The 218,660-nt window shown below is 36.3% G+C and carries 202 protein-coding genes, 4 tRNA genes, 5 pseudogenes and 1 riboswitch (1 of these 212 only partly in view); of the genes and pseudogenes, 53 read left to right on the forward strand and 158 right to left on the reverse strand.

Annotation, left to right across the window (positions count from 1 at the left end; translation table 11 throughout):
• The 17 genes from NSS97_RS26780 to nuoA all read right to left on the reverse strand — a co-directional run.
• Positions 1–110, reverse strand: partial view of an ABC transporter ATP-binding protein gene (locus NSS97_RS26780; RefSeq protein WP_002184548.1) — the 5' portion only. Its footprint begins 733 nt before the window's first position; only the first 110 of its 843 coding nucleotides appear in the window; the start codon lies at positions 108–110; its stop codon lies beyond the left edge, outside the window.
• Between the two features lie 179 nt (positions 111–289).
• Positions 290–1,297 carry a LytTR family transcriptional regulator DNA-binding domain-containing protein gene (locus NSS97_RS26785; protein WP_002184547.1) on the reverse strand — a complete coding sequence of 336 codons (1,008 nt, stop codon included), beginning with the start codon at positions 1,295–1,297 and terminating at the stop codon, positions 290–292.
• A 377-nt stretch (positions 1,298–1,674) separates the two neighbouring features.
• Positions 1,675–2,694, reverse strand: coding sequence for a stage II sporulation protein D (gene spoIID / locus NSS97_RS26790; RefSeq protein WP_002184544.1), 1,020 nt, complete (start codon positions 2,692–2,694; stop codon positions 1,675–1,677).
• A 515-nt stretch (positions 2,695–3,209) separates the two neighbouring features.
• Positions 3,210–4,514 (reverse strand): UDP-N-acetylglucosamine 1-carboxyvinyltransferase, encoded by a 1,305-nt coding sequence (murA, locus tag NSS97_RS26795; RefSeq protein ID WP_002068497.1) that lies wholly within the window; start codon positions 4,512–4,514, stop codon positions 3,210–3,212.
• 39 nt (positions 4,515–4,553) lie between these two features.
• Positions 4,554–5,258 (reverse strand): YwmB family TATA-box binding protein, encoded by a 705-nt coding sequence (locus tag NSS97_RS26800; protein ID WP_002184543.1) that lies wholly within the window; start codon positions 5,256–5,258, stop codon positions 4,554–4,556.
• Between the two features lie 51 nt (positions 5,259–5,309).
• Positions 5,310–5,546 (reverse strand): DUF1146 family protein, encoded by a 237-nt coding sequence (locus tag NSS97_RS26805; protein ID WP_002016201.1) that lies wholly within the window; start codon positions 5,544–5,546, stop codon positions 5,310–5,312.
• Between the two features lie 209 nt (positions 5,547–5,755).
• Complete coding sequence (gene nuoN / locus NSS97_RS26810; RefSeq protein WP_341114686.1) at positions 5,756–7,270, reverse strand: NADH-quinone oxidoreductase subunit NuoN; 1,515 nt, start codon at positions 7,268–7,270, stop codon at positions 5,756–5,758.
• 7 nt (positions 7,271–7,277) lie between these two features.
• Positions 7,278–8,780 carry an NADH-quinone oxidoreductase subunit M gene (locus NSS97_RS26815; RefSeq protein WP_002184541.1) on the reverse strand — a complete coding sequence of 501 codons (1,503 nt, stop codon included), beginning with the start codon at positions 8,778–8,780 and terminating at the stop codon, positions 7,278–7,280.
• The gene (gene nuoL / locus NSS97_RS26820) at positions 8,777–10,639 is read right to left on the reverse strand and encodes an NADH-quinone oxidoreductase subunit L (protein ID WP_107887158.1); all 1,863 of its coding nucleotides are present in this window, start codon (positions 10,637–10,639) and stop codon (positions 8,777–8,779) included. The genes NSS97_RS26815 and nuoL overlap by 4 nt, the downstream gene beginning before the upstream one ends.
• Before the next feature lie 29 nt (positions 10,640–10,668).
• Positions 10,669–10,983 carry an NADH-quinone oxidoreductase subunit NuoK gene (gene nuoK / locus NSS97_RS26825; protein ID WP_341114490.1) on the reverse strand — a complete coding sequence of 105 codons (315 nt, stop codon included), beginning with the start codon at positions 10,981–10,983 and terminating at the stop codon, positions 10,669–10,671.
• Positions 10,976–11,500, reverse strand: coding sequence for an NADH-quinone oxidoreductase subunit J (locus tag NSS97_RS26830; RefSeq protein ID WP_001012819.1), 525 nt, complete (start codon positions 11,498–11,500; stop codon positions 10,976–10,978). Before NSS97_RS26830 ends, nuoK begins: the two co-directional genes overlap by 8 nt.
• Positions 11,497–11,916 carry an NADH-quinone oxidoreductase subunit NuoI gene (nuoI, locus tag NSS97_RS26835; protein ID WP_000677191.1) on the reverse strand — a complete coding sequence of 140 codons (420 nt, stop codon included), beginning with the start codon at positions 11,914–11,916 and terminating at the stop codon, positions 11,497–11,499. Before nuoI ends, NSS97_RS26830 begins: the two co-directional genes overlap by 4 nt.
• A 25-nt stretch (positions 11,917–11,941) precedes the next feature.
• Positions 11,942–12,943, reverse strand: coding sequence for an NADH-quinone oxidoreductase subunit NuoH (gene nuoH / locus NSS97_RS26840; RefSeq protein WP_341114492.1), 1,002 nt, complete (start codon positions 12,941–12,943; stop codon positions 11,942–11,944).
• Positions 12,943–14,043 carry an NADH-quinone oxidoreductase subunit NuoD gene (gene nuoD, locus NSS97_RS26845; protein ID WP_002184539.1) on the reverse strand — a complete coding sequence of 367 codons (1,101 nt, stop codon included), beginning with the start codon at positions 14,041–14,043 and terminating at the stop codon, positions 12,943–12,945. Before nuoD ends, nuoH begins: the two co-directional genes overlap by 1 nt.
• Before the next feature lie 3 nt (positions 14,044–14,046).
• Complete coding sequence (locus NSS97_RS26850; RefSeq protein ID WP_341114494.1) at positions 14,047–15,318, reverse strand: NADH-quinone oxidoreductase subunit C; 1,272 nt, start codon at positions 15,316–15,318, stop codon at positions 14,047–14,049.
• Positions 15,315–15,833, reverse strand: a complete 519-nt coding sequence (gene nuoB / locus NSS97_RS26855) for an NADH-quinone oxidoreductase subunit NuoB (protein ID WP_002089729.1) — start codon at positions 15,831–15,833, stop codon at positions 15,315–15,317. Before nuoB ends, NSS97_RS26850 begins: the two co-directional genes overlap by 4 nt.
• Entirely contained in the window at positions 15,824–16,192 is a 369-nt protein-coding gene (nuoA, locus tag NSS97_RS26860; protein ID WP_000179270.1) for an NADH-quinone oxidoreductase subunit NuoA, read from the reverse strand. The genes nuoB and nuoA overlap by 10 nt, the downstream gene beginning before the upstream one ends.
• Before the next feature lie 306 nt (positions 16,193–16,498).
• Here nuoA and NSS97_RS26865 point away from each other — a divergent pair, with 306 nt between their 5' ends.
• Entirely contained in the window at positions 16,499–19,228 is a 2,730-nt protein-coding gene (locus NSS97_RS26865) for a putative bifunctional diguanylate cyclase/phosphodiesterase (RefSeq protein WP_341114496.1), read from the forward strand.
• Positions 19,229–19,245: 17 nt separating this feature from the next.
• Here NSS97_RS26865 and NSS97_RS26870 read toward each other — a convergent pair whose 3' ends face one another.
• From NSS97_RS26870 to NSS97_RS26960, 19 genes are all read right to left on the reverse strand, one after another.
• Entirely contained in the window at positions 19,246–19,899 is a 654-nt protein-coding gene (locus tag NSS97_RS26870; protein WP_002166408.1) for a DUF975 family protein, read from the reverse strand.
• 44 nt (positions 19,900–19,943) lie between these two features.
• On the reverse strand, positions 19,944–20,729 hold the full coding sequence (locus tag NSS97_RS26875) for a DUF975 family protein (protein WP_341114498.1): 786 nt from the start codon (positions 20,727–20,729) through the stop codon (positions 19,944–19,946).
• Positions 20,730–21,059: 330 nt separating this feature from the next.
• Positions 21,060–21,461 carry a F0F1 ATP synthase subunit epsilon gene (gene atpC, locus NSS97_RS26880; protein WP_002016279.1) on the reverse strand — a complete coding sequence of 134 codons (402 nt, stop codon included), beginning with the start codon at positions 21,459–21,461 and terminating at the stop codon, positions 21,060–21,062.
• A gap of 20 nt (positions 21,462–21,481) precedes the next feature.
• Positions 21,482–22,891 (reverse strand): F0F1 ATP synthase subunit beta, encoded by a 1,410-nt coding sequence (gene atpD / locus NSS97_RS26885; protein ID WP_002016281.1) that lies wholly within the window; start codon positions 22,889–22,891, stop codon positions 21,482–21,484.
• Positions 22,892–23,136: 245 nt separating this feature from the next.
• A complete protein-coding gene (atpG, locus tag NSS97_RS26890) occupies positions 23,137–23,997 on the reverse strand; it encodes a F0F1 ATP synthase subunit gamma (protein WP_002016283.1) in 861 nt (286 codons plus the stop codon).
• Positions 23,998–24,247: 250 nt separating this feature from the next.
• Entirely contained in the window at positions 24,248–25,756 is a 1,509-nt protein-coding gene (atpA, locus tag NSS97_RS26895; protein ID WP_002016284.1) for a F0F1 ATP synthase subunit alpha, read from the reverse strand.
• A gap of 11 nt (positions 25,757–25,767) precedes the next feature.
• Positions 25,768–26,310 (reverse strand): F0F1 ATP synthase subunit delta, encoded by a 543-nt coding sequence (gene atpH, locus NSS97_RS26900; RefSeq protein ID WP_002130060.1) that lies wholly within the window; start codon positions 26,308–26,310, stop codon positions 25,768–25,770.
• A complete protein-coding gene (gene atpF, locus NSS97_RS26905; RefSeq protein ID WP_002016287.1) occupies positions 26,307–26,813 on the reverse strand; it encodes a F0F1 ATP synthase subunit B in 507 nt (168 codons plus the stop codon). Before atpF ends, atpH begins: the two co-directional genes overlap by 4 nt.
• Positions 26,814–26,942: 129 nt before the next feature.
• Entirely contained in the window at positions 26,943–27,161 is a 219-nt protein-coding gene (gene atpE / locus NSS97_RS26910; protein ID WP_000052064.1) for a F0F1 ATP synthase subunit C, read from the reverse strand.
• Positions 27,162–27,217: 56 nt separating this feature from the next.
• A complete protein-coding gene (atpB, locus tag NSS97_RS26915) occupies positions 27,218–27,937 on the reverse strand; it encodes a F0F1 ATP synthase subunit A (protein WP_000399874.1) in 720 nt (239 codons plus the stop codon).
• A gap of 7 nt (positions 27,938–27,944) precedes the next feature.
• Entirely contained in the window at positions 27,945–28,337 is a 393-nt protein-coding gene (locus NSS97_RS26920) for an ATP synthase subunit I (RefSeq protein ID WP_002016288.1), read from the reverse strand.
• Positions 28,337–28,561, reverse strand: coding sequence for an AtpZ/AtpI family protein (locus tag NSS97_RS26925; protein ID WP_002089742.1), 225 nt, complete (start codon positions 28,559–28,561; stop codon positions 28,337–28,339). The genes NSS97_RS26920 and NSS97_RS26925 overlap by 1 nt, the downstream gene beginning before the upstream one ends.
• Before the next feature lie 26 nt (positions 28,562–28,587).
• The gene (locus NSS97_RS26930; protein ID WP_000232963.1) at positions 28,588–28,701 is read right to left on the reverse strand and encodes a DUF4024 domain-containing protein; all 114 of its coding nucleotides are present in this window, start codon (positions 28,699–28,701) and stop codon (positions 28,588–28,590) included.
• Positions 28,702–29,075: 374 nt separating this feature from the next.
• The gene (gene upp, locus NSS97_RS26935; RefSeq protein WP_002034907.1) at positions 29,076–29,705 is read right to left on the reverse strand and encodes a uracil phosphoribosyltransferase; all 630 of its coding nucleotides are present in this window, start codon (positions 29,703–29,705) and stop codon (positions 29,076–29,078) included.
• A gap of 273 nt (positions 29,706–29,978) precedes the next feature.
• Positions 29,979–31,220, reverse strand: a complete 1,242-nt coding sequence (gene glyA, locus NSS97_RS26940) for a serine hydroxymethyltransferase (RefSeq protein WP_002034906.1) — start codon at positions 31,218–31,220, stop codon at positions 29,979–29,981.
• A gap of 253 nt (positions 31,221–31,473) precedes the next feature.
• The gene (locus tag NSS97_RS26945) at positions 31,474–32,046 is read right to left on the reverse strand and encodes a TIGR01440 family protein (protein ID WP_002089746.1); all 573 of its coding nucleotides are present in this window, start codon (positions 32,044–32,046) and stop codon (positions 31,474–31,476) included.
• A 66-nt stretch (positions 32,047–32,112) separates the two neighbouring features.
• Entirely contained in the window at positions 32,113–32,556 is a 444-nt protein-coding gene (rpiB, locus tag NSS97_RS26950; protein ID WP_000869917.1) for a ribose 5-phosphate isomerase B, read from the reverse strand.
• A gap of 96 nt (positions 32,557–32,652) precedes the next feature.
• The gene (locus NSS97_RS26955) at positions 32,653–33,093 is read right to left on the reverse strand and encodes a low molecular weight protein arginine phosphatase (RefSeq protein ID WP_002143871.1); all 441 of its coding nucleotides are present in this window, start codon (positions 33,091–33,093) and stop codon (positions 32,653–32,655) included.
• A gap of 311 nt (positions 33,094–33,404) precedes the next feature.
• Entirely contained in the window at positions 33,405–33,902 is a 498-nt protein-coding gene (locus NSS97_RS26960) for a PTS sugar transporter subunit IIA (RefSeq protein ID WP_002016294.1), read from the reverse strand.
• A 386-nt stretch (positions 33,903–34,288) separates the two neighbouring features.
• Between NSS97_RS26960 and NSS97_RS26965 the strand changes: the two genes are divergently transcribed.
• Positions 34,289–34,675 carry a DoxX family protein gene (locus NSS97_RS26965; RefSeq protein ID WP_044438303.1) on the forward strand — a complete coding sequence of 129 codons (387 nt, stop codon included), beginning with the start codon at positions 34,289–34,291 and terminating at the stop codon, positions 34,673–34,675.
• Positions 34,676–34,842: 167 nt separating this feature from the next.
• Positions 34,843–35,454 carry a flavin reductase family protein gene (locus tag NSS97_RS26970; protein ID WP_002034901.1) on the forward strand — a complete coding sequence of 204 codons (612 nt, stop codon included), beginning with the start codon at positions 34,843–34,845 and terminating at the stop codon, positions 35,452–35,454.
• A 425-nt stretch (positions 35,455–35,879) separates the two neighbouring features.
• Here the strand turns inward: NSS97_RS26970 and NSS97_RS26975 are convergent, their stop codons facing one another.
• The 14 genes from NSS97_RS26975 to spo0F all read right to left on the reverse strand — a co-directional run bounded on the left by NSS97_RS26975 (position 35,880) and on the right by spo0F (position 49,396).
• Complete coding sequence (locus NSS97_RS26975; protein WP_002034899.1) at positions 35,880–36,158, reverse strand: DUF3935 domain-containing protein; 279 nt, start codon at positions 36,156–36,158, stop codon at positions 35,880–35,882.
• Between the two features lie 231 nt (positions 36,159–36,389).
• Positions 36,390–36,938 (reverse strand): manganese efflux pump MntP, encoded by a 549-nt coding sequence (locus NSS97_RS26980; RefSeq protein ID WP_002016298.1) that lies wholly within the window; start codon positions 36,936–36,938, stop codon positions 36,390–36,392.
• A 77-nt stretch (positions 36,939–37,015) separates the two neighbouring features.
• Entirely contained in the window at positions 37,016–38,056 is a 1,041-nt protein-coding gene (locus NSS97_RS26985; RefSeq protein WP_002016299.1) for an L-threonylcarbamoyladenylate synthase, read from the reverse strand.
• Between the two features lie 108 nt (positions 38,057–38,164).
• Complete coding sequence (locus NSS97_RS26990; RefSeq protein ID WP_002034898.1) at positions 38,165–38,623, reverse strand: mechanosensitive ion channel protein; 459 nt, start codon at positions 38,621–38,623, stop codon at positions 38,165–38,167.
• A gap of 49 nt (positions 38,624–38,672) precedes the next feature.
• Positions 38,673–39,533, reverse strand: a complete 861-nt coding sequence (gene spoIIR, locus NSS97_RS26995; protein ID WP_016121117.1) for a stage II sporulation protein R — start codon at positions 39,531–39,533, stop codon at positions 38,673–38,675.
• A 244-nt stretch (positions 39,534–39,777) separates the two neighbouring features.
• Entirely contained in the window at positions 39,778–40,629 is an 852-nt protein-coding gene (gene prmC / locus NSS97_RS27000) for a peptide chain release factor N(5)-glutamine methyltransferase (RefSeq protein WP_044438302.1), read from the reverse strand.
• Positions 40,629–41,696 carry a peptide chain release factor 1 gene (gene prfA, locus NSS97_RS27005; RefSeq protein ID WP_002113060.1) on the reverse strand — a complete coding sequence of 356 codons (1,068 nt, stop codon included), beginning with the start codon at positions 41,694–41,696 and terminating at the stop codon, positions 40,629–40,631. The genes prmC and prfA overlap by 1 nt, the downstream gene beginning before the upstream one ends.
• A 353-nt stretch (positions 41,697–42,049) precedes the next feature.
• Positions 42,050–42,634, reverse strand: a complete 585-nt coding sequence (locus NSS97_RS27010; protein WP_002016305.1) for a thymidine kinase — start codon at positions 42,632–42,634, stop codon at positions 42,050–42,052.
• A gap of 110 nt (positions 42,635–42,744) precedes the next feature.
• A complete protein-coding gene (locus NSS97_RS27015; RefSeq protein ID WP_000643447.1) occupies positions 42,745–42,990 on the reverse strand; it encodes a type B 50S ribosomal protein L31 in 246 nt (81 codons plus the stop codon).
• A 571-nt stretch (positions 42,991–43,561) separates the two neighbouring features.
• A complete protein-coding gene (gene rho / locus NSS97_RS27020; protein WP_002016308.1) occupies positions 43,562–44,833 on the reverse strand; it encodes a transcription termination factor Rho in 1,272 nt (423 codons plus the stop codon).
• A 339-nt stretch (positions 44,834–45,172) separates the two neighbouring features.
• Positions 45,173–46,138 carry a class II fructose-bisphosphatase gene (glpX, locus tag NSS97_RS27025; protein WP_002016310.1) on the reverse strand — a complete coding sequence of 322 codons (966 nt, stop codon included), beginning with the start codon at positions 46,136–46,138 and terminating at the stop codon, positions 45,173–45,175.
• 183 nt (positions 46,139–46,321) lie between these two features.
• Complete coding sequence (gene murA, locus NSS97_RS27030) at positions 46,322–47,611, reverse strand: UDP-N-acetylglucosamine 1-carboxyvinyltransferase (protein ID WP_002034893.1); 1,290 nt, start codon at positions 47,609–47,611, stop codon at positions 46,322–46,324.
• A gap of 347 nt (positions 47,612–47,958) precedes the next feature.
• On the reverse strand, positions 47,959–48,816 hold the full coding sequence (locus NSS97_RS27035) for a class II fructose-bisphosphate aldolase (protein ID WP_002016312.1): 858 nt from the start codon (positions 48,814–48,816) through the stop codon (positions 47,959–47,961).
• Between the two features lie 211 nt (positions 48,817–49,027).
• Positions 49,028–49,396, reverse strand: coding sequence for a sporulation initiation phosphotransferase Spo0F (gene spo0F, locus NSS97_RS27040; protein ID WP_000398592.1), 369 nt, complete (start codon positions 49,394–49,396; stop codon positions 49,028–49,030).
• 202 nt (positions 49,397–49,598) lie between these two features.
• On the opposite strand from spo0F, the gene NSS97_RS27045 reads away from it, so the two are divergent.
• Positions 49,599–50,123 (forward strand): DUF2529 domain-containing protein, encoded by a 525-nt coding sequence (locus NSS97_RS27045; RefSeq protein WP_341114501.1) that lies wholly within the window; start codon positions 49,599–49,601, stop codon positions 50,121–50,123.
• 32 nt (positions 50,124–50,155) lie between these two features.
• On the opposite strand, the gene pyrG is transcribed toward NSS97_RS27045, so the two are convergent.
• The 8 genes from pyrG to NSS97_RS27085 form a co-directional block, all read right to left on the reverse strand.
• A complete protein-coding gene (gene pyrG / locus NSS97_RS27050; RefSeq protein WP_002016314.1) occupies positions 50,156–51,763 on the reverse strand; it encodes a CTP synthase in 1,608 nt (535 codons plus the stop codon).
• A 257-nt stretch (positions 51,764–52,020) separates the two neighbouring features.
• Complete coding sequence (gene rpoE / locus NSS97_RS27055; protein WP_341114504.1) at positions 52,021–52,542, reverse strand: DNA-directed RNA polymerase subunit delta; 522 nt, start codon at positions 52,540–52,542, stop codon at positions 52,021–52,023.
• Between the two features lie 165 nt (positions 52,543–52,707).
• Positions 52,708–53,337, reverse strand: coding sequence for a TetR/AcrR family transcriptional regulator (locus NSS97_RS27060; protein ID WP_002034889.1), 630 nt, complete (start codon positions 53,335–53,337; stop codon positions 52,708–52,710).
• Positions 53,338–53,401: 64 nt separating this feature from the next.
• Positions 53,402–54,541: an acyl-CoA dehydrogenase AcdA gene (gene acdA, locus NSS97_RS27065; protein ID WP_002016320.1), complete on the reverse strand. Its 1,140-nt coding sequence runs from the start codon at positions 54,539–54,541 to the stop codon at positions 53,402–53,404.
• 22 nt (positions 54,542–54,563) lie between these two features.
• Complete coding sequence (locus NSS97_RS27070; protein ID WP_044438300.1) at positions 54,564–55,694, reverse strand: acyl-CoA dehydrogenase; 1,131 nt, start codon at positions 55,692–55,694, stop codon at positions 54,564–54,566.
• Positions 55,695–55,766: 72 nt separating this feature from the next.
• Positions 55,767–56,618: a 3-hydroxybutyryl-CoA dehydrogenase gene (locus NSS97_RS27075; protein ID WP_002016322.1), complete on the reverse strand. Its 852-nt coding sequence runs from the start codon at positions 56,616–56,618 to the stop codon at positions 55,767–55,769.
• 49 nt (positions 56,619–56,667) lie between these two features.
• A complete protein-coding gene (locus NSS97_RS27080) occupies positions 56,668–57,951 on the reverse strand; it encodes an acetyl-CoA C-acetyltransferase (protein ID WP_078185032.1) in 1,284 nt (427 codons plus the stop codon).
• 9 nt (positions 57,952–57,960) lie between these two features.
• Positions 57,961–60,072: a heterodisulfide reductase-related iron-sulfur binding cluster gene (locus NSS97_RS27085; protein WP_044438298.1), complete on the reverse strand. Its 2,112-nt coding sequence runs from the start codon at positions 60,070–60,072 to the stop codon at positions 57,961–57,963.
• Between the two features lie 390 nt (positions 60,073–60,462).
• On the opposite strand from NSS97_RS27085, the gene cls reads away from it, so the two are divergent.
• The 3 genes from cls to NSS97_RS27100 all read left to right on the forward strand — a co-directional run bounded on the left by cls (position 60,463) and on the right by NSS97_RS27100 (position 65,430).
• Positions 60,463–61,656 carry a cardiolipin synthase gene (gene cls, locus NSS97_RS27090; RefSeq protein ID WP_044438297.1) on the forward strand — a complete coding sequence of 398 codons (1,194 nt, stop codon included), beginning with the start codon at positions 60,463–60,465 and terminating at the stop codon, positions 61,654–61,656.
• Between the two features lie 33 nt (positions 61,657–61,689).
• Positions 61,690–62,643: a UV DNA damage repair endonuclease UvsE gene (gene uvsE / locus NSS97_RS27095; protein WP_044438296.1), complete on the forward strand. Its 954-nt coding sequence runs from the start codon at positions 61,690–61,692 to the stop codon at positions 62,641–62,643.
• A gap of 126 nt (positions 62,644–62,769) precedes the next feature.
• Complete coding sequence (locus NSS97_RS27100; RefSeq protein WP_341114506.1) at positions 62,770–65,430, forward strand: DUF4084 domain-containing protein; 2,661 nt, start codon at positions 62,770–62,772, stop codon at positions 65,428–65,430.
• A gap of 16 nt (positions 65,431–65,446) precedes the next feature.
• Here the strand turns inward: NSS97_RS27100 and NSS97_RS27105 are convergent, their stop codons facing one another.
• A complete protein-coding gene (locus NSS97_RS27105; RefSeq protein ID WP_002068556.1) occupies positions 65,447–65,593 on the reverse strand; it encodes a quorum-sensing peptide PapR in 147 nt (48 codons plus the stop codon).
• A gap of 88 nt (positions 65,594–65,681) precedes the next feature.
• The gene (locus NSS97_RS27110) at positions 65,682–66,539 is read right to left on the reverse strand and encodes a helix-turn-helix domain-containing protein (protein WP_044438295.1); all 858 of its coding nucleotides are present in this window, start codon (positions 66,537–66,539) and stop codon (positions 65,682–65,684) included.
• 170 nt (positions 66,540–66,709) lie between these two features.
• Between NSS97_RS27110 and NSS97_RS27115 the strand changes: the two genes are divergently transcribed.
• Positions 66,710–68,470: a M4 family metallopeptidase gene (locus NSS97_RS27115; RefSeq protein ID WP_341114509.1), complete on the forward strand. Its 1,761-nt coding sequence runs from the start codon at positions 66,710–66,712 to the stop codon at positions 68,468–68,470.
• A 39-nt stretch (positions 68,471–68,509) separates the two neighbouring features.
• Here NSS97_RS27115 and NSS97_RS27120 read toward each other — a convergent pair whose 3' ends face one another.
• From NSS97_RS27120 to NSS97_RS27135, 4 genes are read right to left on the reverse strand one after another with little or no spacing between them, the layout of a single operon-like run.
• Positions 68,510–69,112, reverse strand: coding sequence for a response regulator transcription factor (locus NSS97_RS27120; RefSeq protein WP_044438293.1), 603 nt, complete (start codon positions 69,110–69,112; stop codon positions 68,510–68,512).
• Complete coding sequence (locus NSS97_RS27125; RefSeq protein ID WP_044438292.1) at positions 69,109–70,236, reverse strand: sensor histidine kinase; 1,128 nt, start codon at positions 70,234–70,236, stop codon at positions 69,109–69,111. The genes NSS97_RS27120 and NSS97_RS27125 overlap by 4 nt, the downstream gene beginning before the upstream one ends.
• A complete protein-coding gene (locus NSS97_RS27130; protein ID WP_044438291.1) occupies positions 70,237–70,971 on the reverse strand; it encodes an ABC transporter permease in 735 nt (244 codons plus the stop codon).
• A complete protein-coding gene (locus NSS97_RS27135) occupies positions 70,968–71,870 on the reverse strand; it encodes an ABC transporter ATP-binding protein (protein ID WP_002034877.1) in 903 nt (300 codons plus the stop codon). Before NSS97_RS27135 ends, NSS97_RS27130 begins: the two co-directional genes overlap by 4 nt.
• A gap of 157 nt (positions 71,871–72,027) precedes the next feature.
• Between NSS97_RS27135 and map the strand changes: the two genes are divergently transcribed.
• The 3 genes and pseudogenes from map to NSS97_RS27150 all read left to right on the forward strand — a co-directional run.
• On the forward strand, positions 72,028–72,822 hold the full coding sequence (map, locus tag NSS97_RS27140) for a type I methionyl aminopeptidase (RefSeq protein WP_080118324.1): 795 nt from the start codon (positions 72,028–72,030) through the stop codon (positions 72,820–72,822).
• Positions 72,823–73,349: 527 nt separating this feature from the next.
• A complete protein-coding gene (locus NSS97_RS27145; protein ID WP_044438323.1) occupies positions 73,350–74,750 on the forward strand; it encodes a M28 family metallopeptidase in 1,401 nt (466 codons plus the stop codon).
• 382 nt (positions 74,751–75,132) lie between these two features.
• Positions 75,133–75,311, forward strand: a pseudogene (locus NSS97_RS27150) (type I methionyl aminopeptidase); the annotation flags it as partial.
• Between the two features lie 189 nt (positions 75,312–75,500).
• Here NSS97_RS27150 and NSS97_RS27155 read toward each other — a convergent pair.
• The 3 genes from NSS97_RS27155 to NSS97_RS27165 all read right to left on the reverse strand — a co-directional run bounded on the left by NSS97_RS27155 (position 75,501) and on the right by NSS97_RS27165 (position 82,950).
• The gene (locus NSS97_RS27155) at positions 75,501–79,250 is read right to left on the reverse strand and encodes a Cna B-type domain-containing protein (RefSeq protein WP_341114513.1); all 3,750 of its coding nucleotides are present in this window, start codon (positions 79,248–79,250) and stop codon (positions 75,501–75,503) included.
• A gap of 1,592 nt (positions 79,251–80,842) precedes the next feature.
• Positions 80,843–82,513: an arginine--tRNA ligase gene (argS, locus tag NSS97_RS27160; RefSeq protein ID WP_002143903.1), complete on the reverse strand. Its 1,671-nt coding sequence runs from the start codon at positions 82,511–82,513 to the stop codon at positions 80,843–80,845.
• The gene (locus NSS97_RS27165) at positions 82,513–82,950 is read right to left on the reverse strand and encodes a DUF1934 domain-containing protein (RefSeq protein WP_002089794.1); all 438 of its coding nucleotides are present in this window, start codon (positions 82,948–82,950) and stop codon (positions 82,513–82,515) included. The genes argS and NSS97_RS27165 overlap by 1 nt, the downstream gene beginning before the upstream one ends.
• Positions 82,951–83,152: 202 nt before the next feature.
• Here NSS97_RS27165 and NSS97_RS27170 point away from each other — a divergent pair, with 202 nt between their 5' ends.
• Positions 83,153–84,139 carry a S66 family peptidase gene (locus NSS97_RS27170; protein ID WP_044438431.1) on the forward strand — a complete coding sequence of 329 codons (987 nt, stop codon included), beginning with the start codon at positions 83,153–83,155 and terminating at the stop codon, positions 84,137–84,139.
• 25 nt (positions 84,140–84,164) lie between these two features.
• Here the strand turns inward: NSS97_RS27170 and NSS97_RS27175 are convergent, their stop codons facing one another.
• A complete protein-coding gene (locus tag NSS97_RS27175; protein WP_002130097.1) occupies positions 84,165–84,527 on the reverse strand; it encodes a YxeA family protein in 363 nt (120 codons plus the stop codon).
• A gap of 234 nt (positions 84,528–84,761) precedes the next feature.
• Between NSS97_RS27175 and NSS97_RS27180 the strand changes: the two genes are divergently transcribed.
• Positions 84,762–85,799 (forward strand): PTS sugar transporter subunit IIC, encoded by a 1,038-nt coding sequence (locus NSS97_RS27180; RefSeq protein ID WP_002016349.1) that lies wholly within the window; start codon positions 84,762–84,764, stop codon positions 85,797–85,799.
• Positions 85,800–86,219: 420 nt separating this feature from the next.
• Here the strand turns inward: NSS97_RS27180 and speB are convergent, their stop codons facing one another.
• From speB to NSS97_RS27200, 4 genes are all read right to left on the reverse strand, one after another.
• A complete protein-coding gene (gene speB, locus NSS97_RS27185; protein ID WP_002016350.1) occupies positions 86,220–87,092 on the reverse strand; it encodes an agmatinase in 873 nt (290 codons plus the stop codon).
• A gap of 218 nt (positions 87,093–87,310) precedes the next feature.
• The gene (gene speE, locus NSS97_RS27190) at positions 87,311–88,138 is read right to left on the reverse strand and encodes a polyamine aminopropyltransferase (RefSeq protein WP_000424693.1); all 828 of its coding nucleotides are present in this window, start codon (positions 88,136–88,138) and stop codon (positions 87,311–87,313) included.
• Positions 88,139–88,324: 186 nt separating this feature from the next.
• The gene (locus tag NSS97_RS27195) at positions 88,325–89,488 is read right to left on the reverse strand and encodes an MFS transporter (protein WP_002016352.1); all 1,164 of its coding nucleotides are present in this window, start codon (positions 89,486–89,488) and stop codon (positions 88,325–88,327) included.
• A 5-nt stretch (positions 89,489–89,493) separates the two neighbouring features.
• A complete protein-coding gene (locus tag NSS97_RS27200) occupies positions 89,494–89,901 on the reverse strand; it encodes a MerR family transcriptional regulator (RefSeq protein ID WP_002016353.1) in 408 nt (135 codons plus the stop codon).
• Between the two features lie 150 nt (positions 89,902–90,051).
• On the opposite strand from NSS97_RS27200, the gene NSS97_RS27205 reads away from it, so the two are divergent.
• A complete protein-coding gene (locus tag NSS97_RS27205; RefSeq protein ID WP_044438427.1) occupies positions 90,052–90,777 on the forward strand; it encodes a glycerophosphodiester phosphodiesterase in 726 nt (241 codons plus the stop codon).
• 100 nt (positions 90,778–90,877) lie between these two features.
• The gene (locus tag NSS97_RS27210; protein WP_044438425.1) at positions 90,878–92,929 is read left to right on the forward strand and encodes a transglycosylase domain-containing protein; all 2,052 of its coding nucleotides are present in this window, start codon (positions 90,878–90,880) and stop codon (positions 92,927–92,929) included.
• A gap of 32 nt (positions 92,930–92,961) precedes the next feature.
• Here NSS97_RS27210 and NSS97_RS27215 read toward each other — a convergent pair whose 3' ends face one another.
• Both NSS97_RS27215 and NSS97_RS27220 read right to left on the reverse strand, forming a co-directional pair.
• On the reverse strand, positions 92,962–93,471 hold the full coding sequence (locus NSS97_RS27215) for a YwhD family protein (RefSeq protein ID WP_002016357.1): 510 nt from the start codon (positions 93,469–93,471) through the stop codon (positions 92,962–92,964).
• A 25-nt stretch (positions 93,472–93,496) separates the two neighbouring features.
• Complete coding sequence (locus tag NSS97_RS27220; protein ID WP_044438423.1) at positions 93,497–94,171, reverse strand: site-2 protease family protein; 675 nt, start codon at positions 94,169–94,171, stop codon at positions 93,497–93,499.
• Positions 94,172–94,283: 112 nt separating this feature from the next.
• Between NSS97_RS27220 and NSS97_RS27225 the strand changes: the two genes are divergently transcribed.
• A complete protein-coding gene (locus NSS97_RS27225; protein ID WP_001147171.1) occupies positions 94,284–94,469 on the forward strand; it encodes a 2-hydroxymuconate tautomerase in 186 nt (61 codons plus the stop codon).
• Positions 94,470–94,508: 39 nt separating this feature from the next.
• On the opposite strand, the gene NSS97_RS27230 is transcribed toward NSS97_RS27225, so the two are convergent.
• The 6 genes from NSS97_RS27230 to NSS97_RS27255 all read right to left on the reverse strand — a co-directional run bounded on the left by NSS97_RS27230 (position 94,509) and on the right by NSS97_RS27255 (position 100,457).
• Entirely contained in the window at positions 94,509–95,813 is a 1,305-nt protein-coding gene (locus NSS97_RS27230) for an HD domain-containing protein (RefSeq protein WP_002143908.1), read from the reverse strand.
• 145 nt (positions 95,814–95,958) lie between these two features.
• A complete protein-coding gene (locus NSS97_RS27235; RefSeq protein WP_002138981.1) occupies positions 95,959–96,897 on the reverse strand; it encodes an ABC transporter substrate-binding protein in 939 nt (312 codons plus the stop codon).
• Positions 96,898–97,098: 201 nt separating this feature from the next.
• Complete coding sequence (locus tag NSS97_RS27240; protein WP_002034935.1) at positions 97,099–97,911, reverse strand: ABC transporter ATP-binding protein; 813 nt, start codon at positions 97,909–97,911, stop codon at positions 97,099–97,101.
• A gap of 15 nt (positions 97,912–97,926) precedes the next feature.
• The gene (locus tag NSS97_RS27245; protein WP_044438419.1) at positions 97,927–98,943 is read right to left on the reverse strand and encodes a FecCD family ABC transporter permease; all 1,017 of its coding nucleotides are present in this window, start codon (positions 98,941–98,943) and stop codon (positions 97,927–97,929) included.
• Positions 98,940–99,995, reverse strand: coding sequence for a FecCD family ABC transporter permease (locus tag NSS97_RS27250; RefSeq protein ID WP_002113119.1), 1,056 nt, complete (start codon positions 99,993–99,995; stop codon positions 98,940–98,942). Before NSS97_RS27250 ends, NSS97_RS27245 begins: the two co-directional genes overlap by 4 nt.
• 237 nt (positions 99,996–100,232) lie before the next feature.
• Positions 100,233–100,457: a DUF1450 domain-containing protein gene (locus NSS97_RS27255; RefSeq protein ID WP_000526075.1), complete on the reverse strand. Its 225-nt coding sequence runs from the start codon at positions 100,455–100,457 to the stop codon at positions 100,233–100,235.
• Positions 100,458–100,746: 289 nt separating this feature from the next.
• On the opposite strand from NSS97_RS27255, the gene NSS97_RS27260 reads away from it, so the two are divergent.
• Together NSS97_RS27260 and NSS97_RS27265 are read left to right on the forward strand one after the other, a co-directional pair.
• Positions 100,747–101,442, forward strand: a complete 696-nt coding sequence (locus tag NSS97_RS27260) for an RsfA family transcriptional regulator (RefSeq protein WP_044438416.1) — start codon at positions 100,747–100,749, stop codon at positions 101,440–101,442.
• A gap of 127 nt (positions 101,443–101,569) precedes the next feature.
• Complete coding sequence (locus NSS97_RS27265) at positions 101,570–102,415, forward strand: lipoate--protein ligase family protein (RefSeq protein ID WP_044438414.1); 846 nt, start codon at positions 101,570–101,572, stop codon at positions 102,413–102,415.
• 63 nt (positions 102,416–102,478) lie between these two features.
• Here NSS97_RS27265 and pta read toward each other — a convergent pair whose 3' ends face one another.
• Positions 102,479–103,450 (reverse strand): phosphate acetyltransferase, encoded by a 972-nt coding sequence (gene pta / locus NSS97_RS27270; RefSeq protein ID WP_002016367.1) that lies wholly within the window; start codon positions 103,448–103,450, stop codon positions 102,479–102,481.
• Positions 103,451–103,727: 277 nt separating this feature from the next.
• Here pta and hemQ point away from each other — a divergent pair, with 277 nt between their 5' ends.
• From hemQ to gerQ, 4 genes are all read left to right on the forward strand, one after another.
• Positions 103,728–104,471: a hydrogen peroxide-dependent heme synthase gene (gene hemQ, locus NSS97_RS27275; RefSeq protein WP_341114522.1), complete on the forward strand. Its 744-nt coding sequence runs from the start codon at positions 103,728–103,730 to the stop codon at positions 104,469–104,471.
• A 196-nt stretch (positions 104,472–104,667) separates the two neighbouring features.
• The gene (locus NSS97_RS27280) at positions 104,668–105,945 is read left to right on the forward strand and encodes a serine hydrolase (RefSeq protein ID WP_341114525.1); all 1,278 of its coding nucleotides are present in this window, start codon (positions 104,668–104,670) and stop codon (positions 105,943–105,945) included.
• A gap of 174 nt (positions 105,946–106,119) precedes the next feature.
• Complete coding sequence (gene cwlJ, locus NSS97_RS27285) at positions 106,120–106,542, forward strand: cell wall hydrolase CwlJ (RefSeq protein WP_002089824.1); 423 nt, start codon at positions 106,120–106,122, stop codon at positions 106,540–106,542.
• 27 nt (positions 106,543–106,569) lie between these two features.
• A complete protein-coding gene (gene gerQ, locus NSS97_RS27290; protein WP_044438408.1) occupies positions 106,570–107,010 on the forward strand; it encodes a spore coat protein GerQ in 441 nt (146 codons plus the stop codon).
• A 31-nt stretch (positions 107,011–107,041) separates the two neighbouring features.
• Here the strand turns inward: gerQ and NSS97_RS27295 are convergent, their stop codons facing one another.
• The 4 genes and pseudogenes from NSS97_RS27295 to NSS97_RS30540 form a co-directional block, all read right to left on the reverse strand.
• Positions 107,042–107,410, reverse strand: a complete 369-nt coding sequence (locus NSS97_RS27295; protein ID WP_002089827.1) for a DUF423 domain-containing protein — start codon at positions 107,408–107,410, stop codon at positions 107,042–107,044.
• A 63-nt stretch (positions 107,411–107,473) separates the two neighbouring features.
• Positions 107,474–107,761, reverse strand: a complete 288-nt coding sequence (locus tag NSS97_RS27300) for a YwdI family protein (RefSeq protein WP_001198367.1) — start codon at positions 107,759–107,761, stop codon at positions 107,474–107,476.
• A gap of 6 nt (positions 107,762–107,767) precedes the next feature.
• Positions 107,768–108,061, reverse strand: a pseudogene (locus tag NSS97_RS27305) (cation:proton antiporter regulatory subunit); the annotation flags it as partial.
• Positions 108,030–108,179 (reverse strand): hypothetical protein, encoded by a 150-nt coding sequence (locus NSS97_RS30540; protein ID WP_408094163.1) that lies wholly within the window; start codon positions 108,177–108,179, stop codon positions 108,030–108,032. The pseudogene NSS97_RS27305 and the gene NSS97_RS30540, both read right to left, overlap by 32 nt.
• A 116-nt stretch (positions 108,180–108,295) precedes the next feature.
• Here NSS97_RS30540 and NSS97_RS27310 point away from each other — a divergent pair, with 116 nt between their 5' ends.
• The 3 genes from NSS97_RS27310 (at position 108,296) to NSS97_RS27320 (ending at position 111,255) form a co-directional block, all read left to right on the forward strand.
• On the forward strand, positions 108,296–109,579 hold the full coding sequence (locus NSS97_RS27310) for a purine/pyrimidine permease (RefSeq protein ID WP_044438401.1): 1,284 nt from the start codon (positions 108,296–108,298) through the stop codon (positions 109,577–109,579).
• A 354-nt stretch (positions 109,580–109,933) separates the two neighbouring features.
• On the forward strand, positions 109,934–110,755 hold the full coding sequence (locus NSS97_RS27315; RefSeq protein WP_044438399.1) for a Cof-type HAD-IIB family hydrolase: 822 nt from the start codon (positions 109,934–109,936) through the stop codon (positions 110,753–110,755).
• A 209-nt stretch (positions 110,756–110,964) separates the two neighbouring features.
• Positions 110,965–111,255, forward strand: a complete 291-nt coding sequence (locus NSS97_RS27320) for a DUF3817 domain-containing protein (RefSeq protein WP_002144657.1) — start codon at positions 110,965–110,967, stop codon at positions 111,253–111,255.
• Positions 111,256–111,298: 43 nt separating this feature from the next.
• Here NSS97_RS27320 and NSS97_RS27325 read toward each other — a convergent pair whose 3' ends face one another.
• Genes NSS97_RS27325 through NSS97_RS27345 form a run of 5 tightly spaced genes read right to left on the reverse strand, consistent with a single transcriptional unit; the run spans position 111,299 to position 115,764 of the window.
• Complete coding sequence (locus NSS97_RS27325) at positions 111,299–111,976, reverse strand: uracil-DNA glycosylase (protein ID WP_044438396.1); 678 nt, start codon at positions 111,974–111,976, stop codon at positions 111,299–111,301.
• A gap of 19 nt (positions 111,977–111,995) precedes the next feature.
• On the reverse strand, positions 111,996–112,988 hold the full coding sequence (locus NSS97_RS27330; protein WP_002089839.1) for an ABC transporter permease: 993 nt from the start codon (positions 112,986–112,988) through the stop codon (positions 111,996–111,998).
• Positions 112,981–113,898 (reverse strand): ABC transporter ATP-binding protein, encoded by a 918-nt coding sequence (locus NSS97_RS27335; protein ID WP_002089840.1) that lies wholly within the window; start codon positions 113,896–113,898, stop codon positions 112,981–112,983. Before NSS97_RS27335 ends, NSS97_RS27330 begins: the two co-directional genes overlap by 8 nt.
• The gene (locus NSS97_RS27340) at positions 113,895–114,776 is read right to left on the reverse strand and encodes an SGNH/GDSL hydrolase family protein (protein ID WP_080784403.1); all 882 of its coding nucleotides are present in this window, start codon (positions 114,774–114,776) and stop codon (positions 113,895–113,897) included. The genes NSS97_RS27335 and NSS97_RS27340 overlap by 4 nt, the downstream gene beginning before the upstream one ends.
• Before the next feature lie 10 nt (positions 114,777–114,786).
• On the reverse strand, positions 114,787–115,764 hold the full coding sequence (locus tag NSS97_RS27345; RefSeq protein WP_002089844.1) for a LacI family DNA-binding transcriptional regulator: 978 nt from the start codon (positions 115,762–115,764) through the stop codon (positions 114,787–114,789).
• A 98-nt stretch (positions 115,765–115,862) separates the two neighbouring features.
• On the opposite strand from NSS97_RS27345, the gene NSS97_RS27350 reads away from it, so the two are divergent.
• Positions 115,863–116,489, forward strand: a complete 627-nt coding sequence (locus NSS97_RS27350) for a YczE/YyaS/YitT family protein (protein ID WP_044438392.1) — start codon at positions 115,863–115,865, stop codon at positions 116,487–116,489.
• 28 nt (positions 116,490–116,517) lie between these two features.
• Here the strand turns inward: NSS97_RS27350 and NSS97_RS27355 are convergent, their stop codons facing one another.
• The 3 genes from NSS97_RS27355 to NSS97_RS27365 form a co-directional block, all read right to left on the reverse strand.
• Positions 116,518–117,813: a homoserine dehydrogenase gene (locus tag NSS97_RS27355; protein WP_044438390.1), complete on the reverse strand. Its 1,296-nt coding sequence runs from the start codon at positions 117,811–117,813 to the stop codon at positions 116,518–116,520.
• A gap of 138 nt (positions 117,814–117,951) precedes the next feature.
• A complete protein-coding gene (metA, locus tag NSS97_RS27360) occupies positions 117,952–118,857 on the reverse strand; it encodes a homoserine O-acetyltransferase MetA (protein ID WP_044438388.1) in 906 nt (301 codons plus the stop codon).
• Complete coding sequence (locus NSS97_RS27365; protein WP_002068601.1) at positions 118,841–120,139, reverse strand: bifunctional O-acetylhomoserine aminocarboxypropyltransferase/cysteine synthase; 1,299 nt, start codon at positions 120,137–120,139, stop codon at positions 118,841–118,843. The genes metA and NSS97_RS27365 overlap by 17 nt, the downstream gene beginning before the upstream one ends.
• A 234-nt stretch (positions 120,140–120,373) precedes the next feature.
• Positions 120,374–120,478: riboswitch (SAM riboswitch) on the reverse strand.
• Positions 120,479–120,794: 316 nt separating this feature from the next.
• On the opposite strand from NSS97_RS27365, the gene NSS97_RS27370 reads away from it, so the two are divergent.
• Positions 120,795–122,024 carry a chloride channel protein gene (locus tag NSS97_RS27370; protein ID WP_341114538.1) on the forward strand — a complete coding sequence of 410 codons (1,230 nt, stop codon included), beginning with the start codon at positions 120,795–120,797 and terminating at the stop codon, positions 122,022–122,024.
• Positions 122,025–122,210: 186 nt separating this feature from the next.
• Here the strand turns inward: NSS97_RS27370 and NSS97_RS27375 are convergent.
• Positions 122,211–122,907: pseudogene (locus tag NSS97_RS27375) on the reverse strand (YjjG family noncanonical pyrimidine nucleotidase).
• A gap of 107 nt (positions 122,908–123,014) precedes the next feature.
• Between NSS97_RS27375 and NSS97_RS27380 the strand changes: the two are divergent.
• On the forward strand, positions 123,015–123,686 hold the full coding sequence (locus tag NSS97_RS27380; RefSeq protein ID WP_044438382.1) for a transcriptional regulator YeiL: 672 nt from the start codon (positions 123,015–123,017) through the stop codon (positions 123,684–123,686).
• Positions 123,687–123,744: 58 nt separating this feature from the next.
• On the opposite strand, the gene NSS97_RS27385 is transcribed toward NSS97_RS27380, so the two are convergent.
• From NSS97_RS27385 to NSS97_RS27395, 3 genes are all read right to left on the reverse strand, one after another.
• Complete coding sequence (locus NSS97_RS27385; protein WP_341114541.1) at positions 123,745–124,371, reverse strand: FMN-dependent NADH-azoreductase; 627 nt, start codon at positions 124,369–124,371, stop codon at positions 123,745–123,747.
• Between the two features lie 190 nt (positions 124,372–124,561).
• Positions 124,562–125,209, reverse strand: coding sequence for a response regulator (locus NSS97_RS27390; protein WP_016096457.1), 648 nt, complete (start codon positions 125,207–125,209; stop codon positions 124,562–124,564).
• A gap of 20 nt (positions 125,210–125,229) precedes the next feature.
• Positions 125,230–126,801, reverse strand: a complete 1,572-nt coding sequence (locus tag NSS97_RS27395; RefSeq protein ID WP_002016395.1) for a GAF domain-containing sensor histidine kinase — start codon at positions 126,799–126,801, stop codon at positions 125,230–125,232.
• A gap of 134 nt (positions 126,802–126,935) precedes the next feature.
• Between NSS97_RS27395 and pdxK the strand changes: the two genes are divergently transcribed.
• Positions 126,936–127,760: a pyridoxine/pyridoxal/pyridoxamine kinase gene (gene pdxK, locus NSS97_RS27400; RefSeq protein WP_002016397.1), complete on the forward strand. Its 825-nt coding sequence runs from the start codon at positions 126,936–126,938 to the stop codon at positions 127,758–127,760.
• Between the two features lie 111 nt (positions 127,761–127,871).
• On the opposite strand, the gene NSS97_RS27405 is transcribed toward pdxK, so the two are convergent.
• The 8 genes from NSS97_RS27405 to NSS97_RS27440 all read right to left on the reverse strand — a co-directional run bounded on the left by NSS97_RS27405 (position 127,872) and on the right by NSS97_RS27440 (position 137,165).
• Positions 127,872–128,927 carry a diguanylate cyclase gene (locus NSS97_RS27405; protein ID WP_044438378.1) on the reverse strand — a complete coding sequence of 352 codons (1,056 nt, stop codon included), beginning with the start codon at positions 128,925–128,927 and terminating at the stop codon, positions 127,872–127,874.
• Between the two features lie 147 nt (positions 128,928–129,074).
• On the reverse strand, positions 129,075–129,278 hold the full coding sequence (locus NSS97_RS27410) for a YbdD/YjiX family protein (protein ID WP_002184484.1): 204 nt from the start codon (positions 129,276–129,278) through the stop codon (positions 129,075–129,077).
• A complete protein-coding gene (cstA, locus tag NSS97_RS27415; RefSeq protein WP_002089870.1) occupies positions 129,271–131,346 on the reverse strand; it encodes a carbon starvation protein CstA in 2,076 nt (691 codons plus the stop codon). The genes NSS97_RS27410 and cstA overlap by 8 nt, the downstream gene beginning before the upstream one ends.
• Before the next feature lie 122 nt (positions 131,347–131,468).
• Entirely contained in the window at positions 131,469–132,185 is a 717-nt protein-coding gene (locus NSS97_RS27420) for a LytR/AlgR family response regulator transcription factor (RefSeq protein ID WP_002089871.1), read from the reverse strand.
• 208 nt (positions 132,186–132,393) lie between these two features.
• Positions 132,394–133,593 (reverse strand): MFS transporter, encoded by a 1,200-nt coding sequence (locus NSS97_RS27425; RefSeq protein WP_002016404.1) that lies wholly within the window; start codon positions 133,591–133,593, stop codon positions 132,394–132,396.
• 153 nt (positions 133,594–133,746) lie between these two features.
• Entirely contained in the window at positions 133,747–134,487 is a 741-nt protein-coding gene (locus NSS97_RS27430; RefSeq protein ID WP_002016406.1) for a WecB/TagA/CpsF family glycosyltransferase, read from the reverse strand.
• 21 nt (positions 134,488–134,508) lie between these two features.
• Positions 134,509–135,618, reverse strand: a complete 1,110-nt coding sequence (locus tag NSS97_RS27435; RefSeq protein WP_002089874.1) for a glycosyltransferase family 4 protein — start codon at positions 135,616–135,618, stop codon at positions 134,509–134,511.
• Between the two features lie 95 nt (positions 135,619–135,713).
• A complete protein-coding gene (locus NSS97_RS27440) occupies positions 135,714–137,165 on the reverse strand; it encodes an O-antigen ligase family protein (RefSeq protein ID WP_044438376.1) in 1,452 nt (483 codons plus the stop codon).
• Positions 137,166–137,660: 495 nt separating this feature from the next.
• On the opposite strand from NSS97_RS27440, the gene NSS97_RS27445 reads away from it, so the two are divergent.
• The 3 genes and pseudogenes from NSS97_RS27445 (at position 137,661) to NSS97_RS30550 (ending at position 139,716) form a co-directional block, all read left to right on the forward strand.
• Complete coding sequence (locus NSS97_RS27445; protein ID WP_000924380.1) at positions 137,661–138,293, forward strand: trimeric intracellular cation channel family protein; 633 nt, start codon at positions 137,661–137,663, stop codon at positions 138,291–138,293.
• Between the two features lie 241 nt (positions 138,294–138,534).
• Positions 138,535–138,912, forward strand: a pseudogene (locus tag NSS97_RS30545) (protoglobin family protein); the annotation flags it as partial.
• Positions 138,910–139,716 (forward strand): methyl-accepting chemotaxis protein, encoded by an 807-nt coding sequence (locus tag NSS97_RS30550; protein ID WP_445285997.1) that lies wholly within the window; start codon positions 138,910–138,912, stop codon positions 139,714–139,716. The pseudogene NSS97_RS30545 and the gene NSS97_RS30550, both read left to right, overlap by 3 nt.
• Before the next feature lie 91 nt (positions 139,717–139,807).
• On the opposite strand, the gene NSS97_RS27455 is transcribed toward NSS97_RS30550, so the two are convergent.
• The gene (locus tag NSS97_RS27455; RefSeq protein WP_044438368.1) at positions 139,808–141,121 is read right to left on the reverse strand and encodes an ArnT family glycosyltransferase; all 1,314 of its coding nucleotides are present in this window, start codon (positions 141,119–141,121) and stop codon (positions 139,808–139,810) included.
• A 366-nt stretch (positions 141,122–141,487) separates the two neighbouring features.
• On the opposite strand from NSS97_RS27455, the gene NSS97_RS27460 reads away from it, so the two are divergent.
• The 7 genes from NSS97_RS27460 to NSS97_RS27490 all read left to right on the forward strand — a co-directional run bounded on the left by NSS97_RS27460 (position 141,488) and on the right by NSS97_RS27490 (position 150,051).
• The gene (locus tag NSS97_RS27460; RefSeq protein WP_000412118.1) at positions 141,488–142,000 is read left to right on the forward strand and encodes an acyl-CoA thioesterase; all 513 of its coding nucleotides are present in this window, start codon (positions 141,488–141,490) and stop codon (positions 141,998–142,000) included.
• 218 nt (positions 142,001–142,218) lie between these two features.
• The gene (locus tag NSS97_RS27465; protein ID WP_044438366.1) at positions 142,219–142,947 is read left to right on the forward strand and encodes a glycosyltransferase family 2 protein; all 729 of its coding nucleotides are present in this window, start codon (positions 142,219–142,221) and stop codon (positions 142,945–142,947) included.
• Between the two features lie 6 nt (positions 142,948–142,953).
• Positions 142,954–143,298, forward strand: a complete 345-nt coding sequence (locus NSS97_RS27470; protein WP_002016417.1) for a DUF2304 domain-containing protein — start codon at positions 142,954–142,956, stop codon at positions 143,296–143,298.
• A 231-nt stretch (positions 143,299–143,529) separates the two neighbouring features.
• Positions 143,530–144,510, forward strand: a complete 981-nt coding sequence (locus NSS97_RS27475) for a glycosyltransferase family 2 protein (RefSeq protein ID WP_002184477.1) — start codon at positions 143,530–143,532, stop codon at positions 144,508–144,510.
• 93 nt (positions 144,511–144,603) lie between these two features.
• Positions 144,604–146,025: an oligosaccharide flippase family protein gene (locus NSS97_RS27480; protein WP_341114548.1), complete on the forward strand. Its 1,422-nt coding sequence runs from the start codon at positions 144,604–144,606 to the stop codon at positions 146,023–146,025.
• A 322-nt stretch (positions 146,026–146,347) separates the two neighbouring features.
• Entirely contained in the window at positions 146,348–149,020 is a 2,673-nt protein-coding gene (locus NSS97_RS27485) for a YfhO family protein (RefSeq protein ID WP_044438360.1), read from the forward strand.
• A gap of 92 nt (positions 149,021–149,112) precedes the next feature.
• A complete protein-coding gene (locus NSS97_RS27490) occupies positions 149,113–150,051 on the forward strand; it encodes a glycosyltransferase family 2 protein (RefSeq protein ID WP_044438357.1) in 939 nt (312 codons plus the stop codon).
• 41 nt (positions 150,052–150,092) lie between these two features.
• On the opposite strand, the gene NSS97_RS27495 is transcribed toward NSS97_RS27490, so the two are convergent.
• On the reverse strand, positions 150,093–151,037 hold the full coding sequence (locus tag NSS97_RS27495; RefSeq protein WP_341114551.1) for an SDR family NAD(P)-dependent oxidoreductase: 945 nt from the start codon (positions 151,035–151,037) through the stop codon (positions 150,093–150,095).
• Between the two features lie 58 nt (positions 151,038–151,095).
• Complete coding sequence (locus NSS97_RS27500) at positions 151,096–151,668, reverse strand: TetR/AcrR family transcriptional regulator (RefSeq protein WP_341114552.1); 573 nt, start codon at positions 151,666–151,668, stop codon at positions 151,096–151,098.
• Between the two features lie 170 nt (positions 151,669–151,838).
• Between NSS97_RS27500 and NSS97_RS27505 the strand changes: the two genes are divergently transcribed.
• The gene (locus tag NSS97_RS27505; RefSeq protein WP_044438353.1) at positions 151,839–153,392 is read left to right on the forward strand and encodes an ABC-F family ATP-binding cassette domain-containing protein; all 1,554 of its coding nucleotides are present in this window, start codon (positions 151,839–151,841) and stop codon (positions 153,390–153,392) included.
• A 23-nt stretch (positions 153,393–153,415) separates the two neighbouring features.
• Here the strand turns inward: NSS97_RS27505 and NSS97_RS27510 are convergent, their stop codons facing one another.
• A complete protein-coding gene (locus NSS97_RS27510; protein WP_044438352.1) occupies positions 153,416–154,297 on the reverse strand; it encodes a TetR/AcrR family transcriptional regulator in 882 nt (293 codons plus the stop codon).
• 299 nt (positions 154,298–154,596) lie between these two features.
• Here NSS97_RS27510 and NSS97_RS27515 point away from each other — a divergent pair, with 299 nt between their 5' ends.
• Entirely contained in the window at positions 154,597–157,713 is a 3,117-nt protein-coding gene (locus NSS97_RS27515; protein WP_044438351.1) for an efflux RND transporter permease subunit, read from the forward strand.
• Positions 157,714–157,738: 25 nt separating this feature from the next.
• Here the strand turns inward: NSS97_RS27515 and msrB are convergent, their stop codons facing one another.
• From msrB to lytS, 6 genes are all read right to left on the reverse strand, one after another.
• Positions 157,739–158,704, reverse strand: coding sequence for a peptide-methionine (R)-S-oxide reductase MsrB (msrB, locus tag NSS97_RS27520; protein ID WP_341114562.1), 966 nt, complete (start codon positions 158,702–158,704; stop codon positions 157,739–157,741).
• A gap of 91 nt (positions 158,705–158,795) precedes the next feature.
• Complete coding sequence (locus NSS97_RS27525; RefSeq protein ID WP_002089894.1) at positions 158,796–159,839, reverse strand: AI-2E family transporter; 1,044 nt, start codon at positions 159,837–159,839, stop codon at positions 158,796–158,798.
• Between the two features lie 334 nt (positions 159,840–160,173).
• Positions 160,174–160,866: an antiholin-like protein LrgB gene (gene lrgB, locus NSS97_RS27530; RefSeq protein ID WP_341114564.1), complete on the reverse strand. Its 693-nt coding sequence runs from the start codon at positions 160,864–160,866 to the stop codon at positions 160,174–160,176.
• 34 nt (positions 160,867–160,900) lie between these two features.
• Positions 160,901–161,332, reverse strand: coding sequence for an antiholin-like murein hydrolase modulator LrgA (gene lrgA / locus NSS97_RS27535; protein ID WP_341114565.1), 432 nt, complete (start codon positions 161,330–161,332; stop codon positions 160,901–160,903).
• A 133-nt stretch (positions 161,333–161,465) separates the two neighbouring features.
• Positions 161,466–162,206 carry a LytR/AlgR family response regulator transcription factor gene (locus NSS97_RS27540; RefSeq protein WP_002130151.1) on the reverse strand — a complete coding sequence of 247 codons (741 nt, stop codon included), beginning with the start codon at positions 162,204–162,206 and terminating at the stop codon, positions 161,466–161,468.
• Positions 162,184–163,953: a two-component system sensor histidine kinase LytS gene (gene lytS, locus NSS97_RS27545; protein ID WP_002130152.1), complete on the reverse strand. Its 1,770-nt coding sequence runs from the start codon at positions 163,951–163,953 to the stop codon at positions 162,184–162,186. The genes NSS97_RS27540 and lytS overlap by 23 nt, the downstream gene beginning before the upstream one ends.
• Before the next feature lie 328 nt (positions 163,954–164,281).
• Here lytS and NSS97_RS27550 point away from each other — a divergent pair, with 328 nt between their 5' ends.
• Entirely contained in the window at positions 164,282–165,580 is a 1,299-nt protein-coding gene (locus NSS97_RS27550) for an MFS transporter (RefSeq protein WP_044438347.1), read from the forward strand.
• A 119-nt stretch (positions 165,581–165,699) separates the two neighbouring features.
• Here the strand turns inward: NSS97_RS27550 and NSS97_RS27555 are convergent, their stop codons facing one another.
• Together NSS97_RS27555 and NSS97_RS27560 are read right to left on the reverse strand one after the other, a co-directional pair.
• On the reverse strand, positions 165,700–167,268 hold the full coding sequence (locus tag NSS97_RS27555) for a BCCT family transporter (RefSeq protein WP_044438345.1): 1,569 nt from the start codon (positions 167,266–167,268) through the stop codon (positions 165,700–165,702).
• A 362-nt stretch (positions 167,269–167,630) separates the two neighbouring features.
• Positions 167,631–168,701: a nitric oxide synthase oxygenase gene (locus NSS97_RS27560; protein WP_044438343.1), complete on the reverse strand. Its 1,071-nt coding sequence runs from the start codon at positions 168,699–168,701 to the stop codon at positions 167,631–167,633.
• A 218-nt stretch (positions 168,702–168,919) separates the two neighbouring features.
• Here NSS97_RS27560 and sodA point away from each other — a divergent pair.
• Positions 168,920–169,545, forward strand: a pseudogene (sodA, locus tag NSS97_RS27565) (superoxide dismutase [Mn]).
• Positions 169,546–169,633: 88 nt separating this feature from the next.
• On the opposite strand, the gene NSS97_RS27570 reads toward sodA, so the two are convergent.
• Entirely contained in the window at positions 169,634–170,578 is a 945-nt protein-coding gene (locus NSS97_RS27570; protein WP_200891920.1) for an NAD-dependent epimerase/dehydratase family protein, read from the reverse strand.
• Positions 170,579–170,621: 43 nt separating this feature from the next.
• A complete protein-coding gene (locus NSS97_RS27575) occupies positions 170,622–171,212 on the reverse strand; it encodes an AmiS/UreI family transporter (protein WP_002068662.1) in 591 nt (196 codons plus the stop codon).
• Positions 171,213–171,735: 523 nt separating this feature from the next.
• On the opposite strand from NSS97_RS27575, the gene NSS97_RS27580 reads away from it, so the two are divergent.
• Entirely contained in the window at positions 171,736–172,137 is a 402-nt protein-coding gene (locus tag NSS97_RS27580; protein ID WP_002192217.1) for a hypothetical protein, read from the forward strand.
• A gap of 117 nt (positions 172,138–172,254) precedes the next feature.
• Here NSS97_RS27580 and NSS97_RS27585 read toward each other — a convergent pair whose 3' ends face one another.
• Positions 172,255–173,073: an endo alpha-1,4 polygalactosaminidase gene (locus tag NSS97_RS27585; RefSeq protein WP_016096433.1), complete on the reverse strand. Its 819-nt coding sequence runs from the start codon at positions 173,071–173,073 to the stop codon at positions 172,255–172,257.
• A 297-nt stretch (positions 173,074–173,370) separates the two neighbouring features.
• Here NSS97_RS27585 and NSS97_RS27590 point away from each other — a divergent pair, with 297 nt between their 5' ends.
• Genes NSS97_RS27590 through pelG form a run of 5 tightly spaced genes read left to right on the forward strand, consistent with a single transcriptional unit; the run spans position 173,371 to position 180,200 of the window.
• On the forward strand, positions 173,371–174,594 hold the full coding sequence (locus tag NSS97_RS27590; RefSeq protein ID WP_044438341.1) for a GAF domain-containing protein: 1,224 nt from the start codon (positions 173,371–173,373) through the stop codon (positions 174,592–174,594).
• Positions 174,594–175,514, forward strand: a complete 921-nt coding sequence (locus NSS97_RS27595) for a tetratricopeptide repeat protein (RefSeq protein ID WP_002035014.1) — start codon at positions 174,594–174,596, stop codon at positions 175,512–175,514. The genes NSS97_RS27590 and NSS97_RS27595 overlap by 1 nt, the downstream gene beginning before the upstream one ends.
• A complete protein-coding gene (locus NSS97_RS27600; protein ID WP_341114575.1) occupies positions 175,498–177,330 on the forward strand; it encodes a DUF2194 domain-containing protein in 1,833 nt (610 codons plus the stop codon). Before NSS97_RS27595 ends, NSS97_RS27600 begins: the two co-directional genes overlap by 17 nt.
• 3 nt (positions 177,331–177,333) lie before the next feature.
• Positions 177,334–178,755: a GT4 family glycosyltransferase PelF gene (gene pelF / locus NSS97_RS27605; protein ID WP_061673855.1), complete on the forward strand. Its 1,422-nt coding sequence runs from the start codon at positions 177,334–177,336 to the stop codon at positions 178,753–178,755.
• Positions 178,743–180,200, forward strand: coding sequence for an exopolysaccharide Pel transporter PelG (gene pelG / locus NSS97_RS27610; protein ID WP_002167287.1), 1,458 nt, complete (start codon positions 178,743–178,745; stop codon positions 180,198–180,200). Before pelF ends, pelG begins: the two co-directional genes overlap by 13 nt.
• A 49-nt stretch (positions 180,201–180,249) precedes the next feature.
• On the opposite strand, the gene galE is transcribed toward pelG, so the two are convergent.
• Together galE and trhA are read right to left on the reverse strand one after the other, a co-directional pair.
• Positions 180,250–181,266, reverse strand: a complete 1,017-nt coding sequence (galE, locus tag NSS97_RS27615; RefSeq protein ID WP_341114578.1) for a UDP-glucose 4-epimerase GalE — start codon at positions 181,264–181,266, stop codon at positions 180,250–180,252.
• Positions 181,267–181,449: 183 nt separating this feature from the next.
• Positions 181,450–182,097: a PAQR family membrane homeostasis protein TrhA gene (gene trhA, locus NSS97_RS27620; protein WP_002016441.1), complete on the reverse strand. Its 648-nt coding sequence runs from the start codon at positions 182,095–182,097 to the stop codon at positions 181,450–181,452.
• A 164-nt stretch (positions 182,098–182,261) separates the two neighbouring features.
• Here trhA and NSS97_RS27625 point away from each other — a divergent pair, with 164 nt between their 5' ends.
• On the forward strand, positions 182,262–182,822 hold the full coding sequence (locus tag NSS97_RS27625) for a DUF1836 domain-containing protein (RefSeq protein ID WP_044438339.1): 561 nt from the start codon (positions 182,262–182,264) through the stop codon (positions 182,820–182,822).
• Between the two features lie 43 nt (positions 182,823–182,865).
• Here NSS97_RS27625 and NSS97_RS27630 read toward each other — a convergent pair whose 3' ends face one another.
• Both NSS97_RS27630 and NSS97_RS27635 read right to left on the reverse strand, forming a co-directional pair.
• Positions 182,866–184,311 carry a DEAD/DEAH box helicase gene (locus NSS97_RS27630; RefSeq protein WP_044438338.1) on the reverse strand — a complete coding sequence of 482 codons (1,446 nt, stop codon included), beginning with the start codon at positions 184,309–184,311 and terminating at the stop codon, positions 182,866–182,868.
• A gap of 229 nt (positions 184,312–184,540) precedes the next feature.
• Positions 184,541–185,572, reverse strand: a complete 1,032-nt coding sequence (locus tag NSS97_RS27635; RefSeq protein WP_044438337.1) for an acyltransferase — start codon at positions 185,570–185,572, stop codon at positions 184,541–184,543.
• A 237-nt stretch (positions 185,573–185,809) separates the two neighbouring features.
• Here NSS97_RS27635 and guaC point away from each other — a divergent pair, with 237 nt between their 5' ends.
• Positions 185,810–186,793: a GMP reductase gene (guaC, locus tag NSS97_RS27640; RefSeq protein WP_044438336.1), complete on the forward strand. Its 984-nt coding sequence runs from the start codon at positions 185,810–185,812 to the stop codon at positions 186,791–186,793.
• A 138-nt stretch (positions 186,794–186,931) separates the two neighbouring features.
• The gene (gene pepF, locus NSS97_RS27645) at positions 186,932–188,749 is read left to right on the forward strand and encodes an oligoendopeptidase F (protein ID WP_044438335.1); all 1,818 of its coding nucleotides are present in this window, start codon (positions 186,932–186,934) and stop codon (positions 188,747–188,749) included.
• A 36-nt stretch (positions 188,750–188,785) separates the two neighbouring features.
• Here pepF and NSS97_RS27650 read toward each other — a convergent pair whose 3' ends face one another.
• The 24 genes from NSS97_RS27650 to NSS97_RS27765 all read right to left on the reverse strand — a co-directional run bounded on the left by NSS97_RS27650 (position 188,786) and on the right by NSS97_RS27765 (position 208,163).
• Positions 188,786–189,664 carry a radical SAM/SPASM domain-containing protein gene (locus NSS97_RS27650; protein ID WP_002016446.1) on the reverse strand — a complete coding sequence of 293 codons (879 nt, stop codon included), beginning with the start codon at positions 189,662–189,664 and terminating at the stop codon, positions 188,786–188,788.
• A gap of 180 nt (positions 189,665–189,844) precedes the next feature.
• A complete protein-coding gene (rlmH, locus tag NSS97_RS27655; protein ID WP_002130178.1) occupies positions 189,845–190,324 on the reverse strand; it encodes a 23S rRNA (pseudouridine(1915)-N(3))-methyltransferase RlmH in 480 nt (159 codons plus the stop codon).
• Positions 190,325–190,383: 59 nt separating this feature from the next.
• Positions 190,384–190,569, reverse strand: a complete 186-nt coding sequence (locus NSS97_RS27660) for a CxxH/CxxC protein (protein WP_044438334.1) — start codon at positions 190,567–190,569, stop codon at positions 190,384–190,386.
• Between the two features lie 53 nt (positions 190,570–190,622).
• Positions 190,623–191,810 (reverse strand): S1C family serine protease, encoded by a 1,188-nt coding sequence (locus NSS97_RS27665; protein ID WP_002035000.1) that lies wholly within the window; start codon positions 191,808–191,810, stop codon positions 190,623–190,625.
• 63 nt (positions 191,811–191,873) lie between these two features.
• Positions 191,874–192,668, reverse strand: a complete 795-nt coding sequence (locus tag NSS97_RS27670; protein ID WP_002130181.1) for an MBL fold metallo-hydrolase — start codon at positions 192,666–192,668, stop codon at positions 191,874–191,876.
• Positions 192,652–193,488, reverse strand: a complete 837-nt coding sequence (locus NSS97_RS27675; protein WP_002130182.1) for a two-component system regulatory protein YycI — start codon at positions 193,486–193,488, stop codon at positions 192,652–192,654. The genes NSS97_RS27670 and NSS97_RS27675 overlap by 17 nt, the downstream gene beginning before the upstream one ends.
• The gene (locus tag NSS97_RS27680) at positions 193,469–194,806 is read right to left on the reverse strand and encodes a YycH family regulatory protein (protein WP_002167281.1); all 1,338 of its coding nucleotides are present in this window, start codon (positions 194,804–194,806) and stop codon (positions 193,469–193,471) included. Before NSS97_RS27680 ends, NSS97_RS27675 begins: the two co-directional genes overlap by 20 nt.
• On the reverse strand, positions 194,803–196,638 hold the full coding sequence (walK, locus tag NSS97_RS27685; RefSeq protein WP_044438333.1) for a cell wall metabolism sensor histidine kinase WalK: 1,836 nt from the start codon (positions 196,636–196,638) through the stop codon (positions 194,803–194,805). Before walK ends, NSS97_RS27680 begins: the two co-directional genes overlap by 4 nt.
• A gap of 3 nt (positions 196,639–196,641) precedes the next feature.
• Complete coding sequence (gene walR, locus NSS97_RS27690; protein WP_000971867.1) at positions 196,642–197,349, reverse strand: cell wall metabolism DNA-binding response regulator WalR; 708 nt, start codon at positions 197,347–197,349, stop codon at positions 196,642–196,644.
• A gap of 282 nt (positions 197,350–197,631) precedes the next feature.
• A tRNA-Phe gene (locus NSS97_RS27695) sits at positions 197,632–197,704 on the reverse strand.
• 41 nt (positions 197,705–197,745) lie between these two features.
• Positions 197,746–197,821 (reverse strand) — tRNA-Asp (locus tag NSS97_RS27700).
• A 21-nt stretch (positions 197,822–197,842) separates the two neighbouring features.
• Positions 197,843–197,914, reverse strand: a tRNA-Glu gene (locus NSS97_RS27705).
• 13 nt (positions 197,915–197,927) lie between these two features.
• Positions 197,928–198,003 (reverse strand) — tRNA-Lys (locus NSS97_RS27710).
• A gap of 154 nt (positions 198,004–198,157) precedes the next feature.
• Positions 198,158–199,447 (reverse strand): adenylosuccinate synthase, encoded by a 1,290-nt coding sequence (locus tag NSS97_RS27715; RefSeq protein ID WP_002016456.1) that lies wholly within the window; start codon positions 199,445–199,447, stop codon positions 198,158–198,160.
• A gap of 215 nt (positions 199,448–199,662) precedes the next feature.
• Positions 199,663–201,024 carry a replicative DNA helicase gene (gene dnaB, locus NSS97_RS27720; RefSeq protein WP_002016457.1) on the reverse strand — a complete coding sequence of 454 codons (1,362 nt, stop codon included), beginning with the start codon at positions 201,022–201,024 and terminating at the stop codon, positions 199,663–199,665.
• Positions 201,025–201,051: 27 nt separating this feature from the next.
• Complete coding sequence (gene rplI, locus NSS97_RS27725) at positions 201,052–201,498, reverse strand: 50S ribosomal protein L9 (protein ID WP_044438332.1); 447 nt, start codon at positions 201,496–201,498, stop codon at positions 201,052–201,054.
• The gene (locus tag NSS97_RS27730; protein WP_044438331.1) at positions 201,495–203,468 is read right to left on the reverse strand and encodes a DHH family phosphoesterase; all 1,974 of its coding nucleotides are present in this window, start codon (positions 203,466–203,468) and stop codon (positions 201,495–201,497) included. Before NSS97_RS27730 ends, rplI begins: the two co-directional genes overlap by 4 nt.
• Positions 203,469–203,546: 78 nt before the next feature.
• Entirely contained in the window at positions 203,547–204,482 is a 936-nt protein-coding gene (locus NSS97_RS27735) for a YybS family protein (protein WP_002130187.1), read from the reverse strand.
• Positions 204,483–204,563: 81 nt separating this feature from the next.
• Positions 204,564–204,797: a 30S ribosomal protein S18 gene (rpsR, locus tag NSS97_RS27740; RefSeq protein ID WP_000918874.1), complete on the reverse strand. Its 234-nt coding sequence runs from the start codon at positions 204,795–204,797 to the stop codon at positions 204,564–204,566.
• A 44-nt stretch (positions 204,798–204,841) separates the two neighbouring features.
• Entirely contained in the window at positions 204,842–205,363 is a 522-nt protein-coding gene (gene ssb / locus NSS97_RS27745) for a single-stranded DNA-binding protein (RefSeq protein ID WP_000981963.1), read from the reverse strand.
• Positions 205,364–205,389: 26 nt separating this feature from the next.
• On the reverse strand, positions 205,390–205,680 hold the full coding sequence (rpsF, locus tag NSS97_RS27750) for a 30S ribosomal protein S6 (protein WP_001233782.1): 291 nt from the start codon (positions 205,678–205,680) through the stop codon (positions 205,390–205,392).
• Between the two features lie 191 nt (positions 205,681–205,871).
• Complete coding sequence (gene ychF, locus NSS97_RS27755) at positions 205,872–206,972, reverse strand: redox-regulated ATPase YchF (RefSeq protein WP_002130188.1); 1,101 nt, start codon at positions 206,970–206,972, stop codon at positions 205,872–205,874.
• A 115-nt stretch (positions 206,973–207,087) separates the two neighbouring features.
• Complete coding sequence (locus NSS97_RS27760; RefSeq protein WP_000436054.1) at positions 207,088–207,285, reverse strand: DUF951 domain-containing protein; 198 nt, start codon at positions 207,283–207,285, stop codon at positions 207,088–207,090.
• 20 nt (positions 207,286–207,305) lie between these two features.
• Positions 207,306–208,163, reverse strand: coding sequence for a mechanosensitive ion channel family protein (locus NSS97_RS27765; protein WP_002089952.1), 858 nt, complete (start codon positions 208,161–208,163; stop codon positions 207,306–207,308).
• Positions 208,164–208,423: 260 nt separating this feature from the next.
• On the opposite strand from NSS97_RS27765, the gene yyaC reads away from it, so the two are divergent.
• Complete coding sequence (gene yyaC, locus NSS97_RS27770; RefSeq protein ID WP_044438330.1) at positions 208,424–209,020, forward strand: spore protease YyaC; 597 nt, start codon at positions 208,424–208,426, stop codon at positions 209,018–209,020.
• Between the two features lie 20 nt (positions 209,021–209,040).
• Here the strand turns inward: yyaC and spo0J are convergent, their stop codons facing one another.
• The 10 genes from spo0J to rpmH all read right to left on the reverse strand — a co-directional run bounded on the left by spo0J (position 209,041) and on the right by rpmH (position 218,097).
• The gene (gene spo0J / locus NSS97_RS27775) at positions 209,041–209,892 is read right to left on the reverse strand and encodes a stage 0 sporulation protein Spo0J (RefSeq protein ID WP_341114587.1); all 852 of its coding nucleotides are present in this window, start codon (positions 209,890–209,892) and stop codon (positions 209,041–209,043) included.
• Positions 209,885–210,646 carry a sporulation initiation inhibitor protein Soj gene (gene soj / locus NSS97_RS27780; RefSeq protein WP_002016469.1) on the reverse strand — a complete coding sequence of 254 codons (762 nt, stop codon included), beginning with the start codon at positions 210,644–210,646 and terminating at the stop codon, positions 209,885–209,887. The genes spo0J and soj overlap by 8 nt, the downstream gene beginning before the upstream one ends.
• 186 nt (positions 210,647–210,832) lie before the next feature.
• On the reverse strand, positions 210,833–211,705 hold the full coding sequence (gene noc / locus NSS97_RS27785) for a nucleoid occlusion protein (RefSeq protein ID WP_002016471.1): 873 nt from the start codon (positions 211,703–211,705) through the stop codon (positions 210,833–210,835).
• Positions 211,706–211,810: 105 nt separating this feature from the next.
• The gene (rsmG, locus tag NSS97_RS27790) at positions 211,811–212,530 is read right to left on the reverse strand and encodes a 16S rRNA (guanine(527)-N(7))-methyltransferase RsmG (RefSeq protein WP_002089956.1); all 720 of its coding nucleotides are present in this window, start codon (positions 212,528–212,530) and stop codon (positions 211,811–211,813) included.
• A gap of 22 nt (positions 212,531–212,552) precedes the next feature.
• Positions 212,553–214,442 (reverse strand): tRNA uridine-5-carboxymethylaminomethyl(34) synthesis enzyme MnmG, encoded by a 1,890-nt coding sequence (gene mnmG, locus NSS97_RS27795; RefSeq protein ID WP_044438329.1) that lies wholly within the window; start codon positions 214,440–214,442, stop codon positions 212,553–212,555.
• Between the two features lie 58 nt (positions 214,443–214,500).
• Positions 214,501–215,877 carry a tRNA uridine-5-carboxymethylaminomethyl(34) synthesis GTPase MnmE gene (gene mnmE, locus NSS97_RS27800; RefSeq protein ID WP_002034990.1) on the reverse strand — a complete coding sequence of 459 codons (1,377 nt, stop codon included), beginning with the start codon at positions 215,875–215,877 and terminating at the stop codon, positions 214,501–214,503.
• 227 nt (positions 215,878–216,104) lie between these two features.
• Positions 216,105–216,722 carry an RNA-binding cell elongation regulator Jag/EloR gene (gene jag / locus NSS97_RS27805; RefSeq protein ID WP_044438328.1) on the reverse strand — a complete coding sequence of 206 codons (618 nt, stop codon included), beginning with the start codon at positions 216,720–216,722 and terminating at the stop codon, positions 216,105–216,107.
• A complete protein-coding gene (gene spoIIIJ, locus NSS97_RS27810) occupies positions 216,719–217,486 on the reverse strand; it encodes a YidC family membrane integrase SpoIIIJ (protein WP_044438327.1) in 768 nt (255 codons plus the stop codon). Before spoIIIJ ends, jag begins: the two co-directional genes overlap by 4 nt.
• Positions 217,487–217,538: 52 nt before the next feature.
• Positions 217,539–217,886 carry a ribonuclease P protein component gene (gene rnpA, locus NSS97_RS27815; protein WP_002089963.1) on the reverse strand — a complete coding sequence of 116 codons (348 nt, stop codon included), beginning with the start codon at positions 217,884–217,886 and terminating at the stop codon, positions 217,539–217,541.
• Positions 217,887–217,962: 76 nt separating this feature from the next.
• Positions 217,963–218,097 carry a 50S ribosomal protein L34 gene (rpmH, locus tag NSS97_RS27820; protein ID WP_000831901.1) on the reverse strand — a complete coding sequence of 45 codons (135 nt, stop codon included), beginning with the start codon at positions 218,095–218,097 and terminating at the stop codon, positions 217,963–217,965.
• Positions 218,098–218,660 lie beyond the last annotated feature (563 nt).

The following is a 218,660-nucleotide window of genomic DNA, read 5'->3' on the forward strand; positions in this document are numbered from 1 at the left end:
CCAAGAAATCCGAAGATTTCTCCTTGCTTCACCTCAATATTTACATTTCGAAGGGCCGTTTTTCCATCGAAACTTTTCATTACATCTTTCATTTCAATTGCCAATGTCATTTCGTCATCCCCTTTGTTTTTCTTTTTATAGATGAAAGTCGCTTTAGCGCTTTTCGTTTGTTTGTTTCGCTTTTCTTGACTCAATCATATGAAAAACAAAGGGGTTACGCAGTAAAATACCGGTAAAAGGAGTATTTTTACCGGTGAATGAATCCTACTTTGAGCTTATTGGAGCATTTTTATAGTCCAATTACACCTTTTAATTCATCCATTCGTCCTTTCGAAAGCGGGATTGAACTTTTTCTTTCGTCATCCAAAATTAAACTAAAACTATTACGTGTCCACGTAATGACTTCTCGTACTCTTTGTAAATTAACGAGGTACGAGCGATGACATCTAAAGAATCCGAATCCTGTTAATCTCGTTTCTAGTTCACTTAATGTTAATGCGCATACGAAGTCACCTTCGCGCACATGAATATGTGTCACTCCATTTTGTGTTTCAATGAAATGGATCTCCATCGGATCCAGTAAAATGATTTTATCGTTCACTTTCGCTGGTATTCTTTCCAGTTTCATTTGCGGAATCATTTGAACTACTTTTTCTTCATCTACTTCTTCAACTTCTTCTTGCTCTATTTCTATCTTTTTCACACCATCATTGTTTAATATGTATACATCTTCTGTCAACGAAAGGGCATCCGATAAAAAGGAGGACGTAATAAAGATTGCCTTTCCTTGCTCTTTCATTTTCATAATCGCTTTTCGAATAATAATCGTACTCTCTGTATCTACATTTTGCTCTGGCTCTTCTAAAATAACTAAATCCGGATTGTGAATCATAATCCGCCCGATATGAAGACGGCGTTTCTCTGAAAATGACAATTTTTCTATTTTAGCGTTTAACTTATCTAGGAGACCGACATATTGTACAACTTCTTCTATACTCATATGTGATTCATAAAGCCCTAATAAAAACTTGAAGTACTCCTTCACCTTTAAACGGTCATATGCTTCATCTTTCAAAAAACAAAAGCCGATGCGTGAATACATCTTCTTTCCAATCGATTCACCTTCAAATAGCACACTGCCCAAAGAAGCCTCTTCTTCTCCGATAATAATGCGATGCAACACTTTAGCTGTATGATTATTGCACTGCAAAACAACACATTGCCCTTTTTCAACCTCCAGTTCAATTGCCGGCAACTGGTTCGTCTTCCCTAATTGTTTCAACTCCAATAACGCCATTCTGTCTCCTCCAAATGTTTTTCCCTAATTATATCAAACATTTAATGGAAAATTATGATATTTCATGAAGTACCATAACAAATAAGGACCTGTCCCAAAATCGATGAGAGTAGCTCTTTTTTCATGTCGCATGATGACAAATAAAGTGAAACTTTAATCAGTGGGGGTTTTGTTCATCCCCCACTGATTATTAGCCTTCACCAATCGAGCTTTTACGGGCAGCCCGACTCCCACAAATAGCGGGATAAAATTTTATCGGTGATTTTTCGAATATATCGACCACAACTCGAGTTTTATCAGCGATTCGACAATAGTAGCAACTTATAAATATGAAAAGACCGTCCCAAAACACCTTTTGAGACGGTCTCTTTTGCGTTCTATTTTTTCACCATTAACTTTCCTTCATAATCATTCATCGTCTTTATTTCAACGCCTTTATAATAATGAGCGACGATATCTGTATATTTCTTACCTTCCACTGCCATGCCATTCGCACCGTACTGGCTCATACCGACGCCGTGACCGAATCCTTTCGTCGTAACGGTGATGTTATCCCCTTCTTGTTTCCACGTAAAGTCTGAGGAGCGTAAATCTAACTTTTCACGAACTTGTTTTCCTGTTAATGTTTTCCCTTGGAACTCTACATCCTTTACTCGCTTTCCTTCCGTAAGGTCTTTAATATTACCAACCTTTCCGTTTGCTAGTACTTTCACACCGAGACGTTTTTGAAAATCAGATACTGTGAATTTTTGCTCACTCGTAAATTTTGGAGAGGCTTGATCCCACGGACTATCTACACTCTTTAAGTATGGATAATCATTTCCCCAATAATCAGCTGCATTTTCTGTTCGTCCGTTACTCGTTGAGAAGAAGGATGCTGAAATTGGTTTTCCATCATACGTTAAAACTTGTCCTGCGGTTTTCGAAACGGCTTCCTCAATTTTCTTTAAATTATTTTCGTAGTTATTACCCCATTGTTTCTTCAATTCCTCTTTGCTTTTGTACACTTGATCTTTCACTGTATCTGTCACGTCCGCATTGTTTTTCTTACCACCGCTTAGCATACGCTGCACTACAAATGTTCTTGCTGCTAATGCCTGCGCCTTTAGCGCCTCTATTTCAAAGCTGGCATTCATCTCAGAAGCTACTACACCGGCCACATACTCCTCCATAGGTAATGTTTCTACCTTCTTCTGCTGATCACGGTATACAGCAACTTGAACCGCTGTATCCACTTTCCCTGGAGCTGGTATACTTTCTATCGCTGGAGGAGTTTTAGAAGCTGCTTCTTCCCCTACCTTTGCTTTCGCAAACGGAATAACAAGAGCAGCAGGTACAATGATAACGAGCGCTATTAAGAGCGCTACTGTAATGAAAAGTGGCTTTGAAAATTTCATCCTATTCCCCCAATATAAAGTGAAACTTTAATCAGTGGGGGGTTTTGTTCATCCCCCACTGATTATTAGTTGAACCAATCGGGCATTTAAGGGCAGCCCGACTCACACCTAACTACTTTGCTTCAGCCGAATTTTGAGGTGGGAGTTTTATTGACCGCAAATAGCGGGATAAAGTTGGATTCCTTTCATTCTTATGGAAATACGGGATCTTTTAGAACATACTTGGGGGTATCGGTATAAAGTGAAACTATAATCAGTGGGGGGGGGGGTGTTCATCCCCCACTGATTATTAGCCTTCACCAATCGGGCGTTTACGGGCTGCAGGGCTCCCGCCTAACTTCTTTGCTCCAGCCGAATTTTGAGGCGGGAGTTTTACTGACCGCAAATAACGAAGTAAAACGAAAATTTTCTAAATATTTTTACTGAGACGTGCATAAGTATAGAATTTATTGACTATAACAGTAATAACCCAAAAAAAATAGCCCCTATGTCAAAAGACATAGAGACTACTTCAATTAAGCGTGAAGATCAGAAACTTCTTGTTCTTTCACTTCTTCTACTTTTTCGTTTACACGTTCAATAGTTGCACCTAATGCAGCTAATTTCTTATGGAAATCTACATAACCGCGGTCAAGATGTTTTAACTCTGTTACACGAGTATAACCTTCTGATACTAAACCAGCTAAGATTAATGCTGCTGCAGCACGTAAATCAGTTGCGCCTACTTCAGCTCCTTGCAAGCTACTTGGACCGTTCATAATTACAGAACGACCTTCGATTTTAATATCAGCATTCATACGACGGAATTCTTCAACGTGCATAAAGCGGTTTTCGAATACCGTTTCTGTAATCATACTTGTTCCATCAGCATGTAGTAATAATGCCATCATTTGTGATTGCATGTCTGTTGGGAAACCTGGATGAGGCATAGTTTTAATATCAACCGCTTTTAACTTATCTGGGCCGATAACACGTACACCTTCATTTTCCTCAATAATTTTAACACCCATTTCTTCCATTTTCGCTGTAATTGAGCGTAAATGTTCAGGCACAGCATTTTCAATTAAGATGTCTCCACCTGTAATTGCCGCTGCAACCATGAATGTTCCTGCTTCAATACGGTCAGGAATAATAGGGTGGTTTGCACCATATAATTTTTCAACGCCTTCAATACGAATCGTTCCAGTTCCAGCTCCGCGTACTTTCGCTCCCATTGCATTTAAGAAGTTAGCTAAGTCAACGATTTCTGGCTCTTTCGCTGCGTTTTCAAGGACTGTTGTCCCTTTTGCTAATGTAGCTGCAGACATAATGTTTTCTGTCGCGCCTACGCTTGGGAAGTCTAAATAAATTTTAGCTCCTTTTAGTTCGCCCTCTACGTGTGCCTCAACAAATCCGTTACCAACTTTTACTTTCGCTCCCATTGCTTCGAAGCCTTTTAAATGTTGGTCAATTGGACGTGAACCAATTGCACATCCACCAGGAAGTGCAATACGAGCACGACCGTTACGTGCTAATAATGGTCCCATTACTTGAACAGATGCACGCATCTTACGTACATACTCAAATGGTGCTTCAATGTTTAATTCTTTAGAAGAATCGATTGTTACTTGGTTATTTTCAAATACGACTTCAGCATTTAAATGACGTAATACCTCGTTAATTGTGTATACATCAGATAATACTGGTACTTCAGATAGTACATTCTTTCCGTCACTCGCTAATAGGGCTGCAGCGATTATAGGTAATACAGCATTTTTTGCGCCCTCAACACGCACTGTGCCGCTTAACCGCTTTCCGCCACGGACGATGATCTTTTCCAAATTATTCCCCTCCGTGTCCTTTTTTCAGTATCTATTCACTCAATACTCAGAAGTTATGATCGGTGTGCCAACCACAATTGTATCTTTGTTGTTTGTAGAACGTATTGCTATTTGCACATTTATTTTCTCTCTATTTGTTGAAAGAGCGTCATTCCACTTTTTATTATATGCGGAGACTGATACAAATGCTCTTTCTTCTATCTGTTCGATCGCTCTTGCTGAAAGACCTTTCAAAACCTGATTGGTTTTATTTTGCAAAACACCTTCAATCTTATCATTCAGTACACCTTGAACACAAGTGTAAATTATAGGTTTTTCACTAAAAATTTTATCCATGTTCTGAACGTACTTCGGGTCCCATTTCGCCCCGCTCACTTCAAAAATAATAAAAGTGTTTTCTTTAGTATTTTCCTTACTCCAAGTTACTACTATTCGTTCTTCATGTGAAGAAGATTTTTTATAGGATGTAGCCTTATATCCATCTGGAGATTGTTCTAATTCCCAACCTTCGATGTTTGCCTCTTCCTTCACATCGTTTAACAATTTTTGAAACGTATGTATATTAGAAATTGTTTTCGTTTCTCGCGCTAACCATGACCACCGCTCTACTTTTGCATCGTTCTTCTCTAAAGCTGCAATCATGCTCTCCATTTTCTGTTCATCGCTTATAGGTTTCATCTCTTTATATCCAACCAAAAATAAAACAACACTTACGATAACGATAAGAATGGCTTTAAACTTCAATTTCATCCCCTCCTATCCCCATTGTTAACGGAGATATGAGGTTCTATACACTTACTTTACTAAATACGTTAAACTCTTTGAATAGCCTAAATAATCAAGGAAAAAGTTACTTACAGATGTCCCAATTGCAATTGTAATTAGGATAAGTAATACTCTCGTCTGCATCACTTTTCCAGACTTCATTAAGCGCTCAATGTGAATACCTTGTAAGGCCCACCACGTAATGGTAATAAACAATAAATGCGAAACAATGGCAATCAGTGCTTGTTGCCCTAAAAGATGTGCCAAAAAATCGACCCCTTTTTTTTGCTTGGCTACTACTTACGCAAAATGTAAAAAACGATACCATAAATAAGTAGGAGCCACACTTTTTCAAACGCAAATAAGCATCTTACATCGTAATTTCCTCTCGGAAAACATATACCTATAGACGTTTTCATTTGTTGTTACTCCAAAATAAAAAGCGTAGAGTACGGACTCTACACCTTTTATTTCCACTATTGTACCACGTTCCCCAAGAAGAAGAAATCCTTCATTAATGGAAAATGTTCATAAAAGAAATTGTAACCAATCATCGGTATAATCCCTAGTATTACAATTGAAATTGCGCAAAGACTCATGACAATCTTTATATTTAACGGTAATCGGAGCTTTTCTTCTGTCTCTCCCTTGCGGAAAAACATTTGCTGTAATATTTGGAAATAATATATGAATGAAATAACCGTCGTCCCCATCATAATAGAAGCTAATACGTAATGAGCAGGTTCAACATGAAGTGCCCCTAAAAAAATGTTAATTTTCCCGATGAAACCTGCTGTCCCCGGTATTCCAGCTAACGATAAAATAAAGACCGTCATCACTATAGCTGTAAAGGGGGATCGCTTATATAACCCTGTAAAAATCGTCATGTTTTCCTTATCATTTTGTAAGATTAATCCGTGGATGATTGCAAATGCTCCTATATTCATAAGCATATATGCAAGCATATAAAACCACATACTATCCATCGTAAACTGTGATAGCGCTACAAGAGGGACTAGCAAATACCCAGCATGCGCGATACCTGAATAGGCAAATAGACGTTTTACGTTGTATTGCTTTAATGCTACTACGTTCCCAACAATCATCGTAATACTAGCTAGTACCGCAATGTATATACTCATACGCCCGTACAAAGATTGTGCGTCTCCTTGGATTGCCACACCTGCAAACACCATAAGAAACAAACGCGTAATGAGTAGAAAACCAGCAATTTTAGAAATCGTTCCGAGAAAAGCAGTGACAGGTGTAGCCGCTCCCTCATACACATCTGGTGCCCACATATGAAATGGCACTGTTGCAATTTTGAATGAGAGTCCAACGAGAAAAAGTAGAAATGCGAGAGCTAACAATAACTGAATGCTCCCAGCCAATCCTTGCGTAAATACCTTTTGCATTTCCACTATGTTGGTCGACCCTGTAATACCGTATAAATAACTCATTCCAAAGAGTGTAATTGCTGTTCCAATTCCTCCGTTAATGACATATTTCATTGCAGCCTCATTCGATGCACGGTTTCTTTTTCGGATTCCTACTAAAATATAGGAAGAGAGCGAAAGCAACTCTAAACCAACGAACAATGTTATGAAATCAACGCTAGAAGCCATGAACATCGCTCCAAGAAGCGCCATTAAAAACAAATAATAATATTCTCCTTTATCTTGAATAGGCTCCTTCTTGTCATCGCTTATTGCCATACATAAAACGAGAGCTGCTCCGCCTAATAACAACGTTTTAAATCCTTTTGAAAATCCATCTAGTACAAACGATCCATTTAAAATATCTCCTGCCGGTTCGCTATATAGCGTCATTAATGACACTATCGCTAACAAGGCAGCGGCAATTGCACCAATCGCAACGTACCTATGGTTCAGCTTAAAAAACAAATCACATATGGAAAGAAGGATGGCTGCCCCGAGAATAATGAATTCTGGTACCATGAGATGCCATGATAAGCTAAGTAACGTGTTCATATCCATCCTACTTCACCCCCAATGTTTTCAATGTAGTTTGAAGTGGATCCCCTAGTAGTTCTGGCATTACCCCAATTGCAATAATACAAACGATAAGCACTATAACAGGAACGTACTCCCATCCGTGTATATCAAATTTCGCTTCCCATTCTTTCTTACCAAATATCACTTGAAGTGTCGCTCTTAATACGTATACAGCGGTTAAAATAATTCCAATTACACCGACGGCGGCGATAACAGGTTTCCCTTGGAATAAACCGAGAAAGGCAAGGAATTCGCTAATAAATCCGGACATCCCTGGCATTCCAAGCGATGCCATACCGCCCGCTAGGAAGAAACCGCTAAGCACCGGAACACTTTTTGCAAGTCCACCAAGTGCTGTAATATCCGAAGTCCCGAAACGCTCTTCAATAATGCCAAGCAAGAAGAAGAGTAAGGCCGCAATTAAACCGTGAGACACAACTTGGAACAATGCCCCTTGTGTACCTGGTGCATTTAACGCCGCAAGCCCCATTAATACAATGCCCATATGCGAAATACTAGAGTAAGCAAGTACCTTTCTAAAGTCCGTTTGGATGAGTGCTAGAAAGGCCCCATACAATAAATTAATTACCCCTAAAATCGCAATTAGCGTTGCAAAATCACGAAAATATTCTGGGAATAATCCTTTCCCGAAGCGAACAATACCGTACGCGCCAATCTTCAGCAAAACCCCCGCATGAAGCATAACTACAGCAGGATGCGCTTCTATGTGTACATTGACCATCCAGCGATGCAAAGGGAAAACAGGGAGTTTAATCGCAAAAGCAATCATTATGGCAAGAAACAAGTCGAACTGTACGCTACTTGAGACGGCCATTCCTCCCCCAGCACCTACACTCGTTAATATTTCTTTAAGCTCCGCAATATTTGTTGTACCTGTTTTCGCAAATAAAACCGAGAAAACGATAAGTAAAATAGCTGATCCAATACCGTTATATATTAAATAACTATATGCAGCCTTTTCACTCGACAATTTCCCCCACTTGCCAATTAATAAAAACATTGGTGGCAACGTAATCTCAAAGAACATGAAGAACAACATTAAATTTTGAGCAGCAAAGACACCGAGCATACCTATTTCTAACATGAGTAACAGCATGTAGAATGCTTTCAAATTTCTTTTAATAGAAAATGCCGCAATAGCTGCAAGCATCGCTAGAAGGGCTGTGAGCAACATCATTACAAGCGATAAACCATCAATGCCGAGCTCGTAATAAATTGAAAACCACCTTTTGTCCACTGCTGTGAAATCCCCAAATTTAATCCATTTCACTTTTTCATCAAATATCGATAAGCTCTTTCCTGAAGCGTATGTACAAGCAAGGACGATAGCAATTCCAAATGGAAGCGCCGTTCCGAATAAACCAAGCGCCTGCACTGTACGCGATTCTCGTTTCGGCGTTAATAAAAGCAAGAGAATTCCTAAAAGCGGGGAAAAAATGAAGAACGTTAATAGCAATCCATTCACCGTAAATCCCCTCCCGTATATAACAAAATAATTAGGAGCACTGCGAGCGAAACTGCTGTTACAGTTCCATACACTTGTACATTCCCGTTTTGAAGCCGTGATCCTAGTCCACTCATACCTTTAACGAGTCCAGCAATTAAAACTGCGATTCCTTCTACAACGTATACTTCAAATAAGCGAAGCACATGAGCGATTCCTTTCGTAATAGGAAGCACCGTCGCATTGTATAGTTCATCCACATAATATTTTTCTTTCAAAAGGTTATAAAGAGACGTCCCTTCTCCACCGACCCAATCTCTAGAGATAGATTTCTTGCCATATATGAAATATGCGAGGGCAATTCCCGCAAATGAAACGAGCGTCGCAACAACCATAATCCAAACAGGTCCATGCACTTCCTTCACCTGGAATCCTATATCTTTCGTAAGCCAATCCCCAAGAAACGTTCCGAACCACGGTGTATTTATATAACCTGCCACTACCGCAAGGACACCAAGGACAATCATCGGATACGTCATGGTGCGAGGCGATTCATGCACCTCTTCCTTCGTCTTCGTTTCCCCCGTAAAGACAAGAAAATATAGACGGAACATATAAAATGCTGTTAGAAATGCCGCAATTACTGCTAAAACGAATAGAAAGTAATTGCCATTCATCCAAGCCGCCGCTAAAATTTCATCTTTACTAAAAAATCCGGAAAGAAGGGGAACACCACTAATTGCAAGTGTGCCTATTAAAAATAGTGCACCGGTTACTTTCATCTTTTTCTGTAAACCGCCCATTTTATTAATGTTTTGCGTATGGACTGCATGAATTACACTTCCTGCTGCCAGGAACAATAATGCTTTAAAAAAGGCGTGTGTCGTTAAGTGAAAGATACCAGCTACATAACCAGCCGAGCCTAGCGCAAGCATCATATACCCGAGCTGACTAACTGTAGAGTAAGCAAGAACCCTCTTAATATCAGTTTGCACTAGACCGATAGAGGCCGCAAAGATTGCGGTGAAAGCCCCAACGATTGCCACAGTTTGCATCGCTACCGCACTTGCTGAAAATAGCGGGAACATCGTCGCTACTAAATATACACCGGCTGCAACCATCGTTGCCGCGTGAATAAGCGCCGAAACAGGCGTCGGTCCTTCCATTGCATCTGGCAACCATGTATGAAGCGGGAACTGACCCGATTTCCCCATCGCACCGATAAAAATTAATATCGCCGTTATTGTAATCATAGAAGGAGAGAGGTCGCCCGTATGAATCGCTTTAAAAATCGCGTCATATTCAAAACTACCTGCGTGCCAAAAAATTAATATCATCCCAGTAAATAGCCCAACATCCCCAATGCGTGTCATAATAAAAGCCTTTTTCGCAGCAGCCTTCGCTTCTTCTTTAAAGAAATAAAAACCGATAAGTAAAAACGAACCAAGGCCGACTAACTCCCAAAATATATAAAGCTGTAATAAATTCGTCGATATAACTAGCCCAAGCATCGCAAAGGTAAAGAGCCCTAAATATGCATAAAAGGTTGGTAATCTGGTGTCACCTTTCATATAACCTTTTGAGTACACATGTACAAGAAAACTCACAAGTGTAACGATAAACAACATTAAAGCCCCTAATGCGGTAACTTCAAAACCAAATGATATATCTATATCTCCTACCCTAAGCCATACCCACTTATGCTTCACTGCCTCGGATGAAAATCGTTCTATTAGTACCACTACCGCGGATATAAAGGAGAGAAAGGTAAAGAAAATACCTAGTACACTACTTCCCTCTCTAATTTTCTTCCCGAACACAATAAGTAACAAAAACGAAACAAGCGGGAAAAGCGGTATGAGCCATGCATAATCGATCATTGTTTCCTTCCCCCTTTTCGGTCACAATGCTATCCTTTGAGCGTATCCATCTCATCTACATGAACTGTCGGGCGATTACGGTACAAAGCAATCAAAATTACAAGACCTACCGCTGCCTCCGCTGCCGCTACAGACATCGTAAACAGCGAAAAAATTTGTCCTGTTAAATTCGGAAACAAGCCTAATTTACTAAACGCTACTAGATTTAAATTGGCGGCGTTTAACATCAATTCGATACAAACTAGTACAATTACTGTATTTCGCTTTGTTAAAGCTCCAAATAAGCCGATGCAAAACAAAATAATCGCAAGTGTTAAATACGCAGAAGCCGGAACGCTACTCATGGGAATCCTCCTCTCCCTCATCCTTCTTCGCAAGGATAATCGCTCCTACAAGTGCTACAAGTAAAATAACTGAGGTTAATTCGAATGGAATAATATATTTTGAATAGAGAAGTGTACCGATTTGAAGTGTGTTATTTTCATGGAGAGGTAAACTTCCTTGTGTGCTTTGATTTGAAAAATCGATACTATTAACAGCGAAATACATAACTGCTCCAAATGCTACAACCGCAAAGAAGATAATCCATTTTCGAAGAGTAAGGCGCGATTCATTTTCCGCGTTATGTTTCGTTAACATAATGCCAAAAATCATAATAATAGTGATTGCACCAGAGTAAAGTAAAATTTGTGCCACTCCGATAAATTCGGCTGATAAGAGAAAGTACAAACCCGCAATGCTAAGGAACGTAAGCACAAGGGCCAGCATCATATGCATTACTTTCGTTAAATTCAGCATAAGAACACCGCCGATAATCGCAGACAAGGATAATATAAAGAAAGCTACAAACTCGCCGTTCATGCTTTATTCTCCTTCCTGACGTTCTCGTCGTTCTCGTCAAGCCACTGCAAATTTTTAAATAAATCATCACGTGAATACTCTGCAAGTTCAAAGTTATTTGTCATTACAATCGCCTCTGTCGGGCAAACTTCTGTACATAAATCGCAAAGAATACAAATTTCAAAATTAATATCATACGTGTCGATAATTTTCCCTTTTTTCGTAGGATCAGGATGTTTTTTTCCTGTTAATTGAATGCAATCTGTCGGACAAATGTTGGAACACTGATTACAAACAATACATTTCTCTGGATAAAACTTTTGAATACCTCGAAATCGGTCTGGTAATGGCAACGGTTGATTTGGATAATCATACGTCACCTTTTTCTTACTCAAATTACTAAGCGTATATTTTAACCCTTTAAATAGTCCTTTCATCTCTTACTGGCACCCCCTTTATAGATTAGAAGAATAGCTCCTTAATCAATGCCGTTAAGAAAATATTTGCAAGTGCGATTGGTAATAATACTTTCCAACCAAACTCCATTAACTGGTCACCTCTTATGCGCGGGAACGTAACGCGGAACCAAATCAATAGAAAGACCACACTGCTGAATTTCAAAGCAAACCATACGGCTCCTGGAATAAACCCAAGGAACATAACTGGATTCCAGCCTCCTAAAAAGAGTACTGTAATTAAAGATGACATCCCGAAGAAATACACATACTCTGAAAGCATGAAAAACGCCCAGCGAAAACCTGAGTATTCCGTATGGTATCCTGAAACAAGTTCTGACTCCGCTTCGGGTAAATCAAACGGTGTCCTATTTAACTCTGCAACTGCCGCGATTAAGAAAATGACGAAACCGATTGGCTGTACGAAAATGTACCATACCTTTTCCTGCGCCGCTACAATTTCATTCAAGTTAAGACTACCAGCTAACAAAACGACGCCAATTACACTCATCACAAGTGGAATCTCATAAGAAATCATTTGCGCTGCCGCACGCATCCCTCCTAAAAGGGAATATTTATTATTTGATGCCCATCCCCCAGTTACAACTCCGATCGTCGTAATCCCAGAGACAGCAATGTAATACAGTAACCCTACGCCAATATCCGCGAACTGAAATTTATCAGTAAACGGGATAACCGCAAGCACCATAAATGCTGGTGCGAATGCAATAACAGGCGCTAATATAAACAACGGTTTATCTGCAGCTTTCGGAATACTATCTTCTTTTAATAATAATTTCAAAACATCAGCTACCGTTTGGAGTAAACCGAACCGGCCCCCAACTTGGTTTGGTCCAATCCGCCCTTGCATAAATCCCATCACTTTCCGTTCTGCCAAAATACCGTATGTAACGAAGCCAAGGACTGCAAATAATAGAAGCACCGCTAATCCGAAAAAAATGAAGAAATTCGTCCAGCTTGAAGGTGATTGTAAGAGCGTCTCAATCATTAGCCGTCAACCTCCCCAAGTACAATATCAACCCCACCTAAAATCGTAATTAAATTGGCGATGTTTTCACCTTTCAATAACTTCGGTAAGATTTGCAAATTATAAAAAGACGGTCTGCGAAATTTCAAGCGGTACGGCTCTTTCTTTCCATCACTAGCAATATAACAGCCAATCTCTCCCCGCGGTGACTCTATACGGACGAACGCTTCTCCTTTAGGTGCTTTAATAATTTTCGGCACTTTCGCCAGCACAGCGCCGTCTTTCGGGAACTGCTGGGCTGCTTGCTCAATAATTTTTAATGACTCCTCAATTTCCTTCATCCGGCAAACGTAGCGGTCCCAAGCATCTCCCGTGCTCCCAACAGGAACATCAAATTCAAAACGATCATAAATAGAATACGGTTCATCTTTGCGAAGATCAAAGTTTACTCCCGTGCACCGCAAATTTGCGCCGCTTAAAGAATACGAGATCGCCTCTTCCGCGCTATATACACCAACGCCTTTCACACGATTTAAGAAAATTTCATTTCCGCTAACAAGGTCGTGATAACCTTCCAACTGCTCTCTCATATACGGAACAAACTCTTTCACCTTTTCAATCCAGCCGTCTGGTGCATCCCACTTCACGCCACCGACTCTCATATAGTTGAAAGTAAGCCTTGCACCGCACAATTCATTTAATAAATTTATAATCATCTCTCGTTCACGAAATGCGTATAAAAATGGACTAACCGCTCCTATATCAAGCAAGTTCGTTCCCCACCAGACGAGATGACTCGCAACTCTCCCAAGCTCCATCGCAAGCACCCGTAAATATTCAGCACGCTCCGGAATCTCAAGATCCATCATCGTCTCTACAGCGTGGCAAATGACGTAATTATTCGTCATCGCTGATAAATAGTCCATTCGATCTGTATACGGGATAATTTGCGTATATTGCAAGCTCTCAGCGATCTTTTCTGTTCCGCGATGCAAATACCCGATAACCGGTGTAGCCTCTTTAATAATTTCCCCGTCAATCTTAATTACAAGCCGAAACACACCATGTGTACTCGGGTGCTGCGGTCCTACATTTAAGAGCATCTCTTCCGTACGGATCACAAGCTACACCTCCACATCATACGGTTCATAATCTTTCCTAAGCGGATACCCTACCCAATCATCCGGCATTAAAATGCGAGATAAATTAGGATGACCTTTAAACACAATACCAAGCAAATCATACGCTTCACGCTCCGGCCAATCTGCCCCTTTCCAAAGCGGCGTCACCGATTCTACTTGCGGTGCTTCCCTATCTAGCTTTACCTTCACTGCTACTGACTGTTTCTTTCCATATGAAAATAAATGAACATACACTTCCATATGTGTCACAAAATCTGTCGCATGTAGCTCTGACATATAATCAAAAGCAAGTCCCTCATGGAATCGTAGCAATTCCATCACTTCATAATATCTTGAAGGATCCGCCACAAGAGTTGGAACATCTTTTGACAGCTTATTAATATAGGAATCTACTAATGCATATTCCCCTATCTTCTCCTTAACAGCCTCCACATATTGATTTAAATATGGTTGGTTAACTGATGGCTCTTCCTGCTGCGGTTCATCTTCTATCTCATTTACAGCTCCCTTTGCCCTTGCCGCTGCAGCGGCTTTCGCTTTTGCGGCTGCAATTGCCTTTGCTTTCTCATCTCCAGAATCCCCATCACCTTGCGAGGCTTTCTGCTTCGCTAATGCAGCTACTTTTGCTTTTGCAGCTGCTACAGCCTTTGCCTTCGCTTTTGCTTTTTCTTCGTCCGTTACTTCTTCTATTCCTTCTCGCTTTTGCTTCGCTAGTGCCGCTGCTTTCGCTTTTGCTTTTTCTTCGTCCGTTACTTCTTCTGTTCCTTCTCGCTTTTGCTTCGCTAGTGCCGCTGCTTTTGCTTTTGCTTTTGCTTTTGCAGCTGCTGCGGCTTTCGCCTTCGCTTTGACTTTTTCTTCGTCCGTTACTTCTTCGCTTCCTTCTCGCTTTTGCTTCGCTAGTGCCGCTGCTTTAACTTTTTCCTCGTCCGTTACTTCTTCTGACCCTTCTCGCTTTTGCTTCGCTAGTGCCGCTGCTTTCGCTTTTTTTTCGTCCGTTACCTCTTCTGACCCTTCTCGCTTTTGCTTCGCTAGTGCCGCCGCTTTCGCTTTTGCAGCTGCTGCGGCAAGCCGTTTCGCTTCTTCTACATTAATCCCCTTATCTTTTGGTAGCGCTTTCTCTTTTTCTCGATGTTCTCCTTCAAGTTTAGACATTTCCGCCTCATGTTTCGCAGCAAGACGTTTTCGCGCTTCCTCTTTCGCATGACGGGCTGCTTCTCTTTTCATGCTTTCTAAGTCTTTATTTGGATCACTCATTTATTCGTCACCTGCTTCCCGGTCCTCGCCTCGTAACGAATTTTTTCTTTTAATTTATTAATTCCATAAATTAAAGCAGCAGGATTTGGAGGGCATCCAGGAATATACACATCAACTGGTACAATTTGATCTACACCTTTCACAACAGCATACGAATTCACATACGGACCACCGGCCGTTGCACAAGATCCCATCGCAATTACCCACTTCGGTTCAGGCATTTGATCATATAGGCGCCGAACAATAGGTGCCATTTTCTTCGTTACCGTTCCTGACACAATCATGACGTCCGATTGTCTTGGTGAAGTCCGAAAAAATGACCCAAATCGATCTAAATCGTAATGTGATGAGCCTACTCCCATCATTTCAATCGCACAGCATGCCAGTCCAAATGTCATCGGCCATAAAGAGTTGCTCCGCGCCCATCCCTTCAACTGTTCCAATGTAGAAAAAAAGATATTCCTTTCTAATTCCGCTCGCTCCTGTGGGTGTAATTCCTCAAAATTTATAACCATTGTAACACCTTCTTTTTCCAAGCATACGCTAATCCAACTAGCAACATCACAACAAAAATGAGCATTTCAATCAGTGCAAATAAACCAAGCTTGTCATATGCAACAGCCCATGGGTATAAAAATAAAGTTTCTACATCAAAGATGACGAACAATAAAGCGAAAATGTAATAACGAGCATGAAACCGAATATTTGCATCATGAAAAGGCTCAATTCCACTCTCATACGTCGTCGCTTTCGCTGCACTCGGTTTGTTTGGACGCAGCATTTTCCCTAATGTAAGAGCCACTACCGGCAGCAATATACCTAATAGCAAGAAAATCAAAACGATCATATAACTATTTTCATATACACTTGCCATTGTGAAACCCTCCCCCCTGAATTAAGAACAAGTTCACATAGTAAACAATATGTCTTACTTGCATTATTTATTATTTTTAAATTTTTCTAAATAATGCAACTATTTAATTCATTATAGCAAACTTCAAATTCTTATGTCGATATATTGGGAACAGAAACAACAATTAATACTTGCTGAGCAAATCTATTTTTACAACTCATTATAAATGTGTAAAATAAATATAGAAATTCTATATGTTTTCAAGCAATCATAAAAAACATAAACTAAAAAAAGATGGTTCTTATGTATATACAGTGGGTGATATAAATGAAAAAACAAACACATGTAAGTATTCTTATAAGCATTTCATTGTTGTATATAGCTATTCATTACGTATCAATGTCCTTTTTATATGAGTACGCACTCCCATTTCAAATATTAACTGGAATAAGTACCATATTAATTGATATTACAATTTGCAGTTATATATTTTATTTTTCAAATATAAAACAAGGGTTATCTCGTTTGTTTTGGATAACATTAACTATCGGATCCTTCTCTTATTTCATCGGCGATATAGTAGTTGCTTATCAACGCTTAATTCTGCATGACTACTATACATTCGTTGATCCATCAGACTTTTTTTACTTATTATTTTTAATTAGCTTTGCATTTGCCTTTCTATATGAAATTATTTATGGCCGAGATTTATTGGAACAGCTTTTTACGATATGTGATATTTGTATTATTGTTACTGCTCAATTTACTTTAAGCTACTATTTACTTATTGAAAGAACCATTCATATTTTTACAACATCATATATCGACATGTTTGTTCAACTCACGTATCCAATGGCTGATCTACTCTTTCTTTTAATAGGAATCAACCTTTTATTCAGACCATTATCCTTACTACCAAAGCAAGTTGGTGCTCTTCTTGGCAGTGCTTTAATTTTGTATGCTACTACGGATTCTATTTATGCTTATATAAAATACTTCCAGCCTGAGCACTCTATGTTCACAGTTGCTCCATTCTATCAAGTAACCTTATTATTGGTAGCAATCGCTTGTATACTTCACACAAAAGAGCCCGAAAAACAAGAACAAATATTACTAACGCCTCAATTTGGTGAATCAATCCGATTATCATTACCGTATATTTCTGTCGTGATGCTTATTGTTTTTATATTGGTCGAATATGTTTTTGCACCTATCGTAGTAATTGGACTTATGGTAACTTTCGCCTTCGTTCTCATACGCCATACGTTAGTTCGAAGACAAAATAAAATATTATTGCTAGCACAAATGCGATTCAGCTTAGAACTCGAGAAACAAATCGAACTACGTACAGAAGATTTAGTAGAACAAAAAAATGAGTTATATCATAACCAACAAATGTTTAAATCTTTATACGAGCATCATCCAGATCCAATTTTCACATTAGATTTGTACGGTAATTTTCTCAATGTGAACAACGCTGGAACTACTTTACTCGGTTATCAAACGAATGAATTATTAAACCAACCATACTATTCACTTATGTATGAAGAAGATTTAGAAGAAATCATTACTGCCTTTCATCACGTGAAAAAAGGGAAATCTATTTCTTTAGAAATACGGGCATATCATAAAAATAGAGATATTTACTACTTACATGTTACAGCTGTTCCCATCTTTTTAAAGGAACATATTTCTGGGGCCTATTTAATGATTAAAGATATTACAGAAAGCAAGCAGCAACAAGAGCAAATTAATTTCCTAGCATATCATGATACTTTAACGGAACTTGCAAATCGCCGTTCATTTCATCTGCAGTTAGAACAAGCAATTGTACGAGCAAAACTATCGAAAAGACCTTTTGCTGTTATGTTTCTCGATTTAGACCGTTTTAAAGTTATTAACGATACTCTCGGTCACCGGGTAGGAGATCTTCTTTTAATTGCTGTAGCAAAAAGACTAGAACGAATATCGACGTCAAATATGAAACTTGCTCGGTTAGCTGGGGATGAGTTCACAATTCTTATAGAAGATTATAAAGAAGATAGAGATGTACAAAAAATAGCTGATATGATTGTACTATCTATGAATGAGCCATTCGAAATTGAAAATCAACATTTACAAATCTCGCCAAGTATCGGGATTGCAATATACCCAGAAGCAGGCGAAGATCCGTTATCTATTTTACAACATGCTGATATGGCCATGTACGAAACCAAAAATAAAGGAAAGAATGGTAGCTCACTTTATACGAAAGAGTTATATAAAAAAATGGAGCGAAAAGCTCGAATTGAAAAAGATTTACCACTTGCTTTAGTAAATAAAGAATTCTTTCTCGTCTATCAACCACAAGTTGACATTACAACGAATAAAATCATCGGTGCCGAAGCTTTAATCCGTTGGAAACACCCACTATTAGGTGACATTTCACCATGTGAGTTCATTCCAATTGTGGAAGAGACTCCGCAGGTCATCCCACTTGGGCATTGGGTGCTACGAGAGTCTTGTCGTCAACTAAAAATATGGCAAAGTTTTGGATACACAAACTTAAAAATGAGTGTCAATTTATCAGCGAAAGAATTTCAACAAAATCAATTAATCGAAAATATTTCACAAATACTAAAGGACGTTAAAATTGACCCGAAAGATGTAACACTTGAACTAACAGAACGAATTGCGATGATTGATGAAAAAGAAACATTATCGAGACTAAAGCAATTAAAAGAATATGGTATTCAAACGTCCATTGATGACTTCGGTACCGGCTACTCTTCTCTTGCTTATTTATCAATTTTCCCTATCGATACATTAAAAGTACCAAAAGAATTTACACAACTAGCCGATCATCGGCCTGAAGAAAGAGCCATCGTTTCCACTATCCTTTCCCTTGCAAATACTTTAAATCTCTCTGTCGTTGCTGAAGGAATTGAAACAGAAAAACAACTTAAGTTTCTGCAAAAAAACAACTGTAAATACATGCAAGGTTACTATTTCAGTAAACCTCTAACAAGTAAACAGTTTATAAAATTCCTACAAAAAACACCCAGTATGAACCGATAGTTCACACTGGGTGTTTTTTAAAGTGTCGGAATTCTTTTTTCGTAATATTCTTCTGCAATCTCTTCGTAAAAAGCTGCTGTCGTTGTATAAAAATATGGAATCAACCATAAAAATCCAATCCCTAATGTAATACAACTTAATATAAACCAGCCAATAAAACTTAAACATAAAATAAAATACTCCATCTTATGTCCAGCCATCATACGACGACTTTCTGTAATAGCTTGATTTATTGAATACTCAGGATGATCATTTATAATAAAATACGTCATCGCATAAGAAAATGATTTAATAATGCCTGGAATAATAAATAGTAAACACCATAAGAAAATATAAATGTTTACTACTATATATAATAAAAATGACTTTATAAACTTACTTCCTTCTGTAAACCATCTAAATATATGCCCAATACGCGCTTCCTTTTCACGAATTATATGTAGTGCTAAACAATAACCCCCTAGCGTTAAAGGCCCCACCAGCAATATTGTAATAACATCTATTGAAAGTGAGCTGTTCACTTCTTTCCACTCCCAAACCTGAGAGAGAAGGAACTGAATACTAAAACTAAAAGCTGAAGTAAGAATCGAAATAAGTAATGTTGCCCCAACAGCTAAGCCCCATTTTCCTTCCAGTGAATCTAGCGCTTCTCCTTTTAAATCACTAATCATACTTAACCTCCTATACGTAATAATTCTATTAGTATAGCACGTCCCTACTGCAATTCACCTTTTGCAATATAGCGATAAAAATGTGCTGTCGTTGTACCTACATATGGACTAAGCCAAAGAAATCCTATTCCAAGAGTAAGAATTGCTAAAATAGCCCATCCTATGAAGCTAAGCCATAAAAGAAATAAATCTAGTTTATGCCCCTTCATAAAGTTCTTACTTTCTTTCATCGCCTGTGAAACGCTATAATCTGGATTTTCAACCATAACATAATACGTCATCGCATAAGAAAAATACATCACAATCATTACAACAATCGAAATAGCTAATAGTACAAAGAAAGCAATTGTTAACGATACATTCCCTTCCTCACCAAAAAACGCGAATACACCTAGTAACAACATTGGAATCCACGTACCTGTATATAACAAAATCGCAAGCATAGCCCACATTGTTTTCATCATTCTTTTAAAGCCACGAAATCCTTCAAATAAATAATCTACTCTAGCATCTTCTCGTTTACTAATTTGTAGCAACACATTCGTATAACCGTATGATGTAATACCATAAGATGCATTACTCAAAATGATCATTATGCAATAAAAAATTCCAAATGTAATACCTGCCCCGACTGATATCGCTTCCTCTTCAATTGAATCCGCTAAACCAACAACTAAGAAAAATATAATAATTCCTGGAATTAAAAGTATAAGCATTGCAGCCATTGAAACAACATAACTTAAAATAATATGTAAAATCGTTGATCCAACACCTAGTCCCCATTTTCCCTTTAAAGAGTACAATGCTTCTCGTTTCATTTCACCGATCATTTGTTCATCTCCTTTATGAAATATAAATTGTTATATATTTTCTACTTATACAAACAACAATATAATTATACCAATTTTGTCAGTTTATTCTATCTATTAAATTGAGTTTCAGTTTCGACATTTAAATAAAACACATCTATGCATAACAAAAAACGAACCTGCAGTTCTTTTTATTTCTTGATTTTCACTTGGCATCGGGCAGAAAAAGGCTCTGGCCGCTTCTATGCACGGCTAGATGCTCTCTCCTACCTAAAGAGAGGCATTTTTTTCCCCTTTTTATTTATATCCATAACAAAAAATCCGTAAAGGCAAGAGCCTTTACGGATTTTTTTACTTCATATCAGAAACGTTTAAACGGTTCACAGCACGCTGCAAGGCCATTTCTGCACGTCTAAAGTCAACATGCGCTTGTTTATCTTGCATACGTTGCTCAGCGCGACGTTTCGATTCATTTGCACGATGGATATCGATATGGTTTGCTTCTTCAGCAGATGATGATAACACAGTTACTTTATCTGGACGAACTTCGATAAAGCCACCGCTTACTGCTACATAATCAGTGTGCCCACCATTTTTCAGACGAACCGCACTAATTTTTAAAGGTGCAACAGTTGGAATGTGACCTGGTAAGATCCCCATTTCCCCACTCTCTGCTTTTACGCTTACCATTTCTACTTCTTTTTCGTAAACCGGTCCATCAGGAGTTACAATACTGACTGGAAATGTCTTCATAATTCGTCCCTCCTAAGGCCTTACGCCATCATTTTCTTCGCGTTTTCAATAACTTCTTCAATGCTACCAACAAGACGGAACGCATCTTCTGGAAGGTCATCATATTTTCCTTCTAGAATTTCTTTGAAACCACTAACTGTATTTTTTACAGGTACGTAAGAACCTTTTTGACCTGTAAACTGTTCAGCTACGTGGAAGTTTTGTGATAAGAAGAATTGAATACGACGAGCACGATGTACAACTAACTTATCTTCTTCAGATAACTCATCCATACCTAAGATAGCGATGATATCTTGAAGCTCTTTATAACGCTGTAAAGTTTGCTGTACTTGACGAGCTACTCCATAATGCTCTTCTCCTACGATTTCTGGAGAAAGCGCACGAGATGTAGATGCTAATGGATCTACGGCTGGGTAAATACCCATTTGTGTTAAACGACGCTCTAAGTTTGTTGTTGCATCTAAGTGAGCGAACGTTGTAGCTGGTGCTGGATCCGTATAGTCATCGGCTGGTACGTATACCGCTTGGATAGACGTGATAGATCCTTTATTTGTAGATGTAATACGCTCTTGTAATTGACCCATTTCTGTTGCAAGTGTTGGCTGGTAACCTACCGCAGATGGCATACGACCAAGAAGGGCAGATACTTCAGAACCCGCTTGCGTGAAACGGAAGATGTTATCGATGAACAATAGTACGTCTTGTCCTTGCTCATCACGGAAATGTTCAGCCATTGTTAAACCTGTTAATGCAACACGTTGACGTGCTCCAGGTGGCTCGTTCATTTGTCCGAATACCATCGCAGTTTTCTTAATTACGCCAGAATCGCTCATTTCGTGGTATAAGTCGTTACCTTCACGAGTACGCTCACCTACACCAGCGAATACAGAGATACCACCGTGCTCTTGTGCGATGTTGTTAATTAATTCCTGAATTAATACTGTTTTACCTACGCCGGCACCACCGAATAGACCGATCTTACCACCCTTAATGTAAGGAGCAAGTAAGTCTACTACTTTAATACCAGTTTCAAGAATTTCTACTTTAGTAGATAACTCTTCGAATGCAGGCGCTTGACGGTGAATTGGATCACGACGTACATCCGCAGGAACATCACCATCTAAGTCAATTGCATCACCTAATACGTTAAATACACGACCAAGTGTTACATCACCAACTGGTACAGAGATTGCTTTACCAGTATCTTCTACTTCTGTGCCACGAACAAGTCCATCTGTGGAAGACATTGCAACTGTACGAACTGTGTCATCACCTAAATGAAGTGCAACTTCAAATGTTAAGTTAATGCTTGCTCCGTTTTCGTTGCTTTGTTTTACCGTAAGGGCGTTGTAGATTTCTGGTAGCTTTCCGCCATCAAACTTAACGTCTACAACCGGACCCATGATTTGCGTAACGCGCCCTTTATTCATCGGGTTCCCTCCTAGCTTTCTTTTAATTAGCCAGCTTTCTAAGAGAAGTCGGCTTTTAATTTTTATTAGTTTATAGCTTACGCGACTCTCCTGTTCTGGACGAGCCGCTTCCGCTTTTTATTGAATCTAGTTCCAGCGGCTAGAACAGTCGGTCATTTCGCGCCTTCCTACGAGGCCAAAAGCGCCTCTTCGTCAGGAGTTCCAATGCCCTCCCCTTCTGAGCAAGCCACCTACGCTTTTTAATACTATTCTAACGCTGCTACTCCACCAACGATTTCCGTAATTTCTTGCGTAATCGCTGCTTGACGCGCACGGTTAAATGAAAGTGTAAGTGAATCGATAACTTCCATTGCGTTGTCTGTAGCACTCTTCATTGCTGTCATACGCGCCGCGTGCTCACTTGCTTTACCGTCTAGTAATGCACCGTACACTAAGCTTTCTGCGTATTGTGGCAATAATACTTTTAAAATTTCTTCTTCAGAAGGTTCGAATTCATAAGCTGTCGTCGGTTTATCAGACGCCACATCCGTAAGCGGTAAAATTTTATTTTCCGTTACTTCTTGTGAAATTTTACTTACATAATGATTGTAGTAAATATACAGCTCATCATAAGCACCATCTGCGAACATCGCAATTGCTCGAGAAGCAATATCTTTAATATCAGTAAATGATGGGTGGTCAGATAATCCAACTACTTCATCAATGATGTTAAAGCCGCGACGTTTTAAATAATCACGTCCTAGTCGTCCAAGCACAATAATTGAATATTGGTTTGAATCCATATTATGACGTTCACGAATTACGTTACTTACTGTACGTAATACGTTACTGTTATAACCACCTGCTAGTCCGCGATCAGATGTAATAACGATGTACCCTGTACGCTTTACAGGACGCGCATTTAGCATTGGATGATTAATCCCTTTACTTCCTTGCGCAATGCTCGCTACTACTTCTTGAATCTTTTCCATATACGGAACGAAAGATTTAGCATTTTGTTCTGCACGGTTTAACTTAGATGCAGATACCATCTCCATCGCTTTCGTAATTTGACTCGTTTTCTTTGTCGAGTTAATCTTCGCTTTTATATCGCGTAAAGATGCCACAGGTTTTCACCACCTTTTTTCCGGAAGTTGGCACGATTAGTAAGAATCCTCTTCCTAATCTACGTTGCAAGATATTCTTGCTCATGATTGAAGGAAAAGAATAGGTGCACCTACTCTTTTCCTTTACATAACCGTCAGCAATCTCAAAGTTTGAGATGCCTTTATATTATCTAGCTCCAGCGGCTTGAATGCTCGGTGGCTTCACTTCTTCCCCCTCACATTCAGAACGAGCCGCTTCCGCTTTTATTTATTATTCAGAAGCTACGAATACTTTTTTAAATCCGTTAATTGCCGCTGCAAATTTGTCGTCATCCGCAAGTTTCTTAGTTGTGCGAATTTCGCTTAATAAGTCAGTTGCATTTGAATCTAACCAAGCATGGAATTCTTCTTCGAAACGAGTGATATCTACTACTGGGATATCATCTAGGAATCCACGTGTTAAAGCGTAAAGAATGATAACTTGTTTCTCTACACGTAACGGTTTGTGTAATCCTTGTTTTAATACCTCAACTGTACGAGCACCACGGTTTAATTTCGCTTGTGTTGCTTTATCAAGGTCAGAACCGAACTGAGCGAACGCTTCTAACTCACGATAAGATGCAAGGTCAAGACGAAGTGTACCTGATACTTTACTCATCGCTTTAATCTGAGCTGATCCACCTACACGAGATACAGAAGTACCCGCATCGATTGCTGGACGTACGCCAGAGAAGAATAGGTCAGATTGTAAGAAGATTTGTCCATCCGTAATAGAAATTACGTTTGTTGGGATGTAAGCTGATACGTCCCCTGCTTGTGTTTCGATGAAAGGTAGTGCAGTTAAAGAACCGCCGCCTCTTGCATCACTTAATTTTGCTGCACGCTCTAATAAGCGAGAATGTAAGTAGAATACATCCCCTGGATATGCTTCACGACCTGGAGGACGACGTAATAGTAATGAAAGCTCACGGTAAGCCGCTGCTTGTTTTGATAAGTCATCATATACTACTAATACGTGTTTACCATTGTACATGAACTCTTCACCCATTGTTACACCAGCGTAAGGAGCTAGGTACAATAATGGAGCTGGTTGAGAAGCTGATGCAGTTACAACGATTGTGTAATCTAATGCACCGTGCTTACGTAGTGTTTCTACTACGTTACGTACTGTTGATTCTTTTTGTCCGATAGCTACATAGATACAAATCATATCTTCATCTTTTTGGTTAATGATCGTATCAAGTGCAACTGCTGTTTTACCTGTTTGACGGTCACCGATGATTAACTCACGTTGACCACGGCCAATTGGTACAAGAGCATCGATCGCTTTAATACCTGTTTGAAGTGGTTCATGAACAGATTTACGATCCATTACACCTGGTGCTGGACTTTCGATTGGACGAGTGTTTGTTGTATTGATTGGGCCTAAACCATCAACTGGTTGACCTAATGGGTTTACAACACGACCGATTAGTTCTTTTCCTACTGGTACTTGCATGATGCGACCAGTACGACGAACTTCGTCACCTTCACGGATTTCTGTGTAAGGTCCTAAAATAATGATACCTACGTTGTTTTCCTCTAAGTTTTGTGCTAGTCCCATAACGCCATTAGAGAACTCTACAAGTTCACCAGCCATAACGTTATCAAGACCATGAGCACGCGCAATACCGTCACCAACTTGGATAACTGTACCAACATCACTAACTTCGATTTCAGACTGATAGTTCTCGATTTGTTGCTTTATCAGTGCGCTAATTTCTTCAGCTCTGATGCTCATGTGCTTCACCCCTATCTATTCTTCATTAATTCACGCTGAATACGTGCTAATTTTCCTTGTAAGCTTCCGTCGTAAATGCGATTTCCAATACGTACTTTAATGCCGCCTAGTAAATCTTCATCCACAACATTTTTCACGCGAATTGCATCTTTTCCTGTTTTTTTTGCAAATGCTTCTGCAATGTTAAGTTTTTCTTCTTCCGATAGAAGACGAATAGAATATACAGTTGCATCCGCTACGTTACGTTCTTCATTAGCAAGAACAACATATTCATTTGCAATTTCAGGTAGGATATCAATACGCTTGTTATCAATTAAAATATATAACGTATTTAAAATAGATTCAGAAACAGATGCGAATACGTTTGCAAGAAACGTTTTCTTCTGCTCTTTTGAAATGTTCGGTTGCGTTAAAAAGCTATGTAGTTCTCCGTTCTTTGTAAAAACGTTTTGTACAAGGCGTAATTCCTCTTCAAACATTTCTAATACGTGTTTTTCTTTTGCAATTTTGAAAAGAGCGACAGCATAACGTTTTGCTACAATCCCATTGCTCATCGCGCTTCTCCTACTTCTTTAATATAATCGCGAATTAACTTCACTTGATCTTCTTCTTTTAATTCTTTTTCAATTACTTTAGAAGCAATATGAACAGATAAAGAAGCAACTTGTTCTTGTAAAGCAGCAATCGCTTGCTCTTTTTCGCGTTGAATTTCTTGTACAGCAGATGTTTTAATTGATTCTGCTTCTTCTTTCGCAGCAGCAACAATAACATCCTTTTGATCTACAGCTTGTTTCTTCGCTCTTTCGATTAACTCTTGTGCTTCAACACGCGATTGTTTTAACATTTCACGTTGTTCTTCTACTAATTTCTTCGCTTCAGCATTACTTCTTTCTGCAGCGTCGATTTCATTAGTAACATGCTCTTCACGTTCTTTCATAATTCCCATTAAAGGACCCCACGCGAATTTGCGTAGCATTACTAATAGAAGTAAGAAAATGAACAATGTATAAGCAATCGTTCCAAATGGAATGGAAGCCCCTAATAATAAAGTTGGCACAAGGATTCACTCCCTTCAAAATATCTAAATTGATCATATGAAAAAAAAAGACATACGTTTCGTTCATAAAGCAATGGCGAAGAAAGTTCGGAAAAACACTCTTCGCCATCTATGTAAGGGGAGTCTCCCTTATTTGTTCATTACGATGAAAGCAATAACTACACCGATAATTGGAAGTGCCTCAACTAATGCAACCCCGATGAACATAATTGTTTGAAGTGCGCCTTTTAATTCTGGTTGACGAGCAACACCTTCGATTGTACGTGATACGATAAGACCGTTACCAATACCTGCACCTAATGCTGATAAACCAATTGCAATTGCAGCTGCGATTACACCTAAACTCATTTAATTTGTCCTCCTTTGTATTATAAAAAAATAAATTTTTTCTTACTTAAATTATATTAATGGTCATGGCTTACTTTATGAGCCATATAAACCATCGTTAACATTACGAAAATAAATGACTGGATTGAACCAACGAATACGCTGAATCCCATCCATGCTAACATCGGTACAAGTGCACCTAATGCTCCTAAGAATGATGCCCCGCCTAACTTAGCAAGTAATCCTAATAAGATTTCACCTGCGTAAATGTTACCAAATAAACGAAGACCTAACGTTAATGTGTTAGCAAACTCCTCAATAACCTTTAATGGGAATAAGAATTTCATAGGTTGGAAATAACCTTTAACATATTCTTTCGTACCCTTCATCTTAATTCCATAATAATGGGTGAGGGTAACTACCATCACGGCTAATGTTAATGCAACTGCTGGATCAGACGTTGGTGATCTCCACCATGCAATATGTTCGCCAGCCTCAACTGTTGAATACATGAATGGTAAACCAAGGAAGTTCGATACGATGATAAACATGATAAGCGTAACGCCAAGCGTTAAGAAACGTCCACCTGTTTTCCAATCCATCGTACTATTGATAATCCCTTTCACGAAGTCAAACACCCATTCCATGAAATTTTGCATCCCGGTTGGGCGAAGCGCTAAGCTGCGAGTTCCGATAACAGCGATTAAGAAAACAATAACTGCTGCTACAGTAACCATCATAACTGATGACAAATCGAACGTTAAACCTAGAAATTCAACTAATTTACCGTGTTCCACTAGTAATTCACCTCTCTTCCCTGCTCGTATACTCTAAATAAAGAAAATCTATGATCATGACAAGGTATCCTGTCAGCAATCCTACACCTAAGCCCCACATCGCAATTAACTCTTGATATTTGGCTGCAAATAAAATTAATAACCCAATCGTGGCGAATCTTGAATATGTACTTACCGCTGTCGCCTTAAACTTCACGTTTTCTCCATTTGTTACGCGATCTAATAGCTTGTCTGTTCTACGTGCAATGATGCGCAAACTAAGAAAACTGAAAATCGTTCCGATAATCAGCCCAAGAAATACATCCTTGTAAGAGGTAATTCCCCATCCTAGCACTAGAAGCGCAAGCAAGTAGTACATATATTTCTTTTGTCGTTGGACAAGTCCATGTACGTCTATCATCATTGCTCTCCCGAATAGTAATGTTGAATGAGTCGAATCATTGCGTATACCCCTGTTCCTAACCCGAGTAATAACCCTATAATAAGAAACAACGGAAACGTTCCAACCTTATTATCAATCCATTGCCCACCAAAGATTCCGATAAGAATAGAACCAACTAACTGAGCAAGTATTCCTGACATTAAAGCATACGCTTTTATATGGCTGCGATCGTTTTTTTGCAAGGATTCATCCCTCCAATATGTAACCCTCATTCACGATGTGTTAATAATAACTCATTTTTCTGCATAAATTCTATACAAAATAAAAAGTTTACATTTTCGTCACGGAATAGATGCATTTTTGTCACTGAAAGCCCTACCATCTATCCCCGTTGTTAGCATACAATAGGGTATTAACAGTGTCAACGAGAAATCGTAAAAAATCAAAAAATTTGAGTATTAGGCATTTCCTCCCAAAAATGAAAACGTTCCCCTTCTAAATACTGGTTAGAGATATGCAATTTCTAACAGTTTTCTCTTTATAATAGAAGAAAATGTTCACAAGTTTGTCACTATTATATTTTTAAGATATAGCGCTTTCCTTCCATAATATAGTGTCCCCGAGACGTAAGACTTCTATATTATATGTGATGTGTATATAACTTATGTTGTATATACCCTGTATATTTATCTCCCCCTCCCCCGTGCGCTGAGGGCGAAAAAAAACGAGAGGGGAATCCCCCTCTCGTCTGTTGTCTTACTTCGTTCCGAATAAACGGTCACCAGCATCACCAAGACCTGGAACTACATAACCATGGTCATTTAACTTCTCATCTAATGCTGCTACATAAATATCAACATCAGGATGCTCTTCCTGCACTACTTTTACTCCTTCTGGAGCAGCTACGATACACATTAATTTAATTTGCTTTGCACCGCGCTTTTTCAGAGAATTAATTGCTTCAGCCGCAGAACCACCTGTTGCTAGCATCGGATCTAGTACGATAAAATCACGCTCTTCTACATCCGTTGGAAGTTTCACATAGTATTCTACCGGTTGCAATGTTTCAGGGTCACGGTATAAACCAACGTGTCCTACTTTTGCTGCTGGAATTAATTTCAGAATTCCATCAACCATTCCTAAACCTGCACGTAAAATCGGAATTAAACCAAGTTTTTTACCAGCGATCACTTTTGTTGTCGCTTTGCTTACAGGTGTTTCAATTTCAATGTCTTCAAGTGGAAGGTCACGAGTAATCTCGAAAGCCATCAAGCTTGCTACTTCGTCCACTAATTCACGAAAATCTTTCGTACCTGTATTCTTATCGCGAATATATGTAATCTTATGTTGAATTAACGGGTGATCAAATACATACAGTTTTCCCATGTGAATCTCTCCTTTAGATGATATTCATGCGTTTACACGCTTCTTTACACTATTTACGATTGTAAAGAAAACGCTACTAATATTCAAGGGCAAATTTGGTAAAATCATGATTTTACGATGAATCTATCTAGTATCTTTACCAATTATGGGAGCTGTATCCTTCATTATATCGCCAAAATTTATTCATCATTTGTATACATACTTTAAAAACAATATATGTCCACAAAAAAAGACTACTAAAACAATTACGTTTCAGCAGTCTTTTTTAATCTATTATAGATTTGTATACATTGGGAATTTGCTCGTTAACGCTTCTACACGTTTGCGCGCTTCTTCTAGTTCAGCTTCATTCTCATGATTTTTTAATGTATGAGCAATAATTGCTGCAATCTCATCCATTTCTTCTAAACCGAAATCACGTGATGTTACCGCCGCTGTACCGATACGTACACCGCTTGTTACAAATGGGCTTGCTGTTTCAAATGGAATCGTATTTTTATTCACTGTAATACCAACTTCATCTAATACGTGCTCTGCTACTTTACCTGTAATTTCCAAGTTACGAACATCAATTAAGATTAAATGATTGTCTGTTCCACCAGAAACAAGTGTAAGTCCTTCCTTTTGAAGGCCTTCAGCTAAACGATTCGCATTATTAATGATATTTTGTGCATATGTTTTAAACTCATCTTGTAGTGTCTCACCAAATGCAACAGCTTTTGCAGCAATTACATGCATAAGTGGTCCACCTTGAATACCAGGGAAGATTGATTTATCAATTTGTTTTGCAAATTGCTCTTCACATAAAATCATACCGCCACGTGGGCCACGTAATGTTTTATGTGTTGTTGTTGTAACAAAATGTGCATGTGGTACTGGATTTGGATGTAAACCAGCTGCTACTAAACCGGCGATATGTGCCATATCAACCATTAAGTACGCGCCCACTTCATCTGCAATCTCACGGAATCGTTTGAAATCGATAACACGAGGATATGCACTTGCACCTGCAACGATTAATTTTGGTTTATGTTCTTTCGCTTTTGCTAATACATCATCGTAATTAATACGGTGAGATTCAGCATCCACGCCATATTCTACGAAATTATATTGTACTCCACTGAAGTTAACAGGGCTTCCGTGTGTTAAGTGACCACCATGAGATAAATTCATGCCAAGTACTGTATCGCCTTGCTCTAAAATCGTGAAGTATACTGCCATGTTCGCTTGTGCACCAGAATGTGGTTGAACATTTACATGCTCTGCGCCAAAAATTTCTTTCGCGCGATCACGTGCGATATCTTCTACTACGTCTACGTGTTCACAACCACCATAGTAACGTTTTCCAGGATATCCTTCAGCATACTTATTCGTTAGAACAGAACCTTGCGCCTCCATTACTGCTTCACTTACGAAGTTTTCCGAAGCAATTAACTCGATCTTTGAACGCTGTCTTCCTAGTTCTGCCTCAATTGCAGCAAATACCTTTTCATCTTGACGTTTTAAATGATTCACCAAAATCCCCCTTTTCTGAACGAATTACATCAATTCCCAATAGTTTTTTCTCATTTATTCAGAAAAAACGAAAATTCAGGTTGTAATTCTTTCGAACCTTCATGTTTTCAACTACATTCTAACATGACTTTCTATATCATAAAAGAAAAAAAAAGACCAAAATTGGTCTTTTCTTTCTTCTATTATAAAGTCAGACCACATACCTTTTACCTTTCGATATACAGCTGTTATAAGACTTTATAATTTTTCATGTTTAACGGCAAGGAATAGCTTCTTCATTTGCCGCATAAACGGCACGTGCTCCACCTATTAGTTTCCCACGTGTTTTCGCCATCGTTACATGCGCACTTCCTATTTCCTTCACACTTGTACGAACCGGTACAGCTACATGCTTTAAATGCATACCGATAAATGTATCGCCGATATCCATTCCTGCATCTGCTTTAATAAACTCAATTACTACCGGATCTTTAAAATTGTGATACGCATACGTCGCTAATGCACCACCTGCTGATCTAACAGGCGTAACTGTTACAATTTCAAATTGATATTTCATCGCTACATCTCTCTCAACTACTAAAGCACGATTTAAATGCTCACAACATTGAAACGCCAATTCAATACCTGTTCTCTCTTGAAATTGTTTTAATTCAGAAAAAATCGCCTCTGCCACTTCCATCGTTCCTGATGTTCCAATTCTTTCACCTAGCACTTCGCTCGTGCTACACCCCACTACAAAAATTTGGCCTCTTTGCAGCGTGGCTTGTTCTTGGAAATCAGAAAGCGACATTTGTAGCTGTTCTCTTACCTTTACGATTTCTGTCATTACGCCTCTTCCTTTCACAGGTTGGTTCACCAAATTATATTTCATACTACTTATAGTTAGAATCTATTACTTTGTTTCGTACGTTTTAATTTTTCCTACGCGGTTTTCGTGACGGCCACCTTCATAGTCAGTTGTTAGCCAAATTTTCGCGATATCACGCGCTAGACCAGCTCCAATTACACGCTCGCCCATCGCTAACATGTTAGTGTCATTATGCTCTCTCGTCGCTTTCGCACTGAAAGTATCATGAACTAATGCACAACGAATACCATTTACTTTGTTTGCTGCGATTGACATACCAATGCCTGTCCCGCAAACTAAAATACCACGATCCACTTCACCATTCGCGACCATTTCTGCTGCTGGAAACGCAAAATCAGGGTAATCAACAGAACCAGCTTCACATTCACAACCTAAATCAATATATTCAATATTTAACTCTTCTAATAAACTTACAAGTTCTTTACGGATATTCATACCGCCGTGATCAGATGCTACTACTACTTTCATTTTTACCCCTCCGAAGTTTCAATCAATTATCTTCATTTCACACTCGCTACCTAAATGGAACAAAGTGATCTCCAATATCGTATTATACACGAAACATCAACCTTCTGAATGCTTTTTCAGTAAAGTTTGTACAAGTTTTTCCATCTCTTCTAACGTTTCTTTATAAATAGAAAGCGATCCGCCAAATGGATCTGAAATATCCTTACTTATACCCTTAGTTAATCCATATAATGTATCCAATTTCTTTTCCACGCTCGGATAATACCCAAGTACAATTTGCTTATGGTTTTCCGTCATTGTTACTACAATATCCGCCCAATCAACCAAAGTATCGTTTACCTGCTGCGCGGCATGATCGATTACAATTCCTTTTTCAGCTAAAGCTTCCTTTGCATGTATCGACACATCGCTTCCAGGATAGGCGAAAACACCAGCAGATTGCACTTCAAATTTACCTTCTCCATAATGACGAAGCAAAGCCTCAGCCATCGGACTACGGCATGTATTTCCAGTGCAAACAAATAACACCCGTTTCATCTAAACCCACCCCTTTTTTTCTGTTTCCTACATTTATCCCGATTGGTGAAGGCTAATAATCAGCGGGGGATGAACACCCTCCACTGATTAAAGTTTCACTTTATCATAGCGTACATTAGAATAGAACAAAAGAAATGTGAACATACGAAAGGCGCATTTCTCTTATATTTTTTCTAAGAAAAATGCGCCTTATCCACATATATGAAACCCTATTTCCAAGTGCCCAAAGTATTTTACCATACATAATGAACACACTACGAAACAAAATAAGGAATCCATTTCATATGAAACGGATTCCTTCTATCAAATAATTATTTCATTGTAACTTTCATTACTTCTGTTGAACCTTTTGTAGCTGTTACACCTACAGTTGTCTTAATAGACTCAGCTGCATCTGTGTTTGTAATAACGATTGGAGTAATTGTGCTTTTCGCTTTTTCACGAATTAATTCTAAGTCGAATGAGATTAATTTATCTCCAGCTTTTACAGCTTGTCCTTCAGAAACGTGAGCTTCGAAACCTTCACCTTCCATTTTTACAGTTTCTAATCCAACGTGGATTAAAATTTCTGTACCGTTTTTCGCTTTAATTCCAATAGCATGTTTCGTGTGGAATAATTGTACGATTTCACCATCAACTGGAGATACAACTACACCTTCAGTAGGATCGATCGCAACACCGTCACCCATCATACGACCAGCGAATACTGGATCTGGTACTTCTTCAATATTTTTCACTGCTCCAGTTAATGGAGCTACGATTGTTTCTTCATTTGTTTTTGAACCAAAACCGAATAATTTTTTAAACATAGGATAGTCCTCCTTATAATTTACCTAAAAGTTTATAGGGCAATCTCTATTCAAGATCGAAATACACGTAAGACTTCATATTTCGAATGTTATACTGTAAAAACTCTTTCGAAATAAATCATGTCATTACTACTAGACTCTTATTGTAGCGCTTCACAAAATTCCAGTCAATTCTGATTGTCTGAATAACAATGAGAAGTTAACTTCTACTTATATTTTCTCTTTTTTTCACTTACTTGTCTAGAGGTCTTTACTACATTTTATTTTTTGTTGTTAATTTGTAAAATTCCTTTCAAATTTTTTTGAAATTCACTTGACTAAAGTAAGTAACTATTTTATTATTACTTACATAAGGTAAGTTAATAACTTTTAGGAGGTTTTTTAAAATGATGGATATCGGTCTTCTTATTATTCGTCTTATTATAGGAATTACATTCATGGGTCATGGTGCTCAAAAATTATTTGGTTGGTTCGGCGGTTACGGCTTAAAGGGAACTGGCAGCTGGATGGAGTCAATCGGCTTACGTCCTGGTGTATTTATGGCATTTATGGCTGGCGCAACTGAACTATTAGGTGGTTTCTTATTCGCAGCAGGTATTTTCACTGTAGTTGGTTCATTATTTATCGTAGGAACAATGTTAGTAGCAATTTTCACAGTTCACGGAAAAAATGGTTACTGGGTAACACAAAACGGATTCGAATATAATTTAATGTTAATCGCTGTCGCTATCGGTGTAGCTTTAATTGGACCTGGCGCTTACGTTTTACTTTAATATTTATCTCTATTTCAAGATATTTACCAAAAAAGAGATTACTTCAGTACAATCGAGGTAATCTCTTTTTTTTACATCATCAAAAAAATATTATTTTCAGCAGGAGATTCCCATTGATATCTTGTAAAGGAACAATAAGTATTCATATTTAGAAAGGGGATTACAACATGTTATCCATTAATCCAAACGAACAAACTGAAAAAGATAATTACAAATTACTAACAGGAAGTATCATTCCACGTCCTGTTGCATTCGTTACTTCTGTAACTAAAGATGGCGTATTGAACGGTGCGCCATATAGTTATTTCAATATCGTCGCTGCCAATCCACCACTTATCTCAGTTTCAGTACAACGCAAAGAAGGAAAACCGAAAGACACTTCCAGAAACGCAATAGAAAAAGGGGAATTTGTCGTACATATTTCTGATGAATCTTACGTAGAAGCGATCAACGAAACAGCAGCGAACCTACCCCCTAATGAAAGTGAAATCGAATTAGCAAAACTAACACCGATTGACAGTGATGTCATTTCAGTACCAGGGGTTAAAGAAGCAAACATTCGAATGGAGTGCATATTAGAACGCGCTATCCCACTCGGCGGAACCGAAGACTCGCCAGCTTGTGACCTACTAATCGGCCGCGTCGTTCGCTTTCACGTCGCTGAACACTTATACGAAAACGGTCGAATTCACGCCGAAGAACTAAAACCAATAAGCCGCCTAGCAGGACACAACTACGCAAAACTAGGAGAACAATTTGAATTAGTGAGGCCTATCTAAAAGTGGAGGCGACTCGTTCAGCTCTGACCAGCTAAGGCTCTTTCGCCCTAAAGGCGCTTTTTGCCTTTCGGGTGGAAGGTTCTTAGATGCGAAGAGCTAGTCGCCGGAACTGGATATCACACCCTAAAAGCGCAAGCGGCTCGTTCAGAATGAGAGGGGGATGGAGCTCCTGACGTAGAGGCGCTTTTTGCCTCGCAGGAAGGCGCGAAGCCACCGACCATTCTAGCCGCTGGAGCTGGATACATTTAAAAGCGGAACCGACTGCCCAGGCCTGGTGGCTAAGGTTCTTCCTCACAGAAGATGCTTTTTATCTTCTCGTGGGGAAGGTTCTTAGACTCAAGGGCCTAGGAGGTGAAGCTGGATACCACCGAAAAGCTCCAGCTTCATCACTCAAACATAACCCCCCGCTGAAAGCGGGGGATTTTTTATCGTAATTCTTCGTTCTTCTCCTCTAATGCCGGGAATTTCTCTTTTTTAGATCTACCAAGCTTTATTACAAAGAAATATAAGGAAAGTAACGTAATAAGGAAAACAATTAAAAACGGGTACGGAGAATAAAAAGTACGCGCCGCCTCCGATTTTCCTGCAACAAACTTCAATGACTCAATATCTAAAAACTCAGCAAACATTTGTACACCGAGCATACTGAACCAAAAAACAAAAAAACTAATAATAATACCAAAAACTTGCTTCAATCTCGTCATTCATCTCATCCTTTCTATATTTGTAATTTTTTAGTGTGATCAATATAGTACAAACGAAACTATGCACAGAAAGGAACTATCTCACCATTCACGAATTAACTTAATCCAACCTAACATCGAAATTTGCAAAATAACACCCAATATTATAAGTCTTCTTAGCCATCGAGGAAAGAATGTTAAAGCTTAACATACCATTCCAATAGCTTGTTCATAATTCCCTCCTACATAAAATTATATAGGAAAAAGGAGATACAATCCAAACCCAACAAGAATAATACCACCTACTATTTCACCGTATGTGCCAAGTATATTTTTGGCATGGCTACCAAGCAATAAACCCATCCAAGCCAGTAACATACTTATTAGTCCGAACAATAATATCGTAATAATTGTCTCTGCTCCGTAAATTCCAAGACTAAGACCTACTGAAAAACTATCTATACTGACACCAAATGCAAATACAAATAAACTAATTCCAATTGGAGCAGTTCTAGTCTCTTCCCCTTCTAAAATAGACGAATATACGATATAGAACCCTAGCCCAATTAATAAAATAGCTCCTGCAAAATTTGCGACATCCCCATACCTCTCTGATAGAAAACGTCCTAGTACCATTCCGATAAATGGCATAATAATATGAAATATCCCGATTGTCATACCTATATAAAGGATTTGTCTTAACTTTAATGTTACCATCCCCATACCGAGGCTCACTGAAAATGCATCCATCCCCAGGGCAAATGCCATAATTATTAAAGGTATTAATTGTTCAAGTGTCATTCATATCCCCCCTCGGACGTGCTACTTCACAATATGCTTATCCGAGGAGAAATATTCTGTTTGCTAAAGGTACATTATCATTCAATAATAATCTGATGTCCCGCAGCTTTTGTTAAACGATTCATAATTGCATTTCCTATGCCTTCATTCGGGAATGATTCACTAAAAATAACATCTACTTCACTTGCATCAAACGTTCTAAGCACATCATATAACTTAGTCGCAACGCTGGCTAAATCGCTTCGCACACCACAAGACAATACAACATCTGCACTATACACATGCTGATACTCTTCTGTCGTTAATACACCTACTTTAAATCCTTCTTTCTTTTTCTCATCCACAATACGTTGAATAAACTCACGGGACCCTTCAACAATACTAAGTGGCGCTTTCGGTGCATAATGTGTATATTTCATTCCAGGTGATTTTGGTTTTTCTTTCTCATCCTTTAAAGCTGGATCTAAAGAAACATTTCCTATCACGGCCTCTAATTGCTCCTTCGTAATCCCACCTGGACGTAAAATCGTCGGAACCTCGCTCGTACAATCAATTACAGTTGATTCAACGCCTACTCCTGTTGCCCCGCCATCAACAATACCAGCAATTTTCCCATTCAAATCTTCATACACATGAGAAGCTAACGTTGGACTTGGGCGTCCTGAACGATTCGCACTCGGTGCTGCAACAGGCACGTTTGCCTCTTCAATAAGGGCGAGCGCTACTGGATGATCTGGCATCCTCACTCCGACTGTATTAAGTCCTGCCGTAACCCTCTCTGAAATCCCTTTTTTTCTCGGTAAAATGATTGTTAATGGTCCTGGCCAAAAATGCTCCATTAACTTTTCTGCAACCGGCGGAATTTCTCTTACGATACCATCTAACTGAGATTTTGTTCCTATGTGGACAATCAGTGGATTATCACTCGGTCTCCCTTTCGCTTCAAAAATTTTCGCTATCGCTTCATCATCCATTGCGTTTGCTCCTAACCCATATACCGTTTCCGTTGGGAAGGCCACCGCTTCATTTTCTCTTAATAATCTCGCTGCTTCTTTTAATTGTGGATAATATTTTTTTCTTTCCACAACATTATCCACAACCCACATATTTGTATGCATTTTTTCCCACGTCCTTTTCTACCATGAAATACTTGTCTATTTTTAGTTTACTATGAGATTTATCCAAAAGACAAACAAGGTTTATCCACAAAATGTGGATAAACCTTGTTAATCCGTGGATAACTTTGTGAATAGCTGACAATTTAGTATTATTGCATTTAGCTCTTTTATATTTTTACAAAAGTGTTCTAACTGTCGAATTTCCTCTGGCACTTCCTCTTTCTCTACAATGACAAAGTTAAAAAACTGAAAGATGGTCACAGATTGTGGATGATTTGTGAGTAAGTACAATTGTCGAATATCTTTTTCTTTCATATACTGCAAAAACATCTCGAAAAAATATAAGAAAGTCTGTTTATCCACATTAGGTGTGAATAAACAAGAACGGATAAGTGCATTTTCTCCACTTTGTTCATATCCAATTACCGCTCGTATTTCTCCCGCCTCTTCCAAGATCATAAATTGTGCGTACAACTCATTTATTTTATCATCTTTTTTATTAGCTTGTCCGAAAAAAGAATGTAATCTTTCTACATCTGCTTTCGTAGCAAAATACACGTTCTTCATAATAAATCCCTCCTCATTGATATATATGAGGAAGGATTTATTAATAGCACTATTTAGAGAATAAAGATGTAAAAGCTTCGACGATAAATAATTTAACCTCTGGTTTCTCTTCCTCTTCTACTGTTACATACTCATTTTTCTTTTCTTGTTTTTGCTCCACAGGTTTCTCCACTTTTTCCACAGTTTTTGTTTCTACTTTTTTTACAGGCTGTTCTTCTACTTGTGTTTCGTGTTTTACTACTTTCTTTTCCTGTGCTGTTACTTTTTCAGCTTTTTCCGGCTTTACTACTTTCTTTTCTTTCACCTTATCCTCTTTCTTCTCCGGTACATCCACTACTTCCTCATCTGATTGTCTCACCTGCTCCTCTTCAGGAGATTCAGCTTTCACAACATGTTCTTCTTTCCTTACAGCTGTACCACTTGAAAAATCTAAGAAACACATCGGTGGAAATAATACACACCACCAGTTTGCACCTTCACCTTTTCCAATTGTAATAAGTACCGCTTCATATTCTCCTGCCGGATAAATAAAATTCCCATATACCTTTGTAGGAAATTTCACATTCTTACCGAATTTCACTTGAAACGCCTCTTTACTTCCTTCTCTTTTCAGTGTATTTGCCACTGTCTTTTCAATTTCAGGAATATGATTTTGAATTACTTTTCGAGCTTCTTCAAATGACGTTAAATCCGCTACCCATCCATCAATTTGCGCTTTTACTTCATCGCGTACTTTACGCTTTAACGCCTGATCTTTATCGGAATCACTATTAGCTAAAATACGTAATCGAACGGCCTCTTTCGGAATAACAGTAGGCCCTTTTGCATCAGCTTTCATATATCCAAACTGCACAAGTAACTGTGCACCAATTAATAATAAAAGAAAGTAAGCAATAACTTGTTTTTTCATTTCCTCCACCGTCCCCTCTAGAAACAGTGTGGACAGACTTTCATCTTTCTAAACTATTAAATTCAAAATCTATATAAAAAACCGATAGAAAAGCATTTTTTTAATTGGCGAGAGGAACTGGCTATGTATAGGTAATAAGGTGCGTATTTTCGCTGAAATAATCCCCCTTACCAAAATTCTAAATAAAATGTATGGCTGAGTAGTTACGAATTTTTCATACAAAAAATAGAGTAAGGCTTATGCCTTACTCCATCTCTGCAAATACCATGCGATCTTTTCCATTAATATCAAATACAACTTCAACTTGAGCGCGCGGGAAAGTTTGCTGTAATAATGCTTTCACATCTTCACCTTGCCCTACACCAATTTCAAACGCCACAATCGCATTGTTCTGTAATACATTCGGCAATTCCTCCATAAAACGACGATAGAAATCTAGTCCATCTTCCCCACCAACAAGCGCACGCTTCGGCTCATGCTCCTTCACAACAGTAGAAAGACCACGCCAATCTTCCTCTGGTATGTACGGAGGATTGGAAACAACAACATCTAACTTCTGACCTGTTTCATAAAACGGAGACAGTAAATCGCCGTGATAGAAAGTTACATCCGCCCCTAAAGTTTTTGCATTTTCTTTTGCAACTTCAATCGACTCCTGTGCGATATCTACTGTATACACATGAAGATTTTTATTTTCTAAAGCGAGCGTAATAGAAATCGCTCCACTACCTGTTCCAATATCCGCTATGTGAAGCTCCTCATTACCGAAATGGCGCTCAATTCTCTCTAGCACTCCAACTATAAGTTCCTCTGTTTCCGGTCTTGGTATCAATACCTCTTCATTTACAAAGAATGATCGGCCATAAAACATTTCATAACCGAGCATATATTGGATCGGAATACCTTCTACATGCTTGTGGATAAACTCTGCAAAACTTTTCTCTTGTTCCGCAGTTATTTCTTCACGCATATTCATGAGCATTCCGGTTCTGTTCGTCTTTAATACATGACAAAGGACAATTTCTCCCGCATTTTCATCTCGTCCATTTTCCTGTAAAAAAGAAGAAGCCCATTTCAGGGCTTCATAGACACGCATTACTCAGCTGCCTCCATCTTTTGCGCCTGATCTTCCATCACTAAGGCATTGATGAAATCATCTAACTTACCTTGTAGGATTTGATCTAGCTTTTGAATCGTTAAACCGATTCGATGGTCTGTAACACGGTTTTGCGGGAAGTTATACGTACGAATACGCTCTGAACGATCTCCCGTACCAACAGCTTGTTTACGGTTTTGATCATACTCAGCTTGCGCTTCTTGTCTAAATTTATCATAAACACGTGCGCGTAATACTTTCATCGCTTTTTCTTTATTCTTAATTTGTGATTTCTCATCCTGACAAGATACAACTACACCAGTCGGTAAATGCGTTAAACGTACCGCTGACATCGTTGTATTAACGCTTTGTCCACCAGGACCACTAGAAGCAAACGTATCAACACGAACATCTTTTTCATGAATATTAATTTCTACTTCTTCTGCCTCTGGTAGTACAGCTACAGTTGCTGTAGATGTATGAATACGTCCGCCAGATTCCGTTTCAGGAACACGTTGTACACGGTGAGCACCATTCTCGAATTTCAGCTTCGCGAAAGCACCTTTACCGTTAATCATAAAGATAATCTCTTTATATCCACCTAACTCTGTATAGCTCGCTTCGATAATTTCAGTTTTCCAACCTTGCACCTCAGCATAACGGCTATACATACGATATAAATCACCAGCAAATAAAGCTGCCTCGTCACCACCAGCAGCGCCACGAACCTCAACGATAACGTTTTTATCATCATTAGGGTCTTTTGGAACAAGTAAAATTTTCAGACGTTCTGATAATGTTTTCTCTTGTCCTTCTAATTCAGAAACCTCTTCTTTTACCATATCACGCATATCAGCGTCTAACTTATCTTCTAACATTGCTTTTGCATCTCGTAATTGCTCACGAACATCTTTATACTCACGGTACACCTCTACCGTGTCCTGAATATCAGATTGCTCTTTTGAATACTCACGAAGCTTATTTGTATCGCTAATAACCTCTGGGTCACTTAACAACTCATTCAACTTCTCATAACGATCTTCTACAGCTTGCAAACGATCTAACACACCATTCACCTCTACATCCTAGTATCTAATACAAATAGTATATGGTACTTAATCAAAAAAACGCAAATTATATTTAAAAGCGTAAGCGGCTTGCTCAGGATCGCAGGGCATTGGAACTCTCGACCTTGAAGCGCTTTTTGCTTCGAGCGAGAGAGTGAAATGGCCGGAGATTCTAGCCGCTGGAGCTAGATAATATTTAAAGCGCAAGCGGCTCGCTCAGCTCTGACTGGCTAAGGTTCTCTCGCACAAAAGGTGCTTTTCACCTTGAGTAGCGGCGGTTCTTAGACACGAAGAGCTTGCCACCAATCTTCATCTATTTTCGAAAAAAACCCGCTCTACATAGCGAGTTTCACTTATCTTTGTTTTGTAGGTACTGCATGACAATGACGACAACGTGGTTCATACGATTCTGAAGCCCCAACTAAAATAATTGGATCATCAAATGCCGCTGGTTCTCCATCGATTAAACGTTGCGTACGACTTGCAGGAGATCCACATTCAGAACAAACTGCCTGCAATTTAGTTACATGTTCAGCAATCGCCATCAGCTGAGGAACTTGTCCAAATGGTAGACCACGGAAATCTTGGTCTAATCCAGCTACAATGACACGATAGCCACGATTTGCCAATACTTGCACCACTTCCACAATGTCCCCATCAAAAAATTGTACCTCATCGATTGCAATAACATCCATTTCTTCTGTTACATGGTTAAATATATCTTTTGAAGCTGAAACAGGAACTGCTTTAACCTTTAATCCATTATGTGATACAACATCTTCTTCACTATAACGATTATCAATACATGGTTTAAATACAATCGCATGTTGTTTCGCAAATTGTGTACGGCGTATACGGCGGATGAGCTCTTCTGATTTCCCAGAAAACATACTCCCGCAAATCACTTCAATCCAACCATTTTGATTCATTAAGTACATTGAGCTCTCCTTTCATCTACTTTCCTAATCCAAAGTAGGGTAAAGGTTTAATATTTTCGCAAAAAAAACAGACAAGCGAATACATACACTTGCCTGTTTTATGTTCTTTATTACTTGATGCCGTATTTCTTATTGAAGCGGTCAACACGTCCGTCTGCAGTAGCAAACTTCTGACGTCCAGTGTAGAATGGGTGAGAATCAGAACTGATCTCAATTTTTAGTAATGGATAAGTGTTACCATCTTCCCACTCAACAGTTTCGCTAGAGCCTTTTGTAGACCCGCTTAAGAATTTGAAGCCAGTGTTCGTGTCCATAAATACAACTTTATTGTAATTTGGATGGATTCCTGCTTTCATTCTTTTCATCTCCTTCCGCCCTGAATCATTTTCGAAACAGAGTTTTTCATCTTCAGCTGCTTACACAACTATATTGATGAAACACATATGATGAAATTATAACAAGGCTAACTCCATTTTGCAACTACCTGTTTTTGTCTTTTTAAAAATTAAAAGCACAAGCGGCTCGTTCAGAATCGCAGGACATTGGAGCTCTCGACCAAGAAGCGCTTTTTGCTTCGACCGAGAGAGCGAAATGGCCGGAGATTCTAGCCGTTGGAGCTGGATAATACCTAAAAGCGCAAGCGGCTCGTTTAGAATCGCAGGTCACTTCAAGCTCTCGACCAAGAGGCGCTTTTTGCCTCGTAGGAAGACGCGAAGCCACCGACCATTCTAGCCGCTGGAGATGGAACTAGATACACCTTAAAGCGCAAGCGGCTCGCCCAGAATCGTAGGGCACTTCAAGCTCTCAATCCAAATATGATTTCCATCTTAAAAAACAATTTTTTCCATATATTACTTTCTCTAATATTCCCTTAAAAACATAAAAAACTCGCTTACTACGAAATAAGCGAGTCCCCATCTTTTCCCTTTACTTAGTGGTTACATACCTTTTTGAGTCTGCAACAATGTTTTGTAAAAATTCTTCATTTGTCTTTGTTTGACGAAGTTTACGTAAGAAGCCTTCAACAAAGTCTGGTGTATCACGCATTGTTTTACGAATACCCCACAGCTTGTCTAAATGTTCTTTCGGAATTAATAGGTCTTCTTTACGCGTACCAGAGCGACGAATATCAATCGCTGGGAAGATACGGCGCTCAGCTAATGAGCGATCTAAGTGAAGTTCCATATTTCCAGTTCCTTTAAACTCCTCGTAAATTACATCATCCATACGAGACCCTGTATCAACAAGCGCTGTTGCTAAAATCGTTAGGCTACCGCCCTCTTCGATATTACGCGCAGCCCCAAAGAAACGCTTCGGTCTATGAAAAGCAGCAGGATCAATACCACCCGATAAGGTTCTACCACTTGGCGGAATAACAAGGTTGTAAGCACGCGCTAAACGGGTAATACTATCCATTAAAATGACAACGTCCCTTTTATGTTCTACAAGACGCATTGCACGCTCTAATACAAGCTCCGCTACTTTAATATGATTCTCTGGCACTTCATCAAAAGTAGAACTTACAACATCACCTTTAACAGAACGTTCAATATCTGTTACTTCCTCTGGGCGCTCATCAATTAAAAGTACAATTAATTCTGCTTCCGGATGATTTGTTGTGACACTGTGTGCAATTTCTTTTAACAGACTTGTTTTACCAGCCTTTGGAGGCGCAACAATTAAACCACGTTGTCCAAATCCAACTGGTGCGATTAAATCCATGATGCGTGTCGGTAACTTTTTCGTTTCCGTCTCCAATTTCATTTGGCGATCTGGGTATAACGGTGTTAATGCAGGGAAATGTACACGCTCTTTTGCTGAGTCTGGATCATCTCCATTTACAGCTTCAACTTGTAGCAATCCAAAATAGCGCTCATTTTCTTTCGGAGGCCGTACTTTACCAGAAACCTTATCTCCATTACGTAAATCGAAACGACGAATTTGCGAAGCCGAGATATAAATATCTTCTGAGCTTGGAGAATAATTGATAGGACGTAAGAATCCAAATCCTTCTGATTGAATAATTTCTAATACGCCTTCCATGAAAAAGAAACCTTCTTTTTCTGCTCGAGCTTTTAAGATAGAGAAGATTAGCTCTTTTTTCGTTAACTTGCTGTAATACGAAATCTTAAATTCCTTCGCAAGCTCGTATAACTCTTTTAATTTCATGTTTTCTAATGCTGCAATTGACAAATTCATTCAGACACCACACTTTAACTTTATTCTCTTTTCACATGGGTAAAGGGAAAAATACGGAAGGCAAATAAATAATAATGAAAGGCAATAAGTTCAAGTAGGATAATATTCACTATTGTAACCCTTTTATCTAGTTTTAATCAATACGTTGAAACACAAATACAAGAAGCGAAGACAAGAAAATTTGTCTTCGCCTTTTCATATTTCTTTCTTTTTTCTACTCACCTGATTTTAAGGCAGAATAGATAAGGCATTTCTGCTTTTATTTAATCCAGCTTCAGCAGCTAGAATCTCCGGTGGTTTCGCTTCTTCCTGCGATTCTAAACGAGCCGCTTACGCTTTTTATTTAATAACCAAATTCGGTTTTTTATTTAAGCTATGGCGGCCGTCTACGAAGCGTACTGTGCCTGATTTTGCACGCATAACAAGGGATTGTGTTGTTCCGACGCTACCTTTAAATTGAACGCCTCGTAATAGTTCTCCGTCTGTTACACCTGTTGCTGCAAAGATTGCATCGTCACCTTTTACTAAGTCTTCCATACGAAGGATACGATTGATATCTTCAATACCCATTCTTTTACAACGAGCTAGTTCAGCTTCGTTTTGAGGTAAGAGCTTCCCGTGAATTTCTCCACCTAAGCATTTTAATGCGACCGCAGCTAATACACCTTCAGGTGCTCCACCAGAACCGAATAGAATATCTACACCAGTACGGTCAAATGCTGTATTGATTGCTCCAGCTACATCTCCATCGTTAATTAATTTAATACGAGCACCAGCTTTACGAATTTCTTCGATAATTGCTTGATGACGTGGACGGTTTAAAACTGTCGCTACAACATCTTCGATATCTTTATTTTTCGCTTTCGCAACTGCACGTAAGTTGTCGATAATAGGTGCGTCAATATCAACTGCACCAACTGCTTCTGGACCAACCGCTATTTTATCCATGTACATGTCAGGAGCATGTAACAAATTGCCGTGATCTGCAATTGCAATAACAGCAAGCGCATTCCAGCCGCCAGCCGCTACGATATTTGTCCCTTCTAAAGGATCAACTGCAACGTCTACGCGTGGTCCATATCCTGTACCCAATTTTTCTCCGATATATAGCATTGGCGCTTCATCCATTTCACCTTCGCCAATTACAACTGTACCTTTCATCGGAATTGTATCAAATACATCACGCATAGCTGATGTTGCTGCACCATCTGCCTCATCTTTTTTTCCGCGCCCCATCCAACGCGCTGATGATAATGCTGCAGCCTCTGTTACACGTACTAACTCCATAGATAAACTTCTTTCCACGATAATCCCTCTCCTTTAAGTCTTTATATTTCTGCCGTATTTTGTGAACCTTGTTTTTCTATAAAGTGTACTTCCGTTAGTAGTGATTCTTCGCTCCCCATTAACGGAAGTATCACCACCTTATCCCGATTGGTGAGGGTTAATAATCGGCGTGGGATACCCCATACTGATTAAAGTTTCACTTTATGCATTCTTCATTTCTTCAATTTCTTGCTTTGTCATTTGTTCTCGCCAAATGTTTGCACCAAGCCCTTTAAGCTTGTCTACTATATTTTCGTAACCTCGATCAATATGATCAAGTCCCGTTACTTCTGTAATGCCATCTGCCATTAAACCCGCAATAACAAGGGACGCACCAGCTCGTAGGTCACTCGCTTTCACCTTCGCACCTTGCAATAAAACCGGTCCAGTCACAATTGCTGAACGGCCTTCTACTTTAATTTGCGCGTTCATACGGCGCAATTCATCAATATGCTTGAAACGTGCGCTGTAAATTGTATCAGTTACAACTCCTGTTCCATGCGCTTTTGTTAAAAGAGTTGTAAACGGCTGTTGTAAATCCGTTGGAAACCCTGGATATACAAGCGTTTTTACATCAACTACTTTTAACCTTCTATTGCCGTTCACTGTAATTTGGTCATCGTTCGTTTCAATTTGAACACCAGCTTCTCTTAGCTTCGCAGTAACGGATTCTAAATGCTGAGGAATAACATTATCAACTGTTACTTCTCCTCCTGATGCTGCCCCTAAAATCATATACGTACCAGCTTCAATACGGTCTGGAATAATAGTGTGGTGACAACCGTGCAGTGAATCCACACCATCAATTCGGATTACGTCTGTACCAGCACCTTTAATACGTGCTCCCATACTCGTTAACAATGTAGCTACATCAATAATCTCTGGTTCTTTCGCTGCATTTTCAATAACAGTTCTACCTTTCGCTCGTACAGCCGCTAGCATAATATTAATCGTAGCTCCTACACTAACAACATCTAAATAAATACGTGCCCCACGTAGTTCGTCTGCTCTTAAATAAATGGCACCTTGTTCATTTGTAACATATGCCCCTAACGCTTCAAACCCTTTAATATGCTGATCAATCGGTCGTGGCCCTAAATGACATCCACCTGGAAGCCCAATAACAGCTTTTTTAAAACGGCCAAGCATTGCACCCATTAAATAATAAGAGGCGCGCAATTTTTTCACTTTTCCATTTGGTAAAGGCATCGCAACCATGTTAGAAGGATCGACTACCATCTCTTCTTCCTGCCCATAAGTTACTTTCCCTCCAATTTCCTCTAGTAAGTCTCCTAACATTTTCACGTCCGAAATATTAGGAACACCGCCAATAGTTACTGGAGTATCTGCTAAAATTGTCGCTGGAATTAGTGCAACAGCACTGTTCTTTGCACCACTCACACGAATTGTTCCATTTAAAGCTCTTCCGCCTTCAATTAGCAACTTTTCCATATTGAGCTCCCTTCTTGTGAATGTATTTATCTTCTACTTCTTTATAAGAAGTAGAAGATTCCCCCTTAAGAATCTCAATCACTCTTTCCATCCCGAAACTCAATAAGTAGAAAACCATCACCTGTAGCTCCCCTGCTGTACAAATAGATGAAGATTAACTATTCATCGAATCAAATTACTCAATTCAGATACTTACCACATTTATTAATAGGACTATGCACATTATTTTCTATATTTGCAAACCAAAAATTCACTTTATAAAATCTTTAGACTTGTTCGCGCTTTCATTATACAACGAAAGGAAACCGTCTAAAAGACTAGACGGTTTCCAAAACGGAATTTTATTCTTACGCTTTACCGTTAGAACCGAACTCACGCATTTTACCAGCAACAGTTGCTTTGATAGCGTCGCGGCCAGGTCCAATATATTTACGAGGATCGTAAACTTCTTGGTCTTTGTTTAATGCTTCACGAACAGCTTTTGTAAACTCAATTTGGTTCTCAGTGTTTACGTTAATTTTTGAAGTACCTAGAGAAATAGCTTTTACGATATCAGCAGTTGGGATACCAGTACCACCGTGTAATACTAAAGGTACGCCAGTGAAGTCACGAACTTGTTCCATTTCAGCGAATCCTAAGTTAGGCTCACCTTTGTAAGGACCGTGTACAGAACCTAGAGCTGGAGCTAGGCAATCGATACCTGTTGCTTCAACAAGGTGCTTACACTCTGCTGGATCAGCGTAAATTACGCCTTCAGCGATGATGTCGTCTTCTTGTCCGCCAACTGTTCCAAGCTCAGCTTCAACAGATACGTTACGAGCGTGTGCGTATTCTACCACTTTTTTAGTAGTTTCAACGTTTTCATCGAATGGGTGGTGAGAAGCGTCGATCATTACAGATGTGAAACCTGCATCAATTGCTTCTTTACATTTTTCGAAGCTTGAACCATGGTCAAGGTGAATCGCTACAGGAACAGAAATGTTCATTTCTTCGATTAAAGCTTTAACCATAGCTACAACTGTTTTGAAACCAGTCATATGACGAGCTGCACCCTCAGATACACCTAAGATTACAGGAGATTTTTCTTCTTCCGCAGCAGCTAAGATAGCTTGAGTCCACTCTAAGTTGTTCATGTTGAATTGACCAACTGCGTATTTTCCTTCTAGTGCTGTGTTTAGCATTTCTTTCATAGAAACTAAAGGCATGGTGAATCCTCCTAAAAAACGTTTTTTGTATCCGATAAATTCTTATCGCTGGTAGTATGACCAGAATAAGGTAAAATATGTATATTTACATACCGGACTTCTTTCTACACTCAATAGGATAACAACTTGTACTCAAAAACTCAACTGTATTCACCTGCTCAATAGTCCATGTAAACGCTTTTTTCCATATTTTTTATAAAAAATTCATTTTTTACGCCTCTACAGCAAGCTGATCTCTCACTGCTTGACGAATCTCATCAATATCAAACGGTTTAGCAAAGTGCATTAAAGCTCCTAAATCTTTCGCTTCTTGAATCATATCCAATTCTCCATAAGCAGTCATTAAAATCACTTTAATACTCTCATCAATTTCTTTTACATGTTTTAAAATCTCTATACCATCCATACCTGGGATTTTCATATCTAACACTACTAAATCCGGATTATCTTTTTTCACGATATCTAAAGCTTGAAATCCATTCGCTGCTTGGAACGTCTGATAACCTTCTTTTTGGAACACTTCATGCAATAAAACACGAATGCCATATTGATCATCAACGATTAAAATTTTCCCTTCCATAACTCCCAACCTTTCTGTGTAAGTACAAGATTTAAAGCTTCTTATATCTTATCGGTTTATTTTCGCTACTCTTTGCCAAATCCCTTCCTATTCTTTCTTATTTTACCGTTTCCTATTTTGTTATGCCACCCTACTATTTCCCCTTTCCAAAAAAAATAAGCTATAATGAGAACCAGCTAACACGAAAGAAAGGAGCAACAACATGTTAAAAATTTTCTCGACTCAATTAAGTGGATATTTCCCCAAAATTTCTCAAAAAGAGGAAATGAATATAGAAGATAGCGCTCGTCTACTTGCCCAGGCGTTAGTTGGCGATGGCTTCATTTACTTGCATGGTACAAACGAAATGGAAGGTATTGTTTCAGAAGCATTATTTGGCGCCGAACCAATGAAACAAGCAAAACGTTTAATAGAAAACGGTGAACCGGCGGCAGTGACTTCTGCGGACCGCGTACTTCTTATTAGTCGTTTTTCGACAGATGAAGAAATTATAAAAACCGCGAAAAAACTTCATAAAGAAGACCAATCTATCGTTGGAATCTCGGCTATTCAAGAAGGTGTTGAATCACTGGAACAATATACAGATGTACATATTGATACAAAGCTGTTAAAAGGTCTTATTCCAGATGATGAAGGTAACCGCTATGGGTTCCCAAGTTTAATTATAGCTTTATTTGCTTATCACGGATTGAAATTTACAATTGATGAAATGTTAAACGAATATTAAAAAAAGCGCCCTATTTCAGGCGCTTTTTTTTATTACTTGCTCTCTTTATTCGTAATAGAAGCACTTACGAAGTCATGGAACAATGGTTGTGGACGGTTTGGACGAGATACAAGTTCTGGATGGAACTGTGCTGCCACGAACCAAGGGTGATCTTGTAATTCAATAATTTCCACTAGACGACCGTCTGGGCTTGTACCAGAGAATACAAATCCTGCTTTTTCCATATCTGGACGGAATTGATTGTTGAACTCATAACGATGACGATGACGCTCATATACAACCGGCTCATTGTAAGCATTGTAAGCATTTGTTTCTTCAGCAAGCTTACATGGATATAGACCAAGGCGAAGTGTACCACCTAAATCTTCTACATCTTTTTGTTCTGGTAATAAATCGATGATTGCATAAGGTGTGTCAGGATTAATTTCAGAAGAGTTAGCCCCTTCTAATCCTAATACGTTACGTGCGAATTCGATTGATGCAAGTTGCATACCTAGGCAAATTCCTAAGAATGGAACTTTGTTTTCACGAGCATATTGAATTGCAACGATTTTACCTTCTACACCACGATCGCCGAAGCCACCTGGTACAAGGATACCATCTGTGTCGCCAACTAATTCTTTTACGTTCTCTGCTGTTACGTGCTCAGCATTTACCCATTTCACTTCTACATCTGTGTCGAATGAATAACCTGCATGACGAAGCGCTTCTACAACAGAAATGTATGCATCTTGAAGCTCTACGTATTTACCAACAAGAGCGATTTTTGTTTTCTTAGAAAGGTTACGTACTTTATTAACTAGCGCAGTCCAATCTGTCATATCTGCAGCTGGATTGTCTAACTTCAAGTGATCACAAACGATTTGGTCCATGTTTTGTTCTTGAAGAGATAATGGAACCGCATATAAAGTATCTGCATCGCGTGCTTCGATAACTGCTTTTGTATCGATGTCACAGAATAATGCAAGCTTGTCTTTCATGTCCTGAGAAACAGGTAGTTCTGTACGAACAACGATAATATTTGGTTGAATACCTAAGCTGCGAAGCTCTTTAACGCTATGTTGCGTTGGTTTTGTTTTCATTTCACCCGCTGCTTTTAAGTACGGGATTAACGTACAGTGAATGTACATTACATTGTCACGACCGATGTCGCTCTTAATTTGACGAATTGCTTCTAAGAATGGTAAAGACTCGATATCACCAACAGTTCCACCGATTTCTGTAATAACAACGTCGGCATTTGTTTCGCGACCAGAACGATATACACGTTCTTTAATTTCGTTAGTAATGTGAGGAATAACTTGAACTGTTCCTCCTAAATATTCACCACGACGCTCTTTTTGAAGAACTGAAGAGTAAATTTTACCTGTTGTTACGTTGCTGTATTTGTTTAAGTTGATGTCGATAAAACGCTCATAGTGACCTAGGTCTAAGTCCGTTTCTGCACCATCATCTGTTACGAATACCTCACCGTGTTGGTAGGGGCTCATAGTCCCTGGGTCTACGTTAATGTATGGATCAAACTTTTGAATAGTTACGTTTAAACCACGATTCTTTAAAAGTCTTCCAAGAGATGCTGCTGTAATACCTTTACCTAAAGACGATACTACACCGCCTGTTACAAAAATATACTTAGTCATGAAAATACTCCCTTCTACTTCGTTGTTATATAATCACCGTTGCAAAGCGCAACGTATGTAGATAACACTGTATCTATCTTATTGTTAGGCTCTTTTTATTTTCTAAACAAAAAACAAAAAAGAAAATTGCTCCCCTCATCACATAAAGTAATAAGTAGGGAGCAATTTTCTTTTATATTTACACTTTAAAAGTATTATCGTCTTTTTTTAAAGAGCCCAAAAATGATTCTACATGGACGATAATGAAAAGTCAAGAACTACCGCTCTTCCTCTTCTTCTTCTTCAGTTTCATCATACTCAAGTTCTTCTTCTGCGAAGTCTTCATTATCTTCTTCTAAATCATCAAGATCATCATCTTCATCATCTGCGTCTTCAAGAACTTTGTCCAAATCTACTACATCTTCTTCTACTTCTTCTTCTACTTCTTCTACATCATCTTCTTCAATGTAGTCGTCAAAACCGTCTTCTTCAACTTTACGTTTCTTCTTCGGTTTTGGCTGAGGCAGAATTTCTTCATCAATTTGCTCATATGGGTACCAGCTACGTAGCCCCCAACGATTTTCTCCTAAATTAATGAAACGTCCATCGATGTTTAAATCTGTATAAAATTGTGCGAGTTTCGTATTAACTTGCCCTTGAGATAGTCCCAGCACTTGAGCGATTTCTTGAACCAACTCGTTGAATGTCGTTGCTTGTCTTTTATTCCCTAAAACACTATGTACAACTTCAATCATTGAACATTCTTTTAGCTCTTCTGGTGAATATTGCTTAAAACCCACTTATGCGGCACTTCCTTTCTTCAAATATAAGCTTATATATAACGGTCTGCTTAAAAAAATCCATACTATTCATTATAAACAAAAGTCGCACAAATATGCTACAAAAAAAACGGGAAACTTTTATCCCGCTATTTACGGGCAATAAAATTATAATTTGTCCATTCTTTATTTCGGAGACATATGTGCTCCTTGCAGTACATACCTAATTTGCATTTCTGTATATTCTTCGAGAGTATACAGTTTTTGCAGGGCCCAACGTCTAAATCCCCACATTTGTCCTTGTATGAAAATATTATGTGCAAGAAGCTGTATTTCCTTTTTATTTAGTGTAAATGTCCCATTTTCCGTACACTGCTCTAAAATATCCTCAAACATCCCGACCATTTGAAACTCTTTTTCTAATACATATGGGAGTGATTCTTTCGGTAAAAAACGTACCTCTTGATACATAATTAATACTTCTTCTTGCAATTCATCCATCACTTTAAAATAATTCATTATCGCTATCTTTAAGCTTTCTATACTTCCCTTCTCTGTACACACTACTTCCTCTAACCGCTCTTTTACATGTTCATAAATACTATCACAAACTAAATATAATACATCATCTTTTGTGCGAATATACTCATAAAGTGTTCCGATACTAAATCCAGCCGCTTTCGCAATTTCTCTCGTTGTTGTACGTGGGAATCCTTTTTGCTTAAACAGCTGCACCGCACCTTTAATCATTTGTTCACGTCTTAACGCAACTAATTTTTCATCTTTCACTGACGCATGTACATTATGTTTAACCATCCCTTCACCTCTCTCTATTATTTTTGGAAGTAAAAAGCGTAGGAAAATACCTACGCTTTTGTTCCTACTTCGTTAACATACGAGAAATTACAAGCCTTTGAATCTCTTGTGTTCCCTCATATATTTGTGTAATCTTTGCATCGCGCATATAACGCTCTACTGGATAATCTTTCGTATAACCATAACCACCAAATACTTGTACCGCTTCAGTCGTTACCTTCATCGCTGTATCACCTGCAAATACTTTTGACATTGCTGACTCTTTCCCATACGGAAGCCCTTCAGATTCAAGCCAAGCCGCTTGATATGTTAAAAGACGCGCTGCCTCTACATCCGTTGCCATATCCGCAAGTTTAAAGCCAATTCCTTGTTGCGCCGCAATTGGCTTCCCAAACTGATGACGTTCTCTTGCATATTCTACAGAAGCATCTAAAGCGGATTGTGCAATACCGACTGCTTGTGCCGCAATACCATTACGGCCGCCATCTAATGTCTGCATCGCAACTTTAAATCCTTGGCCCTCTTCCCCTAGTAAATTCTCTACAGGAATACGGCAGTCTTCAAATATAATTTCAGTTGTTGGCGAAGAACGAATCCCTAGCTTACTTTCCTTCTTCCCAACCGAAAATCCTAGCGTATCACTCTCCACAATAAATGCACTCGTGCCGCGCTGCTTCGAATCAGGATCTGTTAATGCAAAAACAACATAAATATCAGCAATACCGCCATTTGTAATAAAGATTTTCGAACCATTTAAAATGTAATGGTCTCCATCTCGTTTTGCAGTCGTCCTCATTCCACCAGCATCTGATCCAGAGCTTGGTTCTGTTAAGCCATATGCACCAATTTTCTTCCCTTCAGCCATTGGGCGCAAAAACTTTTGTTTTTGCTCTTCCGTTCCAAATTTAAAAATTGGCCATCCAGCAAGTGAAGTATGTGCAGACAACGTTACACCTGTAGAAGCACAAACGCGAGATAATTCTTCAACGGCAATTACATACGCCAAGTAATCGCTTCCAATTCCGCCGTATTCTTCAGGCCACGGAATACCGGTTAAACCAAGCTCTGCCATTTGATCGAATAAAGCGCGATCAAATCGCTCTTCCTCATCACGCTCTGCTGCTGTCGGTGCTACTTCATTCCTTGCAAAATCCCGAACCATTTTTCTTATCATTTCATGTTCTTCTGATAATTTAAAATGCATTCCCGTCTCCCCCTCTGCCTTTTTATAAAGCTCGACTAATTACAAGCTTTTGTATTTCGCTCGTTCCTTCATATATTTGCGTGATCTTCGCATCACGGAAAAATCTTTCTACTGGATAATCTTTCGTATAACCGTAACCGCCAAATACTTGCACCGCTTCAATCGCAACTTCAACGGCCGTCTTAGAAGCAAATAATTTCGCAATAGAAGCTTCTTTACCGCATGGTAACCCTTGTGCTCTTAGCGATGCCGCTCTGTATACAAGTAATCGCGCTGCTTCTACGCTAGTCGCCATATCTGCAAGTTTGAATCCGAGTCCTTGCTGCGCCGCAATTGGCTTGCCGAATTGCTCACGCTCTTTCGCATAATCAATCGCACATGCAAGCGCCGCTTCCGCGATTCCTAATGCCTGCGCTCCGATCCCAATTCGTCCAACATCTAAATTCGCCATTGCCACCTTAAATCCTTGTCCTTCTTCACCAAGTAAATTCTCGGCCGGTACTTTCATATCTTCAAACGTAAGTTGTACTGTACGAGAACCAAGAAGCCCCATCTTATGCTCATCTTTTCCGATGATTAAGCCTGGTGTATCTTTCTCTACTATAAATGCTGAAATCCCGCTTTTCCCCGCATCTGGATTTGTAGACGCGAAGACGATATATGTACTTGCTTCACCACCATTTGTAATAAAGACTTTCGATCCATTAATGATGTAGTGATCGTCTTTCTTTACAGCTCTTGATTTCAAACTACCTGCATCTGATCCTGCATTCGGTTCTGTTAGAGCAAATGCGCCTAAATATTCACCAGTCGCCAATTTAGAAACATATTTCTGCTTCTGTTCTTCTGTTCCGAAGTATAAAATCGGATTCATTCCAACTGACGTATGTACAGCTAAAATTACACCAACCGTTGCACTTACCTTTGAAATTTCCTCAATTGCTAGAATGTAAGAAATAAAATCCATTTCTGCCCCGCCATATTTTGCAGGTGCTGGAATACCCATTAGTCCAAGCTCACCCATCTTTTGCAAAATCTCTTTCGGGAACACCCCTTGTTCCATACTAGGAACAAAGGGAGCTATTTCCTTCTGTGCAAAATCTCGAACCATTTTCCTCATCATTTGTTGCTCTTCAGTAAAGTGAAAATTCATGTACTTCGCCTCCGTTTGCTATATATCTTTTTAACAATCTGGTAAGACCACTACTTCAATAAAGGGAGGCCTTTATTCGTAAACGTAGAAACCACGACCCGTTTTACGTCCTAACCATCCTGCATTCACATACTTACGTAATAATGGACATGGGCGATATTTACTATCTCCTAATCCTTCATGCAACACTTCCATAATGTATAAACACGTATCTAAACCGATAAAGTCAGCTAACGTAAGTGGTCCCATCGGATGATTCATACCGAGTTTCATTACTTCATCAATTGCTTCTTTCGTCGCCACTCCTTCGTATAACGTATAAATCGCTTCGTTAATCATCGGTAATAAAATACGGTTCGATACAAACCCTGGGAAATCATTTACTTCAACTGGCACTTTCCCGATTTTTTTCGTAATATCCTCAATCGTTTCGTACACTGCATCATCTGTAGCTAAACCACGAATAATTTCAACGAGTTTCATAACTGGAACTGGATTCATAAAGTGCATGCCGATTACTTTCTCAGGACGTTTCGTTACCGCTGCAATTTCCGTAATTGGTAACGATGACGTATTCGTCGCTAAAATTGCGTGTTCTGGAGCGATTTCATCTAAATTCGCAAAAATTTTCTTTTTAATATCCATTTTTTCAACAGCTGCTTCAATAATAAGATCAGCTTCTTTGACACTATTTAAATCAAGCGTCCATGTAAGACGATTTAAAGTCGCATCTTTCTCTTCTTCCTTCATACGGCCTTTTTCTACTTGGCGGGCTAAATTTTTTGAAATAACAGCTAGCCCTCTATCTAATTGCTCTTGCTTTAAATCTTGCACTTTCACATCATAGCCTGCCATTGCACACACTTGTGCGATACCTGAACCCATTTGCCCTGCACCAATTACAACAATCTTTTGTACACTCATTTTTTCTTCCCCCTTAATTGTTAATAAACTATATATCTTCTAATCTTAATTAGTGAACTTCAATCATCACTGCATCACCTTGACCGCCACCGCTACAAATAGAAGCAATTCCAATTCCGCCGCCGCGCTGCTTCAGTGCATGGATAAGTGTAACGATAATACGTGCTCCGCTCGCTCCAATTGGATGCCCCATTGCTACAGCACCGCCATTTACATTCAATTTTTCCGGATCGATCCCTGCGATTTCTGTACTTGCAATTGCTACAGCCGCAAATGCCTCATTGATTTCAAATAGATCTATGTCTTCAATTGTCTTACCTGTCTTTTTCAGCAATTCATTAATTGCATAACCTGGCGTTCTTGGGAAATCCTTCGATTCTACCGCAATCGCCGTATGCGCCAAAATTGTCGCTAATGGTTTTCTTCCTTCTTGCTTCGCTCTGTCCTCGCTCATTAATACAAGTGCAGCACCGCCATCATTTAGTCCCGGAGCATTACCTGCTGTCACCGCTGACGTCTTATCAAATACAGGCTTTAATTTCGCTAATTTTTCAATCGTTGTATCCGCGCGTGGCGCCTCATCCTTAGCCACGACGATAGGATCGCCTTTTCTTTGCTGAATTGTTACTGGTACAATCTCCTCTTCAAAACGCCCTTCTTTATGTGCCGAAACCGCACGTTGATGGCTACGATATGCCCATTCATCTTGTGCTTCGCGAGAGATTCCATCTTCCTTCGCAACTTCTCCGCCATAAACACCCATGTGTATACCTGAAAATGCGCATGTTAAACCGTCTGCAACGTTTAAATCGATAACTTCGTTGTTACCCATTCTGTATCCCCATCTTGCCCCTCGTAAAATGTAAGGGCTGTTACTCATCGATTCCATTCCACCAGCTACAATCAGTGATTGATCACCAGTACGAATAATTTGATCTGCTAACGTAACTGCGCGAAGCCCTGATGCACAAACTTTATTTACTGTTTCTGTCTGCACTTCCCAAGGAATGCCGGCCGCTCTTGCTGCTTGGCGTGATGGAATTTGTCCTTGCCCTCCTTGGATAACCGTTCCAAATATAACTTCTTCAACATCACTAGCGGAAACATTCGCCCTTTCAAGCGCTGCCTTAATTGCGATTCCTCCAAGCTCTGTTGCTTTCACGTCTTTTAAAGTTCCTCCAAATTTTCCAACCGGTGTTCTTGCAGCACTTAAAATAACTGTTTTACTCATGTTTCTTTCCCCCATTTCTTTTTTTAGCACCGAGCGCTCGCTCGGTATCCTTGCGCCTAGAAGAGGTGCAATTTTTGCACCTCTTTCTAAATTTGAATGCATTCCTACAAACTACATTGCTTCTTTCTTCTGTCCGATAACTGAGCGTTCTAAAATCTCTGTTACGTCCAAAGTTTGAACTGTTTCTTCAACTTCTTTCGCTTTCGTGCCATCACTAATCATCGTTAAGCAATACGGGCATCCTGTACCGATAATTGACGGCTGTACAGCTAGCGCTTGTTCTGTACGAGCAACGTTAATACGAGAACCTGTCGTTTCTTCCATCCACATTAGGCCGCCACCCGCACCACAGCACATTCCCGTTTCACGGTTACGCGCCATTTCTACAAGGTTTACACCTGGAATTGCTTTTAGAATATCGCGCGGCGCTTCGTATACTTCGTTGTATCTTCCTAAGTAACAGGAATCATGGTACGTAACTGTCTCTTCAATAGAATGGACAGGTTTTAAACGACCTTCCTTCACCCACTGGGCTAGTAATTCTGTATGATGATAGACTTCTGCTTGTAAGCCAAAGTCCGGGTACTCATTTTTAAAAGTGTTATAAGCATGAGGGTCAATCGTAACGATTTTCTTCACTCCTGCTTTTTCAAATTCTTCAATATTTTTATTCGCCATTTCCTGGAATACAAATTCATTTCCAAGGCGGCGCGGTGTATCACCAGAGTTCTTTTCCTTATTACCAAGAATTGCGAATGAAATGCCTGCTTCGTTCATTAGCTTCGCAAATGATATCGCAATCTTCTGACTGCGATTGTCATACGAACCCATTGATCCGACCCAGAATAAGTATTCAAACTCTTCGCCAGCTTTTGATTTCTCCTTTACAGTTGGAACTGTTACTTCATCGTCACCTTGGCGCCATGTTTCACGCTCTTTACGGTTCAGTCCCCACGGATTACCTTGACGCTCAATGTTTGTCATTGCACGCTGCGCTTCCGCGTCCATTTTTCCTTCTGTTAAAACGAGATAGCGGCGTAAATCAATAATTTTGTCAACATGCTCATTCATAACTGGGCACTGGTCCTCACAGTTACGACACGTTGTACATGCCCAAATCTCTTCTTCTGTAATAACGTCTCCGATTAAACTTGGGTCGTACGCTAGCACTGTAGCCGCTGATTCTTGTTGTCCTTTTCCAGCTGCCATCATCGCTAACTGATTTCCTTGTGTATTATTAAAAGCAACAACTGGAACCCACGGTGCTTTTGATGTTACCGCTGCTCCTTTATCAGTTAAATGATCACGAAGTTTTAAAATTAAATCCATCGGTGATAACATTTTCCCTGTTCCTGTTGCCGGACACATATTTGTACAACGACCACATTCGACGCAGGAATATAAGTCGATAAGTTGATTTTGTCTAAAGTCTTCAATTTTACCAACACCGAATGTTTCTTGTGTTTCATCTTCAAAATCAATTTTTTCAAGTTTTCCCGGATTTGAAAGACGACCAAAAAACACGTTAACTGGTCCAGCAATTAAATGCGCATGTTTTGATTGTGGAACATAAACTAAAAACGTTAACAAAATTAGTAAATGCACCCACCAAGAGAAATAGAACACTGAAATGGCTACGGTTTCATTTAATCCCGAGAAAACGTAAGCGATTGCAGAAGCGATAGGTTCACTCCATGAAAGCTCCTCGCCGTGCCATATAATTCCCATCCCATTACCAAGTAGCACAGAAATCATTAAGCCACCAATAAAGATAAGAACAAGGCCTGATTTAAAATTACGTTTCAAACGAACAAGCTTTTCAATATAGCGTCTATGAAAAGCCCAAAAGACTGCAATTAAAATAACGAGTGTGACAATTTCCTGGAAGAATGTAAATGCAGGGTATAGTGGTCCAAGTGGAAGATGCGATCCTGGTGCAAGTCCTTTCCAAACGAAGTCAATTGCTCCAAATTGGACGAGAATAAATCCGTAAAAGAACATAACGTGAATGATGCCGCTCTTTTTATCTTTCAGCAGCTTTTTCTGACCGAAAACATTGACCTTAAGAAGATCCCAACGCTCTTTAAAACGACGGTCAAATTCAATCTTTTTTCCTAATTGTATGTAGGCCATCCTTGTTCGTATAAGATATACAAACAAATACCCCGCATAAGCAATAACAGCAATGGCAGCCAGCCAATTAATGATTAGTAAGCTATTCATTTTATGCTACCCCTCTCTTTGTAAGCTCTCTTTCTTTTTTAGAATCTTCGAAAATATATAATTTTCTGAATTATATCCCCTATCCCCATTATATAATGAGTGAGCATTCAGTCAACAGTTTTTTGTTATACAACAACACATTTTTTAATAAAGCTGTTTATTTCGGTGAAACTATAAAGTGAAACTTTAATCGGCGGGGAGCCATTCCTCCCCACTGAGTATTAGCCCTCACCAATCGGGCTTTTACGGGCGGCCCGAATCCCAACCAACTTCTTTGCTTTAACCCAATTTTGAGGTGGGAGTCTTACTGCCCGCAAATAGCGGGATACAGTGAAATTTTGATTTGTAAAAAATTGATGGTGAAAAGACCGTGAAGGAGGGAATTTACTTATGTTTTTCTTATCTCTCTTGTTATTAGGCAGCGCTCTCTGGATTACAATCGACCTTTCATATGGGAGAATTGTTCATTTAAAGCGTGTACGTTCTCGTTCTTTCCCTTTACGTCAAAGTGATTTTCGCCTTTATACATACGGAAATGATCTATACGATGCTCTCTTTACTGATATAAAACAAGCTAAACACCATGTGCACGTTTTATTTTTTATTGTAAAAAACGATGATATAAGTCGTACGTTTTTAAAGTTACTTATCGATAAAGCACAAGAAGGAATTGAAGTAAGACTTTTACTCGACCGGTTTGGAAGTCATTATTTATCAAAAGAAGCGATTTACTCGCTACAAAAGCATGGTGTCTCTTTTTCATTTTGTCATAAAGTGAAATTTCCTTTTCCTTTCTTTTCTGCAAATCAAAGAAACCATAGAAAAATTACAGTTATTGACGGGAAAATTGGTTATATTGGTGGATTTAACATTGGCGAAGAATATTTAGGGCATAATCAAAGGTTAGGGTTATGGCGAGATTATCATTTACGTCTTACAGGAGAAGGGATACAAGATTTACAAAAACAATTTTTACATGATTGGCTCGACGATACAGACCAAAATTTATTAGATTCATCTCTTTATTTTCCTATGCAACAACCAGGGACCATTCTACATCGTTTCATCCCTACTGATGGTGCCTATTTACAAAATACATTTTTACATTTAATCGAAAGCGCGAAAAAAGAACTCTTTATCGGTACACCATATTTTATTCCTGGAAAAAAAATTATGAATGCATTATTAAAAGCGCGAAAACGTGGGGTTCAAATAACTATTCTCGTTCCACAAAAAGCTGATCACGCCCTCGTTCGAGAAGCAAAATTCCCATATTGCCGAAAGTTAATACAAGCTGGTTGTAATATTTACGCTTTTCAGCAAGGATTTTTCCATGCAAAAATTATTATAGTAGACGATCATACTTGTGATATCGGAACTGCTAATTTCGATATGAGAAGTATATATATTAACCATGAAATCAATTGCCTTTTATACGATAAACCTTTCATACAAGAAGTAAAACGTAAATTCGAGGAAGATTTGGAACGCTCCTTATTACTTTCCTTCGAAGATGTCAATCCTCTCTCCATTATCGATAGAGGAAAGGAATGGATAGGAACGATACTCGCGTTCTTTTTATAGAGAAATTTCAAGGGCCAAGGAGGTGCATCACATATGATAATTCGATTTGGATATGTCTCACATGCTACGGCATTATGGGACTGTTCGCCTGCCAAAACAATGACATTTACAAGCTGGAAAAAGCTAAAAAAACAAGAGCGTGAAGATAAATTATATAATGTTACACTGCAAAATCTAGAACACACAATACGCATCCTTCATTACAATATTGCACACGAAATTCCATTATATCGTTTATCATCTTCTATCGTCCCGCTTGCAACACATCCTGAAGTTGAATTTGATTACATTCAAATATTTGCTCCACTATGGCGTAAAATAGGGGCATTAATTCAAGAACACAATTTACGCGTAAGTTTTCATCCCAACCAATTCACACTATTTACAAGCGACAAACCACATATTACAACTAATGCAATTACAGATATGACCTATCATTATAACGTGTTAAATGCTATGGGAATTGCAGATTCTTCCTACATTAATATCCATGTAGGTGGCGCGTATGGAAATAAGGAGAAGGCAATCGAACGTTTTCATGAAAACATACAAAAACTTCCATGCCATGTAAAAAGACAAATGACTCTTGAAAATGACGATAAAACGTATACAACTTCTGAAACTTTGGCTATTTGTCAAAAAGAAAAAATCCCTTTCGTGTTTGATTATCATCATCACATAGCGAACCTTTGTAATGAACCGCTAGAAGAATTACTTCCTATGATATTTAAAACTTGGTCACATACAAATGTCCTTCCTAAAGTTCATATTTCTTCTCCTAAATCCGTAAAAGAATTTAGGGCTCACGCAAATTATATTGATTTAGAGTTTATTAAACCCTTTTTACACATTACAAAAAAAATTAATCATGATTTCGATATTATGATTGAAAGTAAACAAAAGGATTTAGCACTTCTTCAGTTAATAGATGAAATCTCTTCTATAAGGGGAGTGAAAAGAATAAAAGGCGCAACAATACAATGGTAAATTGTAACGTTGCGCTATTTTTTTCAAAAAGTATTTCTTATAGTAAAAAAGCTCCTGTTTTATATGCTATTATTTAAATTAGCATTTTCCCCCTGTGATTCAACTTTATTGAAACGGAGCCATTATATGATCAATCAAAAAAAATATGTACAATTTGTCATGATGTATATTATTATATTTTCTCTTTGGATATTCCTTATTCCTAAGAGCTTGAATATAAAAGAAATTGGCATTCTCTTCTTATTTTGTTTTGCTACACTCTTTTCTTGCTATTGCCTATATAAAGCAATTAAGAAAATGAAGCGCGGTGACAAACTATTTTGGGTTTTAGTACTATGCACTTGCCTATGTGGATTGACAATGGAGATAACTTTATTTCTTCATTCACTTTCTATATATGATCAAGTCATATTCTCATATAAGGCGTCGCCCTTTTTCATCGTACAATATATTTTACTCTTCTCTGGCTTTGCTATAAAGTTCATAAAACATTACTCTATTAGAGGCCTTGCTCAATTTTCATTCGATAGCATCTTTATTGTTATTATGAATATTTATTTTACCTTAACTTTTATTTTGGATCTTTCAAGCTTTCGTATGTTAACAAAGGACACGTGGATTTTGATTGGGTATTTTATCGCACAATCATTAGTAATTTACGCCGTTATTAGCCTATATAGAAGAGAACGGTATTCTTCTAGCAGAATTTCATTAATTATCGGCTTTACTATCATACTTGTGTACGGATATATACATCTGTTTCAATTAAACGCAGGGATGGAAACTTCTTCTGAAGTCTCTTACTTAATACATACTGCTTCAATTTTATTAATTGGTTTGTCTTCCATACTGTACATTTTGGATAAACCAATGCAACATGAAACGAAAACGAAATATTATCGATTCGATTATGTACGCTTTATATTACCTTATTTTAGTATAATCATTACTTTTTCCTTTGTTGTTATTCAACCTTGGGATGATAAGTTCATGCTAATCGGTCTAGTATTATTATTCCTACGACAACTTTACATGTGGAAAGATAATCAAGTATTAATCGATTCGTATGAACAGTTGACTACACAACTAGAAGATGAAGTTGAAGAAGGCGTATCTGCCCTATCAAAAAGTGAACAACGTTATAAATCTTTATTCGAAGATCATCCTGATGCTGTTTTTTCTTTAAATATGAACGGGATTTTTCAACAATCTAATACGGCTTGTGAAAGTTTATTTACAGCCTATTATTGTGAAGTAACAAGCTATTCTCTTCAACACTTCATTGATCCACAAGATCATGAATTATTGAAGAAATCTTTACAAATTACAAAAGAAGGTAGACCACAAACTCTAGAAATTCGTACAAAAGAAAAAGAAGGCTATTATTATCACCTTCACATTACATTCATCCCTATTTTTATAAATAAAGAAGTTGTTGGGATGTTTGGTATCGCACGTGATATTACAACTTTATATGAAAAACAAAAGCAAGTAGAGCATATGGCTTTCCATGATGCACTTACAGGACTACCGAATCGACGGAAATTCGAAAAAGATTTAAAAACGATTTTAAATACAGCTCAAAACACCACTAATGACGTTGCGGTCATGTTCCTCGACTTAGATCGATTTAAAAAAATTAACGATCGACTCGGCCATGATGTCGGAGATTTATTATTAATTGAAGTAGCAAAAAGATTACGTGGATGTTTGCGTTCAAAAGATATCGTTGCCCGCCAAGGCGGAGATGAATTTACGATTCTATTACCAGATATGTACTCTGAAAAAAGTGCTTCTTTTATGGCTGAACAAATTTTAACTATTTTAAATAAGCCTTACTTTATTAAAGATGAAGAACTTTCTGTTACACCGAGTATCGGAATTGCGATGTACCCTGACTACGGAACCGATGTAACCGAATTAATGAAAAATGCAGATATGGCTATGTATCGAGCAAAGGCTAATGGGAAAAATAGATTTATTTTCTTCTCAAAAGAAATGAGTATTGCGCAAAATGAAATACACTTCCTAGAAGGTGAACTTTCAAAAGCTCTACAACAAAATGAATTTTTCCTTGAATATCAACCACAAGTAAATACAAAAACAAAACAAATTATCGGTTTTGAGGCATTAATTCGCTGGAAACATCCAAAACTCGGAATTGTATCGCCTGCCCAATTCATTCCTCTAGCAGAGGAAACAGGATTTATTATTGAACTTGGTAATTGGATTTTACGTACCGCCTGCTTAGAAGCAAAAAAGTGGCATAACCAAGGATTTTCTCACTTAAAGGTTGGTGTAAATTTATCTGTTGTTCAATTCAATCACGCAGATTTAATATCAACTATTTCAAAAGTCTTGGAAGAAACCGAACTAAAGCCGGAAGCGCTAGATATTGAGATTACAGAAAGTATCGCGATTAATCAAAATCATTCTGTAATTGCTAAACTAGAAGAACTTCAAAATCTTGGTATTTCAATTGATGATTTTGGAACTGGTTATAGTTCTTTAGCTTATTTAACGAAATATCCAATCAATACATTAAAAATTGCTCGAGAATTTATTTGTGGAATTACAAATAGCCCTTTAGAAGAAGCCATTATCGCTTCCATTATTAAGCTATCGAAAGAATTAAATTTAGAGGTTATTGCGGAAGGTGTAGAAACAGAAGAACAATGGAAGTTTTTACACGAGCAAAACTGTGACCACATTCAAGGATTCCTCTTTAGCAAACCTGTTTCTAGTAAAGATGTTTGGATGTTACTCCATAAAAAAACAACCGTCTAAGTAAGACGGTTGCTTTTTAATACTCAAAAGGCATATCTGAAGCTAATTGTACCTCTTGATCATTATGAGAAATTACTTGGCTTTTCTCTAAAGCTGTATCTGCTAATGAAATACCCCATGCCATCGCTAACGTTAATAGACTACCAATAAGTAGTTTTTTCATATTCCATCACCCACATTTTTCTTTTAATATATCATGAAAATTTATCCATATCGTATGCAATTATGCATATCTATTTTTTAGGTCGTTTTTATTTCTTCATTTTTTTTATAAGCGTTTCTTTATACGCATGCATTTCTAATATATCGAAAAAGAAGCAAGCTTTTTCATAAGCATCTTCAATCTCTGCCCCATCATACTCTAGCTTTTCTAAGCATTCACCTTTTTGATAGTATAACTGTCCAATCAATGCCATACTATTAATTCGACATGATATTTCAATGGCTTTATTTATTTGATAAAGTGCTTCTTCATATTGATTATCTAAGTATAATGTTTTTGCATGATTATGTCTTACCTTCACATCAAACTCTTTATTTTCAGGCAATGCCTCTAATTGCTTTAATATACCTTCAAATAACTCCATACCCTTCTTAAAATAACCATTTTCAGCATAAATATTTGCAATTGCATTTTCTATATAAAGTTTTTGATACACGTCTATTCCAGTTAACTGTTGATTTAGTAGCTTTTTTAGCTCCAGAATACAATATTCATAATCAATCTTCTTTAGCACATACGCAGATACATGATATTGCCATTGAAGAAACTGCTGAAACTCAGGATGATATTCTTCCTTTTTCAGTTCATTCCATACTTTATTATATATTTCTTTATATTTCTTTTGCTTACAAAGCATAATGATTTGATCTTTTAACTGCTTTTTCCTCTCGATATCAGAATAAATGAGTACCTCATAAAAATGAATAATGGGAACTTGTAACTTTGCTGCAATACCTTGCAATATATCCATACTTGGGTATACCGCGCCCGACTCAATTCTGCTCACCTCCGATTGATGACATACATTATCGGAGAGTTGTTTCTGTGTTAATCCTCTCATTCCCCTAATTTTCTTTATTTCGCTTCCTAGTTTTTCTGCGTGCATACTTGCTCACCGTCCCATTATAACAATCTAATTTTTTAAGTTGTCATACCACTACAATAATGTGCATTCGACAATTTTTGATATGAAATAATGCATAATATATATAAAATTCGGCAAATTCCTCATACAATTCATCTCACATACACAATACAAGATTAGGAGTGTTATAGATGAATTATAGAAAACTTGCTAGTGCTTTCGTTACATTCGGTCTTCTTTGTCCTTTATCAACAGAAGTTATTCACGCTCAAGAATTAGATAAAAATGAAGTAAAAGTTGAAATTGCTCAGCCTGGTTTAACAATCGGAAAATTAACACAACCTCAAAACGATACAAAAGAGAATATTGCTAAAAAGTATTTAAAAGGTGAGGTAAATGGGGCTAAAGCTCAACAAGAGCAAGTTACTACTGAAAAGAATGTCGATTTTCAACCTACAAATAAAGAAACAAAAGAAAATCAAACCGAATTACGCCTTGCACAAACATACAAAAACTATAAAGTATATGGTCAAGATCTCATTGTAAAAGTAGATAAAAATGGAGTAATTACAACTGTTAGTGGTAAAGTTGCCCAAAATTTAGACCAACAACTTAATCTTACTATAACAAATTTTTTGTCGAAAAATGAAGTAAAATCTAAATTACGCAATATACTTCAAATTCCAAGTGATGCGACAGAAACAGAATTTTCTAGCGAAACGGTAGTTTATAAGAAAAAAGATGGCTACTATACATACGCAACGGTCCTTACATTTACTTATGAAAACAATGAACAAGTTATAAACGGAAATGCAATCATGGACTTACAAACTGGTGAAGTACTTTTCCAAGAAAAGTTTATTAAAAATAAAGAGAATAAAACTATTAATCAAGTAACAGCACCTAAACTATCACCAGCGAAAGAACAAGGAACTGGGAAAAATGCGCTACAAGAAAATGTATTATTTAATATTGCGAAAGGCTCTGATGGAAAATTTTATTTAGCTGATTTATCCCGCGGAAATGGTATTTATATTTACAACGCAAACCACGCTGATTCCCTTGGTGGCGATAGCCAAGCTGGTTATCCAGGGACACTTATTTCAAGCGATAACTCTAACTTCTTAGATAAAGAAGCAGCTGGTGTTATGAAAAATATGAGTGATATTTACGACTATTTTAAGAAAGAACATAATCTGAAAAGTTACGATAATAAAGACTCAAAAGTTGTTGCTAGCGTCCACGGATTTGATTCTACTGAAGTTAGTGATGGTGTAAAAGAAAACTATGTAAATGCATTTTGGCATCCAGGTTGGAATCAAATGGTCTTTGGTGACGGGTTAAAGGGAAAATTAACCTCTGCTCTTGACGTAACAGCTCATGAATTTGGACATGCTGTATTTAGTGGTACGACGAAAAATAAAATTGTGCGATATCCAAGTGCTGAAACATCTGCGCTAAATGAAGGTCTAGCAGATTTTTGGGGTACACAAATAGAATATTACGTAAAGAAAGATAAAGGAAATTGGATTATGGGTGATACGTTAGGTGGTCTAACAATTCGTGACATCCCAGGGGAAATTGGTGACGGCGGCAACAAACTATACACAAACTTAAAAGATTTCTATAATGATGGAAATGATCAAGAATCTCACGTGAATTCTGGAATTATCAGCCATGTATTATATCAATTAGCTGAAGGTAAAACGTATAACGGTATATCTGTTCAAAAACAAGGAAATGAAAAAGTAAGTAAAGTTGTTATGCGTGCATTGCAAAATTACGCAACTTCAGCAGAAGATTTTGAATCACTTCAATCCCACATCGTACAGGCTGCAAAAGATTTATATGGCAATACAACATCGACAGAATTCGAAAAGGCTTTCCAAGCACATGGATATAAAGCACTAGCAAAAATTAGTAAAGTAGTAGAAGTACAACAAGGAAAATAAGCAAAAAAGAAGTTTACCGATTATAGGTAAACTTCTTTTTCATATCCATCCCTTTTCTTCCGCAATTGTAATTGCCTCAATCCTATTTTTCGCATCGAGCTTCGTTAATACTTCAGAAATATAATTACGCACTGTACCAGGTGAAAGATAAAGTGCCTTCGCAATTTCATTTGCTGTCTTTCCCTCTTTCGCAAGTAACAGCACTTCTTTTTCACGATCCGATAACGGATTCTGCTCTTGCCATAAGCCAAACATTAACTCTTGAGAAATCTCTCGTTTCCCTTTCATTACGTTACGAATCGCCGAAGCCAAATCCTCACTTGGGCTATCTTTTAACAAATATCCGTGCACACCAGCTTTCATTGCCCTTTCAAAATACCCAGGACGCGCAAATGTTGTTAAAATCATTACTTTACAAGATGATTTTTCTTTCTTTAAAGTTTCTGCAACATCTAATCCACTTTGAATTGGCATTTCAATATCCATAATACTTATATCTGGCTCTAACGATTCAATTAACTTTAAGGCCTCTTCACCGTTCGCCGCTTGCCCAACTACTTCAATATCATCTTCTAGATCAAGCAGGGCTCCTAATGCACCACGAAGCATTCGTTGATCTTCTGCAATAATAATTCGAATCATGCCCTCACCTCATCTTTTCCTGTTCTAATTACAATTGGAACTTTCACCGTTAACAGTGTCCCTGGATTGATCGTATCCAGTTCAACTACTCCATCAATAAGGGAAATCCGCTCCTTCATACCTCGAATACCGTTTCCATCATGACTTTGATTTTCCAAACCGACGCCATTATCTTCTACTTTCAAAATCAACTCACCTTGTGATTCTAATATAGAAACTGTACATGCCTTTGCCTTACTATGCTTCACGACATTCGTAACAGCTTCACGTAAACACATACCTAAAATATTTTGTTCAATTGGTGATAACGAGCTAGAATTAGCCTCCTGCTTTACTTCTAATTCAATATTGGCAGCTTGCAAAATCGCTTTTATTTGCTCAAGTTCTTCTTCCACTGTAATCATACGCATATCAGAAATTAATTCTCTCAGCTGTTTTAAAGCGGTGCGAGATGTTTGTGTAATTTCCTTCGCTTCCATACTTGCACGATCTGGATTTTTCACAATTAACTTCTCCACGAGCTGACTTTTCAAAGTAATAAGAGATAATGTGTGTCCTAACGTGTCATGAAGATCTCTTGCAATTCGCTGGCGCTCTTCACGTTTTACTAAGTCTTTAATTTGTTCATTTGCTTCGTTTAATTGATTTTTCAACATCTTTTTTTGATTAAAATTACGCATTCCAAATGGCGTAAGAAGCATTAAAATAAACATTGGAACTATATTCACTAAATTTGTAGTTGTTAAATGCTTAAAATATACGAATATAAAGGCCCCAAGCATTGTAATCAACAGTCCTAACAACACTCGAAATACTTTCTTACTTGGCGCAAAGCCCATCGCACTTGCCGTGAAAAAACCAAAAAATATCATAAAAGCATTATAAAATAAGGCAAATAAAAAGATGAGTACCATTTGAATACATGCCCATAAAATGAACGTCTTATTAACAAAATAAAGTTGACGGTATGTGATAATAAAAAGCACCAACATACCGCTCCCTATCCCAAGTTTCCACCCTGATACCTGCGTTAGATGGTAAATCGGAAATAACAGATACACTAACCACATATATGGGAAGAAACCCATCTGTTTCGGAAAAATCTCAAACTTCTTCTCTATCATTTATACCGCTTCCTGTCTTTTCCTTATATATATTGATACTACAACAAATATAAGGAAATAACCTCCTAGTACCGCGATATTTTCCCACCCAACTGACTTCCCAGCTACAATATCCCATGCCCCACTACCAAAATGATATGTCGGTGTCCATTCTCCAATAGACCTTAATACTTTTGGGAATACTTCTATCGGCATCCATAATCCGCCAACTACCGCTAAGCTCATATTTAAAATATTAGCCAGGCCAGCAGCTGCATCCGCCTTCTTAATTGAACCTATTACTGTTCCGAGTGCTAAAAATGGTGTCACGCCTAATAATAACCATAATCCGGCACCAATCCATTGACCTACTGTTAACTCAACATTATTAATTAATATTCCTGCCATAAAAATAACTAAGATTGAAAAAGCATTCACTACTGTTTGGGCAATAATCTTTGCTGCTAAATATGCCCCCTCTGGAAGTGGTGTAATTTTTAAAAGATGTGTCCATCCTTGCCCTTTTTCCTGAGAAAGTCTCACACCGAAACTAAAAAGTGCAGTCCCTACAATACTGAAAGTCGCCATTGAAATTAAATAATGAGCTTTCCAAGCATCTCCGTTTTGTGGTACTTGAATAACATTTGTAAAGATGTAGTAAAACATAACTGGCATTAATAATGAGAAAAAGATAAATAATTTATTACGGAACGTACGTAAAACCTCTATTTTACATTGCATCCATAGTGCTCTCATGCGATTTCCCCCTTCTGATTTGCGACAAACTGTTCAAATGCTTCATCGAGACTTCCACGTTCAACTGAAATATCTGTTACAGGTAAGTTCTTTTGATAAATTGCTTGTAACGTGGCATCGGTATCCTCCGTTGTTAAAATAATCCGCCCCTCATTTGACTGTACTCCTGTTACATTCGGCAATTCCTTTAGCAGGCCCGTAGGGATACTTTCTTTTGAATAAAACGAGATCGTTTTTCGAGAAATCGTCGCTTTCATTTCATCCGGCGTACCATCTGCGATAATTTTTCCGTTTGCGAATAATAAAATGCGGTCCGCTAACGCATCTGCTTCTTCTAAATAGTGCGTCGTTAAAATAATCGTTTTCCCTTCACTTGCTAACTTTCGAATCGTTTCCCAAAACACTTTTCGAGACGTAATGTCCATCCCTACAGTTGGTTCATCTAAAAATAATAAATCTGGATTTCCCGCAAGTGCGAGTGCAAAATTCAACCTTCTCTTTTGACCACCTGATAACTTTTCACATCTTTGCTTTCGCTCTGATTCTAAATTCGATAGCTGAAGTAATGTTTCTTTCGCTACTGGATTCGTATAATAACTACGGAATAACTCAATTGCCTCTTCTACTGTGATGCTGTCAATAACGCTTACTTCTTGCAACATCGCACCGAGGCTATTACGAACATCTCTATGCTTCGGGCTCTTTCCAAATATCGAAACATTCCCTTCTGTCGGATCTTTTAATCCGAGCATCATTGAAATTGTCGTTGTTTTCCCCGCACCATTTGGGCCGAGTAATGCTACTATTTGCCCTTTATTTACATGAAATGAAACGTTATTTACTGCTTTTTTATGTTTAAATGTTTTAGAAACACCATTTACTTCAATAATCTTTTCCATCTCTCCACCCCCGCCGTTTCTTATATTTACATTGTATGCGCTGGAAAAGTTAGGAAACAGTATGATGCGTCATGACATCCATATGACAATTGTCATGTATTCTTTATGAGAGGAATCAGCCTGCATACCGCATGCGAGTAGCAGTACAAAAACAAACATGATACAATCGGATAAGACATATATTCGAGGAAGGACAGTGGTTTTCATGATTATTCGTAATGAACAAGATTTAGAAGGTTTACGAAAAATCGGCCGCATCGTTGCACTTGCACGCGAAGAAATGAAAAAGCAAGCGAAGCCAGGTATGACAACGAAAGAGCTTGATTTAATTGGTAAAAAAGTATTAGATGAGCACGGTGCTATTTCAGCGCCTGAAAAAGAATATAAATTCCCAGGTGTAACTTGCATTAGTGTAAACGAAGAAGTTGCTCACGGCATTCCAAGCGATCGCGTATTAAAAGAAGGCGATTTAGTAAACGTAGACGTATCAGCAGCACTTGACGGATATTATGCAGATACAGGTATCTCATTTGTTCTTGGCGACGATGAAGAAAAAGAAAAACTTTGCCAAGCAGCAGTAGACTCATTTTGGGAAGCAATGAAAAAAGTAAAAGCTGGCTCAAAACAAAATCAAATTGGTCGTGCTGTTTCTAACTTTGCACATAAAAGTGGATATAACGTTATTCAAAACTTAACTGGTCACGGCATTGGTCTTAGCTTACACGAAGCCCCAAATCACATCTTAAGCTACTATGATCCAATGGATAATGCACTTCTAAAAGACGGCCTTGTTATCGCTGTAGAACCATTCATCTCTATGAAAGCTGATCATATTATTGAGCGCGGTGATGATGGTTGGACATTCGTTACACCAGATAAAAGCCTTGTTGCACAATGTGAACATACAGTTGTCGTCACTCGTGGCGAGCCAATTATTTTAACTCAACTATAATCAAAAATAGCCGTTTTGTAGATTCCTTCTACTAAAGCGGCTGTTTTTGATTATGTAACATCCCTATAAACAGAAAGCTTATAAAAATAAAAAGGTGATACATCAAAGTATCACCTTTTTAACGGGGTGAGGCTGTCCAAAAGTACGGAAAACTCTTGAACAGCCTCGTATTTTCATATGGATGCCTTACATATATCACTGATGATAATTATGAAATGCGGAAACATAGTTATCATCACATGATTCAAACAAAAGAAAAGAAATCCTATAACGGATCTCTTTTCCCTACATAATCTAAAGTTTGGGTACACTAGATTCATGCAATGTAGGAGCCTTCAAAACAGAAAGCGATCCTTCATTTAAAATGATAGCATACATATCTCCGCTAAAAATATGTAAATATGCATATAGCATTTTTTATTTCTCAACATACATTTATTGAAAATTCATACATATAAAGGTAAAATAAAGTCGTTAACCGTCTTCTTTTGTCAGTCAGAGAGAATAGAAGAATGGGAGAGGAAAAAATGAGAAAATCACTGAAACAAAAAATAGTAAGCTCCTTGCTTGCTGTATCACTCGCCGTTAGCTTAGCTCCAATCGGACAAGCAAAAGCTGATTCCACGTCAGAAATTACACAGACTCCACCTATTACAAAACAAGTTGATGCAAACCGCGCCATCGAGCATATCCGTTTCTTATCCGAAACAATTGGTCCCCGTCCAGGTGGTACAAAATCAGAAGAATGGGCTTCTCGCTATGTTGGTATGGAGCTTAAATCAATGGGATATGAAGTAGAGTATCAGCCCTTTCAAGTGCCGGATCAATACGTTGGATTTATCGAATCACCATTAGGGACAAAGCGTAATTGGCAAGCTGGTGCTGCTCCAAATTCACTAATTTCTACAGAAGCTGTTACAGCTCCGCTTATCTTTGTTCAAGGTGGTACAAAATTGGACGATATTCCAAATGAGGTAAACGGAAAAATTGTTTTATTCGAAAGGGGTGCAACAGTAGTAGATTATAATAAACAAGTTGAGAATGCTGTTAGTAAAGGGGCAAAAGGTGTTCTTTTATACAGTTTAATTGGAGGTCGTGGAAACTATGGACAAACTTTCAATCCTCGCTTAACTAAAAAACAGTCTATCCCTGTCTTCGGTCTTGCTTATGCTCAAGGAAATGCATTTAAAGAAGAAATCGCTAAAAAAGAGACAACAATTCTTTCACTAAAAGCGAGACATGAATCTAATTTAACATCCTTAAATGTCATCGCAAAAAAGAAACCAAAAAATAGTACAGGTAATGAAAAGGCCGTCGTTGTAAGTTCACACTACGATAGTGTCGTTGGAGCACCTGGGGCAAATGATAATGCTTCTGGTACAGGATTAGTATTAGAACTGGCTCGTGCTTTTCAAAATGTAGAAACTGATAAAGAAATTCGTTTTATTGCTTTTGGTTCTGAGGAAACTGGCCTACTTGGCTCTGATTATTATGTTAATAGTCTGTCCCAAAAGGAACGTGATCGAATTTTAGGTGTCTTTAACGCAGACATGGTTGCAACAAATTATGATAAAGCAAAGAATTTATATGTAATGACTCCTGATGGCTCAACAAATTTTGTAACAGATGCTGCCTTACAAGCAGGTAAACAATTAAATAATAATCTCGTTCTTCAAGGAAAATTTGGCTCTAGTGATCACGTACCATTTGCTGAAGTGGGTATCCCTTCTGCACTATTTATTTGGATGGGCGTCGATAGTTGGAATCCATTAATCTATCATATTGAAAAAGTATATCACACGCCTCAAGATAACGTATTTGAGAACATTTCACCAGAACGTATGAAAATGGCATTGGAAGTTATCGGAACTGGTGTTTATAACACTCTTCAAAAACCTGTTACTCAAACAGGGCAAAAAGTTGCTTAATACTATTTCAAGCCACCGACTAATCGGTGGCTTTTTATGAAGGAAAAATAAATATGTATAAAAGCATATCTATTACATGGCGTTATTACCCGAAAAAAATCTTAATACATCAATTAAAGTATATTAATTATACGATTTATCATGTATAATATAAAACGTAATATATTAATGTAATTGTATTATTGAATGGTATTACCATGTAGAATAAAAATTGTAATAATAGTAATTACATCTAATAAAGAAGGCTTTCTACTATGAAAAAATTATTCTTGCAGTTGTGTTAGATTTAACAGTTATTTTAGGAACTAATGCTTTTATTCCTGAAACAAACGCTGATGCAGCTACTCACGAACAAAGCTTTACAAAATGCTATTTCTAAATTAGCCATAAAAATGGCTATGTATTCATCCAAAACTTAACGGAACATGGTCATTGATCTTAAATCACATGAGATACCACACCACATTCTAAGCTTATGGTCCAATGGATAATAGACTTATTGAAAGCGGTTTCGTTATTACTTTAGAGCCGCTTATCTCTATGAAAGCTGACCATATTATTGGGCCGCTGATTGAGTCCAACTTGAAACTGTTCTCTTTTTCTATAAAAAAAACCCTTCAGGTTGCATTCTTACCTTCACTTTATCGTGAAGTTTTTGAATACTTACCTAAAGGGCGTAATATCAATAGTAATTTTTCAACTTGTCTGCTACTCAGATTACGGTTTAATCAATAATCTAAAGCTTTTTTATTATTTTATTCGCTGACGAGCAAATAGAATTCCACCTAAAAGGAACAATACCATACCGCCAAGAATTGAAATCATTTCTGCTGATGTTCCTCCTGTGTTAGGAAGTAATGTTGGCTTATCATTTTCTGTAGTAGGTGGAACTTTTGAATCGCTATTTTTGTCTGTATTTGTATTTGGATCTGTGCTTGGATCTTTCGGATCTGTGCTTGGATCTTTTGGATCTGTGCTTGGATCTACATTTGGTTCGTCCGTGATTTTTGTATTTGTGATGTCATAACCTTTTACTTCGGATTTGTATCCCGCTACTGGTTGTTCTTTCACTTCATACTTGTACGCTACTCCGTTTGCATCATATACTTGTAGTTTTTCAAACGTGTACTTCCAGTTTGTTGCCACGCTTACTTCTTTCGTGTCAATAACTTTTCCATTTTGTAATAAGTCTACTTTGATGGATACTGGACGATCTATTGCGTTGTTATCATCCCAGACTTTCTTACCACTGATTTCTGTTGCTTCCGTATTTTTGTAAGTATTCGTAATCGTTGTTCCGTCTACTTTTGTTTCATAGTCTTTCACTTTTACTTCATTTACTGTGTACTTGAACTCATTTCCTTGTCCATCGTACTTTGGTAGATCTTTGAAGCTGAAATTCCAGTTGCCATCTTTATCAGCTTTCACTTCTTCTGTTTTGAACTCTGTACCATTTTGAAGCAATTGAACCGTAATACTTTCTGGGCGTGTGTTGAACTTATTGTTGTAGTCTTCCCAGACTTTCTTACCATTGATTTCTGTCGCTTCCGTATTTTTGTAAGTGTTCGTAATTGTTGTTCCGTCTACTTTTGTTTCATAGCCGTTTACTTTTACTTCACTTACTGTGTACGTGAACTCATTTCCTTGTCCATCGTACTTTGGTAGATCTTTGAAGCTGAAATTCCAGTTGCCATCTTTATCAGCTTTTACTTCTTCTGTTTTGAACTCTGTTCCATTTTGAAGCAATTGAACTGTGATGCTTTCTGGGCGTGTGTTGAACTTATTGTTGTAGTCTTCCCAGACTTTCTTACCACTGATTTCTGTCGCTTCCGTATTTTTGTAAGTGTTCGTAATTGTTGTTCCGTCTACTTTTGTTTCATAGCCGTTTACTTTTACTTCATTTACTGTGTACGTGAACTCATTTCCTTGTCCATCGTACTTTGGTAGATCTTTGAAGCTGAAATTCCAGTTGCCATCTTTATCAGCTTTTACTTCTTCTGTTTTGAACTCTGTTCCATTTTGAAGCAATTGAACTGTGATGCTTTCTGGGCGTGTGTTGAACTTATTGTTGTAGTCTTCCCAGACTTTCTTACCACTAAGTTCTGTCGCTTCCGTATTTTTGTAAGTGTTCGTAATCGTTGTTCCGTCTACTTTTGTTTCATAGCCGTTTACTTTTACTTCGCTTACTGTGTACGTGAACTCATTTCCTTGTCCATCATACTTTGGAAGGTCTTTGAAGCTGAAGTTCCAGTTGCCATCTTTATCAGCTTTCACTTCTTCTGTTTTAAATTCTTTTTCATTTTGAAGCAATTGAACCGTAATACTTTCTGGGCGTGTGTTGAACTTGTTGTTGTAGTCTTCCCAGACTTTCTTACCACTAAGTTCTGTTGTTTCCACATTCTTGTAAGTGTTCGTAATCGTCGTTCCTTCTACTTTTGTTTCATAGTCTTTCACTTTTACTTCATTTACTGTGTACGTGTACTCGTTTCCTTGTCCATCATACTTTGGTAGGTCTTTGAAGCTGAAATTCCAGTTACCTTCTTTATCAGCTTTCACTTCTTGTGTTTTGAACTCTGTACCATTTTGAAGCAATTGAACCGTAATACTTTCTGGGCGTGTGTTGAACTTGTTGTTGTAGTCTTCCCAGACTTTCTTACCACTAAGTTCTGTTGTTTCCACATTCTTGTAAGTGTTCGTAATCGTTGTTCCGTCTACTTTTGTTTCATAGTCTTTCACTTTTACTTCATTTACTGTGTACTTGAACTCATTTCCTTGTCCATCGTACTTTGGTAGATCTTTGAAGCTGAAATTCCAGTTGCCATCTTTATCAGCTTTCACTTCTTCTGTTTTGAACTCTGTACCATTTTGAAGCAATTGAACTGTGATGCTTTCTGGGCGTTTACCAAACTTGTTGTTGTAGTCTTCCCAGACTTTCTTACCACTAAGTTCTGTTGTCTCCACATTCTTGTAAGTGTTCGTAATCGTTGTTCCGTCTACTTTTGTTTCATAGTCGTTTACTTTTACTTCACTTACTGTGTACGTGTACTCGTTTCCTTGCTCATCGTACTTTGGAAGATCCGTGAAACTGAAGTTCCAGTTTCCTTCTTTATCAGCTTTCACTTCTTCTGTTTTAAATTCTGTTCCATTTTGAAGCAATTGAACTGTGATGCTTTCTGGGCGTTTACCAAACTTATTGTTGTTGTCATTCCACATCTTCGTTCCTGAAACAGATGTAGTTTTCACTTTATTTGGAATATCCAGTTCGACTCCATTTTCATCATCTGATTTTATTTCAAACTCTACTTTTTTCTGAGGATCGAAATCAATATAGTCTGGAGCTGAAACCTCTTGTACATAATATTTACCTGGTGATAATTGAGGAGTTTCAACTATCCCTTTTTCATTTGTTTTATATTCGCCCCCAACTTGTTCACCAGACTCTTTATACAACTTAAACAAAACATTCGGAATTACTTTTTCTTTATTTCCTTCAATATGTTTAACAATTTTCAGCTTTCCTTTTGGAACCTTGTTACCAGTAGCACCACCACCAGCTGTCATATTTTCGACTGGATGAGTACCCGATTCAGTAACTGGTTCTTCGTTTGGAACTTGGTAATCAATCGTATAATCATTCTTAAAAAACTCTTGCTTCTTCCCAGCTTCCGTTATAGTAGATGTATAACCAATCGTAAAGGCAGCAAGACGTGCTTTATCCTTATTAAGCACAACTTTAAATGATCTGTCTCCAGTAAAGGTAATCGTTCCGTAACCTTGCTGTTCAAACTCTTGTAGCGTTAAAGATCGACGACCTAGATAATCATCTACACTTATATAGAAACTATCCTTATTAAGTGTTTGACCTTCCTGTAAATTATCAGTCACAACAATATCACGACTTAACTCTTCTTTATTTAAATTTATATTCAAGAACCAACGTACTTCATTGTCCTTACCTGAGTTCATATCACCAGTTTTATAAAAAAACGGTAGCTTTCCAGGATCTGTGCCACCACCACTACTTGGACCGGTAATTGTTACAGACTGCTTATCTACAGTTGTACCGAAATTGGTTTCAATCTCTTTCTTTTGATCCGTTCCTACATTAGTAGCTTCCACGAAAAAGTTTAAATACCCTTGAATATTTTCATGTGTATCCACTTTATCATTAAATGTACATACCACAGTACCTGCTGTAACTTTACAAGTACCATAGTCATCTAATGGAAACTCCCTATCTAATCCTTTTAATTCTGGAGGCAGTGTTAATGTTAGTGTGTCTCCAGGCTTCAGCCTAAGTCCATCTTTTTCACTGAAGTTTACAGTTACTTTAGTCCGTTCTGTGGTACTTAGATTTGTTTTACCAATCTGAAAACTATCCACAAGTCCTGCTGTGTTTAGTTCTTGTGCATTTGCTACTATAGGTAAAAGACTCTGGCCTATAGTAAACATGAAAATCATTATAATCGAAAAAATCGAAGTAACTCTTTTTAAATACATATTTTATGTTGTCCTCCTATAAAATTAAAAATAGATAGATCCTGGTGCAAACATACTATGACAAAGATTCTACTATTCAATGTCATTAAGCTATTTCACTTAAATATTTTTGATAGCTATTATCATCTTTTTCTCTTTTTTCAACCCTTCTATTACTTAGAAACTTGAAGTTTGACTTTTATATAGATTCATCTCATTTCTCCGACATGTCTAAACTATGTTATTTCTGGTCTATATTGTTTAACAAAAACAGATAAAGAAATTCAAATTGCAAATACACATGGACGGACCATAGAATAACTTCAAAATCAGAAGAAGACAATTCAAAAAGCACTCACGATAAAACTCATGAAAGTCTTTCGTCTTATTATGCCGTAAAATTTCCGAAACTTCTTCACATCTACCGCAAACGATTGCGCGACAACACCAAAAATTGTAGTGTGGGCAAATATAGACCAGCTATTTCACAGCGAATATGCATTTGGCCAACTTCCATACTTATCCTCCAAAAGAATAACAAGTAGTACCATCTATAATCGAAATTAGCATATCAACCGAGGAAAGTTCGAACTGTGAAACATACTTGGATACTCGTATTCTAAAAGATGTTATTGAAGATGCGTTTTCTGCCATTATTAGTTGCGGTGAAATTGGCCATATGTTAAAACCTTTTGTGTTTAGTTACACAGCCGACCTACACACCGAAACAAGTAGAACAAGAAGCGTCCCACCGCCAGCATTATATAATTAAAAACGCTCTGGATGAAGTATTGTTTGCCTATGCAAGATGATAGTCATATTCTCCAAATTTGAATACAGTGGACCGAATTTGGGGGTAACTAAAAAAGAGTATGATTGTCAACTGATTTCATGTAAATCGCATAGAAATACGAAATTCAGCCTTTTCATTTTTGGAGTATATAAATGAGTGTCGAGAAAAGACACTTTGCCTAATGGGTTCCATGGCTATGTCGAAGAATTAAAATGAGCTTATATACGATGATAATATCAAAACCGAGAGATTTATATCCTTTCATTATTTTTTATCAAATCATGAAAACTTCAATTGTACTATTTTAAACATATCCCCCTAGTTTCTTGACTAAGCTAGAAGTTTTCAAGATTAATTACTAATTGGTTAGATACTTGGTTAGATGAGTTGTTATTTTAGTATTTGGCATAGCTGTAACAATGTTTTTTACAACAATCACACCATTTCCTAGTAACATTCCACCAGCTAATAATACATATATGGATTTTTGATAATTTTACCCCCAACAGTCTATTATTCTAGAATCGTTCCTAAAAATCAATAGTTAATTGGTATTTTACTATTTTCACTTCATCACCATAACATATATTTGTCACATGTATTTATATTAGAAAACTGAAATAAAAAAAGAGACAGCTCTGCCATCTCTTTTTTTCATTTCAGTTTCCCCTCATCAAGACGTACGTGAGGTTCTCCCCCATACGGCTTTTCGTTGGTCTTCTTTCTTTGGCATCTAATCAGTTTATAGACTGATCAGATGTTTTTTATATCAACTTGTATATCACTTCTAAACAAAAATAAGTATCTTTTCTTTTGTCTACTACATTTTTTCTGGTGCAGATACTCCTACGATTGCTAATGCATTTTGAAGTGTCGTGCGTACTGCTTTCATTAATTCGTAACGAGCTTTACTTAATTCTAAGTTATCTTGGTTTAATACTTTTTCTGCATTGTAGAAGCTGTGTAATGCTGCAGCTAATTCAAATGCATAGCTTGTAATGCGGTGTGGCAGACGCTTTTGCGCTGCATCCGCAACTACAGCTGGGAATTCACCAAGTTTTTTCAGTAACTCTACTTCTTTCTCAGAAGTAACAAGTTTGTAATTCACGTCTCCGCCTGTAGCTAATCCTAACTCTTCACCTTGACGAAGGATACTGCATACACGAGCATGTGCATATTGTGCATAGTATACTGGGTTTTCATTAGATTTTGATACAGCTAAGTCCATATCGAAGTCTAAATGAGAATCACCGCTACGCATTGCGAAGAAGTATCGCATTGCGTCCACGCCTACTTCTTCCATAAGCTCACGAAGTGTAACTGCTTTACCTGTACGCTTACTCATTTTCATTTTTTCACCATTTTGGTACAGTTGTACCATTTGGATGATTTCTACTTCAAGTGTTTCTTTATCGTAACCTAGTGCTTGAATAGCAGCTTTCATACGAGGAATGTAACCGTGGTGGTCAGCACCCCAAATGTTGATTAGCTTATCGAAACCACGCTCTAATTTATCACGGTGATAAGCGATATCTGGCGTTAAGTATGTGTAAGAACCGTCATTTTTAATTAATACACGGTTTTTGTCGTCACCGTAAGTCATTGAACGGAACCAAGTTGCTCCGCCTTCTTCAAAGATTTCGTCACGCTCTTTTAATACAGCAAGAGCCTGATCAATTTTTCCGTTTTTGTATAATGATGTTTCTGAGAACCACACATCGAAGTTAACACGGAAGCTTGCTAAATCTTTTTGAAGTTTTGCTAACTCATATTTTAAACCGTATGAACGATAGAATTCATAGCTTTCTTCTGCATCAGCTTTTGCATAACGATCGCCAAACTCTTCAGCTAAGCGTTTACCGATTCCAATGATGTCCGCACCATGGTAACCGTCTTCTGGCATTTCTTTCTCTAAACCTAAAGCTTGCATGTAACGAGCTTCAACAGAAAGAGCTAAGTTATGAATTTGGTTACCAGCATCATTAATGTAGTACTCACGAGATACATCATATCCTGCTTTTGCTAATACGTTACATAAAGTGTCACCTACTGCCGCACCACGTGCATGTCCTAAGTGAAGATCACCTGTTGGATTCGCAGATACGAACTCAATTTGTACTTTTTCACCTTTACCAGTATTCGTTTCACCGTATGCTTCACCAGCGTTGACGATTGTTGGGATTAAGTCTGTTAAGTAGCTATTATCCATGTAGAAGTTAATGAAACCAGGACCAGCGATTTCAATTTTTTCAATAGAAGCTTTTGCTTTATCGAAGTTTGCAACTAAGTCTTCTGCAATCATACGAGGTGCTTTTTTCGCAACGCGTGCAAGTTGCATTGCCATATTTGTAGAGAAGTCACCATTTGTTTTATCTTTTGGAGATTCTAATACAACGTTTGGAATTTGTTCTTCTGTCGCTAGTTCTGCCTTTAATACAGCAGCTTGAATTTCTTCTTTAATCAATCCTTTTACTTGTTCTAAAGAATTCATTATTTTGCCTCCTTCAAATTAAGTGTAATTGTATATCTGCCAGCTTCTTGTTCACTTAGAAGCAATGCGTACGTTAAGAAGAGTTGTCCTTTTTTCTTTTCATCCGACCATTTAAAAAGAACGTTATCAGTTTTCGTTTGCAATGCAAACGTACCAAGTTCACTCGTATACGTACCAGTTGTCCATTCACCTTTCACATGCGTCTGACGCATAGAAATAGCACCTGAACGCATAATGAGAACTTGTTCATCTTGAATTTTAATAATTGTTTTCACTTCGCCTTGTTCGTTCGGCTCTTGGAATGTTATATATGTACCTTGACCTTTTACATAGTATTGACCATTTGCTTCAAAAGCAACGGTTTCCTTCCTCGCCCCTTCACGGATTTCTGTTACGAAATGAACGTGTACCGGCAAGCCTGCAAGTTGTTTCTTCACGTCTTGCACACCCTTCAAATGTTATAGATATTAAATACTACTTATAATAAATCACTTTTCCTATCATATCAAAAAAAGACTCTGTCTGTCTGCTGAAAAATCAGGAAAACTCCTTTTCAAAAAATAATTCACCTTCACTTTATTTCATATGTTAAAATATTTTTTAAATCTAAATATTCTTTCATTTCAAGGGGTGAATTTGATGCTACCAACAAAATTAAAAAAAGGTGATGAAATAAGGGTTATTTCACCATCTTGTAGTTTAAGTATTGTCTCCAATGAAAACAGAGACCTTGCTATAAAAAGATTAACCGACATAGGCTTTCAAGTTACATTCTCAAAATATGCTGATGAGATAGATCGATTCGCTTCCTCTTCTATTTCTTCACGAGTTCAAGACCTCCACGAAGCATTTAGAGATTCTAATGTAAAAGCCATTTTGACGACACTTGGCGGATACAACTCTAATGGTTTATTGAAACATCTCGATTATGATTTAATTCGAGAAAACCCGAAAATTTTCTGCGGTTATTCTGATATTACCGCTTTAAGTAACGCGATTTATGCTAAAACAGGCTTAGTTACATATTCAGGTCCTCACTTCTCTTCATTTGGAATGGAGAAAGGGCTCGATTATACGACCGATTACTTTTTAAAGTGCTTAACTTCTCATGAACCTATTGAAATACTACCAGCTGAAACTTGGAGCGATGACTCTTGGTATATGGATCAAGAAAATCGAGAATTTATTAAAAATGAAGGATATGTTTCAATTCAAGAAGGGGAAGCGATGGGAGATATTATTGGTGGCAATATGAGCACATTTAATTTACTGCAAGGTACACCATATATGCCAAGCTTACAGGGCAAAATTTTATTTCTTGAAGAGGATAGTTTAACAGGAAAATCTACCCTAAAAACTTTTGATCGATATTTACATTCTCTTATGCATCAACCTGACTTTGAACATGTAAAAGGCATTGTTATAGGACGAATGCAAAAAGGAGCAGAATGTACGATAGAAGACATTCAAGAAATGATTGCTTCAAAGCCTGAACTTACACATATACCTATCATTGCAAATACAAGTTTCGGACATACAACTCCTATTTTTACTTTCCCAATTGGCGGAAGGGCAAAAATCATTTCTAATAAAGAAAGTTCAGCTATCACCATTTTAACGCACTAAAAAAGGAGCGAACGATTCGCTCCTTTTATGGTTTTTCTATTTTTTGCAACGCTTTTTGCGGGATTGATTCTTTCGAGATTTCAGCCCATCCTTTTCCCTGCATACCTTTTGCATAAATTTTTATAAAAGCACCCGTATGCAATTCACGGTTCACCATTCTTTTAATAACTTGTAGCTTTCCATCTTCTGTATACCCTTTAAATGTATACAAATATTCATCGTCTTTTTTCTCACTTTTATCTATAACAGCATAATAATCTTGTATTTCTTTATTTGAAAAGAAGTTGTCTACAAAAGCATGCACACCTTCTGTTTTCGTGTTTAAATAATATGCTGTTCCACCTAAAATAATGGCGAACACAGCTAAAACTTTAATTACCAATTTCATAAATGCGCCTCCTGTTTGCACTGCTTTCTCACTAGCCGTATGTCTATACCTGTATTATACGAAAAAAGGCATACTATACTCTATCGAAATGCCTTACACTTTCCTTACATTATTGTAAGAGTTTTTCACCTTACAGCAATTTCCCAATAAAAAATTTTTCCGTTTAACAAACTTTTATATTATTATTGAATGATACAAATTTTTATTACAAAAATCAAAGGAGACAATTTTCAAATGGCTATCTTGCAAGGTTTAGCACTATTACTTGTTGTACTTTGTCTATTTACACTTTTCAGTTACCGTGCGCCTTACGGAATGAAAGCAATGGGCGCTTTAGCTAATGCAGCAATCGCAAGTTTTCTTATTGAAGCATTTCACCGTTATATTGGTGGAGAAATGTTTCATAATGACTTTTTACAATCAGTAGGAGTAGCTTCTGGTAGCATGAGCGGTGTCGCAGCGGCAATTTTAGTCGCATTAGCAATCGGTGTTTCGCCCGTATACGCTGTTTTAATCGGTATAGCTACTAGTGGATTCGGTATTTTACCAGGATTTTTCGCTGGATACGTTTGTGCTTTCGTCGTGAAATTTCTCGAAAAGAAATTACCAGCTGGTGTAGAATTTTTAGCAATCCTATGTATTGCCGCACCAATTTCACGTGGAATGGCCATGCTTATGGATCCACTCGTTAACGCAACACTCGGTAAAATCGGTTCTATGATTTCAGTTGCAACTACAGAAAGTCCTATCATTATGGGTATTATGCTTGGTGGATTAATAACAGTTATTTCTACATCTCCATTAAGTTCTATGGCACTAACTGCAATGCTTGGATTAACTGGTTTACCAATGGCAATTGGTAGTCTTGCCGTAGCAGCTTCTGCCCCAATGAACTTCATTTTCTTTAAACGACTAAAAATCTGTTCAAAGAAAGATACCATCGCCGTGGCGATCGAGCCGTTAACACAGGCCGATGTTGTCTCAGCAAATCCAATTCCTATCTATATGACAAACTTTGTTGGCGGTGCGCTTGCCGGTATTATTACGTCGCTATTCCAGCTCGTTAATAATGCACCAGGGACAGCATCACCAATTCCAGGACTTCTCGTACTGTTCGGATTTAATGATGTAATAAAAGTAACGATTGCTGCCGTATTATGTGGAATCGTTACCACTATTGTTGGATACGTCGGTTCCATTGTGTTCCGCAAATATCCAATCCGTTCTGCTGATGAAATTCGCGGAATTACTTCGGAAGAGAAAGTTGCGTAAAGAAAGGGAGCTATTCTCATCGTTTGAGAATAGCTCTTTTTTTATGTCGCGTGACGGTAAGTGAAATTATATTGAACACAACTCCGCATATATCGACTTAACTACTAAATAAGACAATAATAACCTACCTATTAATAAAAGAAGCCGGCTCAAAACACTTTTTGAGTCGGCTTCACTTTTACTTTATCCAGCTACAGCGGCTAGAATGATCGGTGGCTTCGCTTCTTCCTTCGAGGCAAAAAACGCCTCTACGTCTGAAGCTCCATCCCCCTCACATTCTGAGCGAGCCGCTTGCGCTTTTATTTTATCCAGCTACAGTAGCTAGAATCCCCGGCCATTTCACACTCTCGTTCGAAGCCAAAAGCGCTTCTCGGTCGAGCGTTCCAATGACCTGCGATTCTGAGCGAGCTGCCTACGCTTTTATTTAACCCAACCGAGCAGCATTTCCCGCACGAATTTGCTTGCTGCGATTGGTGTTTGATCACTATGATCGTAGACTGGAGCTACTTCTACTAAGTCTGCTCCGACTACTTTTATATTTGAATTTGCAATTGCTACGATGGACTCTAATAGTTCTTTAGATGTGATACCTCCAGCTTCTAATGTTCCTGTTCCAGGAGCGTGAGCTGGGTCTAATACGTCGATGTCAATTGTGACATAGACTGGGCGTCCTGCAAGTTTCGGTAATACTTCCTTTAACGGTTCTAATACGTCAAATTTATATAAGTTCATTCCTACTTCTTTTGCCCATTCGAATTCTTCCTTCATTCCAGAACGAATACCGAAAGAATATACGTTTTCCGGACCAATTAAATCGCACACTTTACGAATTGGTGTAGAGTGGGATAAAGGCTCTCCCTCATATGACTCACGTAAGTCAGTATGAGCATCCATATGGATGATTGCTAAATCCGGATATTTTTTTGCCATTGCCTTAAAAATTGGCCAAGACACTAAGTGCTCTCCGCCGAGACCTAGTGGAAACTTACCGGCATCTAATAGTTTTGTTACATATTCTTCAATCATGTCTATGCTGCGCTGTGGATTCCCAAATGGTAATGGGATATCACCCGCATCAAAATATTTTACCTCTTCTAGTTCACGATCTAAATACGGACTATATTCTTCAAGACCGATTGATACTTCACGAATACGTGCAGGGCCAAAGCGAGATCCTGGACGGAAACTTACTGTCCAATCCATAGGCATCCCGTAAATAACTGCCTCTGACTCTTCAAAACTTGGATGACTTTTAATAAATACTTTACCTGAATAAGCTTCATCAAAACGCATATTCTTTTCCTCCTTATGTGGAACTTAAGGTATCCCAACCTTTCACTATTTCTCAAATTTGGAGCGCATTGCTCCTCTTTCTCGATTTACCTGGGCCTTCTTGTTATCACAAGAAGACTACTTCATTTGTAGCAGTGTAAGTAACTAGCATGTTCAAGCCTTCTAGACAAACACCTTAAATGAATTACTTACACTTTATTTATTTCAATTTAACGCTCTTACTTAATTAAATCGCCAACAAATTTCGGTAATGCGAATGCTGCATTGTGTAATTCTTTTGTGTAATATTTCGTTTCGATTTCATGGAAACGCTCTTCACTTACTTCTAATGGATCATGTTTTTTAGATCCGATTGTGAACGTCCAAAGTCCACTTGGATACGTCGGAATGTTTGCTGTGTATAGACGAGTAATTGGGAAAATCTCTTTTACGTCTTTAAACACAGTTGTAATTAGTTCTGGTGTAAACCAAGGGTTGTCCGTTTGAGCAACGAAAATACCATCTTCTTTTAACGCTTTAGAAATTCCAGCGTAGAAGCCTTTTGTAAATAGGTTTACTGCTGGGCCTACTGGCTCAGTAGAATCTACCATAATTACGTCATATTCATTTTCGCTTTCTGCGATGTGTAGGAAACCGTCTCCTACTTTTACTTCTACACGCTCATCATCTAATGCGCCTGCAATTGATGGTAAGTATTGTTTAGAGTACTCAATTACTTTTCCATCAATTTCAACAAGAGTTGCTTTCTTTACGCTTGGGTGTTTTAATACTTCACGAATAACACCACCATCGCCACCGCCTACTACTAATACGTTTTCAGGGTTTGGATGTGTAAATAAAGGTACGTGCGCTACCATTTCATGATAAACGAACTCGTCCTTTTCTGTTGTCATAACCATGCCATCTAAAATAAGCATGTTTCCGAACTCTTCCGTTTCAACCATATCAAGTTTTTGGAATTCTGTTTGCTCCGTATGTAATGTGCGGTTAATACGCGCCGTAATTCCAAAATGCTTTGTTTGTTTTTCAGTGAACCATAGTTCCATCGTACAATCACGCCTTTCAATGCAAATTTATAATAGGGACATCATTAATGTCCCCTAACAAAAATAAAACAAAACATCCAAAAAGTATAGTTAAAAGTACAAAAATACCGAAAATATATTTTAGTCAGAGGGTTCTAACATATATGTGAAAAGGGATTGCTCTGTAATAGGAAAGAAAACCCTTTCTTAAGAAAGGGTTTTTGTCTCTATTTCTACCGGTTTACGAATCGGAATTAAGATCATTACGCAACCAACTAACACAACAATTCCACCGACTAAAAACGGACTTTGTGGTGAAACTGTATGACCGATGACTCCTGATAAAATTGGAGCAATCGCGCCTCCTAACCAACGAACGAAGTTATAAACACCTGATGTAACAGATCTTTCATAAGGTGAAATATCCATTACATAACTTGTAAATAACGCGTTATTTAAGCCTGATGCTAATCCTGATAGAACGATTAACACGATTTGTAACCACATGATTTTAACGAAGAATAGTGCAATTAAGAAAATCGCAAATACGAGTAAACTACCTTTTAACAATGTTTTTGGTTCATATTTACCTTCTAGCTTATGCGCTAAAATTGCTGATCCGTAAGCTAATGCTAATCCCCATCCGCAAAATACAAATCCTAATTGAATAGCAGATAAATGCATAATCAGTGGTGAATATGCTAACACAACGAAAAATCCGTAGTAGTATAACATTCCCGAAATAGCACCTTGCATAAACGGTTTATACTTCACCAGGTTAAGTAATTCTCCTACGCCTGCCGCTTTACGCTTCACTTTTCGCTCCGGTTCTTTTACAAAAAAGAAAACTAAAATAAATGCTAAAGAAATTAAAATACTCGTCGCAAAAAATGGGTAACGCCAAGAATGTCCACCTAATATACCGCCTAATAAAGGTCCACCTGCCATCCCTAAACCGATAGCTGCTTCATATAATCCTACTGCTTCATGAACTTCTTTACTTAATGCAATTAATAATGTCATCGCCGTTGCGAAGAACATCGCATTTCCTAATCCCCACCCCGCGCGGAAAAGAGATAATTGAGCAATCGTTTGCGATATACCACATATAAATGCAAATACAGTTACAATCGCAAGACCGATCGTCATCATTCGTTTATCACCAAATCTTGATGCGAATATTCCAGCTGGTAACATCATAATTGCCATCGTTAAAATATAAGCTGTAAATAACATCTCGACTTGCCAATGCGAAGCACCAATTTGTTCAGCAATACTTGGTAAAATTGGGTCGACTACTCCTATACCTGAAAAGGCAAGGAAGGTAGCCACCACTGTAATCAATCTCCCTAATTTTTGTTTGCTCTCCATTTTGATTACTCTCCTTTTGTATTCTCTAAAAATGTAACTGCACGGCTTAAACTATCCTCTAGCTCTGCCTTAACACGCTGCATTTGCTCCATTTTTTCGTCTAACGTTTGCACTTGTTTTTCAAGCATCTCTTTAATTTCTTGAATCACTTCACGGTCACGCGGATTCTCACTATTTCTTCTTTGTTCCATTCTTTCTTTTAACGATAAGAAATGTTGCATTTCTTGAAGCGTAATTCCTAGTACTTCTTTCGCTTCCACAATCCTTTTAATTCTCGCAATGTCCTCGTCTGTATACAGGCGAATATTCCCTTCACTGCGTTCTGGGGGATGAATTAAACCAATTTCCTCATAATAACGAAGTGTACGTTTTGTTAAACCAACTTGCTTTGTTACTTCATCGATTTTATACATGTGTATTCCTCCCTTCACCGATTATTACATTTTACGTTAACGTTAACTTTTGTGCAACTGTTATACTTTTGTAAATGTTTGTCATATGAATTGTATTTTTCTCAAAGCAGTTTCATAATAAAAGAAAAGAGATGATAAGGAGATTTCCACATGAATAAACCACTTATTTTCGCTCATCGCGGGGTAAAAGGAACACACCCAGAAAATACGATGATTGCCTTCCAAGAGGCTGAACGCATTGGGGCTCACGGAATTGAACTTGATGTTCATCTATCAAAAGATGGTGAACTAGTTGTTATTCATGATGAAACGGTGGACCGCACAACAAATAGCGTGGGACTTGTTTCTGAGAAAACTGTAGAGGAATTACAAGCTTTAGATGCTGGTAGCCATAAAGATCCTTCTTTCCATGAGGCGAAAATCCCAACATTACGAGAAGTATTTATTTGGCTCTCTACAACAAATTTACAACTTAACATTGAATTAAAAACAGATGTTCTTCATTATCCAAATATTGAAGAAAAAGTTGTTGCTCTTGTTCGTGAATATCATCTATCCAATCAAATTGTATTTTCATCATTTAACCACGATTCCGTTTCATTATTAGCAGAAATTGCTCCAGAAATTCCAAGAGCGATTTTGTACGATACACCACTTGCAGATCCTATTGCTGAAGCAAAAAGGCGCGAGGCGACTGGATTACATCCAAACTTTCAATTATTAACGAAAGAGTTTGTCCAATTAGCACAGGGGCAAGGATACGTTTTTCGTCCTTACACTATTAATGAATATAAAGATTTACAAACTATGATTGACTATGGTGTAGATGTCATCATTACCGATTGGCCAGCACGTGCCTTTGAGCTCCTTTCTTAATTGAAGGGGCTTTTTTGTTTTCAAAATTTCATTGTTTAAAATAAACGAAAACCCTCAATACTAATACAATAATGCTTGTATTAATGAGGGGCTGAAAAAGATGGATCAAACTATGAATCCAAAACTTAAAAAATATAAACGTCTTTTCTTCACCGTAATGTTTTCTTGTGTTCTTTTTTTCGTTTTTTCCTTTTTTATTATCATTATAGCTGCAAAAATTATGGGGCCTCCCCCTGTTGCAGTGCCGCAAACGAGTGTCTTTTACGCTAATGATGACACCGTTATAGGACAAAGTAATGAAACACAAAAGCGCTATAATGTATCTCTTGATGAAATTTCTCCTTATGTAAAAGAGGCAACACTATCTATTGAAGATCAACGATTCTACAAACATCATGGATTTGATATAAAGCGCATTGTTGGTGCCATTGTTGCCGATTTAAAAGCAATGGCAAAAGTACAAGGTGCTAGTACTATTACACAACAGTACGCTCGTAACCTATACTTAGATCATGATAAAACATGGAAGCGTAAACTATTAGAGGCAATGTATACCGTTCGCCTTGAAGTGAACTATAATAAAAATCATATTTTAGAAGGATATTTAAATACAATTTATTACGGGCATGGTGCTTACGGAATCGAAGCTGCTTCTCGCCTGTATTTCGATAAAACTGCAAAAGAATTAACATTAGCAGAAGCTAGTATGCTCGCAGGCATTCCGAAAGGACCTAGCTTCTACTCTCCCTTTTTAAAAGAGGAGCGTGCTAAAGGGCGTCAATCTCTCATACTAGATGAAATGGTAGAACAAGGTTATATTACAAAACAGCAAGCTACCTCGGCAAAAAAGGAACCGCTAACTTTCGCCTCATTAGATACGAAAAAAGTGGCAGAGGTCGCGCCTTATTTCCAAGATGCTGTACAAGCTTCTCTTCTTCGTGATATCGGATTAGATGAGCAAGCCTTACAGCGAGGTGGCTTACGTATTTATACAACGCTAGACCCTAAATTACAATCTGTAGCAGAGCGAGCTGTAAAAAATCATATACCTGAAACAACAAACATCCAAACTGCCCTCGTCTCTATGAATCCAAAAACGGGTGAAGTGGCTGCCCTTGTTGGAGGAACTGATTATAATACGAGTCAATTTAACAGAGCTACACAAGCCGCTCGTCAGCCTGGCTCTACATTTAAGCCATTCCTATATTACGCAGCCTTAGAACGAGGATTCACCCCTGCTACGCGCTTGAAAAGCGAATACACTGTATTCACTTTAGGTGATGGTGTTTCCAAATATAAACCGAAAAATTATAAAAACTATTATGCAGACGACTTTGTGACAATGGCACAAGCACTCGCTGTTTCTGATAACGTATATGCTGTGAAGACAAATCTATTTTTAGGCGAAGACATTCTTACAAAAACAGCGAAGCAATTCGGTATTACTAGCGCATTAAAAGATGTTCCGTCTCTTGCTCTCGGCACATCTCCTGTAAAACCAATTGAAATGGTCAATGCTTATAGCATGTTTGCAAACGGCGGGAAAGAAGTAAAACCAATCTTTATAAGGCGCATCGTTGATCATGAAGGAAATATGCTATACGATGCTCATTTAGAAAGTAAACAAGTTCTAGATAAAAGCAAAGCCTTTGTGATGGAAGAAATGATGGCAGGGATGTTTAATAAAAAACTAAGCAGTTATGCCGCTGTGACCGGTCAATCGATGTTATCCAAACTATCAAGAACATATGCTGGAAAGTCTGGTTCTACAGAAACTGATAGTTGGATGATTGGATTTACCCCACAACTTGTAACAGGGGTTTGGATTGGATACGATCAACCTAAATCCATTTCAAACGTAGCAGAACAAGGATACGCAAAAAAAATATGGACCGATACAATGGAAAAAGGATTAGATGGACAGCCTAAACAAGAGTTCAAACAACCAGCAGATGTTGTTGCAGTCGATGTTAATCCTGAAAACGGTAAGATTGCTACAAAAAATTGTCCCATTTCTGTGAAAATGTATTTCGCAAAAGGTACAGAGCCAACAGAGTATTGTATGGATCACGTTGATGATAAGGAAGAGTTCGAAAAGGTTAGTGAAGAGAAGAAAAAGACGGGTTGGTGGAAAAAATATCTCCCGTGGTAAAAAAATAGCTGACGGAAATCCGTCAGCTATTTTTATTCGCCTAATAATGCGTGGCGCAATTCTTCACTAGATTCGTTCCAAATTGCTTCATTATGCTCTTTTAAGAATGTACCAAGTACTTTTTTAGATGATTCATCCATATGATCAATCATGATGTGACGCTTTAGTGATTTATCCATTTTATTTACATGCTCTGGAAGTGATTTATATCCGCGGCGAATTTCACGGTCTACTGTCATTTCACAGGCTGTTGCACCTGCGTAATAAGCACCGTTTGGTGTTCTTTCAATTGTTACCCAAACGAGCCAAAACGGTTTTCCGTTTGGAACTTCATCTTTATTTGTTAAAAACTTAATTCCTTTTTCTACTGTACTACGCGCATGCATCGCACCGATATCAACGAACGCAGTTTTCTCTAATACATCAACAAATACAGGAGAAATATTTTCTAAACTTAATGCCCCAACGCCAAAACCACCATGTCCATCTGTTGAATCATTTTTCACGATATTAAAACCGATTTTTTTCTTTTTCTCTGTCATATGTAAACTCCTCCTCGCTTAATGATTAAAAAAGCCTGAAAATAGGCGCAATGATATTTTGTAAAAATACTAATACATATGGAATAACAACATTGAAAATAGGTTGAATTGTGTAATTGCTAAGCGGTGTAATAACAAGAATTAATAACGCAATTGATCCATACTTTTCATACTGTGTCATTTTCGCACGAATATTTGCTGGTGCTAAATCTTCCACAACGCGATAACCATCAAGTGGCGGGATTGGTAATAAATTAAATACAAGTAAAACAATATTAAGCATAATAAAAATTTGGAAAAATTGATCCAGCGTATCTGCTACTGCAATTGGCATCGCATCTAACACACCAAATGTTATTAAGCTATACCAAATAATTAAACCAATTGCACTTAAGATAAGATTACTTATCGGTCCCGCAATAGAAACTAATATTCCTGCAAGACGCGGTCTTTTAAAGTTATATGGGTTAACAGGCACGGGTCTTGCCCAACCGAATCCAAGAATTAATACAGCAATCATACCGATAGGATCTAAATGAGCCATCGGTGATAACGTTAAACGTCCTTGCTTTTTCGCTGTATCGTCTCCAAATTTATATGCAACATACGCATGTGCAAATTCATGCACAGATAGCGCAATAATAATCGCCATTGCTACCAATGGAATTTGTTGCAATGGGTATCTAAATAACTGATCCATAACTCATCTCCTCTTCAATATGTCAAAAAAAGAAATTATTTGTTTTTCCGATTGTTCTTCCTCATAATCCGCTATAATAAGAGTGTAACTTACATAAAAGGAGCGATTATATATGCCATACGTAACAGTGAAAATGCTAGAAGGACGCACAGAAGAACAAAAGAAAGCTCTTGCTGAGAAAGTAACAGCAGCAGTAAGCGAAACAACTGGTGCTCCTGAAGAAAACATCGTTGTTTTCATCGAAGAAATGTCTAAAAACCATTATGCAGTTGGCGGAAAACGCTTAAGCGACAAATAATTTCAAGTTTTTTCATAAGAAGCAGCTCTTAGCTGCTTCTTATTTCTTTCCTTCTAACAACTCGATAATTCTCTCTTTATATTTTCCTTTTCTTCCATCTTCATAGATTAAATCATGCGGATAGAATAGCTTTTGATCCGTTCGCTTCTTACCTGTAATCGCCTCAACAATATCCGATTCACGCGAAAGCTCTCTAAGTTCCCCGTTCGGCATAAGAAGTAAGATTGGCAGACGCTCTTCTTCTTCTCCTGCGCGGTAAAAGTCATACGGTAAATCCGATGTTGAATCAACAACTAAATAATACTCTGGGTCTAGTCCAATTTTTTTAAATAAGCTACTTAGCTCCATCCAATTATCTAAACCGTGCTTATCTGTAAACTCTACATATTTAAATAGATTTCGATTCATAAAACGGCGGCATAAGTCACTTAAAATCGGATCTTCTTCGTCTTGCCATACTTGGAAGTAATAATACATTACGTTCTCGTCTAACTTTAAATAATCCTCTACTGTTACTTCTTCTTCAAATAAAGAATAGAAATGAACAGGATGATTTTTAAACGCATAATACTTCTCATGCAACGATTTAGCTCGGTGTAAAATCTTCGTTAAAATTACTTCTGCACTACGTGTTACCGGATGAAAATATACTTGCCAATACATTTGATAACGGCTCATAATATAATGCTCTACAGCATGCATACCACTATTTTTAATGACCACTTGATTACCGTACGGGCGCATGACACGCAGTATACGTTCCATATCAAAGTTCCCATACTTTACACCAGTAAAATATGCATCTCTTAATAAATAATCCATACGATCGGCATCAATTTGGCTCGAAATCATACTAATCGCTAATTTATTAGTAGATGTTTTCGCAATTACATCTGCTACCTTTTGCGGGAAATCCTTATCCACACGGCTTAACACACGATTAATTTCCGTATCACCAACGATAATCTTTTGCGTAAATTTCTCATGATCTAACGAAAATACTTTTTCAAACGAGTGAGAAAATGGGCCGTGACCGACATCATGAAGTAATGACGCACATAAACATAACAATCTATCTTCAGCATTCCAGTTCGGTCTGCCATCAAACACATCATCAATCATACGACGAATAATTTCATATACACCTAACGAATGAGTAAAGCGACTATGCTCTGCACCGTGAAATGTAAAAAATGTCGTACCAAGCTGCTTAATACGGCGCAAGCGTTGAAATTCTTTCGTTCCGATTAAATCCCAAATAACGCGATCACGCACGTGTACATATTTATGTACTGGGTCTTTAAACACTTTTGTTTCGCTGAGTTTGTCGTTTAAATATACCACTTTCCGACATCCCCCTTTCTTTACTGCATTCTTACTATATATTATAAACGATATAGGAAACAGAAAGAAATGAAAGACTATATTAATTCCTGTTATATGAAGAAAAATCACCTTTACCAAAGCAAAGGTGATTTTTCTTCATATATTATTTTCCTAAAATGAACTCAGTAACTTCGTCTAGGATCATTTCTTTACCTAGTGGGAAGTATCCTTTGTTTACATCTTCATTACTGATTGTAAATACATGGTTGTTTTTAACAGCGTTCATATTTTTCCAAATTGATTCTTCTTGGAATTCTTTTAGACGCTGAGAACCGTCACCAGTTGTAAATACGAATAAGTAATCTGGGTTGTAATCAATTAAAGCTTCTTTTTGTATTTGTACTAACGGTTTATCAGTTGGTGTACCTTTAACTGCTGGTAATTTTAAATCACCAAAGATTACGCTACCGTAACCGTAGTCACCGTATACACGGAATGCATTTGGATATGCAGCCATTTTCATGAATGTTGCATCGCCAGTTTTAGCAACGATTTTGTCATGTAATTTGCTTGCTTTTTCATCATACTTTTTGAACCATTCTTTTGTTTCTTTCTCTTTACCGAAGATTTGACCTACTTCTTCGAATTTTGGACGCCATTGGTCTAATGGAGTTTTTAACATAACTGTTGGTGCAATTTTAGATAATTGATCATAAATCTTTTCTTGACGATTGTTTACAATAATTAAATCTGGTTTTGCAGCAGCCACTGCTTCGATGTTAATTTTATCGCCCCACGCAGAACCAACCGGTTTTACATCTTTCAATTTCTTCTCAATATGTGAATCAATTTTTTCTTGTGTTGTATTTGCAGTAATAATCGGTTTCATACCGAAAATTAATAATTCTTCTGTTGAACCACTAAGGTCAGCAATTTTCTTTGGATTTGCAGGAATTTTAATTTCCCCTTTTGCGTGTTGTACAGTGCGCTCTTCAGTTTTCGCATCTGCTTTCTTTTCTTCTTCTTTGTTAGAACAAGCTGCAAATAGTACAGAAGTAACAACTAGTACCATTGCTAATAGTGCCATTTTAAAATTCTTCATATTCCGACTCCTTCTAGCTGTATTTCTCTTATAATTTGCATGTAACTATAAGAAACGAAACAACATTTAATTAATATATTTTTATTAATTGTTGTTTATAACCCGTTCTAACGGGCGTTCAACTTCCCATCCGTGGGTAAGAAGCTCAACGTCCATTAGAACTCCCCCTCTCACCTCTTTAAGAGGGGGAAATTCTATTAATTATGCTTTTTTACGCAATTGATTATTAATCATCGCTAAATCGTATGTTAAACAAATTGGTTTACAGTTTACTGGACATGGAACGATTTGCGCTTCAATCTCAAATACGTTACGAAGTGTTTCACTCGTCATAACTTCATCTGGCGTTCCTTGTTTCATTAACTTACCTGCTTTTAATGCAATCATATGATCAGAGAAACGAGAAGCATGATTTAAATCGTGAATAACCATAACAATCGTTCTGCCTTCTTCTTTGTTTAACTTCTTCAGTAAGTTTAATATCTCAAGTTGATGAGCCATATCTAAGTATGTTGTTGGTTCATCTAACACAAGTAAATCTGTTCCTTGTGCAAGAGCCATCGCAATCCATACACGTTGACGTTGACCACCTGATAAAGCTTCTGCTGGACGATTTGCGAATTCTGTCATCCCCGTCACTTCAAGTGCCCAATGAATGTAGCGGTAATCCTCTTCTTTCAATGTTCCAAATCCTTTTTGATGAGGAAAACGTCCATATGAAACAAGTTCAAACACAGTAAGGCCTGTTGGCACTTCTGCAGTTTGTGGTAAAATCGCCATTTTCTTTGCGATTTCTTTCGTTGGCTGTTTCTCAATTGCTTTTCCATCAAGATAAACAGTACCTCGTTTTGCTTTCAAAATACGAGAAGCCGTTTTTAATAATGTGGATTTCCCACAACCATTTGGTCCAATAATCGTTGTAATTTGTCCTTCCGGAATTTCAACTGTTAATCCATCTATAATTAACCCTTCATTATACCCAACAGATACCGCATCAACTGCTAAAGTTGCCATACAAAAAGCCTCCCTTTATTTTGTCCTCATAAGTAAATATATGAAATATGGTGCGCCAATTACAGAAATAACAAGACCGACCGGTATTTCTGAAGTTGGTAACACACTTCTTGAAATTACATCTGCAAATAAAAGCAAGAACGTTCCTATTAATGCAGCCGTTGGTAACATAATTTGATGTTTACCACCAACAAGGCGTCTCGCTAAATGCGGAGCCATTAAACCGATAAAACCAATGCCTCCCGCCACCGCAACAGATGCACCAGCTAAACAAACTGCAATAAATAATAATTTACGTCTTTCCTTTTCTACGTTTACACCAAGGCCAACTGCTGTAGAGTCGCCTAAATTCATTACATTTAATATGTGTGCTTTACTAATGGCAAGTGGTAAGAAAATAATCATCCATGGGAGTACACTTAGTACGAACTTCCAATCTGTTCCCCATAAACTTCCTGCCAACCAAATCGTTGCAAAACGGAAGTCGTTAGATGTCATCTTCATAGAGAAAATTAAACTAACCGCACCAAATCCGGCTGCAACAGCGATACCAACAAGAATTAATCGAGTTGATGAAACACCGTCTTTCCATGCTAGTAAATAAATAATAACCGCTGCTAATATCGCACCAACTAGCGCGAAGAATGGAAGGATAAACACAGATAAAAATGTACCAGTTCCAACTTTTCCAAAGAAAAAGTAGACGAATACAACAACTGTTAATCCCGCTCCGGCGTTAATACCTATAATACCTGGATCAGCAAGTGGGTTTCGTGATAGCCCTTGCAAAATTGCACCTGACATAGCTAATGCAGAACCAACTAATATAGCAATAACCATACGCGGCATACGAAATTCAAATAAAATAACAGATTGATCTTCTGCACCCAATCCAACTAGTGACTTTAATACATCTATTGGAGGAATTTTAAATGTTCCGGTATTTAAACTTATTAAAAATACAGCAACGATTAATCCTACTAAAATCGTTAAAATAGAAATGTTCTTTTTTGTTAAGACGCTCGTCCTCACATTTTTCCTCTCCCTTCATTACGTGCTAAGTAGAGGAAGAATGGCACTCCAATTAGCGCTGTAATTGCTCCAATTGGCGTTTCAAATGGTGGATTAATAACGCGCGATAACATATCTGCACATTCAATTAATAATCCACCTAAGACTGCAGAACATGGAATAACCCATCTATAGTCTGAGCCTACAAGGAAACGAGTCATATGCGGAATTACAAGTCCAACGAATCCAACCGATCCTGCCATAGAAACCGCAGAACCTGTTAATACAAGAACAAGTACTGTTCCGATAAATTTAATTAATGTCGTATTTTGACCAAGTCCAATCGCAATTTCTTCACCAAAGCTTAAAATGGTAATATACCTCGACATCATAATTGCTATAACGAGACAAACAAGACCAATCGGTACTAACATATTAATACTTTGCCATTTCACTCCGGCAACACCGCCTGCATTCCACATACTTACCTCTTGGGCAAGGTTGAAATACAATGCAATTCCAGATGAAATTGCCCCTAATAAAGCACTAATTGCTGCACCAGCTAAAGCTAATTTCACAGGCGTTAATCCACCTGGTGAAGAAGACCCAATACCATATACAATGCTAGCTCCAAACGCAGCTCCAATAAAAGATGCGATAACGAACATTAAATAAGGTGAATTAGGGAAGAATGCATACATAATTGCAATCCCGAATACTGCACCATCTGTAATCCCCATTAACGATGGGGATGCAAGTGGATTTCGTGTCATACCTTGCATAATTGCTCCTGATACCGCTAAAAAGGCACCTGCAACTACGCCCCCTATTGCTCTAGGCATACGAAGTTCTTGAATTACGTTATGATGCGTGATAGACCCATCAAACTGAAATACAGCTTGCCAAACGGTCTTTAAACTAATATCTGCTGCACCAAACGAAATAGAAACTGCCATGCTTAAAGCTAACAAAATTGTGCCTGCTATTAAAATAATAGAAGCAACGAGCGGTCTGCTCTTAATCTCTTTAACATTCACATCTTGCTGTTCTATACTCCTTGCGCTCGCTTCCATCCCTCAACCATCCTAACCAACAACATATATTTAATAAAATGAAATTTATTCTCAAATAATAATAAAAAAATTAGGTGAATTGACCTTTTTCGTGATAATGATTATCAGAATCAGACACTTTCTATTCTACCTACCACGTCAAAAGACTGTCAACCATTATTTTGAAATACGAATTCATACAAAACGCTATCTTATGGACATAAAAAAAGAAGAGTAATCTGTTCACTCTTCTTTTTCTTACTTATTTAATTTTGCTTCAATTTTTACAATTAATTCGTCTTCTGTTGGAGCCGCAACTGGACGATTATTTACAAACGCGAATGATTTTTTACGACCAGGGCCACAGTAAGACTGACATGCAACCTCAATCGTTGCACATGAATCTACTTTTTTTAACTTCGGAATCAACGTTTTAACGTTCGTTGCCTGACAATCATCACACACACGAAATTCGTTTCCCATTATATATAACACTTCCTCTATTTTAAACTTTTCACAAGTACATTTAAAAATAAACACTAAATGGTATTTTACCGCTCTTTGAAGCTTGTTGCAAGTCTCCGGGCGTAGCTCTATTCCTATATAAAGCTACCTATTTTTTATATTTTCTCCTTCAAAAGCTTTCATCATTCATAGCCACATTTCTTCTCTTCATTGAAATCTACCATATTTTTAAAAGCTTTGTATAAAAGTTCATTTTTTTGCCCATTATAAAAATAGGAAGTTCATAAAAAGAAAGGGAGTTGAATCTATGAAAGTAAGACAAGATGCTTGGACAGACGAGGACGATTTATTACTTGCTGAAACGGTGCTTCGCCATGTTCGAGAAGGAAGTACTCAATTAAATGCTTTTGAAGAAGTAGGAGATCAGTTGAATCGCACATCTGCTGCTTGTGGTTTCCGCTGGAATGCTGTTGTTCGCTATAGCTATGAACAAGCTCTTCAACTAGCAAAAAAACATCGTAAAGATAAAATGCGTGCTGCGGGCGGTGAACAGACAAAAAAACGTTTGCTTTACACACCACCAGCTTCAGCGGCGGCGATAACTGATTATGAAGAACACGTACCGTATGAAACAGCTGTTCAATATACAGAAGCTACTCCATATCAAAAGCCGACTGTCCCTGATCCAAAAAGCTCAATAACAATGCAAGATGTTATTTACTTTTTACAAACAGTTGGATCTTCAAATATAAAAGTAACAGCTCTTGAAAACGAGAATACGAGATTGAAACAAGAAATTAAAACGCAAATCCTGCGAAATGAAGAACTAGAAAAGAAACTAGAAAAATTAGAACAACAATCTCATACTGTACAAGAGGATTACGAAACACTTATGAATATTATGAACCGTGCTCGTAAATTAGCAGTAATGGATGATGAGGAACGCTCACAAACATCTTTCCGCATGGATCGAAACGGTAACTTAGAAAAAATTGCAGAATAAAAAGGATGCATGCAATGCATCCTTTTTATTCTTTCACCTCTAAACTTCCCTTTATATATGAGAAAACCCCTTTCTACATTTTTTGCTATAATAGAGATTGTCATTTTAAAAATAAGGGGTTAGTTATATGAGCAATTCCCGTTCGATTTTATCTCAGCCAGAGTGGCGTATTGTAGATCAGTCTAGTTTAGGACCAACTTTCCATGCACTTCAGTCATTCGCAATGGATGACACGTTATGCACAAGTATTGGAAATGGTCTATCCGCTGCAACAATGCGCTCTTGGGTTCATCACAATACAATTGTTCTTGGCATTCAAGATTCACGCCTACCACATTTAGAAGAAGGTATTTCCTTTTTAAAGGAAAACGACTTCAATGTTATCGTTCGTAATTCTGGTGGACTTGCTGTCGTACTTGATGAAGGTGTTTTAAACGTATCACTTTTATTCCAAGAAACAGAAAAGGGTATCGATATCGACCTTGGATACGATACGATGTGGCATTTAATTAAGGAAATGTTAAAAGATTACGATGTTACTATCGAAGCAAAAGAAATTGTTGGTTCTTATTGTCCTGGTAGCTACGATTTGAGCATTCGCGATCAAAAATTTGCTGGTATTTCTCAGCGTCGTATTCGCGGAGGCGTTGCTGTACAAATTTACTTATGTGCGACAGGAAGCGGATCTGAGCGTGCCGCACTCGTTCGTGATTTTTACAACGTAGCAATTCAAGGAGAAGAAACGCGATTTACGTACCCTGAAATTGTACCGAGTACGATGGCTTCACTCTCTGAATTACTTGGCGAAACAATTACAGTACAAGATTTAATGATGCGCCTTTTAAAAACGTTGCAACAATTCGCTCCAAAGTTAACATCATCTCAGCTAACAGTAGATGAAGTTCCTTTATATGAGACAAATTTACAACGTATTATTGATCGTAACAATAAAGCACTTGGCTTAGAGAAATAAAAAAGACCACCCACATTTCAAAAGAAATAGGGTGGTCTTTTTTCATACTAATTCATTATAGAATTAAAGTGCTTGAGCTGCCGTAATTAAAGCTAACTTGTACACTTCTTCTTCGTTACATCCACGAGATAGGTCATTTACAGGCATGTTTAAACCTTGTAAGATTGGTCCTACTGCTTCGAAGTTACCTAAGCGTTGAGCGATTTTGTAGCCGATATTACCAGCTTCTAAGCTTGGGAATACGAATACGTTAGCATCACCTTTAATTGTAGAACCTGGAGCTTTCTTCTCAGCTACAGATGGTACGAATGCAGCATCGAATTGGAATTCTCCATCTAAAGTTAATTCAGGAGCCATTTCTTTCGCAATACGAGTTGCTTCTACAACTTTTTCTGTTTCTGGAGATTTCGCAGAACCTTTTGTAGAGAAGCTTAACATAGCAACGCGTGGGTCAATACCGAATAGTTCAGCAGTTTTCGCACTTTCGATACCAATTTCAGCTAAATCTTGGCTGTTTGGTGCAATGTTAATTGCGCAATCAGCGAATACATACTTCTCTTCTTCACGTACCATGATGAATACGCCTGAAGTTTTTGTAACGCCTGGTTTTGTTTTAATAATTTGAAGTGCTGGACGAACTGTATCAGCTGTAGAGTGAGCTGCACCACTTACTAAACCTTGTGCTTTACCCATGTATACAAGCATTGTACCGAAGTAGTTTTCGTCTTTAAGAATTTTACGAGCATCTTCTTCTGTTGCTTTACCTTTACGGCGTTCAACGAAAGATGCTACCATTGCATCCATCTCTTCGTATGTAGCTGGATCGTAAATATCAACGCCTGCTAATGTTAAGTTCATGCTAGCAGCTTTTGCGCTAATTTCTTCTTTATTACCAACTAAAATTGGTTTTACTAACTCTTCTTTTGCTAAACGCTCTGCAGCGCCTAAAATTCTTTCATCAGTTCCTTCAGGAAGTACGATAGAAATGCCTTTTCCTTGAACTTTTTCTTTTACTGCTGTAAATAAATTGCTCACGAATAAACCCTCCTACAAATGTTAAAAACTCTACCTTTAAGAATACTTCTTTTCAGCTATATTTTAAACTTATAGCTCCCAAAAAATAGATAAAATGAAAATGATTATATTTTCATAAAATTCAGCCGGAAAAATAAGCCTACTTAAGCCTTATTTTCTCCCGTTTTCCAGTAAATATAAATGTGACAGTTTTATGCGCCGAAACTTTATGTAGATGTTTTTAATCCTATATATGCTATAGTTAACGTGTAAAATATCATTAACTGAGGTGAATAGAATGAGTGAAGCAACAACAACGTTAGATGGCTGGTATTGTTTACATGATTTACGTTCTATTGATTGGGCAGCATGGAAAACATTATCTAGTGACGAACGCGGACAAGCAGTGTCTGAATTTTTAAATGTCGTTGAAAAATGGAACGAAGTAGCTACTGCAAAAAAAGGCAGTCATGCAATGTATACAGTTGTTGGTCAAAAAGCAGATATTATGCTTATGATCTTACGTCCAACAATGGAAGAGTTAAATGAAATCGAAACAGAATTAAATAAAACAACATTAGCTGAATATTTAGTTCCTGCATATTCTTACGTATCTGTTGTTGAACTAAGCAACTATCTTCCAGCTGATGAAGACCCATACCAAAACCCACAAATCTTAGCTCGCTTATATCCTGAGTTACCGAAAGCAAATCACATTTGCTTCTATCCAATGGATAAGCGTCGCCAAGGTAATGATAACTGGTATATGCTTCCTATGGATGAACGTAAGAAACTTATGTACAGCCATAGCAAAATCGGTCGCCAGTACGCAGGTAAAGTGCGCCAAGTTATTTCAGGATCAATTGGATTTGACGATTTTGAGTGGGGCGTAACATTATTTGCTGACGATGTTCTTCAATTTAAGAAACTTATATATGAAATGCGCTTCGATGAAGTAAGTGCTCGTTATGGTGAATTCGGAACATTTTTCGTTGGAAACATTTTACCAGACGAAAAGGTAGAGAAATTTTTACACATATAAATCGTAAAAAAGGAACGAATTTCGTTCCTTTTTTTATTACCCTCTATATTTCTCCTCAAAAAACTTCTTTTCTCTGCAAATTTGAACAAAAATCGACAAATCCTTTTCAATTTCCTTACAAAATTGTAACCTTTCTATATCCAAATTTATGCTAAAATGGTACGAGCTATATGCTAATAACGATGCGAAGGTGATAATGTATATGAAGAAAATCTTGTCTATTTTACTAGTGTCTCTATTGTCAATTTCTTCCTTAGGAGTAACAACATCCCATGCAGAAGAAAAAATACATATAGAGGCAGCTGCTGCACTGCTATTTGATGCGGATACAGGAAAAATACTGCATGAACAAAATCCAGATGAATTACTAGCTATCGCTAGTATGTCAAAATTAATTGTTATTTATGCCGTATTAGAAGCAATTAAAGAAGGAAAAATCACTTGGGATACGAAAGTAACTATTTCTGATTACGCTTATGAAGTTTCACGTAATAATGAATTCTCTAACGTGCCGTTCGAAAAAGGACGTCAATATACTGTAAGAGAATTATACCATTCTATCGTTATCTTCTCTGCAAATGGATCTAGTATTGCTTTAGCAGAATTACTTGCAGGAAGTGAAAAGAACTTCTTAAATCTCGCAAATGAACATGCGAAAAAACTAGGGTTAAAGAAATATAAATTTGTAAACGCTACTGGGTTAAATAACGCTGATTTAAAAGGAAAACATCCTGAAGGAACTGATCCGAATGGAGAAAACTCCATGTCAGCTCGCGATATGGGCATTCTTTCAAAAACAATTATTACAAAGTATCCAGAAATGCTAGAGGATACAAAACAAAGATTTAGAAACTTCCCAGATAATCATCCAAAACCAATTCGTATGGAAAATTGGAACTGGATGTTACCAGGTGCTGCTTTCTCTTATGAAGGAGCAGATGGTTTAAAAACAGGAAGTTCCGATACAGCTGGGTATGGTTTTACCATTACAGCAAAACGCGGTGATTTACGTCTTATATCTGTTATTATTAAAACGAAATCAATGGACGAACGTTTCACAGAATCTCGCGCATTAATTGAATATGGATTTAATAACTTCGAAAAACAGAAATTAAAAATCGATAAAAATAACAAAATTTCTGTAGTAAAAGGAAAAGAAGACTACGTAACAGTTGCACCAGAAAAAGAAGTGGCAGTAGTTACTGCAAAAGGTAGCAAATCACCTTACAAAATTTCTACTGAAGCAGATAAATCACTTGCTGAAGATGAGCATTTAGTTGCTCCTATTAAGAAAGATGCAAAGGTAGGTTCAATCGTCTTAGAACCATCTGATAAATATGGTTTCTTAGACGGAAATAAAAGTATAAAAGTTACTGCAAAAACGACTGAAGAAGTAGAAAAAGCAAATTGGTTCGTATTAACAATGCGTTCAATTGGCGATTTCTTCTCAAATTTATGGTCTAAAGTATTTTAATGATGAAAAGCTAGCTCACGCTAGCTTTTTTTATTTTCCCCTCTAGATGTAAAACTTCGTTTGGTTGTCATATCTGCGTCCTTTTTCTCATACGTATGAACTAGTAATTGTTCCACACTTCATCTAAGAAAAACCTCTTTCCAAAGGGTATTCCAAAAAGAGAGGTGACACATAATGGGTGTTATCGCACATACAGAAGAAGATGTAAAGTTATTAGCTAGACTCATGCGTGCTGAAGCTGAAGGAGAAGGACAACAAGGCATGCTAATGGTTGGAAATGTCGGTGTAAATCGTGTCCGCGGAAATTGTTTAGATTTTAAAAAAGTACGGAACTTACGTCAGATGGTTTATCAAAATCCTGGTGGTTTTGAAGCTACTCAAAAAGGGTATTTTTATCAACGAGCAAGAGAACAAGATATTGCCTTAGCCCGTCGAACAATTCAAGGGCAACGTTTTTGGCCTGCAAATTTCGCTTTATGGTTTTTTAGACCTGAAGGTCCTTGCCCACCAACTTGGTATAACCAGCAAAACTCTGGACGTTTTAAAAAGCACTGCTTCTTCCAACCATCCGGGGAGGATTGTCCAAGCGTATATTAAGGAATGAAAATGAGGAGGGATTTTTGAATGACACAGCAACAAAACCCGTACTACGGAACAGGTTTTTATCAACCATCTGGAACTTATGTGCAACCGCAACAAATGACCGCGCAGCAACAACAGCAAGCGATGCAACAACAGCAAGCGATGCAACAACAAGCTGCTCAGGCTCAACTTGCAGTTTCTCAAGGTATGTTACCACTAGAGCAATCGTATATTGAAAACATCCTTCGTTTAAATAAGGGTAAGCCAGCTACAGTTGTAATGACTTATGAACGCGGTAGTTCGCTTGGTACACAATCTTATACAGGGATCATCGAGGCAGCTGGCCGTGATCATATCGTAATTAGTGAGCCGAAATCTGGAAAACGCTTTTTACTACTAATGATTTATTTAGATTATGTAGAATTCCCAGGAGAAATTACGTATTTACCTGGTCAACAAGCAACTTATGCTCCAAGACCATAAAAAAAAGCTGGCGAATGCCAGCTTTTGTTTTTTATAACCCTTTTACAACTGCAGTTCCGACTAAAATCCACGCCACAATAAACGCTACACCACCAAGGGGTGTGATTGGGCCAAAGAATTTAATACCTGTTGTACTTAATGCATAAAGACTGCCTGAGAACATAATAATCCCAGCTACCATAAGCCAACCTGCAGTGTTTAAAAGTGATGATTGCATTTTGTCCATTAATAGAGCGACTACGAATAAGCCACCTGCATGAAACATTTGATATGTAACGCCCGTCTTCCACACTTCTAACATTTTTGCAGAAATTTTATTTTCTAAACCATGTGCTCCAAAAGCCCCTAATGCAACAGATAGCCCCGCTGCAATACAACCTAGTAAAAAGAAAATTTTCATCTTAATTCCCCTTTTTATTTTTATCATAAGCAATTTTCACATATAATCCAAACGATTTAATCCCTAAAAATCAAATAAAGAATTACCATTTGCACCTTCTTCTTTTATATACACAGGTTCTCCAGAAACTGGCATAACCGGTTGAACTGTTGTTATAGGCTGAGATCCGATTATTTGTGATTGAACTTGTGGTTCTCTATACGTAGAAGGCTCAACTTGTTCATCTAATAATAAATCACATAATGCACGCACAACTAATAAATGCTCTTTTGATTTTTGTCCTTCACTACTTTTTGCCTTTGCAATTTCACTCGCCATTTTATTTAAAACCTTATCGCTAGATACTTGCATTCCTTGTCACCTCTTACTTTGTAGTTCTTTCTCAAATTGCCTCAGTTTTTCCACTGAACCAAATACTATTATCATATCATGTTCTTGCAGTTTTTCCTGCCCCGTTGGATTATGGATAATATCCCCATCTCTTAAAATCGCTAAAATTGTTACACCAAATTGATTTCTCACATTACTCTCTAATAACAATTTACTAGCTAAGTTAGAATCTTTACCAACTTGAATTTCTTCAATTACAAATGATTGCTCTATTCCATACAATACTGTATCAATATAATGCACTGTTAACGGATTCGCAATATCCAACCATCAATACAGTAATCATCGTCATCCAAAATGCTTGAAACAAGCTAATCTCTTCAATTGTCATAGCATTCCTAGAATTACAACAAAAGTCATACATATAACCGCTATCCATAATTGCTTCCGTACATTCATATTACGTTTCAACTCTTTTCTCTATCTACAATCTTTGCCAGAGGAAATGAAATACGTATATACTAGAAAACGGAATCTATGAAAGCGGTTGATATAATGAAGCTATTTCTTTCTGCCTTACAATGGGCACTATTTATTTTAGCTGGAAGTCTTATTGTACCAATTAGTGTCGCAACTAGTTACGGCCTTGATGGCGCTGAAGCTATCGCGTTTGTACAAAGAACATTATTTGTTCTCGGTTTTGCCGGTCTCTTGCAAGCCATATTTGGTCATAAACTTCCTATCCAAGAAGGTCCTGCAGGCCTTTGGTGGGGAATTTTCTCCTTGTATGCAAGTTTAGGCGTCGTATTATTTGGATCAAGCAATGAAACACTTAAGGTCCTTCAGTACGCTTTCCTATTAAGTGGCATCATTTGTATTATTCTTAGTGTTTTTGGACTTATTGATAAACTAGTTCGTTACTTTACACCGACAGTAATTGGAACGTATTTATTCCTTTTGGTCGCACAACTTAGTGGCTCCTTCTTAAAAGGCATGTTTGGCCTTGATGGACAACATACAGAAGTACAGCCAAAGGTATTTATTCTTTCACTCATTGTTATTTTACTATCTTTTTTCATTATGAAGATACCTATTATTGGACAATATTCCGTTCTTTTCAGTATCGTCTGCGGCTGGATATTATTTGCGTGCTTCGGATTATCTAATCCAGTAACACCTGTGACAGATATAATTCGTCTTCCATCTCTGTTTGTTTTCGGAATGCCTCGCATTGAATGGAACATGGCAATTACGGTAGTTTTCGTCACACTACTACTGCTAACAAATATGTTAGCAAGTATTCGCGTTGTACAAAAGGTTGTTTCTAAGTATGAAGAAGATGCTGCTCCAGATCGCTTCAAACAAGCTGGCATTATAACAGGAATAAATCAATTGCTAGGCGGTCTATTTTCAGCCATTGGTCCTGTTGCCATTTCTGGATCCGCAGGATTTATTGCAACGACAAATATTTATAAGCGCCTTCCATTTATGTTAGGGTCAAGCTTTATCATTCTTGTTAGTATATTCCCAAAGATTACTTCATTCTTTGCAGCCATCCCCGTTGCAGTTGGGTATGCTGCAATTTATCCTGTATTTGCAAGCATGATTGGTCTAGCTTTCCGCGAATATGACACTGTACAAAATAAAGAACAATTATTTAAAGTAGCAGGCCTTTCAATCTTTACAGGAGTCGGCGTTATGTTCGTTCCAGCAGGAGCGTTTTCTACGCTACCACCATTTTTGGCTTCATTTTTAAGTAACGGTCTTGTTCTTGGATCTGTAATGGCTATCTTGCTGGAAATATTATTTTCTCGTTCGCACGAAAAACAACCATCGTAAATTGGAAAACTTCCATTATTGCACTCTATCTTTAGAGTTGTTACGATAATGATAAAGTGAAACTTTAATCAGTGGGGTTTTTGTTCATCCCCACTGATTATTAGTTGAACCAATCGGGCGTTTACGGGCAGTTAATCTCCCACCTAACTTCTTTGCTCCAGCTAAATTTTGAGGTGGGAGTCTTACTGCCCGTTAATGCGGGATAAATTATCATGGGCAACACGCTCATGATAATTTATACTAACAATGCAGAACTTCTCCTAGTTTCATGCAAAGAAGTTCGATGTCTTACTATATTCCCCACTATCTTCATAAAAATTTATTTCTATTTTAACAAAGAAAGGAATTTTCTATATGACTTATAAAATGATTGTTTTAGATTTAGATGATACTTTATTACGCGACGACCATACAATTTCACCTCGTACGAAAGAGGCTTTAATGACAGCACAAGAGCAAGGAGTTAAAGTTGTACTTGCTTCTGGGCGCCCAACGTTTGGTATGCGCAATGTTGCAAAAGAACTTCGTTTAGAGGAATACGGTAGCTTCATTCTATCTTTTAACGGCGCAAAAATTATTAACTGTAAAACAAATGAAGAAATCTTCAGTAGCACGCTATCTCCTGAAATCGTTCACAACCTATTTGAAATTAGTAAAACTGAAGATGTATGGATCCATACTTATATTGGCGATGATATCGTAACAGAAGAAAATAATCCTTATACTAAAATTGAGGGCGAAATTACTGGCATGGCGATTATTGAAGTAGATGATTTTAAAACTGCTGTTAAAGAACCTGTAGTAAAAGTATTAATGAATAAAGAAGCTGAACGCCTTGTTGAAGTAGAAAAGAAACTACAAAAACAACTAGAAGGTCAATTAAGCGTTATGCGCTCTAAACCATTCTTCTTAGAATTTACTGAACATGGTGTTACAAAAGGAACAAGCCTAAACCAGCTAATCCAAAAACTTGGTATTAAGCGTGAAGAGGTTATCGCAATGGGTGATAGCTATAACGACCAAGCAATGATTGAATTCGCTGGTCTTGGTGTTGCAATGGGCAATGCACCAGATGATATTAAAGAAATTGCAAACTATGTAACAGATACAAATATGAACGATGGCGTTGCAAAAGTTGTAGAGAAATTCGTTTTAAAAACGGAAGTACTTGTTTAATATTTTCATTCATAAAACCTATTTGAAGTCAAACACTTCAAATAGGTTTTTATTTAAATTGCAATGCTTTTGTGACTATATTTTGAACTTTGCACTATTCTCGTAGTGTAAACTTTCTTTTTGTATATAATTAAACAAAATAGACTATTTCATTTTGAAAAAGAATACAAATTTACTATATACAAGCATACATTAAAGGAGGCTACTTCATGTTATCTACACCAATCGGAAGATTAAGAGCAATCGGCTTAATTGAGGGGATTTCTTTCCTATTACTATTATTTGTAGCAATGCCATTGAAATATTTCGCAGGATTTGCAACAGCTGTTAAAATTACAGGTATGGCTCATGGCGTTTTATTTATTCTATTCATCTTTGCGGTAATTCAAGTAACAATCGTACACCGTAAAACAATTTTATGGGCACTTGGTGCGCTTGTTGCATCAGTTATCCCATTTGGTACTTTTGTACTAGATGCAAAACTAAAAAATGAACAGTAATAGTAAAAAGGTAGTTAACAATTGTTAGCTACCTTTTTTGCGTTTATATATTCGGAATTTGCCAATCGATTTCTTTTTCATCCATGTTAGATAAAATCTCATTTACTTTAGAGTACGGCTTACTTCCAAAGAAACCTCGTCTTGCTGATAATGGACTTGGATGTACGGATTCAATAATATGGTGACTTGTATTCGTAATTAACTTTTTCTTCGCCTGCGCGTGACGTCCCCACAGTATGAAAATAACTGGCTTTTCACGTTCATTTAATAGCTCAATTACGCGATCTGTGAAATGCTCCCATCCTTTTCCCTTATGAGAATTCGCCTCACCTTGACGAACCGTTAACACAGTATTTAATAATAAAACTCCTTGCTCCGCCCACCTTACTAAATAACCGTTATTCGGAATTTCATAACCATATTCATCTCGAAGTTCTTTGTACATATTTAGCAATGATGGCGGCGTTTTAATATCAGGTTGTACCGAAAAGCTTAAACCATGCGCTTGATTCGGTCCATGATATGGGTCTTGTCCTAAAATAACGACCTTTGTATTTTCATAACTTGTATACTGAAGAGCGTTAAAAATATCTTCTACCTTTGGATAAATCACATGCTCCTCATACTCTTCTTTTAAAAAGTTAGCTAAATTTTGATAGTATTCTTTCTCAAATTCTGGCCCCAGTAATGGTCCCCAATCATTCTGCAAAATGTTTTCCATGCCTTCACTTCCTATCCAATTAATTCACCATATCCTGCCTTGTAAATACTACAAACGAAATGATAAGAGATACTACTGCCCAAACCGTTAAATTTATTAAAGAAAATCCCATTGATAACCCTTGTAATGCAGGAAGTTTTCCTGATAAATAATCCGTTAGCGATAAGTTGACACTAAAAATGTATTTCGCACCTTCCCAAGACGTTGCGAATGAACTTAAAATGCCGCCTGCAATTAACGCAGCTAACATAACGCCCATACCAGCTGGTGTATTACGAATTAAAACAGAGACCATAAATGATATAGTTCCAACAACGATAGCAACAAACCAAGCTAGTCCGTACGCCATTAAAATGTATTGCCACTGCGGAATAAGGTGGACAAAGTTCGTATTTAACGTTTCCTTATCAATGACGAATCCTGTTAACACAGGTAAATTCCATCCAGAGTATCCAAATACAAGCCCTGATAATGCGTAAGCAAACAAACCGACAAGAAGCAATATGAGCGAAATGAAAAATAACATCGTCACATATTTACTAAGGAGTATTTTCCAACGCCGAATTGGCCTCGTCAGAAGCATTTTCATCGTACCATCGCTTCGTTCTCCTGAAACAATATCAATGGCGACAATCATAACGAGCAATGGAATAAATAACGTTATTCCTTGTTCAATAAACGCCCTCACAAATGTCGGTGCTCCTGGCGCAGTCGGATTAATATTATGATCTAAATAATATTGTTGTTGTTCCACTCTTACTTTTAACCAATCCCGCCATTCTTCTGGCAATCTAGAATTGTTCAAGCGGTTTTGTGAATCAACAATTTGTTGCTGTAATGATACTTTCCAATCGGTCGTACCAAGCCTTTTTTGCGTCGTTTCTATTTCACGATACTGAGCATACACAAAAAGTGGAATCAAGATTGCTAAAATAAGCATGACAACAACAATTCGTTTCTTACGATAAATCTTTTCTGATTCATTTAAAACTAGATTCGCAAATTCACGCATGTTGCTCACCCCTTGTGAGTTCAATAAATAAATCTTCTAGCGTAAATACAAGCTCTTTGACGCTATGTACATCTATCCCGTTTTCTACAAAATGCTTATTCCAAACATTAATAGACGCAACATCCATACGACATAATAAACGCTCATCTTCTACACTAACTTCCTCTATCTCTTCAGCAGCGTCTAACATGTCTTTCGCTTTGGAAATCGGTGTAACGACCCATTCCACACGATCACTCGCTGTTTTGATCAACTCTTCAATAGGTGCAACTGTTATCATTTTTCCTTTATGAATAATAGCAACACGGTCGCATATCAGTTGCACTTCACTTAGCAAGTGACTCGAAATAAATACACTCATATTTTCTTCTTTTACAAGCTTATGTATAAATTCCCTAAGTTCTCTAATCCCAGCTGGATCTAAACCATTCGTCGGTTCATCTAATATGAGCAATTTAGGGTTTCCAAGTAGCGCCTGTGCAATTCCAAGGCGCTGCTTCATACCAAGGGAATATGTTTTTACCTTATCGTGAATACGCTCATCTAAATGAACCATTTTTGCAATTTCAATAATACGTTCATCTGATATATCACCAAGCATGCGCGCAAATTGCTTTAAGTTTTCCCATCCCGTTAAATATGTATAAAGCTCTGGGTTTTCAACTATACTTCCAATTTGACGCATCGCTTCTCTGAAATTTTCCTTAATAGAATAACCACCGATAGAAATAGTACCTTCTGTCGCTTTAATCAGTCCGACTAACATTCGAATTGTTGTCGTTTTCCCGGCTCCGTTCGGTCCTAAAAAGCCAAACACTTCTCCTTGTTTTACATCAAATGAAATGTCCTCTACAAGCGTCTTCTTTCCAATTACCTTCTTCAAGTCTCGTACAGAAAGTATCGTCGTCATTTTATCCCTCCTTGCTCTAGTTTTAATTTACTTACGACGTTTTGGACTAATCGCTCTGCCATATATGTGTAGCCTACTTCATTCGGATGAAAATGATCGGAGTATAATAAATCTTTCCCACGATTTTGGAATAAATCAAATGTCGGTGTAATATATACATTTTTATCATTTAATGCTAACTTCTCTAAAGAAGCGTTCCAATCAACAACAATATTTGATGAACCTCTTAAATCTTCTACATCCTCAAAAGGATTGTATAAACCTAGCCAAAAAATAGGACTATCTGTGTTTAATTTACGAATTTCTTCTATAATTTTCTTCGCTTCATTTTGAAACGTTTCCGTATCAGGACGATACGTCTCTAAATCTATCTTTCCGAGCGATTCCCATCCTGGGAACAAATCATTTCCTCCAATTGTTAAAACAATTACATCTGCTTGCTTAATTGAATATTGAGCTCCGCTGCTTTCGATTTGTTTTAATAAATCAGGCATTTTCGCACCACTAACTGCCAAATTGCTTAGTGCAACTTTTTGTTTATAATCTTTTTGTAAATTCTCTTTCATACGTCCAATATAGCCAATTCCTTCTTTATCACCAACGCCGCGCGTTAACGAATCACCTAAACTAACTACTTGTAACGTTCCTGTTTTCTTTTTCTCTTTTTCCACTACGTCAGTCTTCGTAATTAATTTTGAAGCTTTCGGATTTAATACATCATTTACACCCGAAACAAAACCGTATGCAAATAAACAGAAAGACGCAATTGTAATGAGTAGAATTACTTTTACTAATTTTGATCTCATATCAAAACCCCTTTTAGCCCTCTTAGATTGTCCATAATTATACCAAACGAAATTTTGAAAAGCGATTTTCACACCTTCTCTATTATGTCGTTTCCCTATCTACCAAATCTGGTAATAACTCTACATGTTTCACATCTATTTCCTCATCATTAATCTTTTCATATAATAATTCAAATGCCTTTACACCAACATTTTTACTAGAATGCGAAATCGTCGTAATACCTAATATATTTGCCACCTCTTGATCATCACATCCGATAATCGTAATATCCTCTGGGATACGAATTCCTTGTTTTTTCGCCTCCGTTACCATTCCTGCAGCAATATGATTGCAAGATACAAGAAAAGCCGTCGGTTTTACAGACATACGAGCCCATTCCCTGACTACATTGCGCCCATCTTCCACCGTAAAACAGCCCTTAAACTTCCAGGCATCTAACGGTGTTACAACAATCTGTTGAAGTGAATCCTCATACGCCTTTTTTCGCCTCTGGCTATTAATACTATTACTTCTTCCAATGCAATATCCGATACGTGTATGACCAGCATCTATTAAGCTTTTCATCCCGCGCAAAAATACTTTGTAGTAATCAATATGTACACTCGAAATGAAATTCGAATCTATTTCTTCACACATCACAATTGGACCAAACTTCGTATACTCTTCAAGTTTTTCCTTACTATTTGTCCGTGAACATATAATTACTCCATCAAGCTTTTTCATTTTTAACATATGTAAAATTTCAAGCTCTTTTTCTTCGCTATAATTTGTCTGGCAAAGCATCATATTATAATTGTTCTTTGCGGTTTCCTTTGATATCCCCCCAATAATGGCACTGTAATATTGATCATTTACGTGCGGCAATAAAACGCCAATTACATTCGTTTTTCCTTTCACTAAATGAATCGCATTCACATTTTGCGTATAATTTAATTCTTCAATAATCGCTAAAATCTCTTTTCGTTTCTGTTCATTCACATACGGATGATTATTGAGTACACGTGAAACAGTTGAAACAGATACCCCAGCAAGTTCAGCAATCTTTCTTATATTAGTCATCTCATTCTCCCCTTCCCCTCAAAAATTCTCGCTTGACCTGGTAAGCTTTCCACAGTATATCCTTTCTTAGCAAATACATTTTGAAAGGATATACAACTATGCTTCGATTCAAACTAGAATATATATTTTTCATTGGCGGTTTACTCATTCTCGCCATCGGTATTAATATGATGACGACAATTACTTCCTTTGGACTTAGCCCTTATGATTCCTTCTTTATTGCACTATATCAAAATTTTGGGATAAGTATTGGTTTTTGGATTTTCATGATTAACTTTGTTTTTACCCTGATCGTACTCTTTTGGGACAAAAAACAAATTACAATCGGCACAATTGTCACAATGATTCTTATTTCTCTTTTTGTTGATTGGGTTGGTTCTATTACGACTATTATGGATACTATCCGCTCTCTTCCAAAATATATAACACTTATTTGCGGAAATCTATTCATCGGAGCTGGAATTGGTCTTTACGTCTCTACAAACCTTTGCGCAGCACCTCAAGAGGCTTTCGTTTTAACTGTTTCTGAGAAAAAGAAATGGACATTTAGAAGAACAGAAATTTCATTAGCTTTTTTATTTTTAACATTAAGCTTCTTATTAGATGGGCCAATCTATTTTGGAACAATTATCTTATCCTTTACAACAGGTTGGATTATTCAAGCTTTTATTCAAGTTGGTACGCAGATTTTAAATAGAAAAAAACCTATTAAGCAAGCCGCTTAATAGGTTTTTCGTTTTATTAGAAGAGATACTACTTAGCATCTCCTTCAATTCGATAATTTGCTTTCACACAATCTATTTCTTCATACGATTGCAATGTATGTAGAATGTACTCATAATCCGCAAGAGAAGCACGATGCGTTACAATTACGATTTCTGCTTTCCCTTTCTCTTCAAGCGGCATTTGAATAATCTTCTCAAAACTAACACCGCGTTCAGAGAACAATGATGTAATTTTTGCAAATACACCAATTTTGTCTTTCACATGAAGTCTTAAAAACTTTTTCACAATAATTTCATCTGGCTCTTTTAGTACCTTTTGATATTGCGGGACTACAGCACTATTTCCGTTTACACCAAGCCTAATATTTTGCATTACAGCAACTAGGTCAGAAACAACAGCTGTCGCTGTCGGTAAGCTTCCTGCTCCCGGTCCATAAAACATCGTTTCTCCTACCGCTTCACCATACACATACACAGCATTATATTCATTTTGCACTGCCGCAAGAGGGTGTGCATTTGGAAGTAAAGTTGGCTCAACTGTAACCTCTAATTTCTCGCCATCTCGCTTTGCAAGGCCAATTAATTTAATTGTATAGCCTAAGCTCTTACTATATTCAATATCTTCTGCTGTAATAGAAGTAATCCCTTTTACCTTCACATCTCCAAGCTCTACATTTGTAGAGAAACCGAGAGTAGCCAAAATCGTCATTTTTCTTGCTGCATCCAAACCTTCTACGTCTGATGTTGGATCTGCTTCTGCAAATCCAAGCTGCTGAGCTTCTTTTAACACGTCGTTATATGCTCTCCCTTCGTCTGACATTTTCGTCAAAATAAAATTTGTCGTTCCATTTACAATTCCCATTACTTTCGTAATAAGATCTGAGGAAAGTCCTTCTACGATGCTTCGTAAGATTGGAATCCCTCCAGCTACACTTGCTTCGTAAAATAAATCAGCCTTATTATCTTTTGCTACCGCTAAGAGTTCCGCTCCGTGTAACGCCATTAAATCTTTATTTGCAGTCACAACGTGCTTCCCGCTTTTTAAAGCTTGTAAAATATATGCTTTTGCATCATCAATGCCGCCCATTACTTCAATGACAACATCAATATTAGGATTATCTAAAATTTCATTCACATCTTGTGTTAATAGAGTAGAAGGCACGTCTACTTCTCTCTCTTTCTCAATGTTTTGCACCAATACTCTCGTTACTTTCACTGGACAACCTACTTGGTGTATAAGTCGTTCTTGATGATCTGTAATAATACGAACTACACCACTACCAACTGTCCCAAGACCTAATAACCCCACTTGAATGTCTTTCATAATACTGTCCACCCCTCAAAAATTGTGTTTAGATGCCATTATATAGACAAAAAATCTGAAAAACAATGTATTTTGAATATTAAGAAAAATAAAGGTTAATCTTTACAAATAAAACGCTACCACGTGTTATACAATCATTTACAATATATAAGGGGTTTCTTGATACACGTAATAATTCAGCCAATTAGAGAATAATAAATTCCCATGACTCCTCCACCTAACAATCGGCTTCTCATTTGGATTATTATGTTTAAAATAATTTTTTGGCACATCAATATTTAACCCTTTTTGGCAGTCCCGTTCGTATTCTTGCTTTAACGTATCACAACTGTATTCACTATGTCCGAGTGCGAAAACTTGCCTTCCCTCTTGCCCAATAGCAAGATGAACACCTGCTTCTTCAGAACTTGCTAATAACGTTAATTCTTTCACCTTTTCAATATCACTCTCTCTTACTTCTGTATGACGAGAATGCGGAGCAAAAAACACTTCATCAAACCCTTGTAACAATTTCACATGTTGCTCGCGAACCTCATGTTCAAATACACCAAACATTTTTTCCGCAAGAGGATACTTCGGCACACCATAGTGATAATACAAACCTGCTTGTGCCCCCCAGCAAATATGAAGCGTAGATGTTACATTCGTTTTTGAATACTCCATAATACGTCCAAGCTCTTCCCAATAATCTACCTCTTCAAAAGAAAGAGTTTCAACTGGTGCTCCTGTAATAATGAGTCCATCAAATTTTTCATCCTCAATATCACGAAATGTTTTATAGAAGCTCGTTAAATGGTCCTGCGCTACATTGCGAGACAGATGCGATTCCATATGAAGTAAATGCACATCTAATTGCAACGGCGTATTTCCAATTAAACGAAGTAATTGCGCCTCTGTTTCTTGCTTTGTGGGCATTAAATTTAATATAGCAATTTTCAAAGCACGTATATCTTGTGTTACTGCTCGCTCCTTCGTCATTACAAAAATATTTTCCTTCTGCAATACTTTGCGAGCTGGTAAATCTTTATCAATTATGATCGGCATGTTGTTTGCCTCCGACTAGCGCCGCTTCTAAATCTGCAATAATATCAGAAACATCTTCTATACCGACCGATAAACGGATTAAATCAGATGTAACGCCAGCTAAACGCTGATTTTCTGCGCTTAATTGTCTGTGCGTCGTACTAGCAGGATGTATTACACAAGTTCTTGCATCAGCTACATGCGTTACAAGAGTTGCAAGCTTTACATTTGCGATAAATTCTTTCGCTGCTTCTAATCCGCCCTTAATACCAAATGTTAAAACTCCACTAGCACCTTTTTTCAAATACTTTTGTGCTAACGAGTAATTTTCATTACTATCTAATCCTGGATAATTCACCCATTCAATGCGATCATGATTAGCAAGCCACTTAGCAACTTCGAGAGCATTTTCACTATGACGCTCCATTCGTAAATGCAATGTTTCCAGGCCAATGTTGCTAATATATGCATTGAATGGGCTCATACAGTTTCCGTAGTCTCTTAATAACTGAACGCGTGCTTTCACAATATACGCTGCTGCTCCAAAATTTTGAACATAGCTTACGCCGTGATAACTCGGATCAGGTTCGACAAGCTCAGGATATTTTCCATTTGTCCAATCGAAGTTCCCTCCATCTATTACAATGCCGCCTAGAGAACTTGCATGGCCATCAATATATTTCGTTGTAGAATGGACAATGATATTTGCCCCATGTTCAAACGCCTGGCATAAATAAGGCGTCGCTAATGTATTATCAACGATAAAAGGTACTTCTAATTCTTTTGCTGCTGCTGAAAGTTCTTTGAAATTCAAAACGTTCATTGCTGGATTTCCTAACGACTCTGCATAAACAAGTTTTGTCTTATCATTAGCAAGTGCCGCAATTTCATCTGCCGTTAAATTAGGATTAAAGAACGTAACATCTATGCCCAGCTTTCGCAAACTCACTCCAAATAAATTAAACGTTCCTCCGTAAACAGTTGAAGAACAAAGTAAATGGTCTCCACTACTGCAAATATTTAAAACCGCAAGCATAATGGCTGCCTGCCCAGAAGCTGTTGCAACAGCCCCTACACCGCCTTCTAAATCTGATAACTTCTGCTCAAATGCAGCTAGAGTAGGATTTCCAATACGCGTATATATATATCCTTCTGCCTCTAAATTAAATAGTGCCGCTAAATCATCCGAAGTATCGTATTTATACGTTGTACTTTGATAAAGTGGCAAAACACGCGGTTCACCATTTTTTGGCGTATAGCCACCTTGCACACAAATCGTTCCTTTTCCCCATGACTCTCCCATCTCTCATTCTCCTTTCTTTTATCCCGCTATTTGCGGGCAGTAAGACTCCCACCTCCAAATTCGGCAAATGCGAGGAAGTTAGGCGGGAGATAACTGCCCGATTGATGAAGGCTAATAATTAGCGGGGGAGGGACAAAACCCCCACTGATTAAAGTTTCACTTTATCCAAAATAAAAAACTGCCCCTTCCCTGAAAACAAGAAAGGAGCAGTTTGAAAACACGCTCTAAGGCTCTTTCTTATCTCTCAGGATTATTACCTGCAGGATTTGGCACAATTCCGTTATACGGCTGTTGCCAAGGTTTCATCGGGCCTGTCCCTCCACCTTTTCTTGATAAGACTATGCAATTACCGTTGATTTTATAGCAATAATTTCCTGATGTCAAATAGTTTTTCTGAATGTTCTAAATTAAATGCAAGGGATTTAATACAAACAATAAAAGAAATATATTCCATATTTATTTGAAAAAGACCTTTTAAAAACTCCAATCCATATATAGAATTAAATAAGTGGTTTAACCGCGTTGGTTTCAAATTTTCATGAGATCCCAATATATTGAATAAGCCACCCCCTCAAAAAGATACTATATATATATTCAATTCACACTAGCATATTTAATCCTTTCTACATGAAAACTTACATAACGGAGGTAGAACATGACAAATAAAAAAGACATGCACCATATACTCGTCCTATATGGCATTCTTTTAGGCTCTATAGTAGGAGTCACGGTCTGGTCATTTTTAGTCACAATAAATATCGGAATTCACTTTATTTGGGGATACTTACCTACTCTTTTCTCTTCTCCCCCTTATTACACCATTTGTGTAACAATCATCGGTGGTATCCTCGTTGGTTTAACACAAAAATACTTCGGTACATATCCACGTCTTATGCCGGAAGTGATGGCTGAATATAAAAAAACAGGTAGAATTGAATACCGTTTTGTACATAAAGCTACTTTAACTGCGATTATCGTTTTAATATTTGGAGCTAGTTTAGGACCAGAAGCTGCACTTGTTGGAATTATCGGTGGACTTTGTACATGGGTAGGAGATCGCTTTAAATTTGCTTTAAAGGGAATGAATGAACTAACAGAGGTTGGAATTGGTGCCACTTTAAGTGTTATTTTTAATGCACCATTATTCGGTTATTTAGCTCCGAATGAAAATGAGGGTAAGCAAATTAATGAATTTTCGAAAGGAAAAAAAGCAATCATATATTTAGCTACCACTTTTGCTGGTTTTTCCGTTTATTTATTGCTTAGTAAACTCGATAATCGTGGATCCTTTATTGTTGATTTTGGGGAAGGATCTCTTGCTCTTAATGAATGGATCGCTTTTCTTCCACTTGCTAGCATTGGTGCTATAGTTGGTTTCTTTTATTTCAAATTAGAATTCACATTAGAGAAATTAATCCACCCCTTCAAAGAATACAAGGTATCACTTGGAATTATAGGCGGTATTTTATTAGGAATTACAGGAACTTTTCTTCCTTACACGTTATTCTCAGGGGAACATCAATTAAAAGATTTAGTCGTTGAATGGAGCCATTTATCCTTCTGGGTACTACTTCTTTCAGGAATTTTAAAATTATGTATTACTGCCGTTTGTTTAAATACGGGTTGGCGCGGCGGACATATTTTCCCAATTATATTTGCTGGATCAAGTATCGGATATGCTATAGCTTCTATTATCCCTATAGATCCAATAGCTTCTGTAGCCATCGTCACGACAGCTATTTCAAGCTATGCATTAAGAAAACCAATAGCTATAACATTACTATTACTCATGTTTTTCCCGCTCAATTTATTATTACCGATGCTCGGGGCAGCAGCGATTGGGAATGCATTTCCGCTTCCTAAAAACAATGAAGCTACAAACTAATACATACAGGCAGTAGGGACAAAAGTTCCACTGCCTGTTTTTATCCCGCTATTTGCGAGCAGTAAGACTCCCACCTCAAAATCCGGCAAGTGCGAGGGAGTTGGGTGGGAGATAACTGCCCGATTGGTGAAGGCTAATAATCAGTGGGGGATGGCCAAAATCCACACTGATTAAAGTTTCACTTTATTACACATGCTGCTTTAATAGCGCGTATAACGCTTCAAAACTATGCACTTCATATGTTGGCACAATCTCGCTATTATTTGGTTTCTTTTCTGAATTAAACCAACAAGTATCAATTCCCGCTACATATCCACCTTTAATATCGGCACTTAACGAATCCCCAATAATGAGCCCTTCTTCAAAAGCGAAATTAGGAATCCTTTCAAAAACATAATCAAAATACTCTTCCATCGGCTTTTGGAATCCCGTATCTTCAGAAACAAAAATATCTTTAAACAATGAATGTAATCCTGCATTACGTAAACGTTTATCTTGCGTCTTAGAAATACCGTTTGTCACTATATATAAATCATACTCATTTTGAATTTGATTTATAAATTCAAATGCACCTTGCATGAGTTGGTTTCCTTCTTCTAAGTAGCTACGATAATTATTTTCGAATAATATCCCCATCTACTTCTTCCCCGTACTCTTTAAACAAAATCGAAAATCGTGTATTTACGACTTCATCACGGTTTATTTCACCTTCTTCAAAAGCATCCCAAAGGCTTTTATTAATTTTTTTATACTGCGCTTCAACCTCGCTAGTTAAAGGAATCCCTTTCTCTTCAAAGAGCATACGTAACGCCACTTTCTCCGCCTTCTGAAAATCTAACAATGTATCATCTACATCAAATAGCAATGTTTTATATTTTTTCATAAACCCCTCACACTCTCTTTTCTACAAAAACAAATTTACATAAATCGTATCATTCTTCCTTGTAAAAATAATAGGAGATATCTCATACTACAAACAGGGGTGAAAATATGAAAATCAGTAAAAATGAGAAAGAAATTTATCAACACATGCAAATTCATCAATTCCATACTCTTTTTTCCTTTCATGTCTTACCATATGTAGAACTACATTCTTTTCAAAAGAAAGAGATGATATGTAAGGAGGGGGTCGACCTCCCTTATCTCTATTACTTAATTTCCGGGAAAGCAAAAATATATATGAGCCATAAAAATGGGAAAGTCTCTTTAATTAATTTTATTCAAGCACCTTCATTCATTGGGGAATTAGGATTAATTGGCGTAGAATCTGTTACGAAAGCGGTTGAGGTGATTGAAGATTGTATTTGCTTAGCGCTTCCTCTTAAAGATTGTCAGCATCTTTTATTGCAAGATGCTACCTTTCTACAGAAACTATGCAAATTTATTGGAGAAAAAACAATTACCCGAACAGAAAATTACGCCAAAAACTATAGTTATCCATTTGAAAACCGATTAGCTGCGTTCATTCTATTAACGGAACAAAATAATTGCTATACCGAAAAACATACTGAGGCCTCAGAATACTTAAACGTCAGTTACCGCCATCTTTTATATGTATTAAATCAGTTTTGCCAGCAAAACTATTTAAAAAAAGAAGGCCGAACATATTATATACAAGATCGAAATCAATTAGAAAAACTTGCTGACGAGCTAAAAATATAAAAAACAGCATTAACATAAAAGTTAATGCTGTTTTTTTGAGTGGCGATTATAATTTTAATTAAAATTTGCTTGCTACTTTAGCTGCTTCTTCAAGACCTGCAGTAATGATTTCTTCTGCTTTATCTGGGAATTGGTTATGTCCCTCGATAATTACCGTTTCCATGTTTGTTGCACCGAAGAAGCCCATCATGCTTGCTACGTATTTAACAGCCATTTCCATTTCAGCTGCTGGTCCTTCAGAATATACGCCGCCGCGTGCATTTAATAACGCAATCTTCTTATCTCCAATAAGCCCAACTGGACCTTCTGGTGTATATTTAAACGTTTTACCAGCACGGTTTAAATAATCAATATACGTGTGTAATACGGCTGGAATCGTTAAGTTCCATAATGGGAAACCGAAAACTACTTTATCAGTTTCTAGAAATTGATTTAAATACTTATCAGCAACTGCTACCACTTTTGCTTCTTCTTCTGTTAAATCAAATCCTCTACCTGCTTTGAATGTACCATTAATCATATCTACGCCTACATATGGTAATTCTTCTTTATATAAATCAAGTTCTACCACTGTATCATTTGGATGCGCTTCTTTATAGTTTGCTAAAAATGCCTCGTATAATTTCACACTAACTGCTTGTTCCGCTGGGCGGTTGTTTGCTTTTACAAATAAAACTGTTGCCATTGTTTTTCCTCCTACTACTCACTCTTATGTTGTTATATATCACTTACGAAAAAGGGTACTCCCTTATAATTATTGTTGCTTACAAATACATTTTATCTTTATATCAAAACAATTACGTCCTCACATAGACGTATTTTTCCATAAAAAAAGTCCACCTTCTAAAGGCGAACTAGGTCTTACGACTTTTGTCTTATACGATTCCATTTTTCACTGCATATAATGCTGCTTGTGTGCGATCGGATAAATGTAACTTACTCAAAATACTACTCATATGAGCTTTTACCGTTTTTTCTGTAATAACTAAAACAGAAGCAATTTCTTTATTACTCATCCCTTTCGCCAATAACTGCAATACTTCATTTTCTCTCGCTGTTAATACATCCACTTGAACGGAAGGTTCTTCTTCTTTCTCTTCCTGTGGTAATGTTTGAGAAAGAAGGGCATTTGCTATATCTGGATGTAATTGAATATTACCTTTATACGCGCTTCGAATAGCTTCAACAAGCTGATCTGGTTCGATATCTTTTAAAATATAACCGCTCGCCCCAGCTTTTAGTGCTGGCAATACATGAGCTTGATCAGAAAAACTAGTCAATACAATTACTTTCACGTTTGGATATTCTTTTTTAATACAAGTTGTTGCCTCAATTCCATCCATCTCAGGCATATATAAATCCATTAATACGACATCTGGACTCGTTTCGCCTACTTTCACTAGCGCCTCTTTCCCATTATTTGCTTCACCAACTAATTCAAAATCTTCCTGTGTGCTTAGAAAAAATGCTAATCCTTTTAAAACAACTGTATGATCATCAACTAACAATACTTTTATTTTCACAAACTTCCCTCATTTTCACATCATAATGGTACATTTACTTTTATACTCGTTCGTTTCTTACTACTTACAATTTTAATTGTTCCACCAACTAATTCTACTCTTTCACGCATCGTAGTCATACCGAGTGATTTCTTCTCTTTTATATCCTTTTCTACAAACCCATTTCCTTGATCGACTATTTCTAATGATACATTTTTCTCCGTCACTTTGAAATAAATCGTCGCTTCTCTTACATTCGCATGCTTACTTACGTTATTTAAAGCTTCTTGTCCAATTCGCCATAGCGCTTCTTCTACTACACGCGGCAAATCACGTACACCTGTAACTTGTTCCCGAATCTTCAATCCTAAACTTTCACCATATTGCTTTAAAGCTGGTAATAACCCTTTCTCTAATCCAGCCGGACGGAGCTGCCAAATTAATGTCCTCATTTCTTTTAAGGCACCTTGTGCTAATTCACGCATCTCATACAAAGACTGATCTACCTTTTCATTTTGACCCTTTAAGACAGCTTCAGCGCCTTTCGTCATAAACGTTAATGAAAACAACTTTTGTGAAACAGAATCATGTAAATCTCTAGCTAAACGATTACGCTCTTCCATTCGTACAAGTTCGCGGCGTTTTTCATTTAATCTTAAGTTCTCTATCATTAATGAAATATGATTTGCTAACGCTTGTACTACATCTATCGTATTTATATCAAATTCTCCATTATTAGAACTTACACTTAATACTCCAAATATATGATCTTGAATATGTATCGGAATAGCGATAACTGCCCTATTGGGATGCTCTATATTACCAACCTGACGCTTCGACAAGACAGACTCTTCTTTTTCCAACGCTTCCTGTGCTGCTGCCCTCAAATCATCTTGTAGTTCACCTTTCTTATAAGAAGCTCTCACAGCTAGTTCATTTTCTTCTCTAATAAAGAATACAACTTGCTCCCATAGAAATAAGCTCCCTATTTGCATTACAATCTCTTCTGGTAATGCATTAAATTTATGAATTGTCCTTAAAGCTTGAATAAAGCGTTCTAACTTTACATAATAATGAGCTCTTCTCTTTTCATTTTCATACAGTTTTGTACGCTTTAATGCCGTTCCAATTTGAAAGGCAACTGATTGTAATAGTACTAATTCTTCTTCCGAAAAATGCGTTTTACCTGGGCTAGCTACATTTAACACGCCAAATTCATCTTCTCCCGCTTTTAGCGGTACTGTCGCATGATGTACAATCCCTTCTGTATCTCCCCAGTTGTATTCAATCGCATTATTAATTCTCTTACATTCAATAATATTAACTGCTCGCTCTAGTTTTCCTTCCACAAAGCGGTGTAAGCACCAGCAATTCCCTTCACACATCGGTCGTTTATTTTCGAATTTCAATCCCTCTGGTAATTGGTAATCAATTAATTTTGTATATCTACCATTTTCATCCGCAAGGAAAATCCATCCTGTCGTTAAACCAGTTACATTCAACAGCTTTTCCAGCACAGCTTGAAGTACGTGATATGTATCATTTGAGGTATTCAACGTTTCTGCAATCTCTTTTAATATAACTAATTCATTTGTACGATTCTCTTGAAACATAATTCGTCTCCTACATACAAGATTTTAAATAGTACTTAACATAAATCATCTACTTTTCACTTTGTACTTATTCGTAACATTGATATAATGGTGAAAACATAGTTTTCATTATATCACTTGAGGGGGCTTTCATAATGACATTGAATAAGGCACTTACTATCGCTGGTTCTGACACAAGTGGCGGTGCTGGTATACAAGCAGATTTAAAAACATTCCAAGAACTTGGTGTATACGGAATGACATCTCTTACGACAATCGTAACGATGGATCCACATAACGGTTGGGCACATAACGTATTCCCAATCCCAGCTTCTACATTAAAACCACAATTAGAAACGACAATTGAAGGCGTTGGCGTAGATGCTTTAAAAACGGGTATGCTTGGATCAGTAGAAATTATCGAAATGGTTGCGGAAACAATTGAAAAGCACAATTTCGAAAATGTAGTAGTTGATCCTGTTATGGTATGTAAAGGAGCGGATGAAGCGTTACATCCTGAAACAAATGACTGCTTACGTGACGTTCTTGTTCCAAAGGCATTAGTCGTAACGCCAAACTTATTTGAAGCATATCAATTAAGTGGTGTGAAAATTAATTCTCTTGAGGACATGAAAGAAGCTGCAAAAAAAATCCATGCTTTAGGCGCTAAATACGTACTGATTAAAGGTGGTAGCAAACTAGGCACAGAAACTGCTATTGATGTGTTATATGACGGCGAAACATTCGATCTTCTAGAATCAGAAAAGATTGATACGACAAATACACACGGTGCAGGTTGTACATATTCTGCTGCAATTACAGCAGAACTTGCAAAAGGAAAAACGGTGAAAGAAGCAGTAAAAACTGCGAAAGAATTCATCACAGCTGCAATTCGTCATTCATTTAAGATTAACGAATATGTAGGACCAACACATCACGGTGCATACCGCAAATTCGTTGCACCGAAAGAACTTGTCTAACATAACGCTTTTTATTAATAAATTTAAAAATAGATTAAAACCCACAGAACATTTATTGTTCTGTGGGTTTTAATTACTTTACAGAAATCTTTTAAAGTACTCCCCAAATTCCTATGATGCTGAACTAACCTTGTTTCTACCATTTCTTTTTGAATAATATAACGCATCATCCGCTGATTGAATAAATTGCTCAGGTGATTTTTTATATTCTGAAAGCCCAACAGAAACTGTAATTTTAATTTTTTCCCCATTTTGCAGTTGAAATGAATGCTTTTCAACTGCTAGCCGAATTTGTTCCCCTATACGAGTTCCAAATGCTACTCTCTTTTTTGGTAACAACAGAGCAAACTCTTCGCCACCCTTTCGAAAGACTAAATTTGGGAATGGTGCATTCTCTAACAAAATACGCCCTAGTTGTTTTAACACTTCATCTCCAGCAGGATGACCGTACGTATCATTTACATACTTAAAGTGATCAATATCGATAAGTAATAAACAAAGTGAATCATTTTTTATATGCTTACTATCAATATGACGATTCATCTCAAAATCAAACTGTCTTACATTTCCTAGATTCGTTAATGCATCTATCGTTGCATAATGCTTCATCGTTTGAAATAATTCATTGGATTGCAATATGTAACTTGCACTTACAAATGTGATGTATGCCGCTACAATACAACAAATTAAATATAATACCACTACATATATATCCTTAAATAAAATATAAAGTGGTAGTATTAAAATAGACAAACTGTACACATTAAACCATATCCATTTTGTAAATATAGAAATCTTCATCCGCCAAATGAGAGTAATGCCAATCCCTATTGCCACGATAGTATAGCAAGCCAATTCAGAGGCTAAAGAATACTCAGTAAAAAATACCCGCGTTATTAAAATAATCATAACAGTTATACTACTAGCTATTGGGCCACCAATTATAATTGCCAAAACAACAGCTAAATAACGTAAATCCAACATAATATCTTCAATATGCACACCAAAATGCATCAACAATATACTCAATATTCCAGTTAAAATACCGACCAAACATTTCTGCCAAAAAGAGAATCCTTCTTTTAATGGCTTATCTCTTAAAAGCTGAGCACCCACAAAGATAAAGGACAGAATAATTGTCATATTTACAAATAGATCTCTGAACATAAAATAATCTCCCTACTTTTTCTTTTCCATCTATCCCTTTCTATATGCTATTGTATTACGTAATCCCTATAATTCCCAATCTTTTTTGTTTTACTGTTCCACGTGGAACAGTAAAACAAAAAAGGAGACGAAATTTCGTCTCCTCCATTAACAACATCGCGATATCTTTCCGCCTTTTGCATTAAATCTAGCTTCTTGTGCCTCAGCAAAAAATTGCTTTTGACATAGAATTTTCTCTTCTGGATGATGTAATTTCATGTGATTTACATACGTTTCATAACTTGGAACTCCGACAAGTAAACTAATAAATTGCTTTCTCTTTCCCCATACGTTCCGTAAATTTTTAAGCATAGTTCCTCGACTCACTTTCATCTTTTGGAATATATGGTGCCTCTTTTAACGGCATTGGCTTATTTCTTAATACTTGAATCCAAATTCGAAGTGCAGAAATTAATACAGCAATTACAACTATCATAAAAATTCCACAAAGTGCCGCATCAATATAGTCATTAAAAATAATTTGTTTCATTTGCGCAACATTTTTAGCTGGAGCTAATACCTTACCATCATCTAATGCTCCCTGAAATACTTTCGCATGTGATAGAAATCCTATTTTAGGATTTTCATGAAACAACTTTTGATAACCAGCTGTCATCGTTACAATAAGTAATCCTATAGTCGGAATAAGCGTTACCCAAACGTATGCCTTTTTCCCCATTTTGAATAAAATTGTCGTTCCAAGTAATAATGCAATCCCCGCTAACATTTGATTTGCAATACCGAAAAGTGGCCATAGCGTATTAATTCCACCGAGAGGGTCAACCACCCCTTGATATAAGAAGTACCCCCAGCCTAGTACGCATAACGTTGTAGCAACCACATTCGCTATTGTGGAATCTGTTTTCGCAAACGGCTTGTACACATGCCCTAAAATATCTTGAATCATAAATCGTCCTACACGTGTTCCAGCATCAATCGTTGTTAAAATAAATAGTGCTTCAAAAAGAATGGCAAAATGGTACCAAAATGCCATCATCGCCGTTCCACCTATTACTTGTGAAAATATATGTGCCATACCAATTGCTAATGTTGGTGCGCCACCTGTACGTGATAAAATGGTCTGTTCTCCGACGTTAACAGCAAGTTCTTTTAATTCATTCGGTGTAATAGCAAATCCCCACGAAGAAATAACTTGAGCCGCTTGTGATACATCTGTTCCGATCAGTGCTGCTGGACTATTAATTGCAAAATAAGTTCCTGGTGTTAATACACAAGCTGCAATCATAGCCATCGCTGCTACAAATGATTCCATTAACATTGCCCCATAACCAATTGGCTGTGCATGACCTTCTTGCTCAATCATTTTCGGCGTCGTACCTGATGAAACGAGAGCGTGGAATCCAGAGACAGCACCGCAAGCTATTGTAATAAATAAGAACGGAAATAAATTCCCGGAGAAAACAGGACCTGTTCCATCAATAAACTTAGATACTGCCGGCATCTTCAAATCTGGAGCTACAATTAAAATACCAATTGCTAATCCAAGTATCGTTCCTATTTTTAAAAATGTACTTAAATAATCACGTGGTGCAAGGAGCATCCAAACTGGTAATGCCGATGCAATGAATCCATATACGATAAGCATAATAGCAATTGTTTCACCACTAAAAGTAAACATACTTGCAAGTGTTGGATTTTCTGCTACATACTGTCCACCAATAAGCGATAGGACTAGTAGAACAATACCGATTACTGATCCTTCCCCTACTCGCCCTGGTCTAATGTAACGCATGTAAACTCCCATTAAAATAGCAATTGGAATTGTTGCTGCGATTGTAAACATTCCCCATGGGCTTCCAACAAGTGCCTTCACAACTACTAAAGCTAATACTGCTAATAAAATTATCATAATACCTAAAATACCAATCATCGCAATTAATCCTGTAACAGGACCAATTTCATCTTTAATCATTTCTCCTAATGATTTACCATTACGTCTCATTGAAGCAAATAAAATTACAAAATCTTGTACAGCTCCGGCAATAACTACCCCAACAATAATCCAAATAGTCCCAGGTAAATACCCCATCTGCGCCGCCAAAATTGGTCCTACTAAAGGACCTGCCCCTGCAATCGCAGCGAAGTGATGTCCGAATAAAACCCATTTATTTGTTGGAACATAATCCTTCCCATCATTTAACGTATGAGCAGGCGTTTGCCTATTATTATCTAGACCAAAAACTTTCCTTGCTATAAATCTACTATAAAAGCGATAAGCAATCGCATACACTGATACAGCAGCAACTAATAGCCATACAGCATTAATTGTCTCACCTTGTGATAAAGCTATTACACCAAAAGCAGATGCTCCTACTGCTGCAATAACTCCCCAAAGTAAAATTGATTTCAATGTTTTCACGTACAATCCCCCCATTACTACTTCTTAGAGGAGATTGTACTAAATTTTCTGAATATTTAATTTGAATCCTCCTTATCATGAAGGATTTCTAGGCTATTATGTTAAAATTCTCTCATTACTTGTCATAGTTCAATTTTATTTCGAAGCCGTTTTACATAATTACGGCTTACTGGAATCGGTTGCTCATCGTACCTGTCTAAATGCAAATTATACGTGCCATTATAATAAGGTTTAAGTTCTTGTACATATGACATATTAATTAAATAGCTTTTATGTACACGTAAAAAATCATATGCATTTAGTTTATTTTCTAATTCCTGGAGTGTGTATGTTGAAATATACTGATTATTCGTTGTATAAATTGAAACGGTTTTATTTTCCTTATTTTTACTAATATATACAATATCCTCCGGGAGAATATATCTAATCCCCTCATGGCCTTCTATCGGCAGTTTACGCAGATGACTCTTTGCTTTCTCACCTTGTTCTTTTCCCATTTTATATAAAATGAATTGTAAATCTTCTTCACGAAATGGTCGTAATAAATAATAAAACGCTTGGAAACGAAAAGCTGTAATTGCCTCTTCTATATCCTCACCAATAAAAATAAATTTCGTATAACAATTCACTTCTCGTAACAAACTCGAATATTCAAAACCAGTACCATCCATTAATTGCGAATTTAAAAAAACAAAATCAGGTGTATGTTTTTTCATTATTAGCAAAGATTCTGTTCCAGTTTTCGCTTCAAAACATTCTACATTTCGAATGTTTTCAGTAAAGTTCTCAACTAATTTTCTTCGCTCTTCTGTTTCTTCCATGATAAGTAAGATTTTCATTTATCCAGCCACCTAATTCCTTTGTCCATATGTCTTGTTGTATACATTCGCTTTAGTAAGAAACATTCCCTTTTTCTTACTATACCATTATTTATCTAAAAAAACAGAAAAAAGGAAACCACTTTGGTTCCCCTTTTCTTTTATCCCGATTGGTGCGGGCTAATAATCAGTGGTTGATGGACAAAACACCACTGATTAAGGTTTCTCTTTATACTAATTCCCTCTGTTTCGTTTCTTGACCAAGTATAACTACAGCAAGTGCCCCAATTAAAATTGATCCACAGAAAATCGTAAATATTAGCGATAGTGAAGCTTGTGAAGCAACTAAATACCCTACTAATAGTGGTCCAAGAATACCACCAATACGCCCAAATGCAGCTGCCATTCCTGCACCTGTACCGCGAATAGTTGTTGGATACTGTTCCGGTGTATAAGCGTATAATGCACCCCAAGCACCTAAATTAAAGAAGGATAGTAACATACCCGCCACTATTAATGCTGTTAATGAATCCGCAATTCCGAACACATAAGCACTACATGCTGTACCAATTAAATACGTAACCAATACAAATTTACGACCAAGACGTTCAATAAACCATGCAGCTGTGAAATATCCTGGAAGTTGAGCTAAAGTCATAATGAGTACGTACTGAAAACTTTTTATTAAACTAAAGCCTTTCAGTACCATTACACTAGGTAACCAAAGGAACATTCCATAATAGGAAAAGACCACACAAAACCATAGAATCCATAACATAATTGTTGCTTTACGATATTCTCCAGACCAAACCGATTTTATATTTTCAATAACAGATGGCCTTTTTGCAACCTTTTGGAATCTTGGAGAATCGGGTAAATTCCATCTTAAATATAAAGCATATAACGCTGGAACTGCACTTAATACCATAGCAACTTCCCAACCGTATTTAGGAATAACAAAATATGAGATAAGAGCTGCGATTAACCAACCACCAGCCCAAAAGCTTTCTAATAGTACAACTATTTTTCCACGTTCGTGCGCTTCAACACTTTCTGATACAAGAGTAGATGCAACTGGAAGTTCCCCGCCAAGTCCCATACCAATTAAAAAGCGTAAAACGAGGAACATCGCGAATGTCGTCGTTAAAGCAGTTAAACCACTACCGATAGAAAATAGTAATAATGTAATAATAAAGACCGATTTCCGTCCTATTTTATCTGATAGTATCCCAAAAAGGAGCGCTCCTACTGCCATACCAATTGAATTAACGCTACCTATCCAACCCATTTCTTGAGTACTTAATCCCCAATCTTTTTGGAGTGCTACGATTACAAATGAAAGCATTCCAACATCCATTGCATCAAATAGCCAGCCAAGCCCTGCTATACCAAGTAGCTTTCGCTTCGAAATTTCTTTTACCTTGCTCACAAGAAGTCCTCCTTACACAGGTGTCTTTACACATCATTTTACATGTGTGTATTGCATAAGTAAAATACTTTCTTATAAAAATTCTCCTTCATCATTCCCAAAAAGTAAAATATTTATCAAAAATAAACAAATAAAAAAAGTAGCAATGTTCCGCTACTTTTTTGAACGCATTACTTCTTTTAAAAATTCAGCTAATACTAACTGACGACGCCAACGTGTTGGATTACTACATAATCTGTAAAACCACTCTAAATGAATAGATTGAATCCATTTTGGCGCACGTTTTACCTCTCCAGCCCACACATCTAAACTACCGCCTACTCCAACAGCCATTTTCGTTTCTAAACGATGCTTATTGTTTTGGATAAAGTTTTCTTGTCTTGGAAAGCCAAGTGCAACAAGTAATAGATCTGGTTTTGCCTCTTGAATACGTGAAACAATATTCTCTTCTTCTTCTTGTTTAAAATATCCATCTTGTATCCCCACGATAGATGCAGCCGAATATGTCTTCGTTAAATGATCAGCCGCGGCTTGTACAACATGTGGTTTTGCACCTAATAAGAAAACAGATACTGGTTTATTCTCTTCTGATAACTTCGCAAATAAATTACACATTAAATCAAAACCTGCTACACGTTCTTTTACAGGTGTACCAAGCATACCACTTGCTTTTACAACCCCAATACCATCAGGTGTAATTAAATCGGTATTTAGTAATGTTTTATGGAACTCTTCATCCTTTTTTGCACACATAACAATTTCAGGATTTGCTGTTACTACCTGAAAAGTATGAGTTTGCTCCAATTCTAGTTGTTCCTTTAAATATTGGACCGTTTCATCCATTGTCATTGTAGAGAAAGGAACACCTAGAATATCAACCGTTTGTACTGCCATATTTAACTATCCTCTCTATCATTAAAGGTTTTTTGCTATTAATTGCTTATATGTTTCTTTCGTATCTTCATATAATTTTTGAAGTGAGAAGTTCATAGTAGCATGCTCATAAATATGCTTGCCCATTACTGATAACTCTCCAGTTTTCCACTTATCATACGCCTCTTCTAATGCCGATGCCAATGCTTTTCCATCACCAGTTGGTACAATCCACCCATAAGTTTCATCTGCAATTAACGGTTCGATTTCTCCAGCTCTAGTCACAATTGATGGTACACGTTGATTTGCCGCTTCTAATAAAACTAATGGAAATCCTTCGCTATGGGAAGTTAACAAATTGACATGTGATGAAGCAAATAATTGTTTCACATCTTGACGATGCCCTAAAAATTCAACTTTATCATTAATCCCTTTTTCAGTAGCTAACGCCTTTAGTTCTCTTTCTAACGGCCCGTCACCAACTAATAACACTTTAATTTTCTCCAATTTTGTTTGTTGTAACGCATCGAATAAAACTTCATGTCCTTTAACAGGATGCAAACGCGCTACTTGGATTGCCGTAAACACATCTTCATCAATATTAAACATTTCCTTTTTATTATAGCCATCTGCTTTTTCCTGATCATATTCAATCCCGTTATAGATAACATGCATCTTTTCATTTGAAATACCTAATGCGGCTAAGCTTTTTTTCAACCTATTCGTTACAACAAAAAATAAATCTATATTTTTTAAAGCTTTCAAATTTAATTTAGTAAAAATCCAGCCTTTTAAGCCTTGTTTAGTAAAGTCTTGAAATGGATCACTATGAATTGTCGTAACCCATTTTGCCGCGAATTTCTTCTTCATTAGAGAAACAAAGAAATTCGCCCTAGGACCGTGTGTATGAACTACATCAAATTTTTCTTTATTAATGAATTCACTTATGTTCTTTAAAATGGATAAATCATAGCGAGATTTTTGTGAAAACACATGAACTTTTATTCCTAGCTCCCTTGCTTCTTTCGCAACAATTCCATCTTCAAATACTGCTAATTCTACTTCACCATCCGGAAACTGATCGAGCAGTGAAATAATATGTGTTTTTCCTCCACCATCTTCTGCCCCTGCATTCATATGCAATATCCTCATATTTTTTCCTCCTTTAAATCCTCGCTACATTTCCATCTATCTTTATTTTACTGTACTAAAAAATAAAAGCTAACAAAAGTTAGCTTTTATTTTTATCATTCAATTTCTAAATCTACAATTAGACAAGCTAACACCACTACAAAGTAAATCCCGACTCCTGGTGCTGTCAAAATATGTCCTGCAATATACGCAATACCTAGTGCTAATACTAAGCTTGCTGAAATCATTCCATATTTCACATTGAATATTTCCTTAAATCTTGTAACAAATGCTATTAAGATTCTTAAGCCGTAATAAATAAATGGAATCATCATTAACGCAAAACCAATAATTCCGAAATCATAAAACCAATCATGGAAGTCCATTTCAATTAACTTCGGATCTGGCTCTTTTTGTTCATTATACTTAAAGTTACCTGCGTAACCCATTCCAAATAATTTTTGTGACATTGGCGCTTCTTTAAAGAACTGCTTATGTCTCTCTTCATATACTTGACGTCCACTGAAAATAAGATTCTCTTGATTTTCTTTCTTTTGCTCTTTCTCAAGCTCTTTCTTAACTTCCGCTTCTACCTTCGCTTTTTCTTCTGGTTTCTCAACTTTATGTTGTTTTTCTTCTTTTTTAATTTTCTCTTTAATTTCTTTTTCTTTTTGATCTTGCTGCGCTACATTTTGTTCTGATAAATAGTTGTTATGAATACCCATATTTTGTGCTAATGGCGTCATTTTAAACGTTCCAACAACACCAGCTAATAGGATAATAGCAATTAATCCATTAAGTACAAGAGACCTTTTGTTTGGATTTCTTCTATCAAATAATAATTGTAGTACGATAATCCCGATTGCTGCTGCTAACGTAGCACCAATTGAGCCCATCCCTACTTTCGTACCAACTTGAATTAACGAGTAAATCATTAAAAGCGATGGAATCCAATATAAAACGTGTTTCACGCTCTTTGTTTTTTGAATAGAATATAGTACCACAATAGGGAAAATAATAGCTAAGATTGACCCTAGTTCATTACCTGCATAGAACCATCCTCGGGAACCAACTTTCATCCATTGATAACTACCAAAGTCTGTAGATGTCGAAATAGAAATAACCATAATAGCATTAATGATTAATGTTGAATACACAATACTATTTCTGACCTTGTCACTAATATTTACTTTCTTTTTCAATGATTTTAAAGCTAAAATGTATGATCCTAGCATGATATATATATATAATGCCTTCGCAACAAACTTAACTTCTTCACTAAGTACAATAGGATTCTTAACTAGTTTATTATTAATAAACCCTATCCCTAAAACTACTGCTAATAGTATTAAGTAAATTAAAAACTTCCTATTTTCCTTCTCTTTTGCCTGAATTAAAATGTAAATACCACCAACAGCCATAATAAGAAATCTTACCAAAATTCCAACAGTGGCATTTGACTTTAATAAAACGATGCTAAGAGACGTTAATAAATCTAAAACAGGCTGTAAAATAATAAAAAAGAGCAAAAAATGCTCAAATCTAACCCTAGCTTGATTTGCTAACATTCCAAGACCTCCATACAAAATCTTCACATTATCTTTTAATCATAGTTTTCTACTGTTTAAACACACCTAGCAATTATAACATAACTCATATTTAAATTGAGAACTATTTTTCATGCCGAAACTAGTCAAATCCAGCATTATTAGTAACCGAAAACATTGTCCTTTAGCTATCCTTCCCTGTCCCTATAAAAACTATCTAACACATATGCACTTATTTTCGACTGTACAAAAATATTTTTTTATCATTTTATACAAATGTACAAAGCGGACTTCTCTTATTGTACCATCCCTCCAACTAAGCTACATCAAAAAACTATACTATTAATCTTTCCACACTTTTTCGCTTTACTTTATTGCTACTTATCAAGCATTTTCAAACGCTTTCTTTAGCTATTTCATCCATTTTTCTACATGTAGCGAAAAGTAATTGTTATTTCCAAAACTTTAGTGTATATTTTTTCTCTGGAACATCTTTAAGGGGAAGGAATTAAAGCCATGTTATTAATCGATATATTTACGTTTCTTGGCATTATCGCCGCTGCCATTTCTGGTACATTAGTTGGTTTGAAAAAAGATCTAGATTTATTTGGTGTCCTTTGTTTAGCTGTAGCTACTGCGCTCGGCGGCGGTATTATTCGTGATATTATGATTGGTAACCTGCCTCCTGTCGCATTTGTAAAACCCATTTACTTTTTCGTAAGTGTACTATCAGCATTATTCACATGTATGTTTTTTGAGCGCATCAATAAACTTCAAGTTGTTATTATGCTTTCTGATGCTGTTGGTTTAGGTGTATTTACAGCTATTGGTGCAAATGCAGCAATGTCACATCACGTTGACGCCTCGTTTTTAGTCGTTTCAATGGGAGTTATTACAGGTATTGGGGGCGGCATTTTACGTGACATTTGCGCTCAAGATATCCCGTATGTATTCCGAAAAGAGATATATGCAATTGCTTCTATTTTAGGAGCAGTTAGTTTCCTAATTACACATGCAATGGGGGCACACGTATTAGCTTTCTATGTTTGTTTATTAATAACATTCGTTATTCGTGTAGTCACCGTAATATATAATGTACATTTCCCAGTTTTCTTTAAAACACATGCAAAAATTAATAAAGGCCATTAAGAGAATTCTACATAGAATTCTCTTAATTTATATACAATTCCATATACTATAGAGTAATTGTATATAAAAATATATAATTACATTAGAATAAACAAATGAAAACGCTTTATAAACAGGGGGAAGAATGATGCTTGGGGTTTTTAAAAAAAATAAAACAAACACCAGTATAATTGAATTAAGCAAAGGCCAACAAATCATATTTAACGTGCCTGCTAATTCTGAACTAAAAACTCAAATGGATATGTTACATATTTCAAAGGAAGATTTACAAATTGTTAAAGTATTACAGCCATTTATTTATGAGGAAATAGATTGGATAACAGAAAAATTCTACACCAACATCACAAAACAACCTAATTTAATTGCTGTTATTGAACGCTACAGCTCTATTCCCAAATTAAAACAAACTTTAAAGACACATATTAAAGAATTGTTCAGCGGGAATATGAATGAAGATTTTATTGAACAACGTGTTAGAATTGCAAAAAGGCACGTACAAATTGGTTTACATAGAAAATGGTATACTGCTGCTTATCAAGAGTTATTCCGCTCCGTCATGAAGATTTTGCAAACGAAAATTTCAACGATAGACGATTTTTCTTATTCCATAAACGTAATAAATAAATTATTCACATTAGAACAAGAACTTGTTATTGCGGCTTATGAATCCGAATATGAAAGAATCCAAAAAGAACATGAAAAAGAAAAAGAACTGACAGCTATGACGATTACACATATTGCAACAGAACTAGCAGCAATATCTGAAACAACAAGCTCTTCTATTCAACATTTAACATCTAAATCAGAAAGTATCGTAGGAATTGCAAAAACAGGTACATCATTAGCTACGACATCAGAAGAAAAGGCCAACAAAGGAAAAGCACAATTAAATTTGCAAAACAAACGAATGGAAAGCATCCAAACGAATATGGAAACTATTATTACTGATACTCGTGAACTTCTTGATATTTCTAACAAAATTAACGAAATCATTGATATTGTAAAATCAATCGCCGAGCAAACAAATTTACTGGCATTAAATGCCGCTATTGAATCTGCACGTGCCGGCGAATTTGGTAAAGGTTTTTCAGTCGTAGCGGGAGAAATTCGAAAGTTATCAGAGCAAACGAAAGAATCAATTTCCAACGTTACAAAACTCGTTGGAAAAACTAATGAACAAATTATCCACGTCTCTTCTTCCGTGGAACAAATTAGCTCTCTCGTATCTGAAGGGACAGATAGTATGCATGCGACAGATCAATATTTCCAAGAAATCGTAAAAGATATGTCTAACTCTAAAGAACAAAATAAAAAAATTGAAAATGAATTAGAAACTATTTCACAAGTAATGAAGAGTATTCAAGACGATTCCTCGAAAATGGCCTTAACAGCGGATAGTTTACAACTAGAACTACACCGCTAAGGCAAACCGATACAAAGTGGAGATTCTTCGTCTCCGCTTTGCATTCATCCTTATCATCCATCTACAAAAAAAGAATCCAAAATGGATTCTTTTATTTTCTGAAAAATATTTTTTGGCAATAAAAATAACTCATATAAACACCAAAGCTTTGTAAAATAAACAAAGCTGGCATAATAATATTATAATATGCCATATCTACTCGAAAGAGCCTTAACGACACATATCCGGTAATTAATAATACAAACAACATATATCCTTCATTTTGCTGTTTCTTAATTAGAAAATGTAATAAAGCTATGGCCATAAATAATGTCACCACTATATATATAAGCTTTTCACATTTAAAAATAATAGAATTTATTCCCTCGTCTAAAAGTTGGTTAATAACTGGTTTTAACAGTTTAAATCTTTCTACTTCCATTTCTTTTAACTCTTGATCAATGTGCTCTTTTACACTTTGATTTTTGGATGTTTTTTCTTCATTTTGACTTTTTCCAATTAAAACAGATTGAACATAAGTCTGATTAGAAATCGTATACTGTGACATTCCCATCATCTTGATACCATAGCTCACACCAAAATGAGTACTATAAAATAGAATAAGTATTCCTATCATTTTTAATAGTAATTTTTGTTTCGTTGCTGATTGAAATAATTCAATTAACAGCACATATACAGCTATAAAAATAGGTAAAAATAACCCCATTGGGAAAATCATATTGCTAAGCGCAAATAAAATGGCTGAAATTCCCCACATATAAGGATGGTCTAATCCCTTATATAAAAATATGTAACAAGCACAATAAAATAAAAATATTGCGAGTGATTCCGCCGTTAATACAGAACTCATAAATATATTTGGAATATATAAAGCGTAAAACATTGATGCAATACGACCACACTCTTCTCCAAAGACCATTGACGCAATGCGATAAATGAAAAATGCAGTTCCTGTACAAAATAAAATATTAAATAATTGTAAAGCGAATACCGTATCACCAAATATACGAATGATGATCGATTCATAAATAATAAAAGGTAACTGTGCTATATTTTCTATATTATTGCCAATTGCAATCTGCTTTGCAGACTCATACATAGCTTTCATATCACCTATCATTGGAACATCTACAAATAGAACTGTGATAAGTCTTATAACTATAGATATGCTTATAAGAAAAACAAGAAATTGTTTATCTGTAAAACGATATTGCAAAATTGATGCTACTAACAAAATAAGAATAACAAAAATCACTAATACAATTGTTATACTTGTTGTACTTCCTCCAAAAAATTGCTTACTTGTTTCAAAAGCCGACCAACAACTATAGACAAAGAATGCGAGCATCGCACCAATCATTATTTTACTGAAGAAAGACGAAAAATTTGTTCTTATATGATTCATATGTCCATTGCACCTCTATTTCCATTCATAACAAAACGATTCTATCATGAATAAGCACAAGGTTAATAGGGAATTTCTATGACAAATACATAGTCATTACTTTTTCACTTGCAATGTAAGCGAATCCTCTTTTACACTACACTTTATATATGATAAATTTTCTTTCAGTTACATGAATACAAATACAGAAATTTCAATAAAGTGAAACTTTAATCCACGGGGGTTTTGTTCATCCCCCACTGACTATTAGCCCGCAAATAGTGGGATAATCCTCTTTTGGAACACTTTACTTCATTAAATATCTAATATGGGTACTCCACTTACACATGTCACTCTGATTGAAAACAGAAAATAGGGGATGAATATATGGAAAAGAAATTCATGCGAGAATCAAAAGCAATTAAAACAACACGTGTTTTTCCTAACGATTTAAATAATCACCAAACACTTTTCGGGGGGAAATTATTAGCAGAAATTGATAGTATAGCTTCAATTGCAGCTGCGAGACACAGCCGCAAACATTGCGTAACAGCATCTATCGATTCCGTTGATTTTTTAACTCCAATTCACCAAGCAGATTCTGTTTGTTATGAAGCATTCGTATGTTATACAGGAAAATCTTCAATGGAAGTTTTCGTAAAAGTAATTGCAGAGGATCTACTAGCAGGCGAGCGTAGAATGGCCGCAACGTGTTTCATTACATTTGTCGCATTAAAAGACGGAAAACCTTCATCTGTACCACAAGTAATTCCTGAAACAGAGGAAGAACATTGGCTACATACAACTGGTTCAGAGCGTGCAGAAAATAGAAAAAAAGGACGTTTGAAAAGTAAAGAAATGGCTGAAGTGTTAACTTTAAGTAAGCCTTGGAATATGTAACATTAGGATTTTATATTATACATGCACAGGTTTTTTCTTCCTTGCATGTATTTTTTATTATAATAAAGTGTTACACCTTAGCGTTTTTATTCGATGCCTGTTTCCTAAAATCACCCATCAGCTTTTCCTTTATTTTGTTATGCTATTAATGGTATATTAAATAATGTTCGTTTAAAAATAACCATAATATGATTAAGTATATAAGGGATGGTGCGGTAATGTCTATTGAGGTACCAATTTCAATACCAAAAACGTTAATTATTATTCCAGCGTATAACGAGGAAGAAGCAATTGCAGATACATTAACAAGATTATTAGAACTAAAACAGCATTTTACAGCATTAAGCATTTGCGTTATTAATGATGGATCAAAAGATAAAACAGCTCAAATCGTAAAAGATTTCCCTGTTCATCTCGTTAATTTACCATATAATCTAGGTATCGGTTCAGCTGTACAAACTGGATATAAATACGCTTATGAGAACGGATATGATATTGCGATTCAGTTCGATGCTGATGGACAACATAATCCTGATGATTTATACAAAATCATACAGCCTATTGCCGAGGATCAATGCGATATGGTCCTGGGTTCACGTTTTACAGAAAAAACAGCATATAAAGGTAGTATTTCCCGAAGAATCGGTATTTTTTATTTTACCGCTCTATTGAAAGTACTAACAAAACAAACATTTATGGATCCAACTTCTGGGTATCGTGCTATCAATCGAGAAGTAATTAAGATTTTTGCACACAATTATCCAAAAGATTATCCGGAGCCAGAAGTCCTTATTCATTTAAAAAAGAAAAAACTTCGCATTAATGAAGTATCTGTAAATATGCAAGAGCGACAAGGTGGACAATCTTCCATCACTCCCCTTAAATCTGCATATTACATGGTGAAGGTAAGTCTTGCTATATTGATGCAAAAAATCGTGAAAGGTTGATAATAAATGCATATAATTACCTTTTCATTTATCTTTATTTTATTACTATTCTTCTTAATTATTAATTCCATTCGTCGTGGGACTTTAGAAACAAAATATGCTATTTTATGGATTTTTGTTTGTGTTGCAATGGCTATTTTAAGTTCTACGGATAAAATTATAAATTGGATTGGAAAACTATTAAAAGTAGAATATCCTCCGTCCATTTTATTCTTATTCGGACTATTATTCTGTTTTATCCTAATTTTTGACCTGACGAGAAAAATCTCCAAATTACACCATCAACTTGTAACATTAACGCAAGATTATGCATTATTAAAACAAAAATTAAAGATAACAGATAAGGAATAACTTCCTAACTAAATACTAATATACTAAAGCTCCTGAATTTTGCTTGAAAAATTCAGGAGCTTTTATCATTTCAAATTATTTCTTTCTAATTATACGAGGTACCACAATAGAAAGTTGATTTACAAAGTTTATATGCGTTAAACTTATACAGATGTTCTTGTAGTCTTCTTCCTTTCAAAAGACTTGTATATATGGTACAAAACATAAAAAATTTGAGGAGATAAAAACTCTATGATGGAACAAAAACAACTCGTTTCCGTTGTCATACCTCTGTATAATACGGAAAAATATATTGAAGAAACAATGCAATCAATACTAGATCAAACATATAAAAACATTGAAATTGTAATTGTAGATGATGGAAGCAAAGATCAATCACCTTCCATCGTAAAAAACCTTGTACAAAAGTACCCCGGACAAATAAAATACGTCCCACAAGAAAATCAAGGCGTTTCAGTTGCTCGTAATACAGGAATTGAAAATGCTAGCGGAGAATATGTTGCTTTTCTTGATAGTGATGATTTATGGCATCCAACAAAAATCGAAAAACAAGTTGAAAGCATGCATAAAAACAACATGAACGCTTGTTATTGTGGCTATATGAACTTTTACGAAGAGACTGGTGAAAAAGTTGAGCACACGACAAACTTTATTAAAGGTGATATGACAAAAGCTTTCTTAACGCATCAAGTTGTTGCTCAGACGAGCACTTGGATTTTCAAAAGATCTATCGTGATGGATCATAATATTCGTTTCACACCAGGGTGTAGCTGGGGAGAAGATTTAGAATTTCTATTTAAATTAATGAGCGTTACAAATGTATGCTATGTAGATGAATATTTAACATATTATCGAATCTTATCCGAAGGAAATCTTTCTTCAAAGTATAAAGATTATGAATTAAAAACAGCAAAAGAATTAGAAGTGTTTAATCGAATGAAGGATTGGGTTCATAATAAATCAAAAGACTTAATCGTGAATGATTCTACAGAACTTATTGAAATCCTTGAAACTTATCTATTCCCATATACAGTCATTAACAATGCTTGTATATACATTAAAGGAAGCTCTAAGTTAGATAAATCACAAGTTCAATTAATCAAGGGCGATATAAATAAATATTGTCGCAAAATTTATTCGAAAAATGGAAAACGAAGCAAAAAGCTATACGCAATGCTTTGGTTTGTACGAATAAAGTTTATGTTTTCTTAAATAAAGAATACGCTTTTAAACATACTTTCCGTAAACAAATCAAATTTACAAATAGGACGAAGTGCGTCCTGAAAAATAGAAAGGTCTTGTTCCATGAAAACAAATAAAATCCTTAAAAACGCCTCCTACCTATTTGTAGGAAATATTACTGTTCGATTTGTACTTGCTATTGCGACCATTTTCTTTGCAAGATATGTTTCACCAAAGGAGTATGGGATGTTTACAACTGCTTTAGCAGTTTCCGCTGTTATTTGTTATTTTACAGATGCAGGTTTGACACATACATTTATGCGTGAAGGAACGAGAGGCAACGCTAACATTAGCGTACTAATTAGTAGTTATTTACGTATTCGTTTAGTATTAGCTATCGTAATTTCTGTGCTCTTCGCTATTTTCGCTCAGTTCTTCTATCCTGATGCTTACTTACGTGCGATGGTATATTGGGTTGTACTGCCGACAATGTTTGGAGCCACTTTACAAGGTGTTGGGATGGCTTACTTCCAAGTAACAGAACGCATGCAATTTACAGCGATTATTTCTGTAATACAAGGTGTAACAGCCGCAGCTGCTCTTCTACTAGGAATGTCCTTTAAATGGTCACTTATGATGGTTACTGCCATGTACGGGATATCCAGTCTCGTAACAGGACTCATCGCCTTTATAATGGTAATTCGCCATACAACAGTTCATAAGGGCTGGGATAAAGGCATTTTAGATCAATTGCTCATTTTCACAATCAATGGCATTATCATTATGCTCTTACCACAGTTAGGGCCCATTATATTAGAAAAAGTTTCAACGTATGAGCAAGTTGGATTCTTTGGAGCTGCTTCTAAAATACCTGCTGTCCTTTATCAAATACCTGGTGTAATTGCAGCAGCCTTTTATCCAAAGTTATTTGCTTTTGGAAATGAAAAGAATATTGATGAACATAGAAAACTATCACAGTTCGAATTAAAACTTATGTCTTTCTTAGGAATGGGAATCTCCATTCCATTTATCGCTGATCCAAGCTTTTGGATTGTTACTTTATTAGGTGAACAATATGCACCAGCCGGTGATGCTCTTGCAATTTTAGCCTTTATGGTTATTTTACAATCTATCAACTATCCACTTGCTGATAATTTAACAACTATTGGTCAACAGTGGAAGCGTGCGACAACGATGGGAATTGGATTAGCTGTCGCTATCGTAAGTTACATCGTATTAGGTGGCCAATTTGGAATGATGGGAGCTGCGGTAGCTGCTATCATTACTGAGGTTACTTTATTAATCGGATTTACTTTATTCGTTCGTAAAGGATTTACATTACTATTCAAAGGGATTGTATTTAATACACTAGCATTTATAATCAGTTACGCCCTATACCGCACAGTATTAATTAACTTACCACCACTGGTAGCTCTAACACTTACTGGTATATTGTACGGTATTATTGGCCTTGCAATTGATCCACAAATACGCGGGTTGATTTTAGGATTTGTAAATAAAAAATTAGTTCGTAAAAACGCTTAAAAGCCAAAAGCTTTTCCTATTAAGAATGGAAAAGCTTTTGGCTTTTTATATACCATCATTTACAGAACATGAACTCTGAAGACTGCACTTCATTATTCTCGAATTTTCAGTGGTTAAAAATGCTATATATTCCATGTCAAATTGACTTACTTTCTGAGAATGCTTTATACTAAATTACAAGTAAACTATGAAACTCAATGCTTGTAAAATATATATGATACAACAAAAATATATATTTTTTTATGCTAAAACTAAAAAACACACCTTTATAATTGGTGTGTTTTTATATGTAACAACTTTCGAAGGAGGATTATAAATTTTTATGAGCATAAAGCCGAACAATACGATTTTCTCAAAGAAAACTATAATGATTATTCCGATATTATTATTGTGTGCTTTTGCTTTTCATTATTTCTTTTTAACATCTAATCAAATCTTTTCTGGTACAGGTGATGCATTAAGCCAATTTGGTTTCTTTACATTTCTCCTGCAACACGCCTTTAAAGATGGTAATCTTTTTTGGTCTTTTGATTATGGATTAGGTGGAGATTTATTTGGAGAGTTTAGTTATTATTACAGTACAGCGCCGTTCTTCTGGATTACGCTGTTACTTCCTAAATTAAATATTGAACAAATCTATGATATGAAATTATACATGAGTATTTTAAAAAACTTTTTAGCTATGTTATTCATGTATGGTTCTTTACGTTATCATAATAAAACAGTCTTCTCATCTTTTATTGCTGCTATTATGTATGGTGGATGTATTACTTTTATGCGCCATTCATTACTTTGGGATTTCATGGCTGATGCCATCGTATTTTTACCATTAGTAATATGGGGACTTGATAAATATATTATAGAAAAGAAACGTGGACTTTTCTTAGTAGCTGCTACTTTAATGTTAGCATCGAACTTTTATTTTGCTTTTATCACAAGTATTTTCATTTTCATTTACGCATTTTTCCAATACTTTGCCACACAGCAAAACAAAACAATCGTCTCTTTTCTAGCCTATTATATTAAAATTGGATTATTATACGGTCTATCACTTGGCTTGGCTGCAGTTTGCTTTATTCCATCAGTCAATGCGGTATTTAGTGCGGATCGGTTAACGAAGAAATTTGATATACCTTTATTCTTTGAAGATACATTTTATAAAGATCTAATGGAAACTATCTTCTTCGTATATGATGCTGAAAATCATCAATTAGCTTTACCAGCTTTAATTTTATTCCTAATCATATTTGGAATGTTTATACGTGATAAACTTGTTAAAAGTAAAGTACTCTTTACATTTTTCATGTTCATTCTGTTTATGCTTCCGTATACATACTCTGTATTTAATGGTTTCTCAGCAATGCAATATAGATGGCTTTATTTATTTGTATTTGTAATTGCTCAAACTATAGCATACATCTTAGATTGGATGATTGTTCATAAGAAAGAACATAAATTACCTTATATAATAAGTTCATTAGTATCAATAGGATTATTCATTTATGCATTTTATAGAAAAGTAAATATAAATGTAAGTGATAAACCTTTACAGGCAGTTGACAATATTTTAATCGGAACTATCGTTCTTTCTCTCATTACAGTATGTTTATGGCGTTATCTTTCTACACCTTTCATACAATTTTTAGTTGTAGTGAACGTACTCGTCAGTACAATTTCCATGAATTACATGTATGCTAATAATATACTTAGTACCGTTTTCGGACAAAGCAATGCTACAAAAGAAGCTTTACATGTATCTGGCTATGATAACAAAGATGAGATTGCTGCCATTCGTTATATACAAGAATATGATAAAGACTTTTATCGTATTCTTAACCCAGGTAGCGCCCATAACACACCAATGTTACAAGGTTATCATGGTACAAGTACGTACCAAAGCTTGATTAATTATTATGTTCATGACTTTATGAAAAATAAATACAACGTATTCCAAGGGTTCGATACTCCTTCGATGTTCTTCCAAGTTGATAGTCGACTACTACTTGAAAATATGTTAGGTGTAAAATATCGCGTACTAAGCGCTGATACAGATCAAAAAAATATACCATATGGATATAAACTATTAAAACAAGTAGGACCGTATAATATTTACCAAAATGACTATGCTTTACCGTTAGGGTATGTATATGATTCTGGTATAAGTGAAGAAGAATTTTCTAAATTAAACTTCGCTCAGCGTGACCAATTATTATTACATGCTGTAGTCGTTAATAATGGAAAAGACTTTTCATTAACTCATTTTGATAAAAAGAACCTTAATTCAAAAGCGGTATCTATCAATATGGAAAAAGTACAACTAGAAAATATGGAAAAAGAGAATAATAAACTCATTGTCCACGGCAATGGAAATATGATTGTACCTATAAATTATCCTAATACTCCTGGAGATTTAATTGTAGAATTAAAGATAAAAAATAAAGGTTCATTCCATGCAGTAGTTAACGGGAAAGATATGGGGAAAGGTGAAGACACTGGTGCATACTCATATCCTTTAGAAAGATTTGTTTATAATTTAGGTAAAGACGATCGTCCAGACCAACTAACTATTTCTATTGATGCACCAGGTGAATACGAACTTGAAGACTTACAAGCAAATATCGTAAATTACGAAGGTGTACAAAAAGAAACAAAAAAACTAACTGAAAATAGACTTCAAAATATTTATTATAAAAACAACTATTTAAAAGGTGAAATCAACTCAAAAAAAGATGGATTACTATATTTATCTGTTCCATATAGTAAAGGTTGGACTATAAAAGTTGATGGAAAAGAAACAGAATTCACGAAAGCAAATTCTGCCTTTATTGGCGTACCAATTACAAAAGGAGCACATGTAATCGAAATGACTTATGTTACACCTTACTTTAAATTAGGTATGATTATATCAATTATTTCACTAATTATTTGTGTAGCCTTACTAGTTTTTACAAATCGAAAAGGACGCCGAAAATTGCCTTTTAAAAAGCAGCAATGAGCACTCAATAAATCATGAAGCTATCCAAAGCGGATAGCTTCATAAAAAATATTAAATAACGTTTTAACCATTATAAACAAGGAGGGTCAAAAATGACTCTTTCAATAGTCGTACCATGCTACAATGAAGAAAAGATGCTTCGAGCCTTTTATTCAGAGACTTCTCTAGAAATTCATAAATTAACTACCGATTATGAATTTGTTTTTGTAAATGATGGTAGTAAAGATGATACATTAAATATTCTACGTGATTTGGCAAATTCAGATGCAGCTGTTCATTATATATCATTTAGTCGGAATTTCGGCAAAGAAGCCGCTATGTTAGCTGGTTTAAAATACGCTACAGGTGATGCAGTTGTTATTATGGACGCCGATTTGCAACATCCTCCTACACTAATAAAAGAAATGTTAGAAGGATATAACGACGGTTACGACCAAGTTATTGCAAAAAGAACAAGAACAGGTGATTCACCCGTTCGCTCTTTCGTTTCTCGTCTATACTATAAAGTGATGAATAAGTTTGTAGATATTGAACTAGTAGACGGCATTGGAGATTTTAGACTTTTAAGTAGAAGAGCTGTTGATTCTCTATTATCTTTAAGCGAATACAATCGCTTCTCAAAAGGTTTATTCTCCTGGATTGGATTTAATGAACTAATTATTGGATATGAAAATGTCTTACGTTCTGATGGAGAAAGTAAGTGGACTTTTTCTAAATTGTTAAATTACGGAATAGATGGTGTTATCTCATTCAATAATAAACCATTAAGACTATCTATATATCTTGGATTATTAACAACTATTTTAGGGATTTTATACGTAATTACTACATTTATTCAAATTATTGTTGGTGGTGTTGAAGTCCCAGGATACTTCACTTTAATTTCCGCTATATTATTTATTGGTGGTATTCAACTCATTTTCCTAGGTGTTATGGGTGAATACATCGGTCGCATTTATTATGAAACAAAACGTAGACCACATTTTATTGTAGCTGAAAAGAAAGTTAGTGAAGTCAAACAAAAAGCATAATAAAAAAGTTACTTCTACCTACAGAAGTAACTTTTTTTATACTAATATTTACATACCTTTTTTTGCATAGATATAATCGTTTCTTTTAGCCCGCTATAATAAGAAGTTTTAGGTATCTCACCAATATACCTCTCATATTTCTCTCCGCTTAATACAACAGGATTTTCTGTCAAATATAGCATTTCCACAAATTCTTTCATCTGCTTATCAAATAGTCCGATTAAATTTATCATACCTTTTTTTACTGTCATTACTGGTTTTGTATATCCCGTTAATTCTTGTATATGTTGAATCATCTCTTCACCTGTAATGACACCACAACCCGGTATGTTCCAATTTTGTCCATAGGCCTCATCACGTAAAGCTAATTCAACCATTGCTTTTGCACCGTCTGGTGTGAAAATATATTCACGAGCAATCTTTTTATCTCCAACAAAGCTTGATAACTTATTTGCAAGTACCCCATTTAAATTATGATGAACAAGTGTACTTTCTGCATTTGGACCATAAAAATCAGGGAAATGTGCAATAAACATTTGTACACGAGCCTGTTTTGCCATCATTTCTAGCTGTAACCGAATTTTCCCTTTCTTCGTATGTGGTGCCTTTTTAACTTCTTCCACTACAGGTTCTTCCCCTTGCCTTCCATACGCATAAATATTATCAACTATCCCTAACTTACTGTCGTAATACATTGCTACTTCTAATATATTTTTTAATAATTTTGGTTGCTTCTTCTCCCAATCTGAATATGGAATGTTTACAGCATGAAATATAATATCAACGCCTTTCGCAGCTTCCATTATATCCTCCTGTATAAATACATCTCCTGCTACAACTTTCACATTTTCTTCTCCAGAAAATAATATCTCTAATTTCTCTTTATTCCTCGCAAAGGCCACTACATGAATTCCTCTGCTACATAATTCTTTTACAATTGCATACCCCATTGATCCAGATGCTCCTAGCACTAAAGCTTTTTTCATTATATATCCCCCCTAAATTAATTAACCGCCGTTCAATTAATATTAAAAAGAAAATCACTTACATAAGAAGTGATTTTGAAATAAACTCCACGTGTACTTTAGCTAATCCTTTTACTTCTTCAAATGTTTGATCATTCCCACAATAGTGTGCCACAAACCCATGTAATGATAGAAAAACAGACCATATTGCCATTACATTTACCTTCTCATTACACAAAGAAGATACAATAGTAGCAAATTTTTCGTAACTAACATTTGGGCCATCTGCTAAACATTCTTTTAACTCATCATCTCTAATTAAAAACATGATTTCATAATGACTTTGATTTTGCAAACCAAATTCAATAAAACCAAATAAAACAGCTTTCAATTGTTCCTCTTGTGGTAAATTTTGATCATTAATCTCATCTAATTTTTGATTTAGCAATTGAAAATCTTGCTCTACCATCGCATAGAACAGCTCTGCTTTATTTTTAAAATGATAATAGATGGCACCATGGCTATATCCTAGTTCTATTGCAATTTTACGCATTGAAGTATGCTGATAACCTAATTTTATAAATAAGTCTCTTGCTACATTCATAATCATTTCTCTCGTTAATTCTTGTTTAACTGCCCTTCTTGGCGACATTTTTCATACCTCACAATATTAATTGACCACTGTTCAATTAATATTATAAACTTTTCCAAAAAAAATACAATGAGTTTCTTACAAAAAGATACATTTTGAAAGGATAGCATTATACTCAATAATTTAGTATCATGATTCAAGGTACTATTTCAAGTTGGACGGAGGATACTATGAGCTTATTAACAGTAGAAAAACTAGGCCATACATTTGGCGATCGCACATTATTTAAAGATGTATCCATGCGTTTACTAGCAGGAGAACATGTCGGATTAGTCGGTGCAAACGGTGTTGGTAAATCAACATTTATGAATATTATTACTGGTCAACTTATCCATGATGAAGGCCGTGTAGAATGGACACCTGGTACAAATTACAGTTACTTAGACCAGCATACAATTTTAACACCTGGTCGCACAATTCGTGATGTATTAGCTGACGCGTTTTTACCTTTATTTGAAAAAGAAAAAGCTTTAAATGAAGTTGCAGAAAAAATGGGAACGGCAACACCGGAAGAATTAGAGGACCTTCTTGAGCAGATGGCAGAAATCCAAGATGCTCTCGAAGCAGGTGGTTTCTATTTACTAGATATGAAAATCGAAGAGGCAGCAAGAGGTCTTGGAATTGATGCAATCGGTTTAGATCGTGATGTTTCAGCACTAAGTGGTGGACAACGTACAAAAGTATTACTTGCAAAGCTATTACTTGAGCAACCAGAAGTGTTATTACTCGATGAGCCTACTAACTATTTAGACGTTGAACATATTCATTGGTTAACTAATTATTTAAAAGAATATCCACATGCATTCTTATTAATTTCTCATGATACGGAATTTATGAACAAATGCGTTGATGTTATTTTCCATCTAGAATTTACAAAAATGACGCGCTATACAGCGACATACGAAAAATTCCTAGAGTTAGCCGAAATTAATAAAAATCAACATATAAATGCTTATGAAAAACAGAAAGAGTTTATTAAAAAGCAGGAAGACTTTATTGCAAAGAACAAAGCTCGTTATTCAACGACAGGTCGTGCAAAAAGTCGTCAAAAACAACTTGATCGCATGGAGCGTATTGATCGTCCTGAAACAGCAATTAAGCCAGAGTTCTCATTTAAAGAGTGTCGTGCAAGTAGCCGTTTCGTCTTTGAAGGTGAAGATGTAGAAATCGGATATACACATCCGTTATTACCAAAACTAACAATGACAATTGAACGCGGTGAAAAAATTGCCATCGTTGGTTGTAATGGTGTTGGTAAATCAACATTACTAAAAACGATTTTAGGAAAAATTAAACCTTTAAGCGGTAAAACAAGTCTTGGTGACTTCTTAGAGCCTGCATACTTCGAGCAAGAAGTAAAAGCTGATAATATAACACCAATTGATGACATTTGGAACACATTCCCTAGCATGGACCAACATCAAGTTCGTGCAATGTTAGCGAAATGTGGATTAAAAAATGAGCATATCTCTCGCCCGCTAAATCAATTAAGTGGTGGCGAACAAGCAAAAGTTCGTTTATGTAAGTTAATGGGTGAAGAAAGTAACTGGATCCTATTCGATGAGCCAACAAACCATCTTGATGTTACAGCAAAGGAAGAACTTCAAAAAGCTCTGAAAGCATATAAAGGGACAATCCTTCTTGTATGTCACGAACCAGAATTTTATGAAGGCTGGATAACAAAAACTTGGAATGTTGAAGAGTGGTCACAAAATAATTCTTAATTATAATAGAAAATCCTTGCGTTCTATATGCAAGGATTTTCTATATTATAGTATGCCTTAAGCCTCAATCGAAACTCATTTAAACTAGGATATACCGCTAAATTAGCAAGCATACCTCTAATGACTGGAATTCTTGGATTTTGCAATCTCATTTCTGCTTCTAAAACATCTAAAGTTACAAGTAACTCATCATTTTCTAATTGATTAGCTAATGTTCGTTTCAATACAATAATTTCACTTAGAAAATGTTCCTTTACCTGTTCCTTAATAAACTCGGAACTACAAAGAAATTCTCCCAGTCTCTCTTCATGTAGGACAGGTTCCTCCGAAGATTCTAGAAGCCCCTCTACTAAATTATCTATCCTCTGTAAAATAAAGGTCGAAACATAGGATAAATCAATTTCCGGTGCATTTAAAATAATTAATTGTAAATAACCGTGGCATATTCCTTCTACCATAATTACCAAATCTAATAAATATGGACTGACTTTGTCACCATAAATGGACAGTAAGCTATTCCGATAAAATGCATGAGACTCTAATTTCATCCTCATCATAAACTCTTCTACTTCTTTATTAAACGGAATTGCATTTTCTCTTGCATGCATAATAATAAATTCTTTATGTTTTTGCACATCAGTAAACTGACAATATAATTGTTTTTCAAATTTTTCACGTGGTAATAAAGATTCTTTTTCAATATCCAGCATTTTCTTCTGAATCTTGTCATAATAATATCGAAGTGTGGCCAATAATAACTCATCTTTTGATTTGAAATATAAATAAAAAGCTCCTTTTGATATACCACATGCGGTTACGATTTCTTGTACTGACGTTGCATTTACACCCTTAGTTGCAAATAACCTCATAGCCATCTCTATAATTAAGCGCTCTTTTTCTTTCATATTCTCTCTCCTAAATTTAATCTCGCATCTTATGTAAATTCAAACTTGATTTTATTCCACATTAACTGAAAATAAAACTCCCCATCTAAAATTTAATGGAGTAAATGGTTTATATAGAAGCCTTTCCATCTATAAAATCCGGTTAGTAAAAGCCAATGATCAGAAAAAGAATAGGAAACCGACTACTTACAGTTTGATTTTATTATACCATCTCTTTTCATTGACGACTGACCAATCGGTCAGTTATATTATGTATTAGACTGACCGATTGGTCAATATAATAAAAAGGGAGCGCAAACATGAACAAAATCATCAATTTCACGTTAAAAAATAAGTTCGCAGTTTGGCTACTAACCATTATTGTTACTATTGCGGGTATTTATTCTGGACTCAATATGAAGCTGGAGACAATTCCTGATATTACAACACCGATTGTAACAGTAACCACGGTTTATCCTGGTGCTACACCAGAAGAAGTAGCTGATAAAATTTCAAAACCAATGGAAGAGCAACTCCAAAATTTAAGCGGTGTAAACGTTGTTAGTTCATCATCTTATCAAAACGCATCTTCTATTCAGGTAGAATATGATTTTGATAAAAATATGGAAAAAGCCGAAACGGAAATTAAAGAATCGCTCGCAAACGTGAAACTGCCAGAAGGTGTGAAAGACCCGAAAGTCTCACGAGTAAACTTTAATGCCTTTCCTGTTATTTCATTAAGCGTAGCGAGTAAAAATGAATCTTTAGCTGCCTTAACAGAAAATGTAGAAAAAAATGTTGTTCCTGGATTAAAAGGACTTGATGGTGTCGCATCTGTTCAAATCGCAGGTCAACAAGTAGACGAAGTACAGCTTGTCTTCAAAAAAGATAAGATGAAAGAATTAGGTTTAAGTGAAGATACTGTAAAAAATATGGTTAAAGGTTCGGACGTATCGTTACCACTTGGCTTATATACATTTAAAGATACGGAAAAATCAGTTGTTGTCGATGGTAACATTACAACAATTAAAGCATTAAAAGAATTAAAAATTCCAGCTATCCCTTCATCACCGAATGGTCAAGGTAGCCAAAACGCTGGTGCTGGAACACAAGCACCACAGATGAATCCGGCCGCTATGAACGGCATACCAACGGTTACATTAGAAGAGATTGCTGATATTAAAGAAGTTGGAAAAGCAGAATCCATTTCTCGAACGAATGGAAAAGAAGCAATCGGTATTCAAATTGTGAAGGCTGCTGATGCGAATACAGTTGATGTTGTAAATGCAGTTAAAGATAAAGTAAAAGACCTTGAGAAAAAATATAAAGACTTAGAGATTATTTCAACATTCGATCAAGGTGCGCCTATTGAAAAATCAGTCGAAACAATGCTTAGCAAAGCTATTTTCGGTGCTATCTTTGCGATTGTTATTATTATGTTGTTCCTGCGAAACATTCGAACAACACTAATCTCTGTCGTTTCTATACCACTTTCTTTATTAATTGCAGTTTTAGTAATAAAACAAATGGATATTACCCTTAACATTATGACACTTGGAGCAATGACAGTTGCTATTGGACGCGTTGTTGATGACTCAATTGTTGTTATTGAAAATATTTACCGACGTATGTCTTTATCAGAAGAGAAATTACGTGGGAAAGATTTAATTCGTGAAGCTACGAAAGAAATGTTTATCCCGATTATGTCTTCTACAATTGTAACAATCGCTGTATTCTTACCTCTTGGGCTTGTAAAGGGTATGATTGGTGAAATGTTCTTACCATTTGCTTTAACAATTGTTTTTGCCCTACTTGCTTCCTTACTTGTGGCAGTTACAATTGTGCCGATGCTAGCACATTCCTTATTTAAGAAGGAAAGCATGAGAGAAAAAGAAGTACATCATGAAGAAAAACCAAGCAAATTAGCAAACGGCTATAAACGTATACTTGAATGGGCGTTAAACCATAAAATTATTACATCAAGTATCACAGTCCTCCTATTAGTAGGCAGCCTTGCACTTGTACCAATCATCGGTGTCAGCTTCTTACCATCTGAAGAAGAAAAAATGATTATCGCAACGTACAAACCTGAGCCGGGTCAAACGTTAGACGACGTTGAAAAAATTGCAACGAAAGCTGAAAAGCATTTCCAAGATAAAAAAGACGTCAAAACGATTCAATTCTCATTAGGCGGCGAAAACCCAATGAGCCCTGGTCAAACAAATCAAGCGATGTTCTTCGTTCAATATGATAACGATACGAAAAACTTTGAAAAAGAGAAAGAACAAGTCGTTAAAGATTTACAAAAGATGTCTGGAAAAGGTGAATGGAAAAACCAAGATTTCGGAGCAGGTGGCGGTAGTAACGAAATTAAGCTATACGTTTATGGAGATAGCTCTGAAGAAATTAAGCCTATCGTGAAAGACATTCAAAATATCATGAAGAAAAATAAAGATTTAAAAGACATAGACTCTAGTGTTGCAAAAACATATGCAGAATATACTTTAGTCGCTGATCAAGAAAAGTTAAGTAAAATGGGGCTAACTGCTGCTCAAATTGGAATGGGACTTTCTAATCAACATGATCGCCCTGTTCTTACAACAATTAAAAAAGATAATAAAGATATAAATGTATATGTAGAAACTGAAAAACAAAACTATGAAACGATCGATGACTTAACAAATCGTAAAATTACAACACCACTTGGTAATGAAGTTGCTGTTAAAGATGTTATGACTGTAAAAGAAGGTGAAACTTCTAACACAGTAACACATCGTGATGGCCGTGTTTATGCGGAAGTTAGTGCAAAACTAACATCTGATGACGTTTCAAAAGCATCTGCCGCTGTTCAAAAAGAAGTAGATAAAATGGATCTTCCTTCTGGTATAGATGTTTCTATGGGTGGTGTTACACAAGATATTCAAGAATCATTCAAACAACTTGGCTTAGCGATGTTAGCTGCGATTGCCATTGTATACTTCGTTCTTGTTGTTACATTTGGCGGTGCCCTTGCACCATTCGCAATTTTATTCTCGCTACCATTCACAATCATTGGTGCACTCGTTGCCTTATTAATCTCTGGCGAAACGTTAAGCGTATCTGCGATGATTGGGGCTCTTATGCTAATTGGTATCGTTGTAACGAACGCAATCGTGCTCATTGACCGTGTTATTCATAAAGAAAATGACGGCCTATCAACACGTGAAGCATTATTAGAAGCTGGTACAACACGCCTGCGTCCTATCTTAATGACTGCAATTGCAACAATCGGGGCTCTTATCCCGCTCGCATTAGGATTTGAAGGTAGCGGCTTAATTTCTAAAGGACTTGGCGTAACAGTAATTGGTGGATTAACAAGTTCAACGTTATTAACACTTCTTATTGTTCCAATCGTTTATGAAGCATTAAGCAAATTTAAAAAGAAAAAAGTAAAATAAAAAAATAACCTCGCTGACTGCGAGGTTATTTTTTATTCCCAAACAAGATTAGGAAATCACCATATCCTTCTTTTTCTAAATCTTCTTTTTGAATAAAGCGTAGCGCTGCCGAATTAATACAATAACGAAGGCCGTTTTGTCCTGGGCCGTCTGGAAATACATGCCCAAGATGTGAATCTCCTTCTTTACTTCTCACTTCCGTACGCGTCATATTATGGCTAACATCCATTGTTTCTTTCACACTAGCTGACATAACTGGTTTCGTAAAACTCGGCCATCCACAGCCGCTATCGAACTTATCGAAAGAAGTAAATAATGGTTCCCCCGAAACAATATCTACATAAAGCCCTTCTTCTTTATGATTCCAATACTCATTTTGAAAAGGCGGTTCTGTCCCATTTTCCTGTGTTACATAAAACTGCATCTCGTTTAATCTTTCTTTTAAATGAGCATTATTCTTTGGCCAATGTTGTTTAATAAAAGCATCTCGACCTGAGCCTTTACGATATAACTCATAGCGAAATGTATTCTTCTTATAATATCCTTGGTGGTATTCTTCAGCTGGATAAAACGTAGCAGTTGGCAATATTTTTGTCGCAATTGGCTTCGAAAAATGCCCACTTTTCTCAAGCTCTTCTTTTGAAGCCTCTGCCTTTTTATGTTGTTCTTCATTATGATAAAAAATCACCGTTTCATAAGACTGCCCGCGGTCGTGGAATTGTCCCCCTATATCAGTCGGGTCAATTTGTCTCCAATATATATTTAACAACTCTTCATACGGCATTTTATTTGCATCAAATGTAATTTGTACTGCTTCATAATGCCCAGTTGTTTCCGAGCACACTTCTTTATACGTTGGATCCTCTTTATGGCCACCTGTATAGCCTGAAACAACCTGTATAATCCCTTCCATCTCTTCAAATGGCGAAACCATACACCAGAAACACCCTCCGGCAAACGTAGCTAATTCTATCTTTTCATTTACAGCCATTATTTCACCCCTATTCTATCTTCTCCTTACAGTATGGCATAAGGAACGTCATGTTATAAAAGAAAAAGCATCGAACATCGATGCTTTTTCTTTACTTCACTTTATTTTTTTCAACATCCTTCTCCATTTCATCACTTGTCACATCTAAGACATCTAATAAGAAAATGAAGATTGGAATACCGATAATAAGTCCCCACACACCTAAGAAATGCTCAGAGAAAATTAATACCATAAATGTGTAGAAGATTGGTAAGTTTGTTTTTTGAGACATAAACTTCGGATTTAATACATAGCTCTCAAGTGCATGAATTACTGTTACGATAACTACAATATAAACGACATACATAATACCGCCAATATTGTAAGCAATCATACAGAGTGGGAATAACGAGATAATAACACCCGCCACTGGAATTAAGCCAAGCAAGAAAATCATTAACGCTAAACCTAGTAATTGCGGGAATCCTAATATCCATAATGCAATAACAGATAAAACACAGTTAACAATTGCAATTAAAAATTGTGCTTCGATTACTTTTCCGAATGAACGTGCAAATTTCTTTCCGAAATACTCTATTTCGTTATAGAAAATTGCAAGTCGGCTTTCTTTAAATTTCGAAGTAAAAGCAACGATACGTGCTTTTTCAAGTAAGAAAAATAAGCTTAAAATTACAGAAAGTAAAACTTGAAGGCCAAATTTCCCAACATTCGTAATAGATTTATACAAAATGTCTACGCCTTGCCCCACATATTTAGAAAGCTCCATATGATTAACAGCATTAACTGCATACTTAATTAATTCACTATCAGGTGGATTTCTTAAAAATACATTAAATTGATAAATCAATTGTGAAATTTGTATTGTTAATACCGGTAAATATTTAAATAGCGTAATGGCAATTCCTGCCACCAACATTACATATAAAAGCGCTATAATAATTTTTCGATTAATTGGCATGAAATGATCTAATTTACGAGAAATAAACTTTTGGAATCGATCCATTAAATACGTCAACATAAACGTAATTAAAATTAAATTTAACATACTTTGCATCCCATACAATATGAGAGCAAGTAATACTAATACGATTAACCTCTGAAATCCTTTGCTTTGAAACAGGTTTTTTATTTGCATAATCGACGAGTACTCTCTCCTGTCCTATAAAGTAAAACGTTAACAAGTAGATCTCTCTCTATTTTCTACTTATAATTATCCTTTAATATTAAAGCCATTGCGAGCAATTTATATTCAACCCTAACCACCCGTTAATTGTGCTATATATTATGTTACTTCTTATTTTACAATACAATGACCTATTTCAGAACGCATTATACGTAGTATTAATGAAGATTTAAGGAAACTTTTATCCTTCAATAGGTCTTACCACTACTGTAACATAAAAAGCAAGCTATCAGTAGAAATCCGTCCTACAAATAACTTGCTTTTATATTTTTTTTAGTAAGTTTTATCATCCAATAAACGGCATGAACATTGGAATAACCACCACTGTTACGACACCAACCACTGTCACAGCGATACTGGCCATAGCTGCTTCTACTTCACCCATTTCGATACCTACTGCAACCCCTAACGCATGTCCTGCTGTTCCAAGCGCTAAACCTTTAGCAATCGGATGTTTAACTCTAAATGTTTTTAAGAATAAAGCTCCTAATGCGTATACGATAACAGCATTAAAGATAACTGCAAATGATGTAATTGCTGGAATACCACCGATACTTTCAGAGATTGGTAATGCAATTGCTGTTGTTGCTGCCTGCGGTAACATTGAGTTCATTACAGCTGTATCTAGACCAATTGCTTTTGAGACAATGAACACAACAACCACTGAACAAATAGATCCAACCACAATAGCCGATAAAATTTGCCACCAATATTTTTTTAACTTATCAACTTGTTTATATAATGGAATTGCAAACGCGATTGTTGCTGGTTCTAAGAAGAAGCTAATCATTTTTCCGCCAGTATTATATTCTTCAAAAGTAAAGTTACCTACTTTTAGAAAGACAATCCCTAATACCATCGCTACGAATAATGGTGTGAATAAGAAGAATCCTTTTGAATGCTTAAATAATAATGTTCCGATTCCGTATGCGATTAATGAAACGACGATTCCGAAATATGGAGTCATTGTGCTTGCCATGTTCATTCCCTCCTAACAATATATACTAAATTGGTTACGCAACTTTTCCGTGTTTGCGTCCTTTATTTACTACTTTCAATTCTTTCGTATCTTCTATTTCTTTATCGTCTTTTCCTAAAATAAATTGTGCAAATAATCCTGTTACAGCGAGTAAAATAATTGTTGCGACAACAATTACAGTTAAAATTTGTACAAAATATTGTCCCATTACACCGAGAGAATTAATAACCGAAATACCTGATGGAACGAAAAGGAATCCGATAATATCTGTTAAAGCCGTTCCGAGTGATTCAACTTGTTCCAATTTAATAACTTTTAAACATAATAGGCTAAATAAAATAACTAATCCGATCACCGATGAAGGCATCGGAATTGGTAAATGCGTTGCAATAATATTAGAAACTAACATAATAGCTGAAAATATGAATGCTTGTGATAAGAAACTATATACTTTTTTCGTACTCATTTTGGCCACCTCTTTCGATTTGGTACCTTTATTGTATAAGATAAAAATAAAACTGTAAGCGTTTACATAACAGAACGTCAAATATACAAAATTAGTTACAAAAATAGGCAGACGAAATACAAAAAGCTGCTTCTTAAATACGAAGCAGCTTTTTAAGTTCTTTTGCATATGTACGGCTAACCGGGACTTTGGATCCCTCTTTCATAATTAAGTTATAAGTCGAATTAAACCACGGCTGTATCTCAGAAATATGATTAATATTAGCAACGAAACTACGATGAACACGCATAAAAATTGTTTGTGGTAATTTCTTTTCCAAAATGACAAGCGTATCATGTGTTACATATGTTTCTTTCATTGTTTTTACAGTTACTTTCCCATCTACAAGCCCTACATAAATAATATCTTCAATGTTAACAAGTACAATTGATTCCTCAATTGGTAATGCTAATTTATGCATCTCGGCCGTTACATCTACACTCTTTACATCTTGCTTTGTTTCTAACTTTATTTGCTTTTGTTTTTTATATTTCTTTAATGTCTGTACGATACGTTCTTCATCAAATGGCTTTAAAATGTAGTCTAACGCATCTACTTCAAATGCTTGCAATGCATATTGATCATAGGCAGTAGCAAACACAATTGAAGGTGGATTTTTCATTTTCTTTAATATATTTGCGATTTCAAATCCATTATCATCAGATAACTGAATATCTAGAAAAACAATATCTGGTTTGTTTTTCATTAATTCTTCTAATGCATCCTCTACACAATCCGCCTCACCAATTATCTCTACTTCTTTTGTTTTCTCTAATAAATATTTCAATTCATCCCGTGCTAACATTTCATCATCAACTACTAATACTTTTAACACTCCGTTTTTCCTCCTCTACTTTTTTCGGAATCACAAAGAGGATCTTTGTCCCTTGCTCTAATTCACTTTCAATTTGAAGCATTGTCTCTTTCCCAAATAACCCGATAAGTCGTTCATTAATATTATATAAGGCTGTTCCCGTCCCTTTCTTTGATGGAACTACCATTTTTCCTAATTGCTCTAGACGTTCACTCTCAATCCCTTGTCCATTATCCTTTACTTCAAAGTGAACCATCCCTTCTTTTTCAAACACATGTACCTCGACTTGGCACACTGGCTGCTTTTTCGGAAAAGCATGGCGCAATGCATTTTCAACTAATAGCTGAAGCACAAATGGTGGAACTAAAGTCACCTTTAGTGCCTCTTCAATGTACATCTTCACTTCATACTTATTCGGAAACCTTGCTTGCTCTAACGATAAATATGCATGTACATGATTCAACTCTTGTTCTAATGGAATAAGTAATTGTCGTGCCCCTTGCAAATTACAACGAAAATAAACGCTAAGCTGCAATAATAATTTTCTCGCTTTCTCTACATCTGTTCGGCATAAAGCTGATACTGTATTAATTGCATTAAATAAAAAATGCGGATTGATTTGTGCTTGCAACGCTTTTATTTCGGCATCTTGCAATAACTTACTTTGTAACTCAGCTTCACCTAACTCAAGCTGTGTGGAGAATATTTTCGCTAGCCCTTCCGCTAACTCTTCTTCAACACGACTTAATTGATTAGGGTTTTTAAAATAAAGTTTTAATGTTCCTATCGTATTTCCATGTGAAGTTAATGGAATAACAACTGCCGCTTGTAATGGACACCCTTCATGTTGACAATTAATAATCTCACGTGATTTTGCCTTCATTATTTTCCCTGTTTTTAATACTTCTTTTGATAAACCTGTTATTAAACTGTGTGAAGGAATATGATGATCTGATGCTAATCCAACGTGAGCTAAGATTTCCTCTGTATCTGTTAAGGATACCGCATCTGTTCCCGTAAAGCGGTGAATAATTTGTGCCACATGTTTACAAGACTCTTCTGTTAACCCTTGGCGGAAATATGGTAACGTCTTATCAGCAATTCGTAATACTTTATGCGTTTGCAAAGCTTTTGCGTTTTCTTCTTGTCGTAAAATAGCTAGTATCATCGAAAGTAAAATGAAACTGCCAAAACTATTTACAAGAATCATCGGTAGCGCAATTGTTTTTACAACACTAAGTCCATCTTCTATAATTAATAGAATCATAAGCATTTCTAAAGTAACGATAAAAACACTTAAAATCGCAGAAAATTTAGGCGTGATTACACGATTATATTTTTTGAAAATGTATCCAATATACCCCGTTATAACACCTGCTAAAATTGATGAGATGGCACAACTGAGCGCTGTCGTCCCGCCAAGCATATAACGGTGAATACCCGCAATCGATCCCACTCCAATACCGACGATAGGACCACCAAGCAATCCACTAATTCCAACACCCATAATACGTGTATTCGCAATTGTACTAGATGACGAAACACCTTGTAGCCAATTTTCTTTCATAATTGTATTCCCGGCAATTTCAATTCCTGTGTAATTGCTGACAATTGTAAACACTGAAAAAATACAAATAAGCTTAAGCTTATCTACATACCCATCTTGTCTATGAAGAAGGCGCCTGAACGTTTTAATATGAGAAAGTAAAAATCCTAAAATAACAATAAGTCCGACACGTTCAATCATCATAAGTACTAAATTTAGCATCTGTGATTCATTCCTTTTTATATTAGTTAGTTTTATTATGGGAAAATAATGAAGTGGGCGTCAAGAAGAATGCAATATCTTTTGAAATATTTTACACATAACTATCCCCTCTTTATTTGACAATCTAACAGAAGAGTGCTAAAAATAAAGTAATATAATACAGTCCTTTAACCCAACCCCGTGAGGTTGAGAAGGAAGTCGGAATATACTATACGTATGGTCTTTTTTAGGGATACGTATGCTTTTTTGGCCTTCTCATCATATCAGGTGAGAAGGCCTTTTGTTATTCTTCCATAGCGACTGTAGAAGAAAATAAGGAGGAGTAATGATGAACGTCACTACTGATGTACAATCAACAACAGAGGAAACGAAAGAGAAAAGATATAAAACATTGTTTGGTTCTGCGCTAGGATATGCAGCAGAAGGTTTAGATATGTTGCTCTTATCTTTCGTACTCGTCTACATTTTAAAAGAATTTCATTTAAGCCCTGTTGAAGGTGGAAACTTAACATTAGCTACCACAATAGGAATGCTAACCGGGTCTTATTTATTTGGATTTATTGCTGATTTATTTGGGCGTATCCGTACGATGGCCTTCACAATCTTACTATTCTCACTAGCAACAGCACTTATTTATTTTGCAACAGATTATTGGCAATTATTAATTCTTCGCTTTTTAGTTGGAATGGGGGTTGGTGGTGAATTCGGAATTGGAATGGCCATCGTAACTGAAACATGGTCTAAAGAAATGCGCGCTAAGGCGACATCCGTTGTTGCACTTGGATGGCAATTTGGCGTACTAGTCGCTTCACTCCTTCCGGCATTTATCGTCCCGCATTTTGGATGGAGAGCTGTTTTCTTATTTGGACTCATTCCCGCTCTATTAGCTGTTTACGTCCGCAAAAGTTTAAGTGAACCGAAAATATGGGAACAAAAACAACGATACAAAAAAGAATTGTTACAAAAAGAAGCTGAAGGTAATTTAACAACTACTGAGGCAGAACAACTAAAGCAAATGAAAAAGTTCCCACTTCGAAAGTTATTTGCCAATAAAAAAGTAACGATAACAACAATTGGTCTTATTATTATGTCATTCATCCAGAACTTCGGATATTATGGAATTTTCACATGGATGCCAACTATTTTAGCGAATAAATATAACTACACATTAGCAAAAGCGAGCGGCTGGATGTTCATCTCTACGATCGGCATGCTAATTGGAATTGCGACTTTTGGTATTCTAGCCGATAAAATTGGTCGCCGTAAAACTTTTACAATCTATTATGTCGGTGGTACTATATACTGTCTCATTTACTTCTTCTTATTCACAGACTCAACATCATTGTTATGGGGAAGTGCATTGCTTGGATTCTTTGCCAATGGCATGATGGGGGGATTCGGAGCAATTTTAGCTGAAAACTATCCTGCTGAAGCTCGCTCGACAGCAGAGAACTTTATTTTCGGTACAGGACGTGGGTTAGCTGGATTTGGACCTGTTATTATCGGCTTACTTGCTGCAGGTGGTAATTTAATGGGAGCATTATCTCTCATCTTCATTATCTATCCAATCGGTTTAGTTACAATGCTATTATGTGTCCCAGAGACGAAAGATAAAGTATTAGAATAGATTGAAACTATACGAAATGTTTATCCAAATACTGTCCCCTCAGGAAAAGTATTTGGATAAATAGCAAAGAGGAAGCATCTCAAATGAAATGCTTCCTCTTCTTATATAAATACAATTATTTATTTTGATTTACTAGCTTTTTGGAACAAGAAGCTAGTTTTATCTTCTTCTTTTACAATACCTTGTTTTAACGCTAATTCCCCTGCGACTTTAGGCGCTAGCCATAGCATTGGGAATAACAGAATAGATACCGGAACAGCCGTCACTACAATGAAGGATTGTAAGGCGTTAATACTTCCCTCACCCATATATAAAAGAATCGCCGCAACTGCGCCCATAATAAGCGACCAAAAAACTCGCAAACTAATTCTAGGATCTCCATCTCCAGTCACTGCCATTGAAATCGAATAAGCCATTGAATCTCCTGTTGTCACTACAAATAAAATTGTTAATAAAAGAAATGCAGGTCCAATAATATTAGATAGTGGCAGTTGCTCTGTAATTGCAATCATAGCCGCTGGCATACCAGATTCACTTAATGCGGTCGAGATAGAACCAGGATTCATTAACTCATAAAACACACCTGATCCCCCTAGTATAGTAAACCAAAACGTTGTAATAATAGGTGCAATAATTCCAATTGCAACGATGATTTCTCGGATTGTTCTTCCTCTTGAAATTCGGCTCACTAAAATTGCCATCATCGGTCCATATCCAATAAACCATCCCCAGAAAAAGATTGTCCACGATCCTAACCAAGCTGTATCACCACGATATGTGCTCATTGGAATAAATTCATTTATATAAAATCCAAACGAAGAAACAAATGAATCAATAATAAATCCACCTGGTCCAAACAGTAATACGAATACCATTAATAAAACTGCTAACCTAACATTTAAATTACTTATAATTTGAATCCCTTTATCAATTCCCGTTACCGCAGATATAGTAGAAACAGCTACTACACAAACAATAATGGCTAATTGAGTAGTAAACACATCAGGAATGTTAAACAATGCTTGTAACCCATAACTTGCTTGTAGTCCTAAAAATCCGATTGGACCAATCGTCCCTGCAGCTACCGCAATAATGGCAAATACATCGATCATTGTTCCAAGCCAACTCTTTCGCAATTTCTCTCCAAAAATAGGATATAAAAGCGTTCGAGGTTTTAAAGGCATATCTTTATGATAATGCCCGTACATCATAACTACCGCACTAATTGTACCTAAAATCGTCCAAGCCAGGAAACCCCAGTGCATATAACTTTGTGCTAAAGCCGGAATTACCGCTTCTTTCGTTCCAGCAGTTATACCTTCATGTATTGGTGGCACCGTCATCAAATGGTACATCGGCTCTGCGGCTGCCCAAAAAACGCCACCTCCGGCAAGTAATGTAGACATAATAATAGCGAGCCATTTTGTCGTACTAATCTCAGGTTTTTCTAGTCCCCCAAGTTTAACTCTCCCATATTTCGAAAACGCCATACACATTGCAACAACAAATGTACCAATTAATAAAACCTGCCAAAAGGCACCAAAATATTTAATTGAAGCTGCAAAACTGCTATTAATGGCTCCCTCTACGTAACTTTTATTTAAAATAACTGCAATTACAAATAATAAAAGTGAGCCACCACTAATAAGAAATACAGGCCAATCCGTTTTTCGACTCTTCATCCTCATTTACACTTCCTCCTTCCTCAGCAATCTAAAAAAACAACTTTATTATGTTTTCTTGTTTACACCCAAAACACAATGATTATATAAGCATAATAATTCATCAATTTCCTACACACTTATGTTGTCCCTAAAAATATGCTAAACCCCTTACTTAAAAGAAATTTTCTATTCCTATTACATAAAAAAGCAAAACAAAAGACCTTATATTTCTATAAGGTCTTCGAAACAGAAATTTGATTATAACATAAGGAACTCCTTGGTTCAAAAAGCCCTTTCCAAAAATAGCCGATAGTAAAGGCTTCCATTTGCTACGTAACAGTAATTTAAAAAAATTATATTTTGCAGAAAAAAAACTATACTAGCTATTATTTATGAAAGAAATTCGGCTTCAAAATTTCATTTGGATACGGTTTATGATAAATATGAGTGGTAGCTGGCGACAACGGTGGAATGAGCCACACCCAATTACCTGTTACAACCCGTCCACATGCCGCTTCCTGCTTCTCAAATTGTTGAAATTGTTGTGCAGCTGTATGGTGATCCACAATACTAACTCCTTGTTTTTTAAAAGAATGTAAAACAGCCACGTTTAATTCAATTAGCGCCTTGTCTTTCCATAACGTACCGTTTCTCGATGTATCGAGCTTCATCATCTCCGCAACAGCCGGAAGTAAATTATAGCGATCATGATCCGCTAAGTTACGAGCCCCAATCTCCGTTCCCATATACCATCCATTGAACGGGGCTGCCGTATAAGAAATACCGCCAATTTCTAAGCACATATCTGAAATCATTGGAACCCCATACCATTTTGCTCCAAGTGACGAGATCGGGTATTCTGGGTGTTCAATTGGCACTTCTTTTACTTCTTCTCTCGGAATTTCTTTATATATAGGTGCCTTCCCGTTTATAGAAAACACAAGTGGCAATACATCGAAATTCTTACCTTCTCCTTGCCAGCCAAGTTCCTGACAAAAGTCTGTAAACGCAGTGGAATGAGAGTCACCAATCACTCCCATTTCTGTTTTATATCCTGCATATCGAATCAATTGGTGATTATAAATTCGTATATTATTTTCTTCACCTTGATATTGCTTAAAAATTGTAATTGTCGGTTTAACTTTCCCATCGTTCGTTGCATATTTAATATGATGAATTAATGCATTGTATACACCTTCCTCATCATTTACTTCACGTGCATCTAATATGTGCATCTTACTCCAAAATAGTCTTCCGATACATCGATTACTATTGCGCCATGCCATTCGTGATCCATGAACAAGTTCTTCAAATGTATGCTCATACGTCCCCGTCTTCTCTATCTCAACTTGAATTTCTTTCACACGCTCTTCTATGAATTGCTCTTTATTAAGCTCTTTATAGCAAATCGTAATAAACTGACTCGCTTCCTCTATTAATTGTTTCGTTTTACTCATAAACGATCTCCTTCTATTTCAACAAAACGTTACTACTTTACAGTATAAGCAAAAAGAATAAGAGTCACAAATGAAAGTCGAAGTGTTACTTTTATTGTAATATTTTTCAGAAAATTAAAGAGATTACTATTGACTTGTATAAAAAATAGGTGTACTTTTGACTCAGGTAAATTTTTTTTACCTATACCAACTTTTTTAATAAGAAAGGAGGGAATGTTATGTCTTCATTTCAATTGCCAAAGCTTTCATATGACTATGATGAACTAGAGCCATATATCGATAGCAACACGCTTTCTATTCATCATGGAAAGCACCATGCGACATACGTAAATAACTTGAATGCCGCTTTAGAAAACTATACGGAATTACATAATAAATCTTTAGAAGAGTTACTATGTAATTTAGAAACTTTACCAAAAGAAATTGTTACAGCTGTCAGAAATAACGGTGGTGGACATTATTGTCATAGTCTTTTTGGGAATTAATGAGCCCGCGAGGTGGCGGTGAGCCTAATGGAGACGTTGCAAAAGTAATTGATTATTATTTCAATACCTTTGACAACTTAAAAGATCAACTTTCCAAAGCAGCCATTAGTCGTTTTGGAAGTGGCTATGGATGGCTTGTTCTGGACGGTGAGGAACTTTCCGTTATGAGTACACCCAATCAAGATACACCTTTGCAAGAAGGTAAAATTCCATTACTCGTCATCGATGTATGGGAACACGCCTATTATTTAGAGTATCAAAATCGGCGTCCAGAATTTGTTACCAACTGGTGGCATACGGTGAACTGGGACCGGGTAAATGAAAATTATTTACAAGCAATTCAATCACAAACACATTAGTCGTGCGTATAAGGTAAATTTGGTAATGTAAAATTAGTATTGTCGAAATCCTCCAGAATCCCCCGGATTGCCACCGGGGGATTCATGATTATTTCATTGTATTTATGTAATAACGTAAAACTTTTTCCGTCTCTAATTTCAACTCTCGGAACGGGAATCCTAATTCACGGGCCTTTCCATTATGTAATGTACAATTAATCACTCCATTATAAGGAGCTATATTATCTCCTACTTCTTGAATGAGCGCTTTTATCCCGGTATTCTCTTCTATGAAACGAATAACTTCTCTGGTAGAAACCACCCCGTTACTACAAGCATTAATTGGCCCTTCTATGTTTTCCATCCCGCACCAAGCTAAAAACTGTCCTGCTTCCTTTTCATGTATAAATGACAACTCTCCATCTACATGATCCACAACGATAGACTCTTGTTTCACAACATGTTCAACGTAAAATTGTAATCTTTTCGTATAATCGTTTTCTCCAATAATGACGGGAAATCTTACCGCAACGACTGGGAATGTTGCATGTTGAAATAAAACTGCTTCAGCTAATCGCTTGCCTTCACTATAATTGAAATCATTCCTACCTCCATACGTAATTGTATACTCGTACGGATTGAAGTTTTCTTCTAATAGGCCTAACGCAGGCTCATAGACAGCCATTGAAGATGTCATAATGTATTTCTTCGTTTTTCCTTTTAGCACTTCACATATTATCTTCGCTGCATTCGAGCTATAGCATAAATTATCGTATACGATATCATAACTTTTACCTTCAAAACGCTCTTCTAGTAGCCTCTCATCTTCTCTATCTACAATCAGTCTTTTTACTGCACTTCCAAAGGAATCTTCAGTAACTCCCCTCGTCGCAATCGTTACATCATGTCCAGCTTGCAACAGTACTTCTACTAAATGTTTACCAAAAAATCTTGTTCCCCCTAGCACCAATACTTTTTTCACCTTCATCATCCCCGTTTTTACAAATTGTAAAATACTACCTCTATTATTATAAACGCTAAAATAAAAAAACATGGAATCAGTTTAACGATTCCATGTTTTTTCTACACACGATACATTAACGTACTCGATATTTAAAAATACAATAGCAGCAATATAAAATAGAAATTACTGATACATAAACCCATAGTTCATATATGAATCCCTCGCCCCATACTCCCATAAAATAAAAGAGTGAAGGCAACGTCAATGTTACCCATGATTGTACAAAGGCAATTCTGCCAAGATATTGATTGATATTCTTTTTTTGTGCATTTAATACAAAGAATAAATACCAAAGTAATGCCCACATAAACCATGTTAACGCATTAACAACATCGTGGAATTGAACAAATGAAACAATCATATAGAATAAAGCAATAATTGCTACCCAAATACAGAACCAGCCTAGCCCACTACTATCCATTCCTTTAATAAAAGTAACGCCTACATATAAATAAGTTAAACCAAATAAAAAAGTAGCCGCATATGAATATACCGTCCAATTACTTTGATCAGAAATCATAATCAAATAGAACGGAATGATAATTTGTAATGCCCCCACAAATAAATTAAAGACACCTGCACTTTTCATCTCTACTTTGCCTAATATGACAAGACTATTTAAAAATAAAGCTGCACCTGAAAGTAATAATCCTACGTAACCCATATATATTCGTGTGAAAATCTTTCCCTTTCACACTTTTAACCTCCCCACAATATAAAGTGATACTTTATCCCGCATTAACGAGCAGTAAAACTCCCACCTCAAAATTCAGCTAGAGCAAAGAAGTTAAGTGAGAGATCAACTGCCCGTAAAGCCCGATTGGTGAAGGCTAATAATCAGTGGGGATGAACAACCCCCACCCACTGATTAAAGTTTCACTTTATTATTTTTCTTCCTATTTAAAACTACACACATAATTTTTAACCTGAATAAGTTAGACTTCCTACCTTAAAAAACAACAAATTTAAAACGCTTTCAATAATAAATAACCCTATCAAAACATGAAATAGGATTCCTTGATTATAAACGTACTCTAACAATGATACAAGTGTTGGAATACTTTTCAATACTACGTTTTGAATTTCTATAAAAAATTAGTAGAATGATACATTTTCCCTATCTCATTCTATTAATTATTTGCATAGAATATCGTACACTCATATTAATTTAGAAAGGTTTGATATTTATACCTCTTCATTATCCAAATCATTTTGTTTTTCACTCCACAGGTGTATTAACAAGAGAGCCTGCAACTGTTTCAGCAGTAGTAAACATTGTAAATTTAGATGCATATTACACACACCATGTAACTATAGAGGTTTGGGATTGGTCTAACTATTCTAATCCTGTAAAATTACCTGTACTAATTGGTGAAAATACGGAAGTAGCATTCCCATATATTTTACAAGGCAACCACTTAGCAGTTTTTTATGCTGATTTAGATGACTCTATTGATTTGTATGAAATTCGTATTTCTTATCCTGGCCACTCCAATATTGTTGCAAATTGTTTTGGGCGAAGTATCCCGCCATATACAAGCCAAGAAGGTAATACAGTATACCATAAACAACTCGTTCGAATTCATTAAATCTCCCCTATTATGTGAAAGGGGCTGGTCAGTAATACATTTATCTTTATAAGATAATCGTATTACTGACCTAAAGCGTGATAGTCAATCTTGATAGTTTCTCATTTTGAACACTTGCTATTTATCATAAATATCATTCGGATTTATTGTAGGAACAAATCCATTTGTAGAACTATATTTTTTAGATACATTATCTGGGGTCACGGTAAACGTTACAATTTTATTGCTTTGTTGTTTAAAATAACGCATCCAATTTTGACTCCATTCATCTTTCGCAATAACTTGTTTATTGAAGTCTTCCCACAATACACCATGTATAAAATTCAAGGATGTATTTTTGATTGTGTCAAATCCCCAATTCTGTATAAGAAGCAGGTTGGAATCAACACTTTTAATTTCTTTTAATAAATTTACATATGCTTCTCGAAATTTCCCTTGTGTAGACGGCTGATCATAAAAATAGTCATCAATATCACCAGCTGTATCTAAAAACACCCCATCTATTCCTTTTCCAATAACTTGCTGTTTCACCTTATTCACAACAATCCCACGGTAGTGTTCATCAGCTAAATTCATAATATATGTATCCCACTGCTCAATCTTCATTTTCTTACCATCTCTATAATAATAGTCTGATTCAACTACTTGCGATTTATGCCACGATTCTAATTCTAAAACACTAACATAGCCAAGAACTACCGTTCCTGATTTTTTTAATTGCTGAACCTGTTCTTTCGTAAATGCATATGGCTCTATAATAACCATATCATACTTTGAAAGTCTCTCAATTACTTGCTCATTTGCTTCACCATAATAAATTTTATAACTTCGTACATTTTTTAAAACTGGTTCCACAACATTTGCTTGTGCGGATGTACTTGAGGAAAAAATAAAAGAAAATATAGCTAAAAAGCATACGGAACGTTTCCACTCCATAATAATATTACCCCCTATACAACTGTAATTTTCTATTGTTTTAAATGTTAATACAAATATAGTAATACCATAACATTCTACATTTTTTCAAACTCGATTTTTTATAAAAATTCCAATAAATGAAATAAATTAACAGAAATTAGAATTTATTTCACTTGAATTTACTACATCTCTGTTGATAAAATGATTTGGGCTTTATATATTATATATCTTAAAATAATTCTTTTAAATTATGTATTTTATTTCAGTGTACTATTCCTCAAAATTAAATTTGTAAACGAAAGAAGGGTTTTTTTTATGCACTATAGACAATCTAATATATTCCAAAAGATGATTGAACCTACGATTCTCTTTATTGCACTATTTTTTCTATCAATACTAACTGATTTTCTTACACCAACGTATGAATACTTCCTACTCTTATTTATTACATTAATTATTTCTAGCCGGTATGGCATATCTATTGCCCTTTTTGCCTTTCTGGAAGCAATGATTTATATTTTCATAAGCGGTATATATAAAGAAAATGATGTATTACTGTACTTTTATTCATTAGATTACTGGATAAGTTGGATTTTCTTACTTGTTATTAGTTTATGCTGTGGACTGATGAGCACTGCACAAAAAGAACGTTATGAAGATGTACATATGATAAATAATGAGTTGAAAGCTGAAAATAAAGAATTAAAATATGTCGTGAAACAATTGGATGAAACACGTATTACACTACGTTCTCGTGTACTTGAATCAAATAACCACTTATCTAAAATGTATCATATGTTTAAAGCTTTAAATCATACACATCCTGAAATTGTACTCGATGAAGGAATGAATGTATTAAAAATGTATTTTGGAGCAAAAAAAATTGGTATCTATCACGTTGATAACAATAAACAATCGCTTCGTATTAAATTAAGAGCTGAAACTGGTAAAAATACATTATCTCAATCTATTTTCGTTAAAAACGCTTCCTTAGTCATCAAAAATGCGCTAGCGCATAATCGACCTTTTTTCCGTACAGATGAGGATTTTCAAGACGCTCCACTTTTAGTTGGTCCCGTCCTATTCCAAGATGATGTACAATACGTCATTATATTAGACGAAATCGAATTTTCAAAAGTAACTTCTGAGCAATTCGAACTTTTCACATGGTATTTACGCTGGATGGGTGATCGTTTACAAAACGCTTCTAATCTTTGGCTATCCAGTCAAGAGGATCGCACATTCCCTAAAACAAGCATTTATTATGAAGATGAATTTAAACATTTACTAAAAATAGAAAAGAAACGTTACGAAACACTATCTTATCCATATTCCTATTTTGAGTTCAATGCTCCACAAGATTATTTAGGAATGATAAATTCTATTTTAAAAGACCATTTGCGAGATATCGATATATTCGGTTATAGTACGACCGAGCAGAAAATCATGATTTTATTACCTGGCACTGAAGAACATTTTTGTATACAAGTTCAAACTCGTATACAAAACGCTCTTTCTTCTAAAGGAGTGATAGTCTAATGATTTTACTCCTTCTTTATTTTATTTATGTTATTTTGGTTTTTCTTTTATTTCGATTTACGAAAAGTTTGATTACTAAAGATAAAAAAGGAATTATTGAATTTTGCTTGATTCTATCTCTTCTTTTCCCGCTTATCGGACTTATTGTATCAGCAATCATGTTATTACTTAATATAAGACGTTCCAAAACCGAGTGGTTACAGCAATACTCTGATTATGTTGCCTTTCACGTTGATAATTACGAGGATATTTTGGAATCAGCAAAACAAGATATGGACTTAATTTCATTTTCTTCTGGATTAGAACTAGATAAGCCTGAATTACATAAACAACTCATTGTACAGTTAAGCTCCTCCTCTATTGCTAATGAAGGAGGCTTATTGAAAGAAGCCATTCACCATAAAGATCCTGAAACTGTGCATTACGCAGCAACTACTATTAATTTACTAAATGAACGGTACGAAAAACAAATCGAATACTTAAATAAGCAATTTCTACAAAATCCACAAAATGAAATTGCAAAAGAATTGGTTTCTAACTATTTAAGATATATAAACAGTGGTCTTCTTTCTAATCAGCAAAAAGAAAAAATAATCGCTGAATTTATGAATTTTATTACACAAGGTGTAGAACTATTCCCTAACGAACCTCTTTACCCTTTCCATCTTGGAAATCTGTTTCTACACACAAAACAATATGCAAAGTCTGAAGAACAATTTTTAAATCTTATTCATTTCTATCCTGAATCATATTACGGTTACGTTGGTTTACTTGAAATATATTATGAGCAACAGTTATGGGACGAGCTCTATAACTTAATCAATAATCTAACAGATGCAAAAAGAGTTCATATACTACCGCGTAAATATCAATTATTTGTAAGGCAGTTTGGAGGCGCACACATTGAAAAAGGGGATTAATATATATATCGGGATTATTAGTATCATTTTATTTCTCTTAATTTTATCCATCCTTATATATCGAACAGAAAATTTTTATCAAAAGTTTTCTGTTCCTAAAACTAAAGAAACAGATACTGTTAAAACACTCAAAGCAAAAGATGTAGCTCAAAATGGACAAAAAATGCAATTATACGTTTTAAAAACGGATAATACATTAGGGCAACAAGTCGAATTTAATACGAAGAAGGCAATGGATTACGCACACCTACACTATAAAGATATTACAGCTAATGAAATTAAGGGACTTACTCCCTCTCCCTATACAGGGATTATTATTACAGGTGAAATAATGGAGCAACTTCCACAAGCTGATATTCAAAATTTTGTACAAATGGGCGGAAGAATTATTATCGCAAACCGACTTGATTCAGATCCTTCCTGGAACACATTATTTGGTATTACCCAAAAAGAAGGTTTCAAAGATGCGAAAGGATTAACCTTTGAAGAAGTTTTATTCCCTGGTTATCCAGATCTCTCAAGTTCTTCTCCATTGTTTACTCATAGCTCAATGAATATTACGCTAGATGAGAATACAACTAATACTTGGATTACAGCGGAAGATACTCCCATCCTTTGGACCAATGACTACGGTGAAGGAAAAGTCTTATATTGGAATACAACAGCATTGAACGATAAATTAGGTAGAGGTATGTTCGTTCAATCACTGGGTACTATTTTCCCGACTTTCGCTTCAGCACAACTTGGAGCGGAGATTATGTATATCGATGACTTCCCATCTCCGATTCCAAGTGGAGAACTAAAAAACTTAACGAAAGAAAAAATTTCTGTTGAAGAATTTTATAAAAAACATTGGTGGAAAAATATGAAGGATATCTCTGAAGATCTTGATATTAAATATACGGGTGTTGCCATTGGGACGTACCAAAATAAAGTAACGCCACCCTTTGAAGATTTCACAGGTAAAAATAGAAATACCTATTTATTATTTGGGAGAGAATTACTAAGTCACGGCGGGGAAATAGGCATTCATGGCTATAACCATCAACCTTTATTATTACCACCAGATCCAGTAGATAAAGCACTTGAATATGTTCCATGGAATTCAAAAGAGGATATGGAGAGCTCCTTAGATGCTCTGCAAAAACTCGTGTATAACTTCTTTCCAAACGAAAAATTAAAAACCTATGTACCACCATCCAATATTATAAATACAGCTGGATTAAGTGCATTAAACGACGCGGTTCCAACTATGGAAACAGTTGCTTCTCTATATGTGGGAAGTAAAAGTAACGGTAGTTTAATTCAAGAATTTGGACCAGATGAACATAATAAAAACATTTATCACTTCCCGCGCATTACGAGCGGCTATGCTATCACAGATGAAGAGCAATTTATCTTAACTGATGTTACCGCAAATTTAGGGGTTATCTCACATTTCGTCCATCCAGATGATATCCTTGATGAAAAACGCTCAGGTAATTTAACATGGGAAGAATTATTTAAAGCTTATAAAAAGACAATTAAAGAAATACGAGAAAGATATCCTTATATAAAAAGTATGACCCAAAGTGAAGCAACTGCTTCTATGAAAATTTATCAAACTGGTGACCTAGATGTTTCTTATGAAGATGATGCTGTTCACATTGCATATAAAGGGTTACCAAACCATACTTCAACAATTATACATGTAGAAGAAGGTAAGAAAATACAACCTGGCTCATTCTCTTACGGTACGGTTAAAAAGCTTGATTCCCAAATTTATAGCATTACGTTAACGAAAGCCAGCGCTACGATTCCAATTAAAGGAGCATAACAGATGAGAATAGGTTTGGTCGTTGAAGGCAGCTATCCCTTTGTAAGTGGAGGGGTAGCAAGCTGGGTTCAAATGATTATCCAGCAGTTTAAAGAACATGAATTTACGATTTTCGCGATAGTCCCTCAAGTAAAAACAGAAGATGAATATCAATATGAAATTCCAAGCAATGTAAAAGACATCATTCTGATTCCTTTGCAATCAGAAAATGAAGCAAAACATATAAAAACTAATTTAACTAAACAAGAAGTACAGACACTTCAAAAATGGTTTACATTTCAAGCTAACGATACAACAGCATTACAAATATTAGGAAATAAACAAAAGCTAGGAACACTCCATTCCTTCTTCGAAAGCCGTGAGTTTTATGCAATTGTTAAAGAAAGCTATTTATATGAAGAAAGTAGTGGATCCTTCTTAAATTACTTTTGGATGTGGAGATCTATGTTCACACCAATCATTCAAATTTTACAAATTGATTTTCCTGAATTAGATCTTATTCATTCTGTATCGACAGGGTATGGTGGATTGCTTGGTGCTGCAATTAGTGCCAAGTCCGATATACCATTTATTCTAACTGAACACGGTATTTATTCTCGGGAGCGTGAAGAAGAAATACTACAATCTACTTGGATACCAATTGAATATAAAAAAAGATGGGTTTCTTTCTTTCATCACTTGTCTCATCAAGCATATGAACAAGCCGCTGATGTAATTACGTTATTCGGCCGAAATAGTGCATATCAAAAAGAATTAGGTGCTCCGGCCCATAAACTAAAAATCGTTCCAAATGGCGTTACTTTATCTGACTATAAAGGGTTACGTAAACCAAAATACAATTCGGATAAACTCATCATTTCCGCTATTATACGAGTTGTGCCAATTAAAGATGTAAAAACAATGATTTATGCAGCTAAATTATTATTAGAAAAAGATATTCCATTTATATTTTACTTACTAGGTCCTGATACAGAAGAAGCAGAATATGCTCAGGAATGTCGTGATTTAATTCAACAATTAGGATTAGAAGAGCATGTAATAATGACCGGCAAAGTAAATATTAAAGATTACTTAAAACAAACAGATATTCTCGTATTAACAAGTATATCTGAAGGACAACCATTAGCTATGTTAGAAGGAATGGCAGCAGGATTACCATGGGTTGTTACAGATGTCGGCTCTTGTAAGGAATTAATTTACGGACAAGATGAAGATCCTTACGGACAATGTGGATTTGTTGTACCACCTGTATCTCCTGAACAAGTTGCCATTCATTTAGAGTGGTATTATCGTCACCCTGAATCCATTCAACAATTTGGGGATAACGGGCGCAATCGTATTGAAGCGCACTATCAATTATCAGGTGTCGTTGATAGTTATCGTAAGCTTTACTTAGAAAGAGGTAAAAAAACATGGCAGGGATAGGATTTCGTTTACAAAAATTATTCCAAGAAGACTACTATTCTTCCAGAATAAAAGCGTACGGATTTTCATTATTTGTTACAGCTGGTCCTTGGTTAGTCGTTATTTTAGCAGTAACAGCTATTCGATACATTTTAAGTTTGTTCCATTCTATTTCAATTGAGGAACAGCGCCTTTTTACAATTTCAATTTCATACTGCTTCATTTTTTCTCAAATCATATATGGTGCCTTGCAGCTCATCGTAACTAGATATGTGGCCGACCTTTTATACGAGCAAAAAGCTGATAAAGTATTTTCTTCCTTTTTAGGAATGACGAAAATCACACTTTTTTTAGCTATTATCTTATGGCTTTTGTTTGCAATTTTTACGCCATTAGCCTTGTATTATAAAATCGTGATGCTATTTTTATTTTTAGCTTTAAACATCATTTGGATTCAATCCATTTATTTAACAGCAGCTAAAGATTATCAGTCCATCGCTCTTGCATTTTTAATTGGTTCCATTTTCTCCTTATCTGGAATTGCGCTTATCGCTTACTGGCATCCAACACTTGGAATAGAACACGGATTGGCCCTATTACTTTTAATTTCTTTTACAATCGGGACTTTCATTACATTAGTGTGGTTAAGTATAGTTATTGTACGAATGTTTCCAAATAGTGATGCTACTGAACAATTTACCTTTCTTTCTTATTTAGATAAATATCCAGAACTATTTTGGTCAAGCTTACTTTACAATATTGGCATTTGGGTATGTAACTTTGTTATTTGGTTCGGAGAAGGGCGAGGAAATATTGAAAACACGTTTATTTATCATCAAATTTATGATACATCTGTTTTCTGGGCTTATTTAAGCATTATCCCAACCTATATTTTCTTCGTAGTATCCATTGAAACAAGGTTTTATGAACGGTATAAGAAGTTCTTCGGTTCAGTTAACAATGGGGCGACGTTAAATACAATTTTACAATTAAAAGAATCAATGAACTTTGTCCTAAAGCAAGAAATGGAACGAATACTTCGTAATCAAGGTATTTTTTCTTTACTTATTATTTTTATAATATGGATGTTTAGTTCACAATCTGGGAACGTAACACTTGAATACTCTATTTTGCAGCTGACTATAATTGGTGCTTATGCAAACGGGATGGTCCTTGTTATCACGTTACTACTCTTATATTTTGAAGATCGTAAAGGGGCATTTCGAACATCAGCCCTGTTCTTTTCTGCAAATTTGTTATTAAGTCTTCTTCTACTTCCATTTGGGTTCAATGGTTACGGTATTAGTTTTGCACTTGGATCTTCTATTACATTCTTATATGCTATTTCTAGACTCTTTACTTACATTAAAGATATTGATTACTATACGTTTTGTCAGTCAAATACTCCTATAAAACGGCGAACTTTCTTTACTAAATTTGCTAATAAACTTAATGGAAATAAATAAATAAAAATGACCTTTTGCTCCCGCAAAAGGTCATTTTTTTATCTGTTTATTAAACTTCTAGATAGCCATTTTTGTTATTTGATTGCCATCTCCAAGAGTCTGCACACATCTCTTCTAATCCGCGTTTTGCTTCCCATCCTAATTCACGCTTCGCTTTCGATGCATCTGCAAAACATACTGCCACATCACCAGGTCGACGCTCCGTAATTTTATAAGGAACTTCTTTGCCCGAAACCTTTTCAAATGCTTCAACCATTTCCAACACACTATAACCAGTACCTGTACCGAGATTGTATGCATCTATCCCAGTAGTGCCAAGTACCTTTTCAAGCGCCTTTACATGGCCATTTGCTAAGTCTACAACATGAATATAATCACGGACACCCGTGCCATCTTTTGTTGGATAGTCATTTCCAAATACACTTAATTCCTTTAACTTCCCTACTGCTACTTGTGTTACATATGGCATTAAGTTATTTGGAATTCCGTTTGGATCTTCTCCAATACGTCCACTTTCATGTGCACCAAATGGGTTGAAATAACGAAGTAATGTGATACTCCATTCTGCATCCGCAAATGCTACATCACGCATAATTTGCTCAATCATTAATTTCGTTTGACCATATGGATTTGTTGCACTTAATGGAAACTCCTCCGTAATTGGTGATATTTCTGGAATACCATACACTGTTGCAGATGAACTGAAGATCATCTTCTTCACATTATGCTTCTGCATCACTTCACATAGCACTAGTGTGCTTGTAATGTTGTTATGATAATACGTTAACGGAATTTCTACTGATTCCCCTACAGCCTTAAAGCCTGCAAAGTGAATAACAGCTTCAATTGTATTTTCTTCAAAAATCGTATCAAGTGCTTCGTGATTTAAAATATCTTCTTTATAAAATTTAAACTGTTTTCCTGTTATCTCTGTCACTCGATTTATAGACTCTACTGAGCTATTCGAAAGATTATCTACTACTATAATTTCGTAACCGTTTTTTAGTAATTCTACGCATGTATGACTACCAATATATCCTGCTCCACCTGTTACAAGTATTGCCATAATTATAGTCCTCCATATTTCATTCATTATAAACTTCTCAAAGTATATCACATATTTCTTATCATATGTTTATTATGCGAACACAGAAACTTACATTTTATCCCATGATTTTTTGTACAATACACGATTCAAATCAGGTAATAAAAAAACGCCACATAACAGACATCGCGTGGCGTTTTTTGATCAAATTACGTAACAATATACACTTAGAAAATGCGCAAGACTACCTAACAATACAAAAACATGAAAAATTTCATGGTGTCCCATATATTTAAACTCCAACCATTTTGGCTTCGCACCGTAAATAAACCCACCAATTGTATAAAAAATGCCTCCAAGTACTAAGAAAATAATACCTCCTGTACTTAGATTCTCAGCTAGCGGTGCAAAGAATAGAACAATTAACCAACCCATCAGAAGATAAATTGCTGTCGATAACCATCTTGGACAATTAAACCAAAACATTTTAAAAGCAATACCACAAATTGCCGTTGCATAAACTAAACAAAATAATAGTAAACCATTTGCCGAATTTAATGTAATTAAGCAAAAGGGTGCATATGTACCTGCAATTAATATGAAAATCATAGAATGATCTAGCTTCCTAAAGAAATAAATAACACGTTCACTGGCTACGACACTATGATACACAGCTGATGCCATATAAAGGACCATCATCCCGATACCGAATAAAATAACAGCTGTAATTGCAGCAACAGATGGCATCTTAACAGAAACTTTCACAAGCATAGCTAATAATGCAATAAATGATAATACAGCTCCTCCTAAGTGAGTAAATGCATTAACCGGTTCTCTTACATAAACATTCATATAAACACCCCTCATATAATTACATGTAGTTTTTATAACTACATGTAATTATATACATATTATCCTTGCGGGTCAACATTTACAATTCATTTGTTTCGTAATACCATATTTAAAGATATACTAAACATTAAGTTCCACTAAGTTATAAAAGTGAGGGGTTCTACGTGGAAAATATAAATAAATTACTTGAATCATTACATTTAGAAAAAAGTATTAAACTTGAGGATATCCCAAATGTCGACTTATATGTAGACCAAGTTGTCCAACTATTTGAGAATACTTATGCGGATACAACGAGAACTGATGATGAAAAAGTATTAACAAAAACAATGATTAACAATTACGCAAAAGGGAAATTATTCATCCCTATCAAAAATAAAAAGTATTCAAAAGAACATATGATTTTAATCAGCTTAATTTATCAATTAAAAGGAGCTCTTTCCATTAATGATATAAAAAGCTCCTTAGAAAATATAAATGCACCGTTAATAAACGATGCTACATTCGAATTAAACAATCTATATAAAGATTACCTTTCTCTTACTGACACCAATGTGGAAAGCTTTAAGCAAGACGTGAATAACCGTGTTAAGGAAGTAAACGAGGTTTCTTCCTTAGAAGATCCAAAGCTAGAAAAGTTTTTATTACTAACATCCTTCGTGACTATGAGTAATATGTATAGACGTTTAGCAGAGAAACTAGTTGATGACCTCAAAGAAACTTAAACAAAAAAACTATCCACCTGTTAGAGGTGGATAGTTTTTTTGTTTACTTAATTGCTTCATGAACCTTTAATTGTTTCCCTTTAATCGTTGTGTTTTTCATATTTTTTAAAACAAGTGGTCCTTTTCCATTTAATATTTCAACGTAAGAAACATTGTCTTGTATTGTAATAATTCCTATATCTTCTGCTGTAACACCTTTAATTTTAGCAATTGTACCGACGAAATCTACCGCCCTAATTTTCTTTTTCTTCCCGCCATTAAAGTACAATTTCATAATTCCTTTGTTTAGGTCTGCATTTTTATCTTTCTTTATAATTGGTTTAGCATGTATCTTTTCCTCAAATACTGCTTTCCCTTTCATAACTTCTTCTTTTGAAGGTGCAAGTGCCTTTGGAATTTCAAAGCCAATGTACTCCTCAATCTCTTCTAAAAATCTATTTTCATACGGCGTCATGAATGTAATAGCTTTCCCGTTATTACCAGCTCGTCCCGTTCTTCCCGTACGATGTACATAACTTTCTTTTTCTAATGGAATATCATAGTTAATAACATGTGTAATATTATCAATATCAATTCCTCTAGCAGCTACGTCTGTCGCTACTAAATAACGGAACTTTCCTTTTCTAAAATCGTCCATAACTTCAAAACGATCTTCTTGTACCATACCACCATGTATTTTGTCACAAGGATAGTTAACCCGCTTTAACTGCTGAAATACGTAATCTACATTTTCTTGCGTACGGCAAAAAATAATACAACTATCTGGATTCTCAATCGTTGTTACATCTTTAAGAAGTGAAAGCTTCTCCTCTTCTCTCATCTCAAAAAGTGTATGTTCAATTTTATCTGTTGTAATCCCGGTAGCCTTAATTTCAATATGCGTTGGCGAATCCATATACGTACGAGATAACTTTTCAACATCTTTTGGAAGTGTTGCTGAAAATAGCATTGTCATTCGTTTTTTAGGTAATTCGTCAATAATTGCCTCTACTTGATCGATAAAACCCATATTCAGCATTTCATCCGCTTCATCAATAACTAAATACTTCAAACACTCTAAAGAAAGGGTACCTTTTTCAATATGATCTAACACACGGCCAGGAGTCCCAACTACAATATGTGTTTTTTGCTTTAACTCTAATTTTTGACGTGCAAATGGAGATTTACCATAAACTGCAGCGGCCTTAATTCTTTTGAAACGACCTATATTCGTAATGTCTTCTTTTACTTGCACCGCAAGCTCTCTCGTCGGTGTTAAAACTAAAGCTTGTGGCTTATTCTCTTCCCACTCCACCACTTCACAAAGTGGTATGCCAAATGAAGCGGTTTTTCCACTTCCAGTCTGTGATTTCACGACAAGGTCTTTCTTTTGCAAAGCAACTGGAATAACCTCTCCTTGCACTTCCGTTGGATGTTCATATCCTAAACCAGTAAGTGCTCTTACAATTTCTTTACTTAATGCATAATCGGTAAAACTTCTTTTACTCATGTAATAACCTCATTTTATTCTGTATTTAATAATTATATTTTTTATTCCCCTACATTTAATTATACTAAGAGGATATATCAAACTAATATTTTTAATTCGCTAAAATATCAACTTAACCTAAGTATAACTCTTTTTATATTGTTTTTTAAAACAACATAATAAAGGACAGTCTTAATAATAAGCCTGTCCACCTACATAACGAAAAATATTTTATTTTCAGATTTTTCCTTTACGGAACTAGCCTTTTTACAACCGGTATTCTTTGCAATACTAAAGTTATTAACATACTAAGGACAAGTGTAATAATTACATTTATAGGAATTGCCAATATTGCATGTACATGTGCATTCACCTTTGGAATGACTATGTATAGATAATTATTTAATAAGAAAAAGTGAAGAATATAAATCCCAAGACTTGCTTGGTTTATGCCACGTAATAAAAATGGCAATTGTCTTTCTGAATTTTGGAAAGCATATTTGAAAAAGACAAATAACCCAATTGCCATAAGTACAACACCCGGAGCAAAATATTCATACCAATATTGATCCAGCTGTCCATTAGCTTTGACTGTATAATGGTATGTCATAAAGAACGTACCAATAAATCCTGCAAGTCCTCCAATATAAGAAATATTTCTCCATTTTTTCACAATATCATAATTCGATAAGTAATAACCAAGTAGGAAATACCCTACATAATTTGTAACGTAAAATAGTTCGATATTAAAGTTGATAGGATAATAATAATTTACTAGCTTGACGATAACAGATGCATATAGCCATAAAATTAAAAAATATTCTATCTCTCTCTTCTTAGCATTTTTCACAAATACTTTCAGTAAAGGTGCGATTAAATATATTCCTACAATCATATATAAGAACCATAGATGTAACCCGATACTATTTGTTAAAAAGTACTTTATCCCTTGCTTTAAAGAAGCCGGAAAATATCCTACGCAAGCCCCATAGATGTAAAATATAGCACTCCAACCTATAAAAGGTATAATCACTTTACTTGCACGTTTCTTTAAAAATTCCCCAATAGAAGTATCTTTTGTTCCCTTTAATAATAGGGCTCCACTAATCATCACAAAAATTGGTACACTAGCACGCGAAAGTGAGTCGTAAAAATTACCAGCCAGCCAACGCGACACGTTATTTGAATCTAACGTAGAAACATAACCAGCAGCAACGTGAATTGTAACGACCGCAATTGTCGCTAATACACGTAGCCAATCCATATACACTAATCGTCCCATAAAATCTCCCCTAAATTAATATATTTCTCTATTATTCTCCCTACATAATTCTACAGTAATCGACTACACATTAAAATACATTATAGCCATATAAATCCAAAAATATTAAATAAGCTTTATTTTTTAAAATTAAACATTAAAACCTTTGACTTATTACTAAAAATACTGTAAATTATCATTTGGACGAACGTTCTTAAGTAAACTATGTAAAATATTCGTATTTTAGGGGTGTAAATGATGGAAAACGTATTTGACTATGAAGATATTCAATTAATTCCTGCAAAATGCATTGTAAATAGCCGATCTGAATGTGATACAACTGTCACTTTAGGAAAACATAAATTTAAATTACCTGTCGTACCTGCAAATATGCAAACGATTATTGATGAAAGAATCGCAACTTATTTAGCTGAAAATAATTACTTCTATATCATGCATCGTTTCCAACCAGAGAAACGAATTTCATTCATTAGAGATATGCAATCACGTGGATTAATTGCTTCAATCAGCGTTGGTGTTAAAGAAGACGAGTACGAATTCGTACAACAATTAGCTACTGAGCAACTTTCACCTGAATACATTACAATCGATATCGCACATGGTCACTCTAACGCTGTGATCAACATGATTCAACATATTAAAAAACATTTACCAGAAAGCTTCGTTATCGCTGGAAACGTTGGAACTCCAGAAGCGGTAAGAGAATTAGAAAACGCTGGTGCTGATGCAACAAAAGTTGGCATTGGACCTGGTAAAGTTTGTATTACTAAAATTAAAACAGGCTTTGGAACTGGCGGTTGGCAGCTAGCTGCACTTCGCTGGTGTGCAAAAGCTGCAAGTAAGCCAATTATCGCTGACGGTGGTATTCGTACACATGGCGACGTAGCTAAATCAATTCGATTTGGAGCAACTATGGTTATGGTCGGTTCTCTATTCGCAGGTCATGAAGAGTCTCCAGGGGAAACAATCGAAAAAGATGGCAAACTTTATAAAGAATACTTCGGTTCAGCTTCTGAATTCCAAAAAGGTGAGAAGAAAAACGTTGAAGGTAAGAAAATGTTCGTTGAGCATAAAGGTTCTTTAGAAGACACTTTAATCGAAATGGAACAAGATCTTCAATCTTCTATCTCTTACGCTGGTGGAACAAAATTAGACGCAATTCGTACTGTAGATTATGTAGTCGTGAAAAACTCTATTTTCAACGGTGACAAAGTATATTAATTTATAAATTTAACTAGAAGGACAAGCATTTTTTATGCTTGTCCTTCTTTTTCATGTATAAAAATGTAAAATATTTTCATTTCACTGAATTTTCTAGTATCATATTTTTAGATACTTATAATAAGGGGGATATAACAAATGAAAAATGTAATTGAGAAACGCCTTATTCGCGCGGAAGTCTCTACTGAATTGACATGGGACCTTTCTGATTTATACGAATCTGATAAAGAGTGGGAAACTGCATTACGTGTATTAACAGACGATATAAAAAAACTTGATGCATTTAAAGGACAATTACACACTAGCCCCGCTACCTTATTAAATTGCCTACTTTTAGAAGAAGAGCTTTTAATGAAGTTAACAAAACTCGGCGCATATGCAAATTTAAAAGAATCCGCTGATCGTACAGATTCAGTTATTCAAGCGAACTCTTCCAAAATTTCCGCTCTAGGAACGAATGTACGTACCGCACTATCCTTTATTCATAACGAAATTCTCTCATTTGAGGAGGGAACAATTGAAAAATATTTAACTGAGGAAATAAGACTTGAACCTTTCCGTAAATCATTACTAGAGATACTCAAAAAGAGGCAGCACACTCTCTCTCCTGAAACAGAAGAAGCTCTTGCTGCACTCGGCGAAGTTCATAGTTCACCCTACAAAATTTACGGCATGACTAAATTAGCCGATATGGATTTCCCTTCTATACAAGATGAACAAGGAAATGATTTGCCTGTATCGTTTGCATTATTCGAAAGCAAATATGAGTTTTCTCCAAGCGCATATATACGTAAAAAAGCATATTCATCATTTGTTTCCACATTGAAACGATATAAAAATACAGTTGCAACAACATATGCTACTGAAGTAAAAAAACAAGTGGCGCTTTCTCGTTTGCGCAAGTACGAGTCCGTTACCCATATGCTTTTAGAACCTCAAAAAGTTCCACTTGAAATGTATAACAACCAACTAGATATTATTTATAACGAATTAGCGCCTCATATGCGCCGTTTTGCAGATTTAAAAAAGAATGTATTAGGGCTTGATCAAATGCTTTTCTGTGACTTACATGCACCGTTAGATCCTGAATTTAATCCAACAATCACTTACGAAGAAGCTGGCAAACTCATTCAAGATTCTTTAAAAGTATTAGGAAATGAATATAGTTCCATTATCGAAAAGGGCTTCAAAGAAAGATGGGTAGACCTTGCAGATAACGTAGGAAAATCAACAGGTGCCTTCTGCTCTAGCCCATACGGTTCTCACCCTTATATTTTAATTACATGGCAGGGTACGATGCGCGGGTGTTTCACATTAGCTCATGAATTTGGACATGCTGGTCATTTTTATTTAGCTAATAAAAATCAGCGTATTATGAATGTGCGTCCATCTATGTACTTCGTTGAAGCTCCATCAACGATGAATGAATTACTATTAGCCCAGCATTTACTTGCGACTACTGAAGATAAGAGAATGCGCAGATGGGTTATTCTGCAACTACTCGGCACATATTACCACAACTTCGTTACCCATCTACTTGAGGGAGAATATCAAAGAAGAGTATACGCTCTAGCAGAAGAAGGGCAAGCACTCACAGCTACAACTTTAACTGAAATAAAAACGAAGGTCCTTTCGACATTCTGGGGAGATTCCGTAGAAATTGATGAAGGCGCCGGTTTAACATGGATGCGTCAACCTCACTATTATATGGGCTTATATTCTTACACATATTCTGCGGGACTAACTGCTTCTACCGCTGTAGCTCAAATGATTAAAGAAGAGGGACAACCTGCTGTTGATCGCTGGCTTGATGTACTCCGTGCAGGCGGTACAATGAAACCACTTGAATTAATGAAACACGCTGGAGTAGACATGTCAAAACCAGATGCAATCCGTAAAGCCGTTTCTTACGTCGGTTCCTTAATTGATGAATTAGAACGTTCTTATCAAGAATAAAAATAAGCCCTCGCTTTATGAGGGCTTATTCTATATTTACTTTCCAAATCTTTTGCGGTATCCGCACTTTCTACATAGTTCTTCTACTGCAACCCTTTTTGAAAATCCATCCACAATATTGTTCGCTCTTTCACCTTCAATAATATTAGAGAATGAATCATTATTAATATTTCCAAGATTAATAATTCCCTCACCATCTAGACAACAAGGAATAACCGTTCCGTTCGCTAAGATTCCAGCCTGATTTCGAAGACCATGACAGAATCCTTTTCCATCATCCTCTTCTTCATGCAATGCCGGCCACTGGAATTCATAGTCTTGATTAATAAAGACACGTTCCGCAATTTTTATACCTTTTCCCGGTGTAAGCTTCTCTTCAATTTGATAAGATAGATCAAACTCATTTTCAATTATAGATAATAAATCCCTATTTTTTTGGATTTCAGCATTTGTTTTATTATCCTGAGTTAAATTCCATAATCTTAGTGAAACGATTAAGTCCGATTGACTTGTTGCCTCTCTAATGAAAGAAAGTATACTCCTTACATAGCCCTCTTTATCTTGCGAACCTGGGTGTCCATCAAAACTGTGCAGTGAAAAATTCATTTGTCTTAGAGCTGGCTTATTTAACAGTCTATGCCTTCTCTTATTAATTAACGTTCCGTTCGTTGTAATATTAACTTTAAACCCTTTTTCATGGCTTAAATCTAATAGTTGATCTATTTTCGGATGGAGCAACGGCTCACCCTTCACGTGCAAATAAATGTAGTCTGTGTGAGGTTTAATTTGGTCTAATCTTTTAGCAAAATCCTCTACAGAAATGAATTGCTTCTGCCTTTCCGTCGGCGGACAAAAGCTGCACGCAAGATTACATACACTCGTAATCTCCAAGTAAAACTTCTTAAACTTCTTCACCTTTAATTCCTCACTTCTCTGACTACTTATACTTTTTCCCTCTTCATATTACAGCATATTTTTTTAGAAATAGAAACATACTTATTTTAGGAAATCTACATACCATCTATTAATGTTTAAAAGACCATCGGTGATTTTTGTCCAATGGTCTTTTTTACTCTTTATATACAAATGAAAAATTTATTTATGATACGGTTCACCACGATTAATCCGAAACGCTCTATACACCTGCTCAAGCAATACTAATCGCATTAATTGATGTGGTAATGTCATCTTCGAAAAAGAAAGAGATTCGTTTGAACGCTTCATTACTTCAGAACTAAGCCCCAGTGATCCACCAATTACAAATGTGATCTTGCTCTTTCCATATGTAGCAAGGCGATCTATACTTACCGCAAATTCTTCTGATGATTTTTGTTTTCCTTCTATAGCTAACGCAATGACATGCGTATCATCAGAAATTTTATCCAGTATACGAATACCTTCTTTTTCTTTTACAATTAACATTTCTGCTGCACTTAAATTTTCTGGTGCCTTTTCATCTGGCAATTCAATTACTTCTACTTTTGCGTAAGAAGATAATCGTTTTAAGTATTCTGCTATACCTTGTTTTAAGTATTTTTCTTTTAGTTTTCCGATTGAAATAATCGAGATATTCACATTTATTCCCCACCTTACAAACACGTTATCCACAGGACTTATCCACATATCCACAAATGTTACCCACATATTGTGTGAGAATCTGTGTTCGATACAACATATGTCGCCTCATTTTGACAAAATTCACATGTTTTTTTCTCTCCTTTAGAGTTATCCACATTGTTAATAACCGGTGCGACTTCACACTCATCCACAATGATATCTAATGCTAATTCAACATGTTCTAAACAACAAGGCAAATTCATATTCCTCACCTCACTTTTCTACAATAGAAAACAGGAGGTAGACCCTCCTGTTTTTAATACTTTTGAATGCCTAATTTCACCGTTGTTGTCGCTCGTTTTGTACCACGATAAAACGTAAGAGTCATTTTATCATTAATTTTTTTATTATATAAGGCCGTGCGGAACCCAATAATATCGTGCACCGCTTTTCCATCTACCGCCACAATAACATCATGTTCTCTAAGACCCGCATCCGTACCTGGCGAAGGACTTTTTACATCTAAAATGCAGACTCCTTCTGTTACGTTACCTGGTAAGTGTAATGTTTTTGACCAATAGTAACTCGGAATCTCATTTAATGATCTTAGTTCAATCCCAACGTAAGGTCTTCTTACTTTACCGTACTTTTCTAGTTCATTCATAATAGGAACAGCTCTCGTAACTGGAATAGCTAATCCAATTCCTTCTACTTCTTTTGCTGCAATTTTCATTGAGTTAATACCTATTAATTGTCCCGCTACATTTACAAGCGCTCCACCACTATTACCTGGATTAATTGCCGCATCTGTTTGCAATACTTCTACTTGCCAATCGTAATGTCCATCTTGATCTAAATCTACAGGAACAATACGCTCATTAGCCGAAATAATACCTTGTGTGACAGTTCCGGAAAATTGTAACCCCAGTGGATTTCCAATCGCAATAACTGGTTCTCCTCTACGAACGGTATTAGAGTCGCCAATTTCAATCACTTTCTTCACATGCTTCGCATCTATTTCTAGTACAGCTAAGTCCGTGACTACATCGGTTCCTAATACTTTACCCGGAATTTTCTTACCGTCACTTAAGCTCACTTCAATACGATTCGCCCCAGCAACAACGTGGTTATTCGTTACAATATACGCATGTCCATCTGTTCTCTTATAAATCACACCAGAGCCTGTACCAGCTTCCGAATCAGCCTCCGAAAAATTGTCTCGTTGAATATTAATAACACCAACAACAGCCTCTGAAGCACGATCCACAGCGTCTACAAAGCTAATCTGTTTAACAGGAACATTTCCACTTTGAGCTTCAGCCATATTTTTTTCACTTGCTTCAGCTTGCGGAAGCTTACCTGCATGATTTGAAAATAAAGGAGCTCCAAATGCAAATAATGAAGCCCCTACAATTGTCCCCGCTATGCTAGAAATGACAATACCTTTATGTTTCTTTTTGCCTGCACGTTTAATACGATATTTTTCTTCATCAATAAAGGACATATTTGTTCACCTATCTTCCTGAAAACAACTATATTCACCTTTATTGTTTACTAAAATGAAGAATTATACGTATTGAATTTTCGTAGGCATTTTTTGATCCGTATCATGTATTTCAAAGGATTTTCCAACCCCAAAACCTTTTTCTTCTAATACTTGTGATACAGACATACGCGCTAATTCTTTCATGTTATTATCTAAGCTTAAATGTGCTAAATAAATGTGTTTTGTCTCATCTGTAATAACATCAGCCATCGCTAATGCAGCGTCCTCATTACAAACGTGGCCAACGTCGCTTAAAATACGTCGCTTAATGCTCCATGGATAGCGTCCCATACGAAGCATTTCCACATCATGATTGCTTTCAAACACGAAAGCATTTGCTCCCTTAATAACACCTTTCATACGGTCACTTACGTAGCCCGTATCTGTAATAAGAGCTAACTTTCTATTATTGTTATGAAAAGCGTAAAACATCGGTTCCGCCGCATCATGAGAAACACCAAATGATTCAACTTCAATATCCCCAAATGTTTTCACGTCTCCTACTGAGAAAATGAATTTTTGATCAGTTGGGATATTACCTATTAAATGTTCCATTGCATTCCATGTTTTCTCGTTCGCATAAACAGGTAAATCATATTTACGCGCCAATACACCTAATCCTTTAATGTGATCACTATGCTCATGTGTTACAAGAATACCTGATATGTCATTTATATTCAGTTCAGCTTGTTTAAATAAAGCCTCTGTCGCTTTACCACTTAAACCTGCATCGACAAGCAGTTTTTTTTCATCTGTTCCTACATATAGCATATTCCCTGTACTTCCACTTGCAAGTACACTAAAATGCATGCTCATTCTTTCTCACTCCATTATGTTCTTCCGGCACTTGAGTTTCCCCTAATTCCATAACTTGTCCTTCAATTGCATTCACAAAAAAATCCTTTTTTTGTTCTGTCTTTAAGTTCCATGTTGGAGCAAGCACTTGTATATTAGAAGAAGACTCCGCAAGAGTCGCATATCCAATCTGCGCCTCTTTCACGTGCGTATTTTCTGCAATTTTATTTTTCAAATATATATTTTCTAAAGCTGTTTGAGCAGTAATAATTTCTTGTTCTTTCGTCTTTTCGCTTTCGCCCATTTCCTTCAAATCCGTTAACATTGTTTGTGTATATGAAATAAGCTCATTTTTTTCATTTAAATCTACAACAATCATCGCACGATTATTGTAGAAGATTGGTTTATCTTTATACTTTTGAAAGAAGTAAATTTTTGAGTCCTTTATTGCTCCAAACTCATATTTTTGTCCATCCAGCACATAATTTTTCAAAAACTCATTATACTTATCTTTTGACAATGATTTTGTATTTAAAAAAGGCTCTTTTAATTTACCCTCTATTTGATATTCGTCTTGCACATGCGCTGTCTGATTTTTTAAAGATTCCACATCTTCTTCTTTGAAACCCTTATTTTTCGCCATTATAAATGACTCTTTTTTCGGTTCTTTAGGAAAATTTCCCATAGTAATTTTTTCAGCTTTTAATTGTTGATCGATTTTCGTTTCCGTCACAAGTTCTAATTGATTACTATCTTGCTTTTGAATGAACTGAAAGATAAGAAAGAGGTCTAAAACAAAAAAGGTCACAATAAATATGGTCTTAATTCGATCCCAATCCATTTAGTCCCCCCTCACTCCACTCATATATTTGTTGCTTACCATCTTCTTCACATTTTACATACCATATCGGCTGTAAGACAGCGATTCTCACATCACTGATGGACGGTTCCAATGACATTTTATAACCAATACCAACATCCTGAATTGATTTTTTATCAATTTCTGGATTATTCTCTAGTGATGTCATCACTGTACGACCTGATGCGAGAGAAGTTGTTTGTTGTTTACTAGGCAAAGTAATACTGAACTCAAAAAAGGGTCTTTCATACTGCATAATTTCACCTGAACCCCATACTTGTTTTAATTCCGCTATTCCATTTGCATTAAATACAGGCAAACCATCCTCATATAAACGGAATGAAGTTTTCCTCCCATTAATATAATCAAAACGATAGGACTTCAAGGATCCACTATGCCCACTTACAAAGTCAAAACTTTTTTGTAAAATTACCGCATTATCCGTAGATTTATCACCATGTACAGCGGAATTTTTATATTTCAACATTGCATCCGACTTATCAATTTCCATAGAACGGATGCCATCTGTAAATGTTTCCTTTGTTTTCTCAGAAATAGGACTTAAATAACGTGGATCACTAAATAAAGCATTTTTAAATGGATCCACTTCTAGTTTAGCTGTAATATACTCTGCCTTACTTAATTCCGTAATTCCCTCTGGTAAAAAAAGTTTTTTTGTATCATTTATTTGATACTCAAAATATGGTCTTGCTACTGTTATAAGTTGATTTTGAGCATTTATAATATCCTTTATATAAGCACCACTTAATGTTGCTTGATATATTTTATGAGGAGTATCATAGGAAACAAAGCTAACTTTAATTTCTTGATCCTTACTTCTAGAAGGATCAATTATAATACGATTAAAACTTCTGTTACTTTCTATGTTTTTATCTTTAATATTAAACATATTTTTAATCGTATCTAACGGGATATTTGTAGGAAAAACAAATTCAATTTTTTCTTCTCCGTGTACATAAGACAGAAAATCACCTTTAGGGACTGTCCACGTTATTTCCTCGAAATTATGTAATTCTCCGTTTTCAAGAATTTTATAGATCGAATCCACATTTTCCTTCTTTTCGCTTACATAATGATTTTTCTCTTTATGAATAACGACAGAGGATGGGCGAACAACCTCCGAAATCTTTATCGTATTTATCTCTTCGTTACCTTGAACGAACTTTGTATTTTGCATAGAAGTAGAATCAGGAACATATGTCCACAAGTTAAAAGTAAGAAATAGACTAATGACAACCAAATTAATTAGAACTATCGTTTTAAAGTTTTCCATACTCATTCCCAATCGTCCTCTTCATCTGTCGCCATTGGCAATGTGAAATAAATAGTTGTCCCTTTTCCTTCCTCACTTTTCGCCCAAACCGAGCCGCCATGTGCCTCAATCATTTCTTTCGCAATGGCTAACCCAAGACCTGTACCACCCATTTGTCTCGAACGCGCTTTATCTACACGATAAAAACGTTCAAATATTTTATCTACATTTTCTTTCGGAATTCCCATTCCTTGATCACTCACACTAATCTCTAATAACTCCCCGCGGTCACGTAGGCGATATGTTACTGTACCACCTTCTGGCGAATATTTTAGTGCATTGGAAATAATGTTATACAAAACTTGTGTAATTTTGTCTGTATCCATATCAATAAATCGAGATTTTTTAGAGAAAGATCGTTTGAAGCTTACATTTTGCTCTTTAGACATTTCAAAACGATCGATAACGTTATTAAAGAAATCAGTAAAGTCGACCCATTCCTTCATTAAGCGATGTTCTGTACTATCTAGTTTAGATAGTTGTAACAATGCATTTACAAGCCTGATCATTCTTTCCGTTTCTTCTTGTGTAACTGTTAAAAATTGCGGTGCAATATTGGGATCTTGCCATGCTCCATCAGTAAGTGCTTCTAAGTAACTGCGCATCGTTGTTAACGGCGTTCTTAACTCATGAGATACGTTCGCAACAAACTCACGGCGCTCTTGTTCTATCCGCTCCTGCTCTGTTACATCATATAATACAGCAATTAAACCATTTGCCTTCCCTGTTTCTTTTTGAATAACAGAGAAACTAGCACGTAAAATATATGGTTCATTTCTCGTACTAAAATCTAATAAAACTGAATCAGGCTCTTCATATAAATGATCCAGTGTAAATTCTTCTTGTATTCCTAGCACTTCTAACACTGATTGATCTAGCGCCGTTTCACGCGAAACATTTAACATCTTTTCTGCAGGATCATTTAATAAAATGATATCCCCTTTTCGATCAGTAGCAATTACTCCATCTGTCATATGTGATAAAACGGATGATAATTTTCGTCTTTCACTTTCTGTGGAGGAACGAGCTTGTTGTAATTTTTTAGATAAATTGTTAAAAGATAATGCTAATTGTCCAATCTCATCGTGACTATGCACCTTTACTTTTCGCGAATAATTTCCTTTCGCCATTTCAATTGCTTGTCTTCGCATATCTGAAATTGGTCTCGTAATTGTTTGAGCCAATAAAATTCCAAGTACAGCTGTTACTAATAAAGCAATTACTGTCCCCGTTGCGAAAATTTGGTTGATGTCCTTCATTTGTTTATACACATCTTCCATAGATGCAACGATATGAATGACACCAAGTACCTCTCCGCCTGGCTCTTTTAGAATAGGGGTAATCATAACTTGAACTCGATGACCTGTATTTCCATCTTTCTCAATCTTTGACTCTGGTTTCTTTTGTACCATTACCCGTTGTACAGCTGTATCTGCTGACGTTCTTCCTACCTTATTTTGCTTAGACCCGTCTGAAATTGCCATTAATTTTTTAGTAGAATCAATTACACTTACTTCTTGAATATCTTTCTTACGATCTGATGCGAATTTTTGAATCGAATCATTAATAGCTTTATCTACTGATTCTGTTTTAGGACGTTCTTTTACAAACTCTTGCTTCAGGTTATAAGAAAGTAGATTTGTTTGCTGCGTTAAGGAATCTTGAAAGCCTTTTACAAGGCTTTTTTCTAATTCCCTGACGAAATATACACCAATTATTTGCATTGCTATTAATATTAACAGCATATATATGAGCACAAATTTTAAATGAATAGATTGAAAAAAACCAACTTTCTTCATATACTATTCCTGTTCTGGGTCACGCAAGTAATACCCTACTCCACGTCTAGTTACAATTAAAGTAGGATGACTTGGATTATCTTCAATTTTTTCGCGTAAACGACGTACTGTTACGTCTACTGTACGTACATCTCCAAAATAATCATAACCCCAAACTGTTTGTAATAAATGTTCACGAGTCATAACTTGACCTAAATGCTTCGCTAAATAATGTAGTAATTCAAATTCACGATGTGTAAGCTCAATGCTTTCTTCACGCTTTGTTACACTATAAGCGTTCGAATTGATAACGATTGGTCCAATAACCATTTCGGTATTTTCTTCTTTCTCTGCAGCACCACCCTGCTGATGGCGACGTAAATTCGCTTTCACACGAGCAAGTAACTCCCTCGTACTAAATGGCTTCGTTACATAATCATCTGCCCCAAGCTCAAGCCCTAATACTTTATCAATTTCAGAGTCTTTTGCTGTAAGCATAATAATTGGCATTTCTGAGCTTTTACGTATTTCACGACATACCTCTAAACCGTCTTTTCCCGGTAACATAATATCTAATAAAACCATATCTGGCTGTTCTTCATTTGCTTTTTCAATCGCCTCATCACCATCATGCGCCATTACAATTTCAAAACCTTCTTTTTCTAGGTTGAACTTCAAAATATCCGCAATTGGCTTTTCATCATCAACTACTAAAATTTTCTTTCCCATCATCGTCTATTTCCTCCTTATAAAAATATGATCAATAATCCTCAAACATATTGGTGTTTCTATAGTATGTTCCTATATGACAACAATCTTAGTCTAAGTATTTCTCCTCTATTCTCATAGACTCATGTATCATCCACTTTTACACAGAATCCTATACGATCTATAGAAAAACCTCTAGCTTCAACTGCTAGAGGCTCCTCATTCTATTGTAAAATAACTACCCACATTTGTAAAACTGGACAAAATAAAAAGGATATTAAGTGGGCCCACTTAATATCCTGAGAGTGGCTCGGGACGGAATCGAACCGCCGACACGAGGATTTTCAGTCCTCTGCTCTACCGACTGAGCTACCGAGCCAAAACTATATATAAAACCACTAATGGTGGTATAAACAAAAGTGGCGGTCCCGACCGGGGTCGAACCGGCGATCTCCTGCGTGACAGGCAGGCATGTTAACCACTACACCACGGGACCAAAAATGAACATAAAAAAACATGACCCGTACGGGATTCGAACCCGTGTTACCGCCGTGAAAGGGCGGTGTCTTAACCACTTGACCAACGGGCCACGAAAAATAAAATGGTGAGCCATGAAGGATTCGAACCTTCGACCCTCTGATTAAAAGTCAGATGCTCTACCAACTGAGCTAATGGCTCATACTCACCAACGTCATATTTTCGTGACGACAAGACATATCATAACATGTTATCTTTCATTTTTGCAATACCTTTTTTTATTTTTTTATAAAAAATAAGAAAAAACTCATAAAAATATGAGTTTTTTCTTAAAAAAATCAATTTTTTATATCAATTAAGCTTCGTATACGTTACGAACGATATTTGTTTGATTACGATCTGGTCCAACCGAGAACATAGATAATTGGATTCCTGTTAATTCAGAAACACGCTCTACGTATTTTCTTGCATTTTCAGGAAGCTCATCCAATGATTTCACAGCAGTAACATCTTCTGTCCAACCTGGAAGCTCTTCATATACAGGCTCACATTTCGCTAAAATGTTTAAGTTAGCTGGAACTTCATCGATAACTTCGCCATTGCATTTGTAAGCAACACAAATTTTAACAGTTGGAATACCTGTTAATACATCGATAGAGTTTAATGATAAATCTGTTAAACCACTAACACGACGTGCATGTCTTACAACAACGCTATCGAACCAACCTACACGGCGTGGACGACCCGTTGTTGTTCCGTATTCACGACCAACTTCACGAATTTGGTGACCGATTTCATCATTAAGTTCAGTAGGGAACGGGCCATCACCAACACGGCTTGTATATGCTTTACATACACCTACAACGCGAGTAACTTTCGCAGGACCAACTCCAGTTCCAACTGTTACACCACCAGCAATTGGGTTAGAAGATGTAACGAACGGGTACGTACCGTGGTCGATATCAAGCATAACACCTTGTGCGCCTTCAAATAATACACGATGATTGTTATCTAGTGCATCATTTAATACGACAGATGTATCGCATACGTAATGTGCGATTTGTTGTCCGTATTCGAAGTACTCTTCAAAGATTTCTTCTACGCTGAAACCTTCTGTATCGTACATTTTTTCAAACAAACGATTTTTCTCCACTAAATTACGCTCAAGCTTCTCTTTAAACGCTTCACGGTCTAAAAGATCAGCCATACGGATACCAATACGAGCAGCTTTATCCATATATGCAGGACCGATACCTTTTTTCGTTGTACCGATCTTGTTATCACCTTTACTCGCTTCTTCTAATTCATCTTGTTTTAAGTGATAAGGTAAAATAACGTGCGCACGGTTACTTACACGTAAATTATCAGTACTTACACCACGATCGTGTAAGTATTTCAACTCTTCAAGTAATGCTTTCGGATCTACTACTAAGCCATTTCCGATTACACAAATTTTCTCTTTATAGAAAATACCAGATGGAATTAAGTGTAATTTATATTTAACTCCGCCGAAAACAATTGTATGTCCCGCGTTATTTCCACCTTGATATCTTGCAACTACTTCCGCATGCTCAGAAAGAAAATCAGTGATTTTACCTTTTCCTTCGTCGCCCCATTGTGTTCCTACAACTACTACTGAAGACATTATTAAAGCACCTCCGCAATTTTCAAACGATCTATTCAAACAATATAATTGTACCAAAACAGAAAGAGAAGTCAACCAAAAAGCGAACATTTTTTTATCGAAAAACGTTTTCGTTCGTAAGAATTACATATTCATCTTATGAAAGCCCTATCTTTCATATAAAAAAAAAGAAACACATCTTATTATAAGAAATGTGTTTCTTTTTTATACTGCCTTTATGCGTGCGGTGCATGTCCATCCTCAAAGCGGCGTTCTAAGTTGACGAATTTATTAAATTCCTTAACAAACGCAAGCTCTACTGAACCTACCGGACCATTACGTTGTTTTGCAATGATAATTTCAATTGTATTTTTATTTTCTGTTTCACGGTCATAGTAATCTTCACGATATAGGAAGGCTACAATGTCAGCATCCTGCTCGATACTTCCTGATTCACGAATGTCAGACATCATCGGACGTTTATCTTGACGAGATTCTACACCACGAGATAACTGCGACAAGGCGATAACAGGTACTTGCAATTCACGTGCAATCCCTTTTAATGTACGAGAAATCTCAGATACTTCCTGCTGACGGTTTTCTCCTGATTTCCCACTTCCTTGAATAAGCTGTAAATAGTCAATCAAAACCATCCCAAGACCTTGCTCTTGCTTTAATCTACGACATTTTGCTCGAATCTCATTTACTTTAATCCCTGGTGTATCATCAATATATATACCAGCATTAGAAAGGCTACCCATCGCCATTGTTAATTTCGCCCAATCATCAGAAGTTAATGAACCGGTACGAAGTCTTTGTGCATCAATGTTTCCTTCTGCACAAAGCATACGCATAACAAGCTGATCAGAGCCCATCTCTAAACTAAAAATCGCTACATTTTCATCAGTTTTCGTCGCTACGTTTTGTGCGATATTTAGTGAAAATGCAGTTTTTCCTACCGATGGACGCGCCGCCACGATGATTAAATCATTTCGCTGAAAACCTGCGGTCATCTTATCTAATTCAGTAAATCCAGTTGGTATCCCGGTAACTTCACCCTTTTGATTATGCAAAAGTTCAATTTTATCATAAGCATCTACAAGAACATCTTTAATGTTTTGGAATGCTTTTGCATTTGTTTGGTGAGATACTTCTAATATTTTTTTCTCAGCCTCATTTAAAAGGCCATCCACATCATCTTCTCGCTCGTATCCATCCGATACAATATGAGTCGCCGTTCGAATTAAACGACGTAAAAGTGCCTTTTCAGCGATGATGCGTGCATAATATTCTACGTTAGCAGCTGTTGGAACAACTTCTGCTAACTCTGCTAGATAAGAAACCCCACCAACTTCTTCTAGTAATCCTTGATCAGCCATCGCTGATGTCATTATTACTAAGTCGATTGGTTCTCCCTTATCAGACAACCCAAGCATGACTTCAAAAATCTTTTGATGTTTCGTTCGATAAAATGAGTCAGGTACCAATAGTTCCGATGCTGACGTTAACGCATCCTGATCAATTAATATGGCACCTAAGACTGCCTGCTCAGCTTCTATATTATGCGGAGGGGTACGATCAGCCATTACATCACTCATGCGCAATCCTCCTTGCTTAATTTATTTTTATTGTTCACTAACATGAACTTTTACTGTTGCTGTTACTTGCGGATGCAATTTCACAGTGACGTTCGTATAACCTAATGCACGGATTGCATCATCCATTTCAAATTTACGTTTATCAAGTTTAATCTTGTGTGACTTTTGCATTACATCTACAATTTGTTTACTCGTGATAGAACCAAATAAGCGGCCACCTTCTCCAGATTTCACCTTTACTTCTACAGTTAATTTCTCTAATGTTTCTTTCAGCTCTTTTGCATTCTCAACTTCTGCTGCTGCATCTTTTTCCTCTTTGCGCTTTTGAGCATCTAAAGTTTTCATACTGCTGTTTGTCGCTTCGGCAGCTAACCCCTGTTTTAGTAAGAAATTATTTGCATAACCGTCTGGTACGTTTTTTATTTCTCCTTTTTTACCTTTACCTTTTACGTCTTTTAGAAAAATTACTTTCATGATTGTGTGCCTCCCTGTAAATAGTCATCAATAACAAATCGAAGCTTCTCCTCCGCTTCATCTACTGTAACATTTTTCATTTGTGTGGCTGCATTTGTTAAGTGCCCGCCACCTCCTAAATTCTCCATAATTAGCTGTACATTCAATTCACCTAAAGATCTACCACTAATTCCAATGAAATTTTCTCCACGTTTTGCAATAACAAACGATGCAATGATACCTGTCATCGTCAATAATGTGTCGGCTGATTGTGCAATAAGTACTTGGTCATAATATTCATCACCATCAACTTTAGCAATCGCAATTCCATTTTTATAAATGTACGCATTTTTAATGGCTTTTGCAACTCGTAAATACTGACCCATATCTTCTTTTAAAAGTTCTTGTACAAGTACAGTGTCTGCGCCATGCGAGCGTAAATAAGAAGCGGCATCAAATGTACGAGCGCCTGTACGGAATGTAAAACTTTTCGTATCAACAATAATACCAGCTAACAATGCCGTTGCTTCTAACATTGTCATCTTTAAATTTTTCGGTTGATACTCAAGTAATTCTGTAACAAGCTCTGCCGTTGAAGAAGCGTATGGCTCCATATAAACAAGTAATGGATCTTCAATGAAATCTTCCCCGCGGCGATGATGGTCAATAACTACTACATTTTCAATCTTGTGTAACAGTTTTGCCTCCATCACCATTGAAGGTTTATGCGTGTCAACAACAACAAGTAATGAATCATCATTTGCAAATTCCATCGCTTGCCCTGGTGTAATAAAATGTGACCATAACTCTTCATTTTGTTTCACTTTATCCATCAAACGTTTGATTCCTTTATCAGAATCATTTTCATCTAATACAATATATCCTTTGCGCTCATTTAATTGAGCTACCTTTAAAATACCAATCGCTGCACCAATCGCATCCATATCAGGAGCTCTATGCCCCATTATAATGACATTACTGCTTTCTAATACTAAATCCTTTAATGCATGCGAAATAACCCTAGCACGTACACGAGTACGCTTTTCAACCGGATTTGTCTTACCACCGTAAAACTTAACTTTACCCGTTGCTTGTTTAATAGCTACTTGGTCTCCTCCTCGTCCTAATGCAAGGTCTAAACCAGATTGAGCCATCGCTCCAAGTTCTGATAAAGGTAAATCACCTGAGCCAACACCAACACTTAATGTAAGTGGTATATTCCTTTTTGATGTTTCTTCACGCACTTGATCCAAAATACTAAATTTCCCTTTCTCCATTTGCGCTAAAATACTTTCATTTAGTACAACGAAGAATCTTTCTGAAGATGCACGTTTCAAATATGCACCATACTTAACGGCCCATTCATTTAGACGTGACGTCACAAGACTTGTTATATTCGTACGTAATTGGTCATCTAATCCTTGTGTAACTTCATCATAGTTATCTAAATAAATAACAGCTAAAACAGTGCGTTGATCTTCATACATCTTTTCAATTTCTGTTTGTTCCGTTACATCAAAGAAATAAATTAGCTTTTCTTCTTTCCTTACAAAAACACGAAACTTTCGATTATTTAAAGAAACTATATCGTCAGAAGTTTCCCCCTTAATAAAAAGGAGTAATGTTTCTGATACATCGTAAAGGTGCCAACCAGCTAATGCATGCTGTCCCAAACATGATGATAAATAAGGATTCGCCCAATCAATCCCATAATCCTTATTGTATAACAAAATACCAATTGGCATTTGGTTAAATGCTTCATTACTCACTTTCTTTACCCTTGTAATCATATCTGTCGTATGTTTTTCAAAATTCCTTTGAAAAGTAAGTTCGAATCGTATAACGAAAAAAAGTACAATACAAAAGATAAAAAAGGCTGATATCCCCATAATTAAATGAAAGTAACAGAGGAGTGAAATTAGCACGAATACAAAAAATGCCAATACGTAAACAGGATATAAAAACCACTGTTTCTTATAAAATTCAGGCATGTATACAACTCCTATAAAGTAAAACTAACTCACTTTCCAGTTAGTTAAACAAATTAAAATAGTGTAAGGAATATTATTTTATTCCCCTATTTTAGAACGCAATGAAATCCCTAAATCAATTATACCTAAGATTGTTACAAGAGGAAACATCATCGGAATAAACATGCAGACAATAAAACTAATAATAGGAACACCTTTCGTAAAACCTTTGCTATGCGCTATAAAAGCGATAAATGTCAGACCTTGCAGTACTAATAGTAAAGCAAATATGACATATAAATTAGAAAATACCATATGTAAATATGATGTCGGTTCTACTTTTATAAAAGTTGATAGCAAAATAAATATAACGTAATACCAAACAATACTCTTTGGTAATTGTATATCTTTAAATTTAGGCCAAGGTATAACGTCATGCTTTAGTTTTCTCAAAACACTACCTGATATCATAACTGTAATCCAAGAAAAACATACAGAAACCATTACAAGCAAACTTGGGAATAACGTTTGTAACACATCATTAAATTGTGCAAATAATTCTTTTTGCTCTTTACTAATAGGCATACCCGCAGCAGTAACTATCTTTTCACTTTGCGCCATACTTTCATTAAACATATTTTGCATTTGCTTCATTAAATCTATGTTAAAAAACTTTATACTCGCAACATAAATGAGCATAATACCAATTAAGTACGCAAGCGTCCCCGCCATTAAAGTTTCTACCGGCTTTTTTCGTTTTTTATACATATATCCTAAAACGATACCTATCAATCCAAACATAGTTGTCTTTACTAGGTTCATCGGCTGACTGACAATAACAGTAATAAAAAGCGCCGCAGTAAAAACTATAAAGGCGTTAGATAATCTATATCTTATCGTTAGCAATATAAATGGCAATGGCAACGCAAACGTTACAACTGTACCTAAAATTGGAACATACATAGATATAAGCAATAACATTGCATATATCGCTAACAGTGCTGCACCCTCAGTAATAAATTTCGTATTCTTCATCATCTAACCTCTCTTTCAAAAAAAGAAAAGCATAGCAAAATGCACAGTAGAGTCCGACTCTACTGTGCATTTCATACGCTATTATTCACCAACATATGGTAAAAGTGCCATTTGACGAGCACGTTTAATTGCAACTGTAAGTTTGCGTTGGTATTTCGCGCTTGTTCCTGTTACACGACGAGGTAAAATTTTACCGCGCTCAGAAACGAAACGTTTTAATAAATCAACATCTTTATAGTCAATGCGAGTGATGCCGTTAGATGTAAAGAAACACACCTTACGACGCTTCGCACGTCCACCTTTGCGTCCTGCCATGTCTATTCCCTCCATTCTTTGTTAAAAATAGCCGATTCACACCATTAAAATGGTAAATCGTCGTCCGAAATGTCAATCGGTTGACCAACATTCGAAAATGGATCGTCATTCTTCGTAAATCCAGAGTTACCTTGATTACCTTGGTTACCTGAATTACTAGATTGACCAAATGGGTTAGAGCTTTGGTTACCGAAACCAGCTCCTGATGGTTGCTGATTGAATGAACCACGTTGCTCCCCACCGCCATTACGCGGCTCTAAAAATTGTACGCTCTCCGCAAGAACTTCTGTTACATATACACGTTTACCATCTTGTCCATCGTAATTACGAGTTTGAAGACGTCCGTCTACGCCTGCTAAGCTACCTTTTTTCAAATAATTTGCCACGTTTTCTGCTTGTTTACGCCATATTACACAATTAATAAAGTCAGCTTCACGCTCACCTTGTTGATTCGCAAATGCGCGATTCACAGCTAACGTAAAAGTAGCTACTGCAACACCATTGGGCGTGTAACGTAAGTCAGGGTCCTTAGTTAAACGACCAACGAGGATAACACGATTCATCAATCGAACCACTCTCCCTTATATATCAATTATTTTTCTTCTTCTTTAACAACGATATGACGAAGGATATCTTCGTTGATCTTAGCTAAACGGTCGAATTCGTTAATCGCCTCTGAGTTAGAGTTCACGTTTAAGATCATGTAGAAACCTTCACGTAAGTCGTTGATTTCGTAAGCTAAACGACGCTTACCCCACTCTTTTGTGTTAATGATTTCTGCACCATTGTTTGTTAAAACACCTGCGAAACGTTCAACTAAAGCTTTTTGAGCTTCTTCTTCAACGCCAGGACGAATGATGTACATAATTTCGTACTTTCTCATTACACTTTCACCTCCTTTTGGTCTAAACGGCCCATAATGGGCAAGGAGCAATTAATTTATAGTAATTACTCACGAGTTTAGATTATATCATAGTAAGTTATATGAATCAACTCACCAATACGTAAAAAACTTGGCAAACACATAATATATTTGCCAAGTTCATATCTTTATTTTTCCTAGGAAATATTAAATTAAACGTTAAAGCGGAAGTGCATAACATCTCCGTCTTTTACGATATACTCTTTTCCTTCTAAACGTACTTTACCAGCTTCTTTTGCAGCTGTCATAGAGCCATTTGTCATTAAATCAGTATAAGAAACTGTTTCCGCACGAATAAATCCACGTTCAAAGTCCGTATGAATAACACCAGCACATTGTGGTGCTTTCATACCTTGTTTAAACGTCCATGCACGTACTTCTTGCACACCAGCTGTGAAGTAAGTAGCAAGTCCTAATAAGTCATATGCAGCACGAATTAATTGATCTAAACCAGATTCTTCAATACCTAGTTCTTCAAGGAATACTTTCTTCTCTTCCTCATCTAACTCAGCAATTTCTGATTCTATTTTTGCACATACAACAATTACTTGTGAATTTTCATTTGCTGCAAATTCTTTTACCATTTGTACATATTTATTGTCGGAAGGATCCATAATATCATCTTCACTTACGTTTGCTACATACAGCATTTCTTTCGTTGTAAGTAAATGCAGGCCTTTAACAATCTTCATCTGCTCTTCTGTAAATTCAACAGTACGAGCTGGTTTTCCCTCTTCAAAAGCTTCTTTTAAACGAACTAAAATTTCATGCTCATATACAGCTTCTTTATCTTTTTGTCTTGCTAACTTTGCAACTCGTTCGATACGCTTATCAACAGATTCCAAATCCGCTAAGATTAGTTCTAAGTTAATTGTTTCAATGTCATCAATTGGATCTACTTTTCCTGAAACGTGCGTAATATTTTCATCTTCAAAACAACGAACAACTTGGCAAATTGCATCTACTTGACGAATGTGGGATAAGAATTTATTTCCTAACCCTTCACCTTTACTCGCACCTTTTACGATACCTGCAATATCAGTAAATTCAAATACAGTCGGAACAGTTTTTTTCGGTTCTACTAATTCCGTTAATTTATTTAAACGCTCATCTGGTACTTCTACAATCCCTACGTTTGGATCGATTGTACAGAATGGATAGTTCGCAGATTCTGCTCCTGCTTGTGTAATTGCATTAAATAAAGTGGACTTACCTACGTTAGGTAATCCAACAATCCCAGCCGTTAATCCCATATTTTTCACTCCTATGTCTCAATCTTTCATCATTATAGATAGTAACGAAAAAAATGACAAGTTTCCACCAAATGAAAAAAAGCAACGGCTGTCTACTGCAGCTGTTGCTTTTTCACTATTCTTCGTGCTTCACAAGTATTTTTTTCACCTTGCGATCAAACTCTCTTCGAGGAATCATTACCGAATGGTCACACCCCTCGCACTTAACGCGGATATCCATTCCCATACGAATAATCTTCCAGCGATTTTCACCACATGGATGGGCTTTCTTCATTTCCACAACATCGTACAAGTTATATTGCTTTTGCTCCATTCTCTAAATCCCTCCCACTATTAAATTGCTTTTTCACTAACTAATTCTTCGCGACTATATAAAACCATACGTGGGTATGGAATTTCAATCCCATGTAAATCAAGACGATTTTTAATCTCTTTGCGAAGAGCCCTCGCAATAACTGCATGCTGCATCGGCTCAACTTCAGCAATAACACGTAATACAACTTCAGACGCTGCCAATGTTTGAACACCTAGCAATTGAGGCGTTGTTACCATTTTCTCATATTTTTCTGGTAATTCTACTAATAAATCTTCAATAACTTGCTCCGCTCGTACTATATCACTTTCATAAGAAATAGATACATCAACAAATGCTACACTATTACTAACGGAAAAGTTCGTTACTTGTACAATACTACCATTTGGTATTATATGAATTTCACCTGTCCAGCTTTTCATCTTCGTTGTACGTAGTCCAATTTCCAAAACAGTTCCTTCAAATTGACCTATTCTTACATAATCACCTACTGAAAATTGATCCTCTAACAAAATAAATAATCCTGTAATAACATCTTTAACTAAACTTTGTGCACCAAAACCGACTGCTAAACCAATTACCCCAGCACCGGCTAATAAACCTGACGCATTAATATCAAACACACCTAAAATCGCAATTAACATAATGAACATAACAACGTATGCCACAATATTTTCAAGCAACTTCGCTACCGTAACTGTACGACGTTCTGAAATTTGAATCGGCGAACGGCTTCCCATACGAAACGCATTTCGTACAATTGCCCTTGCAACTCGCACAACGATTGCACCAAGTATTAAAATAACGATTATTTTTAGTGACTTCACACCTATATTCGTCCAATCAATGGACTCAAACCATTTCAACGCTAAATCCATGTCCCTCTACCTCTCTAGCTAAAATTTCTTTTTAGTTATCCTTCTTATTGTATCAGAACTCTCTCTGATTTCTGAAAAAAATTTATGACTTTAATTCCATTTGTTAACTTCCATTCAGGTATAAAATGAAACGAATATATATATACTAGTACTATTATTTCCATTTTCATTCACAGTTTGTAAAAAGTATGCACTTATAATTTTCCATTTCACACACCATATAACATATTGTGAAAATTTATTAAAAGGATGGGTGCTTCATGAATATTAGAAGTTTTCGCTTACCTTTTTTTGAAAAAGAAACTCAAAATGTTATGCATCATGACTTAGAAGCCTCTGAGACAATCAGTAATTTCTTACTTTCCCATATTCCCATTAAGACTAATATACCACTCATTCTCGTTTGTATCGGAACAGACCGTTCCACCGGTGATGCACTTGGTCCATTAGTTGGTACTAAACTAGAACAAATTGAAATCAAAAACCTTCAAGTATTCGGCACACTAGACGAACCAATACATGCACTAAATCTAGAAGCGAAAATTCAGAATATACAGAAAGAAAATCCTGCTTCATTTATTATTGCTGTTGATGCATGTTTAGGAAAATCTCAAAGTATCGGTTCTATAACTACCGGAAAGGGCCCCAGTAAACCTGGAGCTGCGATGAATAAGAAATTACCTGAAATTGGTGATTTGCATATTCATGGCATCGTAAATTTAAATGGTTTCATGGAGTTTTTCGTACTTCAAAATACAAGACTAAGTTTAGTCATGAAGATGGCCGATGTAATTGCACAAAGTATAAAAGAAACCGATCAAAAATTATCTGCATTAAAAAAAGCAAACCATCTATAAACAATAAGATGGTTTGCTTTTTAATTTCCCTTTGATAATAATTCTAAAATTCGATTTAAATCTTCTTTATTAAAAAATTCGATTTCGATTTTACCTTTTTCTTTTTTCGTTTCTTTAATTTTTACATCCGTACCAAACTTTTCTCTTAAAAACGTTTCACGCTCTACAAAAAATATATTTCTTTCTTTTTTCACTTGTTGTGTTTCACGTGAAACACGTTGATTAATTTCCTGGACAATTTGTTCCAATTGGCGAACATTCAGTCCTTCTTTTTCAATTCGCTTCAATAAAGATTTCAACTGTTCTTCATCTTTTATTGTAAGTAAAGTTCTTCCATGAGCCATTGAAAGTTGACCGTTTGCAATCATATCTTGAACGAATGAAGGGAGGCTTAACAAACGAGTATAATTTGCGATATAAGGCCTGCTTTTACCAAGACGTTTTGCTAATTGTTCTTGTGTTACATTTAGCTCGTTCATTAACATCTGATATGCCATTGCCTCTTCCATAGGATTTAAATCTTCTCGTTGTAAGTTTTCAAGCAAAGCAAATTCCATCATTTGCTGCTCATTTAATTGCCTTACGACAGCAGGCACTTTCTCAAGTCCGGCCTCTTTAGCAGCACGATATCTTCTTTCACCTGCAACTATTTCATATCCTTTAATACTCTTTCGAGTAATTAAAGGTTGCAATATACCGTGCTCTTTAATAGAAGCCGCTAATTCCTGAATCGCTTCTTTATTGAAATGTTTACGTGGTTGATATGGATTCGGCCTTAATTCAGTTACTATAATCTCCTGAATCGCTTCTTCTTCTTTCACATCTAAATCTGGAAAAAACACATTGATTCCTCTTCCTAATCCCTTAGCCACCTGCAATCACTTCCTCTGCTAAATCTAAATATACTTCTGCTCCTCTTGATTTAGCGTCATACTGCATAATTGGTTTTCCATGACTTGGTGCCTCACTTAAGCGAACATTACGAGGAATAATCGAACGATATACTTTATCCCTAAAGTATTTTTTCACTTCATCTATAACTTGAATTCCTAAATTTGTACGAGCATCCAACATCGTTAACAATACACCTTGAATTGCTAAATTTTTATTTAAATGCTTTTGCACAAGTCGAACTGTATTTAATAGCTGACTTAACCCTTCCAGCGCGTAATATTCACACTGTACAGGAATAATAACAGAATCTGCTGCTGTTAATGCATTAATCGTTAATAACCCTAAGGATGGGGGACAGTCAATAATAATATACTCATATTCATCACGAATTGGCTGTAACGCTCTTTGCAAGCGTACTTCCCGGGAAATGGTTGGTACCAATTCAATTTCAGCACCAGCCAATTGAATTGTAGCGGGTAGAACATCTAAGTTTTCAGTTGCGGTTTTCCGTATGGCACCTTGAACATCTGCATCTTCTACAAGAACATTATAAATACATTGATCTAATTCAGACTTTTCAATCCCTACACCAGTCGTTGCATTTCCTTGAGCATCAATATCTACGAGAAGGACTTTTTTTCCTACTTGTGCCAATCCAGCCCCTAAATTAACGGATGTTGTTGTTTTTCCAACACCGCCTTTTTGATTAGCAATAGCAATGATTTTTCCCATGATGTCACCTACTTTCAACCTTTCTTTCTTATTCTAGAAACAATTACGTTTATTGTAACATGAAATAAAAGTTTTTCTTTTACGTCCTTATTAAACTTCAAAATTTATTTCTAAACTCCTTCTTGCTTTAACAAGAAAATATAGTAAAAGAGACCTCTCCAATAGGATAAGGTCTCTAACACGTAATTATTTTTTCTTCGGAATTTTAATCGTAATTTGATAGTATTCATCAAACTCTTCTTCCGCAGAATTAACATTCAAACCACTATTAGCAACCATTTGTAATGATTGTCTAATCGTGTTCATAGCAATTCTCGCATCTCGACTTACTGCTTTTTGCTTCGCTTTGCGCTTTGGTTTTACTTCTTCTAGTAACTTTGCAATTCGTTCTTCTGTTTGCTTTACATTCAATTGCTTCTCCACAATCTCTTGTAAAACCTTCAGTTGTAATTCCTCATTTTTCAAAGGAATAAGGGCGCGAGCATGCCGTTCTGTAATACTTTTTTCTAATAATGCACTTTTGATTTCTTCAGGCAATTTTAATAATCGCAATTTATTTGCGACTGTCGATTGTCCTTTTCCAAGTCGTTGTGCCAATGCTTCTTGTGTTAAATTATGTAACTCAATCAGCTTTTGATATGCCACAGCTTCCTCAATTGCTGTTAATTCCTCACGCTGCAAATTTTCAATTAACGCTACAGAAGCTGTCTCAGTATCATTTAAATTCTTTATTATTGCAGGAACTTTTTCCCACCCTAACTTTGTTGCTGCGCGGAAACGCCTTTCCCCGGCAATAATCTCGTACTTATCATCCTCATACTGTCTCACAACAATCGGCTGGATAAGCCCATGTGTACGAATCGTTAATGCTAGCTCCTCAATACGTGCATCGTCAAAAACTGTTCGTGGTTGATAACGGTTAGGGGTAATGTTTACTATCGGAATTTCCTGTATTTCTTCATATACCTTTTTAGCTATTTCTTCATGGCTTTCGTCTTGTAATTCGAATTCGCTCTCTTTATCTCCAAAGCCAAATAAACGAGAAAACGTATTTTTCATACATATTCCACCACCTTTTAGGCCTATTGACTGTTCTACATACAATGTTTCCTATGAAACATTTACGTTTTCATTTATATAATTTAATCTTACGTCTAATAAGATTTATTTTTCAATAGGTAATTTATTGGGCGTTCCCGGTTTGCGTGGATATTTCTTTGGTGTCTTGCGCTTTTTCTCGATTAATAAAATATTACGCTCGCTTTCTTCAAACGGTAATTGGAACGTAGACATTTCTTTCAATTCTCCACCAAGTACCTCTAAAGCATATTTGCCATTTTCGATTTCTTCGTTAGCCGCTGCGCCTTTCATTGCAATGAATGTTCCCCCTACTTTTACAAGTGGTAAACATAGCTCACTTAATACAGAAAGACGTGCAACTGCACGTGCCATTACAATATCGTATGCTTCACGTACACCTTCTTTTTTTCCAAATGTTTCAGCACGATCATGACAAAATGCAACATCACTTAATTCTAACTTTTGCGCTAAGTGATTTAAGAAATTAATACGTTTTTGTAATGAATCTACAATTGTTACTTTTAAGTGCGGGAAACAGATTTTTAAAGGGATACTTGGGAATCCAGCTCCTGCTCCAACATCACAAATAGAAAATGGTTTCGAAAAATCATAATAAAAAGCCGCTGTAACAGAATCAAAAAAGTGTTTTAAGTATACTTCTTCTTTCTCCGTAATAGCCGTTAAGTTCATTTTTTCATTCCACTCTACTAATGTTTCAAAATAGATTTCGAACTGCTCTAACTGTCTAGAAGAGAGGGAGATACCCTTCTCTTCTAGCATAGATTGAAATTGTTCTATGTTCATCTAGCAATATCCCCTTACTATGTTATTGGTTCGATACTCGTGCAATTTTTCCTTGTTCAATGTAAATAAGCAAAATGGAAACATCAGCTGGATTTACGCCAGAAATACGTGAAGCTTGCCCCATTGAAAGCGGACGAACATCTTTCAATTTCTGTCTCGCTTCTGAGGCAAGGCTAGAAATCGCATCATAATCAATATCCACAGGAATTTTTTTGCTTTCCATTTTCTTCATACGTTCTACTTGCTGTAAAGATTTTTCAATGTATCCTTCGTACTTGGTCTGAATTTCAACTTGTTCCGTAATTTCATCACTTAATGCTACTTCACTTGGTACTAAAAGATGAATATGCTCATATGTCACTTCTGGACGACGTAATAAGTCACTTGCCCGTATTCCATCTTTCAATTCACTTCCGCCAATACTACGAATTAATTCTTGAACTTCAGGACGCGGTTTAATAAAAATACTCTCTAATCGTTCCTTTTCCTGCTCAATTTGTAGTTTTTTATTTGTAAATCTCTCATAACGATCTTCTTTAATTAAACCAATTTCACGCCCAACCTCAGTTAGACGAAGATCTGCATTATCATGGCGTAATAATAAACGATATTCTGCACGAGACGTTAATAAACGGTATGGTTCATTTGTGCCTTTTGTTACAAGGTCATCAATTAAAACACCAATATATGCATCAGCGCGACCTAAAATAACTTCTTTTTTACCTAAAGAACGACATGCTGCATTAATTCCAGCCATAAGCCCTTGTCCTGCCGCTTCTTCGTAACCAGAAGTTCCATTAATTTGTCCTGCTGTATATAAATTTTTAATTTTTTTCGTTTCAAGTGTTGGCCATAGTTGAGTTGGTACGATCGCATCATATTCAATTGCATAACCCGTACGCATCATTTCAACATTTTCCAGGCCAGGAATTGTTCTAAGCATTGCACGCTGTACATCTTCTGGTAAGCTCGTCGATAAGCCTTGTACATATACTTCTTGTGTATTACGTCCTTCTGGCTCTAAGAAAATTTGATGACGTGGTTTATCATTAAATCTTACTACCTTGTCTTCAATTGAAGGGCAATATCTAGGCCCTGTTCCTTTAATCATACCAGAATACATAGCTGAGCGATGTAAGTTTTCATCTATTAAGCGATGTGTTTCTGTACTTGTATACGTTAACCAACATGGAATTTGATCCATAATAAATTTTGTCGTTTCAAAAGAGAAAGCACGTGGCTTATCATCACCTGGTTGGATTTCTGTTTTACTATAATCAATCGTATTACTGTTTACACGCGGAGGTGTACCTGTTTTAAATCTAACAAGATCAAAACCAAGTTCCTCTAAGTGTTCAGATAATGTAATAGATGGTTGCTGATTATTTGGACCACTTGAATATTTTAAATCTCCCATAATAATCTCACCACGTAAAAATGTTCCCGTTGTAATTACAACTGTTTTCGCTGTGTATTCAGCACCAGCTTGCGTAATTACCCCTTTACATACACCATCTTCAACAATTAAACGCTCTACCAGACCTTGAAACAACGTTAAGTTTGGTGTTTCTTCAATTGTTTTCTTTAATTCATGCTGGTAAGAGAATTTATCAGCTTGTGCACGAAGCGCGCGTACAGCTGGTCCTTTACCCGTATTTAACATACGCATTTGAATATGTGTTTTATCAATATTGCGTCCCATTTCTCCGCCTAATGCATCAATTTCACGAACAACAATCCCTTTTGCTGGTCCACCAACAGAAGGGTTACATGGCATGAACGCTACCATATCTAAGTTAATTGTTAACATTAATGTTTTTGAGCCCATTCGTGCTGCCGCAAGACCAGCTTCACATCCTGCATGACCTGCACCGATTACTATGACATCATATAAACCGGCATTGTATCCCATTGTTTATTCCTCCTAATAACCTCTATCTTACTAAATCATCTCTGATTAAAGTTTTACTTTATTTTCCTAAACAAAATTGAGAGAACAATTGGTCAATTAAGCTTTCATGGACAGTATCACCAGTAATTTCACCAAGTATTTCCCACGCTCTTGTTAAATCAATTTGAACCATATCAATCGGAACACCATTTTCTATCGCTTCAATTGCATCGTTAATTGTTCTTCCTGCTTGTGTTAATAATCCGATATGTCTCGCATTAGACACGTATGTCATATCCGCAGAATCAATTGTTCCTTCAAAGAATAAATCAGCTATTGCCTTTTCAAGCTCATCTATTCCTTGCTCCTCAATTAAAGATGTTGTAATAACACGATTGCCTACCGCTAAATCTGTAACACGTTCCATATCAATTTCTTGCGGTAAATCTGTCTTATTTACAATAACAATGAAATCTTTTCCTTGTACGGCACGGAATAGATCCTCATCTTCATTTGTTAAAGCCTCGCTATAATTCACTACAATTAACACTAAGTCTGCTTGGCTCATCATTTCCTTCGAACGCTCTACACCAATTCGTTCAACAATATCTTCCGTTTCACGAATTCCGGCTGTATCTATAAGTTTAAGTGGTACACCACGCACATTAACGTACTCTTCAATAACATCACGAGTTGTTCCTGCAATATCAGTTACAATTGCCTTTTTCTCCTGAACAAGACTATTCAATAGCGATGATTTCCCAACGTTAGGTCTACCGATAATCGCGGTAGAAATGCCTTCACGTAAAATCTTTCCTTGCTTCGATGTTTCTAATATCTTTGCAATTTCAGCACGGACATGTGTAGCTTTCTCAATTAAAATATTATGCGTCATCTCTTCCACATCATCATATTCTGGGTAATCTATATTCACCTCAATATGAGCTAATGTTTCTAATATTTCTTGACGCAGATGGCCGATTAATTTAGATAATCGTCCTTCCATTTGGTTAATCGCTACATTCATAGCACGATCTGTTTTCGCACGGATTAAGTCCATAACAGCTTCTGCTTGTGACAAATCAATACGTCCATTTAAAAAAGCACGTTTTGTAAATTCACCAGGCTCTGCCAGTCGTACTCCTTGCGCTAAAATAAGTTGTAATACTTTATTTACCGAAACAAGTCCACCATGACAGTTAATTTCTACTATATTTTCACGCGTAAAAGTCCTTGGTGCACGCATAATGGACACCATAACTTCTTCAATAACTTGATTTGTATCTAAATCGACAATATGACCATAATGAATTGTATGAGAAGAAACCTGTGTTAAATCCTTCCCTTTAAAAATACGATCGACTTTCTCAATCGCATCATCCCCACTTACTCGAACAATGGCAATTGCACCTTCCCCAAGCGCTGTGGAAATTGCGGCAATTGTATCAAATTCCATGTCCTTTCACCTCACTTGCTTATTTATCTCTATTTCAACATGAATTTTTTCCGTCACTAAATTATTAGGATACCATAACGAACCTATCTACAAAAGAATAATAACTCATTTTATTATGTCCTTATGTAAAAAACACTAAACTTATTCACAGTGGATAAGTTTAGTGTTTTTTAGTTATCCACATTTATTTTCTCCTCAAAAAAACCGGCACTCAATTGAGTAACCGGTCACTTGGAAGATATTACAACATACCGATGTGGTTCTTTTCCTTCAGAAGTTGTAATGATATTTTGATGATTAGATAATGCTTGGTGAATAATTTTTCGTTCGAAAGAAGGCATTGGTTCTAAAACAACTCTTTTTTTCGTACTCACTACTTGTTTTGCTAATCGATAGGAAAGAGATTCTAACGTATTTTTTCTTTTACTACGATAGTTTTCAGCATCCAGTGTAATACCAATATATTGCTTTGTATTACGGTTCGCAACAAGTTTTGTTAAATACTGTAAAGAATTCAACGTATTCCCTCTTTTACCAATTAAAACACCAATGTTTTCACCATAAATTGTAAATTCAACTTCGCGTCCTTTTACAATTTTTCTAATCTCAACTTCCACACCCATATTTTGAATAACATTTTTTAAATATTCTTCACATTCTTGGATTGGATCTTTTTTCAATACAACTTCTACAACAGCGGGGCGATTCCCAAATAAACCTAGGAACCCCCTCTTACCCTCATCAATAATATTTATATCTACTCGATCTTTCGAAGCATTTAATTGTCTTAAAGCATCTTGTACTGCCAGCTCGACTGTTTGTCCTTTAGCAGTAATCATACTCACTTGCTTGATCCTCCTGCCTTACTAGCCTTAATTTCAGGCCCTTTGATCATATACATTTGAGCGATACCAAAGATATTACCAACTACCCAGTACAATGATAGTGCTGCTGGGAAGTTAATTGCAAAGACTAAAATCATAATTGGCATAAGCCAAATCATCATTGCCATTTGCGGATTTTGTCCAGCCGTTCCTGCCATTGCAAGCTTTTGCTGAATAAACGTCGTAATAGCTGCAACAATTGGAAGGATATAGAACGGATCCGCCTGTCCTAAATCGAACCATAAAAATGTATGTTCACTAATTGCTGTTGTTCTCATAATCGCATGATAAAACGCGAATAAAATAGGCATCTGAACAAATATTGGTAAACATCCTGCTAATGGGTTTACACCATTCTTTTGATATAACTGCATCATTTCTTGTTGTAGTTTTTGCTGTGTTGCTTGATCTTTAGAACTATATTTCTCTTTTAATTTCACCATTTCTGGTTGTAACGCCTGCATTGCTTTCGTACTCTTCGTTTGTTTAATCATTAATGGTAATAATGCAAAACGAATGATAAGAGTTGTAACAACGATTGCTAAACCGTAATTACTATCAAATAATTCTGCAAAATACGTGATTAACTGAGAAAGCGGGTATACGAAATATTCATTCCAAATCCCAGTGCTTTTCGGTGTAATCGGTTGATTTGTTTCACTACAGCCAGTAGCAATTGCCATTAGCATAATAACCATGGCTAATAAACCTATTTTCTTTTTCAAAGCCTGCTCCTCCTTGTTTCGGTATGTATATAGTGTAATTCATTTCCTTACGCTACTTTTTTATTCTTTTCATACCAGAGCGTTTAAAGACATGAATTAAGCTTTTCTTTAACTCTTCATATGTCATCTCTGCACAAGGCTTCCTTGCTATTATAACAAAATCTTTTCCAGAATCTATCTCATCTTTTAATTCTATAATCGATTGGCGAATCATACGCTTAATTCGATTACGCACTACTGCATTTCCTATTTTCTTACTAACAGAAAGACCAATGCGAAAATGTGGCTGTTTTTCTTTATCTAATTTGTATACAACAAACTGGCGATTGGCATTCGATTGTCCTTTTTGGAAAACAGCCTGGAATTCATCATTCTTTTTTATACGATTTTTTTTCTTCATATCATTTGACACTCCTGTATTTCATCAGCGGAAACTCATTATTATTAGAAAAAAAGACCACTGAACGATCAGTGGTCTACGCAGATAATACTTTTCTTCCTTTACGACGACGAGCTGCTAGCACTTTACGTCCGTTTGCTGTGCTCATACGGCTGCGGAAACCATGTACTTTGCTGCGCTTACGTTTATTTGGTTGGTAAGTTCTTTTCATTATATGACACCTCCCTGAGGAATATCTGTTAAAGACAGTCTAATAAATTATAGTAAATCAAATAGGAAAATGTCAATGGTTCTCGAAATTTTCATCAAATATTCATTTTTAACCTATTCACAAACTTTTTCACAGTACCTATATTTCCTTGTGGATAAATATATTTTCTCTTTTTTGTATCCACAAACTCTTTTTTTACTTTTACACAGTATATCGTATTGTGGACAAGTTTATTCCACAAGGTATTGATTTTGTGGATAACTTTCTTAAATTCATTGCTATAGCTGCTTTTTTTTGATATTATAGTTGTGTTTTCACTTTGAATAAGTTTTCCACACCTTTATTTTATCCACAATTTGTGTATAACATGTGGATAGTTTAAATCACATGTGAGTAAATAGTTGTCCACATGTGTTATTTTGTCGAAAACTCTATCTCGGATACTAACGACGTTTTTATATTTTAAAATACGTTTCGTATAAATATGCATTAGAAGTATTTACAGGTTGTACAATTGTTGCACAACCTTATTCTTTTACCATCTTTGTAAAGGAGGGACACCT

It is taken from the genome of Bacillus sp. FSL R12-0074 (assembly GCF_038005725.1).
Taxonomy (GTDB): Bacteria; Bacillota; Bacilli; order Bacillales; family Bacillaceae_G; genus Bacillus_A; species Bacillus_A mycoides.

Coding starts and splice junctions, on each gene's coding strand:
- NSS97_RS27420 (WP_002089871.1), bottom strand. CDS start 132,185: ATGAAAATCTTACTTATCATGGAAGAAACAGAAGAGCGAAGAAAATTA.
- NSS97_RS26870 (WP_002166408.1), bottom strand. CDS start 19,899: ATGATTAGTGATTTAAAAGGAGAAGCGCTAGATTCACTGGAAGGAAAA.
- spoIIR (WP_016121117.1), bottom strand. CDS start 39,533: ATGAAAAAACAAGTTATTGCTTACTTTCTTTTATTATTAATTGGTGCA.
- ychF (WP_002130188.1), bottom strand. CDS start 206,972: ATGGGATTAACGGCTGGGATTGTTGGATTACCTAACGTAGGTAAGTCC.
- NSS97_RS27370 (WP_341114538.1), top strand. CDS start 120,795: ATGACAAATAAAAAAGACATGCACCATATACTCGTCCTATATGGCATT.
- nuoA (WP_000179270.1), bottom strand. CDS start 16,192: ATGGCAAGTGTATATGAAAATAGTTATATGATCGTTTTGATTTTCTTG.
- NSS97_RS27485 (WP_044438360.1), top strand. CDS start 146,348: ATGAGCATAAAGCCGAACAATACGATTTTCTCAAAGAAAACTATAATG.
- NSS97_RS27665 (WP_002035000.1), bottom strand. CDS start 191,810: ATGTCCTTTATTGATGAAGAAAAATATCGTATTAAACGTGCAGGCAAA.
- rho (WP_002016308.1), bottom strand. CDS start 44,833: ATGAATTTGTCAATTGCAGCATTAGAAAACATGAAATTAAAAGAGTTA.
- NSS97_RS27490 (WP_044438357.1), top strand. CDS start 149,113: ATGACTCTTTCAATAGTCGTACCATGCTACAATGAAGAAAAGATGCTT.
- NSS97_RS27470 (WP_002016417.1), top strand. CDS start 142,954: ATGCATATAATTACCTTTTCATTTATCTTTATTTTATTACTATTCTTC.
- NSS97_RS27070 (WP_044438300.1), bottom strand. CDS start 55,694: ATGAATTTTCACTTTACTGAAGAGCAACAAATGATGAGGAAAATGGTT.
- NSS97_RS27570 (WP_200891920.1), bottom strand. CDS start 170,578: ATGTTTTTTTATTTTAGCGTTTATAATAATAGAGGTAGTATTTTACAA.
- NSS97_RS26960 (WP_002016294.1), bottom strand. CDS start 33,902: ATGTTTAAAAAATTATTCGGTTTTGGTTCAAAAACAAATGAAGAAACA.
- NSS97_RS27260 (WP_044438416.1), top strand. CDS start 100,747: ATGAAAGTAAGACAAGATGCTTGGACAGACGAGGACGATTTATTACTT.
- soj (WP_002016469.1), bottom strand. CDS start 210,646: ATGGGAAAAATCATTGCTATTGCTAATCAAAAAGGCGGTGTTGGAAAA.
- uvsE (WP_044438296.1), top strand. CDS start 61,690: ATGATAATTCGATTTGGATATGTCTCACATGCTACGGCATTATGGGAC.
- NSS97_RS26975 (WP_002034899.1), bottom strand. CDS start 36,158: ATGACGAGATTGAAGCAAGTTTTTGGTATTATTATTAGTTTTTTTGTT.
- cwlJ (WP_002089824.1), top strand. CDS start 106,120: ATGGGTGTTATCGCACATACAGAAGAAGATGTAAAGTTATTAGCTAGA.
- pyrG (WP_002016314.1), bottom strand. CDS start 51,763: ATGACTAAGTATATTTTTGTAACAGGCGGTGTAGTATCGTCTTTAGGT.
- metA (WP_044438388.1), bottom strand. CDS start 118,857: ATGCCGATCATAATTGATAAAGATTTACCAGCTCGCAAAGTATTGCAG.
- nuoH (WP_341114492.1), bottom strand. CDS start 12,943: ATGATTGAGACGCTCTTACAATCACCTTCAAGCTGGACGAATTTCTTC.
- NSS97_RS27125 (WP_044438292.1), bottom strand. CDS start 70,236: ATGATAGAGAAGAAGTTTGAGATTTTTCCGAAACAGATGGGTTTCTTC.
- NSS97_RS27130 (WP_044438291.1), bottom strand. CDS start 70,971: ATGAGAGCACTATGGATGCAATGTAAAATAGAGGTTTTACGTACGTTC.
- NSS97_RS27300 (WP_001198367.1), bottom strand. CDS start 107,761: ATGCAAGTATCTAGCGATAAGGTTTTAAATAAAATGGCGAGTGAAATT.
- NSS97_RS27505 (WP_044438353.1), top strand. CDS start 151,839: ATGAGCTTATTAACAGTAGAAAAACTAGGCCATACATTTGGCGATCGC.
- NSS97_RS27510 (WP_044438352.1), bottom strand. CDS start 154,297: ATGAAAGAAAAAGAGCGCTTAATTATAGAGATGGCTATGAGGTTATTT.
- NSS97_RS27465 (WP_044438366.1), top strand. CDS start 142,219: ATGTCTATTGAGGTACCAATTTCAATACCAAAAACGTTAATTATTATT.
- NSS97_RS27015 (WP_000643447.1), bottom strand. CDS start 42,990: ATGAAAGCAGGAATCCATCCAAATTACAATAAAGTTGTATTTATGGAC.
- NSS97_RS27765 (WP_002089952.1), bottom strand. CDS start 208,163: ATGGATTTAGCGTTGAAATGGTTTGAGTCCATTGATTGGACGAATATA.
- NSS97_RS26980 (WP_002016298.1), bottom strand. CDS start 36,938: ATGACACTTGAACAATTAATACCTTTAATAATTATGGCATTTGCCCTG.
- nuoN (WP_341114686.1), bottom strand. CDS start 7,270: ATGAACACGTTACTTAGCTTATCATGGCATCTCATGGTACCAGAATTC.
- NSS97_RS27335 (WP_002089840.1), bottom strand. CDS start 113,898: ATGACGACGATACTTTCTGTACGAGACTTGAAGAAGGTAATTGGAAAG.
- NSS97_RS27550 (WP_044438347.1), top strand. CDS start 164,282: ATGAACGTCACTACTGATGTACAATCAACAACAGAGGAAACGAAAGAG.
- cls (WP_044438297.1), top strand. CDS start 60,463: ATGTTTTTCTTATCTCTCTTGTTATTAGGCAGCGCTCTCTGGATTACA.
- msrB (WP_341114562.1), bottom strand. CDS start 158,704: ATGGCTGTAAATGAAAAGATAGAATTAGCTACGTTTGCCGGAGGGTGT.
- NSS97_RS27680 (WP_002167281.1), bottom strand. CDS start 194,806: ATGAGTATGGAAAACTTTAAAACGATAGTTCTAATTAATTTGGTTGTC.
- NSS97_RS27200 (WP_002016353.1), bottom strand. CDS start 89,901: ATGTATAAAATCGATGAAGTAACAAAGCAAGTTGGTTTAACAAAACGT.
- NSS97_RS27215 (WP_002016357.1), bottom strand. CDS start 93,471: ATGACAGAGAAAAAGAAAAAAATCGGTTTTAATATCGTGAAAAATGAT.
- NSS97_RS26945 (WP_002089746.1), bottom strand. CDS start 32,046: ATGACAGAAATCGTAAAGGTAAGAGAACAGCTACAAATGTCGCTTTCT.
- NSS97_RS27010 (WP_002016305.1), bottom strand. CDS start 42,634: ATGTACTTAATGAATCAAAATGGTTGGATTGAAGTGATTTGCGGGAGT.
- NSS97_RS27575 (WP_002068662.1), bottom strand. CDS start 171,212: ATGGGTTACGTAGGATTATTACTTTCAGGTGCAGCTTTATTTTTAAAT.
- NSS97_RS27195 (WP_002016352.1), bottom strand. CDS start 89,488: ATGGAGAGCAAACAAAAATTAGGGAGATTGATTACAGTGGTGGCTACC.
- NSS97_RS27595 (WP_002035014.1), top strand. CDS start 174,594: ATGATTTTACTCCTTCTTTATTTTATTTATGTTATTTTGGTTTTTCTT.
- spoIID (WP_002184544.1), bottom strand. CDS start 2,694: ATGAAATTTTCAAAGCCACTTTTCATTACAGTAGCGCTCTTAATAGCG.
- NSS97_RS27635 (WP_044438337.1), bottom strand. CDS start 185,572: ATGGGACGATTAGTGTATATGGATTGGCTACGTGTATTAGCGACAATT.
- nuoI (WP_000677191.1), bottom strand. CDS start 11,916: ATGAAAGGACTATTTAAAGGGTTAAAATATACGCTTAGTAATTTGAGT.
- NSS97_RS27170 (WP_044438431.1), top strand. CDS start 83,153: ATGCTACCAACAAAATTAAAAAAAGGTGATGAAATAAGGGTTATTTCA.
- walR (WP_000971867.1), bottom strand. CDS start 197,349: ATGATGGGAAAGAAAATTTTAGTAGTTGATGATGAAAAGCCAATTGCG.
- NSS97_RS27590 (WP_044438341.1), top strand. CDS start 173,371: ATGCACTATAGACAATCTAATATATTCCAAAAGATGATTGAACCTACG.
- map (WP_080118324.1), top strand. CDS start 72,028: ATGATACAATCGGATAAGACATATATTCGAGGAAGGACAGTGGTTTTC.
- NSS97_RS27075 (WP_002016322.1), bottom strand. CDS start 56,618: ATGAGTGTACAAAAGATTGTTGTAATTGGTGCAGGGCAAATGGGTTCA.
- spo0F (WP_000398592.1), bottom strand. CDS start 49,396: ATGGAAGGGAAAATTTTAATCGTTGATGATCAATATGGCATTCGTGTT.
- nuoK (WP_341114490.1), bottom strand. CDS start 10,983: ATGAGTAGCGTTCCGGCTTCTGCGTATTTAACACTTGCGATTATTTTG.
- NSS97_RS27085 (WP_044438298.1), bottom strand. CDS start 60,072: ATGAATAGCTTACTAATCATTAATTGGCTGGCTGCCATTGCTGTTATT.
- argS (WP_002143903.1), bottom strand. CDS start 82,513: ATGAATTCTTTAGAACAAGTAAAAGGATTGATTAAAGAAGAAATTCAA.
- NSS97_RS27430 (WP_002016406.1), bottom strand. CDS start 134,487: ATGGCAGTACAAACGGTTGATATTCTAGGTGTTCCTTTCTCTACAATG.
- NSS97_RS27735 (WP_002130187.1), bottom strand. CDS start 204,482: ATGAAGAATACGAAATTTATTACTGAGGGTGCAGCACTGTTAGCGATA.
- lrgB (WP_341114564.1), bottom strand. CDS start 160,866: ATGGCAAGCACAATGACTCCATATTTCGGAATCGTCGTTTCATTAATC.
- NSS97_RS27760 (WP_000436054.1), bottom strand. CDS start 207,285: ATGGAGCAAAAGCAATATAACTTGTACGATGTTGTGGAAATGAAGAAA.
- NSS97_RS27210 (WP_044438425.1), top strand. CDS start 90,878: ATGGATCAAACTATGAATCCAAAACTTAAAAAATATAAACGTCTTTTC.
- NSS97_RS27310 (WP_044438401.1), top strand. CDS start 108,296: ATGAAGCTATTTCTTTCTGCCTTACAATGGGCACTATTTATTTTAGCT.
- NSS97_RS27315 (WP_044438399.1), top strand. CDS start 109,934: ATGACTTATAAAATGATTGTTTTAGATTTAGATGATACTTTATTACGC.
- NSS97_RS26985 (WP_002016299.1), bottom strand. CDS start 38,056: ATGCATACAAATATGTGGGTTGTGGATAATGTTGTGGAAAGAAAAAAA.
- NSS97_RS27445 (WP_000924380.1), top strand. CDS start 137,661: ATGTTATTAATCGATATATTTACGTTTCTTGGCATTATCGCCGCTGCC.
- NSS97_RS27115 (WP_341114509.1), top strand. CDS start 66,710: ATGAATTATAGAAAACTTGCTAGTGCTTTCGTTACATTCGGTCTTCTT.
- NSS97_RS27350 (WP_044438392.1), top strand. CDS start 115,863: ATGCTTCGATTCAAACTAGAATATATATTTTTCATTGGCGGTTTACTC.
- NSS97_RS27295 (WP_002089827.1), bottom strand. CDS start 107,410: ATGAAAATTTTCTTTTTACTAGGTTGTATTGCAGCGGGGCTATCTGTT.
- nuoL (WP_107887158.1), bottom strand. CDS start 10,639: ATGATCGATTATGCATGGCTCATACCGCTTTTCCCGCTTGTTTCGTTT.
- NSS97_RS27135 (WP_002034877.1), bottom strand. CDS start 71,870: ATGGAAAAGATTATTGAAGTAAATGGTGTTTCTAAAACATTTAAACAT.
- NSS97_RS26930 (WP_000232963.1), bottom strand. CDS start 28,701: ATGGTAGGGCTTTCAGTGACAAAAATGCATCTATTCCGTGACGAAAAT.
- NSS97_RS27560 (WP_044438343.1), bottom strand. CDS start 168,701: ATGAGTAAAACGAAACAATTAATAGAGGAAGCGAGTCAGTTTATTACG.
- NSS97_RS27555 (WP_044438345.1), bottom strand. CDS start 167,268: ATGAGGATGAAGAGTCGAAAAACGGATTGGCCTGTATTTCTTATTAGT.
- NSS97_RS27355 (WP_044438390.1), bottom strand. CDS start 117,813: ATGAAAGACATTCAAGTGGGGTTATTAGGTCTTGGGACAGTTGGTAGT.
- NSS97_RS27495 (WP_341114551.1), bottom strand. CDS start 151,037: ATGAAAAAAGCTTTAGTGCTAGGAGCATCTGGATCAATGGGGTATGCA.
- NSS97_RS27715 (WP_002016456.1), bottom strand. CDS start 199,447: ATGTCTTCAGTAGTAGTTGTAGGAACACAATGGGGCGACGAAGGAAAA.
- murA (WP_002034893.1), bottom strand. CDS start 47,611: ATGGAAAAGTTGCTAATTGAAGGCGGAAGAGCTTTAAATGGAACAATT.
- lytS (WP_002130152.1), bottom strand. CDS start 163,953: ATGCTAAATTTAGTACTTATGATGATTGAACGTGTCGGACTTATTGTT.
- NSS97_RS27365 (WP_002068601.1), bottom strand. CDS start 120,139: ATGGGAGAGTCATGGGGAAAAGGAACGATTTGTGTGCAAGGTGGCTAT.
- NSS97_RS27385 (WP_341114541.1), bottom strand. CDS start 124,371: ATGGCAACAGTTTTATTTGTAAAAGCAAACAACCGCCCAGCGGAACAA.
- pelF (WP_061673855.1), top strand. CDS start 177,334: ATGAGAATAGGTTTGGTCGTTGAAGGCAGCTATCCCTTTGTAAGTGGA.
- pdxK (WP_002016397.1), top strand. CDS start 126,936: ATGACATTGAATAAGGCACTTACTATCGCTGGTTCTGACACAAGTGGC.
- NSS97_RS26955 (WP_002143871.1), bottom strand. CDS start 33,093: ATGAAACGGGTGTTATTTGTTTGCACTGGAAATACATGCCGTAGTCCG.
- NSS97_RS27220 (WP_044438423.1), bottom strand. CDS start 94,171: ATGGATCAGTTATTTAGATACCCATTGCAACAAATTCCATTGGTAGCA.
- NSS97_RS27675 (WP_002130182.1), bottom strand. CDS start 193,488: ATGGATTGGGATCGAATTAAGACCATATTTATTGTGACCTTTTTTGTT.
- NSS97_RS27225 (WP_001147171.1), top strand. CDS start 94,284: ATGCCATACGTAACAGTGAAAATGCTAGAAGGACGCACAGAAGAACAA.
- NSS97_RS26920 (WP_002016288.1), bottom strand. CDS start 28,337: ATGATAGACGTACATGGACTTGTCCAACGACAAAAGAAATATATGTAC.
- NSS97_RS27395 (WP_002016395.1), bottom strand. CDS start 126,801: ATGTTTCAAGAGAATCGTACAAATGAATTAGTTATATTAAAAGAGATT.
- NSS97_RS26830 (WP_001012819.1), bottom strand. CDS start 11,500: ATGAACGGCGAGTTTGTAGCTTTCTTTATATTATCCTTGTCTGCGATT.
- NSS97_RS27280 (WP_341114525.1), top strand. CDS start 104,668: ATGTATATGAAGAAAATCTTGTCTATTTTACTAGTGTCTCTATTGTCA.
- atpH (WP_002130060.1), bottom strand. CDS start 26,310: ATGAGCAATGGGATTGTAGCAAAACGTTATGCTGTCGCTCTTTTCAAA.
- atpD (WP_002016281.1), bottom strand. CDS start 22,891: ATGAATAAAGGGCGCGTTACGCAAATCATGGGTCCGGTTGTAGACGTT.
- pelG (WP_002167287.1), top strand. CDS start 178,743: ATGGCAGGGATAGGATTTCGTTTACAAAAATTATTCCAAGAAGACTAC.
- galE (WP_341114578.1), bottom strand. CDS start 181,266: ATGGCAATACTTGTAACAGGTGGAGCAGGATATATTGGTAGTCATACA.
- NSS97_RS27330 (WP_002089839.1), bottom strand. CDS start 112,988: ATGCGTGAATTTGCGAATCTAGTTTTAAATGAATCAGAAAAGATTTAT.
- walK (WP_044438333.1), bottom strand. CDS start 196,638: ATGAAGAAAGTTGGTTTTTTTCAATCTATTCATTTAAAATTTGTGCTC.
- dnaB (WP_002016457.1), bottom strand. CDS start 201,024: ATGAGTGATGTAATGGCTGATCGTACCCCTCCGCATAATATAGAAGCT.
- rpmH (WP_000831901.1), bottom strand. CDS start 218,097: ATGAAAAGAACTTACCAACCAAATAAACGTAAGCGCAGCAAAGTACAT.
- upp (WP_002034907.1), bottom strand. CDS start 29,705: ATGGGAAAACTGTATGTATTTGATCACCCGTTAATTCAACATAAGATT.
- NSS97_RS27175 (WP_002130097.1), bottom strand. CDS start 84,527: ATGAAATTGGTAATTAAAGTTTTAGCTGTGTTCGCCATTATTTTAGGT.
- acdA (WP_002016320.1), bottom strand. CDS start 54,541: ATGCATTTTAAATTATCAGAAGAACATGAAATGATAAGAAAAATGGTT.
- rpsF (WP_001233782.1), bottom strand. CDS start 205,680: ATGAGAAAGTACGAAATTATGTACATCATTCGTCCTGGCGTTGAAGAA.
- NSS97_RS27660 (WP_044438334.1), bottom strand. CDS start 190,569: ATGAATTTGCCTTGTTGTTTAGAACATGTTGAATTAGCATTAGATATC.
- NSS97_RS27250 (WP_002113119.1), bottom strand. CDS start 99,995: ATGGAAGCGAGCGCAAGGAGTATAGAACAGCAAGATGTGAATGTTAAA.
- NSS97_RS27435 (WP_002089874.1), bottom strand. CDS start 135,618: ATGAGGATATTGCATATGAATGCAGGGGCAGAAGATGGTGGAGGAAAA.
- NSS97_RS27670 (WP_002130181.1), bottom strand. CDS start 192,668: ATGAGCATGCATTTTAGTGTACTTGCAAGTGGAAGTACAGGGAATATG.
- NSS97_RS27120 (WP_044438293.1), bottom strand. CDS start 69,112: ATGATTCGAATTATTATTGCAGAAGATCAACGAATGCTTCGTGGTGCA.
- atpC (WP_002016279.1), bottom strand. CDS start 21,461: ATGAAGACATTTCCAGTCAGTATTGTAACTCCTGATGGACCGGTTTAC.
- NSS97_RS26865 (WP_341114496.1), top strand. CDS start 16,499: ATGAAAAAACAAACACATGTAAGTATTCTTATAAGCATTTCATTGTTG.
- NSS97_RS27455 (WP_044438368.1), bottom strand. CDS start 141,121: ATGAATCATATAAGAACAAATTTTTCGTCTTTCTTCAGTAAAATAATG.
- NSS97_RS27265 (WP_044438414.1), top strand. CDS start 101,570: ATGAGCAATTCCCGTTCGATTTTATCTCAGCCAGAGTGGCGTATTGTA.
- NSS97_RS30540 (WP_408094163.1), bottom strand. CDS start 108,179: ATGGATAGCGGTTATATGTATGACTTTTGTTGTAATTCTAGGAATGCT.
- NSS97_RS27525 (WP_002089894.1), bottom strand. CDS start 159,839: ATGCAAATAAAAAACCTGTTTCAAAGCAAAGGATTTCAGAGGTTAATC.
- NSS97_RS27480 (WP_341114548.1), top strand. CDS start 144,604: ATGAAAACAAATAAAATCCTTAAAAACGCCTCCTACCTATTTGTAGGA.
- noc (WP_002016471.1), bottom strand. CDS start 211,705: ATGAAAAATACGTTTTCTCGTTTATTTGGCTTTGGAGATAAAGAGAGC.
- rpiB (WP_000869917.1), bottom strand. CDS start 32,556: ATGAAAGTAGTAGTAGCATCTGATCACGGCGGTATGAATATCCGTAAA.
- mnmG (WP_044438329.1), bottom strand. CDS start 214,442: ATGGGATACAATGCCGGTTTATATGATGTCATAGTAATCGGTGCAGGT.
- NSS97_RS27155 (WP_341114513.1), bottom strand. CDS start 79,250: ATGTATTTAAAAAGAGTTACTTCGATTTTTTCGATTATAATGATTTTC.
- NSS97_RS27060 (WP_002034889.1), bottom strand. CDS start 53,337: ATGGTTAAACATAATGTACATGCGTCAGTGAAAGATGAAAAATTAGTT.
- NSS97_RS27105 (WP_002068556.1), bottom strand. CDS start 65,593: ATGAAAAAACTACTTATTGGTAGTCTATTAACGTTAGCGATGGCATGG.
- NSS97_RS27205 (WP_044438427.1), top strand. CDS start 90,052: ATGAATAAACCACTTATTTTCGCTCATCGCGGGGTAAAAGGAACACAC.
- NSS97_RS26875 (WP_341114498.1), bottom strand. CDS start 20,729: ATGATCGGTGAAATGAAACGAGAAGCATTGTACTCTTTAAAGGGAAAA.
- hemQ (WP_341114522.1), top strand. CDS start 103,728: ATGAGTGAAGCAACAACAACGTTAGATGGCTGGTATTGTTTACATGAT.
- prmC (WP_044438302.1), bottom strand. CDS start 40,629: ATGCGTGTCTATGAAGCCCTGAAATGGGCTTCTTCTTTTTTACAGGAA.
- NSS97_RS27145 (WP_044438323.1), top strand. CDS start 73,350: ATGAGAAAATCACTGAAACAAAAAATAGTAAGCTCCTTGCTTGCTGTA.
- speB (WP_002016350.1), bottom strand. CDS start 87,092: ATGCGTTTTGATGAAGCTTATTCAGGTAAAGTATTTATTAAAAGTCAT.
- NSS97_RS27630 (WP_044438338.1), bottom strand. CDS start 184,311: ATGAGTAAAAGAAGTTTTACCGATTATGCATTAAGTAAAGAAATTGTA.
- NSS97_RS26990 (WP_002034898.1), bottom strand. CDS start 38,623: ATGAAGAACGTGTATTTTGCTACGAAAGCAGATGTAGAAAGATTACAT.
- NSS97_RS27325 (WP_044438396.1), bottom strand. CDS start 111,976: ATGGAAAACATTTTGCAGAATGATTGGGGACCATTACTGGGGCCAGAA.
- mnmE (WP_002034990.1), bottom strand. CDS start 215,877: ATGGAATTTGATACAATTGCCGCAATTTCCACAGCGCTTGGGGAAGGT.
- rsmG (WP_002089956.1), bottom strand. CDS start 212,530: ATGAACATAGAACAATTTCAATCTATGCTAGAAGAGAAGGGTATCTCC.
- NSS97_RS27500 (WP_341114552.1), bottom strand. CDS start 151,668: ATGTCGCCAAGAAGGGCAGTTAAACAAGAATTAACGAGAGAAATGATT.
- yyaC (WP_044438330.1), top strand. CDS start 208,424: ATGAATATTAGAAGTTTTCGCTTACCTTTTTTTGAAAAAGAAACTCAA.
- NSS97_RS27235 (WP_002138981.1), bottom strand. CDS start 96,897: ATGAAGAATTTTAAAATGGCACTATTAGCAATGGTACTAGTTGTTACT.
- NSS97_RS26970 (WP_002034901.1), top strand. CDS start 34,843: ATGTTATCCATTAATCCAAACGAACAAACTGAAAAAGATAATTACAAA.
- guaC (WP_044438336.1), top strand. CDS start 185,810: ATGGAAAACGTATTTGACTATGAAGATATTCAATTAATTCCTGCAAAA.
- NSS97_RS27460 (WP_000412118.1), top strand. CDS start 141,488: ATGGAAAAGAAATTCATGCGAGAATCAAAAGCAATTAAAACAACACGT.
- NSS97_RS27345 (WP_002089844.1), bottom strand. CDS start 115,764: ATGACTAATATAAGAAAGATTGCTGAACTTGCTGGGGTATCTGTTTCA.
- lrgA (WP_341114565.1), bottom strand. CDS start 161,332: ATGAGTACGAAAAAAGTATATAGTTTCTTATCACAAGCATTCATATTT.
- atpA (WP_002016284.1), bottom strand. CDS start 25,756: ATGAGCATCAGAGCTGAAGAAATTAGCGCACTGATAAAGCAACAAATC.
- NSS97_RS27045 (WP_341114501.1), top strand. CDS start 49,599: ATGTTAAAAATTTTCTCGACTCAATTAAGTGGATATTTCCCCAAAATT.
- NSS97_RS26965 (WP_044438303.1), top strand. CDS start 34,289: ATGATGGATATCGGTCTTCTTATTATTCGTCTTATTATAGGAATTACA.
- NSS97_RS27240 (WP_002034935.1), bottom strand. CDS start 97,911: ATGGCAACTTTAGCAGTTGATGCGGTATCTGTTGGGTATAATGAAGGG.
- rnpA (WP_002089963.1), bottom strand. CDS start 217,886: ATGAAGAAAAAAAATCGTATAAAAAAGAATGATGAATTCCAGGCTGTT.
- speE (WP_000424693.1), bottom strand. CDS start 88,138: ATGGAACTATGGTTCACTGAAAAACAAACAAAGCATTTTGGAATTACG.
- NSS97_RS27515 (WP_044438351.1), top strand. CDS start 154,597: ATGAACAAAATCATCAATTTCACGTTAAAAAATAAGTTCGCAGTTTGG.
- NSS97_RS27080 (WP_078185032.1), bottom strand. CDS start 57,951: ATGCATTCAAATTTAGAAAGAGGTGCAAAAATTGCACCTCTTCTAGGC.
- NSS97_RS27180 (WP_002016349.1), top strand. CDS start 84,762: ATGGCTATCTTGCAAGGTTTAGCACTATTACTTGTTGTACTTTGTCTA.
- NSS97_RS27255 (WP_000526075.1), bottom strand. CDS start 100,457: ATGGGAAACGAATTTCGTGTGTGTGATGATTGTCAGGCAACGAACGTT.
- NSS97_RS27730 (WP_044438331.1), bottom strand. CDS start 203,468: ATGCCTGAATTTTATAAGAAACAGTGGTTTTTATATCCTGTTTACGTA.
- NSS97_RS27405 (WP_044438378.1), bottom strand. CDS start 128,927: ATGTTCAGAGATCTATTTGTAAATATGACAATTATTCTGTCCTTTATC.
- NSS97_RS27320 (WP_002144657.1), top strand. CDS start 110,965: ATGTTATCTACACCAATCGGAAGATTAAGAGCAATCGGCTTAATTGAG.
- trhA (WP_002016441.1), bottom strand. CDS start 182,097: ATGAATGTTTATGTAAGAGAACCGGTTAATGCATTTACTCACTTAGGA.
- NSS97_RS27380 (WP_044438382.1), top strand. CDS start 123,015: ATGAAAATCAGTAAAAATGAGAAAGAAATTTATCAACACATGCAAATT.
- NSS97_RS27585 (WP_016096433.1), bottom strand. CDS start 173,073: ATGGAGTGGAAACGTTCCGTATGCTTTTTAGCTATATTTTCTTTTATT.
- NSS97_RS27100 (WP_341114506.1), top strand. CDS start 62,770: ATGATCAATCAAAAAAAATATGTACAATTTGTCATGATGTATATTATT.
- rplI (WP_044438332.1), bottom strand. CDS start 201,498: ATGAAAGTAATTTTTCTAAAAGACGTAAAAGGTAAAGGTAAAAAAGGA.
- rpsR (WP_000918874.1), bottom strand. CDS start 204,797: ATGGCAGGACGCAAAGGTGGACGTGCGAAGCGTCGTAAGGTGTGTTTC.
- NSS97_RS27110 (WP_044438295.1), bottom strand. CDS start 66,539: ATGCACGCAGAAAAACTAGGAAGCGAAATAAAGAAAATTAGGGGAATG.
- gerQ (WP_044438408.1), top strand. CDS start 106,570: ATGACACAGCAACAAAACCCGTACTACGGAACAGGTTTTTATCAACCA.
- nuoB (WP_002089729.1), bottom strand. CDS start 15,833: ATGGTTATAAATTTTGAGGAATTACACCCACAGGAGCGAGCGGAATTA.
- atpE (WP_000052064.1), bottom strand. CDS start 27,161: ATGAGTTTAGGTGTAATCGCAGCTGCAATTGCAATTGGTTTATCAGCA.
- NSS97_RS27475 (WP_002184477.1), top strand. CDS start 143,530: ATGATGGAACAAAAACAACTCGTTTCCGTTGTCATACCTCTGTATAAT.
- NSS97_RS27035 (WP_002016312.1), bottom strand. CDS start 48,816: ATGCCTTTAGTTTCTATGAAAGAAATGCTAAACACAGCACTAGAAGGA.
- NSS97_RS27440 (WP_044438376.1), bottom strand. CDS start 137,165: ATGTTAGCAAATCAAGCTAGGGTTAGATTTGAGCATTTTTTGCTCTTT.
- NSS97_RS27410 (WP_002184484.1), bottom strand. CDS start 129,278: ATGCTTAAAAATTTACGGAACGTATGGGGAAAGAGAAAGCAATTTATT.
- NSS97_RS26785 (WP_002184547.1), bottom strand. CDS start 1,297: ATGGCGTTATTGGAGTTGAAACAATTAGGGAAGACGAACCAGTTGCCG.
- NSS97_RS26850 (WP_341114494.1), bottom strand. CDS start 15,318: ATGAGTGATCCAAATAAAGACTTAGAAAGCATGAAAAGAGAAGCAGCC.
- pepF (WP_044438335.1), top strand. CDS start 186,932: ATGAAAAATGTAATTGAGAAACGCCTTATTCGCGCGGAAGTCTCTACT.